This is a genomic window from Bartonella sp. B39, from assembly GCF_053795145.1.
The window spans coordinates 1,335,001-1,510,000 of record NZ_CP200036.1 but is presented as its reverse complement, the minus strand read 5'-3'; the positions used below and the strand labels follow the sequence as shown (position 1 = coordinate 1,510,000).

Below are 175,000 nucleotides of genomic sequence, written 5' to 3'. Positions count from 1 at the left end.
AAGGGCATTTGGTGGATGCCTTGGCATGCACAGGCGATGAAGGACGTGATACGCTGCGATAAGCTACGGGGAGGTGCGAATACCCTTTGATCCGTAGATTTCCGAATGGGGCAACCCACCTTTGATGGCTGGAAAAATTAAGCTGTTTTGCAAGAAACAGTTTAAATTTCTAGTCATCTGATAAAGGTATCTACACCTGAATAAAATAGGGTGTAAGAAGCAAACGCAGGGAACTGAAACATCTAAGTACCTGTAGGAAAGGACATCAACCGAGACTCCGTTAGTAGTGGCGAGCGAACGCGGACCAGGCCAGTGGCTTAAATGAAGAAAAGTAGAATCGACTGGAAAGTCGAACCAAAGTGGGTGATAGTCCCGTATACGTAAATCTTTTTTAAGTCCTAGAGTAAGGCGGGACACGTGAAATCCTGTCTGAATATGGGTCGACCACGATCCAAGCCTAAGTACTCGTGCATGACCGATAGCGAACCAGTACCGTGAGGGAAAGGTGAAAAGTACCCCGACAAGGGGAGTGAAATAGTACCTGAAACCGAATGCCTACAAACAGTCGGAGCCCAAGATTTGTTCTGGGTGACGGCGTACCTTTTGTATAATGGGTCAGCGACTTAGTCTAACGAGCAAGCTTAAGCCGGTAGGTGTAGGCGTAGCGAAAGCGAGTCTGAATAGGGCGTTCAGTTCGTTGGATTAGACCCGAAACCGAGTGATCTAGCCATGAGCAGGCTGAAGGTAAGGTAACACTTACTGAAGGGCCGAACCCGTATCTGTTGCAATAGATTGGGATGACTTGTGGCTAGGGGTGAAAGGCCAATCAAACTCGGAAATAGCTGGTTCTCCGCGAAATCTATTTAGGTAGAGCGTCAGTCAAATTCTCCAGGGGGTAGAGCACTGGATGGGCTAGGGGTCCTCACCGGATTACCAAACCTAACCAAACTCCGAATACCTGGAAGAAATAACTGGCAGACACACGGCGGGTGCTAACGTCCGTCGTGGAGAGGGAAACAACCCTGACCACCATCTAAGGTCCCCAAGTTATGGCTAAGTGGGAAAGGATGTGAGGATCCCAAAACAACCAGGATGTTGGCTTAGAAGCAGCCACCATTTAAAGAAAGCGTAACAGCTCACTGGTCTAAATAAGGGTCCTTGCGCCGAAAATGTAACGGGGCTAAAGCCATACACCGAAGCTGTGGATTTACTCTTTATGAGTAAGTGGTAGCGGAGCGTTCCGTAAGCCTGTGAAGGGAGACTCGTGAGAGCTCCTGGAGGTATCGGAAGTGAGAATGCTGACATGAGTAACGATAAAGGGAGTGAGAGACTCCCTCGCCGAAAGTCCAAGGGTTCCTGCTTAAAGTTAATCTGAGCAGGGTGAGTCGGCCCCTAAGGCGAGGCCGAAAGGCGTAGTCGATGGGAACCACGTTAATATTCGTGGACCTGTGGGTAGTGACGGATTGCGTGTATTGTAAGATCTTATTGGATTGATCTTGCAGTGAAGTAGTCCCAGGAAATAGCTCCCACATATAGACCGTACCCGAAACCGACACAGGTGGACTGGTAGAGAATACTAAGGCGCTTGAGAGAACTACGTTGAAGGAACTCGGCAAATTGCACGCGTAACTTCGGAAGAAGCGTGGCCCTCTAGCGGGCAACCGTTAGAGGGTGGCACAGACCAGGGGGTAGCGACTGTTTACCAAAAACACAGGGCTCTGCGAAGTCGCAAGACGACGTATAGGGTCTGACGCCTGCCCGGTGCTGGAAGGTTAAGAGGAGATGTGCAAGCATTGAATTGAAGCCCCAGTAAACGGCGGCCGTAACTATAACGGTCCTAAGGTAGCGAAATTCCTTGTCGGGTAAGTTCCGACCTGCACGAATGGCGTAACGACTTCCCCGCTGTCTCCAACGTAGACTCAGTGAAATTGAACTCCCCGTGAAGATGCGGGGTTCCTGCGGTTAGACGGAAAGACCCCGTGCACCTTTACTATAGCTTTACACTGGCATTTGTGTCTGTATGTGTAGGATAGGTGGTAGACTTTGAAGCAGGGGCGCTAGCCTTTGTGGAGTCATCCTTGAAATACCACCCTTACCGATATGGATGTCTAACCGCAGTCCGTTATCCGGATTCGGGACCGTGTATGGTGGGTAGTTTGACTGGGGCGGTCGCCTCCTAAAGAGTAACGGAGGCGCGCGAAGGTAGGCTCAGAACGGTCGGAAATCGTTTGTTGAGTGCAATGGCATAAGCCTGCCTGACTGTGAGACTGACAAGTCGAGCAGAGTCGAAAGACGGTCATAGTGATCCGGTGGTCCCATGTGGAAGGGCCATCGCTCAACGGATAAAAGGTACGCCGGGGATAACAGGCTGATGACCCCCAAGAGTCCATATCGACGGGGTTGTTTGGCACCTCGATGTCGACTCATCGCATCCTGGGGCTGGAGCAGGTCCCAAGGGTATGGCTGTTCGCCATTTAAAGCGGTACGTGAGTTGGGTTCAGAACGTCGTGAGACAGTTCGGTCCCTATCTGCCGTGGGTGTTGGAATATTGACAGGACCTGTCCCTAGTACGAGAGGACCGGGATGGACGTATCTCTGGTGGACCTGTTGTGGCGCCAGCCGCATAGCAGGGTAGCTATATACGGACGAGATAACCGCTGAAGGCATCTAAGCGGGAAACTCACCTGAAAACAAGTATTCCCCGAGAACCGTGGTAGACCACCACGTTGATAGGTCAGGTGTGGAAGTGTGGTAACACATGAAGCTTACTGATACTAATCGTTCGATCGACTTGATCGTTCCCATTTCCTATAATCATTCATTCTAATAACAGATGATATCCAGCTTCTCTCAATTTCTATGCTCTTTGCTGACTTGGTGGTTATGGCGGAGTGAACGCACCCGATCCCATCCCGAACTCGGACGTGAAACGCTCCAGCGCTGATGGTACTTTGCCTTAAGGCACGGGAGAGTAGGTCGCTGCCAGGTCTGCTAAGTGCATAGGTGTTGCTTAACAAAATCTGAAAATACAAAATATAGAGAAAAATAAAAGCATACTTAAGCGTCAAAAAAATTATGCTTACTCTTTCTTTAATGACGCGGGGTGGAGCAGCCCGGTAGCTCGTCAGGCTCATAACCTGAAGGCCGCAGGTTCAAATCCTGCCCCCGCAACCAAAGTTCCCGTACAAATCTTCCATAAAAATCTCATGAGATCTGAATATTACACTTCACACTTCGCTTATAACAGCGGGTGAAATTAATATAAAAATGCACGTACTGGAATATGTTATAGAAGTTATAGAATAAGTCTTCACGTAGATATCCCTATATACATTGGTTTTATAAAAGTGGGGCTTTATAGAAGTTACGAAAGTGCTATGGAAGAAGAATATAACGTATCAACTGCGTAAACATCCGTAAAAATATGGAGAGAGCTAAGGGTGTCCCTCCTTCTGCTATTATTGTTCACGATAATACTACGTTGAGACGCTGGGGTGGATCGCAAGTCTTCCCCGCGTAAAAAATGCAATGCGGTGTAATGGGGCCGTGTAATGGGGGAAAGCTGAACACCCTTTGATATCTTAAAGCCCTGCTTCTCAATCTTTCTCTGAAACTACTTGTGCATCACCTCAGTCTAGAGACTCTAAAAATCTCCTATCAAGCTCTTCGTAAAGTGCATAAAAAATATGGAATTTTACGCTTAAAGGCGTCTTAGCGACTCAATATAAACTCAAGCTTCTCTCCTCTCTTCACGATATCCCTCGCTTTATCCTATCTGTTAATGGGGGTACTTTATCAATAAGTTATCTTCCATTCTTTCTATAAGGGGACTTGCGGCTTAATTCGCTAAATAAGTGCAAAATTATTCTCTGGTCTAGATTTCCTTTCCAGAAAAAAATACAAAACGCTTCACAAAAAAACTTCAATAGCTGCAAAATATTCAGCTCTAGAAAATATTATGAATGGGTTCTTGGTCTTGCAAAACGGGCCTGACACTCTCTCAGAGAGACCTTTAATACAGAGGTTCGGAGCTTATCCACTCATCCATCCCTTTAAAAAAATTGAAGACAAAAGAGCTAACTGCTTTAGACAAAAGCTTATTGCTGTCATCGCATCACTCACAAGAGAACTTTTAAAATAAACCTTCATTCTAGATGGAGTACAATGGAAACGCCATGGAAGCAGGACAAAACGTACAAGCGCGTAAACGTTCGTAAAAATATGGAGAGGGCTAAGGGTGTCCCTCCTTCTGCTATTATTGTTCACGATAATGCTACGTTGAGACGCTGGGGTGGATCGCAAGTCTTCCCCGCGTAAAAAAATGCAATGCGGTGTTGGGGGCCGTGTAATGGGGCCGTGTAATGGGGGAAAGCTGAATACTCTTTGATATTTTAAAGCCCTGCTTCTCAATCTTTCTCTGAAACTACTTGTGCATCACCTCAGCCTAGAGACTCTAAAAATCTCCTATCAAGCTCTTCGTAAAGTGCACAAAAATAGCAAGAAATTTCTATCAACCTACACTTAGAACCAATCCTTCCAAAAAAGAGCTATAGTAGTTCTACTACGTTTATTTTGCACAATGCACGAATACCTTGCTCTAAAGGAAATGGGAGCGATGAACCATTGAATCGTCAAAACGCATATAAAGGTCATGGGCATATAAGTGATTAGGCAGTGTCACCAACGCTCCAAGCGGGATGCGCAACATACTTGCGAGATGATAAATTAAGGGGGCGAGATGATAAATTAAGGGGGCGAGATGACAAATAAGGGGGCAAGATAGCGAGCGATTTTATCCTTATTGGAAAATGAATCTTGCTCAATGTCAAGGGAGAGAGAATCTATGTCACGCATCCCTCTATATCTTAGAGGATTTTCAAGAAGAATTTACAAAAAAGCTGCATAATCGGTGCAGCTTTTTTATTGGTTCTATATTTTATGAAGGAAAAGTTTTTAAAACTTGAAAGAACCTCTACGGCTTCTGTAACCATAATAACCACATACACTCGAAATAACGGCACCAATCAGGCTGCCTAGAAAACCCCACCATCCCATATGTGATGCTTTTGTAACAGCTTTATTCGCAGTATGACGGGCATCTTTTATCGAGCTATCAAGCTTTTTAGAGAGTTTTTCAGTTTGTTCTTCGAGGGCTTCAATTGCCTGGGCAGTTTTTTCCTCTGCTGTTTGATAAATATGAAGCGCAGTGTTGGCAGTTTTTTGTGCCTGTGCACGCGACATGCCATTGTTCATAAGGCCATTGATGATATCGCTTCGATCAAACTTTGCCGTGATGGCTTGTGCACGATCAGAAAGACGATCACCTAGGTCTTTTAAGATAGTGCGGTAGTGAGAAGGATCATTCTTAAAAGCCGTTACCGCAGAACCAATATCCTTGAGAGCTGCCTGATAAGACTGTTTCAAGCGCTCAGGGTTAAGAGAAGGAATGTCACTTTCGTTGAGAAATGTGTGCAATTCACCGCGTAGTTTATCAAAATCAACGATCTTATCTGTTTTCGTTGTTAAAAACTTTTCAAAGTCTTCGCTATTGAATTTTGAAAAAAGGGGGGAAATATTCGTTTTGAAGCTGTCTAGGGGTTGTTGAATCATGGAGCTATTTTCTAGGGCAGCTTTAGCACCTATTTTTGTTGTACTTGAAACAACGTGAATGGCTTGGATGGTCATGAGAAGTGTTAACAGAGCCCAAGTGAGAAAGCCGTGAAGGCTTCCTGACGATTCTGCAAAACGTCCAGCAACAAATCCTCCCAACGCAAGGCTGATTAGTGCAATGATAAGAGAGCCAATGCCAAAAGACAAAAAAGAGCCTTCAAAAGGGGTTGAAGAGGTGAAATCCATTTGACTTAAGCCTAACGCTGCAACCAAAAAAGAGAGGCAGATCGATGTGGCGAGGGATGTCACAAGTCCAGCAAAGATTGCCGACCATGAAATGGGTGTGTAAAAAAGTGGATACTTTTCTTCTAGTGAGCTTTCTCCTAAAAAGTGTGTATCGAATGATGTTTCTATCGGAATACGGGTTTCCATGTGTTTATCTCCTTGAATGATGCTGGAGATAAAATGAACCTTTAGCAATTATGTTCCAAAAGTGAATAAATATGCACTCAAAAGAAAAAAAACAAAAAAATAGTGATTATGATGGATTTTTATCGTAGGTGGGTATCAAGGATTTTGATAATGGAACTATTATGGTTAAATCTTTTTTTGCGAAATTTTGCTCCAGAGAACAGTTTATTGAGAATTTGAATTACTAGAGATGGTTTGGAGGAAAGAAACAGAAGGGTGCATAACGAGGTTGTTTTATGAAATGATTGCTTGTTCTGTTTGCGATGTTGTGAAATTGGAAAATATTTTCAAATTTTATGAAAACATACTACCGGTCGTTTCGATAAATTAATTCCTTTGCGATTGTATCAGAAAGTTTAAAGAGAGGTTGTGTTAGGGTGAAGAATGTTTTGTTCAACTTTTTTTAAACAGAGAGAAAAATATGGACCGCTTTGTATCGGTTTTGATCCTAGCCATAAAGTCTTGCAATCATGGAATTTAAGCTGTGATTATAAAGGCTTAAGAGAGTTTTGTGATATCCTCTTAACAGCGGTTATTGGAAAAGTGGGTATCATAAAGCCGCAAGTTGCATTTTTTGAATTATATGGCGTTGAAGGACTTCAAGCTCTCAAAGAACTTATTGAAAATGCACATGAACAAGGTTTATTGGTTCTGGCTGATGCAAAAAGGGGGGATATTGGCTCTACTGCTGAAGCTTATGGTCAAGCTTGGCTCGGTCCAAACAGTGCGTTTAAAGCTGATGCCATGACAGTCAATTCTTTTTTGGGTTTTGATGCTCTTATTCCTCTGATCAAGATTGCAGAGGAAACAGGAGCAGGGGTTTTTGTGGTTGTTCAGTCCTCTAATCCAGAGGGAAAACAAATACGAAATGCGCGCATTGGTGATCAAATACTTTCTATTCATTTGGCACAACGTATTTGTGATTATAATTCTCAGTCTCCGGTTCTCCATCATAATATTGGCCCCATAGGTGCGGTTATAGGAGCAACGTTGGGATCTGAATCAAAAGACACAATCGAACAGTTAAAAAACAGCTTGTTTCTCGTTCCAGGTATTGGTGCTCAAGGGGGAACAATAAAACAACTGACAAACCAGTTTCCTCAAAATTTGTGGCAGAATATCATTCCTTCAATTTCAAGGTCAATTACAGATGCTGGCCGCAATAGTATTGATTTAAAAATGCGTATCAATGATTTTGCACAGGAAGCTAAAAGCATTCTGATGCCTTGAGGATTTTTGCATATGCAATAAAGAAGTCCTTATAAAAAAGGGTGTTTCTTTTCAAGAAGATGATTTTAGCTTATCTAAAATCAACAGTTGCTTTGATGTCTCTCAAGAAGCATACACGTGTTTTTTTATGTTGGGATAGCACATGAGAAGGTGTTTGGAGGTAAGGGGAGTGGAGAGGAGAGAGTGTAGGAAATGTGTTTCGGAGAGAATTGTTTAAGGTAGATCTTTAAGGAGGAATTTTCGGGGATAAGGTATGGGAAATGTTGCGGGGGGCATTATTTTTAATTGACAATTGGAAAAATATTAAGAGAGAGCTGACATTTTGAAATTGAAAGTGCAAGCGTTTTAGATACTTTTAAAGGTAAGGAGCATTATCTTTGTAAAGCGAAGGCTGGTGCTTGTTGCAGTGGGCCTAGATTGATAAAGTTATTGCAGCGTTTGTTTCTATAAGATAGACACGAGTTATCTGTGAATACATATTGTTGCTAGAGAAAAACATGTCATCAAAACAAGAAAAAACCAAAGCCCGCTTACCCCGTGGTTTTGTTGATCGTACAAGCGCACAGCTGTATGCAACTGAAACAATGATTGCGCAAATTCGTGAAGTTTATGAACTTTATGGTTTTGAAGCGCTTGAAACACCAATTTTTGAATATACAGATGTATTGGGGAAATTTTTACCGGATTCAGATCGTCCAAATGCGGGTGTTTTTTCGCTGCAAGATGATGATGAACAATGGATGTCTTTGCGCTATGATCTTACCGCGCCTCTTACCCGTTATTTTGCAGAACATTTTGAAATTTTGCCAAAACCTTATCGCAGTTATCGTTTTGGTTTTGTTTTCCGCAATGAAAAACCCGGACCAGGGCGGTTTCGGCAATTTATGCAGTTTGATGCGGATATTGTTGGAACACCAACGGTAGCAGCGGATGCCGAAATTTGTATGATGGCAGTAGACAGTTTAGAAAAACTAGGATTTCAGCATCATGAGTATGCCATTCGTCTTAATAATCGAAAAATTCTGGATTGCGTTTTAGAGAAAATTGGTTTGGGGGGGAATGAGCAGGCTGAAAAGCGCTTAACTGTCTTAAGAGCAATTGATAAATTGGATAAATTTGGTCTTGAAGGTGTGCGTTTGTTGTTAGGCCGAGGGCGTTTGGATGAAAGTGGTGACTTTACAAAAGGAGCGGAGCTTAAGGACAAAGAGATTGATTGTATTCTTGCCTTAACCGCTGCTGGAGCTGAAACAACAGAAGAAACGTTTGAGGCTCTTAAAAAAGTGGTTGGTGATCATGCTCAAGGACTTGAAGGAATTCGTGAGCTTGAGGAAATGCAAGCAATTTTTGCTGCAAATGGCACTTACAATCGTATCAAGATTGATCCATCGGTGGTGCGGGGCTTGGATTATTACACAGGTCCTGTTTTTGAGGCTACATTGCTTTTTGATGTTTTTAATGATGATGGACAAAAGGTTGTCTTTGGCTCTGTTGGTGGTGGTGGGCGCTATGATGGGTTGGTGGCACGCTTTCGTGAGGAAAATATTCCGGCAACAGGTTTTTCAATCGGGGTTTCACGCTTGATCGCTGCTTTGCAAAACCTTGGAAAGTTGCCTATGAAAGATGCTACTGGGCCGGTTGTGGTGCTGATGATGGATAAAGAGCCAGAGGCTGTTGCCGGTTATCAAAAAATGGTGATGCAGTTGCGCAATGCGGGAATTCGTGCTGAACTCTATCTGGGAGCATCGGGGATTAAAGCGCAGATGAAATATGCGGATCGGCGCCAAGCGCCTTGTGTAGTGATTCAAGGATCACAAGAACGCGAGATCAGAAAAATACAGATCAAAGATTTGATTGAGGGCGCGCGGTTGTCTCATGAAATTAAGGATAATCAAACATGGCGCGAAAGTCGACCAGCACAAATAACAGTTGATGAAGAACAATTGGTCAAAGCCGTACAAGATATTTTAGCAGCCCAAAGGCGGTCATGGTAAAAGTCTTTATAGAAGCAATTGTCCGAAATATTTCGGAAATTTGAGATCCAATTTTCAAAATCTGTACTTTTCTCATTTCCATATGCTTGTGCACGCATTCAAAATCGAGTTTTTTGAACGCGTGCAGCATAAAAGAGGTATTTTTTAAAGGGCTAAAAAAGCTCTATTCACTATAAAAGGTGTTCTTATGAGGATGCTATGATAACATCTTCATGATCAAAAAACATTGGAGGAATTCAAGGATTGTATGTAAAGCCTTTTCAAAAATTTATAAAAATATTGACAATTCATATTGGCTTAACCTTTGAATTTTCATCCATTGGCATCAAATTCTTTGGTGTTCTCTTGTTGACAGCACAAAATCTAGCATTATTGAAAAATGGGGGAGAACGAAAGCGTTTTTTCCTAAAAAAATTTTAAGTTTCAAAAAACAATGAAATGATTTAGATCAAAAAATTTTTACAGGAAAATATTGGGGTAAATTGTAAGCTGCTATAATGGCAACAGATTGATAATATGCATTTTTTCATAAAGTAAACGCGTTAGTGGAGAAATACAATAGTCTAATACGATTTTACTCTGCTCTATGAAAGGAATCCCTTTATTTTTGAAAGACATGAGGATATTGGAAAATCATTTCGGTTTCCTCCTTCAAACTTTGGATTTGAAGATCTTCCCCAAGTCACGTTTTTAGGAGCGTCTGATATCCGATAATCGGCGTATGATCCTTGGGCTTTCGTTTATTGGGATGAAAAGTTTTTTGTTCTTTTGTTGCAAGTGGGGAAAATGTTAGAGGGGCATGAAGTGGATTTATGATTTGATCAGGTAACTTGAGATCACGATGTTCTCAATGAATTTTTGACCTATGACTTTTCAACTGAAGAACCAGAATACCTTAATTTTGAAACTTTTAAAGAAGGTATTAACGAATTAGAACATAACAAAATTGTAGCGAAGGGAATAAAAAAAGATTGTTATTTCATAAATCCAGATATTTTTTGGCTTACCAGACGTGATGAATACTTTGAGTGCGACGAAGATGATGATGAAAGTGGATGCGGTATTTACGACAGGACATTGGAAGAAAAGATTATTTTAGCAGTCATTTTTTTAACTTAAAAAGGGAATTAACTCTTAGAGCCAATGATTTTAAAAAATAAATTAAGGACGAACAATACTCAGAACTGCATCAAAAGTGATTTTTTGGTGAGAGGTGGATGAAACTGTTATTACGGGTACTTGTTTTTGAGCCGGTACAGCTCTTTAATGTCCGTGATGATGGATGTGTTTCTTTAGTATCCATGAGGATGAGTGGTTATCTTTGGGTTTATTGGTGGGAGCGGTATTAGGAAAGCTTGGTTGTTTGCTTTTTGTGATAAAACATTTCCGCTACGTTTTTTTGCACTTAAAAATTCACAAAAAACAAACGGCACAAATTTCTCTTCTTAAAAAGAATTTGTGCCGTGAAGTTTGTGTTGTTTAAATGCGTGAATTGGATTTAGAATTAGCCTTTCAAAGCTTTTAAAACATTCTGTGGTGAAGAAATTTCATAAGGATCTGTCGTGCAATTGTCCGAATAGCCTTTTTCTTCGAACCATTGTTCAATTACACCATCATTAATGACAGCAGCGTAACGCCATGAGCGCATTCCAAAACCGACATTGTCTTTTGCAACCAGCATACCCATTTTTCGAGTGAATTCACCGGAGCCATCAGGAATTAATTTCACGTTTTTAATATCTTGCGTTTTCCCCCAAGCGTTCATGACAAAAGCATCATTGACGGAAAGACAATAAATTTCATCAATGCCAACTTTTTTAAATTCATCATAGAGTTTTTCAAAATCAGGCAGCTGAAAAGTCGAGCAAGTAGGGGTAAAGGCTCCAGGAAGAGAAAAAAGAATAACTCGCTTTCCCTTAAAGTACGCATCACTGTTAACCTCTTGCCACCGATAAGGATTATCTCCATCAACTGAGTCATCACGTACGCGTATATGGAAAGTGACATCTGGAACTTTTTTTCTCATCATAATTATGCTCCTATATTTTCTGGAAGTTGTGTTTTAAAACAGTGTTTGTGTTTAAAAGCGTGTTGGAGGGTGCATTTTAAACCATCATATATTGCGATAATTCTGCAAGTATTTCGTTCTTGCGTCAAGTAGAATTAATCGTTTGATGAATGTGCACCGTAAAATCAAACGAAGTCATATGAAGGCGTCACCATGACTATAACAACAGTTTTGACAACGGCTTTTGGGGATCAAAAACTAGGAACATCTGGTTTGCGAAAAAAGGTATCGGTTTTTCAGCAGCCCCATTATGCCGAAAATTTTATTCAATCTATTTTTAATAGTGCTGGACCTTTTGAGGGCAAATTGCTTATTCTTGGGGGTGATGGACGCACTTTCAATAGCACGTTGATTCAGCTTGTGTTAAAAATGGCTGCTGCCAATGGTGTTGCATGTATTAAAGTGGGAAAAGGTGGTATTCTCTCTACACCTGCTGTTTCGCATCTTATTCGAAAATATCATGCTTATGGTGGATTTATTCTTTCAGCTAGTCACAATCCTGGAGGATCAGATGGGGATTGTGGCATCAAATACAACATTTCCAATGGCGGACCTGCTCCCGATTCTCTGTGTGAAGCCATTTTTGCAACATCAAAGCGCCTTTCTTTTTATAAGATCGTTGAGTCTCCGGATATTGATTTAGAGAGAGAAGGTACAACCTTTATAGGAGCTATGCAGGTCGATATAATTGATCCTGTAGCCGATTATGTGGCTCTGATGCAGGAGATTTTTGACTTTGACTGTATTGCTAAGGCCGTTGCGGAAGGGTTAACTTTGCGCTTTGACGCAATGCATGCAGTAACAGGGCCTTATGCACATGAAATTTTTGAAAAATGCTTAAAATTCTCTGAAGGAACGGTAGTTAATGGTATGCCTTTGCAAGATTTTGGAGGGAAGCATCCAGATCCAAATTTGGTTTATGCTAAGGATCTTTATGATTTTTTAATGTCTGATCAAGGTCCTGATCTTGGCGCTGCGTCTGATGGCGACGGGGATCGGAATCTCATTATCGGTCGCAAACAATTTGTCACGCCCTCTGATTCGTTGGCTATTATGGCAGACAATGCTCATCTGATTAAAGGGTATCGACAAGGTATTGCGGGTATTGCTCGTTCTATGCCCACGGGGCGTGCTGCTGATCTGGTTGCTGCTAAAAAAAGATTGAATTGTTTTGAAACACCAACGGGGTGGAAGTTTTTTGGAACGCTTTTGGATGCAGGAAAGGTCACCTTTTGTGGTGAAGAAAGCTTTGGAACAAGCTCTAACCATATCCGCGAAAAAGATGGCTTATGGGCTATTTTGTTTTGGCTAAATCTTTTAGCCGTGACAGGGAAAACTGTCGCACAAATTGTTGAACAGCATTGGCGCACCTATGGGCGCTTTTACACCTCACGGTATGATTATGAAGAAATAGAGGCAGATAAAGCCTGTGCGATTATCGAGCAGTTGCGGGCACATTTACCAAAGATGGGAATGGAAATTGCTGGACTGCGAGTCGAAAAAGCAGATGATTTTACTTATCATGATCCCGTTGATCAAAGTATCAGTACAGGGCAGGGAATACGCATTTTTTTTGAGAAAGGAGCACGGCTCGTGGTACGCTTATCGGGGACAGGGACGGTGGGAGCTACCTTACGACTTTATTTTGAGCAGTATGAAGGGACCACATGCAAACATAATAAAGATCCACAAAAAGTTCTCCAACCTTTGCAGAAAGCAGCACTGCAATTGTTAAATATACAGCAAAAATTGGGGCGCGAACTACCCAATGTTATTACATAAAAGGGCTGTTTTACGTTGTCTCTTGGGGAAGTATTGTGAGTGAAACATTATTGCTTCATAGGGGATTTTGGTGACTTTTCTGCCAGGATATAAGATTCCCCTTCATTTTTTGAGAGGGGCTTGTTTGCTCAAGTATAAGCGTGGATTTGATTTCAGAAAGTGGATGGTAAATGGTGATAAAAATTGGATGGCAAATGCCCCAATGTTCTCACAAAAAGGTTTTTTAAAGGATTGTCGCCTTTTGTTTTTGCAGGTGGAGCATCTTTTTGGGATCAGTGAGCCGGTTATGTCATCATCTCCAGTCTATTTTTCGTGTCTTTACAATAGCTTCTGGTAATCTTGGGTGTGTAAAGCTCTATCCTTTATTTACAATAGTTTTTGGCAAGGCTTATATGTTTTTTAAGAACGGGCATGGCTCGCGGTGGGGTTATCGGGGACAGAGACTGGTGAAAGAATTTTTAAGATTTTATTTTGAACAGTTCGAGGGTGTTCCACAAAATACCTTCAAGAGTCATAAAAAGTTCTCTAGCCCTTACAATAGGTGGCGTTTAACCTTTTAAATATTAAAAAAATCGGACCGCGAATGGTCCGATATTTTTGTGGTCTATTTTAAGAATGTTTACACATCGTTGCTTATTGCGGAGCAATCATCTTTTTGGGATCAACCAGCCGATCATAATCAGCACCAGAAACTCCAGCTTTCATTGCTTCGGTACGCAGAGTTGTGTCATTTTTATGCGCTGCCTTGGCAATTTCAGCAGCTTTTTCATAGCCAATTTCTGGTGTAAGAGCTGTCACTAGCATGAGAGAGCGTTCCATAAGGGAGTGAATGTGGATTCTATTGGCGCGTAATCCTTGGATGCAATGTTCATCAAAAGAGCGCATACAATCACCAAGAAGTGTAATCGACTGCAAAACATTATAACCAATAACAGGCTTATAAACGTTGAGCTCGAAATGCCCTTGGCTTGCGGCAAATGTTACACTGGTGTGATTGCCAAACACTTGGCATGCGACCATGGTTAAGGCTTCACATTGCGTGGGGTTGACTTTGCCTGGCATAATGGAAGATCCTGGCTCGTTTTCTGGAAGACTTAGTTCCCCTAATCCTGAGCGCGGGCCTGATCCCAAAAATCGTATGTCATTGGCAAATTTGAACAGATCAGCTGCTAATGCATTCAAGCTTCCATGGAAATGTGCAAGGGCTCCATGATGGGCGAGTGCTTCAAATTTATTGCTAGCGGTTTGGAATGTTATCCCTGTGAGAGTGCTAATTGTTTCGGCAAAGGCAACATCAAAACCTTTTGGTGCATTGAGTCCTGTTCCAACGGCTGTGCCACCTTGAGCAAGCATTTGGACATCAGTTAGAGCACTTTCAATGCGTTGGCGGTTAGCTTCTAATGCGGCACGATAACCTGAAAATTCTTGCCCTAAGGTCAAAGGCGTTGCATCTTGTGTATGCGTGCGGCCGATTTTAATGATATCTGCAAATTCTTGCTCTTTTTGTTTTAATGTAGCGATAAGAGCTTCAAGGATTGGCAGTAAGTGTTGGCGTGTTTGCAGCGTGGTGGCAATGTGAAGCGCTGTGGGAAAGGAATCGTTTGATGATTGGCTCATATTGACATGGTCATTGGGGTGAACTGGTTTTTTGCTGCCAAGTTTTCCTCCTAAAATCTTACTGGCACGATTAGCAATGACTTCATTGACATTCATATTGCTTTGTGTGCCAGAACCTGTTTGCCAGACGGAGAGTGGAAAATGCGTATCGAAATCGCCAGCAAGTACTTCATCAGCCGCCGCAATAATTGCTTTCCCAATGTTTTGTGGGAGCTTTCCTTTGTCCATATTTACAGTAGCTGCGGCTTTTTTGATAAGGCTTAAGGCATAGATGATAGCAAGAGGTTGTTTTTCTGTGCCAATATTAAAATTATGCAGAGAACGCTCCGTTTGTGCGCCCCAATAACGGTCTTGACATACCGAAATCGTTCCAAAGCTATCCGTTTCCTGACGTGTTTCAACCATGGTAAAATCCTTTTATGTTTACAGGTGTCATTAAACAACTAGATAACGCAAAATAGAAAACAGAGGCAAGGCTTTGAAGCTTTTTAAGAGAAATTATTTTAGAGACAATCCTTGACATTGAGGTGTAGCAATTTTATATTCCAACTGCTGTTAGCACTTATGCTTAAAGAGTGCTAGCAAGGACTTAAGATTAATTCAATTATATTAAGTTTTAAGGATTTTAAACATGGCTAATATACAATTCCGCCCACTTCACGATCGTGTCGTTGTTCGTCGGGTTGAATCTGAAAATAAAACTGCTGGTGGGATTATCATCCCTGATACTGCAAAGGAAAAACCTCAAGAAGGTGAAATTATTGCTGTTGGAAATGGCGCTCTTGATGACAACGGAAAGCGTGTGCCTTTAGAAGTGAAGGTAGGAGACCGTATCCTCTTTGGAAAATGGTCTGGAACCGAAGTGAAAATTAATGGGGAAGACCTCCTCATCATGAAAGAATCAGACATTATGGGAATTCTGGGCTAATTCAGAATCTCAACATTTTCATTTTGTATTATTTAAGATATAACTCCAAGGAGAAATTAAATGGCTGCTAAAGAAGTCAAATTTGGCCGTGAAGCGCGTGAGCGTTTGTTGCACGGCGTTGATATCCTTGCTAACGCTGTTAAAGTAACACTCGGCCCTAAAGGTCGTAATGTGGTGATTGACAAATCATTTGGTGCACCTCGCATCACAAAAGATGGTGTATCCGTTGCAAAGGAAATCGAACTCGAAGATAAGTTCGAAAATATGGGTGCGCAAATGTTGCGCGAAGTTGCTTCCAAAACCAATGATATTGCTGGTGATGGAACGACAACTGCAACTGTTTTGGGACAGGCTATCGTACAGGAAGGTATAAAGGCCGTTGCTGCTGGTATGAACCCAATGGATCTCAAACGGGGAATTGATGCTGCTGTTGATGAAGTGGTGGCAAATCTCTTCAAAAAAGCAAAAAAAATCCAAACTTCAGCAGAAATTGCACAAGTGGGAACAATTTCCGCTAACGGTGCTGCAGAAATCGGCAAAATGATCGCTGATGCTATGGAAAAAGTCGGCAATGAAGGCGTTATTACCGTGGAAGAAGCAAAAACTGCTGAAACGGAATTGGAAGTCGTTGAAGGTATGCAGTTTGACCGTGGGTATCTTTCACCTTATTTTGTCACAAATGCTGAGAAAATGGTGGCTGATCTTGATGATCCTTACATCCTCATTCATGAGAAGAAATTGTCTAATCTACAATCCCTTCTTCCTGTGCTTGAAGCTGTTGTTCAGTCTGGAAAACCACTTCTCATTATCGCTGAAGATGTGGAAGGTGAAGCTTTGGCAACGCTTGTTGTCAACAAGTTGCGCGGTGGTTTGAAAATTGCTGCAGTGAAAGCTCCAGGATTTGGTGATCGCCGTAAAGCTATGCTCGAGGATATTGCTATCTTGACATCAGGTCAGGTTATTTCTGAAGATGTGGGAATTAAACTTGAAAATGTCACTTTGGATATGCTTGGTCGCGCAAAGAAAGTCAATATTTCTAAAGAAAATACAACGATTATTGATGGTGCTGGACAAAAAGCTGAAATTAATGCACGCGTAAACCAGATTAAAGCGCAGATTGAAGAAACAACTTCTGACTATGATCGTGAAAAATTGCAAGAGAGACTTGCTAAACTCGCTGGTGGTGTTGCTGTTATCCGTGTTGGCGGTGCTACAGAAGTTGAAGTGAAAGAAAAGAAAGATCGTGTGGATGATGCCTTGAATGCAACACGTGCTGCTGTGGAAGAGGGTATTGTTGCTGGTGGTGGAACCGCGTTGTTGCGTGCTGCAAATGCATTGACAGTTAAAGGGAATAATCCTGACCAAGAAGCTGGTATCAATATTGTTCGCCGTGCGCTACAGGCACCAGCACGCCAAATTGCAACTAATGCTGGTGAAGAAGCAGCGATTATTGTAGGCAAGGTGTTGGAAAATAATGCAGACACATTTGGTTACAATACCGCAACAGGTGAATTTGGTGATTTGATTGCTTTGGGGATTGTTGATCCTGTTAAGGTTGTGCGTTCTGCTCTCCAGAATGCTGCTTCAATTGCTAGCCTTCTTATCACAACAGAAGCGATGGTTGCTGAAACTCCAAAGAAAGACACTCCTATGCCTCCTATGTCTGGTGGTGGAATGGGTGGAATGGGCGGAATGGATTTCTAAGCCCTTTTATAAAGGTAAAAAAACGGGTCAATTGGACCCGTTTTTTTTATGATTTTTTCATTTCCTATGGTGTTACTGTTTAGAAGCATAATCGGTGAATTTAGTGATTTGATTGCTTTGGGAATTGTTGATCCTGTTAAGGTTGTGCGTTCTGCTTTCCAGAATGCTGCTTCAATTGCTAGCCTTCTTATCACAACAGAAGCGATGGTTGCTGAAACTCCAAAGAAAGACACTCCTATGCCTCCTATGTCTGGTGGTGGAATGGGTGGAATGGGCGGAATGGATTTCTAAGCCCTTTTATAAAGGTAAAAAAACGGGTCAATTGGACCCGTTTTTTTTATGATTTTTTCATTTCCTATGGTGTTACTGTTTAGAAGCATAATCGGTGAATTTAGTGATTTGATTGCTTTGGGAATTGTTGATCCTGTTAAGGTTGTGCGTTCTGCTTTCCAGAATGCTGCTTCAATTGCTAGCCTTCTTATCACAACAGAAGCGATGGTTGCTGAGACTCCAAAGAAAGACACTCCTATGCTTCCTATGCCCGGTGGTGAAATGGGTGGAATGGGCGGAATGGATTTCTAAGCCTTGTCATAAAAAGGTCAAAAGAAACGGTTCAATTAAACCTGTTTTTTTGTATGCCTCTTCTGTTTTTTCTACAAGTTATTTATTTATTACAGTTTTTCTGTTTTTACCCGTTTTTATACGGTTTTTGATGCATTATCTTGGCGCCAACAGATTTTACTCCTCACTCATGTATTTTTTTCTTTTGTTCAATAAGTGTTTTTATGGCGGCGTTTTTTTTTGAGGATGTTTTGTATCGGTATTTTTAAAAATTTCATCCTTATTTCTTGTGGGATAATTTTAATCTCTGCAAATTCTAGGGAAAAGGCTATGTTAGAGTTTTGCTTTAGCAATGGACAATGGGGGTGTCTTGCTCTATGAGCGTTCATAGAGGTAATTTTTCTTGAATAAAAGAGGGAAATGTATGAGCCAAAATCCTAAATGTCCTCACTGTGGTGGCCTTTATACTTATGAAGAGGGGGAAAATTTTGTGTGTCCTGAATGTGCACATGAGTGGCCACAAAAGAGCGAAGATTCTTTTGCTTCCGATGTTGTTTATGATGCCAATGGTCAGGTTTTGACAAATGGGGATAGCGTTATGGTGGTGAAAGATCTTAAAGTAAAAGGCGCGGCATCAGTTCTCAAAAGTGGTACTAAAGTGAAGAATATTCGCCTTGTGGATGGGGATCATAATATTGACTGTAAGATTCCTGGGATTGGTCAAATTGGCTTAAAATCTGAATTCGTTAAAAAGATTTAGTTGGTATACAGTATTAAGCACTTTTCTTATTTGTTAAAGCGCATTCGCTTGAGATAAAGGGAGGGATGTGGTCAAGAACTTTTTCCATTCTTTTAAAGTTTTCGGGGAAAGATATTTTTTTAATGGCATGAAGTAATGGGGTGTATTGCTATAATTAAGTCTGCGCGACATTGCTTCATGGAGTATAAGTTCTCCCGTGTCTATAGCGTTTTTCGTGGTCTTTATGGATAGAGTGATGTGATTTGTGTTTTGTGGGGATGATTTGGTTTTTGTGATAGCGTGGGAATACTTTTTTGGCTGTTGCGTTTATCTATCGGTACTTTGATCTCATTTTTATTGCGGCATCGCTTCAACACCTAAAACTTCTGGAATAAAATGCCGTAACAGATTTTCAATCCCATTTTTTAGTGTCGCGGTAGAGGAGGGGCATCCGGCGCATGCTCCTCGCATATTGAGGTAAACAATACCGTTTTCAAAACCGCGAAAGGTAATATCTCCTCCATCATTGGCAACGGCTGGGCGAACACGTGTTTCAAGAAGTTCTTTAATTGTTAAAACAATATCAGCATCTTTTTCATCATAAAACTCTTCTAAAAGGGCATGGGTTTGCGCTTGTGTAGAGGCGTCGGTGGTGATAACTGGATCACCAGACAGAAAATGCTCCATAATTGTGCCTAAAATGACTGGTTTAAGATGTTGCCATTCACCTTCTTTTTTGCTCACGGTGATGAAATCATAACCCAAAAAAACACCATTGACATTTGGAATATTAAACAGTTTGGCAGCTAGAGGCGAATTTTTAGCAGCTTCTTCATGGTTACGAAATTCTAATACGCCTTCGGAAAGAACCACACGACCTGGTAAGAATTTCAGTGTTGCAGGGTTTGGCGTGGTTTCAGTTTGAATAAACATATACTCTCCTTTTGTTGTAATGGATGAGGAAGATCTTTACGCCTCTTCTTGTTTTTAAGCAATAGATTCGATATCTTCATCGGCAATATTGCTCGGAATGATGGTGACAGGAATTGAAAAGGCTGTGCCCCGATTGCCGATGAGTTGAATAAGTGGTCCTGGTCCTTCTGCGTGTTCACTGGCTGCTAAAACAATAAGTGCAATTTCCTTATCTTCCTCAATTAGTTTGGAGATTTCATCAATTTTTTCACCTTCACGTATAATGATTTTTGTTTTCAGAGCATGTGTTGCACGTACATCATGCGCAATTTCTTGCAATACTTTATGGGCACTTTGCGTTGATTCTGTTCGCATAACGTTGTTGACACCCAGAAAATGTTGAAATTCTATACTGTCTACAACACAGAATAATACCAATGTTCTGTTGGTATTTTTGGCATGCTGTGCGGCAAAAGCAACAGCACGTCGACACTCTGGTGTTTCATCAATAATAACCAAAATTTTTTTCTTGTGACCTGTTTTCGGATTTTTTCGCTTAGAAACCATGTTTTTTCTCTACACTCTTTACAATTGAAGTGTTATTGTTTCATGTATCTTGCAAAAATCCAACGATTTCACGGATTTTTTTCATATTTTTTTCTGCCAATGCACTGGCACGCTGTGCACCGTCACGCAAAACAGAGTCAATATAAGCGCTTTCTTGATGCAGTCGGCGGAGCTCTTGTGTTATTGGCGCAAGCTTATGGACGGCAAGGTCTGCTAAGGCTGTTTTAAAAAGCGAAAATTGTTGCCCTGAAAATTCTGAAAGCGCTTTTTCTTTACTCACTTGTGCAAAGGCTGCGTAAATACCAAGAAGATTGTCGATCTCTGGTCGTCCTTCTAGGGCGTTCAGTGTGTTGGGAAGAGGGGTGGAGTCTGTTTTGGCTTTGCGTATTTTTTTTGCAATAAGGTCAGCATCATCGGTCAAATTAATGCGCGAAAAATCCGAAGGATCCGATTTCGACATTTTTTTTGTACCATCGCGTAGCGACATAATGCGCATGGCTGTTTCCCCAATCAGCGCTTCTGGCATTGGAAAAAAACCTTGTTTCCTTTCTTCACCTATTTGCATCGAAACACCAAAATTTAAATCTGCAATACGGTCAGAATAGTCGTTATTGAATTTTTGCGCAATATCTCGTGTAAGTTCAACATGCTGTTTTTGATCTTCACCAACCGGAACATGGGTGGCACGATAGAGTAAAATATCGGCAGCCATCAGATTTGGGTAAGAAAAAAGCCCAAGGGATGCTTTTTCGCGATCTTTTCCCGCTTTATCTTTAAATTGCGTCATACGTTGGAGCCAACCAATACGGGCGATACAATTTAAAATCCATGCGAGTTCGGCATGTTGAAAAACCCGAGACTGATTAAAAATAATATGTTTTTGAGGATCAATACCGGCAGCTAAAAAAGCTGCTGTGACAGCTCTGGTTGATTCAGTTAAAGTAATTGGATCTGGATTCACTGTGAGTGCATGCATATCGACAACGCAATAGAGGCAATTGTAAGACGTTTGCAGTTCAACCCAATGTTTGATAGCTCCAAGATAATTGCCAAGATGTAAGTTACCACTCGGTTGTACGCCAGAAAATACAAGCGGTGTGAAGGTGTCCATAGGAGAGTTCTTTCTTAAAATAAAGTTATTCGTTTTGCGTTTTGTGACAAAGCGTCTTTCTGAAAGCAAGATAAAATATCATAGGTGTTTTTTAAAATTTTTGAGAGTGAGGAAAAAGGAACGCGTGTCAAGTAAAAAATAGGCACTCAAATATACAAAGAATATGACAAACATAATCCCTGCCAAGGTGCTTGCGCGCAAGAAAAATGATGCTTGTGAGGATAAAGGGAAAGACAAAAAACCAAGAATATGAAGAAGATAATGAAGGGTCATCGCGCTTAAAACAGTGACGATGATTAGGCATATAATATGTTTTATTAGTTGTGTATCGTATTTCCAATAGCCGCGCTTGATGAGGGTACTACAAAGCAACAGTGTATTGACCCATCCAGAGGTAATTTCGGCAATGACAATGCCTCGTGCTGATAAAATTGGGAATAATGTTAAAGCAAGACTGATATTGATGAAAACGCAAATCCCGGTGAAAATCATCGGTGTTTTTGTATCTTCATGGGCAAAGAAATTAGGAATCAATACCTTGATGAGGACAAAAGCTGGAAGTCCTAGCCCATAAAGTTCAAGAAGCTGTGCAACATGGTGTGTTGACTCATTAGTAAATTGTCCGCGTTCAAAAAGAAAACTGACAACGGGAGTGGAAAGTAGCAAAAAGGCAACGGATGCGGGTAATGTTAACAATAGGGTGAGTTCAATAGAGCGGTTTTGTAAACTGTTGGTTTCTTTGTGCTTTTTGCTGCGTAGAGCTCTTGTTAATTCTGGCAAAAGAACCGTTGCAACGGCAATTGCTATCACGCCTAGTGGCAATTGGTAAAGGCGATCAGCATACATTAAAGAGGATACGGCACCCGATTGGCTGGAAGCAATATTGGTATTGATTAACAAATTGATTTGCGTAATGCCTCCCGTGATAGCAGCAGGGAAAGCTAAAGTTAAAAGCTTACGAACATTGGGGCTGAAATGGGGACGGCGGAGGAAAATCTTCATTCCACTTCGACGCAAAGCAACAGCGATGAGGGCAAGTTGGAGAATGCCTGCTGCTAAGACGCCCCAAGAAAGATTTAAGCCGATATGCCAAGCATCAAGCTGATAGATCCAAGCATAAGCAAGTATACATATGAGAATAATATTCAAAAAGAGGGGGGCTACAGCCGCAATAAAATAGCGCCGCAAGGCATTCAACATTCCTCCCATCATTGCTGCTAAAGACATGCAGGTCAAATAGGGAAACATGATTGCTGTAAAATGAATTGTCGCGTTAAATTTTGTCGCATCCTCTGTAAAACCGGGCGCAATGACTGTTCGCACTAAAAAAGGCATACTTAATTCCATGGCAATGGTTAAAAGTAACAGTACCGAAAAGAGAATGCCAAACACCTCTTCTGCAAATTTGCAGGCGGCTTCTCCACCATCTTCAGTAATTTTTTTTGAAAAAAGAGGAACAAAAGCTGCATTAAAGGCGCCTTCAGCAAAAAAACGGCGGAATGTATTGGGAAAACGAAAAGCTGCATTGAATGCATCAGAAACAGGACCCGTTCCAAGAGCTGCCGCCATCAACATTTCTCGTACAAAGCCAAAAATACGGCTCATGAGAGTTCCAGAAGCAACAGTTGCAAACTTTTTAATCAGGGTCATGAAGGTATATCAGGTTTGTCATGAATAAAAGCTCTTTTAGAACACAAAAAACTGACCAGTATGTTAATAAAATAACACATTTTTCAAGCGTTTTACGGCGGAGTTTATTCTTCTGTCAACAAAAGTGTATGAAAAGTTTTGAATTATGCTCGTTTCTTCTGCATTACAGCTTTTATTGCTTCCATAAAACACCATTTTTTCTCGTAAGCGGGTATATGGGGCAATGTAACAAATAGAAAAAATCGTGGAAAAGTGAGTGAGTTGATAGTGTCTATATTTGCACTCCCTTTCATCTTTTTGGGATGTTACACGCATGGTATCTCTTTTCTTTTTTATAGTCTGTTGCCGTAGAGTACCAGTTTGCATAGCAAAATATAGCTGATTATTAAATGTCTTTTTTCATACATCAACTTTAAAAAGTACAAATTTGACTTTATAGAATATTTATAATGGGTAAACAGCCCATCTTCACTTATATACTACAATCTATAATGCTTAAAAATTATGGAGATTGTCTCTATATGCGCATGAACATACTGCCTATATTCGGGCATGTATTGCTTTGACATCTTTTTTGAATATATATTTCCCATACTTCCCTCTCCATCCTCCGATCTTCTCTTTTTGAAGGGAAATGGCTGATGAGAGAGAGGTATCTAAAAGCGATGATCCAGTTTGAGAAAAAGTTAAAAAGCTAAATATTTATGTGTAGTTTTTACTCGTAAGGGCTTCATTTGAGATAGTCTCACATCACGCTCCTCCTTTTTTTCTTGATCGTATTTTTCTTTCATTGTTAAGTTGCTCATTTTAGAAATTTTTTTTCTATCGCTTGGGGAGGATTTATGTATTTTAGAGGATCTCATGTTGAATTCTAGAAGAGCCTTAGATATACGAGCACTTTCAATACTACCGTTTATTTTTGCTGTTTGTTTGAAGAATTTTGCAATTTGTTCTGCTTGATTTGTTGATACATCAAGACTTTCAGCAAGCCTTGTATAATCTTTTTGCTTTATAGCTTCATGTTCGCTTGGCGATAAACGTTCACTGAATTTTTGAAAATACTCTTTTACTTTGGCTTCCAGTCCAGGAGCGGTTGATAAAGCCTCTTGCTGTTGTTCTTTTGACAGAGAAAATAGCCCTTTTATCTGTTGACTAGGCATTTCTACTGACTTGTTACAGCGTTTTTGTTCGGCAAAATGGTCTTTTATAATATTTCTTTCTAAGTCTATGACAGAATTTATATAAAGACAAAGGTTGATTTCCAAGGAAGAAATATTTTGTTCAGCACGTGTACGTGCTCTATTTTTTACGCCACATATTTCAAAGCCAGAAAGCTTAGAAATAGACTTTATAGATTCATCAATTTGTCCTAAAAATTCGCTTCTAGTATTAGGATTTGCATCAATTTTTCTAAGCGTTTCCTCTAAAACATGCGATTTGCCATAAACAATTTTGCACAAATCTACGATCTCTTTTTTACGTTCTTGTATCAATAAATCATTTTGAATCTTATCAACAATTTCCTTTTGTGAGAGAGGTGCCAATATTTGTTCTGGTATAAGAATTTTCTGTGATTTTTGAGGAAAGGGTGCTGTAAAAGAACAGGTATCACCAATTTTTAATCCCTTCAGTTGTTTTGGTGAAAGATCTTTTTTATTTCCTAAGACGAGAGTTCCATTGGCATCGATCATGAAGCCTTCCTGTCCACTGCCCCTATAGGTGCCATGATAGGTATGACCGTCTTGTGCCACGATAACAGGGCCATAATTGTTTTTATCAAGACCAAGCTTTTCCATTTCATTGGTGAATTCATTCAAAATATGCACCTTTTGGGGATTTGAGATATCCTCAAGTAAATGCTTCATTGGCTCTATACTGCCGTTGTTCATTGCTTCAGTATGAACAAGTTCTTCGCGTTTTTTTGTTACAAGAGAAAAATCTAAAGGATGACCTGCTGCTTGTCCGAGTTTTTCGATGAAAAATTGTATAGCAGTTGTATTTCCTGCTCTAAAAGGATATGCATGGTGCAAATCGACCATTATTTTAGCTGTATGCTCAATGAATTCTTCGCGGGTTAGATCTTTTAAATTATTCTTTTCCGCGAGTGTTTTATCCATTTCATCAAGTTTTTGCTGTATTTCTTTTCCGACAGCAAAAGGTTTGGTAAATTCTTTTTTTTTAAGGGATGGTGCGTAGGCGGTAGTACCATCTGCAAATTTAAAGGGGACTTCGCGAGATTGACCGGCCCATTCAAACGTATCTTTAAAGAGGCTGTAATGAATATGTTTTAGATAGGTGAAATCAAATCGTTTTGGTAAAGATTCCTGGTGCAACCCTTCTTTTGCTCTTTTTACATCATGGGCACATTGCTTTTTAAATGCATATAATTCTTTGATACCATACTTATTTTTAAGTACTGTGTGCCCGGTATAAAAAAAATTCTCCAATGCTGTAATGTCTTTTACACGGCTTGGCGTATAAATAGCTTTAGGGATTGCCGTTTTTTTTTCCTCTCTAAGAGATACAGAATAGCTGGCTCGTTTTTTTTTCATGGGTATTTTCTTTCAAGATTTATCTTTAAAAGCTTCTTTGGTGCATATTTCATCTTTAGTTTATGATTTTTTATCTAAAAGTGAATAGTCATGTTATCATACAATTTATCAATGAGTTAAGTAAAATAATAGGGGTGTTTTGTCCGATATTTTTCCCAATATCACGTACCACCACACGGTACGATCTACAAAAACGATCGCACCATGGGAACAGATTAAAAGTAAAAGCTTAGAGTACGATCATATTGCCATAGATTTTTGACGACTCTGCGGTAGCTTCTCTTCTAAAGATTTTTCTTGTTTGGCAAATTCTACAACATTTTCTGCTTTAATTTGTGTTGTGCTTATTTCAACAGATTTCTCACTATCGCTTGACGTTACAGATTGACGTATATCACATTTCTTCTGTCTCCTTATTTCGCGATTCTGCTGTTGAATAACATCGGAAACCTCTTTTATTTTTCCAAAGGTTTCTGTAACTTTTTGTGCTTGACTTACTGATATTCCAAGACTCTCAGCAAGTTTTATATTATTTCCTTCACTTATAGCTTCATGCTCGCTTGATGATAAACGTTCACTGAGTTTTTGAAAATAAGTCTGTACTTGCGTTTTTAGCTCAAGAGAGGTCAATAAAACTTCTTGCTGTTGTTCTTTAGACAGAGAAAATAGCTCATTCATTTTTTGACTAGGCAGCTCTATCGACTTGTCACAGCGTTTTTGTTCGACAAAATGGGATTGTAGAATATCTTTTTCTACTTGTTTTAGAGCATCTATATACTGAGAAATGGCCTGACCTAGGGATAAACAATTGTCTTTAGCATGTTGGCGTGCACTACTTTTAAGGCCACATACACCAATGCCACGAAGCTTATGAACAGACTGAGGAGATGTTTCAATAAGCCGCGCAAGTTTTTCTCCTTGCTCAAGATCTTCACGTGTCATTGGAAGTTTAAAATTTGGAAGTTTATTTTGCAAAGTATCACGTTTACCATAAACAATCTCACACAAATTTTCGATGTTTTTCTTGCTGTTTTTGATTAATGGATTATCGTAAACTCTTTGAGAAAGTTCCTCGTTGGTAAGGGATGGAACGTTTTCTGTTGGAATGAGCACCTTTTGCGCTTCTTGAGGGAGAGGTGCTGTGAAAGACAAGGTATCACCAATTTTCAATGTCTTTACTTGCTCTGGTAGGAGATGTTCTTTATGTCCTACGACGAAAGTCCCATTAACATCCATCATGAAACCATCAGCTCCACTACCCCTATAGATACCACGATAAGTGTGGCCATCTTGTGCCACAACCGTAGAACGATAATTGTTTTCATCAAGCCCAAGATTTTTCATGTTATTGGTGAATTCACGTAAAATAAGCAATCTTTCTGGATTTGAGATATCTTCAAGGAGGTGCTTTATAGGCTCTGAATTGCTGTTGTTTACTGCTTCAGCACGGATAAATGCCTTGCGTTTTTTTGATACAAGAGAGTAATCTAGCTCATGGCCTGCAGCTTGTCCAAGTTTTTCAATGAAAAGTTGTATTGCGTGTCTATTACCTTCTCTGAAAGGATTTAAAGAGTACAAATGCGACATCACTTGAGATGCATGTTCAACGAACTCTTCGCGTGTTAAATTTCGCAAATCATCCTTTTCAAGAAGCATTTCATCTAATTGTTTAAGACCTTGCTGTATTTCTTTGCCGTCAGCAAAAGGTCTTGTAAAGTTCTTTTTTTTCAACGACGGCATACAAGCAATGCTGCCATTTGGAAATTTGAAGCGTTCCTCGCGTGTATGTCCGGCCCATTCAAATATATTGGCAAATATTTGCTTGTGAAGGCTTTTTAGATAGGAGGAATCAATTTTTTCTGGCAAAGGGGCTGCGCGCAATTCCTCCATTATTTCTTTGGTATCGCGAGAATATACTTCAGCAAATGCCTTTTTATTGGTAATATTGTATTTATTTTTATATACTTTGGTCCTAGGGTAATAAAAGTGCTTCGCTTCTATTTTCAGCCTTTTTTTGGCTTCTGGATCGAGTCTGTGTTGAGTCTCTTGCAATTCTATGTGTGTGGTATATGTAGGATTTTGCGTGGTTTCATTTGTCATCGATACTTCCTTTCCAGTTTATTCAATGTAAATATTTATTTTTTTGTAATTTATCAATGAGTTAAGTGAAATAATGGGGGCGTCTAATACTACATGCCCCTCCCATGGTACAATCCATGAAAATGATCACACCAAGAGAATAGATTAATAAGAAAAGCTCAAAGCATGATCACATTGTCATAGATTTTGCACGACGCTGTCGACCTTGCTCTTCTACCGTTTTTTCTTGTTTGGAAAATTTTATAACGTTTTCTGCTTTAGCTGGTGGTGCCATTTTTTCAACAGACTTCTCACTTCCACTTGATGTTACAGATTGACGTACATGACGCTCTTTCTCTTTACTCATTTCACGATGTTGCTGTTGAATAAAATCGTTGGCCTCTTTTATGCCTCTTACGGTTGCTGCAATTTCTCTCGCCTGACTTATTGATGTTCCCATAATCTCAGCAAGTTTTGCATAATGTCTGTTCTCTATAGCCTGATGCTCGTTTGGTGATAAACGCTCATTGAGTTTTAGGAAATAAATCTGTACTTCTACTCTTAACTCAGGAGAGCTTGATAAAATTTGTTGTTGTTCCTCTTTGGTCATGGAAAATAGATTGTTTAGCTTTTTACTAGGCGCTTCTACCGACTTGGCACAGCGTTCTTGTTCAGCAGAACGGGCTGCCAAAATATCATTTTCTGCTTGTTTGAGAGCATATACATAACCGAGAATGGTGTGACTGAGGGGCGCAAAATTTGCTTCAGCATGTTGGCGTGCACTACTTTTTAGGCCAAATACACCAACACCACGAAGCTTATGAACAGACTGAGGAGATGTTTCAATAAGCCGCGCAAGTTTTTCTCCTTGCTCAAGATCTGCATTTGTTATTGGAATTTTAAATTGTGGAAGTCTGTTTCGTAAAGCATGCTTTTTGCCATAGACAACCTTACACAAAGTTTGGATGTTTTTTAAGCTGTTTTTGACCAATGCACTATCGTAGACCCTTTGAGAAAGTTCCTCGTTGGTAAGGGGTGGAACGTTTTCTTTTGGAATAAGCACTTTTTTTGCTTCTTGAGGGAGAGGTGCTGTGAAAGTCAAGCTATCACCAATTTTCAATGTCTTTACTTGCTCTGGTGGGAGATGTTCTTTATGTCCTACGACGAAAGTCCCATTAACATCCATCATGAAGCCGTTATCTCCACTGCCTCTGTAGGTACCGTGATAAATATGGCCGTCTTGTGCTGCGACAGTAAGGCGATAATTGTTTTCATCAAGCCCAAGCTGTTTCATATTATTGATAAATTCACGTAAAATAAGCAATCTGTCTGGATCTGAGATGTCTTCAAGGAGATGCTTTAAAGGTGCTGCATTGCTGTTGTTTACTGCTTCAGCACGGACAAATTCCTGGCGTTTTTTTGTCATAAGAGAGAAATCTAGATCATAGCCTGCCGCTTGTCCAAGTTTTTCAGCAAAAAGTCGTATTACGTGTCTATTACCTTCCCTGAAAGGATTTAAAGAGTACAAATGCGAAATTACTTGAGATGCATGTTCAATGAACTCTTCGCGTGTTAAATTTCGTAAATCATCCGTTTCAAGGAGCATTTGATCTAATTGTTTAAGCCCTCGTTGTATTTCTCTGCCGGTAGCAAAAGGTTTTGCAAAGTTCTTGTTTTTCAGAAATGGCAGAGAAGCAATGCTGCCATCTGCAAATTTGAAGTGTTCATCGCGTGTATGTCCGGCCCACTCAAATGTCTTGGAAAATATTTGCTTGTGAAGGTTTTTTAGATAAGAGGAATCAATTTTTTTTGGCAAGGGAACTGTGCGCAGTATCTCTACTATTTCTCCTACATCACGAGCACATACATCAAAAAAATCCTTTTTATTGGTAATATGATATTTGTTTTTATACACTGTGCTTTTAGGATAAAAGAAGTTCCGTGCTTCTGTTCTTAGTATTTTACGGGTTTCTGGATCGAGTCTTCGGTAATACTTTTGCAATTCTTCCTGTGTGAGTGATGCAGAATAGCCAATTTGTTTTTTTTTCATCTATATTTCCTTTTAAGCTCATTCAATATCAATATTTATTTGTAAAAGCTTTTTCGGTGCATACCTCATCTTGATTTTATAGCTTTTTATTGAAAGGCGAATGCTCATTTATTGTGCAATTTTTTCAATGAATTAGTCTAAATGAAAGGGGATGTTTTGTACAATATTTTTCTTAATATTACAGACCCCATCATGGTAAAATTCATTAAAATAATCACACTACATGTATAGAGTAAAAGCCAAAGTTTCAAATACGATCATATTGCCATAGATTTTGCACGATGGTGTTGACCTTGCTCTTCTAGCGTCTTTTCTTTATTGGTAGATTTTGCAACGTTTTCTGCTTTAGTTGGTGTAGTGATTTTTTCACCAGATGTTTCACCACTGTCTCCCCATGCTACATATCCAACTTTATGCTGTCGACCTTGCTGTTTTGGTGCTCTGTCTTGTTTGGTATATTTTTCCTTATTTCTTTCCATTATAGGTTGGCGTAAACCACGTTCTATATGTCGCCCCATTTCGCGATTGTGCTGTCGGATAACATCAGAGATCGCTTCTGTTTGTTTGAAGAATTTTGCAATTTGTTCTGCTTGATTTGTTGATACATCAAGACTTTCAGCAAGCCTTGTATAATCTTTTTGCTTTATAGCTTCATGTTCACTTGGCGATAAACGTTCACTGAATTTTTGAAAATATTCTTTTACTTGGGCTTCCAGTCCAGGAGAGGTTGATAAAGCCTCTTGCTGTTGTTCTTTTGACAGAGAAAATAGCCCTTTTATCTGTTGACTAGGCATTTCTACTGACTTGTTACAGCGTCTTTGTTCGGCAAAATGGTCTTTTATAATATTTCTTTCTAAGTCTATGACAGAATTTATATAAAGACAAAGGTTGATTTCCAAGGAAGAAATATTTTGTTCAGCACGTGTACGTGCTCTATTTTTTACGCCACATATTTCAAAGCCAGAAAGCTTGGAAATAGACCTTATAGATTCATCAATTTGTCCTAAAAATTCGCTTCTAGTATTAGGATTTGCATCAATTTTTCTAAGCGTTTCCTCTAAAACATGCGATTTGCCATAAACAATTTTGCACAAATCTACGATCTCTTTTTTACGTTCTTGTATCAATAAATCATTTTGAATCTTATCAACAATTTCCTTTTGTGAGAGAGGTGCCAATATTTGTTCTGGTATAAGAATTTTCTGTGATTTTTGAGGAAAGGGTGCTGTAAAAGAACAGGTATCACCAATTTTTAATTCCTTCAGTTGTTTTGGTGAAAGATCTTTTTTATTTCCTAAGATGAGAGTTCCATTGGCATCGATCATGAAGCCTTCCTGTCCACTGCCCCTATAGGTGCCATGATAGGTATGACCGTCTTGTGCCACGATAACAGGGCCATAATTGTTTTTATCAAGACCAAGATTTTCCATTTCATTGGTGAATTCATTCAAAATACGCACCTTTTGGGGATTTGAGATATCCTCAAGTAAATGCTTCATTGGCTCTGGATTGCCCTTGTCTATCGCTTCAACATTGGCCAACATCTTGCGTTTTTTTGTTACAAGAGAAAAATCTAAAGGATGACCTACTGCTTGTCCGAGTTTTTCAACAAAAACTTGTATTGCATAGCTATTTCCTTCTCTGAAAGGATGCATATGCTGCAAGTTTATCATTAGTCCTGCCGCATGTTGAACGAATTCTTCGTGGGATAAGTTCTTTAAGTAATCTTTCTCAGCGAGTACTTGATCTAAATTTTTTAGCCCTTCTTCTATTTGTTCACTGGGAGCAAAGGTACTTTGAAACTCTTTCTTTTTTATAATAGGTGTAAAGGCGAGGCTCCCATCTGCGAATTGAAAGGGTTTTTCGCGTGTCTGCCCAGCCCATTCAAAGGCTTTGGAAAACAAACATTTATGAATATGTTTTAAATAGGAGGAATCAATTTTTCCTGGAAAGGGGGCTGCACGCAGCTGTTCCATTGCTTCTTTTACATCTTCAGAAACTTTTTGATTCAAGGCATGCTTGTCTTTTATGTTATACTTATTTTTGAGTGCTGAGGTATCGTTGTAAAAAAAATGCCGTGACGCTACACTTGATCTTTCTTGTTCATTTACATCCATCACTTGGGGGATTGCTGTTGATTGTTTCTCTGTGAAAGATGCAGAGTGGTTGATCTGTTTTTTTGTCATGGATATTTCCTTTCAAGCTCTCTTAATATCAATTCATTTTTGAAAGCTTTCTTGGTGCACATTCCATTACTTTTGGTGCATGCTCCATGTTGACTTTATAGCTTTTTATCTAAAGGAGAATGCTCACTTTTCGTGCGGATTACTGCCCAAGTTTTTTATTTATTTTTTTTTGTAATTTATCAATGAATTAAGCGAAATAATGGGGGATCTTCGGCCAATACTCCCCCCATGGTACAATCCATGAAAATAATTGCACCAAGAGAACAGATTAATAAGCAAAGCTTAAAGTATGATCACATTGTCATAGATCTTGCACGACGCTGTCGACCTTGCTCTTCTACCGTTTTTTCTTGTTTGGCAAATTCTACAATGTTTTCTGTTTTAGCTGGTGTTCCCATTTTTTCAGCAGATTGTTCTTTACTGCTTTCCCATGCTACATGTCCAACTTTATGTGGTTGATCTGGCTTTTCTGTTGTTTGTGTGCTCATTTCAGCAGACTTTTCGGTACCACTTTCTATTTTTGCATATCCAAATTTATGTTGTCGAGCTTGCCCTTCTATTGCACTGTCACGTGTTAAAACTCCTTTTTCTTTCACTGATTGTGTGCTTACTTCAGCAGATTGTTCTTTACTGTTTTCCCATGCTACATGTCCAACTTTATGTGTTTGATCTGGCTTTTCTACTGCGTTGGCACGTGTTAAAACTCCTTTTTCTTTCATTGTTTGTATACTTATTTCAGCAGATTTTTCGACACTGCTTTCTATTTTCGCATGTTCAACTTTAGAGGATTGAATTATTTCTTCTACTGCTCTTTCTTGTTTGGCAGATTCTACAATTTTCTCTGCTTTAATTGGTGTTACGTTTATTTTAGCAGATTTTGCGCTATCGTGTGGCATTACAGATTGATGTAGATTACGATCATTCTCTTTACTCATTTCGCGATGTTGCTGTTGAATAATATCATAGATCTTCTCTGTTTGTTTCACGACTGCTGAAATTTCTTCTGCATTATTCATTGATGTTCCAAGACTTTCAGCAAGTCTTCTATAATGTCTGTCTTCTATAGCTGCAAGTTCACTTGGTGATAAACGTTCTTTGAGTTGTATGAGATAAGACTGTGCTTCTACCTTTAATTCAGGAGAGCTTGACAAAGCCCTTTGCTGCTCCTCTTTGGACATGGAAAACAGTTCTTTTAACTTGCCATGAGGCATTTCTACCGATTTTTCACAACGTTTTTGTGTAGCAGCCTGCTTTTCCAGGATATCTGTTTGAGCATCTCTTACAGCACGTACATATCCAATAATGGCGTGACGGAGAGGCAGAAAATTTGCTTCGGCATGTTTGCGTGCACTAGTTTTAAGACCAAATATATTAAAGCCACGAATCCTATGAATAGATTCAAGGGATCCCTCAATATTCCGCAAAAACTTTTCTCCCTGGTTAAAATCTTCGCGTGTCATTGGAATTTCAAACTTTGGAAGTCTGTTTCGTAAAGCATTCTCTTTTCCATAAACGATCTTAGATAAAAGCCTTATTTTTTCTAAGCTGCTTTTGACTAATGCACTATCGTAGACCCTTTGAGAAAGCTCCTCGTTGCTAAGATTTTGAACCTTTTCTGCTGGAATAAGCAATTTTTGCGCTTCTTGAGCGAGAGGTGCTGTGAAAGTCAAGCTATCACCAATTTTCAATGTTTTTACTTGTTCTGGTGGGAGAAATTTTTTATTTCCTACGACGAAAATCCCATTAACATCTATCATGAAGCCATTATCTCCACTGCCTCTATAGATACCACGGTAAGTATGGCCTCCTCGCGCTGCGACAGTAAGACGATAATTACCTTCACCAAGTCCAACTTGTTGCATTTCATCGGTAAATTCACGTAAAGCAGCCAAACTTTCTTGATTTGAGATATCTTCAAGGAGATGCTTTATAGGCTCTGAATTGCCGTTATTTATTGTCTCAGCACGGATAACGTCCTTACGTTTTTTTGATACAAGAGAATAATCTAGCTCATGGCCTGCGGCTTGTCCAAGTTTTTCAATGAAAAGTTGTATTGTGCGTCTATTACCTTCTCTGAAAGGATTTAAAGGGTACAAATGCGACATGACTTGAGCTGCATGTTCAACGAACTCTTCGCGCGTCAATTTTTGCAAATCACCCTTTTCAAGGAGCATTTCATCTAATTGATCAAGTCCTTGTTGTATTTTTTTGCCGACAGCAAAAGGTTTTGTAAATTCCTTTTCTTTCATCAACGGTGCAGAAGCAGTGCTGCCATCTGCAAATTTGAAGTATTCATCGCGTGTATGTCCGGCCCATTCAAATGTCTTGGAAAACATTTGCTTGTGAAGGCTTTTGAGATAGGAGGAATCAATTTTTTCTGGCAAAGGGGCTGCGCGCAGTTTTTCCATTGCCTCTTTTGCATCACGAGTAGACGCAGCAACAAACTCTTGTTTATTGGTGATACGATATTTGTTTTTTAACACTGTACTGTTAGGATAAAAGAAGTTCTGCGCTTCTGTTTTCAGCCTTTCATGGACTTCTTGATTGGCTATCTGGTGATACTCTCGCAATTCTTCTTGTGAGAGAGATGCAGGATTGTTCGCTTTTTTATTTTTCATTGATATTTCCTTTCAAACTTCCTCATATTAGATTTCTATCTGAGGGTCTCGTTAGTGTACTCTCTATCTCTGTTCCTTAATGTCCCTTCTATAAGAAGAAAAAGCACGAGATTGAATGATCTCCCAATGCTGCATTATGTATAATGAAAGTAATTTTTTTTATGACTTTTATACGTTTTTTTTATGAATTTATAAAATTTTATCAATTAGTTAGATAAAACAATACGGCGCAATCTATATGAAAAGATTGCGCCGAAAAATCATGTTAAAAACCAAAGCTTATGCGTAGCTAGATGGAGGCCGTCATTGCTACTTTTTTGTGTACAGGCTTTTGAGAGGGATCCTCTGATATTGTCTTTTTTGCTTGCCTGGAGATATCAGTGATCTCTTTTTGTGGTCCTTGCAAATGCTGAGTTTTTTCCGTGAATACCTTGTAAGAATTCATCCTTTTCTGATGGGTTTGCAGAATGTTTTCTTTCGCTTTTTGTACATGGTCTGCATGATTTTCAATAGCCTTACATAAAGCAGGAATAAGTGCTTCGGCTTCCTTGCGTGCACTCGTTTTAATGCCACAAATCTTATGACCAACTAAGTTACCAAAAAGATAATGTTGGTTCTCAACTTGCCATGAAAGCTCTTCTCCCAGACGGGGAACTTTTTCATTATCTTGTATGTTGTTATCCAAACAGTTTGGATCGCCAAAGACTCTTTCACACAACCCTCGAATTTGGCCACGCGCCTGCTGAACTGCTGCAGTTCTGTGAACTCTGCGATTAACGTCGTCACTCGAAAGAGGTGCCATTTCCATTTCAAGATTACGCGGCCGTTCTATGGCCTTCAAATGTGCTTCAGTCTTCGCATAATTCGCAAATGCTTCACATAAGAAAAAAATACCAGCCTCAGCCTCTTTGCGCCTTTTATTTTTTATACCACATACATTAACACCAGCAAGTTTATGAAAACTTGTAGGGTGTGATGTAAGCTGCACTAAAAATCCTTCCGCTAGGTCAGGGTCTTTTTTAACTGCATCTAATTTACCATCGAGAAGATAGTTCTTACCAAAAACAGTAGAGCACAAATTTCTGACTTCGTTTCTATATGCTGAGCACGCTATTTGTACCTGCGATTGCGTTAAAGATGACTTTTTCATACGCGGTAAGTTTCTTTGGCCTTGAGAGGAATCAGGTACATCTTCACTTGTTTTGTGTGATGAGGTGGCTTGCATTCCATCTCTTGAGTGCAGCGATGCTTTTGGAGAAACAGTTGCGTATACATGCCCGTACGTTAGATCTAACGTTGATATATCTGTATCTTCTCTTGAGTATGAAAATCTTTTCTGGGGTAATGGCGGTGTTTCCCCTGAAGAGTCTACTCCGTAATCACGTCCAGACTTTCGTTCTGGTCTTAGCTCTAGCACATCACTGGACATTTTTTTTGAGCGGGGCGGTTTTGAGGGAGCTGCAGTTCTATGCAAGCTCTTCTCCTGTGCACTTCCTGTAGCGCTTTGTTCCATATCTTTTGGACGCGGCGGTAATTCAGGACGAAAAGGTCCCCCAAAAGGCTCTTCATGTTTGGTTCTTGTAGTGCTCTGTTTTAAGCTTTTGGGGCGCGTAAATACTTTTGGACGAACAACTGCCTCTGCGGGTTTTTGCTCTGGATTTGCTACTCCGTCAACATTCATTTTTTTTCTACGGAGTGGTTTTGAGGGAGCCATAGGTTCATACCAGCTCTTCTCCCGTACATTTCCTGTAGTGCTTTGTTCCATGCTTTTGGGACGCGGCGGTAATTCAGGACGAAACGGTTCCCCTAAAGACTCTTTCTCTGTGGTTTTTGCAGTGCTTTGTTTTAAGCTTTTGGGGCGCGTAAATACTTTTGGACGAACAACTGCCTCTGTGGGTTTTTGTTCTGGGCTTGCCATGCTGTCGACACCCAAATCTTCTGGGCGTGGTGGTAAATCTGGAGGAGTATCTTCTGGTACGCTACCTCTCCTTGATTTTTCTGCAATGTTCTGCTTTACAGCTCTTAAGTGAGGCGGTAATTTGGGACCAACAGTCGCGTATACAGGCTCTACCTCTGGAGTTAATCCAACGTGTTGCTCCACACTTCCTGATTGCGGGAGGTCTGGAATAATCTCGTATATAGGCTCCTCCTCTGGGTTTTGTATCATGCCCTGTTGTTGATCGCTTGTTTGCGCAAGGTCCGGAATCTCCGCATACAAGCTATCTAAATCATCTAAGTCTGCTATTGCATATGGGCTCACGGGATCTGGTATCTCGTATACATCAAATTCTTCTGGGCGTGGCGGTAATTCCGGAGAAAATTTTGCATTCGAAGAAGGCACATCGTATACATGTTCTCGTCTTGAGCGAGGTTGACCTGCTCTAGGAGGCACATCGTATGTAGGCTGATTTCCTTCTCTTGGTGGGAAAAAGGGACGATTTGAAGGAGTCTGGTATATGGAATCCTCAAGTCCCTGACCGCTGCTTTCTGATCGAATTGAACGAGGTGGGGAAGGAGGTGTAGAGTATATAACTTCATTGAAGGAAGATTCACCAGGTGAAGAAGGTATAGAGTATATAGATTCTCGATCACTGTCTTCTGAGTGAATTGAATGGGGTGGGGAAGAAGGTGAATCGTATATGTGTTGCTCCTCTAGGAGTTGCTCAGCGTTTGGTTCGTTTCCTCCTAGAGAAGGTGGACTTTGTGGAGACTGTGTTGTAGATAGAGTTTCTGGATCCAACGGTGTTGAAGGAGATGGTGCAAGGTCTTGTTCTGGATTCTGGGTTTCAGAAGGGGAAGGCCGATTTCTTTTCATATATTCTTCCTTTCAGAGTTTCTTAATATTTATTTGTTTCTAAAAACCTTTTCAGCAGGCTCTCCACTTTTATTTCTCATAGCTCTTTGTTTAAAGGGGGATAATAAATTTGCGCAAACTGTAATCCGTATTTACAACTTATACGCAATCCTACCAATTACTTAGTTCAAACGATGGAGAATTTTTACAAAATTTTCCTTTGATATTACCCACCACTTCTGCCACAAACCATCTTGCAAGATCTGCATTAAAAGATATGCTCAAAAGTTATAACTTATTTCATGCACGCTTAACCAATGGAACCCAGGGCTTTTATTTTTAGAGCTTTGCATGACTCGACACTTTGCGCTCTTTCGTCCCGATGTCTAGAAGTTTCAGAACCCTCACGATGTGTGCTTGCTGATAAGCTCTCAGAAGACTTTGATAAGCCTTGTTGCGTATGCAAACTTTCAGCCAACTCCAGAGAGGATTCACGGCATTCTCTTTGTGCTTGATGGTTTTGTGAAATACCCTCTTTTACCTGTTGCACAACGGCTGTGAATTCCTCAACTGTGTCAATTAGTGGTGAAATACTCGCTTCAGCACGTCTACGCACTCTATTTTTTATACCACATATATTGACACCAGAAAGCTTACCAAAAGATCGACAATTGTTTGAAAGCCTCTCTACGAGCTCACCCCCCATGGAAGGATCTGTTAATATACCTTCAACGCTTTCTCGCAAAATATCCGAATTTCCAAAAACATTTTTGCACCAATGTTCTATTCGTGCTTTACATCTCTTAACTGCAGAATTCTGCAGAATAATGCTACTGACTTCCTCATTTGAAAGAGGTCCATTTTCCCCTTCAGAATGATGTGGACTTTGTAAGATTTGGGGCATTACCTCACTGTCTATAGAAGGCTCATGGCGCTCATCTCTTGAAGTGGTGGCTCCATCGACGTTTCCTAAGTTAAGTTTTTCAGAAGATTTTGGGTGATGTTTTTTCATATATATACCTCCTTTCAAGGATTATCTTAAAACCTCCTTGATGCACTCTCTCTCCTTATGCTTTGATAGTTTTTATACAAAGGAGATCATTATTCTCACTGTAATTGAAATTTATGTCTTTTATATGCTCTTTTTATGAAATTTTATATAATTATGAAGACTATTCTGACGGACATTTTCTGTAATATCCTGTAGAGCTATGTGCCCCTTGGCGAAATTCACATAAAACAGTTTTTGCCAAAAAAAATCAGATGAAAAATGAAACTTTAGGTGCCTTTACATAAGAAGTTGATGCTTCATTTTTAATTTCATGCGACGACTTTTCTTGTAAAAAAGAATGACGTTTTTCTTCTGTATGATGGGTGTTTTGTATTGCTATTTTTTCTAAGCTTCCCAAACCATCAAAATTTCTTTGTTGCATTTGAGTACGGACAATTTCACTGCGTAGCGCGTATACAACCCCCATAAACGTTTCAATAGCGTCACACAGTGAATGCACATTTTTCTCAGCTTGCTTACGGGCAGAACTTTTTATACCAAATACTTTTTTACCAGCAAGCTTAGAAATATTTGTAGGATCTGCGATAACATTCAATGAGAGATCCTTCCCTTGCTTAGGATTTTCAATGATTTCAGTAAGTTGCTTATTCAAAATACCTGCGTTTCCATAAACAAGGTCGCAACAATAACGAACATCCTCCATACAATTTCGAACCTTAAAATTTGTTTGAATTTTCTTAAAAATTTGCTTCTTCGTAAGAGGCAGCGTTTTGTTGTATAAAGAAACATCCGCACAGACAGTCTCTTCTGGATGTTGTATAAGGCATTCTTTGTTGTATGGTCCGTAAAATCCTGTGTTGAGTTCTGTTGAAGTAGATCGTTTAAAACGGTATAGACCATATTTTTTCATGAATATTTTTCTCCAGAATCGTTCTAGAAAACTCCTTTGATATATTCTCTCATTCTATATTCTGAGAATTTTTTAACTAGGGAAAGATATTTTAAACAGTTGAAAAATTTGCACTATTATACACATTACAAACTATATTTTTGCCTTTCAATACGGCTTTTTTATGAATATATGCTCAATATGTTATATAAAGTTACGGAATCCATTTTAATGTATATTTTCTGTGGTGTTATTCTCATAATCCTTGGTGCAATTCACATAAAATAATTTGCGCAAAAAATGATATTAAAGACAAAAACTTACGCACTTCTACAGGATATGCGTTTATGTGACCATTTTTTTAAAATACTTGAATCACTATAAACAGTTTGGCACAAAGACTGAATTTTTTCTTCATTGTGCAGGATGCCCAAATTTTTGCGAAGTTTGTTAGAAATTTGATCTGGCGTGAGCGGCGCTGTTACTCTTCCTATTATTACATCTAAATATACAACTCTTCTCGTTATTGTGTGCTGTTCTTTGTTATTTGATCAATGAATTGCGTAAAGGTCTCTTGAGTTCATTTTTTTGAAGGTTATAAGTAACGCCTTTCCATGTATAGCTCTTTTCAAAATTATTTTAGAAAACTTCCTTGGTATGCTCTCTACCGTTATGCTTTGATAGTTTTTATACAAAAAATCACATCAATTTGAGTCAATTCTAACTTGCACTTAATTTTATTACAATCATCTCCTTATGTATATTTTTTGTGAAATTCCACTCATAAACCTAAATTATGGACACTGTTTCTAGAAGATTTTTTGCAATACCACACAAAAAACTTAGCGCAATTCAGATAAAATAAGCAAAATTCGGCTTCTTCGATGTCGTTGCATAAACACCACGTTAAGCACCATACTTCTGTGGATTCGATGAATGTGCGCCAAGAGATCAGATCAAAAGGAAAAGATTATACAAACTTACATAGCCAAAGACATTCTTCTAGATTCAGCTCTACATGGTTGTTCTTGTTGTGGAGTAGTATGATGTTCTGCTCTTGCGGGCTCAATATTCCGTACAGCAGCTTCTGATATCTGATCTTGTGATATATCATTACGTTCTTGTTGTTCAGAATGTTCTACCTGGAGAAAATCTTTTGCGGATTGTACAATATCACAATAAAACTTAATATAGCTTATCAGATGTTTCATATCAGCTTCAGCCTCTTTGCGCTGTTTAGTTTTTAATCCACATATATTAAAACCGGCAAGGCTATGATAAATTTCAGGCATTCGTTCCAGCTGACGCAGGAGAACAAGGACTCTTTGGGGATTTTGTGTAAGATTGGTGATTGCTTCGTTTAAAACATCTGGACGTCCAAATACCTTTATACACCCATACTGGATCTGTTCCCTACATTTTTGAATAAATGGATCTTCTTGAAGAACTTCTGTCATTTTATTATCTAAAGTAGATCTCTTTTTCGCACGATTATATGATGCCAGCAGAGTTTCGACCGCTTCCGCACCCTGCATTGGTCTTTCACACCCGCTTTCCATTTGAGACATCATCCTGCTTTGCGCACGTTCTGAATTTTGTGCTAAACCACGAATGGCATCATAGAGAGGAGTTAAACTTTCTATGGCATTTATGCGTGCTCTATCTTTTATACCACATATATTTTTACCAGCGAGGTTATGAATAGATTGAGGATTTAACGAAATTGCTACCAAAATCCTACTGCCCCCAGAAGGATTTTCTAAAATTTTTTCTATGGTTGTATCCAGAACATCCTTTTCACCAAAAACTATTTCAGACCAATTTCTTACTGCATTTACATGTGCTGAGATCAACGGATTTTTCTGTAATTCATCTACAATTCCTCTACTCGAGAGATTAGTTTCTTCTTCTTGTGAAGCAGGTGTAGCATGAGGATTTTCAGAGGTAGATGCCTCTCTGATAGATTGTTCATGAGACTCCCTTAATTCTGTCATCGGCAGGTGCGTAGAAGATGGGGCAATTTTTTTCATGTATATCTCCTTTTAAGAATTATATTCAGAAAAGCTTTTTAGTGTATTTTCTAGCTCCACGCTTTAGGAGCTTTTATACAAAGGAGGGTGCCAATTTGAATAATCTCAAAAAAAAATCGAAGCTACTTCCGTTCATTTTTAGCTAATTTTCCCGTTTTTTATACAGGTTTATTCATAAAATTATTGATAATAACCCATAACTTAACTCTGAAATCTGATGGCTCCTATAATAATTTTTGACACAATTGAGGTGAAATAATTTCCTCTAAAGGATTGGATCAAAAGCCAGTTTATGCAAGCTCACATAGCGAAAGCCATTCTTTTTCCACTTCTAGCTCCATGTTGTTGTACGTCATGCTGTGGTGTGTGTTGTCTTTCTTGGCCCCTCTGAAGCTTTTGTTTAATCTCTTGTCTTGGGCTTTCTGATAACTTAATGCGTTCTTGTTGTATTTTCTGTTCTTGTAAAATAAATTCCTTTGCTTCTTTTATCGCCTGTGCGTAATTTTTAACAGCGTCGTACAGATGAGGTAGACTATTTTCAGCACATCTTCGTGCATCATTCTTAAAGCCCAATGTGCTACGACCAGCGAATCTATGCAAAGATGTAGGGTTTCTAGCAAGATCCCATAAAAGTTGCTTTTCTAAAGTATTATCTTGTAGCATGTCCTCCATTTTCTTATCAAAAACATTCGGTTTGCCGTATACGATTTTGCTCCAATGTACGATTCGCGCTTCATATCTTCGAACGTTTGAGTCACTTTGGACTAAGCCTGTAATTGCATCATTTGAGAGAGATGGTTCCTTTTTTTCAGTAGTAAGCGATTTTTGCAAGCTTTTTTCCAACGCTCTATTCTCTGTCGGAACTTTGATGTTCATACTTTCATATGTCTGGCACACAGCTTTCGCGTAAACATTAATAGCGGAATATAAGTAGGGTAGAGCTTCTTCAGCTTGTTTGCGTGCCTTTGTCTTAAAGCCAAATATTTTTATACCTGCAAGACCGCGAACAGATGCAGAATCTTCTTTTATTTTCGTGAGAAGCAGATCTTTCGTCATAGGATCTTTGAGGATATCGTCAATGTTTGCATGCAAAGCATTCTGACGGCCATAAACAGCTTTTGTCCAACGTTGAATTTTTTCTGCACAAACTTTGACTACTGAATCACCTTTTACCTTATCAGTCACGTTCTCCCTCAAGAGATGCTGACCTTGTGGTGTAACTGTTGTTATGTATAGAGCCTCTGAATTTAAAAAGGCTTGATCATTGCCATGAACAGCTTTGAACCAACGTTCGATTTTTTTTGCATGCTCTCTGGCTATTGGATCAAGTGGTATCTCATTAATGATTCTCTTATTTACGCGAGGTGGTTTTTGTGGTGCAACTGCCTTGTGTCGTGCCTCTGAGTTAAGAGATGTTGCGGTAGATCGTTCAAAATGTTTTTGTGTTTCTTCTGATGAGCGAGATGAAGAAGAGGGGGGGTGTTTTTTTCTCATACATGTTTTCCTTTCAAGCTTTTGCAATATTTGTATAGAAAACTCCTTAATGTATCTTTTTGTGCTTATTATTTGCAGTTTTTTATTTAAAAGAGTCTCTTAATGTGAACGATTATTGTACGATACTCTTGGCACACATCATCTTGCAGGGATTTACACCAAGAAGCCTGATTAAGAGCAAAAGCTTATTTTGTGCACACTTAACTGGCGAAAACCAATGCTTTTTTTCTAGAGCTTTGCGTTCTTTCATGGGTACGTCTAGAAGTTTCAGGGACTTCGCGATGCATGGCCGCTGATAAGCACTCAGAACCCTCTGATAAGTCTTGTTGTTTATGCAAACCTTCAGCTGATTCCATAGATAGATCACGGTGTCTTTGTTGTGCCTGATGTTTTTGCAATATACTCTGTCTTGCCTGCTCTGCAGCATTTGCAAAGCTGTTAACAGAATCAAGCATGTGTGAAAGACTTGTTTCAGCATTTTTGCGGGCTTTATTTTTTATGCCACAAAGGTTGACACCGGAAAGTGCATGAAAAGACTGAGGATCTACTTCAAGTTGTTGTATAAGAGCACCTTTTGTAGAGGGATCTTGGAGCAAGATTTCAGTTTGTTTTTGCAAAGCATCCTTATTTCCAAAAATAACTTTAGACCAATAGTGTATTCGTGCTTGATATTTTTGGACTTTAGAATCTTGTTGAACCATGTCAACAACTTCTGCATTTGAAAGTGGTCCTTTCTCCCTTTCAGAATGATGTGGACTTTGTAAAATTTTGTCCATTTTTTCACGATCCATCAATCTTTCATAGCGTCTTAATTCTGAATTTGGGAACTGCGACAAGCAGTCCCTTGTATATTTTACAATTGTTCCGTATTGGTTAATAGCTTCACAAAGAGCGACAATATCTTCTTCAGCATTTCTGCGTTCTTCATTTTTTATGCCACATATATTGGTGCCAGCAAGTTTAAAAAAATTACCAGGATTTAGTGCAATTTGCCACGAAACATCCTCTGCTATAGCAGGATTGCGTCGGATTTCCTTAATTTGTTCCTGCAAAGCTTTTTTGTCGCCATAAACAATCTGACAGTGTCGATAAATGTCTTTTCTAAATCCTTGCTCCAACTTGTTGTGTGAAATTAATTTTGTAATTTGTTTCTCTGAGAGAATTATTTTTTCCCGTTGTGAGGGGAGAGATGTGAATGTGCTCTTTTCTTGTCTTGTATTCCCAGTTTTCTCATGTTCTGTTAGAGGTCTCATTGAATTTGTAGTAACATCCGAAGCATCTTTTGTTAAAAGAACTTCACTTTGCTGCTTTTCTTCCGGTATAAGAGTTAATTTTGTGGTTTTGGAAGCAACTCTTGAAGAATGTTGTACGGGTTTTTTTACCAAAGTTTTTTGAGAATGGGATGGTTGATTTTTTTTCATGCATGTCGCCTTTTAAGTATTATTAAAAAAACCTTTAGTGTTCTCTTTATTTTTAGGCTTTGATAGCTTTTGTACAAAGAGATACAGCAATTCAAATAATTTCCAAATATTCAATACTATCTGGATATATCGGAATTAGTGTTCGTGTCTTTTAAGTAGTTTTTTTATGAAATTTTATTGATGTGTTATACTAAGTTATGGAAACATTCTGGTGAGACTTTACTCCACTCTTACACCGCCTTTTAGTGCAAATTTTTTAAAATGATCTGCACCAAAAGATTTGTTTAAAAGTTAAAGCTTGCTTTTATATATGTTCACATAGCGAAAGCCATTCCTCTTCCACTTTTAGCCCTATGTTGTTGTACATCATGCTGTGGCGCGTGTTGTTTTTCTTGGCCTTGCTGAAGCTTTTGTTTTGTTTCCTGTTCGTGTAGAATGGACCCTTTTGTCTCTTTTACAGTAAGCACGTAACTTTCAAAAGCATCATGCAGGTGTGACAGATGTGCTTCAGCAGATTTGCGTGCATCATCCTTAAAGCCCAACATACTATGACCAGCGAGTTTATGAAAAGATGCAGGGCTTTTAACAATATCTCGTAAAAGCCGGCTTCCCATATAAGGATTTCTTAGAATATCCTCCATTGACTTTTGAAGGGCATTTGGATTGTTGTATACAACGCTGCTCCAATATGAGACTCGGTCGTGATATCTTTGAACGGATGGTTCACTTCTAGTCATATCAACCACCTCCTCATTTGAGAGAAAGAGTTTTGGTGAAGAAACTGCTTCCTGTGCTGCTGCCCCCGCAGATCTGTCTGCTTGCATGGCGTGCTGTGGCATGTGTTGTCTTTTTTGGCTTTTCTGAAGCTTTTGTTTAACCTCTTGTTTTTTGTTTTCTGATAGGTTAATGCGTCCTTGTTTTGCTTCCTGTTCTTGTAAAATAGCTTCTTTTACTTCTTTTATAGTAAGCACGTAACTTTCAAAAGCATCATGCAGGCGTGATAGATGCGATTCAGCAGATTTGCGTGTTTCATCCTTAAAGCCCAACATACTACGACCAGCGAGTTTATGAAAAGATGCAGGATCTGCTTTCATCTTCCACAATAATTGCTCTCCTATAGCTGGACTTTGTAGAGCATCCTCCATCGGCATTTTAAGGGCTTCTGGATTGTCGTACACAACCCGATTCCAATATTTGACTTGTGTGTAATATTCTCGAACGTTTTGGTTACTTCGGACTAAGTTTGTAATCTCCTCATTTGAGAGATATGGTCCATTCTTTCCAGTAGTAAGCGATTTTTGCAAACTTCTTTCCAGCGTTTTACTATCTACCGTAGCTGTGATGTTCATACTTTCATATGCCTGGTGCACAGCTTCCGCGTAAACATTAATGGCGGGACATAAACAGTGCAGGGCTTTTTCAGCTTGTTTGCGTGCCTTTGTCTTAAATCCAAACACTCGTCCACCTGCAAGAGGATGAATAGACGTAGGATATTTTTTCACTTGATCTAAAATTTTATCTTTTGCCGCAGGATTTTCGAGGATATTTTCTATATCTCTATCAAACAAAAAAGCATTACCATAAATAGTTTTAGACAAACGTTGAATTTCTTGTGCATACACTTCAACTAGTGGAGAACACCTCACTTTATCAATGGTTTCTTCCTTTGGAAGAGGTGATCCTTGTCGCGTAGCTGCCGTCTGTATATTCTCTAAATTGAGAGATGTTGTAGCATGTTGTTTATGACTTTTTTCTGTTTTTTCTGGCGTGCGAGATGAAAAAGAAGAGAGGTGTTTTTTTTCCATATATGCGCTCCTTTCAAGCTTCTACAATATTTTCTCAGAAAACTCCTTAGTGTATTTTTTATCCTTGCTTTTTTTGATAGTTTTTTATTCAAAACGGTATCTTAACTCGAATGATCTCCTAAGACTCTGTACGACACATAGTGTGTCGACAATGGTTATTTTATATGTTTTTTTTGTGCTTATCAATAAGTTATATTAAATTAGAAAAAATATTTTGCTCTATTTTTAGCACACATCATCTTGCAGGATTTGCACCAAAAAAACCCGATTAAGAGCAAAAGCTTACCTTGTGCACACTTAGCTGGCGAAAGCCAATGCTTTTTTTCCTAGAGCTTTGCGTGGTTGGACACTTTGCGCTTTTTCGTGTGTATGCCTAGAAGTTTCAGAAACTTCGTGACGCTGATCCGCTAATAAATCCTCAAAATATTTCGATAAGTCTTGTTGTTTATGCAAACCTTCAGCTGATTCCATAGATGGATCACGGTGTCTTTGTTGTGCCTGATGGCTCTGCAAGATACTCTCTTTTGCCTGTTTGACAGCATCTGTAAAATTGTTAATAGAGCTAACCAGCTGTGAAATATTTGCTTCAGCATTTTTGCGCACTTTATTTTTAAAGCCACATATATTTTTACCAGCGAGATTATGAATAGATTGAGGATTTAACAAATTGCTACCAAAATCCTACTGCCCCCAGAAGGATTTTCTAAAATTTTTTCTATGGTTGTATCCAGAACACCCTTTTCACCAAAAACTATTTCAGACCAATTTCTTACTGCATTTACATGTGCTGAGATCAACGGATTTTTCTGTAATTCATCTACAATTCCTCTACTCGAGAGATTAGTTTCTTCTTCTTGTGAAGCAGGTGTAGCATGAGGATTTTCAGAGGTAGATGCCTCTCTGATAGATTGTTCATGAGACTCCCTTAATTCTGTCATCGGCAGGTGCGTAGAAGATGGGGCAATTTTTTTCATGTATATCTCCTTTTAAGAATTATATTCAGAAAAGCTTTTTAGTGTATTTTTTAGCTCCGCGCTTTAGGAGCTTTTATACAAAGGAGGGTGCCAATTTGAATAATCTCAAAAAAAAATCGAAGCTACTTCCGTTCATTTTTAGCTAATTTTCCCGTTTTTTATACAGGTTTATTCATAAAATTATTGATAATAACCCATAACTTAACTCTGAAATCTGATGGCTCCTATAATAATTTTTGACACAATTGAGATGAAATAATTTGCTCCAAAGGATTGGATCAAAAGCCAGCTTATGCAAGCTCACATAGCCAAAGTTAACCCTTTTGTACTCTCAATTTTGCGTGTTTGCTCTTGTCGTGGAGTGGGATGATGTCTTTCCTTTATAGGATGAATACTTTGTGCAACTTTTGATACATCAGCAAATTCTTGCTGTATTACATGGTTCTGTGTAATATACTCTTTTGCTTTTTTTATAGTATCGCTACAAAATTTAATGCTGTTAGACAGAGATAGAATACTATTTTCAGCATTTTTGCGAGCTTTATTTTTTATGCCACATAGGTTGACACCAGAAAGTTTATGAATAGATCTAGGATCGTTTGCAACCTGATTTGAGAGATCATCCCCGATAGCGGGATCTTTTCGAATCTCCATAATCTTTTTTGTTAAAATATTTGAATCTCCATACACTTTTTCACACCAGAATTTGATTTGTTCTTCATATGTTCGGATAGATGAGAGAACAAAAAACATTTCAACTATTGCTTCATTTGTGAGAGGACCTTTTCCTCTGTTAGGATGATGAGGTAATTCTTGGAGGGTTTGGGTTGTTACTGCAAGCTGTTCCGGGTGTTCACAATTTTCTTGTTGTGCTTGAGAAAATAGGTCAGTTCGCTTATATCTTACGATCTCTGTATAGTCCTCAATAGAGCGACACAGAGACATAACACTTCGTTCAGCATTTTTGCGTGTTTTATTTTTCAGGCCACATGCATTGATACCAGCAAATTTATGAATAGATTGAGGATCTACCGCAATTTTCCATGCAACCTCATTTCCCAGAGCAGGATTTTGTATAATATCTCTTATTTCTTTCTGAAGAGCATTTTTGGTACCGTAAACAACCGAGGACCAATACATTATTGATTTCGTATGTGCTACAACCAGCTTGTCATGCCATACTTTCCCAGCAAGTGTCAGTTCTGAGAAGGCGGGTGTTTTTTCTTGTGAATCCGGCGTTACATGGAATGCTTTGGAGGTAGATGCTCCTATGATAAGTTGTCCGTAGATTTGTCTTAATTCTTTTATAAAAAAATACGGAAAAGGAGATGGTTGATTTTTTTTCATGCATGTCGCCTTTTAAGTATTATTTAAAAAAACTTTTAGTGTTCTCTTTATTTTTAGGCTTTGATAGCTTTTGTGCGAAGAGATATAGCAATTTAAACAATTTCCAAATACTCGATGCCATCTGGATACATCGGAATTAGTATTTGTGTTTTTTATGTAGTTTTTTTATGAAATTTTATTGATGTTTCATTTAATAAAAAATATGGTATTTTTGTGGATAAAATTCTACAATAATTCTTGGCATAACTGTGATGGAATGGTTTGCTCTAAAGGATTAGATGAAAATTTGGTTTATGTTTCATTAGTAGGAGATATTGGTAAGGTACGATCGATTTTGGGGATCTACACCTTACACTGTTTTTTAAACTTTATAGTTAGAGAACCATTTTTGTTTTCTGATACACCAAGCATGTAAGAAAGCCTTGTGAAATTGCTTTTCTATGAGGTTCTACAATCTTTTGATGTTTAGCTTTTGATGTTTAAGTGATTTTGTCATTAACATCCCCAAACATGAAATTATCGTTGCAATGGTATAAAAACAAGACATCTTTTTTGTTTTAGTAACGAAACAAAAAGTCCTTGTCAGCCTTTTTTGAGCGTTTGATAGATTTTTAGCTTTTATGTTTTCTCTACTGTTTGGCTAAAATCACATCTTTTATTTGTTGTGTTTTTTTAATTTCCTAGAATACTTTATCTCATTATATAATATTCCCTTCAGTATATCAGCGCTCTAGATTTTTGATGCTGGGCATTTTTTATTTGAAAACTTACCGAAAATAGAAGCTTGTTTAAGCTTTATCACGCGAATTCCCCTCCCGTAGAAAGTTTTTTTGAAGCTCTCCAGTTTTTTTCTACAAAATTAATAGGTTAACGTAAACAACTCGGTATCCACATCGAGTTTTTTCTCCATGAAACTTCTTTATTTTTCTGGGGGGAGGCAATTTTTTTACGCACGTGAGATTCTTCTTCTTTTTTAGCATGAAGAGATTTTTCTAAGCATTCAATTTTTTCTATCTTCTCGATAGATTGTTTATGATTATGTGGGCTTGTGTAAGGGAAATATTCTGCATTTTTTGCAACTCTTGTATAATCTTTCAGAGCAATATGTAAGTATTTACAACCTTTTTCAGCATTCTTGCGTGTACGCGTTTTTATGCAGAGCAATTTCTTACCCGCAAGAGGATGAATAGCTTCAGGAAATGTTGCAACTATCTGTGATAGTTCATCTCCTACAGCAGGATTTTTTAGAATCTCCTGAACTTCTCGTTGGAAAACATCCCTATTGCCATACACAATATTAGACCAAAATAGGATTTCTTTTTTATATGCTTCAACCAATAAATTTTCTTTCACTTCGTTCGTGAATTTTTCCCTTGGGCTCAGCACTTTTTTGGAAGAAACCGTTGCATGTTCGCTTTTCTTTTCTAGATCAAACGATGAGGGTATATTTCCTTTTGTGTTTTCTTTCTTAAATTTGGATGATGCAAATTTGGTAAACTTCGCATGCAGATGCCCTCGTTTAGGAGATGATATGGTAACTTTCTTAGTATGTCTTTGCAATTCTTTGGGCATGTAAGACGTGTCAGGATGTGTATTTTTTTTCATGCACATTTCCTTTTAGATGTTTGCAATACTTATTTAGAAAAATTCTTTGACGTATTTTTCACCTTGCTGGTTGTTTATTTAAAGAGGATATTGATTTGGATAACCTCCAAAAGACACTTTACCATTTAGATTGACTGCAATAATTGACATTTATGTCTTTAATACAGCTTTTTATAAAATCTAATCAAATAAGTCATACTAGATTATAAGAATATTCTGGTGAGACTCTTCTCCACTCTTACACCGCCTTTTGACGCAAATTCTTTAAAATGATTTGCACCAAAAGATTTATTTAAAAGTTAAAGCTTGCTTTTATGTATGTTCACATAGCGAAAGCCATCCTTTTTCCACTTCTAGCTCCATGTTGTTGTACGTCATGCTGTGGTGTGTGTTGTCTTTCTTGGCCCCTCTGAAGCTTTTGTTTAATCTCTTGTCTTGGGCTTTCTGATAACTTAATGCGTTCTTGTTGTATTTTCTGTTTTTGTAAAATAGATTCTTTTGCTTCTTTTATCGCCTGTGCGTAATTTTTAATGGCGTTCTGCAGATAGGGTAGACTATTTTCAGCACATCTTCGTGCATCATCCTTAAAGCCCAATATGCTATGACCAACGAATCTATGCAAAAATGTAGGGTTTCTAGCAAGATCTTGCAAAAGTTGCTCCCCCATAGCAGGATTCTGCAGGATGCTCTCCATTTGCTTCTCAAAAACATTCGGCTTGTCGTATACAACGTTGCTCCAATATCTGATTAGTTTGCAACATCTTTGAATGGATGGTTCACTTCTAATCATGCCAACTATCTCCTCATTTGAGAAAGATGGTTTTGGTGAAGAAACTGCTTCCTGTGCTACTGTCCCCGCAGATCTGTCTGCTTGCATGGTGTGCTGTGGCATGTGTTGTCTTTTTTGGCCGCCCTGAAGCTTTTGTTTTATTTCCTGTTCTTGTAAAATAGATTCTTTTGCTTCTTTTACAGTAAACACGTAACTTTCAAAAGCATCATGCAGGCGTGATAGACGCGATTCAGCAAATTTTCGTGTTTCATCCTTAAAGCCTAAAATGCTACGGCCAGCGAGTTTATGAAAAGATGCAGGATCTTCTTTAAGCTTCCATAATAATCGCTTTCCCATAGCTGGATTTTGTATAACATCCTCCATTGATTTTTGAAGAGCTTCTGGATTGTCGTATACAATCCGACTCCAATATTTAATTTGTGTATAATATTCTTGAACGGATGAGTTACTTAGGGCTAAGCCTATAGTCTCCTCATTTGAGAGAGATGGTTCATTTTTTCCAGCAGTAATCGATTTTTGTAAACTTCTTTCCAGCGTTTTATTCTCTACCGGAGTTGTGATGTTCATACCTTCATATGTATAATCTATAGCCTTCACATAACCATCAATGGCGGAACATAAGTAGGATAAAGCGTGTTCAGCGTTTTTGCGTGCTTTTGTCTTAAAGCCAAATATTTGCATACCTGCAAGCGAGTGAATAGATGTAGGACTTTCTGTTACACGCTTTAAAAGGGAATTCCCCACTGCAGGATCTTCGAGAATTTTTTTAGTTTCTGTACGCAAGACATCCTTATAGCCATAAACAATTTTTGACCAACGTTGGATTCCTTCTGCATACACTTCAACTAGTGGAGAACACCTCACTTTATCAATAATTTCTTCCTTTGGAAGAAGTGATCCTTGTCGCATAGCTGCCGCCTGTATATTCTCTAAATTGAGAGATGTTGCAGCATGTTTTTTATGGCTTTTTTCTGTTTTTTCTGGCGTGCGAGATGAAAAAGAAGAGAGGTGTTTTTTTTTCATACATGCGCTCCTTTCAAGCTTTTACAATATTTTCTCAGAAAACTCCTTAGTGTATTTTTCATCCTTGCTTTTTTTGATAGTTTTTTATTCAAAACGGTATCTTAACTCGAATGATCTCCTAAGACTCTGTGAGACACATAGTGTGTCAACAATAGTTATTTTATATGTTTTTTTGTGTTTATCAATAAGTTATATTAAATTAGGAAAAATATTTTGCTCTATTTTTGGCATACATCATCTTGCAGGGATTTACACCAAGAATCTTGATTAAGAGCAAAAGCGTATCTTGTGCACACTTAGCTGGCGAAAGCCAATGCTTTTTTTCTAGAGCTTTGCGTTCTTTCATGGGTACGTCTAGAAGTTTCAGGGACCTCACGATGCATGGCCGCTGATAAGCACTCAGATCCCTTTGATAAGTCTTGTTGTCTATGCAAACCTTTAGCTGATTCTATAGATAGAACACGGTATCTTTGTTGTGCTTGATGTTTTTGCAATATATTCTGTTTTGCCTGCTCTGCAGCATTTGCAAAGCTGTTAACAGAATCAAGCATGTGTGAAAGACTTGTTTCAGCATTTTTGCGTGTTTTATTTTTCAAGCCACATGCATTGATACCAGCAAATTTATGAATAGATTGAGGATCTACCGCAATTTTCCATGCAACCTCATTTCCCAGAGCAGGATTTTGTATAATATCTCTTATTTCTTTCTGAAGAGCATTTTTGGTACCGTAAACAACCGAGGACCAATACATTATTGATTTCGTATGTGCTACAACCAGCTTGTCATGCCATACTTTCCCAGCAAGTGTCAGTTCTGAGAAGGCGGGTGTTTTTTCTTGTGAATCCGGCGTTACATGGAATGCTTTGGAGGTAGATGCTCCTATGATAAGTTGTCCGTAGATTTGTCTTAATTCTTTTATAAAAAAATACGGAAAAGGAGATGGTTGATTTTTTTTCATGCATGTCGCCTTTTAAGTATTATTTAAAAAAACTTTTAGTGTTCTCTTTATTTTTAGGCTTTGATAGCTTTTGTGCGAAGAGATATAGCAATTTAAACAATTTCCAAATACTCGATGCCATCTGGATACATCGGAATTAGTATTTGTGTTTTTTATGTAGTTTTTTTATGAAATTTTATTGATGTTTCATTTAATAAAAAATATGGTATTTTTGTGGATAAAATTCTACAATAATTCTTGGCATAACTGTGATGGAATGGTTTGCTCTAAAGGATTAGATGAAAATTTGGTTTATGTTTCATTAGTAGGAGATATTGGTAAGGTACGATCGATTTTGGGGATCTACACCTTACACTGTTTTTTAAACTTTATAGTTAGAGAACCATTTTTGTTTTCTGATACACCAAGCATGTAAGAAAGCCTTGTGAAATTGCTTTTCTATGAGGTTCTACAATCTTTTGATGTTTAGCTTTTGATGTTTAAGTGATTTTGTCATTAACATCCCCAAACATGAAATTATCGTTGCAATGGTATAAAAACAAGACATCTTTTTTGTTTTAGTAACGAAACAAAAAGTCCTTGTCAGCCTTTTTTGAGCGTTTGATAGATTTTTAGCTTTTATGTATGTTCACATAGCGAAAGCCATTCTTTTTCCACTTCTAGCTCCATGTTGTTGTACGTCATGCTGTGGTGTGTGTTGTCTTTCTTGGCCCCTCTGAAGCTTTTGTTTAATCTCTTGTCTTGGGCTTTCTGATAACTTAATGCGTTCTTGTTGTATTTTCTGTTCTTGTAAAATAAATTCCTTTGCTTCTTTTATCGCCTGTGCGTAATTTTTAACAGCGTCGTACAGATGAGGTAGACTATTTTCAGCACATCTTCGTGCATCATTCTTAAAGCCCAATGTGCTACGACCAGCGAATCTATGCAAAGATGTAGGGTTTCTAGCAAGATCCCATAAAAGTTGCTTTTCTAAAGTATTATCTTGTAGCATGTCCTCCATTTTCTTATCAAAAACATTCGGTTTGCCGTATACGATTTTGCTCCAATGTACGATTCGCGCTTCATATCTTCGAACGTTTGAGTCACTTTGGACTAAGCCTGTAATTGCATCATTTGAGAGAGATGGTTCCTTTTTTTCAGTAGTAAGCGATTTTTGCAAGCTTTTTTCCAACGCTCTATTCTCTGTCGGAACTTTGATGTTCATACTTTCATATGTCTGGCACACAGCTTTCGCGTAAACATTAATAGCGGAATATAAGTAGGGTAGAGCTTCTTCAGCTTGTTTGCGTGCCTTTGTCTTAAAGCCAAATATTTTTATACCTGCAAGACCGCGAACAGATGCAGAATCTTCTTTTATTTTCGTGAGAAGCAGATCTTTCGTCATAGGATCTTTGAGGATATCGTCAATGTTTGCATGCAAAGCATTCTGACGGCCATAAACAGCTTTTGTCCAACGTTGAATTTTTTCTGCACAAACTTTGACTACTGAATCACCTTTTACCTTATCAGTCACGTTCTCCCTCAAGAGATGTTGACCTTGTGGTGTAACTGTTGTTATGTATAGAGCCTCTGAATTTAAAAAGGCTTGATCATTGCCATGAACAGCTTTGAACCAACGTTCGATTTTTTTTGCATGCTCTCTGGCTATTGGATCAAGTGGTATCTCATTAATGATTCTCTTATTTATGCGAGGTGGTTTTTGTGGTGCAACTGCCTTGTGTCGTGCCTCTGAGTTAAGAGATGCTGCGGTAGATCGTTCAAAATGTTTTTGTGTTTCTTCTGATAAGTGAGATGAAGAAGAGGGGGGGTGTTTTTTTCTCATACATGTTTTCCTTTCAAGCTTTTGCAATATTTGTATAGAAAACTCCTTAATGTATTTTTTTGTGCTTATTATTTGCAGTTTTTTATTTAAAAGAGTCTCTTAATGTGAACGATTATTGTACGATACTCTTGGCACACATCATCTTGCAGGGATTTACACCAAGAAGCCTGATTAAGAGCAAAAGCTTATTTTGTGCACATTTAGCTGGCGAAAGCCAATGCTTTTTTTCCTAGAGCTTTGTGTGGTTGGACGCTTTGCGCTCTTTCGTGTGTATGTCTAGAAGTTTCAGAAACTTCGTGACGCTGATCCGCTAATAAATCCTCAAAAGATCTCGATAAGTCTTGTTGTTTATGCAGGGATTCCGCTAATTTTGCAGATGGTTCACAGTGTTCTTGTTGTGCCTGATGGTTCTGCAAAATACTCTCTTTTGCCTGTTTGACAGCATCTGTAAAATTGTTAATAGAGCTAACCAGCTGTGAAATATTTACTTCAGCATTTTTGCGAACTTTATTTTTAAAGCCACATACATTTTTACCAGCGAGATTATGAATAGATTGAGGATCTACTTCAAGTAGTCGTACGAGCTCAGCTTCCTTAGAGGGAGTTTCTAATATGTTTTCAACTCTTTTTTGCAAAATATTTGATTTTCCAAAAACAACGCGAGACCAATGTTCTATCTGTTCTTGATGTGCTTTAACCGTTGAATTCTGTCGAGCTATATCAGTAACTTCTGTATTTGTAAGAAATCCTCTCCCTTTTCCAGAACAATGTTGGCTTTGTAAGATTTGCAACATTCCCTCACTGCCTATGATTTTTTCATAGCGCTCTAATTGTTCCTGTGGGAACCGAAGAAGATTTTCTTTTGCATTTTCTATAGCATCCGTATAGCAATCGACAATTTGGCATAGGATAGTCAAATTCCTTTCAGCATTTTTGCGTGTTTTATTTTTTACACCACATACATTGATACCAGCAAACTTATGAATACTTGCAGGATTTTCTTCAAGTTGCCACGAGAGATCTCTTCCTAGGAGATGGTTTTTTTGAATTTCACTAACTTGTTTCTGCAAAATATCTTTTTTTCCAAAAACTTCTTTGCACCAGTAGGAAATGTCTCTTTGATATTCTACAATCCACGGATCATTTGCAATTAGTTGTGTAATTTCTGCTTGTGAGAGGGAATTTATTGTGCTTTTTAAAGAAGTTGTTTTGTGTACGGTTGCCTCTTGTTGTTCGCTCCCGGTGGCTTTTTCTCTCATTGGAGCTTCTGTTAGATTTTGGGTAATCACTAAAGCGCGTTCATATTCTGTACTGCTGGATGTAGGATTTTCTTCCAAAAAGCGGGATTTTTTGCCTTCTTCTACAGGAGTGGGTTGGTTGTTTTTGGAGGTACTCGCTGCATGATGGCTTTTTACTTCAGACGATTTTCTGGAAGATTCTTCATAGTATTTTATAAGTTCTTGCACTGAAGTATGTGGGGAAGGGGATGGGCGATTTTTTTTCATGCATGTTTCCTTTCAATAATTTTTTCAGAAAACCCCTTTGGTACATTCTTCACCTTATGTGTTTAGTAATTTTAATACAAAGGAAAATATCAATTCGAATGATCTCCAAAGAATCTAAACTATTTGTAACTATCCTAATCAAGACTTGTGTTTTTAATACAGCTTTTTTGTGAAATTTATAGATAAATTATATAAAATCACGGGAACTATTTTTGATAGATATCTTCTATAATACCCCCATCAATTCTTGGCGTAATCTATATCAAACAGCTTACACCAGGAGATTAAATTAAAGGCAAAAGCTTGTGTATTTTTATAATTATGCATGCTTACATAACTACTCCTTTTGGGAGAGCATGTCCGCGTGGTTGCACCTTTTGCTGTTGAGAGTGTTGTTGTTTCTCTGGTGTTCTGTGAAGGTATTGCGCAATACCCTCTGCTTGTAAATTAAAGTCTTTTTCTTTTGTCTGACGGGTATACATTAGTTGTTTTCTTACCTGTTTTACAACATCTGTATACGCATCAAGAGCACTACATAGTTGTACTAGCTCTTTTTCAGCATTTTTGCGTGCTTTTGTTTTAAAGCCGCAAAAATTATAACCAGCAAGACTGTGAACAGAACTAGGATTATTTAGTATGTCTCGTGAAAGCCGTTCTCCCATATCAGGACTTTTGAGAATATTGTCCATTTTTCTTTCTAAAGCATTCGATTTACCAAAAACAACTTTACTCCAATGGCGAGTTGTTTCTCTAAATGCTTGCACAAACTCGTCACTTTTAGTTCTGCGAATAATTGCTTCATCCGAAAGATAATTTTCTCCCCTATGTTGTGGAGCAATATATGTGTAGACATTTTCCCTCAAGTATTGTCTACTACTGTGTTTTTGCATGTTAACATTTGTGTAGATAGTTTCCTTTGAAGGATGTGAATGATGTGCTCTCTCTAGTTCATTAACCTCTTCACGTAGCGGCTCTGCGTTTAGTGGTTTATAGATAGGACGCTTTTTTTTCATGCTTGCCTCCTTTTTATAGGCTTCTTAATTTAGGAAACGCCTTTAGTACGTACTTCACCTTATGTTTTTTAAAGAACAAGATCGATTTGAATAACTTCCAAACAATCTGCACTATTCGCACCCACCTTAATCGAAATTTATGTCTTTAATACAGCTTTTTTATGAAATTTATCAATAATTTATATAAAATCACGAGAGCTATTTTGATAGATATTTTTCGCAATACCCCCCACTCCTGGTGCAAGCTAGATCAAATAGCTTACACCAAGAGATTAGATTAAAGGCAAAAACCTGTGCATTTTTACAATTATGTACGCTTACATAGCCATAGCCATTCCTTTTTTAGGAGCCTGTTTTTGTTGTTGTACGCTTTGATCTCCAACATCTTGTTGTTTTTCTTTTGTGTGATGATGAGCTCTGCGTTCTAAATGTTTTTCTTGACTTTCTCCTCTTTCATGACCCTGACGTCTTTCGTGTTCCTGTGTAATACTCTTGTGTGCCTGTTTTACAATAGCCACATGTTTTTCGAGAGCATCGCAGAAGGAGGGAAAACCCTCTTCAGCTTGTAGGCGCTCTCGATTTTTTATGCCAAGTGTTTTTCTACCCGCAAGTGAGCCAGGGCTTTCAGGATTTTGAGCAATGCCCCATAAGATATTTTCACCTTTTCCAGGATCTTGAAGAATCTGCAAAAGTTGTTTATTAAAAACATGCTCATTGCCATAAACAAGACCGCACCACTCTTGGACTTTTACTGTACTAGATTGGACAGCTGGGTTCTTTAAAAGCTGTGCAGCTATATAATCTTGCGTGAGAGGTGGTTTTGTGCTTTCTATTCCAGCACTTGCATGTGCCATTTCTTTTTTGGGCTGCATGCCACCACGCCCTTCTACATTAATATCTGCGTAGACAGTTTCTGTTGCGGGGTTTCTGCCACGGGGATCTCCTACATTAATATCTGCGTAGACAGTTTCTGTTGCGGGATTTCTGCCACGGGGATCTCCTACATTAATATCTGCGTAGACAGTTTCTGTTGCGGGGTTTCTGCCACGGGGATCTCCTATATTAATATCTGCGTAGACAACTTCTGCTGCAGGGTTTCTGCCACGGGGATCTCCTACATTAACATCCGCGTAGATAACTTCTTCTGAGAGTCTGTCATGGGATTGTTCTACATTAGCATCTGTACGGCTACTTTCCCCTGAATGAGCTGGTTGCTGTACTCTTCTTGTTTTATTAACCTTTGCATATAGCTCTTCTAGGTTTATTGCTGGATTTATTGGATTCTGTGAGGGATGATTTTTTTTCATATTTTCTTCCTTTAGTTTTTTTAACTTAGAAAACCTCTTCGGAACATTCTCCATCTTCTCTACACTTTGATAGCTTTTATACAAAGAAGAATGCTACTCAAAATGATCTCTAAAAAATCTTCCCGCTATTCGCGTTCACTGTAATAGGCATTTGTGTTTTTAATACAGTTTTTTTGTGATATTTCACTAATAAGTTGTATAAAATTACAGGATCTATTTTTGATAGATATTTTCTATAATATTCTCCACTCACTCTTGGTGTAATCTAGATCAAATAGCTTATACCAAGAGATTAGATTCAAGGTAAAAGCTTGCGTATTTTTACAATTATGCACACTTATATAGCCGTAGCCATTCCTTTTTTATGAGCATGTTTGTGTTGTTGTACACCTTATTCTCCAACAGCTTGTTGCTTTTCTTTTGTGGGGTAATGATGATATCTAATTGCACCTTTTCTCTGAAGCTCTTTCACGTTCTAGATAATCAGGCTTTATCATTTCTTCGGCTAGCATTTTCATATCCCGTGCATGTTTATCAAAAGTTCCACACAGGCTGATGAAATTTTCTTCAGCTGCTTTGCGAGCCGGACTTTTTATGCCAAGTATTTTTTTACCCGCGAGCGGGCCAGGACCTTCAGGATTTTTAACAAGAGACCATGAGATATGAATTCCTTTTTCAGGATATTTAAGAACCTTGGCAAGTTAGATGTTCAAAGCGCTCTTGTTGCCATAAGAAATTCCACACAAACTTCTAATTGCTTCTTCACTGTGTTGAATGTTTATGTTCCTTTCAAGCTTGCTCGTAAGCTGTTCTTTCGTAAGAGACGATGTTCTGCTTTGTGAAGTAGCACCTGCACGTACCGTTTTCTCTGAGAGGGATCTGCCATTGGGTTCTCCCACATTAATATCTGCGTAGACAGTTTCCTCTGGCGGATTTGAGTGTGGTACTCTTCATGATTTATTAACCTGTGCATATATTTCTTCTGGAATTATTGGATGCTGTGAGGGATGATTTTTTTTCATGCTTCCTTCCTTTGGGTTTTTTAATTTAGAAAACCTCTTTGGCGCATTCTTCGTTGTATCTATGCTTTGATAACTTTTATACAAAGAAGAATGTTACTTAAAATAATCTCTAAAAATCCTCCGCTATTATTGCTCACTGTAATAGGCATTTGTGTTTTTAATACAGTTTTTTAATGGTATTCTATCAATGCATTATATAAAATTACGTGGTCTATTACGATAGAAATTTTCCGTAACATTGCACAATATCCTTTAGCATCATTCACATAAAGAGATTCGCATCAAAAGATTAGATGAAAAATAAAATTATACCCAATGTTTAATCAGTAAAAGACATACATGGGTTACGAGTAACTCTGAAAGAGCGTGCTTCACATTGTGCTGCTTTCACTAGTTTTACAGTTTGAAAAATTTCTTTTGCTTTGCTTTCTGATACACCAAGAAGGCGAGAAAGTTTCGTATAATCATTTTCTTTTATAGCGTTACGATCTTCTATTGATAAACGATTCTGTAATTGGTACCAAAAAAAATGGAGTTGTTTTTGCAGTGATACAGAATGAAAAAGGACGTCTTTTTGTTTTTGTAGGGGTAAGGTAAAAAGGTTTTGCAATTCTTTACTTGGTTTTTTGACAGACTTTCCAAGACGATTTTGTTCTCTTTGGTGTCGCTCTAGAATTTCCTCCTTTGCTTGTTGTATTGTAATAACATAATTTTTAAGTGCTTCACTCAGCTGCGGGACTGCCGTTTCAGCATTTCTGCGATCTGGACTATTCATGCAAAGTATTTTTACGCCTGCAAGCTTACAGATTGATTGAGGATTTTGGGTAATTTGATTGATAAATACTCTACCCAAGCTTGGATTTGCATTTATCATATCCATTTTTATGTTTAAGGCTTGCTCTTTACCATAAACAATCCTTGAAAAACGCTCAACTTCTTTTCGGTTTATTATGACATAAGGATCGTTTGCAATCTTTGCACACAATTCCTCAGGCATGAGAGGAGCTAATGTCTCTGGGGGGATTAGTATTTCTTGTAAGTTTTGAACGTTGGACTTTTGAAAAAAGATATAATCACCATCTTTTAGTATTTTAATTTGTTCTGGTGGCAGATCATCTTTGTGACCAACGACGAAAATATCCCCCGTCTCTATAACAAAACCTTCTGCTGCACAACCTCTATAGATACCATCATAAGGTACACCTTCTTTTGCTGCGAGAACCATACAATTGTTGATTGTTCCAAGTCCAGAATTTTTCATCTGGGAAATAAATTCCTTTAAAATAAGTGATTTTTGCGGATGGGTAACATCCTCAAAGAGATGTCGCATCGGTTCTGGATTGTTATGCTGCATTGCTTCAATACAGGCAATCATCATGCGTTCTTTTGTAACACAAGAAAAGTCAATGGTATGGCCTGCTGCTTGTCCAAGTTTTTCCATAAACATTCGTTGTGTGTGTCCATTGCCTTTTCTGAAAGGATGTATATGGTTGAGTAGTATAAAGACTTCAGCGGCATTTTCAGCAAACTCTTTGCGCGATAAGCCTCGTAAATTATTCTTTGCACTAAGTATTTGCTCTAATTGTGTAAGCTCTTTTTTAATCTGTGGACCGACAGCAAAATGAGTCTCGTGACCTATAGGTCGCATTGCTGGCATATGCGCTGAACTGCCATCTTCAAATGTAAAGAGGGTATCGCGGGTTTGTCCGGCCCATTCAAAACTTTGATGGAAGAGGTTCCAGTGAATTAATTTCAGATAGGCGGCATCAAATTTTTTTGGCGGTGGTTCATAGCGGAAATTAACTGCTGCTCTGGCTGCTTCATGAGTATAGCGTTCATGAAGTTTTTGTGGGTTTTTAATGCCATATTTATTTTTTAATGTTGTACTCTTTTTATATAGATAATTCTTCTCTAACATGTATTCTCTCCTTATAGGATAGGACAGCCGATGAAAATGTGCTAAACTTTTTGTATAAAAAGTCTCCTTTCGTGTATTTTTTGAGATTTCATGAATTCGGGAAGCGAGCGTTATGCTCTTAAGTATGTAAGGATTTCTGGCTGTATCAACCGTTTTATGGTGCCTGTGTAGCACTTTTTGTGTGTGGAATACGAGAATGATCCACGCAGGTCGTTTTTATGTATGTTTTCTTTGTTTATTTTCTTGTGCAAATGCTTTTTGTTGCGCTTTTTACTCCTGATTTATTATTGTCGAAAATGGCAAGATTTCTAGTCATTTTTCCCTCAAAGGAGCTGTATTCAAAAACTCTTTTATGGATATCTAAAATGTAGATATTAGGTGCCATTGATTATCTGATTAGTTGGAGACTCTTCATAAAAAATTGGTAATGATATGCACAAGAGTAAAAACAAAAATTAAGGATTTTTTTTGTTGTATCATGTAGAAATTTCTTTTTAATGGGCTGTTATGAAAGAGAATGTGTACTTTTTATCTTCTATACTGCTATTATTGTTTTAATACTCAATATGCATAAGAGGATGTTTTTCATTTTTTCTCTGCTCGTGGGGCAAATCGATTCTTTTCAGCCGCTGCTAACATTTCTTTTCTTCTAAAATAGATCGCTCGACCACATCGCAAAGGAGGCTGTCCTTGCATAAGAATAATCTGTTCATCTTGACGCATTTCTTGAATAATTTCGTGCGGTAAAATCAGTGCTCTTTGTTGATAGTTGATGTTGTAAGAACTCCTTCCTAAAGATATACCTCTCGATTTATTTATACCAGCTACTTCAACCGTCATTTGACCACAACGCTCTGAAATATCCTTGGCTGTTTGAAGGTCTTTAATGGCGGCATAACTCACAAAGGAGCAGCTTTCAAACCATGATCGCGCACCAGATTCGCCAAAGTGATTGACCAATTGACCAGAGGATTGATAAAAAAGCATCAGGGATGTGCCGTATTTACGACCACGATCGCGCGCTTCTTCCAAAATATTCATATAGCCAAGAAGATCAACTTCATCCAAGACAAACAAAACACGCTTTTTGTAGTTTCCATCAGCTGTGATCATTGCATTTAAAAAGGCGCCAATAATTACTCGCCCAATTGCTGGATAGCTGTTCAAAATGCTTGCGGGGAGATTAAGAAAAACATCTGTATTTCCGTTTGTAATATCCGAGGAGGCAAAATCATCACCACAAACAAGATCAGCGTAGTTAGACAAAGAAAGCCATTGGGTGTCTTTTGATGCGGTTGTGTAGACCCCTGAAAAAGTTTGTTCTGCCATTTCCGTGAAAATACCAACCATTTCGCGAATAAAAGGAGAAGGTGTTGTTTCTTGGATCATGCGTAATTGATTTACAACAGCTGTTTCTGATTGAGACAAAATCCCGCGCAATGTTTTTAAGTTGCGCTCACTGTCTTCATATTCATCAGAAAATACTACGTGAGCGAGAAGGGCTGTTAAAAGATTATGCGCTTGTGTTGAAAAATATTCTGCCGAAGAATTCTCCGACTTTTTATCCGTGATAAGCAATTTGGAAAAACCAACAATATTGGCTTCACGTTGTGTGCGTGGTACGCTGTCGTCTAAAAGCCAATCGATTACATTAAAGTTTTTTGTTAAAATTGAATTAGGATCAAGAACAATAACATTTCTATTGCCCATTCTTTTCCGAGCAAATTTAACCATTGGTGCAACTTCGGTTGAAGGGTCAAGACAAACAATAGAGCCTGTATATGTTAAACATGTGGGAACCACTGTACTTGTTGTTTTATATCCACCAGAACCAGCAAAAAAAATCATATGGGTTGAGCCAAAATCAAGATTAAAGGTGAGCAAGGGCGCTTTTCCACCTTTTCCCCATGTTGTTTTATTGCCAGGAGCAAAAGGAATCTTGCACACACTATCTTGATCAACACGGTATCTCTCGCCAACAACAATTTGACCATTGGCAGGAAAAATTTTCGCTGCCTCTCGTAAATTCATCCATGAGGCATCACCGAAAACCCCTTTTTTAGCCCTTTTGACTTTGTTTGTGCGCGGAACGGTTGTGATGAATTGAATGGCTAAAAGAGCAGCGCCGATGATGATACCAAAGATAACCATATGATCCATAAACTGGAGAGCATAATTCCAGGTTATCCCTTGTTGACCAACGTAGGGGCTTAAACGTTTTATTTCACCAAAAATGTAGTAAAAAGCTGTGATCGCAAAAAAGATAGCTGAGACAAGTGTGATTGCTTTGCGCAGGTGTAGTTTTTGTGAGAGGCTATAAAATAACGAAACAGAGGAAACCAGCGTCAATACCAATAAGGGTTTTGAGCGGAGGTACCAATAAATTTGATTTTTCTCAAGCTCACTTATTATAAGCGATAACAAATGGGGAACGAGAAATATCGTTAAAGCACCCAAAGCGATAGGCATTAAAATAAGCGCCAGTTGCGTTTTTGTATATTTCATTTTTGTCTCAACTTTCGATTTTACTATGGAATGCCGTGAAATGATATCTTTAAAATAGGTAATATAGTGTCAAACATCCCTTTTCCATGAGCGGTGAAGTATTAAAATATCCCCACTCATAAACGTTTAAATGAAAGTAAAATACCTCATACTTTTAGCTGGCCATAGCGAGCACATTTGGATGATTTAGTGTACGTGTGTAGGCTTGGTTATGTGCTTCTTTGGCCTTCTGAACAGTGTTGGTAATTTCTCGCGCTTTTCGCTCTGATACACCAATACTTTGCGCAAGTGTTTCATAATCATTATTTTTGGTCGCACGATATTCGTCTGCTGAGAGACGATGCTCCAGATTACGTACAAAAGTGCGGAGTTCTTGATACAACAGAGGAGATTGAGACAAGACTTCTTTTTGTTTTTCTGGTGATAAGCAAAGAAAACTTTGCAAGTTCTTACTTGGCTTTTCTACCGCTCTTCCGCGGCGTTCTTGTTCGATTTGATGTTCTTGAGCGATTGCATGATACGCATATTCTACAGCATACGCATAATTTATAATGGCTGTGCGAAGTGTATCAACATGCTCTTCAGCATTTGCGCGCGTTCGATTTTTAAAGCAAAAAAAATCGATACCTGCAAGAGAAGAAATAGAGCTAGGAGAGCGTCCAATCTGATCAACAAGCTGTTGGCTTAAGTCGGGATTTTTAATAATCTCTACCATCTGTTTGTTTAATGTCTCCGAGCTACCATAAATAATTTTTGACAAATTTTGAATTTGGTTTCGAGCTGTTTGGACACGGGCGTCTTCCGCAACCATTTCAGCTATTTCCATTTTTGACAAGGGAGCTAGTGTTTCTTTGGGGATAAGCGTGTTTTCCAGTTCTTCGGCTTTCGGTGCTGTAAAGGTGATTATATCACCGGGTTTTAATGTTTTTATTTGTTCTGGCGTGAGATGTTCTTTATTGCCGATGATGTAAGTACCTTGCGCATCGAGCATAAAGCTATCAAAATTAACATCTCTATAGATGCCCATGTAAGTTATATCTTCTTTTGCAACTATAACAGAATGATTACTAACATCGCACCCAAGATCTTTCATGCTGTTCATGAATTTCTGTAAAATATACATTTTTTCTGGATGAGAGATATCTTCAAATATATGTTGCATAGGCTCTGGATTGCCATGTTGCATCGCTTCGGCATAGGCAGTCATCATGCGTTCTTTTGTTACAAGCGAAAAGTTAAGTTGATGTCCTGCTGCTTTGGCGAGGTTTTCAAAAAAGACTTGTTGTGCGTGTTCATTGCCATCTATGAATGGGTGTATACGTTTGAGAGAGATAAACATTCCTACTGCTTCAGAGATAAACTCTCTGCGCGTTAAACCTTGCAAATTGTTTTTCTCGGCAAGCGTTTCCTCTAATCTTTGTAATTTTTCGATGATTTTCCTATCAGCTACAAAAGCATTGTTCCATTCTTCTCTTTTCATTTCCGGCATGGCGGCAACACTACCGTCTGCAAACGTGAATGGAACAGTACGGATCCTTCCAGCCCATTCAAATGTTTTCTTAAACAATTGGTGATGGATATGACACAGATAAGCGGAATCAAAATGTTCTGGCAGCGATTCTTTACGCAGAATCTTTGCTGCTTTTTCTGTATCACGCGAACACTTTTCCAGAAAGAGTTTTAAATCCGTTTCTCCATACTTATTTTTGAGTATGTTGGTACCAGGATAGATATAATGATGGGGCGAGGGGGTCCATCTTGTTTTTGACTTTGCTTTTGGCATAATGACCTTCTTATAATGTAATTGGATACCTAGGAGCGTTAAACTTTCTGTATATCATTCTAAGATGTAACGCGTTTCAGATAAAATGTATTTCTTTCAAGTGTACAGGCATTGACAGCTATACAAACTTTTCCATGGTATTTTTCTAATTCTTTTAGTGCTACAATGACTGCTTGCAGTATCTTCCTGTATATCATTGTTTCTTACTTTCGTTTTTTATTAGGGTATGGTGTAAAAATGCTCCTTATTTATTGAGGCTATAGGGAGTTTCCTCCCTTCCTAGGGAGAGCGTTAAAATACATTCTACCCACGTACTTTTAAATGAAAGAGTAGTTGCTCATATTTTTTAGCTGGCTATAGCAAGCGCTTTCGAGAAACTTACTGTACGAATTTGGGATTGTTGTTGTAATTCTTTAGCTTTTTGGACGATATTTGTAATTTGTTTTGCCTTATTTTCTGTTACATTCATAGTTTCAACGAATACCTTATAATCACCGTTTTTGATCGCTTTCTGCTCATTTGAGGAGAGACGATTATCAACAATTTTTACAAAATCATTGAGTTCTTTTTGCAGCGTAGAAGAGTTTTTTAAGATTGTCTGCTGCCTTTCATTTGATAAAGCAAGAAGATTTCGTAAGTCTTCACTTGGCATTCTGACTGCTTTCTCACAACGATTTTGTTCGTTTTGGTGATTTTTGGTAATTTCTTTCTCAGCATATTGCACCGCACGCGAAAAATTCATAACTGCATAAGCGAGCATGTCACTATATTCTTCAGCTATTTTACGCGCCCGATTTTTCAGTCCACATAAATTGATACCTGCAAGACTGGCAACAGAGCCAGGCGCTACTTCAATCTGATTGGCAAGTTCTTGAGCATATGATGGATTTCCAATAATCTGCATCATCTCTTTGTCCAACGTTTTGGAGCTGCCAAAAACCATTTTTGATAAAATCTCAATTTGTTCTCGACTTGTGTGTACACAAGCATCTTCTCTTATCATTTCAGAAATTTCACTTTTCGCTAAAAAGGATAATTTTCTCCCTGGGATGAGAACATTGTCAGGGCTTTCTGTCGTTTGGACTGTAAAGACAGCTTTGTCATCATGTTTTAAGGTTTCTAGTTTTTTAGAGCTAACAAGCCCTTCTTGTTGTATTTCTGTATGGCTCGTGCGTTCCCTTAAAATAGATAATTGTTCCGGATTGGAGATATTTTCAAACAAATTTCTCAAAGGTCCTAGATCGCCTTCTTCTTCTGCCTTAATACTTGCAAGCATCATGGAATCTCTCGTTACAAGCGAAAAATCAAGCTGATGGCCTGCCACTTGGGCAAGTTTTTCAAAAAAGATTTGTTGTGCATGTTGATTGCCTGCCACGAAAGGATGGGTACGGTGAAGAGAAGAAAATAATTCTGCTGCTTGATTAACAAATTCTTCGCGCGATAAACCTTGCAAATTATTCTTTTCGAAGAGTGTTTGATCCAGTTTTTGTAGGCCATCTTGGATTTCATTATCGGTTGCAAAAACATTTCCCCAGTCCATACTTCTTATTTCTGGCATAGCAGCAGTGGTAGAATCTGCAAACATAAAGGGGACATTACGTAGTTGCCCAGCCCATTCGAATGTACTAGAGTATAGCGTCTTGTGAATATGGCACAAATAGGAGGAATCAAAATATTCTGGTAAGGGTTCTTTGCGCAGATGATCCATTCCTTTTTCTATATCATGTGAACATTTGTTCAGAAGGGCGTCTGGGTCTTTTATTCCGTACTTATTTTTGAGAGTTTTGCTACCAGGGTAAAAATAGTGATGGGGTGAGGGAGTTCCTTTTGTTTTTACTTTTGCTTTTGGCATAATTATCTCCTTATAATCTAACGTTGTCTACAAGAGTATTAAATTTCTCCAGTAAAATGCTCCCTCTCGCATATATCTCTACATTTGAAGCGTTTCAGAATGCATTCTTAAACCTTCAAATAGTAGCCATTTCCGGCTACACCAATCACTTTGCAGTGTTTTTTTTCCTTCATTTTTGTAATTCTTCTTGTGTTACAATAACTGTTCGCAGCATCTTTACACGTTTCATTGTATCTTATTTTCATTTTTTATAGGGTATGGTGTAAAATGCCCTTTAGTTTATTGATGTTATAATGCATTTCCTTTTTTTTAGATAGAATGTTAAAACAGAACTTCTGCCCACGCATGTTCAAATGAATGAGCAGGATCTCATATTTTTTAGCTAGCTATGGCAAGCCCTTTTGAGCGACCTATTGTACGCGTTTGTGTTTGAGAGTTCAGATGTGCTTCTTTGGCTTTCCGAGCGACACTTGCAATTTGCTGTACTTTCTCTTCTGATAGATCCATCATTTTAGCGAGTTTCTGATAATCATCCCTTTTGATTGCTTTTTGCTCATCTGTGGAGAGACGGCTATGGAGTGCCATTACAAAAGTATTGAGTTCTTCGGAAAGCACAGGAGATTGTTCTAAGGCTTTTCTCTGCATTTCTTTTGGTAAGGAAAAGAGATCTTGCAAGTTGCTAGTTGGCATTCTGATCTCTTTCGCGCAGCGCCTTTGTTCGTTTTGATAATCTCTGATAACTTCTTTTTGAACATGTCTCACAGTAAGCGAAAAATTTACAATTTCGTCAGTGAGGCTCTTCACACTTTGTTCGGCCATTTTGCGCTTCGAGTTTTTCAATCCCAAGAAATTGATACCTGCAAGTTTGGCAACAGAGTCAGGTGCTGCTTTAATCTGATTGGAAAGCCTATAAGCAGTAGATGATGGGTTCGTAAGGTTTTTAGAAATCTGCATCATCTCTTTGTTCAACGCTTTGGAGCTGCCATAAACAGTTTTTGATAAAATTTGAATTTTTTCTCGACTTGCGCGTACATTGGGATCTTCTTCTACTATTGTATTAATTTCAGTTTTCATTAACGGGGGTAATTTTTTTCCTGGGATGAGGACGCCGCTAAAACTTTCAGTTTCTTGGCTTGTAGAGATAGCTTCGTTCTCGTTTTTTAAGGTTTTCCGTTGTTCAGAGTCAACATGCTTTTTTTGCTGTATTTCCGTACGGCTTTGGTTTTTTGCAATATGTTCCGGATTGGAGATATGCTCAAATAAATTTTTCAAGGGCTTTAGATCGCCTTTTTCCTCTGCTTTAATACAAGCAAGTTTTATATCCTCTTGTGTTGTAAGCGAAAAGTCAAGCGAATGACCTGCTGCTTTGGCAAGATTTTCAAAAAAGAGCTCCTGTGTATATCCATTACCTACTCTGAAAGGACATGTATGATGAAGAGAAGCAAATAATTCTGCTGCTTGATTGGCAAATTCTTTGCGCGATAAACCTTGCAAATTATTCGTTTCGAAGAGTGTTTGATCCAGTTTTTGTAAGTTTTCTTGAATTGCATTACCGCTTGCGAAAGTACTTCCCCACTCTGGGTCTATCATTTCTGGCATGGCAGCAACGGTACCATCCGAAAATGTGAAGGGAATATTACGTAACTGTCCAGCCCATTCAAATATGCTAAAAAATAACCTTTTATGAATATAGCACAAATAGGAGGAATCAAAAGACTCTGGTAGCGGTTCTTCACGCAGATGAGCCATCCCTTCTCCTACCTTACGCGCGTACATATCCATCAAGACAATGGCGTCTTGTATCCCATATTTATTTTTGAGCGTGTTAGTACCAGGATAAACATAATGACGAGGTGAGGGAATTCCTTTTGTTTTTACTTTCGCTTTTGGCATCATTATCTCCTTATAATATAACGTCGTCCACAAAAATGTTAAATTTCTCTAGTAAAATATTCTCTTTCGCATATGTTCCTAAACTTTAAGAATTTCAGAATGAAATCTTAATTCTTCAGATATACAGCCATTGCTGGTTATACCAATCGCTTTGCAGCGTTTTTTTCTTTCATTTTCCCTTTATTGTTTTTTGATAAAAATCTTTTTTTGTAGGTGTGGCTTCTCTTTAATTTCCTCCAAAGATATTTCGTTGTTTGAATGGATCATAGTAAATTTCTGTGACTTTAAATTTTCCTTCAATCCGTTTACATTGAATGATGATATCAATCATTGAAATCAACAGACCCCGAATATCATCACGCTCTAAATCGCTTCCGCCTTCACTTTCTTTGACTAAAAGGGTCATTTGCTCAAAAGCAGCGAGAGCTGTTGAAGCATGAACCGTGGTAATTGAACCTGGATGACCTGAATTGACATTGCGGATATAATAAAAGGCTGTACCATCTCGAAGCTCTTGTAAAAGAATGCGATCAGGACGCATGCGTAAAGCAGATTCAAGCAATTCTTTGGGACCAACAGAGGCTAAACCCTGTCCATCTTTTGAATAGATCATAGAGACATGGTTGGGCTGTGATACAGCCAATTCTTGTGTATCTTCAATGGTGATAATACGCTCATCATTAGGAATTTTTGAGATTAATGCTTTTGATAGTGTTGTCTTACCAGAGCCGGTTTTTCCGGAAATTAAAATATTTTTTTGGCATTTTACAGCTTCATTTAAAAAAGAAACAAAATCCTTATTGCAGTAGGAAGTTACCAAATTATATTCAGTAGTTTTGAGTTCGTTAAAACGAGATTGATATTCATTTAATGGCGTGAAGGATACCTGTTCACACAGCGAAAAGAGATCTTTATTTGCGAGATCTTCGAGGGAAAAACTTTGCGATGATGGTTTGCGAATTGTCATACTGACTGTGTCTTTTTCCACTGCCGGAGGAATAACAATTTGAATACGCTCATTACCCGGTAGGGTCGCTGATAATATTGGATTTTTGTCGGATATATTTTGCTTAGAATAGGACGCGACAACTTTAGCAATCCCCATAAGCTCATTAAACGAGAGGGTTGGTACTTCTACGGTTTTCCATCCCTCAATCCCTTCAGTCATCACTTGATAAGGGCGATTGATGACAATTTCAAAAAGACTGCTATCTTTCAGAAAAGCACTGATGGGTTTAAGTTTTGTTAAAACAATCGCAACGGTTTCATCGTGCAAATTTTGCAGATTTTGTTTCATTTCAAAGTCACCGCAGAATTTTTATAAAAGTTTCTTGAAAGTGCTCGATTGGTGATTTGCTTTTTATTTTCGATTACTTTCAATTTATAAACATTGGAGAAATCTAAATCACGAGCAACAAAAACATTAACCATTTCCCCTTGGTTTTTGTTTAGTGTTGGAGGAATATTGGCATAATTTTCTACAAGAATATTTGCAATATTTTGTCCCGCAGAGACTGTTTCAGTGTCGTTCTTATCTGATTCTTGTGATAAGCGGCCTTTCGCATAGCTTGATGCATCTCTGACAATTGATACAAGAAGTGCAGATCCAATCCGTTCTAACCAATGATTATCAACATCTCCATCCATACCAGAACGTCCTAGAGAATCTGTAGCCGGTGAAGCTAATGCGATAATAATACCATGTGGTGTTTTTGCTCTAGTCCATAGCACAAAGAGACGATTTTGTCCTTTTTTCAATCCAGCACGATATTCGCCAACAATCTGTGTACCTTTCTCAAGAAGAACAACGCGACCATTGTCTGATAAGATGTCTCGGGAGATAATACAACTGGTAAATCCTTGTTGATCACTGCTGATTGCTGTTTCTAAGATACAAGGCATGGAAGTACCCATTGCGATGATATAGTTGCGATTTCCAAGCGTTGAAGCGCGCATACCTTCAAGAACTGTTGGTTTGAGAAGATGATTAAAGTGCTGTACTGTTTCATCAGGTTTACTTTCGGACTGGTTAAGCGAAAAGCTTTTATCTGCCATTGTATTTGCTTTGTCTTGTCGTGTGTTTGCAAAGGCTAATACAGGAGCACGTTGTGCTGCTTCCATAAGTTTTTTATCAGACGTTGATTGATTTACTTTGGGCGTTGGTAGCTCAACCTTGGGCAACAAAGCATTGTTTTGTTCGGTTGTCTCAATGGGTATAGGTTTGGGCGGTGCAGGGCGGAAAATTTCTGTTTGCTGAATAATGCCCTCTTTTGGAAGTTCAACGGATTGCTTTTTTTCTGTAACAAGCGTTGAATATGCTAAATAAGCACAGACACTAAAAAGAACGAAAAGAGCAGCTGCTTTACCTATGTTGCTGTGCTGTTTTTTTCCGTAAATGTCTTTTATCATATCGCGATCATTGATGTCTTTTTCATCCATTTCGTCATTCATGGCGGTTTCCTATGTTCACTTCACGTTGTACAGATGGTGATGTTGTACCAGTTTCAGGATTAATTCCTTCGGGCAAGAACCTTCTATTAAAGATACACAGTACGTCATTCCCACGGCGCAAAGTAAATTGGGCAGCTGTGGCATGAACAATAACTTTGTTACCTTTAATTGATTTTGGAACAAGAGATTCTTGTCCATCAAGTGAGACAAGATAAATGGCTGGAATTTCGGTATTGCCCAAAAATGTAAAGGTTGTTGTTTTACCGTTATCATAGACAGAAGCAGGCTCTATTAAAATTGAACCTTGGGCTTCATAAGCCCAATTACGTGGTCCAAAATCTTCATGGATATCTAAAACATCATTGACAAAGTTTGCTTCGCGCTGTGCGGCTTTTGCTGCTTCGGTTAATTTTTTACGCAAGGCTTCATCTTCTGGATAACGAAATTTTACCAAGAAGTATGTCTCATTTCCTGCTGAAACATCGCCTTCACGCACTTTGAGTTCAAACTGATAAGATCGTTTTGTCCCATCTTGACGACTTGTGACAATTTGTAAATTGGTGACAGGCTGAACTTCACGGGGCTTTAGAAAAACAAAGTGACCGGCTGGTGCAACTTGCCAAGCAACAGAATTGCCAATGCCCACATAGGTTACTTCTTCATCATCGGCAAATTCAAGCTGGACTGAAGAACGAATAGAGCCAATGATTTGTGTGACGTTGTAGGGATCATAATTAACAAACCTAATACGATTGTCTTTGCGCGCACTCACAGGAGCTGTTTCCGCAAATGACAAAACTGTACGACAACTTGTTGCGATAATCAAAGCTAGAAAGATTATTTTTGAAAATCTGATCATTGTATCACCTCTGGATCGGATCTATATTCTGATACTTGAAAACCAAGGGGATTGGTTAAGCGATCCGCAGTTGAAATTTGTGCATTAATGTAGGAAAAATTTAAGATCGAAACCCAATGGGAAATATTTTCTTTTCCATTAAGTTCTCTCACTGTTTTATAGTAACGCACTTGAATGAGATCTTTGCTTAAAAAGGAGATTGATTTGATCGTAACCGTAGCAACCATGTTGCGATAGATATTCTGCGGACTTTCTGGATTGTTCCCTGCATACCATTTTGCAAAACGGTTTTGTTCTTGTGGTGAAGATAAAAGAGAGATCAAGCGAAAATTATTTTCTGCCTCTGATGATTGAAAACCTTCACGCGCACGAACATATTTGCTGGCAAAATAGCGTGTTATCGCTTCATCATAGTTGTTGGGAGCCTCTTTTAATGCACTAACTGTATCAACAATGCCTGTTGAATTATCAACGCGAATAATAAAGGGTTCTACGGTTTTTAAAGGCGTTAATGCCGCTACAGCTAAAGCTAAAGCAACCGTCATTAATCCAAAAAGCACCGTTAGAGCCATGGCAATTTTCATCTGCACTCGCATGCCATGCATGCGATCAATATCGAATGAGCGTGCTTCTTTTATGTATTCTTCAAGTGCATCACTTTTCACGTGAGACCTCCACAGTTTTATCAAAGAGCGTTTCATGGTTTACGGGATTTAATGAAGTTGTATTAAGCTTTATGTCAGCGGTTGCTTTTTCATTTTCCAAAGTATTGACGATGGTGGGTGTTATAACATGCTTTACAATTTTTTCTCCTAAGCTGATGTTCTTCATGCCCTTATTGTCCCAATCCCACTTATCTCTATTTAAAACGCGGATGTGTTTGCCTTTACATCGTGGTGGTTTTTTGGAGCCACTCAGAGAGGCACAACCGGTAAGGGCGATGGTTAAAATCATAGAAAAAATTATTTTTTGTTTCATTTTTTAAACTCACAAATACTGTGGAATACAACACATAAAGACACTATTGCACTGAACAATCTCATAAAATCCGTGCGGTGAAATATTTTGGTTGGCCTTATGAAACTTAAGAGTATCAAATGTTTCACGAATGCGCGCATGGAGCGCGCATTCAGTGCAAAGACAAAGACCATGGCACTTTTAAAAGATGCCTGATATTAAAACCGACCACGGCCTCGAGCTCCCATTTTTGCTGCGGTGTTTGCTGCACCAGAAAGTTTTGAGGCCGCGCTCTTTGCTATATTTTTACCAGCTTGAGCGCCACTGGAGAGCATCGTGAAAAATTGTCCTCCTGTAGATATACCAGCGTTAAAGTATGGTCCACCAGAAGAAAGTGCAGAGGCAATGCCAGGAAGTGCCCGGAAGAGAATGGCCCCCACTATCGAGATAACAACAACAGGGGGGAAGAGGAAATAGATTGAATCATACGTGCCATTAAGAACGCTCATGATAACTTTGCACATAATCGTTCCTAGCATGATCACCAGAACTTGCAGAATGGTGAAATTGACCAATGTCGTAATCCATGCATCGGTAAATTTTCTGGTTGCATTAAACAAATATAAACTAATGAAGAGCGGTCCAAGACCTATAATCATTACAAGTGCAACTTGTGCAAACATTTGGACGATAAAACCGCCTATACAAAAGACGATAACAGCCAGAATCATTAAGCAGCCTAGAAGACCAACCATGATTTTTTCAAGAAACCAAGCCTTAGATAAGACCTCTTGATAGCGAAAACTTGCCTTTAATAAAATAAAATCAAAAACATTGGAGCCAGTGGGATTTTCGTTGAGTGCATTTCCAATGGCGTTTGCTAAATCATTAAAGAAGATATCTTTGACATAGACATTAAACGTATCCGCATTCGTTGCCATTGTCGTTACAACAACGATTTTAACGACATTATTGAGAAGACTATTCATTGAGAGAGCGACGCGACCCGTCATAACATTATAACCATACAGAAAAATAAAAATGATCGAGGCGAGATTGAGTGGTGCTGCAATAGCAGAAGACAACCCACTCACTATTGAATTCATCGCACCACTGAGCGGGGTTAAAATATATCCAGAAATGCTTTCAAATGGGGCAAAACTAAAGTCGGACATCAGAGCTCTCAATTTTTCTTCTTAATTTTTCTTCAATATCTTTATGCTTTTTCTGTATTTCTTCCTCACGAATTTCTTCTTTTGATTTTGTATCTTTTGCTTGTATCATCGCTAGGGACTGAAGTTTTAAAGCGTTCACTTGAAGGTTTGCATGAAGAATAGCTAGTTCTACTTGAAGAGCCTGCAGTTCTTCGGGTTTGGTCTTTTTTTGTGATTTTGCATTTGTAAGCTTATCACTTATTTCCTTGATTTTTTCTGTAGTTGTCTTTGTACTTTGATAAACGGTTTCAGCCGTTTCTGATTTCGCAATGTTTAGTTCTTGTGTGGTTTCTAATGCGTTTTTATAATATTCATCTACATCGAAGGTAGTCTGTGACATCGCATGAGAGACGGAAGACAAGAATAAGAGTGTAATTAAGTAATATTTTTTCATTGATTTTCTCTCCTTTGATGAAATATGGGCAACCACCTGTCAGGATCTGTTCCATATTCACTGATAATTTGATTCATAAGCTCAATATTCTTTGTTGTACCGCTTAAGACGGCGATCTCATCATTCATTCCGCGTAGATTGAGTTCTGCAACGACAGAATTTTGTCCTTGTTTGATAAGAAAACGACGGGATTCTCTGCTTAACTCCGACTGTATCAGTTCAAATTCACGCTCAGTTAGTTTGAAGTCTTCAACGTAATCATGATAATTTGCTTTTTGATTTGGAAAAAATATTTGGGTAGGGCATTGCTCAATAATCGTGTGTGCGATTGTTGAGTTTAAAGCATCTTTGGGACTTTGCGTTGCAAAGAGCATCATACCATTTTGTTTGCGGATCGTCTTTAAGCGATCTTGCGCAAAAGCTTTGAATGAATCATCTTCAAGCGCTTTCCAAAATTCATCAACGATAATAATAATGCGCCGTCCATCAATAAGATCAAGAATGCGATGGAACAGATACATCATCAAGGGACGCCGAATTTCTTCATTGTCTAAGAAATCGGTCATGTCATAACCAATGAACTGTGCGTTTAAATTGAGATCATCTTGATCGTTATCAAAAACCCAGCCTAAGGCATTACCTTTGATCCAGCGTTGTAAACGTATGGCAATTCCTTCTTTTGACGTGTTATCAAAAAACAGTTGAAGAGCACCAAGAGAGCGTTGTGCATGTGGCAGGCTTTCCAAGGAATCGATGGCTCTTGCAATATCTTGTCGCTCTTCTTCTGTCACCATTTGGCCTTCAGCCGTGACGAGCTTCAAGACCCAGTTACGAAGAAAAACCTTGTTTTTTTCAGTGTATTCCATACCCTTTAATGGCGCAATGCCAGTGGGGATGCCGTTTTTTAAAGGCTTATACTTTCCGCCTCCAGCACGCACAAAAATCTCTGCACCCTGATCTTTATCGAAAAAAACCATTGTGGGATTGTGTTTTTGTAATTGTGCAAGAAGAAAATTAACAATCACGGTTTTACCAGATCCCGATGGACCACAAACAAAGGTATTGCCAAGGTCGCCATAATGAAAATTGAAATAATAAGGTGAACCAGCTTGTGTTTTTAGCAATGCTACAGCAGATCCCCAAACATTGTTGTGCAATTTGCCAACAGGAAAAGAATGGAAGGGTGATAAAGCCGCAAAATTTCTGCTGGTAATGGCTCCAGATCGCGCACGATAGCTAAAGTTTCCGGGCAATTGCGCCCACCATGTAGCTTCCAATCCTAAATCTTCTCTGGCGATAACTGCTCCACCATTGGTTAAATGGGAACGTGCTTTCGATAGGTTTTCGGCTAATATTTTTGGATTATCAGCAAAAACAGCTAGAGAAAGATGATGTTCGCCCAAAACAAAACGGTTTGACTCTAAATCATCCAGTGCTTCATCAAGCGCTTCAATTTGTGAGCTGGCACGATCCGCTGCATTAATCATTTGATTTTGCTTGCGGCTCATAATGACACTGGCAGCTGCTTTACTCTTAAAGACAAAAGATTGCGTTAAAATGAATTCAAACGGTACTGTGAGCAAACCATCGGTCATACCTGGGCGTGTTTTAGAGGGATATTCTTTCCACCCAAACATGCCAACAAAGCGTTCATGGCTTTCATGGCGAATTTCGATAATTTCTTTACCAAAAATAACACGATCTGAGTAAATCGTTGATGCAATGGTACCAAATGTAAGAGGAATACGCTCACGCCTTCCTCCCACCAACTGATGCAGAAATTCACTTTGTTCAGAAAATAAAATGCCATCATGTTCATAAATTGACAAAAGGCGTGCGCCATAGGCCTCCAAATCTTGTATAAAATCTCGGCTTAACTCTTCGATTTTACGAACGGCTTCCATATCTGGTTCAGATTGTGTTTTCTTCGCTTTTGCTAATCGCTGAAAAAATGAAGCGAGTTGTTCCGTTTTATCGGATGCTGGATTCCAGAGCAGTGAAACAAAGAGATCATTTCTATAAAGCTCTTGTGAAACCATTTTCTCTTTGTATTTCTCATCTAATGTCGTTGCAAAAGATGAAAGAAAACGACCCTCTGGATAGAGCATTTCGCGCCGGCGGATGATGTGAGAGTATAACGCAACACGTTCATCTGCAATGTTTTTCAAGAGAGTGTTTAATTGATTGTGTAAGGAGTTTAATTGATCGATATCTACAGTGTCAAAATTTACACCCTCAATGGCTATCACGGTCATCAAGCAGCGCGAATTCAATGCAATGACGTGTTGGTTAACATAGCGTATATAGGGAATATACTCTTCAGGCAAAGATTCCTTTTTCATGATGGATGTCTGTCTCATCTTCTCAGTTCCTTATAGGTGCGGACAAGACGCAATGGGGATGTAGATCCTCCCCCCCATCTGTTGAGATTTTTTTGTTTCCCTCGGGTATTGAGCCAAGCAAACAATACGCGAAATTGGTTGTGATCATATTTTGTCACTTCACGTAAAACAAAGTGCATCCCAACGCCAAGACCAATCATGGTAAACCCACTTGTTAGAATAAAAAGAATAGACGTCACCATAACATTAAGAGCCATAGCCTCCATTGTAACACCAGCAAACATAGCCGGTCGTGTACAAGCAAGAAAAAGAGTATCTTCGTTCATTTATGACGTACCCGTTAATTTAGTAACGAGAGTGGGTGCCCCAAAGACAATACCAATGCCGATAATACAGTAAGCTGCTTTGCGTAAATCAATAAAGCCGTACATCCAGCCAATACCCACAGCAGCAACACATATAATCGCAATGAGTCTTGCTGTTCCCCCCGTCATCATTGTAACAATCTGCTTTAAAACGCCATCAAGATTCCCAAAATCAGTAGCAGCACCAGAGGCGTAAGAGGGATTCGATACGACGATTGTGGCTAAAAACAGCATAATAATGATAAATATGACGTTCTCTGATATAGTGTTTGTCATTGTACCTCTCTTGACAAGAATTATTTACCTTTTGACATCCTTTTGTCCCTGATAGTTGAAGAACTCTTCTTCTTGACGACTGACAATCCAAGTCACCCTTCAGTTATTTTTTTCACAAAGCTTCGGTAGTGGTTTTTGTTCACTTGTAAAAATCATTCTCTCGAGAGACAAAAAACTTCCATTTTAGGATTCTGTTACATGAAAATGGCAATTTTAAGTTATATATTTCTTTCAAAAAGGCAATATAAAACACTTTAAGGATGGTATATATATTACAAAATGTAGTAAATATTCAATATATCCTACGGAAAGTTTTCTCTTTAATAGTAGGTAATTTGTTGATAAAAATTTCAAAGGTAGAGAAAAATGAATTTTTTGATAGGTTTTATGAAGCGAGTGCGATTTAAATTCATCGTTATTATTTACATTATGGGCTCTGCTTTATGGGGGATAAGCCGGTATAAAGATACAACGGACTTGAGCGCTCTCAAGGTATTTACGATTTCAGATATCCAAGAAGATATTGTTGATACGCATTTCGAAAAGAAAAAGCGAACAGAACCCATCATCAAACAGCAATTAGAAAAAAGTGAACCAATTCGTGAGTCGCAGAGCAATATTTTACCGCACAATGCAAGTGTTTTTCATGGCATGGCATCTGTTACCAGTGGTGTCACATTTCATTTGTTTACTCCTGTTGCGCAGTCTTGGCGTACGCATATTACGCGCAATATTCATCTCTATGGTGTGGATACTTGTGCTCCGCGTCAAAAAGCAAAATTAAACGATCAAGAATGGCCATGTGGTGCAGTTACAACGGCTTGGCTGGTCACAAAAACACTTGGTCAGAATTTATCCTGTAAGCATGCTCTTATGCACAATGGTATTTCTTATGCGCAATGTTTTGTTCAAGGCGTTGATTTAGCTGAAGCAGGCCTTGCAGAGGGGATGTTTGTGCTTTCGAAAGAGGGTAAAAATCCTATTCCAGCACAGTATCGTAGTGCTGAAGAAGCAGCACGCAGCAACAAAATTGGTATTTGGTCGAGTGATTTCATTGAACCTTCACGATGGCGGCGTGATAATGGATCTTACAATCCTTTTGCTGTTTTTTAATTAGGCCTTTTGCTGTTTTTTAATTAAGATTTACTTGATGTTTAATTACACACTTTAATAAAGTGAATTGAAATACATCAGAGGGTACACTTGAATAAATCGTGAGAATGTTTGTGCTTTAAAGAGAAGGTAAGAAGACAAAAAACGCTAAAAAAGCAAGATTTCTAAAGAAAAATTGGTAAATGTAAAGTAAAAAATGAACACTCTCCAAAACAATGTAAAGTTCAAGAGGACTGATAGAATATTTCATAATGGTTTTAAAAAAACCTATAACGAAAAATTTTTTTAAAACCAGAATTTTGTCTTCAGTATTGGGGCAATGCTGTTTCATTTTTTAAAAGGGATCAATCTGTAGTATAGCTTACGAAGCTTCCATATAAAATTATCTGCTTTTAAAGCTAGTTTTCCAAATGATGGATCTCAAATGAATCCTGAAGTTTTTATGAAGGAATCTTCGTAAAATAACTTGTATTATTCATTGTCTTTTTACACACTTTTGGGTATTTTCATTCAACCGTTCAGGGGGAAGATAGCGACCAAGACGCAAATAGGAAAAAAGGGGCTAATGCTTTTCCTTTTTTGGCTTCATGGTCCATCGAGAGTAATACTAAGCATTATAATGATTATGGGTTTTATAGGATTGGCTACAGTTTCTGTTGTGATGTTATAAATAGGTCGGTCAAAATCACTAATACACATTGTAATTTGGTAATTTGTAGTTGTTTAGCGCGCTCTTTTGCTTCTTGTTCTTTAGTCTCAGCTCTTTTTTTTTGCGAGATCAGCTTCCGTTTTAGCTTTAAATCTTCATCTATTTTGCGATTATGTTTTTCAGCTTTTGTCTGACGTTCCTTCTCAAGTTGAGCTCCTGCCAATTGCATGCTTTCACAATTTTTTGAAGTTCCTGTGAATCCACATCTTACTGCCCATTCTTCCATTAATTTTTATTTTTTTTAAATTCCGCTACGCTGTGAGTTTTCTCACAACCAGCTGTGATAATTACCGTGCACAGCAGCAGTGCGGTGATAATGATTTTGTTTATGATTTAATTGCTGTCCTGTTCCTTTTCAGATTCTTTTTGTTCTTGACTGTTTTCACGAAGTTCCTTTGCAAGATTTCTGTAATGCTCTTGGAAAAGTTCCATATTGGCTTGTATGACATTTTGGCAATTTTTGGATATTTCTAGAGAAGATAATCCCATCTTCTCACACTTCTTTCCCCATTCTTCCATCAGTTTTTTATCTTTTTTAAATTCTGCTACGCTATGGGTTTTCTCACAACCAGCAGCGACAATTCCAGTGCAAAGCAGCAATGTAGTGATAATGATTTTGTTCATGATTAATTCCCCTTCATTATTTCAGTTTTACAAGGTTTGAGCACAATTTTCTAATTCTTCTACGCTGTAGATTTTTTGTAAAAAATGATAGTAAATCTAAATAGAAAACATAATTTTGATATAATATTATTTCTAGATTAATCGTCTTTCTGTTGTTTTTCAGATTCCTATTTATCATCATTTGTAGAGCCAAAGACCTCCCATTTTTCACGGGTTTCAAATTCAGCTTGTGCGGCATTTTTACAATTTTTCGAATTGAAGTCTCCTGACGTTAAACATTTCGCGAATACTTCCTCCATCAGTTTCTTGTCTTTTTTTAATTCTTCTACGCTATAGGTTTTTTCACAACCAGCAGCGACAATTCCAGTGCAAAGCAGCAATGTAGTGATAATGATTTTGTTCATGATTAATTCCCCTTCATTGTTTCAGTTTCACAAGGTTTGAGCACAATTTTTTAGTGCGCTATAAAAAACTCACTGAGTGCTGGTTTAGCACTTTTATAATTTCGAAATGGCTTCATAGATCTCCCCTTGATTCTTTACACTTTACAGCCCATTCGTCGCGTAATTTTTATCTTTCTTCAATTCCGCTACGCTGCAGGTTTTTTGCAACCAATAACGAGAATCTCTGTGCAAAAAACAGGGATGTAATCATGACGTTCTGGAAGAATAAGTTTTGTAAGGCGCAAATCTCAGTAAACTGGTTGCTTATTTTAGCCCCCCTCTAAACATTACTATAAGTTAATAAAAGAGGCTGTATAGCGGAAAAAAAGAATAGGCGCTACTGTTTAATTACAATATTTTTTTGTATGAATAGACAAGAGATAATCTCTCATTCACAACCATTATGAACGCAATTCTTTGAAGAAAAAGTGCCTGTCTATTCAGGGGCTATACAGGTAACAAGCGGTATTTCTTTTAAAATGATCACATCAGCAGATAAAGCCCTATAGGTGAGAGGTTGAGAAAAAGAATTGTTCGTAATATCCGATTATATGGTGTTGAAGCCTGTAAAAAACGGTAATTTGTATCACGCAATGGGATTAAGGCGCCAGCATGATAAAGAGGTATGCTTTGCCACAACAGGGATTTTTCTCAAAAACAATGGGTAAAAATATTACTTGTCGGCAAGTTCGTATCATTCAATGGGGGTATGATGCGCAATGTTTTGTTGATGGGGTTGATCTTGCACGCTTGGGGCTTGCGGAAGGTATGATGGTTTTGACAAAAGATCAGCGTCATTTTCCCTCGTCAGCAGATTACAAAATTTTACAATTTTCTGCGCAAAAGATACAAAGTGGATTATGGTCTAGCAAATTTGATCAGCCAGAAGATTCGAGAAAAGCTAACAGCACTTATACTCCCTTTGATCCTTGAAAGATTGTGAGAAAAGCAAGAAAGTAAGTGAAATAACAGCTCTTTGAAGCACAGAGGAAGATTTTTGTTTGAAAAACATCAAAAACCCATCATTAAACAGTTTTTGATTCCTATAGTGATTTTTTGCTGTCCATGGTAATAGAGTGCTTGAAATAACGTAATAGAGTATTTGAAATAATGAAATCTAAAATATTAAGAGATCTTATGCAATCTATGGCATGCTTTTAGGATCCAAAGCCAATATATTGCATAAATAATGGTGCATATTTTGTGTCTTGTATGTTCAGTTTGCATTTCGGGAAGCAGGGCCTTTTCTTTTTAGCAGTTTTTTCATGAAAATATTTATTCGTTCATTTTCAAAATAGGAACTTGAGTGTCTCGGTTAAGAAACTGTATCAATCCAGTAATTTTTAGAATTAAAGTTTTTATTAGTAGAAGTAGCATTGTAGAATTATAAGCTTTTGATATGAGGCGATTTAGAATTGTGCATCACCTACATAACTTATTTATTTTATCATTTTTCATGATTTATATACATGATGCGAAGCGACGAATAGGAAAGAAATATAGTGTTGAGAAAGCAGATGACAGAAGAGTTATCTTCGGATAAGCAGTTTTGAAGTAAAAGACAGTGTGATAGATGGTAAACATATAAACAGGTGCAACATGAATGAACTTACCCATATTGATGATGTTATAGCGCATTACGATGCTGTCTTTTGCGATGTCTGGGGTGTTGTACATAACGGTGTGCACGCATTTGAACCGGCATTGAAAGTGTTGCACAAAATTCGACAGATGGGAAAAAATGTCATTTTCTTAACCAATTCACCTCGACCACGGGAAGATGTTGTTGCTCAATTGCAAAGCATGAACGTTCATAACGATTATTATGATGCCATTATCACTTCAGGGGATGTGACGCGTGATCTCATTTGCGCCGCGCCACGTAAAGTTTTTTTCATTGGTCAGCAACGTGATTTAATGTTGTTTGAAGGGTTAGGTTGTGAACTGGTTGAGGAATGGGAAGCCTCTGTGGTGGTTTGTAGTGGTTTTCTTGAAGATCTTGATGAAGAACCGTCCGCTTATGAGGATATGTTTCATCGTATGCGGGCGCGGAATTTGCCTTTTATTTGTGCCAATCCTGATGTGATTGTACATTATGGAAATCAGGAGTTTTGGTGCGCTGGTGCATTGGCGCGTCTTTACCAACAATTAGGGGGTGAGGTACGTATTGCCGGAAAACCCCACGCACCTATTTATGAGTGTGCCTTTGAAAAACTTCAAAAAATTCGCGGTACAGTGGAAAAAAGTCAGGTTTTAGCTATTGGCGATGGTCTTTTGACCGATGTCAAAGGCGCAGTTCATTTTGGTCTCGATGTAATTTATATTACAGGGGGTATTCATCGTTATGACTATATGCAAAACGGTGTGGTGAATAAAGAAGCTCTGCACTCTTTTATTGAACGTCATGGCTATCAGCCACAAGCAGTAATGTGGGCACTTCAGTAATGTCTGATTTCTTGCGTCTTCGGGGGGCTCATATGTTTCCTCTGGCTTGGCGGGGGGCAGTGTTGGCACTTGGAAATTTTGATGGTGTTCATTGTGGCCATCAGGTGATGCTCCAAAAAGCGCTTGATTTAGCGCGCATAAAAAATAAGCCCGCTGTTATTTTAACCTTTGAACCACATCCAAAGAATTTTTTTCAACCCTCAGCTCCTGTCGATCGCTTGACAGAAGCTGCTGAAAAAGCTGAAATTTTTAAAATCCTCGGGTTTGATGGTGTGATTGAGCAGCCGTTTGATGCGCATTTCGCTGCTCTTTCAGCAGATGAATTTATCAATGTGATTTTAAAACAAACTTTTGATGTTTCCGGTGTGGTAACAGGTAAAAATTTTCAATTTGGTTACCAGAGAAGTGGAAATGCACACCTTCTTTGTCAAAGGGGGGAAGAATATGGATTTGAGGTTGTTCAAATTCCTTGCGTATCTAGTACACATGATCTAGAACAATCGATTATTTCCTCTAGTTTTATTCGTAAGATTCTCTCACAGGGTCAGGTGGGAACCGCAGCTCATTTATTAGGATATCATTATCGGATACGCTCAAATATTATTCAGGGCGAAAAGCTCGGCCGCCTTTTGGGATTTCCTACCGCTAATCAGATTTTACCTCCTCAAGCCAGTTTAGCGCATGGTGTTTATGCGGTACGATTACGTCGTGCTAACGGCATTTTGCATGATGGGGTTGCAAGTTTTGGTTGTCGTCCAACGGTTTTTAAAGATGGAGTGCCGCTTCTGGAAACTTATTTGTTTGATTTTAACGGCGACCTTTATGGAGAAAGTTGCACCGTTTCTTTCTTACAGTTTTTGCGAGGGCAAGAAAAATTTGATGGGCTTGAGCCTTTAATTGCGCAAATGCAACGTGATGAAAAAGCAGCAAGAGCAATTTTGACGACAATACAACCATTGTCGCAGTTAGATAGGTTGCTTACTTTTAAAAATATGCCCTCAGCTGATCTGAAAAAGATATCAGAGCGGCAAAAATAGCACTTAAACTGATTATGATTACAAAAATATACTCTAAAACATCATGAAATATATGCGCTTTTCGTTGTTGAGTGGCAGAAACGAATGTCTGGAGTTCTGATTTAAGCATTGTCTTTATCTTTTTCATAAGTTTATGAAATTCTATAGCTGTGGCTATAGTTTAAAAATTTACTGCTTATTTCTTTCTTATCCATTAATATAAGTGCTTAAAGACAGGCTAAACGATAAAGATGCATCGAGCGTGTTCCTTTGTGGCAATAGGCGAGAAGAGGTGTGGAAGCTGTTTTTAAAATTGTTTTCATGGTTTCAATATCTGATTTTTTTATGGTAGGCGGTACGATAGGAATATGATGTGCTTCTATGCCATATTCCTGTGCTGCCGCTTTAATGATAGAAAAATCAGGTTGATGAGGATCTTCTTGATCGGGGCGGTTACAGATAATCGTTTTAAAGCCAGCTTGTGCCAATGTTTTGATGTTTTCGACGCTAATTTGGGCGCTGATAAAAATATCAGGATCAATTTGTTGTAAGTTCATCTTTGTTTATTCCCAAACACCATTTTCATGATATTTTCTAGTATGTTGAAAGAGGATTATAAGGATGAGATTTTTACGGCATCTTAACAAAAATCTTTCCTTTGTCGAGAAGAATGGATCTGGCGGATAAAAAATAAACAATGATGTATGGAATTATCTTATCTGCAGCATGTTTATTATTCTATCTTATGTTGCTTAGTTGTTTGATTTATACTGAAGTGTTGAGTGCTTTACGTCATGTAAAAAAAACTTAAGAGATTCATATTTTCTTGCGTTTCTCCCTTTTATATCAATCAAAAAAAGCGTTTACTTTCACGTTACCAGAGAAATGAGCAGGTGGATAAAAACTTTTTAGAAAAATCTCATCTAATTGGTAAATTGTTTTAATACAAGGGTAACTGCAATATAGAAGGGGGCTCATATCATGATGATCTTACTATGGAGTTATGATGCTGTCATTTGCACTGTAGATGTGATTGTATTTGTGCGGGAGGTTTTTACAGAAAGATTGGTTTTCAGTGAAGAAGCTAAAACAAAAGAGATGATTTAAATTCTAAATGTTTTTTCTCAATTTTTATGAGGTATCTGTGTATCGGCCGATTTTTGGGCGAAGGTAGCTTTTCCTAGCGTGCGTAATGTAGATTTAAATTTACATCCTCAATAGAGAGTACAGGTGTTTCAAGAAATATGTTTTTTTCTCTTTGAGTGGATTGTATCAAATTGTCAAACAAGGAGTTTTTTCAATCAGTTAGTAGCGGCTTGATACATTGTTTGTAGCTTTTATCGTGAAAGAGAGGAGGTGATTGTTTTGTCTGTGCTAGATGCTTGCTTCCTTTTTTATTTTCTTTATAATCGTAAAAACGATAAAGCTGAAAGGCGTAATTAATGATTATTGGACTCTTGAACCAAAAGGGGGGTGTAGGAAAAACAACGCTGAGTGTGAATCTTGCTGCCAGTTTTGCGCGTACTGGAGAACGTGTGTTGCTTATTGATGTTGACCCGCAAGGGAGTGCATTGGATTGGGCTGCTGCCCGTGAAGGTGATCCTTTATTTTCGGTTGTCGGTTTACCGCGCGCAACGGTTCACAAAGAGATTACACAGATTGCTCATAATTACGATCATATCGTTATCGATGGCCCCCCACGCGTGACTGATCTTGCCCGCAGTGCTCTCATGGCTTCGGATTTGGTGCTCATTCCTGTACAGCCCAGTCCATATGATATTTGGGCGGCTGATGGAATTGTAAAGCTTATTGATGAAGCGCGCGTCTATAAGGAAAATTTGCAATCTGCTTTTGTTATTAATCGTAAAATAGTCAACACAGCGATAGGGCGTGATGTGGGCGAAGCTCTTGGAGTGTATCCTGTACGTGTCCTTTCTTCCAGCGTTGCGCAGCGCGTGATTTTTGCAGAAGCTGCTGCACAGGGGAAGGCCGTCTATGAAGTTGATAAACAAGGACCAGCGACAGCAGAGATTGAAGCTGTTGCAGCGGAAATCAAGGAGTTAGCACGATGAATAAAAAAATCAAGATTGGCACAAAACCAACCAATAAATCAATTCCTTTAACGGCTGATGCATGGGTAGAAAGCCACAAAAGGAGCATGGATGGAGGTATGAAGCGCCTCACGATTGATGTGCCGGAAAGTTTGCATCGTTTGATTAAGGTGAGTTGCGCAAGTCGTGGAACAAAAATAGCAGATGAGGTGCGCGAATTGCTTTCACAGAAATACGGAAAAGTGTAAAAAATGATATACGATAATACGTTTTCATTGATTTGATTTATTTTCTAAAGAAGCAGATATTGTAGGTAAAAATTTGGTGGGGATGTTTTATGATCGTACACTCCCGTTGCTCTGTTCCTTTGCATCCTTTCAAAGAGCTGTATTAAGTAAATCTGATGTTGGATGGTTATTTTGTTATGTACGGGAATGTAAGCTACATTACCCTTAGAGCATAAATGTTGGATGGTATGAATAAAAGTTAGCACTTTTTATGCGAGATATATTATCGTGGTAATGAAAAAAAGGACTGTTGTGATATTCAAACAGATAGGGGGGAGTATATTTGATTTGAATCTACCTATGGAATTTTACCATTATGTTTTCTGTAAGCTTCAAGACCGCAACATCGGCTTTGTTAACAAAAAGCTGCACACAGTGAACCTGTTTAATGATACGCACTCTATCTAAAAGTGATATCAATTGTTTTTGATACAAACTCCCTGCGGATAAAAGCATCTCTCCCTTTTGTTATGATTAGTTAATACTATTTGTGATGTAAACAGCTGTGTTTTGCAGCATTCAGAATCGTATAATTGGACATTACGAATAATTCTTTTTTCATTCCTTATTTATAGATGTGCTCATTTTAAAATCAACACTGATTTTTCTCTCCAGAGATTCGTATAATCTTTGGGGAATTATTTTGATAATATTTCTAAATGTGAAGTTCTTTCTTGTTCTTTTTATTATAAAAGATTTAATACTGTAATGAAACAGGTAGTGCTGATCAATTTTCAGCGATACATTGTTTATTTAAACTATATTAAAGTTTAGAAGGGAGCTGAAAATAACTAATTCATTTACTGATAGTTGTGCTTTGTAAAAATTTGCTCATTCTCAAGTACACCAAATACACAAAAGAAATTATTTATCATTCTATTGATATTATTTTTTGTATTTGTGTTGTTTTACAGTTTTACGTTCTTTGGTGTCATTGTCATGGAGACTTAAGGGGATACAGCTCTATTTCTTAATTTTGTTGAGATGTGTAAGGTTATTTTTTAAGTATTTCTATCGGCATTTTGTAAGTACATGGGGAAATTATATCAAAATTTTCTTTGTTTTTCCGACGATTTAAGAATGATGAGAGCGCAACCAGTGGATTGAAGAGATGTTGTTTTTGTTTGTTAACAATTTGCAATGATGATGGGCATTATAAATGCTTGTCATTAAAGATATTTGTGTTGCTTGATAGTGAAAAGCACAAAAGCATCAAGCTTTTCTAAATTTCAAAAACTTCAAACACAATGAGCAGATGTGTAGGTAATGTGACGAACGCAAATCTTACTCAGGTGAGTTGCTCTTGAATTCATCACACGCACATTGAAACTGCGAATATTCGTCAAAGGGAAGTATTTCAAAAACGATATAGAGGTTATGTGAAACACATTGTTTCATTAAATTCAAAGACAGAAGGGGGTTTATTCATGAAGAAAGCTATCATTACAGCACTGCTGCTTTGCACCGGGATTGGTGTCGCTGGTTGTGAAAAACTTACAGCGTAGAAGAGTTTAGAAAAGATAGAGGATTGGCAGAAGAATGGATACAGAAATGTAGAAAGATGGAACCGTTTTCACGGTCATCATCTAAGAATTGTCAGAATCTCATGGCATCTGTCGTTGAATTTCTATTAGAAAGCTTAAGTGAGGGATTTGCAAGAGGAATAAATGAGTCGGATTCACAAGCTTCTGAAGCTGGAGAATAGTGAGATGGCAGTGAAATTATAAATAAAGGTAATTGTGGCAATATTGTTTTTTTCTTTTTCAAGTGAGAGATTGTTTTGACTTAAACAGAAAAGATATAGGTTTCAATAAATAAGAAACTTCCTTTTTATGTAAAGATATTTTCTCTTTTGAATGCAGGTATTTATTAGATCTTATGAAATAAAGCAGATTTACATCTAAAATAATATAAGTACAAGATACAGACTCATGCATTTTGTTAAAAACCAATGAATTCTGATTCTTTTTGTTTTTACTTTTCATTGAGAAAAAATGACAAGATTATTCATACTATCGTAAAATATTTTTTCAGTATGGCGATAAAGCACATTCATGTATGTTTAAAACAATGCCATCTCTCTCTGCTTTCAGTTTTCTTTTGTATCAATCCGGTGTAGAAACATAAAGTTGAATGAGATGTTCAGGGTAGGATTTCTCCAGTGAACTTGTGAAGTGAAGCATATCATTGATGAGCAAGGTGAAAGCCACTTGAGGAACACCAATCTTATTATAGATTGGTGAAGAGAGGGTGCTTTGTCTTTTAGAGAAAGAGGAGAGGGTCAATCTAAAAGAATAATTATGATTCGTAGTAGAAACTTTAAGTCTCATTGTTAAAAATGCGCGCACAAGGCAAAGGTTAATACGAGAAGCGTTGGAAGTGACAGCTGGAATTGATGCGCGGTGTATCTTGTTAACTTAAATTCTTCTTTTTCTTATGAAGATTTGGGGTGTTTTAGTACTGTTGGGCATGAAAAAAGTAAAGATTTGTTGTGTTTCTTTATTTTTTTGCAGGTATTATGTGGCAAAAAAATCTTCTTATATAAATTTTCTGCTTGATTTTACACCATAACAAAATCGCTAAAACTGCTTTATGAAAGAATATCCAATATGGTTATTGAAGGAGAAAAGCAATAGTATGGCCTCATTCTGAATGTTGGGAATAGAGGGCTCGTAGTAGAATCTTTGTTTTTACAGAGAGAACTATTGGTCCTATGATTTTTTCTTTTATGTATAGAGTGAGCGTAAAAAGCGATATTAATAGCCAATTGCACATTATGGAGTAAAAATAATCTACGAAAAGATTATAGGGCTATGCGTTTTTTTATGAACTCTTGAAAGGGTTTCTAAAATCCTATATAGTCGTTCGTTGCAAAGAAAAGCGAATGATAATTAAAAAGGGCAATCATTGATTATTCTAAGTTATCTTTTTGATATTGTCGCGTGGCTATGTTCAGAAAGTTCTCTTGTTATGTGTGTACGATGCTGTACGTGTGAATAGTAGAGAAAGTAAAAAGAGTAGATCTTTCTGAATGGATGCAAGCTGATTCTGCAAAGTGCCAAAAAGCATGTAGCATGTCAGGTGCATAGTGAAGCTGAAGACTGAGGAGAGTGAAATGTTGAAATATTTTAAAGAGTTTAACTCTTTATATGCACGAAATTTTTGGTGGCATATGCTTTTTGTCAACGCGTTGTCATTTTTCTTAAGATAGGCAGAATAAATTTGGAGATTTCTGATATCCACTGCGTAGTTGAGAATTTGCAGCATTTTGGTGAATTGTTATCGCGCCGGTGGAGATTTGGGAGCAAAGCAAAAGAAATGTTTCATTTAATGCGTTGAAAATCGAGTAGGTGGATGCATTGAAGATTATTGTGCTGTTATTGGAGCAATATTCGCACAATGAATTCGATTGAGGATACCAGCATTGAAGAAAAGCTGTTCAATTTCTTTTATTTGAGAGAAAAATTGAACAACAACGTTGAAGGGGAAAAAATGTCTGTAGTGCAATATGGTGATGATAGTTTTTCATCAAAAGCAAAAGTTCTTGATAACACTCTTATTGATCGTGATTGGGCAATGACAAAGTTTGTTGCAGCTGTTAAAGGGCTGGCACAAGTGGTCGATTATGAAAGCAATATGCTAGAAAGCAGTGGTGTTCCTGATTATGAAGAAATAAATTTATGTAAGATACGTGGCTTACGTGACCTTAATAAGTCTATAAGCGATATGAAACGCTATATGAATGAAGATATTGAAAATGAAGTTGAGAGTTTATTAGCGGATTTGCAAAAAAAATTATACCGCAATAGTGAGTTGCTTCAAATGCATTTGGATGCAGTCAATGATCTTTCGCAAGCCATGCAGATATCTGCTCGTACAAAAGAAACAGATGGTATTGGGGATTCAGTTTTGGTTAATACTGAACGCTCTAAGTGATAAAATAGTTACGTAACGTACGGATTTACTTGGCAACTCCGCGTCTTTAATCTCTTTAATATTTGGCTTGATGATTTATGAAATTTTAATGCTCACAAAAAAACCGCTCCTTACTATAAAAGAGCAAATCATTTTTAAGAAGGGGGGGCATGTGTGTTGCTATTTTGTTGATTGGAGGTGTCTTTGCTTTGATATCGGATGATCTTTATATAAGATTTTTTTGAGAGGCAGTGACTTAATTAATAAAAGGCAACATAAAATGCTGCCTCTTATTAAGATAAGCGTTGGTTTTTTTCTTAAAAATGATAGCGTATTCCACCAAAGAAACTGGTTCCAGATACACCAGCTTTTTGAAGTTTCTGCCGATGGCTAATATCACCATGGATTGCGATATTTCGAGAGAGATAGGCATTAACGCCAATACCCCCTTCAATTGAAGATCCGGTAGGATCAAGATAAAATGTATCAGCAATTTTAATCGTTCCACCATCAGCAAAGGTTTTAATAATGTTCAGCTTACCATAGAAGGAAAGAGCATTGCCTTCTTCTACGGTGGAGAGAGTTTGCGTTAGACGCCCACCCATCCGTATCAACCATTGACGAGATTTGCCCATATTAACTTCAAAATTGTTGGCATCTGAAATGGTATCAAACATAAGATTTTGATAGATAAATTGCGCTTGTGGTTCAAACGCTAGCCCCTTCGCAGTCGTTGCTAATTTTTTACCAATAGTAGCAGATACACTCAGTATTCCAGTACCATCTAATTTTGCGACATTTCCGGCGAGGGCCGTAGTAATATCACCTTTCAGAGTACCGTAGGAGAGGAGTGTATTGACATATACACCACTGCTATGCTGGATGCCACTGTAAGCTGTGAGCGACCATTTATCAAGCGTTGTCTTTTCAGAATCTTCCATACCCTTTGGAGTAAAAGCAAGTTTTCCGTACGTGCCGAGAAGCCCAAAATGTGTATGGATATCTTTGCTTTCCAACGTCGCTAATACAATACCCGTTTGTAAAGCATTATAGTTCACATCAGCACCGTAGCCATAATGCAGAGGGCTACGGTTGGAAAATAATGTGACTCTTTCGCCGTAGGAGGACAAGAAAATGCCTTTCTCTTTATTACTTTTTGCTCCAAACACTGTTTTTTGCATATTATCTAACAGCGTGTTTTGATTGCTCACATCAGCAAAACCAGAAGAAAATAAGGCATTGGGCATAACCAAATAATTTGCTACCTGCGGTAAAAGCGCCCTGACTTTCTTATTCCCATCAACGTAGGCATTTTGCAACCGGAAATCCCAGAAATCACGATCATTCCTACCAAAGAGGTTTTGGTTAGCGTGAGATTTACCTGGTGCATAGGCAGTGAGTACATACTTATAAGGCAGACCACCCATCATCATGTATTTTCCTGCTAACTTGAAGGAATTTTCGTTAGCTTTTCCGGCAACTTGAATGACTGAAATCCCATGCGCCTCTGAAGGAAGTGAAGCCATGTGTTCTCCCCAAACAGAACTGCTATTGGTTATTTTTTTATCATTTTCCAGAAGATTTATGTGAACTACAGTACTGCCTGATACATCGCCATTAATTACAAGGCGATCGGTTTCCTGTTTAGCCACCGGGGAATAACTGTTCCATTTAGAGTTCAAATGAATCTCAGCAGCACCTGTTGCACTATAAACCGCTGGTGCATCGGGCGCTTTGTCCCTTTGTTGTGGGTTAGATCCTACAAACAAAGTTTGGTAACGTCCCATCATTGGCTTATCAAACACAATAATGCTGTCTGCGAGTTTTAGTGCAGAAAGGTTAGAGTATGATTTTTCATCAACACCAAACTGCTCATAGACAGGTGAATCTATATCATTATCATTATTCAAAATATTTTTATTCGCCTTTAAAAACCATTTCGTACCATTCTTTAGATCAAAAACTGTTTTGTTTTCTTCTAACGTTCTCACTCGCCCTTTTAAAAGGGAACGATCTGCAGTTAGTACAAAGGCATTTGTGGGAGCATTTTCTTCTTTTTTATTTTTCAATAAGACATCGGCATGGATTTCCGAATCTTTAAGGTTGACTTTAGCATTCGTAGATAATCCATAAAGATTAATACCCGTACCGTATTCAACGAAAAGTTTTGTATTATCTAAAACTATATCACTAGAATCAATTTTCGAAGGGGCGGTGTTGTCTCTTCTTTCGGCATTCTGATCCACAGGAATGCTGTGTCTGTTTGTAATAAAAATACCATGAGCTATGGCATCACTGGTAACAATTACGGTTGAATCCTTCAAGCGAATTGTACCATTTCTGGCCATCAAGCCAGTTATCATCGCTGTTACAGTAACATCTGTTGCATCGATGATTGCGTTATCTAATGCACCTAGCCCTATAAAATTTGATGAAGCTGTCCCTCCGATTAATTTTATTGTCGAATTTCTATTTCGTGCATCTGCGATAATGACTTTATTGTGTATTCTAATATCATGCTGCGTTACAGTACCACCTTCTGTAGATTCAATTGTAGATTGAACTTCCTCAACTTGTATCGTTTTTACAGGTTGTACAGGTGCTGAAGGCCCCAGCGATAGCTTTTCAACTTCTGGTATTACAAGCATTGATGATGCCGGTGCTGGTCCTGCAGAATCAGGTCTTGAAGGTATTTGTAATACACCTAGTTCCGTTTGTGCAGGCACTGACTGTGGAGATACAGGAGCGCTAGGGGGCATTTCTCCTATGATAGAGATTGGAGAAGAAGAGCTAGGAGTTAGAGGTTTTCTAAACTTATTATTTTTTTCCGTTTCTGCAGGCTCCGCAATTCCAGAACCTTCATGTTTATATGTCGGGCTTTCAGGCATATTTTTTGGGAGAATTGTAGGTCTAGCTTGTGGGTTACTGGATATAGGCTGTATAGATGAAAGATCTATCGTTGATGGTAGAGTAATTTTTTCTGGAGAGGCATAAGACAAATTGGAATAAGAGCAAAACAGAATTCCAGAAACTGTACATAGTAAGAATTTTTTCTTCATATAGATATATCCCTAAATATATGGCCCCCCTCTCTAATAAAAACAAATACACTTAACCCATTATGTTTTTTATAATTTATGAAATAAACATAATGGGTATATCTTATATTTCAAGATGAGGATAAAAGATTTTTAGAAACGGCAGCGCATTCCGCCGGAAATATACATTCCAGACACACCAGATTTTTGGAGTTTCTGTTGATAGTTAACATCAGCATGAAGCACGATATTTTGAGACAATTGTGCATTCACACCAAGTCCACCTTCAACTGAATCTCCCATGGAATCGAGGTGGAAAGTATCACCAATCTTTATTGTACCATTATCACCAAAAGCTCTGATGACATTCAATTTACCGTAGAGGGAAACAGCACTTCCTTCTTTCATTGTAGAGATATTTTGTGTTAAACGACCGCCAACACGAACTAACCATTGGTGAGGAGTGCCCATATTCGCATCAAATCCATCAATATCTGAGAATGTGCCAAGCATGAGACGTTGATAAATTAACTGTACTTGTGGTTCGAAGATTAATCCCTTAGCACTGGTTGTGAGTTTTTGCCCGATGGTAGTTGATGCACTAAATGTATTTGTGTCATATAATTTTGCAGTATTTCCTCTGGGGGCTGTGGTGATGTTTCCTTTGAGAGCTCCGTAGGAGAAGAGCGCATTGACATAGATGCCACTGTTATGGCGGATACTTCCATATGCAGCAAGCGACCACTTATCTAGAGTGCTTTTGTCAGCACCTTCCATGTCCTTTGGAGTGAAGGCCAGTTTTCCGTATGTGCCTAAAAGACCAAGATTTGTGGTAATGTTTTGATCTTCTAGCGCTGCTAGTATAACACCTGCTTGTAAGGCACCATAGTGAATATCAGCACCGTAGCCATATTGTAATGGACTGCGGCTGGAAGATAATGTGACCTTGTTACCATAGGTAGATAAGAATATTCCTTTGTTTTTATTACCCTTTGTCTCAAGGGCTTTTGTTTGCATCGTGTCTAACAAAGTATTTTGATTGCTTACATCTGAAAGTCCAGCGGAGAATAGCGCTTGAGGCATTACCAAATAACTCGCCATTTGAGGCACAAGGGCTTTGATTTTTGCTTCACTATCAAGAGTAGCGCTTTGCAAACGGAAATCCCAGAAATTATTACCTTCTCTTAAAACGCTTTGCTGCTCATGAGCTTCTCCACGGCTTGATGTTGGTCCATAAGCATTCAGCGTATACTTGTAAGGTAATCCATCCATCGTGATGTAGCCATTTGCGAGCTTGAAGGAATTTTCCTCTGCTTTTCCAGATACTTGAACGAGTGAAACACCACGCATGTTCAGGGGAACGGAACCTTCAGCTTTTACTTTCTCATTGTTTGAAAGACTATTGAAATGAATTGTTGTGGTGCCTGATACATCGCCATAAACGAGAAGACGGTCCGTTTTTTGTTGCTCTTTTGTAGCGCCATCACTCCATTTAGTATTAAAGTAAATCTTTGCATCACCTGTTGCATTATAGACTGCTGCTACATCGGAAAGCATATTTGGTTGGGGCTCAGATGCATCGACCACTCGCCCTACGTAGAGAATTTGATACCGGCCCTTTATCAGAGCATGTGTCGCATTAAACACGACAGAACTATCATTAAGGTTTAGTGTTGAAACAACAGAAATCGCCTTTTGATTAGTGTTGCGGAGTTTGTCCACCTTATATTCATCCCCCACGCCTTTTTCAAACTTACTAATCTTTAAATACCATTTGCTGTTATTTTTCAGAGTAAAAGCCGTTGTATTATTGGGGAAAGCTTTTACCCTTCCTTCTATAATTGAATTATCAGCGATTAATGCAAGAGTACCAGGGTCTTTATCCTCTTCTGCAGTTTCATTTCTCAATAACATATCAGCACGAAACTCTGAATTTTTAAGATGAACCTCAGCAACGGCATCTGAATAATACGGACCTACAATACCAATACCGTCTCTCACAAGAAGTTTTGTATTGGTAAGAGTCGCTTTATTGATAACTTTTTCCCCCTCTTTAAGATTGGATCTTATGATATAATCAAAAAGGATACCATAGCTATGATGCTGTTCAGAGACGGTTATGATGGAATCTTCAATATGGATTGCACCGTTTGCAATTTCTAAACCGCGAGTACCAGCTTTTCCAATAATTTCTTTAGCATAAATGCGTCCACCTGTTTTTGCAGCAAGTAAAGCCGAATCTGAACGCATTGTTGAGTTTTTAATAATAATAAAGGCTTCATCATCAGCAACCCCTGTAGTAAACCGACCACGGACAAAAACATTACTAAAGGTTTTTTCTTCTCCTCTCTTATCCGCACGAAGCATAATCATTTCAACAGGTGGTGTATCTGCGTAGGTTGGATGGAAATGAGGGAAAATCAAAGTTCCAGCAATTGTACATAACAAAAAACTTTTCTTATAAATAGATTTCTTACACATAGATATGCCTTTATTATTGGTATGCCTTTGATGCTTACTTCATTCCCCGGATGGTGCAAGTACCGTGGTGGGTTTTATATCATTATATTTTTATTGTAAAGAACAAAACGAATTATTTAGCAATACCCTCTACAATTGGGAGGTTTGCTTCAAGAAACCTTTTAGAATAGTCATCAAAGTCAGTGGAAAATGAGTTGGAAAAATTTATTTTGGTAAGTTTATATTTAAAAAAATCCTATAAAATAGGGTGTTTGAAGTAGGGCTTCATTAACCAAAGTTTGTTGTCATAAAAGTTCTATGCAGTTAAGGTAGAAGATACTCATATACTCTCTAAAAGTTTTCAGCTGGCTCTCTTGTGTAAGAAAGAAGAGCTAAAGTGCGTGTTATATATTTTAGTCATAATAAAAAATTGAAATACTTTATGATTTTTATTTATCAAAGGGAAAGAGAAACTGTAACAAAATAATTTCGATTTTTATAAATCGAAAAAAAGCGCAACATACCGTTCTTTATACTGAAGTGTATGTTGCATTTTTATTTGCTTTATTTTAGAAGCGGCAACGCACTCCGCCGGAAATATACATTCCAGACACACCAGATTTTTGGAGTTTCTGTTGATAGTTAACATCAGCATGAAGCACGATATTTTGAGACAATTGTGCATTCACACCAAGTCCACCTTCAACCGAATCTCCCATGGAATCGAGGTGGAAAGTATCACCAATCTTTATTGTACCATTATCACCAAAAGCTCTGATGACATTCAGTTTACCGTAGAGGGAAACAGCACTTCCTTCTTTCATTGTAGAGATATTTTGTGTTAAACGACCGCCAACACGAACTAACCATTGGTGAGGAGTGCCCATATTCGCATCAAATCCATCAATATCTGAGAAGGTGCCAAGCATGAGACGTTGATAAATTAACTGTACTTGTGGTTCGAAGATTAATCCCTTAGCACTGGTTGTGAGTTTTTGCCCGATGGTAGTTGATGCACTAAATGTATTTGTGTCATATAATTTTGCAGTATTTCCTCTGGGGGCTGTGGTGATGTTTCCTTTGAGAGCTCCGTAGGAGAAGAGCGCATTGACATAGATGCCACCGTTATGGCGGATACTTCCATATGCAGCAAGCGACCACTTATCTAGAGTGCTTTTGTCAGCACCTTCCATGTCCTTTGGAGTGAAGGCCAGTTTTCCGTATGTGCCTAAAAGACCAAGATTTGTGGTAATGTTTTGATCTTCTAGCGCTGCTAGTATAACACCTGCTTGTAAGGCACCATAGTGAATATCAGCGCCGTAGCCATATTGTAACGGACTGCGGCTGGAAGATAATGTGACCTTGTTACCATAGGTAGATAAGAATATTCCTTTGTTTTTATTACCCTTTGTCTCAAGGGCTTTTGTTTGCATCGTGTCTAACAAAGTATTTTGATTGCTTACATCTGAAAGTCCAGCGGAGAATAGAGCCTGAGACATTACCAAATAACTCGCCATTTGAGGCACAAGGGCTTTGATTTTTGCTTCACTATCAAGAGTAGCGCTTTGCAAACGGAAATCCCAGAAATTATTACCTTCCCTTAAAACGCTTTGCTGCTCATGAGCTTCTCCACGGCTTGATGTTGGTCCATAAGCATTCAGCGTATACTTGTAAGGTAATCCATCCATCGTGATGTAGCCATTTGCGAGCTTGAAGGAATTTTCCTCTGCTTTTCCAGATACTTGAACGAGTGAAACACCACGCATGTTCAGGGGAACGGAATCTTCAGCTTTTACTTTCTCATTGTTTGAAAGACTATTGAAATGGATTGTTGTGGTGCCTGATACATCGCCATAAACGAGAAGACGGTCTGTTTTTTGTTGCTCTTTTGTAGCGCCATCACTCCATTTAGTATTAAAGTAAATCTTTGCATCACCTGTTGCATTATAGACTGCTGCTATATCGGAAAGCATATTTGGTTGCAATTTGGAGATATCAAACTCCTCAGACTCCTCATAATCCTCAGACTTTGGCGGTTGTTGGCCTACAATCAAGGTTTGATAATGGTAGTGTGTCAGTGGAGTAGGCTCTTTAAATACGATAGAGCTATTCTTAAGATTCAACACTGAAACGATGGACTGTGCTCGTTTATTGATGTCAACAAGCGCGTAGCCATCAGCTCTAGGTGGTTCATTTTGACTAATCTTTAAATACCATTTGCTGTTATTGTTTAGAGTAAAGATTGTTGCGTGTTTCTGCGTGGTTCTTGCTCTTCCTTCCAGAATTGAATTATCAGCAGTTAACGTAAGAACGGTAGGATTAACTTTTGATGATTGATCATTTTTCAATAGCATATCAGAAATAATCTCTGAATTTTTAAGATGAATCTCAGCATCATCAAATGGTCCTAAAATACCGATACCGTCTCTCACAAGAAGTTTTGTATTGGTAAGAGTTGCTCTATTTAAAATAAATTCATCTTCTTTGGCAAGAAACTTTGAAGCTTTAGAAATAACAAAGCCATAGCCTTTATGATTTCCTTTGACATTTATAATTGAATCTTCAATGTTTACGATACCACTGGAAAGCTCTAAACCTCTTGTTATTGCGGTTGCTTTAACGTCTTTAGCATCAACACGCCCAGCTCTCGATGTAGCAATTGCAGTCATGTCAGAGAATATTATTGCTTTTTCAATTGTGGCAACTGATCCACCTCCACCAACGGATACTGCAGTATATTTATCACGGACAAGAACGTTATCAAACGTCTCCTGTCCTTCTTGTACAGAAATCTGAGGGATTTCAACAGGTGGTGTATCTGCATGGGTTGGATGGAAATGAGAGAAAATCAAAGTTCCAGCAATCGTACATAACAAAAAACTTTTCTTATAAACAGATTTCTTACACATAGATATGCCTTTATTATTGGTATGCCTTTGATGCTTACTTCATTCCCCGGATGGTGCAAGTACCGTGGTGGGTTTTATATCATTATATTTTTATTGTAAAGAACAAAACGAATTATTTAGCAATACCCTCTACAATTGGGAGGTTTGCTTCAAGAAACCTTTTAGAATAGTCATCAAAGTCAGTGGAAAATGAGTTGGAAAAATTTATTTTGGTAAGTTTATATTTAAAAAAATCCTATAAAATAGGGTGTTTGAAGTAGGGCTTCATTAACCAAAGTTTGTTGTCATAAAAGTTCTATGCAGTTAAGGTAGAAGATACTCATATACTCTCTAAAAGTTTTCAGCTGGCTCTCTTGTGTAAGAAAGAAGAGCTAAAGTGCGTGTTATATATTTTAGTCATAATAAAAAATTGAAATACTTTATGATTTTTATTTATCAAAGGGAAAGAGAAACTGTAACAAAATAATTTCGATTTTTATAAATCGAAAAAAAGCGCAACATACCGTTCTTTATACTGAAGTGTATGTTGCATTTTTATTTGCTTTATTTTAGAAGCGGCAACGCACTCCGCCGGAAATATACATTCCAGACACACCAGATTTTTGGAGTTTCTGTTGATAGTTAACATCAGCATGAAGCACGATATTTTGAGACAATTGTGCATTCACACCAAGTCCACCTTCAACCGAATCTCCCATGGAATCGAGGTGGAAAGTATCACCAATCTTTATTGTACCATTATCACCAAAAGCTCTGATGACATTCAATTTACCGTAGAGGGAAACAGCACTTCCTTCTTTCATTGTAGAGATATTTTGTGTTAAACGACCGCCAACACGAACTAACCATTGGTGAGGAGTGCCCATATTCGCATCAAATCCATCAATATCTGAGAATGTGCCAAGCATGAGACGTTGATAAATTAACTGTACTTGTGGTTCGAAGATTAATCCCTTAGCACTGGTTGTGAGTTTTTGCCCGATGGTAGTTGATGCACTAAATGTATTTGTGTCATATAATTTTGCAGTATTTCCTCTGGGGGCTGTGGTGATGTTTCCTTTGAGAGCTCCGTAGGAGAAGAGCGCATTGACATAGATGCCACCGTTATGGCGGATACTTCCATATGCAGCAAGCGACCACTTATCCAGAGTGCTTTTGTCAGCACCTTCCATGTCCTTTGGAGTGAAGGCCAGTTTTCCGTATGTGCCTAAAAGACCAAGATTTGTGGTAATGTTTTGATCTTCTAGCGCTGCTAGTATAACACCTGCTTGTAAGGCACCATAGTGAATATCAGCACCGTAGCCATATTGTAATGGACTGCGGCTGGAAGATAATGTGACCTTGTTACCATAGGTAGATAAGAATATTCCTTTGTTTTTATTACCCTTTGTCTCAAGGGCTTTTGTTTGCATCGTGTCTAACAAAGTATTTTGATTGCTTACATCTGAAAGTCCAGCGGAGAATAGCGCTTGAGGCATTACCAAATAACTCGCCATTTGAGGCACAAGGGCTTTGATTTTTGCTTCACTATCAAGAGTAGCGCTTTGCAAACGGAAATCCCAGAAATTATTACTTTCCCTTAAAACGCTTTGCTGCTCATGAGCTTCTCCGTGATTTGGCGTTGATTCACCTTTGTCATTTTCTGAGACTCCCTCAACAATGTTCCCTTTTATAACATAGCTCGTGTAGTCTTTAAGAGTATTTTCCTCTGATTCTTGAGACACTTCCCCCAAAATTCTTTGCTGCAGATGAGCTTTTCCACGGCTTGATGTTGGTCCATAAGCATTCAGCGTATACTTGTAAGGCAATCCATCCATCGTGATGTAGCCATTTGCGAGCTTGAAGGAATTTTCCTCTGCTTTTCCAGATACTTGAACGAGTGAAACACCACGCATGTTCAGGGGAACGGAATCTTCAGCTTTTACTTTCTCACTGTTTGAAAGACTATTGAAATGGATTGCTGTGGTGCCTGATACGTTCCCATGAACAAGGAGACGGTCCGTTTTTTGTTGCTCTTTTGTAGCGCCATCACTCCATTTAGTATTAAAGTAAATCTTCGCATCGCCTGTTGCATGGTAAGCTGTTTCTACAGTAGGGATCATATTATCTTTTGATTTATAAACCTCCGCCGTTCGTCCTACACTCAAGGTTTGATATTGTCTCTTTGCTAGAGCATGCGGTGGATTAAATACGATAGAGCTATTATTAATGTTTAACACAGAAACGGTAGAAAGTGCTCGTTGTTTAATATCACTGAGATCGAAATTAAAGACACTAAAATCAGTGTCTACATCCTCTTGACTGACCTTTAAGTACCATTTGCTGTTATTATTCAGAGTAAGAACTGTTGTGTTTATTTTTAATGTTCTTGCTCTTCCTTCCAGAATTGAATTATCAGCGGTTAACGCAAGAGAAACAGGAAGAGTATCTTCATCGTGGTATATACGTCTTGTCTTATTTCTCAATAACATATCGGCACGAATTTCTGAATCTTTAAGATGAACCTCAGCGATAGCCTTTGAACCGTAAGGTCCCCGAATACCGACGCCATCTTCCACAAGAAGTTTCGTATTGATAAGATTCACTTGGTTAACAACTTGTTCCCCTTCTTTTACCTTGTTTTTTGGAGTTTCGTAGAAAACAATACCACCGCCTCCCCCTTTTCGGACGTCTATAGTTGAATCTTCGACATTGATTGTACCATTTCTAGTTGCTAAACCTAAGTATCGTGTACTTGCTTCAACTTCTTTAGCATAAATACGCCCGCCTGTTGAAACAGAAAGTGCAGCCACTTCTGTTTGTATCGTCGAATTCGTGATTGTGAGAGTTGATTTGTTATGAGCAGACACTCCTGGATTCCTAATAGTGTAGACAAGGAAGTTATCAAATGCTTTCTGTCCTTCTTGTACAGAAATCTGAGAAATTTCAACAGGTGGTGTATCTGCGTAGGTTGGATGGAAATGAGGGAAAATCAAAGTTCCAGCAATTGTACATAACAAAAAACTTTTCTTATAAATAGATTTCTTACACATAGATATGCCTTTATTATTGGTATGCCTTTGATGCTTACTTCATTCCCCGAATGGTGCAAGTACCGTGGTGGGTTTTATATCATTATATTTTTATTGTAAAGAACAAAACGAATTATTTAGCAATACCCTCTACAATTGGGAGGTTTGCTTCAGGAAACCTTTTAGAATAGTCATCAAAGTCAGTGGAAAATGAGTTGGAAAAATTTATTTTGGTAAGTTTATATTTAAAAAAATCCTATAAAATAGGGTGTTTGAAGTAGGGCTTCATTAACCAAAGTTTGTTGTCATAAAAGTTCTATGCAGTTAAGGTAGAAGATACTCATATACTCTCTAAAAGTTTTCAGCTGGCTCTCTTGTGTAAGAAAGAAGAGCTAAAGTGCGTGTTATATATTTTAGTCATAATAAAAAATTGAAATACTTTATGATTTTTATTTATCAAAGGGAAAGAGAAACTGTAACAAAATAATTTCGATTTTTATAAATCGAAAAAAAGCGCAACATACCGTTCTTTATACTGAAGTGTATGTTGCATTTTTATTTGCTTTATTTTAGAAGCGGCAGCGCACTCCGCCGGAAATATACATTCCAGACACACCAGATTTTTGGAGTTTCTGTTGATAGTTAACATCAGCATGAAGCACGATATTTTGAGACAATTGTGCATTCACACCAAGCCCACCTTCAACTGAATCTCCCATGGAATCGAGGTGGAAAGTGTCACCAATCTTTATCGTACCATTATCACCAAAAGCTCTGATGACATTCAGTTTACCGTAGAGGGAAACAGCACTTCCTTCTTTCATTGTAGAGATATTTTGTGTTAAACGACCACCAACACGAACTAACCATTGGTGAGGAGTGCCCATATTCGCATCAAATCCATCAATATCTGAGAATGTGCCAAGCATGAGACGTTGATAAATTAACTGTACTTGTGGTTCGAAGATTAATCCCTTAGCACTGGTTGTGAGTTTTTGCCCGATGGTAGTTGATGCACTAAATGTATTTGTGTCATATAATTTTGCAGTATTTCCTCTGGGGGCTGTGGTGATGTTTCCTTTGAGAGCTCCGTAGGAGAAGAGCGCATTGACATAGATGCCACTGTTATGGCGGATACTTCCATATGCAGCAAGCGACCACTTATCTAGAGTGCTTTTGTCAGCACCTTCCATGTCCTTTGGAGTGAAGGCCAGTTTTCCGTATGTGCCTAAAAGACCAAGATTTGTGGTAATGTTTTGATCTTCTAGCGCTGCTAGTATAACACCTGCTTGTAAGGCACCATAGTGAATATCAGCACCGTAGCCATATTGTAATGGACTGCGGCTGGAAGATAATGTGACCTTGTTACCATAGGTAGATAAGAATATTCCTTTGTTTTTATTACCCTTTGTCTCAAGGGCTTTTGTTTGCATCGTGTCTAACAAAGTATTTTGATTGCTTACATCTGAAAGTCCAGCGGAGAATAGAGCCTGAGACATTACCAAATAACTCGCCATTTGAGGCACAAGGGCTTTGATTTTTGCTTCACTATCAAGAGTAGCGCTTTGCAAACGGAAATCCCAGAAATTATTACCTTCCCTTAAAACGCTTTGCTGCTCATGAGCTTCTCCATGGCTTGATGTTGGTCCATAAGCATTCAGCGTATACTTGTAAGGTAATCCATCCATCGTGATGTAGCCATTTGCGAGCTTGAAGGAATTTTCCTCTGCTTTTCCAGATACTTGAACGAGTGAAACACCACGCATGTTCAGGGGAACGGAACCTTCAGCTTTTACTTTCTCATTGTTTGAAAGACTATTGAAATGAATTGTTGTGGTGCCTGATACATCGCCATAAACGAGAAGACGGTCCGTTTTTTGTTGCTCTTTTGTAGCGCCATCACTCCATTTAGTATTAAAGTAAATCTTTGCATCACCTGTTGCATTATAGACTGCTGCTACATCGGAAAGCATATTTGGTCGCAATTTGGAGATATTAAACTCCTCAGACTCCTCATAATCCTCAGACTTTGGCGGTTGTTGGCCTACAATCAAGGTTTGATAATGGTAGTGTGTCAGCGGAGTAGGCTCTTTAAATACGATAGAGCTATTCTTAAGATTCAACACTGAAACGATGGACTGTGCTCGTTTATTGATGTCAACAAGCGCATAGCTACCCATTCTAGGTGATTCATTTTGACTAATCTTTAAATACCACTTGCTGTTATTGTTTAGAGTAAAGATTGTTGCGTGTTTCTGCGTGGTTCTTGCTCTTCCTTCCAGAATTGAATTATCAGCAGTTAACGTAAGAACGGCAGGATTAATTTCTGGTGATTGATCATTTCTCAATAGCATATCAGAAATAATCTCTGAATTTTTAAGATGAATCTCAGCATCGTCAAATGGTCCTAAAATACCGATACCGTCTCTCACAAGAAGTTTTGTATTGGTAAGAGTTGCTCTATTTAAAATAAATTCATCTTCTTTGGCAAGAGATTTTGAAGCTTTAGAAATAACAAAGCCATAGCCTTTATGATTTCCTTTGACATTTATAATTGAATCTTCAATATTTATGATACCACTGGAAAGCTCTAAACCCGTTATTATTGCGGTTGCTTTAACGTCTTTAGCATCAACACGCCCAGCTCTCGATGTAGCAATTGCAGTCATGTCAGAAAATATCATTGCTTTTTCAATTGTGGCAACTGATCCACCTCCACCAACGGATACTGCAGTATATTCACTACGGACAAGGATGTTATCAAACGTTTTCTGTCCCTCTTTCACAGAAATATAAGGAATTTCAACAGGTGGTGTATCTGCATGGGTCGGATGGAAATGAGAGAAAATCAAAGTTCCAGCAATCGTACATAACAAAAAACTTTTCTTATAAACAGATTTCTTACACATAGATATGCCTTTATTATTGGTATGCCTTTGATGCTTACTTCATTCCCCGGATGGTGCAAGTACCGTGGTGGGTTTTATATCATTATATTTTTATTGTAAAGAACAAAACGAATTATTTAACAATACCCTCTACAATTGGGAGGTTTGCTTCAGGAAACCTTTTAGAATAGTCATCAAAGTCAGTGGAAAATGAGTTGGAAAAATTTATTTTGGTAAGTTTATATTTAAAAAAATCCTATAAAATAGGGTGTTTGAAGTAGGGCTTCATTAACCAAAGTTTGTTGTCATAAAAGTTCTATGCAGTGTAGAAGCCATTGTTATGTTGCACGTTGCTATAAGCTGTTAGTGACCATTTATCCAGTGTGCTCTTGTTTACACCTTCCATATCCTTTGGAGTGAAAGACAGTTGCTCATAGGTGCCCACAAGACCGAAATGCGTCGTGGTATTTTGTCCTTCTAATTCCGCTAATGTGACACTGGCTTGGAGCGCAGCATAGCGCATATCAGCACCATAACCATATTTGAGAGGTCCAAGCTTGGAAGATAAGGTTCCTGTGCTTCTGTAAGTGTAGAGGCAGAAACCTGTTTGTTTTTCCTCTTCTTTTCCTAAGACAGATATTCTCATCGTGGCTAAAAGTGCGTTTTGTTTGGCCATATTGGTTAATTCACTGTAGAAGAGAGCGGTTGGCATGACCAAATAGCCTGCTGCTTGTGGTACAAGGGCAGTGGTAGGAATATTTGTTTCAGGATTAGGATTTGAACCAGAATTGGAGCCAAGCCGTTTGGGTTGCAAACGGAAATCCCGGAAATTTTCATTCTTTTCATCAAACAGGTTTTGCGCAATATTGGCTTTGCCTTGGCTTGAGTCTGATTCATAGGTACGTAGTGTATACATATCCGGTAAGCCATCTCTTGTGGTATAACCATTTACAAGTTTGAAAGAGTTTTCTTCTGCTTTTCCAGAGACTTGAATGAGTGAAAGACTACAGACATTGGCAGCAGCAGAAGTATTTGCTTGGACATTGTTCTCTTCTAAGCGCCCCGTAACATAAACTGATGTGTTGTCAGAGACATCCCCATGGATCAAAAGCCTGTCGGTTTTTTGATCGATACTTTCAGCACCATCACTCCATTCTGCGTTGAAGTAAATCTTTGCATTACCAGAGGCTTTGTAGACTTTTTGTATATCTGGTTTACCAGAACCTATATGCAATGTTTGATCATGATCTTCTGTTGGTTTCTCAAAAACAATGGAGTTGTTGTTGAGACTAAGCATAGAAACATCAGAATGTGGTCTTTGAGAAATATCAAGGAGATTGCCATCATCATCTTTTTCATTTTTGCTGATTTTCAACGTCCATGTTGTATTGTTTTTCAGATTAAAGTTTACATTTCTGTCTTTAGCAATATCCGCTCTACCTTCTAGAGTAGACCGATCAGTGCTTAATGTATAGGTGCCGTTGGAAATTGCTTTAACTTCTTTATCATCCCACGCAGTCTTATCTTTCCATGATGTTTTATCCCAAAAAATACCATCTCCTAATAACACGTCAGCATGGACTTCTGATTTTTTAAAGATTGACTGTGCTGATTGATGGAGTTGCAGCATCTTCGATGCTTTTTTCAACAAAAGCTCCAACAAAAATTCCAGTACCATTTTCAGCATGAAGCTCTGCATTGGCCAGATTGATCTCATTGCTATGATATTTTGTGGGTCATGCAGGCCATTTGGATGATTAATAGAGAAAGTTGCAAATTGTAAACCGGCAACTTCTGCTGTAGCAGAAATATTTGTTGCATCAATATGTCCGCCATTTATTACAGCCATTGCTGCTATTTTTGCTTCTATTTTATTTTTCTTCTCATTTTGAGAAGTATCGGATCCGGTATCTGGACTATTGAAATTAGCATTAATAGTGCCATCTTCACTAACAGCGAGGTTAATATCAAAACTTTTAATGGTTGTTTTGCCCGTTAATTGAATTTCACTACCAGAGCCTGCCGTTCATATACCGGAGTTGTCTTTATTTTCATCAATTCCATTGAGATTTCTATCACCACCGATTATTGTTTAATCTTCGCTGGTGATTTTACCACCTTTGTTTGCTTAAAGTCCGTTTTGAAACTTTTCAATGTTTGTTTTTACTTTTAATTCAATTACGCTATCAGAGCCAATTGCAAGTGCACTGGTTCTTCCGCCATCTGTTGTTAGAGAAACATTCGTGGCATCAATTTTTCTACCTTCTTCTGCAAATAATGCGCCTCCATCTTCATTCCAATGTCTCCCTACGACGGCTGTTCTTCCTGTCATTATGATCTTGGATTCTTTATCATATGCATGGAGCGCATTACCATTAGATGATGCGACTGTAACATTGTTGTTTAAAGTAATGATGCTGCCGTTCCCAGCATATACTCCACCAGTTTTCCCATTGAATGATCCTCCAGACACTGTTACTGTTGAGTGATCCTCTGCAGATATGCCTGTTGTCGCTTGAGTGATGGTTATATTATTTAAAGCCACAGTACTGTTTTTAGCACTTATTCCTAAGGATAGTGGATGGTTATCGTTATCAATCGATGTTACAACGTCTTTCAGATTGTTTTTTTCACTCTTACTGTCAGAGAAGAAAGCGCCAATGCTAGAAGCTGTAATCGTTCCCTTAATCATTTGAAGTGTAGCACCATCTTTTGCCACAAGACCTAAGAAAGTATCAGAACCATTATCTTTAATGGTTGTACCACCTAGTAACCCAACCGCACTGTTAGAACCTTCTGCTATTACAGCATAGACGGTTTTGTTTATACCTTGGTTTATATCTTTATTCGTAACAATGGTTAAATGTTCCCCAATGATTTTTCCACTGTTTTTTGCGTGAATCATTTCGTAGGTTTTATCGGATACTGATACTGTTTTTCCTCCAGATACTTCGAGAGTTTCAGCATGTGCACTGAATTGGATGTTGAAAAGGGTGATAGCGGTTGCAGCCGTGTATGATAAAAGGAATGTTTTATACACCTGTATTCTCCTTATGAAGGCTCCCCAAAATACTCATTACTCCCCCGCGAACTTCATAAGAAGAAATGAAAATGGACGATTGTTTTTAAATTCGGTAATTGTCTTTATTTGGTAAGACATTTCCGGTTTTTTGTCAAAATTAAAAAATAATTGATATTAATTATATTTAATACACAATGTATTTATAATTGATTTTATTTAAAGAATTATAATTTTGAATATTATTATTCAGGAAAAATATTGTGAGATACTGATGGAGTGGTACCATGGTATCTTTTAAGTGATGGTAGGAATTATTAGATAACGCAAATTGGGGTTATGAGGGAACAGAAAAGGGTGTAGAAGAAGCTTGTAAAAAAGCTAACTTATTTTCATATTTTTAATGGTGATGTTGCGGAGTTTGGTCAACAAAAAACTATGATGATTATAACAAAGTTCATAAAAATATTGGCTTTCCTGCTTATGAGGAGCTAGTTAATTGCGATTATGCTAATAATGTTGGAAATTGTACAATGCTTGAAGCATTCAATTTTTATAAAGATCTATGTGCTATAAGCGCAGTTTCGAGAATGCTGTTGGAAATCAAAAATTATCTTAGACAGTTATCTCATTTCAGTGCAGATATTACTGAGAATTTTCTTCCTGTTTCAGGTAGAAATATTCTTATCATCAAGAGGATTTTAAATTATTCTTGTGGTTGTGGAGATGTCTACTATGTGCAACCTTACAATTGTCCAAGCTATATGGTTCATTTAGTGTAAACTTTGCACTTTTTATCTTGTGATGAGGAATGAGGACAACTTGTCCCAATTCCTTAAACCAGCAATAAGATCAGGTTGATTCAATTGCATGGATACAGTAATAGGGTAATGTTTATCCAATCCCTCAAGGGAGTAAGAGTGCAAACATTGCATAATTTCATGCTGAAGAGCAATTTGGTCAACTTGACAGAACTGCTTAAACGCTTTTTTTCTTTTTGATAGTATGCTTAGGATGCAGAGAAATTATCACTCAATTTAATTAAAAGAGGTCATTCCATCTTGTAAATACTGCTTCTCAAATAACGCGATTCTCACTAAGGAGTTGATCATCTCAAATTGCGGTTTTGAGGAAAAGAAAAAAAGATTCATGAAAGGGGTCTGAAATACCCTTTGAAACGTCTTTGAAGACCTTTTGAGAACTCTTTGAAAAAATGAAAATCCTTTGAAAAGGAGATAGTTTTTACAAAATATGATACGAATTGTACAAAATTTTGTGGTGCTTTGCATTCATAATTTTACATATTTTAGGTATCAGATTATGTGATTGTGGCAAAAAAACTGATCATCATAAATTGTGATTTTTAGCAAAGGAAAATAAGACTCATGAAAGCGGATATAAGTAATCCAAACCCTCTTGAGAAAAATAAACTGGTACAAAACCTAGTGCCAAATTATACAAAACCTAATGACAAAATACAGCCAAATTATACTAAATTTGGCTGGGGAACCTGGATTCGAACCAAGATTGACGGAGTCAGAGTCCGCTGTTCTACCATTAAACTATTCCCCAGTACGTGATTTTCGCCATCTTTAGCAGATTTTATGGTGTACGCAAGTGTAAAAATGGTCTTTATGATTATGGTTAAATGGAAGGAATTTATCGATAATAAAGGGCAATAGGCACGCCATTGATTATTTTAATCTGAATATCCACATCATAAATGTCTTTAAGAATTTCTGGCTGCATAATTTCTTGTGGTGTTCCACAATAAGCTGCCTTGCCCTTTCTGAGTGCAACAATCATATCTGAATAAGATGATGCGAAATTAATATCATGCATAACAATGAGAATGGTTTTTTTGAGTTCATCAGCTGTGCGGCGTAATTGCTTCATCATGGAAACGGCATGTTTCATATCTAGATTGTTCAATGGCTCATCTAACAGAAGATAATCGGTATCTTGACAGATGACCATTGCGATAAAAGCGCGTTGACGCTGTCCACCAGAAAGTTCATCCAAAAAACGATCTTTTAGATCTTGTAAGCCGAGATATCGTAGTGCACTGTCAATAAATTGTTTATCTTCATTATTATACCAGCCTTTTGAATACGGATAACGTCCGAAACTTACTAAATCGTACACGGTTAAGCGAAAAGACAAAGGATTTTCTTGGCGCAGAATTGAGAGTTTTTGAGCCAGAATATCGTGGGGCATTTTATTAATATCAAAGCCGTCGATATGAATTGTACCATTATGGTGTGGTAAAAGACGCCTTATCAGCATCAAAAGTGTTGATTTTCCAGAACCATTAGGGCCAATGAGAGAAATAATCCCCCCTTTGGGAAGATGAAGACATAAATTATCGATAATCAACCTTGCTCCATAAGACTTGGAAAGATGATTGATTTCAATCATTTTAGTTTTCCCTTCATCAGTAATGTTAAGAAGACAATGCCGCCAAAAAATTCAATAATAAAACTTAAGCGTCCTGCCATATTGAGAATTTGCTCTAAAATAAATTGTCCACCAACCAAACAAATTACAGCTAATAATATTGCAATGGGCACAACGACACTGTGTTTTGCCTGAGGGGAGAGTTCGTAAGCAAGATTGGCAACTAAGAGTCCAAAAAAGGTAACGGGTCCTACTAACGCTGTGGAAATGGATACCAGAATGGAAACAAATATAAGAATAGCTGTAGCACTTTTGTGATAATCAACACCAAGATTGAGCGCATTTTCGCGTCCTAGAGCAAGAATATCAAGCATGTGACGTGAACGCCAACCAACCAAACTCACAACAAAGACAATAATTGTGGCAAAACTTATGAGGGACGTATTAAATTTATTAAAATTTGCAAACATGATATCTGTTAAATTCATCATTTGATCTGGATTTAATTGCAATTGCATAAACATACGTAAACTGAAAAAAAAGCCACCTAACATAACGCCAATCAAGAGTGTCAAATGAAGCCCTTTTAGACTCCCTGAAAATAACAAACGGAAAAGGCTTATTGAAAAGAAAATAAGAATGAGAGCTTCAAGAGTTAACTGTCCTTCTTCATTCAAAAAGGGTAAAGAAAGAGATCCTAAAAAATATATCGTGATAGTTTTGATTAAAATATAGAGCTGATCAAACCCCATAATAGAAGGCGTAAGAAGACGATTGCTAACAACTGTTTGAAATAAAACAGTGGAAACGGTAATTGTATATGCAATAAGAAGAAGAGAAACAAGTTTTGTGAGACGAAATGACCACGTATAGATGGTGATGTTCCATGTCATGTAAAGACTGATTACAGTGCACGCCATTATGATAAGCGGTGTCAATACAAATATTGTTGCTTTTTTTCTATCCAAGACGCTTTCTCCAGCGTAAAAGTAATATAATAAAAATAAAACTACCAATAACCCCCATCATGGTGCTGATAGGAATTTCAAAAGAGGGATGAATTATTCGTCCTAAAAGATCGCAGATTAAGACCAATCCTGCACCGCTCATTGCTACCCAAGGAGCAGTACGGCGCATGTTATCGCCCATGAAATTTGAAACAAGGTTGGGAATAATAAGTCCAACAAAGGGAATTCGACCAACTGTACAAACAACAACAGCGGTTATCGATGCAACAATAAAGAGACCAAAGAGCATGACAGCACGATAATTAAGTCCAAGATTGTTGGTTAAATCTTCTCCTAGACCAGCGACCGTAAAACGGTTAGCGGTGAAATAGGCAAGAATGCAAAGGGGAAGAGAGAACCATAAGAGCTCATATTTTCCTTCAAGAATCATCGCAAAACTGCCAAATAAATATGCTTGAAGAGAGGGAAGTAACATTTCATAATCCGCAATGGCGTTGGTTAAGGAGCCAATAACGTAGCCCAACATAATCCCTGTAAGCGGTACAATAAGGGCAAATTTTAGAAGAACGTGGCGCAATAAAAACATAAACAGTAGCGTGCCAGCCATGGCAAAAATTGTAGCAACAATCATTTTTCCTAGAACGGGAATATTGGGCAAAAAGATCATGACAAAAAGAATGCCAAGGGAAGCGGATTCAACTGTTCCAGCAGTTGATGGTTCGACAAAACGATTCCGTATAAGCAGCTGCATAATCATGCCTGAGAGTGCAAGTGATGCACCCACTAAAAGCACTGCAATTGTACGGGGAAGGCGTGTTTGCCAGAAAATAAGCCATGCATGTGGATCGCTTGTTAGTAGATCAGAAGGTGTTACGTCAGAATAACCAACAAAAATGCTGAGAATGGACAGCATAGCAAGAATCGTTATAGTTATCCAATAATTTTTCACGTTCAGTTATTTTCCAAAAAAAACAAAGGCCACTCATACGCAGCCTCTGCTCTTAAATTTTATTTCTACAGCAAGAAGTCATTTGTGTACTTATTTGCTTGTTTTAAAGGCTTCATTGATTTGTTTTACTGTTTCGTTAAGTCCAGTTAGACCGCCACTTGCTCGATACCAGCTCCAAGAATCCAGGTAAATAATCTGGCCCTTTTTTCCAGCTGTTGTGCGTTTAACAAGTTCATTATCAAGAAGTTGTTCTGCAGATTGTCCTTCTCGTCCGATTGCCGCATCTCGATCAATGACCAATAACCAATCAGGATTGGTTTCAAAAACAAACTCAGGGGAAACGGGCTGTCCATGTTTTTGCACGGTAAGTTTATCGGTTGCAGGGGCAATTCCAAATGAGGAATGCAGAATATCAAAACGTGACTTTTGACCCAAAGCACTGATCTTTCCACCAGAGGTCATGAGAATAAGCCCCGTACCTTTTCCTTTGGTACTCTCACGAACTTTTGCTAAAGACTCATCGAGCTTTGCAATTTCTTTTTCTGCTTCTTTTTCTTTACCAAAAATTTTTCCAAGAATAGACACATTTCGTTTAATATCTTCAAGAGAGTTTTCATTCCTTACGGTTAGATCAATAGTTGGAGCGATTTTGGATAAATCTTTATATTTGGTTTGAGTCCGTGAGGAAATAATAATCAAGTTAGGTTGAAGAGCGGCAATTTTTTCGTAATCCGGTTCAAAAAGGGTGCCAATTTTTTCATATTTTGCATCATCAAATTGTTGCAAATACGTAGGTTTTTTTCCTTCAGGAACACCGGCAATAGCTTTGATACCAAGGCGATTCATATTATCAAGCGAGGCAAGATCAAATACAACAACCTTTTGAGGAGAGGTGGGAACAGAAGTTGTGCCTGAAACGTGATTAATTGTTATGTTTATACTAGCACTTATACTTGCCCACGAAAATGTTGTGAAGCAAACTGCAACAACCAAAACAGAAGTTACCCATTTCATATATTTTATCATCGTTATTTCATCCTTTAAATATTAAGGTTCGCGCACTTAAAAACTTAACTTAGGCATTTTTATGTACAAACTTAACTTAGGCATTTTTATGTGCAAAATGGTATAATAACAAACAACATTATGTTGTAAAGTAGAATAATGTATGTTACAAATCGTATCTGACCTCATTTTCACTTAATTCAAGTGCTTTTGCAAGCTGTATATTTAGAAAGTTTTGACATATGATAAATATATTAAAAAAACGCGCGCATTTATGTGCTCTTACAACGAGTGTTTTGTTCTTTTTACAAGGAGCGGGTATTTGTACAGGGAACGTTTCTCCTGATTACTATAGGAATGCAGCACGTGCGATAGGAATAGGGGCGCAGGGGCAAAGTTCTAGTTTTCGGTCTGCTGAGGATGATTCTGGGGAGGGGCTTGTTGTCTCGAGAGATGTCGTAAAAGAATTAGCTTCTAATGCTTCGCTTAGTGGTGAAGGCGCTGTAGTAGAAGGCGATTCCATCATTGGCAACAGTTCTGTTCGTTCTGTTGTTGATCCACGTTTTGGAGCTGTTGGGAGTGCTGTATTGGCAAAAGCGGGTGTAGAGATTGAGGTGGATGGTAGAGATATTCGGGATGTTGTTATTGGGGTTGCAGCTGAAGCCGGTGGAATGGTTAGCATGAAAGGGGGCAGTATAAGAGATTCTTATATGGGTGTTGTGGCTGTTTCTGGAGCGCGTGCTCTTTTGAATGAGACGAACATTAATGTGAGATCAGTTGCTAATTTGGAATCGGTTGTTGAAGAAAATCCTCCGCGTGTGGTTGGTTTGAAAGCTTTTGGCGGATCTCAAATAATGATGAAGTCTGGGTCAATTGTTTTTCAAGAAGGTGGTACGGGGGTTCTTTCAGGATATGGGGGGGTTGTTGAACTGGAAGATGTTAAGCTTGGCGTTACTAGAAAAAAACAAAATGATGATAGTGAATTTCCAGGTGTTTTTTTCGTATTAGATGATGGCCTTATTTCTTTTGATCGCGGGACTTTTAGTGGTTCCAATGCCGTTGCTTTGTGGGTTAGAGGTGGTCCCATCATTGATGATAGTCTCTTTGATGTTATTGATATCAATTCTGACGATTCTGATGAGATTAATGCTCTTGCTGAAATTGTTGATGGCATTGTTGCTGATGAGAAGGCGAAATTCAGTGTTGCTATCAGTTCTTCAGCTATTCAATTAAGGGGTGACAGATCTTATGGTATATATTTTGATAAGGCAGAATCACAATTTGTAGATTTAGAATCTGCGCAAACGAGATTTCCTAAAGATGAGAGACATATAGTTTTTTTGAAAAATTCTACTTTTGAGGTTACAGGTGGGACAGCTGTTCATGGCAATGGTTTGCATGGTGTCGTTGTTTTAGGGGAAGGGTCGTTTCTTGATGGTGATATATTACTGGAAGCGCGAGATGGTTCTGTTCTATCGGTTTTCGCTGATGACTCTTTAGTTAGGGGGCGTTCTTACTTTGATAAAGATTCCCATGCTGAACTTTTTTTGTCCAACGGATCGGAGTGGCATTTAACAAAAGGTGTGCGTAATGATGCTCTGCTTCCGAGAGATTCAGATTCGAGAGTTTCGTATGTGAGGCTTACAAACAGTAATATTAGATTTATGCTTCCAACGAATGAGGATGATGGTTATCAAACGCTTCGTATCGGAAGCATGGATAGTCTAAATTACGTGGGTGGTTTGGCTTACGAAGCTGAAGGTGATTCTAGGATTTATTTTAATGCGAAACTGGATCCTGATGATTTGAGTGGCAAGCAGATGTCTGATAGGCTTCTAATTTATGGTGATGTTTTTGGAAAAACTAAGATACATGTGCGTAGCGAGCATCCGGTACAAGAAAATGTAAGTCGAGATACAACTAAAAAACACAGTATCCCGATTATTCAGGTTTTTGGATCCGCGTGGCAGGATTCCTTTATCTTAGAAGGTGGTTATGTTACGCTGGGAAAGGCTCCTTATAAGTATGTCCTGAATGCTCATTTGACTACTGCTTCGGAAATAAGTCCTTTTTATTCGAATTTGATTGTGAAAAATCCAGAGAGTTTAGATGTGTGGGAATTTCGTTTAGAGGGCGAGCCTGCAGTGCCTGGCAGATATGTGGCGCCTGTTGAAATTCCTGCGAGGGTTGCTCCTAACGCTCAAGTAATGGATATTGTATCTATTTTATATCCTCTGCCTGAGGAAAATGAGAGCAGTGAGGTTTTAGCTCCTTCATCTAATGAAACTCCTTCTGCTTCTAATTTATCTGGAAGTTATGCACCCGTTGTATCTAGTCAATCTACTTCAATTGCAGGATCTGAGACGGATGAAGTTCTTGAAGTAGATGCAGTAGATGAAGATGAGGCGTCTTCTACTATGGAGGGGGTGGAGACAGGTGAGTTCCCTACAAGAGGTTATCCTTCTGTAGTACCTCCTGCACGTGGGGAATCTGAAACGCCTGAGACTGTAGATTCGATTATTTTATCAGCTTTACCTTCTCCTGTATCTCGGGGGCCTTTGCCTATAATTTCATTTGCAGCTACTTCCGCCAAGCCAACCTCTTCCAGGCCTGATTCTGCGCAGCTTACGGCATCTGGTAGACCTGAAGGAGATAATGTTGCATCCGTTGTGAATGATGTTGAGGATTCTGTTTTTTCTGGGTGTGATAGTATAGAGCAAAATGGTAAGGAGGAGCCACGTACTGGTTATTCGTGCGGTGATGGCGAATCGCATATAATAAAAGGTCAGACACTGAAGGCAAGTAGTGCAACCCAGCATTCTGTGCGTGCAAATAATGATAATACAATTGTTAATTTGGAGAAGACTACCATTACTGGTGCAGGTTCTTCTGATCGTGAGAATGATGTTGATCTTAGTAAGTTACAGCTTGTGAGTGCTGTGCTTGCAGAAACAGGTGCAAGTATTGTTTTGGAAAAGGGGTCAAAAGTTCACTCTTCTATGATTGGGCTTGAGGCTCAAAGGGGTGGGAAGGTTACAATGACTGATGGAACAGTCGATGCTCTCTATGTGGGCGCTTTGGCAAGTTCTGGTTCTTCCATTCATTTGGATAATACAAATATTCTTGCGAACGGACCTCTGGCTATAGCTGGTCTGGCTAGTGATAGCAGTACGATAGAAATGAATTCTGGGTCGATTACCTCTACGAATGGGGTGGGAGTCAGATCAGAATCAGGAGGGCATGTTCGATTAGATAAAGTTAACATTATCGCAAGAAGAAAAAAAGGACAGTCGAATTCTGCAGAGGTGTCTGGGCGTTCGGCTTTTCTATTAGGAAATAGTGGTTCTATTGATTTTAAGAATGGGAATGTTGTTACTGATGCTGATGGTTTGTGGGTTAGGGATACAGGGGGTATTGTTAAGCCTAACTCTTCTAGGAGAAGAAGATCTGCTGAGGTTCGTTCCTCTATCAATAGGGCTAATGTCGAATCTTCAACTATAACGGTGGAGGGTGAAGGACGGTATGGTATACATTTTGATGGGTCAGAAAAAGTTAAACCGCTATTCCTTGATGGATTACGTGGATTTTCAAAGCCTCTCGAAGAATTAGCCTTGATTTCATTGAAAGAAACAGTTTTGACCGTTCCTGAAAGTACGGCTATTTATAGTAATAATTCTGGTGGTCGTGTTTTCTTAGAAAAGAAAACAAATCTTGCCGGTGATTTGTTATTGAGGTCTGAAGGTAATTCTCAAGTATTTGTTTCAGTTAGTGATTCCAATATTACAGGTGGCGTGCGTGTTGATCAGGATTCTTACGCTAAAATTGAATTATCCAATAAATCAGAATGGACTTTAACGAGAAGTCGCTATAAACTTCAGGGTATATCGGATACATATTCCCGTATTTCATGTGTAAGTTTTGAGGATAGTACTATTAGATTTGCAGTTCCTGAATCTGAGGGTTACAAATATCAAACGCTCCACATTGGAAGAGGAGTAGGTGAAGTTTATAAAGCGCAAGGTGATGCACATCTTTATCTCAATACATATTTGAATAAGGGAGGTCGTCTTCTAGACCAAAAAACGGATCGTATTTTAATCCATGGTGATGTTTCTGGAAAGACGATAGTACATGTACGTGCTGTTTCAGGAAGTCCAGGGGGAGGCACAGGGTTCGAGGGAAGTAACAAAGGTATCTCAATTATTCAGGTTTCTGGAAAAGCAGAGAAGGATTCCTTTGAGTTAGATGGTGGTTATGTCGCGCTGAAAAATTCACCTTATCAGTATGTGCTTCATGCTTATGGTCCAGGGTCTGGATTAGAGAAGGCGAGTGCGGCTCAAAGATTAGTTGAAGGAGGAGGAGAATTTTGGGATTTCCGTCTTGAGAATGGACATATTGATTCTGATACTCCACCTGTATCATCCCCTGGTTCTAAACCTGCGCTAGCTCCTGATGCTTCACCTGTATCATTCCCTGGTTCCAAACCTGCGCTAGCTCCTGATGCTTCACCTGTATCATTCCCTGGTTCTAAACCTGCGCCGGCTCCTAATCTTCATCCTGAACCTGGTCTGAAGCCTTTTTCAGGGCCAACTGAAAAACCTCATCCTGAGTCGATAGTTAAGGCTGTTGTTCCACAAGTTCCAACTTATTTACTCTTGCCAGCCAGCGTATTCCATGCCGGTTTGATGGATATCAGTAATCAGAGCAAGCAATTGGAAATGTTGCGGACTGCGTCTACTGGAATGTTAGAAGTTCGTGAGAACCCTGCTTTGTATTTGCATAGCTACGGTGGACGTTTCCGTTATACTTCAAACTTATCTGCACGGGAATATGGTTATGGAGGCAATCTTGATTATAACGCTGTAGAGGCAGGTATTTTGCTGCAAACAATCGAGAGTGCGTATAGTGTTGTATCCTTTGGGGTTATGGGGTCTTATGGAAAACTTTCTCTGCAACCTTTAGATGTTAAACAAAGCCAGGAGAGTGCATTTGATAAATGGTCAGTTACAGCGTATGGAAGTATGCAACATGATACGGGCTTCTATGTGGATGGTCTTTTATCCTACGGTCTGCTCAAAGGTGATGTTTTCACCCTTGCACGTGGTAAGACAGCAACGTTAAAGAGCAATCCTTTAAGCGCTTCATTGACTGGTGGTCGAACATTTGCAACAGGATATGAGGGTCTTGTTTTTGATCCGCAGGTTCAGGTTGTTTATCAACATCTCAAGTTTGATAAGGCGCGTGATGTTGATAACTTTGATATTGAGATGGGAAAACTTGATCAGTGGGTAGTACGTGTTGGTGGACGTTTGACAAAGAATCCTACGGAAACTGGCTATGGACGTACTGTTTCCTTCTATGGCAAGCTTCACCTTGCTCATGATTTTGGTAAAAAACAGTCTGTACATTTCAGAGATGCTTTCCAGTTGGGTTCTTTTGGTTCTTCCATAGAAGCTGGATTAGGTTTTAATGCCAAATTGTTTCCAAAGTTTTCAGTTTATGGCGATATACTCTATCAACACAAACTCAATAAGGCCGGTTTTTCTGGAACAAGTTTTTCTGGAGGAGTGCGCTATAAGTTTTAGTATAAGATACAATATATACCTTGATATAAAAGGCAGCACAGTATGCTGCCTTTTTGATTTATAATAGTTCGTATTGTCATTAAAAGATCCTTGCCTTTTTGATACCAATGAAAAGAGTCACGATATTTTTTTGTTTTGCGCGTGAAAGCATCTCTTTCTATCTATGATAAAGCGAATTTTTTTGACAATGCTATGATGCAACGATTGACCTTTAGGTTTTTTAAGGGTCGAGAGCTTGGTATTGATATGCAGTATTCTGCTTTATGCTAATCTAATTTATCTACTATGGTACCTAACTTTTCTTTAAATTGCATTTTTTAGAACTCATTTTTTACTGATTTGGATAATTTTTTTCACTCAGATATTTGGAAAATTTTAAAACTTACAAGTTTTAATTGTATATTTAATTAATTACTCTCTATGATTTTATTTTTACTTTACAAAAAATACATAATGCATTATACACTTTCAAAAGTTGTAATTAATGTTTATTCTTTATGTAAGTGGTTGTTATGTTTCTAGTGAATTTTCTACCAAACTTATTTGAATGACTCGTTGCGCTAATCAATGAGCATTAGATGCGTCCTTTTTATTATCCTTTTTGTATCTTAAGGTGCTAAGGGGGGGGCGTTTTTGTGTGCTTTCGTTTTCAATGAGAGGGGAAATTAAAGTTTCGAGGGAACTATGATTAAAGTGTTTAGAAATCACGTATATTTATGTACTTTCACAACGGCTATCCTTTCTTTTCTACAAAATGGAGTAGGAGGTTATGTAAATGCAGAGGAACGTTATGATATGCCTTATGGTATTAGTGCTGCCTCTGCGCCTGATAGTATGCCTTACGATATTATCGTTACTCCTCTCCTTCCTTCTATTATAGACGGTCATGCTATTATAGACGGTCATGCTATTATAGACGGTCATGCTATTATGGATGATCATGTTATTATGGACGGTCATGCTATTATGGATGATCATGTTATTATGGACGGTCATGCTATTACGGACGATCGTGACAGATATGATTATCCTATTAGTAATGTTTTGGGAGAAGGTCCTATCTCAGGTTTTCCGGTGATATCAGGTCACCTTAATGGGTTGAGTTACCTTAGTGGGCTTGAAGGAAGTTTCTCTGAAGTGGTGGATGAAGTCTTGGATAGTGAGCATAATATAGGTGATTTGAGTGAGTATAGCGCGGGTGGTGTGGTTGGGCATACCGAAGGTAGTTTGAGCGGGGATATATTTGGTAGCTTGGGAGAGGCTGACTATAATGTCATTAGAGGGGAGAGTGGATCTGACTATACCATAGATGAAAGCGTTGGGGTGGATGGCGAGTCAAAGCTTACAGTGTATAATGGATTATACTATACATGCGATAATTGCAGCAAGCATAAAATTGACAGTAAATCTTATAAGATTACAAATAAAAACGTTTCCGGCTATTCTTTTATTAATACTGCTATAGAGATAAGGGGGATGGGGGCGGAAGTTGAGGGAAAAAATGTAACTGTTGGTAGTGAAGTATCCAATAAAATCTTTGAACATGGTGTGTTTGTATCAGAGAACGGAAAGATTGTTTTGATAGAGCCAATCATCAAGAATACACTTAAAGCTCTTTATGTTAAAGACGGAACAATTGAGGTAAATGGTGGGGTTATTGATGAAAGTACAATCGGTGTTCAGGCAGCAGTGGAGCCTCAAAAAAAAGTTACAGCGCGTGTTGTTTTAACCGATACAAAGATTAAAACCCGTGATGGAGAGGCAAGCCTTTATAGTTATCATGGTGCAGAAATTAACATGAAAGGTGGATCAGTTGATTTCACAGAAAGTCATGGTGTTTATTCGGCGTTAAAAGGAAAATTGATTTTTGACGATGTTGCCATTACTGGAAGAGGAAAAGAAAAAAATCGAGACAGTCATGCAGTTTTTTTTATGAATGTAGGGGGGGATGTTAATTTTAAGGGGAGTGTTGATGTTACGGATGTCCATGGAATTTTGTTAGAAAATATCGTAAAAGCTACTGATCCAATTCTATTTGTTGAGCATTTGTCGATGGGTATGGGCGCGGCTGATGTTAATATTCAATCTTCTTCTGTTACAGTAAATGGAAAAACATCTTATGGTATGTATTTTCGGGGAAAGAGGCCGGGGGTGACTGTCTATAATGCAGAAAATTCAGAGGTAGGAAAAAAACGGCTCAAATTAGATGCTGTTAATTTGAGCACGACGATGTTTTCGGTTCCGGATAGTACGGCTATTTATAGTACCGATATCACTTATGGCGTTGTTAATTTAATAGAGAGTACTCTTTCAGGAAATTTATTGTTAAGAGCTGTGAAAGGGGCCTCTATGACAGTTTCAGCTAATGCCTCTGTTCTTGAGGGGGGTACATATGTCGATGATGATTCTACTGCCGATCTTTATTTGGATAGCGGTTCGATGTGGATTTTAAAACAAAAGAAGCAAAAAAATCTCAGGGAATCGGATACTAGATATCCTGTGTCTATTATTTCATCAGTGAGTCTTATGGACAGTTCTATTAAATTTGAAAAATTAGAATCTGCTTCTCGTTATGATTATCAAACACTCCACATTGGAAAAGGATCGGGCAAGGTTTATATAGCGCAGGACAATGGTGCGCAGATTCATCTTAACACGTATCTGAATGCTGGTGGTTTGCACGATAATCAAAAGACTGATCGTGTTTTGATCTATGGTGATGTCTCTGGAAAAACTGTGGTTCATGTGCACGCTGTTTCAGGAAGTCCGAGCGAATCTACAGGAAGTGGTGGAAATAATCAAGGTATTTCAATTATTCAGGTTTCTGGAGAGGCAGATAAAAACTCTTTTCAGTTGAATGGTGGTTATATAGCTTTGGGAAATTCACCTTATCAGTATAGGCTTTATGCTTACGGTCCAAAATCTGATTTAGGGAAAGCGGATTCTGCCCAAAGATTAGTTAGAGGTGAAGGGGAATTTTGGGATTTTCGTCTCGAAAATGGATATGTTGATTCTGAGATTAAGCCTGAACCTAGTCCGGCTCCTGCTCCTAAACCTGAGCCTGGTCCAGCTCCCGATCCTAAACCTGAATTTGATCCTCATCCCCGCCCAGATTCAGGAGTGAGAGCTGTGGTTCCACAAGTGCCGACTTATCTGCTTTTGCCAAATGCTTTGTTCCAGACGGGTTTGATAAGTATTAGCAATCAAGGCAAGTGGGTAGAGGCTTTGCGGATTGCTCCCAGTGAGATATTAGAGATGCGTGAACGCTCTGCCTTTTTTGTACGTGGTTACAGTGGAAATCACCGTTATACTTCGAACCTTTCTGCGCTTGAGTATGGTTATGGCGGTGAACTTGGTTCCAATACACTCGAGGCAGGTGGTTTGCTGCAAACAATTGAGAATGAATATAGTACTGCATCTTTTGGAATTATGGGGTCTTACGAGAAATTTACTTTGCAACCTTTGGATGTTGAACAAAGCCAAAAAAGTGAATTTGATAAATGGACTGCTACAGCATATGGTAGCATGCAACATAATACGGGCTTCTATGTGGATGCTCTTTTGTCCTATGGCCTATTCCAAGGTGATGTTCTCACCCTTGCACGTGGGAAGACGGCGAGATTGAAGGGAAACCCTATAAATGCTTCATTGACGTCTGGTAAAGCGTTTATGATAGGTAATGAAGATCTTATTTTTGATCCGCAGGTTCAGGTCGTTTATCAGAATCTCCGATTTAATAAGACGCGTGATATTGACGGCTTTGATATTGATATGGGCAAACTTGATCAATGGATAATGCGTGTTGGTGGTCGTTTGGTCAAGATTCCGAATAGAGATGAAGACATAAATACTGTCGCTTTTTATGGAAAACTTTATTTTTCTCATGGTTTTGGGGGAGCACGATATGTGCATTTCAAAGATGCTTTTCAGTTAGGTGCTTTTGGTTCTTCCCTAGAAACGGGATTAGGTTTTAATGCCCGATTATCTCAAAAGTTTGTGCTTCATGGTGATCTTGTTTATCAACATAAACTAACCAAGGCTGGTTTTTCTGGAACTAGTGTTTCTGGTGGAATCCACTATAAGTTTTAGCAGTCATATTTTTGACCAAACCTTTAAAAAGTCATAAGTAGAACTTATGACTTTTTTCTCTGTCTTTATCCGTTTTCTTTTGTGAGATTTTTTGAAGATATAAATATCTTGCATGTTTTTAATGTGCTTTTTGGTTGAATTTCTTTAATTTTTCGTGAGAAATGAAATCGATTATTTCTACTTAATAGTTTGCTAACTGTTTATTTTATAAAGATTTGTTTGTGTTAGTGTCATAATCTGATTGATAAAGATAATTCACTGTTGCAGCTTGATTAAGAGTGCTGAATATAAAAATATCCTGTCATCTCATTCTCTTTTTTGATGAGGCAACAAAAACCATTCGCTCGCATATTGCAAATGGAATTGCTATGTAGACTCAAAACCATTTTATAAAAGGCTCAAAATACCTCTTAAAGTCATTTCCATGCAAGGCATTCCTAAAACTATTTAAGATCGAAAATAAAATGGTGCTACTGCTTATATTTTTTAAGGGTAAAAAGATAAATTCTAGGTGTTGATTTACAAAAAACAGCTAAAGCATCTATTTTTATGAGCACATTCACTAAAGTTATTTTGGACTGTATTTTCACAAAATCCTTTGAAAAAACTACAAATTCATAGTGTGTTTTTACTTTATGTTCACATAAATAACAAAATGAATTAATATGTCAAAAAATATTTTATAAAATGTATTAAATATAGATTGCAGTCAAGTCGTTTTGTTATTTTGTGTATTCTGAGTCGATTTGGAAAAGAAATTATGGTGAAATTATGGTCAAGATATTAAAAAATCATCTCTCTTTATGTGCTCTAACTACGGTTAGCATTTTTTTTTCATACAATACTCAAATATACGCTGATATCTCTGGTAACAGGGCGCAGCTTTCTCCTGTTGTTAATATTGTAGCACAAAATGCTGAGAGTAAATCTTCATGTGATAAAAATGGCTCATCTTGTTGGTACAATGATGGTGCGGAGCATATAATTTCTGATAAGACTTATCAGAAAACTGATGACAATGCGGATAAAACTGTTGCCATACAAGCATCTAAAGAGGGAACGAAGATTAAAGGGAATAATATAACTATTAAGGATTCTCTAGATACGGATGGTTCGAATAAAAGCTTTTGGAAATATGGTGTAATGGCGGACGATTGGGGAGAAATTTATATAAAAGAAGGGGTGATTAATTTTACAAACGGTACTGCGGTTTATATAGGAGCAGATGCGACAGTCTATCTAAAAGGGGTTTCCATTATTCAAAAAGGGAATATAGAAAAACACGGTCAAAATTCAGCTTTGGAGATGTCAAGATCTCTTGGCCGTCTCGCTTTTGGGCTAGGGAACATTAAGGTTACCGATGCCCATGGTGTTTCATTGCAAGGAAATGAGAATGATTTGAGTGTTGCAGGTTCTACTTTTGTGGTGGAAGATGATACGTCCTACGGGATTTATTTTTGGGAAGAAAAAGAGGCAAAAGATCAGCAATATAAAAATTCTCAAACAAAAGAGCAACTTTATAGTTTTTATGGGGATAACGTGTTGTTTGGGAGTTTACCACAAACAGATTTACCTATGCGAGGGTATGTCACTTTACAGGCAAGCTCTTTTGAAGTTCCCAAAAGTATAGTTATTTACAGCAGAAAATCTGGTGCTCTTATTGACATTAAGAAAGATTCCAAAATGTCTGGAGATCTGTTGTTGAAAGGTGAGGATAACTCTTTTGTAAAGGTTTCGGCTGATAGTTCTACGCTTATAGGAGGCGTTCGTCTTGATAGAAGCTCTACTGCTGAATTTCGGCTGAGGAATGAATCAAAATGGACTTTAACGCGACCAAAAAATCAAAACTTGCACGATTCTGGTTCTGTGAGTAATTCATCAATTTCATTGTTACATCTTATTGATAGTTATCTTGCTTTTGAAGAACCAAACTCCAGCGAATCGGATAATTATCAAACGCTCCGCATTGGAAGAGGAGTAGGTGAAGTTTATAAAGCGCAAGGTGATGCACACTTTTATCTCAATACATATTTGAATAAGGGAGGTCGTCTTCTAGACCAAAAAACGGATCGTATTTTAATCCATGGTGATGTTTCTGGAAAGACGATAGTACATGTACGTGCTGTTTCAGGAAGTCCAGGGGGAGGCACAGGGTTCGAGGGAAGTAACAAAGGTATCTCAATTATTCAGGTTTCTGGAAAAGCAGAGAAGGATTCCTTTGAGTTAGATGGTGGTTATGTCGCGCTGAAAAATTCACCTTATCAGTATGTGCTTCATGCTTATGGTCCAGGGTCTGGATTAGAGAAGGCGAGTGCGGCTCAAAGATTAGTTGAAGGAGGAGGAGAATTTTGGGATTTCCGTCTTGAGAATGGACATATTGATTCTGATACTCCACCTGTATCATCCCCTGGTTCTAAACCTGCGCTAGCTCCTGATGCTTCACCTGTATCATTCCCTGGTTCTAAACCTGCGCCGGCTCCTAATCTTCATCCTGAACCTGGTCTGAAGCCTTTTTCAGGGCCAACTGAAAAACCTCATCCTGAGTCGATAGTTAAGGCTGTTGTTCCACAAGTTCCAACTTATTTACTCTTGCCAGCCAGCGTATTCCATGCCGGTTTGATGGATATCAGTAATCAGAGCAAGCAATTGGAAATGTTGCGGACCACGTCTACTGGAATGTTAGAAGTTCGTGAGAACCCTGCTTTATATTTGCATAGCTACGGTGGACGTTTCCGTTATACTTCAAACTTATCTGCACGGGAATATGGTTATGGAGGCAATCTTAACTATAATGCTGTAGAGGCAGGTGTTTTGCTACAAACAATTGAAAGCGCTGAAAGTACCATCTCCTTAGGTGTCATTGGATCCTATGGAAAGTTTTCTCTAAAGCCTTTGAATGTTGAACAAAGCCAGGAGAGTGCATTTGATAAATGGACTGGTACAGCATATGGCAGTGTGCAGCATGATAGTGGCCTCTATGTAGATGGTCTTTTCTCTTATGGTTTCCTAAAAGGTGATGTTCGCACGTCTGCACGAGGGAAGACAGCAACATTGAAAGGCAATCCTTTGAGTGTGTCTTTGACTGGAGGCCAGGCATTTGATACGGGATATGAAGGTTTTGTCTTTGATCCGCAGGTTCAAGTTGTTTATCAGCGTCTCCAGTTTGGTAAGGCCCGTGATGTTGATGACTTTAGCATTGACATGGGTAAACTTGATCAGTGGGTAGCACGTGTTGGTGGGCGTTTGGTCAAGATTCCTAGAGAATTTGAAGGAATGAATTCTATTGCTTTCTATGGGAAACTTTATTTTTCTCATAACTTTGGAAGAAAACAATCTGTGCGTTTCAAAGATGCTTTCCAGTTAGGTGCCTTTGGTTCTTCCCTAGAAGCTGGATTAGGCTTTAATGCACGATTATCCAGAAATTTTGTACTTCAAGCTGATATGATTTATCAGCATAAACTAACGAAGGCTGGTTTTTCTGGGGTTGGTTTTTCAGGGGGATTGCATTATCAGTTCTAGTATAATTTCATTTTTGATCAATTCTTTAAGCCATAAGCACAGCTTGTGGCTTATTTCTTCTTGTAAGTTATTGTGCGGACAATTTTCAAAACAAGCTCTGTACATTGTTTAAAAGTGTTAAAATCCTTTTTGTTGGGGACCGGTAAAAATTTATAAGTTGTTTTTAAATCACGGCTTTTTTGATAATTTTTTCCTTATTTTTACAAGATTTTGTTAATATTACAATTTTAAATTGTGATATTTTTAGTCTTGCCTTGATTCAGCTTTATATAAAATCCAAAATGTATTAATAAAACATAAAACGCGTTATGTGTGTCGCATGTCATAAAAAATTAGGTAGAGCACGTATTTTTTTCATGAGAATGGGAAAGAAATTTTCAAGGGAGTTATGATCAAAATGTCTAAAAATCATCTTTTTTGTATAGTTTTGCGACAATTATTTCTTTTTTTGACACAACGCTGATGCCAGTATGCCGCTTTCCGGTAAGAGGCATTTTTCATGTAGCAAAAGTGATCATTTTATCAATATGGTAATGGTAAGGCGTATGAAATATCCGATAAAACTTACACGCTAACCGATGAAAGCTCTGATGCAGCCATAGAGGCATGAGGGGAAATACAGAAATTGAGGCAGAGAATATAGTCATTAATGGTTTTCGGATGCAAACGATCGTTCAAGAAAAAGCTTTTGGATGACTGGTATGAAAGTATCAAATGAAGGAGGAGTGGCTTTATTCAACTTAAACCTAAGGGTGTTTCAATGGGAGCGGACATTAATAATGGTGTATTTCAGATGAAGACGGATCGATTGATACAACTCAGTTGGGAATTAGTGTAACCGCTAAAGAGTCATTTATTTTTTTAAGCAATGTAAAAATTACGACAGGTGCTAATGCGATAAGTCTTCTTAGTCAGGGTGACGCGAAAATTGAGATGCAAAAAGGGGAGATTGATTTTGTAAATGGTATTGGGGCTTAAACAGGAGGGGATGGCAAGGCTATGTTGGATAGTGTTGTTATTAGAGGAGGAAAAAACAAAAGATAGAGACGGATGATTATAGTAAAAATTCTGCTTTTCATATGCTTCAAGGTAAGGGATCAGTTGATTTTCAAAGGGGGAGTGTTGATGTTAGCGATGCCCATGGAATTTTAATGTAGGGGAATAATGATAATGTTACTCATATTAAAAATTCTACTGTTATTGTAAGGAGTAAAGCTTTTAACGCTATGCGTTTTTTGGGGAAATTGTACTTGGCGAATAAAAAATAATCATATCTGGACAGGGGCGGTTCATTTGGAAAATACAATTTTTACAGCTCAAAAAGGCACGGCTATCTATAGCAGAGGATTCGAGAGTTTTGTTGAACTCTCATAAGGTACAGAATTTTCTGAGGATTTATTGCTGAGGGTTGATGAAGGCTTTACTGTGAAGATTATAGCAGGTAACTCTACATTTAGAGGGGAGCCTATGTTGATAAAAATTCTACTGCTGATTTGCAGTTAAGGAATAATTCAAAGGGGATTTTGTCACAACCAAAATATAAAAGGTTGCAAAGTTTGCATCATTATGATTCTCAATTAGGTAATTATTCATACATTTCTTTACTCAATCTTACGAATAGTTTTCCTATTGTTGAAATATTAAACTCCGAAACAGTTGACAGTTATTAAACACTGCTTGTTGGAAAAGGATCAGGTGAAGTTTATCATGTGCAAAACAATGCGCGTCTTTATCTCAATACGTATCTGAATCAAGGAAGGACTCTTTAAGAGAAAAAACGGATCGGCTTTTAGTCCGTGGCGATGTTTCTGGGACAACGATAGTTCATGCACAAAGTGCTCCTGAAAGTCCAGGCGGTACACGAGAGGGCGTGGAAACAACAAGGGTATTTCCATTAGGTTTATGGAAAGGCAAGTAAAGATTCTTTTCAGCTGAATGGTAGCTATGTCACACTGGACGGTTCACCTTATCAGTATAATCTCTATGCTTATGGTCTAGGATCTGATTTAGGGGAAGCGGATTCATCTCAAAAATTGATTGAGAATATAGGAGATTTTTGGGATTTTTGCCTCGAAAGTTGGTTTGTTCAGTCTTCTCCTTCTGATTACAAGGAGGTGCTTCTTTTGTATAATTTTACCACCGAACCTCGTCTCAATGTTATTCTATCCGTTGGAGATTCAGTCACTGAGCTTAGTATTGTAAGTCGTTTTTCTGCGTCTCGTTCAATTTCTGCCACATCTCCAATCCTACGGTTATTGAATTCGTTACATCTATTGCCACTGAGATTGATACTTCAGAGAAACATTCTTCTGCGCTTGATGATGTTGTTACTGCATCTGTTCCGGTCGCACCTAAGGGAGATGCTACTCTATCCGATTTAGATTATAGCTCTCTTATCTCCAAGATTTTTCTTGCTTCTGAGTTTTCTCTTCATTTTAAAAAATGTAAGAGCTGTTGTCCCACAGATACTAACTTATATCTTTTTACCAAATACCTTATTCCACGCTGGATGGATAGTATTAGCGATCAAAGTAAGTATCTTGGAGCATTGCGGACTGTTTCTCATCAATCATTAAAAGTCGATAAAAATCTTTCTGTTTTTCTACGTGGTTATGGTGGAAGTTATTGTTATGCTTCAAATTTATCAGCACTTGAATGTGGTTATAGAGATGAGCTTGATCATAATGCTATAGAGGTTGGCACTTTGCTGAAAAATGTCGATAGCGTATACGGTAACATTTCTTTTGGGTTATGGGGACATATGGGAAATTATTTTTACAACCTTTGGATATTGACCAAAGCCAAAAAAGTATATTTGATAAATGGTTCGTTACAGCATATGGAAGCATGCAGCATGACACGGGTTTTTATATAGATGGTCTCCTGTCTTATGGTTTGTTTAACGAAAATGTTTTTATTCTGGCACGGAGTAAGACGGCAATATTAAGGAAAAATCCTCTAAGCGTTTCTTCAGCTACTGGTAAAGTGTTTATGATGAGGTATGAAAGTTTTGTTTTTAGATCCACAGATACAATTTGTTTATCAACATCTTCGGTTTTATAAGACACATAATGTTGATGATTTTGATATTGATATGCGAAAACCATATTATTGGATGATGCGTGTTTGTGGGCGCTTAAGCAAGACATTTGCAGTGATTGAAAAAACACGTGCTATTTTTTATGGTCAACTTCATTTTATTCGCAATTTTGGTGATAAATAATCGTGCATTTGAAAGACACTTTCCTGTTGAGTGCTTTTAGCTTTTCTTTTTAGAAGCTGGTTTGGTGTCTGTATACAACGGTTTTCCAAGATTACACTCCATAGTGATTTGACTCTACCAGCATAAATTCATCAAGGCGGGTTTTTCTGGAACGCATTCTTCTGGTAGACTAAGTTATTACTTTCAATTGTATCTTTTCTTTGACACGTTCCCTGTGAAAATAACAAACATAAAACGTGACTTTATTATGTTATTTTTTTGATTTTAACTTTACATTTAACACAAAATAAATTAGACGATAAACACATAATGTAGCTATATGGATATAGTTCTTCGGTTTTCAATGAAAATAAGAAAAGAAAGTTTGCAGTAGGTTATGATTAAAGTCTTAAAATGGCATATGTGTTTATGTACTCTTACAACCTCTATTTTTTTCTTTGTGCCCAATATAGATGCTAAGGTAAAGGATGAGCTTGCGTGTAGTTCCCTTTTTACGACATATCCATGTAATTTTGTCGAGACATATAAAGAATTTTACGAGCCTAGTATATTTGCTTTTGATATAGATTCTATTGAGACTATGATCGTAAAAAAATCTAGTAATATCGTCATTAAGGTAGAAAAAGGGAAAAATTCGGGTATTGGTGAGACTTTACAATTGAAAAAATCTGGTGCGATTACATCAGAGGTGTTTGTGCCCCAAAATATGGTAGCCATTGTGGATGATGTTTCTGTAACTGGCAATGGCGAAAGAGTAGGTGACCTTGATAAGGGCGTGACGCACACAGTTTTTGGTGTCAAGCAAGGCAGTTTTCTTATTATTGACAATAGTAAGATTGATGTTACCAATGTCCATGGTTTAGTAGGTGAAAGTTCACAAATAATTTTCCCTGATGATTGGTCTTTTGAAACCTTGCCGAAATTTCGGAAGGATTCTGAGGTTGTTGTTCAAAATTCAGATATTACTATTAAGGGGCGTGGAGCTCATGGGCTGTATTTTAGCGGGAGATCCTCAGAGTATGAATATGAAAGGGGTGAGTTGCTCTCTCGGTTAGGAGTTTTTCAGTTTGAGAACACCGTTCTTGAAGTTTCAGGGGGTACGGCTATTTATATCGATGATGCTAGAAGATTTCCTATTATCACTGTATCAAGTAACTCACGCATTTTTGCTGATTTGTTATTAGATGTTAAGAATAACTCGTATATGGGGATGCAAGTTGATGCTTCTCTTCTTATCGGGGGGGCACGCGTTAGTGAAGAATCTTACGCTGAAATTGAGTTATTTAATAAATCGCAATGGACTGTGACACCAGCAAGTAATCAGGAAAAATCACAATCTACAAATTCGTCAATTTCATTTCTGAGGCTCGTTGACAGTTTCCTTGTTTTTGAGAAACCAACAAGTGGTGATTATCAGATCCTTCATGTTGGGAGACTGGATAGTGGTGTTTTAGATAATGGTTTCTTGGATTATGTTTACCTTGCGAAAGGTGATTCACACCTTTTTATAAATACATATCTAGCTATGAATGGTAAAAACAGGGGAATGAAGGCTGATAAACTTTTTATCTATGGTAATGTTTATGGAAAAACCAAAGTGCATGTCGTAGAAGATTTAGAGAGAAGAGAGAGTTATAACCAAGGTGAGCAAGGAGGTGGCCAAAGTGTTTCAGTTATCCATGTTTATGGAAAGGCAGAGGAAGATTCCTTTGAACTAGCGACTGGTTACGTAACACTGAGAGGGGCACCTTATCGATACTATCTTCGTGCTTATGGTCCAGGTTCCTCTCTTGGGAAAGCGAAAGATGAGGACAGATTGGTTAGACAAAAGCCGGTTAATGGTAATGGTGGAGATTTTTGGGATTTTCGCCTTGAAGCTGAATATATGCAGCCTTCTTCTCATCGGTCTCACTCTCAGTTGGAAAATTCCCAGGTTAAAAGCAAATTTTCTCGTCGCCGTGCACCTCGTTCTGTTGAATCTAGCGCTGATCTCAATTACGTTGTAGGCGATTCTGAGGTTTCTGTTGTTCTTCATCCTGAAGTACGAGTTAAGGCTGTTGTACCACAAGTTCCAACATATCTGCTGTTGCCAAATGCTTTGTTTCATGCTGGTTTAATGGATGTCAGCAATCAAAATAAGCAGCTGAAAACTATGCGCACTTCTGTTGGAGGACTTTTGGTAAATAGTGAAAATCCTGCTTTTTTTGTGCGGGGTTATGGTGGAAATCATCGTTATATTTCAGATTTATCTGCACTCGAATATGGCTATAAAGGAAATCTTGATTACAATGCTGTAAAGGCAGGTGTTTTGCTAAAAGCAATTGAGAGCGCACATTGTACTACGACCCTTGGAATTATGGGAATTTATGGAAAAATTTCTCTAAAACCTCAGGATGTTGAACAAAGCAAAAAAAGTGTATTTGATAAGTGGTCCGTTGCTGCTTATGGAAGTCTGCAGCATGATATGGGTTTTTATCTAGATGGTCTATTTTCTTATGGTTTATTTAAGGGTGATGTCCTTACCCTTGCAAGGGGAAAAACGGCAACATTGAAGGGAAATCTTCTGGGTGCTTCATTGATTGGTGGTAAGACGTTTGTGACAGGGTATGAAGGTCTTGTTTTTGATCCGCAGATTCAGGTTATTTATCAAAATCTGCAATTTGATAAGACGTCTGATATTGATGGTTTTGACATTGAGATGGCAAAACCCGAGCAATGGTTGATGCGTGTTGGTGGGCGTTTAACTAAGACACTTACTGCATCCGATGAGGGGCGGGTTGTTTCTTTCAATGGAAAGTTTCATTTGGTGCATAGTTTTGAAGAAAAACAATTTGTACGTTTTAAAGATGCGTTTCAGTTGGGTGCTTTTGGTTCTTCCTTAGAAATTGGATTGGGTTTTAATATCCAATTGTCTTCGAAGTTCACATTTCATGGAGACGCAACCTATCAGCATCAGCTTAGCAAAGCTGGTTTTTCAGGAACAGGTTTTTCTGGCAGTTTTCGGTACCGTTTCTAATTATACATGAAGTGTAAGTTAATTACTATATGAGTATGTTAAGTATTATGTAAGTATGGATTGTCATATTAAATAGTAAAAGTGACTTTTTAAGTTTTACATTGCTAACTATTCAAGTTTTTTAATTTATCTTTTATTTATTATAAATAATTATAGAGAAAGTTTTCAGTAGAGTTATGGTTAATATACTTAAAAATTATAGATTTTTCTTTACTTTCACAACGGCTGCTTTTTCTTTTTTGCCAATTGTGAGTATTAATGCAAATCCTAATGTCGCTAGAACTTCATGTGATTCAGGAGCGAGTTTTTATGTATGTAGTGATGGTAAAAAACACACTATTGAAAGTAAAACTTATGATTTAAAAAGTTCTCAGGGAGCGGTTCCTGATTCTGCTCCTATTGCAGCCATATATGTAGAAAAAGCAGGCACTGTTGTTAATGCCTCTCAGATAACTGTCATGGGTGACAATCCAAAGACAATATTTGCATATGGTGGATATGCAAACGATGGTGGAAAGCTTGTTTTAACTGATTCAAATTTTAACAATATGCCCGCTCTTCGTGCTCAGAATGCAGCTATTGAGATGACAAATGGGTCAATTAAGGGGAGTTCGCACGCTGTTTATGCATCGGGGAAAGGAACAGATGTTGCTTTAGTTACTGTAAATATTGATATTGAGCCAGATAATTTGGGTATAAAAGGGATTGGTATTCTTAGTGGTTATGGTGCACTAGTTCGGATGTCAGGAAGCACCGTCACTTTTAATGAAATTGGCTCATTTTCAACACGGTTTGGAGGGGGGTATATTCTTGATAATGTGGATATTACGGGGCAAGGAAAGAGGGAGGAATCTAGAACAGATGATGATGGCGCTATGGGGGTATTGCCGGAAGCTTTTGAAATATTTCAAGATGGTCATGTTCATTTGAGGAATAACTCTATTCAGCTTACCGATATGCATGGCTTTTTGATTAAAAATTTTTCAGGATATGCAGATGATAATGGCAAGTTGCTTCAGGAGTATGGTTCATCAGACGACCTTAAGAGCACAAGTATTAAGATTGAAAGATCAAATATTTCTGTACAGGGGGAGGGAGCACACGGTTTGTATTTTTATTCTTTAGATCCGGACGATTCTGCCGAAATATTGGGTCGAGATGATGAAGATTTTTCAGAAGCAAAAAATATCATTATGGGGAAAGCATCTGTTCATTTAAAAAAGACAACTTTTACAGTTGCAGATGGTATAGCCATTTATAGTACGGGGTCTAATGGCTATGGATCTGAAGGAACTCTTGAATTATCGGAAGAAACAAAGATCTCTGGTGATTTGTTGTTAAAAGCTGAAAATAATTCTTCTCTATTTGTTAAAGCTACCGCTTCTTCGCTCACAGGAGATGCGCGCGTTGAAGATATATCTAGTGCTGGATTAGAATTAACGCGTGGCTCGACATGGTATCTCACCAAAAGCAAATATAATAAAGGTTTGCAGGAAGCAGATTCTACAGATTCATCAATTTCATATGTAAGTCTTTCCGATAGTACTATTGTTTTTAATAAATATCTATCTAGCGGTTATCAGACGCTGCGCATTGGAAAAAAAACGGATATAGCTGAAGAAGACAAGATATTATACGGGCTAGCGGATCAAAAAGCATATACTGCAGTGGGGAATGTTCAGATTAAGTTGAGTGCGTTTTTGAATGATGATGGTTTGTTTGATCCTCAACAAACGGATCGCATTTTGATCTATGGTGATGTTTCTGGAAGAACTCTCATTCATATGCAAGATTTTCGAAAAATTTCACAAAAAGAGGTACGTGGCAGAAAAGATCAAAGTATTTCACTTATTCAAGTTTCTGGGATAGCGCAGGAAGATTCTTTTAAACTGGCCAATAATTATATTGCAGTCAATGGTTTTCCTTATCAATATCGTCTTCGTGGCTATGGTCCAGGTTCTTCTTTTGGAAAAGCGGATTCTGGGAACAGGTTAGTTGAAGGTGAAGGAGATTTTTGGGATTTCCGCCTCGAAGGCATTTATATTAATCCTGATCCAGATTTTTCTGAAACTGTATCGCCTGGGCCTTTTCCGTTTGCGCCATCTGAGTCAGTAGTACCTTCGCCTAAGAATCCTACTCTCACTCCATCTACACCTGAAACACCTTTTCCGTTTGCTCCATCTGAGCCAGTAGTACCTTCGCCTAAGAATCCTACACCCACTCCATCTACACCTGAAGCACCTACTCCGTTTGAGCCAGTAGCGCCTTCGCCTAGGGATCCTAAGCCTACTCCCTCTATACCTGACACATCTGTGCCTTCTCCATCTAATCCGGTAACACCTTTTCCCGGGGATTTTTTACCTACTCCATCTACACCTGAAGTACCTTCTCCGTCAGTGCCTTCTGATTCAAGTGATCCTACACCTACAGATCCTGCCTCCACTCCACCATCTACGTCTGTTACACCAACATATACTTACTCTGAGCTCTCTGATCCAAGTGATTCTATACCTACAGATCCTTTACCTTCTCCTACTCCTTCTGTTCCTGTTAATCCTGATGTTCAGAACGAGCCAAGAATTAAGGCTGTGGTTCCGCAAGTGCCAACTTATCTCCTTCTACCAAATGCTTTATTCCATGCTGGCTTGATGGATCTTACCACTCAAAATAGAAAATTGGAGACAATGCGAAGCGCTTCTATAGGTTCTTTAAAGGGTGGTGAAAATACAGCCTTTTTTATCCGTGGTTATGGTGGAAGCCATCATTATGCTTCCAATTTGTCTGCTTCTGAATATGGTTATGGAGCCGAACTCGATTATAGTGCGCTGGAAGCAGGCGTTTTGCTGAAAGAAATTGAGAGTTCATACAGCCGCACATTCTTTGGGGTTACGGGAACTTATGGAAACCTCTCTCTCCATCCTCTAAATGTTGAACAAAGCAAAAAAAGTCCGTTTGATAAATGGTCCGTTGCTGCTTATGGAAGTCTGCAACATGACGCGGGTTTTTATATGGATGGGTTGTTATCTTACGGTCTGTTTAGGGGTGATATTTTCACTCTTGCACGGGGCAAGACAGCAACGCTAAAGGGTAAACAATTCAATGCTTCCATGACCAGTGGTAAAACATTTACAGTAGGTCATAAGGGTTTTGTTTTTGATCCGCAGGTTCAGCTTATTTATCAGCATCTTCAGTTTGGTGGTATGCGTGATATTGATGGTCTTGATGTTGATATGGGAAAATTTAATCAATGGACGGCACGTGCTGGTGGGCGTTTAACTAAGTTTCTTGCGCTCTTTGAAGAAGGGCGTGTTATTTCTTTCTATGGTAAGCTTTATCTTATGCGTAGTTTTGGAGATAGACAGTTTGTATCATTTAAAAATGATTTCCAGTTAGGTGATTTTGGTTCTTCTTTAGAAGCGGGTCTTGGTTTTAATGCCAAATTATCTTCGAAATTTGTACTTCATGGAGATATAAATTATCAGCATAAGCTGACAAAAGCAGGCTTTTCTGGAATGAGCTTTTCTGGTAGATTACAATATCATTTTTAGTTATACATGAAATGTAGAATAATTTATATATAAGTACATAAGTATTATATTAATTATTAAGCTGACTATTTATTGTATATTTATTTTATTTTAAGAAGTATAATAATACATTATGTGATTGCTCTTCGTTAATAAATAGGGGTAAGGAAGAATGGTGACAAATGTATTTTATAAACATGCGTTTTTATACAATTTTACAACAGCTATTCTTTATTTTTTGCAGGTTACTTATGTTAGTGCTGCAGGATCTTCAAGTGATACAGGAGAGGCATTTTATAAATGTGATGATAGAAAAACACACTTTCTTGCAGATAAAGTTTATTACTTAAAAAACTCTCAGGAGGCTGCACCTATTGCGGCTATATATGTAGAAAAAGCAGGCACTGTTGTTAATGCCTCTCAGATAACTGTCATGGGTGATAATCCAGATAAAATATCTGCCTATGGGGTGTATGTAAGCAATGGTGGAAAACTTAATCTAACAGCTGCAGATTTTAAGGACATACCTGCTCTTCGTGCTCAAAATGCAGTCATTAGCATGACAGTAGGGGAAATTAAGGGCGTTTCACATGCTATTTATGCATCGGGGAGAGAAACGGATATTACTTTAGTCAGTGTGAATATCGATATTCAACCAGATAATTTGAAGGTAAAAGGGATCGGTATTATGAGTGGTTTTGATGCAATGATTAGAATGTCAGACGGTAGCGTTAATTTTAATCAGATTGGCTCATTTTCAACTCGGTTTGGGGGACGCTATATTCTCGATACTATGGGTATTACGGGGCAAGGAAAGAGGGAGGAAGCTAAAACAGACGGTGATGGCGCTATGGGGGTGTTACCGGAAGCTTTTGAGGTTTTTCAAGGGGGTGATGTTCATTTGAAAAACAATTTTATTCATCTTAACAATATGCATGCATTCTTGATTAAAAATTTTTCAGGTTATGTAGACGATAATGGCAAATTAATTCAAAAATATGGTTCACCAGATGGCTTTAAGAATACAAGTATTAAGCTAGAAAAAAACAATATTTCTGTGAAAGGGGAGGGAGTACATGGTCTGTATTTTAATGTTTTAGCTCCAGAAGAGCTTGCTAAGATATTGGGGCAACGAAATAATGAAAAAATTTTAGAAACCCAAACAGTTCTCACGGGGAAGGCATTTGTTTATTTATCACAAACAAATATGACAGTTCTAGATGGTATTGCGATTTATGCGAAGGGGAATAGAGGCTATGAGGTTAAAGGAATTCTTGAATTATCGGAAGAAACAAAGATCTCTGGTGATTTGTTGTTAAAAGCTGAAAATAATTCTTCTCTATTGGTGAAAGCAAGCGCTTCTTCTCTTACAGGAGGTACGCGTGTTGAGGATAGTTCAACTATTGATTTAGAGTTAACACATGGTTCAACATGGTATCTTACTAAAAGTAAATACAACGGTTTACAAGACTCTGTTTCATCTCTTTCATCTCTAAGTCTTTCCAATAGTACACTGATCTTTGATGATGAAGATCTATCTAGCGGTTATCAGACGCTGCGCATTGGAAAAAAAACGGATATAGCTGAAGAAGGCAAGATATTATACGGGCTAGCGGATCAAAAAGCATACACTGCAGTGGGGAATGTTCAGATTAAGTTGAGTGCGTTTTTGAATGATGATGGTTTGTTTGATCCTCAACAAACGGATCGCATTTTGATCTATGGTGATGTTTCTGGAAGAACTCTCATTCATATGCAAAATTTTTTAAAAACTTCGCACAAAGAGGTACGCGGCGGAAAAGATCAAAGTATTTCACTTATTCAAGTTTCCGGGACAGCACAGGAAGATTCTTTTAAACTGGCCGATGATTATACTACAGTCAATGGTTTTCCTTATCAATATCGTCTTCGTGGCTATGGTCCAGGTTCTTCTTTTGGAAAAGCGGATTCTAGGAACAGGTTAGTTGAAGGTGAAGGAGATTTTTGGGATTTCCGCCTCGAAGGCGTTTATATTAAATCAGAAGCAGAGTTTTCTGAGACCATACCTATTACACCAATATCTATTCCGTTTGTGTTATTGGAGCCAGGTGATCTTTCATCTTCTGAACCCTCTGCGTCGGTAGATCCTTCACTTTATTCCTCTGTGCCTATTACACCGACATCTATTTCGTCAGTGCCTTCTGATCAAAGTAACCCCATACCTACAGATTCTTCCCCCACTCCATCTACGTCTGTTACACCGACACCTTCTCCGTCTGCGCCCTCTGATTCAAGTAATCCTATCCCTACAGATTCTGCCCCCACTCCACCATCTACGTCTGTTACACCGACACCTTCTCCGTCTGCGCCCTCTGATCCAAGTGATCCTACACCTACAGATCCTACCTCCACTCCACCATCTACGTCTGTTACACCAACATATACTTATTCTGAGCTCTCTGATCCAAGTGATTCTATACCTACAGATCCTTTACCTTCTCCTACTCCTTCTATTCCTGTTAATCCTGATGTTCAGAACGAGCCAAGAATTAAGGCTGTGGTTCCGCAAGTGCCAACTTATCTCCTTCTACCAAATGCTTTATTCCATGCTGGCTTGATGGATCTTACCACTCAAAATAGAAAATTGGAGACAATGCGAAGCGCTTCTAGAGGTTCTTTAAAGGATGGTGAAAATACAGCCTTTTTTATCCGTGGTTATGGTGGAAGCCATCATTATGCTTCCAATTTGTCTGCTTCTGAATATGGTTATGGAGCCGAACTCGATTATAGTGCGCTGGAAGCAGGCGTTTTGCTGAAAGAAATTGAGAGTTCATATAGCCGCACATTCTTTGGGGTTACGGGAACTTATGGAAACCTCTCTCTCCATCCTCTAAATGTTGAACAAAGCAAAAAAAGTCCGTTTGATAAATGGTCCGTTGCTGCTTATGGAAGTCTGCAACATGACGCGGGTTTTTATATGGATGGGTTGTTATCTTACGGTCTGTTTAGGGGTGATATTTTCACTCTTGCACGGGGCAAGACAGCAACGCTAAAGGGTAAACAATTCAATGCTTCCATGACCAGTGGTAAAACATTTACAGTAGGTCATAAGGGTTTTGTTTTTGATCCGCAGGTTCAGCTTATTTATCAGCATCTTCAGTTTGGTGGTATGCGTGATATTGATGGTCTTGATATTGATATGGGAAAATTTAATCAATGGACGGCACGTGCTGGTGGGCGTTTAACTAAGTTTCTTGCGCTCTTTGAAGAAGGGCGTGTTATTTCTTTCTATGGTAAGCTTTATCTTATGCGTAGTTTTGGAGATAGACAGTTTGTATCATTTAAAAATGATTTCCAGTTAGGTGATTTTGGTTCTTCTTTAGAAGTGGGTCTTGGTTTTAATGCCAAATTATCTTCGAAATTTGTACTTCATGGAGATATAAATTATCAGCATAGGCTGATAAAAGCAGGCTTTTCTGGAATGAGCTTTTCTGGTAGATTACAATATCATTTTTAGTTATACATGAAATATAGAATAATTTATATATAAGTACATAAGTATTATATTAATTATTAAGCTAACTATTTATTGTATATTTATTTTATTTTAAGAAGTATGATAATATACATCATGTGATTGCTCTTCGTTAATAAATAGGGGTAAGGAAGAATGGTGACAAATGTATTTTATAAACATGCATTTTTATACAATTTTACAACAGCTATTCTTTATTTTTTGCAGGTTACTTATGTTAGTGCTGCAGGATCTTCAAGTGATGCAGGAGAGACATTTTATAAATGTGATGATAGAAAAACACACTTTCTCGCAGATAAAGTTTATTACTTAAAAAACTCTCAGGAGGCTGCACCTATTGCGGCTATATATGTAGAAAAGTCAGGCACTGTTATTGATGCGTCTCAGATAACTGTCATGGGTGATAATCCAAAGACAATAACCACATATGGTGGATATGCAAAAGATGGCGGAAAGCTTGTTCTAACTGATTCAAATTTTAACAATATACCCGCTCTTCGCGCTCAGGATGCAGTTATTAGCATGACAAATGGGTCAATTAAGGGGAGTTCGCACGCCATTTATGCATCTGGGAAAAAAACAGATGTTGCTTTAGTTACTGTAAATATTGATATTGAGCCAGATAATTTGGGTATAAAAGGGATTGGTATTCTCAGTGGTTTTGGTGCGCAGGTTAGAACGGCAGGCGGTAACGTCACTTTTAATGGGATTGGATCATTTTCAACACGGTTTGGGGGACGGTATATTATCGACACCATGACCATTAAGGGAGAAGGAAAAAGGGAGAATTCTGTAGCTAGTAATAGAGACACGAGTACATTACCAGAAGCCTTTGAGGTATTTCAAGGTGGTTCTGTTCATTTGAAGAGTAGTTCTGTTCAGCTTACCGATATGCATGGCTTTTTGATTAAAAACTTTTCATTTTATGCAGATTTTAATGCAGATGAAAACAGATTATTTCTCAAGCGTGGTTTCTCAGACCACTTTGTAGATACAAGTATTAAGATTGAAAGATCAAATATTTCTGTACAGGGGGAGGGAGCACACGGTTTGTATTTTCATGCACTAACTCTCGACGATACTGTTAGTATGCTCAATCAAGATGGTATAAAACTTTCAGGAAAAGAAAGGGTTGTTCTGGGGAAAGCATCTGTTCATTTAAAAAATACAACTTTTACAGTTGCAGATGGTATAGCCATTTATAGTACGGGGTCTAATGGCTATGGATCTGAAGGAACTCTTGAATTATCGGAAGAAACAAAGATCTCTGGTGATTTGTTGTTAAAAGCTGAAAATAATTCTTCTCTATTTGTTAAAGCTGCCGCTTCTTCGCTCACAGGAGATGCGCGCGTTGAAGATATATCTAGTGCTGGACTAGAATTAACGCGTGGCTCGACATGGTATCTCACCAAAAGCAAATATAATAAAGGTTTGCAGGGAGCAGATTCTACAGATTCATCAATTTCATATGTAAGTCTTTCCGATAGTACTATTGTTTTTAATAAATATCTATCTAGCGGTTATCAGACGCTGCGCATTGGAAAAAAAACGGATATAGCTGAAGAAGGCAAGATATTATACGGGCTAGCGGATCAAAAAGCATACACTGCAGTGGGGAATGTTCAGATTAAGTTGAGTGCGTTTTTGAATGATGATGGTTTGTTTGATCCTCAACAAACGGATCGCATTTTGATCTATGGTGATGTTTCTGGAAGAACTCTCATTCATATGCAAAATTTTTTAAAAACTTCGCACAAAGAGGTACGCGGCGGAAAAGATCAAAGTATTTCACTTATTCAAGTTTCCGGGACAGCACAGGAAGATTCTTTTAAACTGGCCGATGATTATACTACAGTTAATGGTTTTCCTTATCAATATCGTCTTCGTGGCTATGGTCCAGGTTCTTCTTTTGGAAAAGCGGATTCTGGGAACAGGTTAGTTGAAGGTGAAGGAGATTTTTGGGATTTCCGCCTCGAAGGCGTTTATATTAAATCAGAAGCAGAGTCTTCTGAGACCATACCTATTACACCAATATCTATTCCGTTTGTGTTATTGGAGCCAGGTGATCTTTCATCTTCTGAACCCTCTGCGCCGGTAGATCCTTCACTTTATTCCTCTGTGCCTATTACACCGACATCTATTTCGTCAGTGCCTTCTGATCAAAGTAACCCCATACCTACAGATTCTTCCCCCACTCCATCTACGTCTGTTACACCGACACCTTCTCCGTCTGCGCCCTCTGATTCAAGTAATCCTATCCCTACAGATTCTGTCCCCACTCCACCATCTACGTCTGTTACACCGACACCTTCTCCGTCTGCGCCCTCTGATCCAAGTGATCCTACACCTACAGATCCTACCTCCACTCCACCATCTACGTCTGTTACACCAACATATACTTATTCTGAGCTCTCTGATCCAAGTGATTCTATACCTACAGATCCTTTACCTTCTCCTACTCCTTCTGTTCCTGTTAATCCTGATGTTCAGAACGAGCCAAGAATTAAGGCTGTGGTTCCGCAAGTGCCAACTTATCTCCTTCTACCAAATGCTTTATTCCATGCTGGCTTGATGGATCTTACCACTCAAAATAGAAAATTGGAGACAATGCGAAGCGCTTCTATAGGTTCTTTAAAGGGTGGTGAAAATACAGCCTTTTTTATCCGTGGTTATGGTGGAAGCCATCATTATGCTTCCAATTTGTCTGCTTCTGAATATGGTTATGGAGCCGAACTCGATTATAGTGCGCTGGAAGCAGGCGTTTTGCTGAAAGAAATTGAGAGTTCATACAGCCGCACATTCTTTGGGGTTACGGGAACTTATGGAAACCTCTCTCTCCATCCTCTAAATGTTGAACAAAGCAAAAAAAGTCCATTTGATAAATGGTCCGTTGCTGCTTATGGAAGTCTGCAACATGACGCGGGTTTTTATATGGATGGGTTGTTATCTTACGGTCTGTTTAGGGGTGATATTTTCACTCTTGCACGGGGCAAGACAGCAACGCTAAAGGGTAAACAATTCAATGCTTCCATGACCAGTGGTAAAACATTTACAGTAGGTCATAAGGGTTTTGTTTTTGATCCGCAGGTTCAGCTTATTTATCAGCATCTTCAGTTTGGTGGTATGCGTGATATTGATGGTCTTGATATTGATATGGGAAAATTTAATCAATGGACGGCACGTGCTGGTGGGCGTTTAACTAAGTTTCTTGCGCTCTTTGAAGAAGGGCGTGTTATTTCTTTCTATGGTAAGCTTTATCTTATGCGTAGTTTTGGAGATAGACAGTTTGTATCATTTAAAAATGATTTCCAGTTAGGTGATTTTGGTTCTTCTTTAGAAGTGGGTCTTGGTTTTAATGCCAAATTATCTTCGAAATTTGTACTTCATGGAGATATAAATTATCAGCATAGGCTGACAAAAGCAGGCTTTTCTGGAGCAAGTTTTTCTGCTGGTTTGCGCCACCTTTTTTGACAAAATATGATATGTACTTTTATAAAAAAGGCAGTAGAGAGTGCTGCCTTTTAATTTATTGAAATCTTCTCTTATTTTTTCTAAGTGGTTCTTTTGTCTTGATGAAAAAGATTAACAATATATGATTTCTTTTATTTGTGATTGAAAACACCTCTTAACTGTATTGTTTTCTTCTACACTACAACGAATTTTCCAAAAATTTTGTCGTTTATAATATGACATGAGATTGGTGATTTCATTTTTATTTTTAGAATCTTTAATGATGAATGCTTGATGCTAATGATGTAATGTTTCAAAAAGTTGTCTACTATTGACGGTTTTTTATCAATATAAGCGGATCAGAATTGGTTTTTGGAGGCGGCTTTCCTAGCATATTTTATTTATTTTTGTCCATCTCGTTACCATTTTTGGTGTATGGTGCAAGTTTGAGTTATGATCTTATTGTTATGTTCTGTTTTAAATTTTACTTTTATATCAGAATACAAAATATATTAACATTTATGTACATTTAAAGAAGTACATCTTCATTTTATTTTCTTATTTTTAAGCTATTTACTTGGGTATTTTTTGAGCAATACTGGTATTTTAAGAAAGGAAGAAGGGAACTTGAGGTAAGATTATGATGAAAATGTTTTAAAAAATGTGCTTTCCTATGTTTCTACAGTTATGATTTTTTCTTTTTTGCAAATTGTAGGCGCTAATGCAAATTTTGAAAAAAGTAGATTTCAGCATATTATCCCTGTTGCTACAGCAGCGCAAGAAGATGTTAAGACGATGCGTGTCACAATTATCGGTATTCCAAATGATAGTGTTGGAAAAGAAAGAGTTTATAACCAGATAGTTTGAGAAAGTAAGTGTTGGCGTTGTGGTTGGAAAAACGTTTGATGTTTTTTCAAAGATTTTTTCGAAAAGTTTTTTACTAGTTTATTTTTAAGTGTTATGAAATTTTTCTTGAACCTTGCCAAAGCAATTTTAAGCAAAACAGTCTTAAGTTCCATTCTTCTAGTATTGTGAATAGGCATGTTGGTATTCTCTATGATGATGGCAAGCCGTTTTTTGCTAGAAGTTTTAAGGATAAGTGTCTTTTATGGAAGTAGGCAGTATGACACAGGTTTTTTATGAATGGGTTGTTATCTTATGGTCTATTTAGGGGTGATATTTTCGCTCTTACACGGGGTAAAACAGCAACGTTAAAAGATAAACAGCTCAGTCATTTTAAAGATATTTTCTAGTTTGATGCATTTGATTTTTCTTTAGAGAGGAAGATGGGTTTCATGCGCAATTGCTTCTGGAAGATTGTGCGGCTGTTTTTATCTGCAATGATTGTTATTGTTGGTGCTTTTCTTAAACAGTGATGTTAATAATACCACATTCACCGCTTTCGCTGCCGAAAGCTAGGTTGTGCCCCGTCTGATCCCAGTTTAGCGCTGAAATGGCACTTTTCCCACAGTTTTTGAGAAGAACTTCTTTTTTACCGCAAAAATGTGCACACAAAATCATTCCATCATTGAAGCCTATTGCTACAATTTCTTTGCTTGGGTGGCATGCAACGGTACTGACAAGCGCATTTGCTCGTGTGCCGAGTTCTAAAGGTGCTTTCCCCATGGGGCCATCTTTCGCATGAAAGGGCCAAACAATGGCTGCTGATGCGCCTGATGTTGCTAGCCATTTTCCTTTTGAGCTCCAAGACCAGCTTTTGACTTTACTTGGGTAGCCACTCATGCGTAAATGTTGGTTATCTGCGAGACGCCAGCCATGTAGAGAATTTTCTTGCATAGTAGAAATGACATAGCGGTTATCTGGTGAGAAAGTGACACCAAAATGCGCCCCTTTCCATACCAGTGTTGTTGGAGTTGTTTGCGTTGATAACCAATGAAGGGTAACACCATTGTAATGGGCAACGGCAAGACGTAGACCCTTTGGGGCAAAAGCAAGACCCTCCACACTGTGTTCATGAATAAGTTCTTGCAGTCCTTTACCGACATTTGCCAATGTTAGACGTGAAGAGGAAAAGGCAAAAACTTTCTGTGGTCCAAAAGCAACCTCGTTTATCCATTTGCGTTCTTGTTGACCCAGAACTTCTGTACAACCATCTGCTGTTGTTTTACAGGCTTTTCCATCTTCTCCACCTGTGATGATCGCTGTATTATCATGAGAAAAATGGCTTGAAATTGTTCCTTGGTGAACTTCAATGATTTCTGGGGTTGAACTTAAAAAAACAATTAAACCTTCTACCGAGACGAAGGCTGGTTTATTGTCAATAAAACCGCAGGAAAGGCAGTAGCTTTGGATATCGTAATTGGTAATGCTTGGGACTGTCATTCACTTATGCACAATTTTCAAAACCAGCTTTAAGTTTTTCGGCATCAAGGGTACGGCCGATAAAAACAAGTCGGCTTTCACGTTTTTCATCTTCACGCCATGGGCGTTGATGCTGTCCTTCAAGAATCATATGTATGCCTTGAATGGCATAACGATCATTGTCTCCTTGAAATGCGATAATTCCTTTTAAACGCAAGATATCAGGGCCTTGTTGCTGCGTAATTTGTTGGATCCATGGAAAAAACTTTTCTGGTTGGAGAGCACCTGTTTTTAAACTTACAGAAGTGACCGTAATGTCATGAATGGTAGATGCATGGTGATGTTGATGATCATGATTGCAATCTGGGCTACACACATGGCCTGAATGTTGGTGATCTAGAAAATGGGGTTCGTGATCTAAAGCACGTTGGAGATCAAAGGAACCACGATCAAGGAGTTTATCAAGAGGGATATTGGTGCGCTCTGTTGCATAAAGTACAGTTTGGGGATTAATTGCAAGAATGAGCGATTCAGCATGTGCACGTTCTTGCGCATTAACAAGATCAATCTTATTTAAAAGAACGATATCAGAAAAGGCAATTTGATCTTCAGCTTCACGGCTCTTTTTCAGTTGAAACGGTAAATGTTTTGCATCAACGACTGCTATGACACTGTCAAGAGCCGTTTTTTCATGTACAGTATCATCCATGAAAAAAGTTTGTGCAACGGGAACAGGATCAGCAAGCCCTGTTGTTTCTATAATGATCGCATCAAATCGATGAGAACGTTGCATCAGGCTTTCCAGAATGCGAATAAGATCACCGCGCACGGTGCAGCAAACACAGCCATTATTCATTTCATAAATTTCTTCGTCTGATTCAACGATAAGGTCATTATCGATGCCAATTTCACCAAATTCGTTAACGATGACTGCATAACGTTTGCCATGGTTTTCGCTTAAGATACGATTGAGAAGAGTGGTTTTTCCTGATCCAAGATAGCCCGTGAGAACCGTAACAGGAAGTTTCTTGGGCATATTTTTTGTCTTTTCCATGGCTGTGCTTTTTATCATAATGCGTTTATTTTAAATCGATTGATATCGTCAAGTAAACCACGAAGTCCACAAAGAACATGAGAAAAAATTACTTCACCTGCTTTTGATGTTGCTTCGCTTGCATTGCCTGCTGCTCCTTGTGCGTTAAGATCACGCATTGTCCAACCAAAGGCATGAGAACCATAAGCACGTAAATACCGATAATTGGCAATCATATCAGCTTGCTTATTATGAAAATTTTTTGCCTTCTCCATAAGCACTTTTTCTGGTGCTAAATAGAGCATTAAGGAGGTTTCGATAAATCCTCCATGGATATCAAGATGCTGTTGAGATGGTTTCATTAAACCTTGCGGTAGACCAAAACGATTCCAACTTGTCGCTACCGCGAGCATTGAAAAACGCCTTCGTAATTCGGTGATAACAATGCTCATTAAAGGTGAATTGCCTCCGTGAGCGTTGAGAAGAAGAAAACGTTTGATACCTTTACGATAGCAGCTTTCACCAATGTTTATCCACCGCTCTATGGCATCAGAAAAGGTAAGTGTTTGTGTGCCAGTGACATCCATGTGTTCTACAGAATAGCCAATCTTTTCAACCGGTAAGAGTGTGATATGAAATTGTTCTTTTGTTTGTAAAGTGAGTGTTTTTGCAAAAGCTTCAGCAATAATCCAATCAGTTTCAAAGGGGAGATGACTTCCATGATATTCGTGTGCGCCCAAGGGTAGAATAGCGAGAAAAGGCGTATCGGATACCATAAATTTATTACCCAAAAGAGAAGTTAATAGATACAAGGTGATCAAAAATAGCAGATTCGCCTCTCCCAATCTAATCTATATATGAGAGAAACGCAAATAGGAGCATTTTCACATAAAATGTGGATTCTACAGAAATGAGAGCTTTGTCAAAAATGGTAAAAATATTCTTAAAAAAATTATCTTAATTTTTGATGCGATGTTAGCTTCTTGGTACTAAAGGGTAAGACATATTTTGTGAAATTTTCCACTAAGTGTTTTTGTTCTTAAAATTGAGTATCTGGAGATTCAACACTCTACAGTACAGAATTTAAAATAAATCCTTTCTTTATTATTCAAAATGCAATTTAGGCTGAGTTACGAATATTCCGATCACTGTTATGGAGGTAAAAAGCACGAGAGACGCATGTTGGTGTGAAAAAAATCATTATGATTGATTTTGAATTTCCGTCAAGATTATAGGAGTCGTTTTGTTGAAGAATATGTATAAATATATCAAAATATTAGAGAGTTTTGTTTGATCAATAGGATTTTTAACAGTCTGCGAGCAGTTTTTTGTGTGAATGAATAGATGGAGTCACTAGGGTAATTGGTTAGCGTTAATACGGTGGAGAGGCAATCACATGTTTTGCGGTAAAATATAACGCTTAAAATGGGCGGGAAGGTATATAGGCTTTTCCTATGGTGTCCGTACCGTGATTGCATTTACCAATACTCAATGTTGCTACTTTTCATGCACTTATAAATAGCTCATAGCCTTCACGGTCAATACACTCCGAAACCACCTTTTATCAATCTACCCATGGATCCACCTTGTGGACTGCGATTAAATGATTCTCGATGATTTTTTACGATAATATAAAAAATGACAAATGCTACAACATCATATATTTTAACATAATGTGAAAAATGATGATTTATAATGGAAAATAAATGGGTTACTGGTTTATGGCAATAAGATTTATTTTTTCATATAAATTATTATTCTGCATATTAAGTCACATTTCTTGCTCTTGTAATATTTCGTTGTTTCAAAGGATTATTATAAATAAGAAAAAATTGTTCAATAACAGGTTAATACAAGAATTTACGGGCGTGTTGAAAAACAGTTTTGGAATAGATTTGATATAGGTTAATGAAATCATCTTAATGTAAAAGTAAGGAATAACATTGGAGGATCATAAATATAATAAATTCGTACCATTTTTATATTTACTAGTTCCCAATGCTACACTTATTTTACATTTAAACAAGTCATTAAGAGGCATATTGAGTTCTTTTTCAAACGGTTTTAATTATACGCCAATTCCTCTTGTGATGTGCAAGGCAATAATTTTTATGATTTTGAAGAAAAAAGATTGAAATGAAAAAATATTTCTGGACTCAGTGATCTTGTTTATTATCATGAATGATAAATTATACTTATAAATCAATTTATTATATTATAAAAAACACATTATTTTGATGTTAATGAAAAAGAAGAAAAATATCTTTGTTTCTTTGATTAGCAAGTTTACATCTAAAATTTCTTAGTGAGCGTGTCATTTTTTCTTATGCTAAAATGAATCTTCTCAAATTCTTTGGCAATGATAATATGGTGCAGCTCAGTGATAAAGACTACTTTGGTTGGGTAAAATTTTTAATAATGCAGGTTTATAGTTATGTTCAATTACCTTATCAATATCATTTTCTATAGTAGTCTATTTTTCGGATAATCTTCCTAAGCAAGTGTTTTAGAAATGCGTTTTTCTAGTGTATTGCTTCACCGTTTGTAATTTCTATCTTTGATGTATCATTTTTTATTTTGCAAATTTTAAATTATGTTTTTTTTGTGTCTTTACATGTAATACATAATGTGTTATATGATGAATTATGTTGATTTTATACAGATCATATTACTAGATAAGTATTAAATTGATTAAAACAAGAATTTATTTTTTATGTATATGAACATTCTTTCATTTTTTCAGTGAAGAAAAAGAGGAGCAAAGAAAGCTATGTTTAAAATATTTAAAAATCGTATGTTTTTATACGTTTTTACAGCATTTATTCTTTTTTCTGTACAAACTGTAGATGGTAATGCAAGTATTGTGACAGCCCGATTTCAAGAGGGGAAAATTGTGCTAGGAAAAAATACAGTCATGGAGACAGTAGATAAAGCTGTGATCCGTGACGATGAGGGACAAGGCGGATTAGCTTTTGGAAAAATTGAAAAAGTATCCTTATTTACGGCATTTTGGGGCAGTGTGGATATTCTCTCATTGCTTTCTTCTTTACTTAGCTGTAGTACGCCCACAGCTTTGATAGCTATTATATCGTTATTGCTTTAAATTCAATAGAAGATTTACCGATTTTATCGCTGAGTTTTGCTGTTTGTTTTATTATTTTAAGAAATCAGTATTTGGAGTGGTCTATGCTGTATTGGATAGGAAGAATTGCTGAAAACACTGTAGGATGTTTCTTCGATAGGTATCAGTGAAAGTTCAAAAACTTTCAATTGACAGTTGTCATTTTTACATTATGGCTATTTTGCAGTAACAAGCCAACACTATTGTTATATTTACTAGCTTCCAATGTTGCTACCTGCTCTTGTATTAAGGTGGTTTATGAAAAGGCATATTTGAACATTTTTTATGGTTTAAATAGAGGATAAAACAAAGAAATATTCCTGTATTCGGTGTTTTAACGCAAAATGAAAAATAATAAATTATACTTATAAATCAATATGTTGATTTAAAAAGCAATAATGGTTTATTCACGCATTAGCGGGAGGGGGAGAAATTAAGCAAAAGATCTTGTTTAGTGCGAAGACGTGCAATCCATTGGTCTTCACGGATAGCGGTATTATGCACTGTAATGAGTTCATTCTTTTTAATTTCAGCTATCACTGTTGCTTTTTCTAGAAGACCACAGGGAATAGCTTGGTGAGCGCGTGCTTCTGCAGCACTCATTGTCCAAGCACGATAACTATAAAGGCCAATAAAATCTAACTGATCGCCGGGGTGTAAATCTTTTTTAGCAACAGCACAAACTTCTGCTACTGGGTGATTAAGTGGAACCATATCTTTTTTGCCATAAAGCATAACACGTGCACAGGTTAGGGGAACTTCCATTGCGGTTAAATGATAGGGACGATGAAAGGTGAAGTAGGGTCCCTGACCAATTTTTAAGTCTTCCATGCGTTCGCGTAAACGTGGATGCGCTATTTCTGCAATGACAAAAACACCCGGGGAAACTCCTTGACCTATTGAATAGTCCACAACACCATATTGCTTCAAAATACCACCATCTCGTTGGGGGATAAGCACTTTGCTTAAATCTTGAAGCGCTACTTGTGGCCCATGCATTCCTGGGCAATCGGGAATAAGCCCGGTTGCATTAGCAATTGCTGCCATTTCAACCATCGTTTTGGAACCATCAATAAATTCAACCAACATGCGTACATTCATATTACGTTGTAACGCTTCTTCTTCGTAAGCATCAGGTGTGGCATCAAAGATAAGAGGATTATTTTTTCCCTTACCAGCGGCAACAATTTTATGCCCAAGTGCTGAGACAAATTCGATAAGTTCCATACAGGAAGAAGGTTCGTCACCTGCGCCAAGTGTATAAATGAGTCCTCGTCTTTCTGCTTCATGTTTGAGATAAGCACCAATCGTAACATCTGCTTCAACATTCATTGTGACAAGATGTTTGTTGTTCTCAAATGTTTTGAAACCAATTTTTGCACCAGCTTCAGGATAGCCAGTTGCATCAACAACAATATCAATTTGTTCATGGCGCAAGACAAGGTCAATATCGCTTGTGATTGCAGTTAAACCTTTTTCGATGGTTTGGGTTAAGGCATTAGCATTTTCAACTTCGCGTGCATGACCATCTTCGCCATAGGCTAGTGTAGCGGCATCAAAGACACGTGAAGGTGTGCGGGTGGCAACAGCTGCAATCATTATGCCGTCCATATGTGCAATGCTTGACAGCAAATCTGTCCCCATTTCACCACAGCCAATTAGTCCGACACGAATGGGGGAATGGTTTTCTGCACGCTGCTTCAAATCATGCGCTAAACCTGTTAGGCTCACATTGCTTGCCATTATTTTTTCCCGTTTGAAAATTACCTTATTAAAGAGGTGTTTTCTTGTTCATAAGGCGAATTTGCGTTTAAAACAGTTAATCTTTTATTCTTGATGCTCTAATCAATGGGTTTTATAAAAGCAAGAGGGTAGAGATACTTTTATCAAATAAAACAGGAATAGCGTTATGCAGCAGAAAATAGCAGTACAGGATGTAGCTAATTTTGTTGGGAAAGAAATAGGATTATCTCAATGGCGTCTTGTTACATAGGATATGATTAATCAATTTGCATGCGCAACAGATGATTATCAATGGATACATGTAGATGAGGAAAATGCTAAAAAAACGCCTTTTGGTGGCACTATCGCTCATGGTTTTTTACATTATCGCTTTTGTCTATGTTAGCTTATGAGGCACTTCCAGAGTTGGAAGGTGCAACAATGGGTATTAATTATGGTTTTGATAAAGTACGCTTTATGAGCCCCGTGAAAACAGGAGCACGGGTACGTGCTCGTTTTGTTTTATATGATGCCGAAATTCGTCCTTCTGGTCGAGTTGTTTTTCATTATGGAGTCACAGTGGAAATTGAAAAGTTAAAAAAAACAGCTCTCACTGCTCAATGGCTTGTTGTTGCTATGGTTGGAGAGAAGTTCGCAGACTCATAAATTTCTTTAATGCTTTGTTTTATCAAGTTTTTGCACAATTCTATCAGAAGACCATTGGATAAAACATTAAGAATGATCAAAAGAATGATGACACTTGTCATGATGGAGGTATTATAACACTGGTAGCCATAGCGGATTGCTCTGTCATCTAGATAGGTTTCATTGCTTTTTGCTGTGGCTGGGAATATGTTCGCAGACTCCTAAATTTCTTTAATGCTTTGTTTTATCAAGTTTTTGCACAATTCTATCAGAAGACCATTGGATAAAACATTAAGAATGATCAAAAGAATGATGACACTTGTCATGATGGAGGTATTATAACACTGGTAGCCATAGCGGATTGCTCTGTCATCTAGATAGGTTTCATTGCTTTTTGCTGTGGCTGGGAATATGTTCGCAGACTCCTAAATTTCTTTAATGCTTTGTTTTATCAAGTTTTTGCACAATTCTATCAGAAGACCATTGGATAAAACATTAAGAATGATCAAAAGAATGATGACACTTGTCATGATGGAGGTATTATAACACTGGTAGCCATAGCGGATTGCTCTGTCATCTAGATAGGTTTCATTGCTTTTTGCTGTGGCTGGGAATATGTTCGCAGACTCCTAAATTTCTTTAATGCTTTGTTTTATCAAGTTTTTGCACAATTCTATCAGAAGACCATTGGATAAAACATTAAGAATGATCAAAAGAATGATGACACTTGTCATGATGGAGGTATTATAACACTGGTAGCCATAGCGGATTGCTCTGTCATCTAGACAGGTTTCATTGCTTTTTGCTGTGGCTGGGAAGATGTTCGCAGACTCCTAAATTTCTTTAATGCTTTGTTTTATCAAGTTTTTGCACAATTCTATCAGAAGACCATTGGGTAAAAACATTAAGAATGATCAAAAGAATGATGACACTTGTCATGATGGAGGTATTATAACGCTGGTAGCCATAGCGGATTGCCATGTCGCCTAAACCACCTCCGCCGAGATATCCAGCGAGCGAAGTGGCTCCAATAAGAGAAATAATCATGACTGTAAAACCCGTGATTAGGCTAGGGAGCGTTTCAGGAATAAGAACATACCTGACAATTTGAAGACGACTTGCTCCCATAGAACGGACAGCTTCAATTAAGCCGTTGTCAACTGTTTTAAAAGAGAGCTCTGCCATTCGCGCATAAAAAGGAATAGCTGAAATGGTGAGCACAAAGATCACAGAAGGCATTCCTACACCTCTTCCTACAATCATACGGGTAATAGGGAGAAGGTAAAATGCAAGAATAATAAAGGGAATGGCACGAATACTATCAATAATAATGCTCAAAGGGCGATTGATAAGATATGAGGAAAAAATCCCTCCACGTGCGGTTGTGTAAAGTAGAAGACCAAGGGGAAGACCTATAATAAGTGCCATCAAAGAAGCACTTATCGCCATCAATATTGTATCAAAAACGGCGTTGGGGAGTTCCTGAGAGAGAACATTAAACATAACCTAAAACCTCGCAATATCGTCCTTTTTCTGTCAACCACTGAATAGCTTTTTCTAAAGCTTCTTTGTTTTGGCTAGGAAGACCTAAGAACAAGCGTCCGATGGTTTCACCTTGAACTGTATCAATGCCACCATGCAGAATACGTGCTCTTAAACCAATCTCATCTTCTAGAAGGTGAAGAAAAGGTTGTTGGGCAATTTCACCTGCAATATTGATTTCAATGATCGCTTCTTGGCCTATTGGTTTAAGATTTTTTGCAAATTTTTCAGGAAGTTGTGGAGTAACAAGTTTGAGCATGGCAATGGTTGTCTCTTCTTGTGGTGACGTGAAAATATCTTTCACACATCCTTCTTCCACAATGCGTCCTTGATTGAGAACAACAACGCGATGGGCAATGGCACGTACAACTTCCATTTCGTGGGTAATGAGCAGAATAGTAAGATTGAGACGCTTATTAATATCGGCCAGCAGTTCTAGAATAGATTGCGTTGTTTCAGGATCAAGAGCGGAGGTTGCTTCATCTGATAATAATATTTTAGGATTAGCTGCTAGAGAGCGTGCAATACCAACACGTTGTTTCTGTCCTCCTGACAGTTCTGTTGGATAACAGTGCTCTTTACCACATAATCCTACCAATTCAATGAGTTCAAGGGCACGTTCGTGGCGCTGTTTTTTGTTTATACCTATTAATTTAAGTGGTAATGCAATATTACTAAGAACATTTTGCGATAATAAAAGATTAAAATGTTGAAAAATCATTCCAATACGTTGACGGTAAGGCGCCCATTCTGCTTCTGATAAATTTGAAATATCCACTCCTTCAAAAAAAATCGACCCTGCGTCAATTTTCTCTAATCCGTTTAAACAGCGAATAAGTGTCGATTTTCCTGCTCCACTGCGGCCGATAATACCAAGGATTTCACCTGCATGGATATTTAGAGATAAATTATCAATTGCCGGAATTTCAGCCGTCTTGTTAAAATAACGGCTGATCTTTTTCAAGGAGATAAGAGCGGGTTTTTCCATTCACAATTACCAAGATGTTTGGGCGGTTGTACCAAAAACTTCTTTGATTTTCGCACGGACAGGTTCGCTATTGTAGGCAGAAACTAATTGTTGGACCCACGGTTTATCTTTATCGCTGGTACGTACAACAATGATATTATTATAAGGATTATTTTCTACTCTTTCCCATGCAATCGCATCTTTTTGTAAGTCTAATCCGGAAATCAAAGCCCAGTTTGTGTTTATGATCGCAATGTCAAAATCATTAACTGCACGCCCTAACATACCTGCATCTAATTCACGAATTTGTAAATTCTTAAGGTTTTCAATAATATCAAGCGGAGATGCGAGAATATCATGAGGATCTTTTAACTTAATGAGGCCTAGAGAATTGAGGAGAAGTAATGCTCTCCCACCATTTGATGGATCGTTAGGAATGCCAACATGTGCTCCGTCACGCAGCTCTTTTATATCTTTGATTTTTTGAGAATAGACACCAATTGGTGCAATAAATGTATACCCTACAATTGAAAGTTTGTAACCACGCTGCTCAATTTGATTATTGAGGTAAGGTATGTGCTGAAAAGCATTCGCATCAATCTCCCCCGCATTAACAGCATCGTTAGGCAGAGTGTAATCAGAAAAATAAATAAGTTCAATATCTAAACCAGCTTTTTTAGCTTGTTCGACAGCGACTTTCCAAATACTCGCTTCATGCCCTTCCATAATACCGAGTTTGATTTTTGATTTATCTGCTGCCATGGAAAAGGCAGTAGAGAAGAAAAGTGCAAAGAGAGAAAGGAGTAATCCGATAGCGGCACTCTGAGATAACTTTTTTAATATCATGTGCATTCGTCTTTCTTTTTCAAGAGATTTTTTGAAGGGACGATCCAATATACTCTGTACTATCTTAAGGGAGTTTGAGACTATAAAAGCTTCATAGAATATTCAATCATTTTTATTCAGAAAATAATATTATTTTTCCCTATACTGTAAGCATTATACTGTAAGCATTCTTTTGAAAACAATATAATTAGCTAGCCGCACTTCTTTAAAATTCAGGAAATAAATTCTTATATTGCAATCATTTGTTTGGGGAACCAATGGCAATTTCAAAACTTCTTTAAGTGATGATTGGCTGAATAGCCTAGCGATCAGATGATGTTTTAGCAGTAAATCCATGAGGAGAATATTGCGCAATCAAGATAATAGGTCGTGTGTACAGGGCAGTAGGGGATACAAGTAAGGAAGCTTTTCTCAAAATGTGGTGAATCTTTAAGAAAACAAATAATTGATCACCGCTTTACTAAAACCCGGCAAATTTTTGCAAAGGCGAATATTTTGCTGTTGATAATTTGGAGAGGAAGAAAATAATGTTAAAAAAGAGTTTTTTATCAACTACAATGATTTTATTAGCTTTGGGTGGAGGGCTTGGAATGACTATTTCTCATGCGGTAGCTGGAACGGTTGCACGTGTAGCATCAAGTCAGGCGATTTTACGCACAGGTCCAGCGACAGCTTACAAAGTTATCACAACGGTTCCAACTGGAGCGAAAGTGCAAATTAATGGCTGTCTATCCAATAAAACTTGGTGTTTGCTTCATTATAATGGAAGGGATGGTTGGGCATCGGCACGTTATTTAAATGTCAACAATGTTCCTACAATTGCTTTGATACATATGGGCATGAAGCCAAGTTCTACGATAAAAGCACAAAGGGAAAAAGTAAAACAGGTTGTTTCCAGTTTTAAAACTCTTAGAGTGCCTCAAAAAACACAAAAAAACGTGCAAAAATTGTACAGAACAGATGTGATTATTGATTCCACGGGTGTAAAAAAAAGGGATGAACGAACAATTTTGAATCCATCACCAAAGGCACGCGGTGTGTCTGTAAAGCACGTGACTGCTTATAACCCCTTTTTTGCCGATGATGTCAATTTCAGAAATTTTGAACGGAATGAAACACGTTACCGTGTTGTGACCTATCCTGCTCCATAAAGATAAAAAAATCCAATGGTTATTGGGATGACAGGAACAAATACGGCAGCATAAGGTGCTTTTTTGCTTCATGCTGCCATTTTTGTTTAGTTTGCTGACTTAGGCTTTATCAAATTACGAGAAATGAGTAATTCAGCAATTTGAACTGCATTCAATGCTGCTCCTTTTCTTAAATTGTCAGCAACAATCCAGAAAGCTAATCCATTTTCAACGGTGATATCTTCACGAACACGGCTGATAAAGATATCATCTTCTCCAGCACATTCATAAGGCGTTATATAGCCGCCATCTTCATGTTTATCAATAAGTTGGCAACCGGGTGCATCACGTAGAAGGGTTTGTGCTCCATGGGCGCTTAGTGGTTTTTCAAATTCAACATGAACGGCTTCGGCATGACCGATAAAGACAGGAACCCGAACAGCAGTGGCTGTTAATTTGATCTTAGGATCAAGAATTTTCTTGGTTTCAACCACCATTTTCCATTCTTCTTTTGTATAGCCATCTTCCATGAAAACATCGATATGGGGAATGACATTAAAGGCAATACGTTTGGTGAATTTTTTTGATGCGATTGGGTCTGCAACAAAAACCGCTCGTGATTGTTCAAAGAGTTCATCCATTCCTTCTTTGCCAGCTCCGGAAACCGATTGATAAGTGGATACAACGACGCGTTTAATGATTGCAGCATCATGGAGAGGTCTTAAAGCTAATACAAGTTGAATTGTTGAACAGTTGGGGTTGGCTATAATATTACGCTTGGAAAATCCACCAATGGCTTCTGCATTTACTTCTGGGACAATCAATGGGATATTGGTATCGTAACGCCAAGTGGACGAGTTGTCGATCACAACACAGCCGGCAGCAGCGATTTTAGGGGCATATTCTTTAGAAATGCTTCCCCCCGCAGACATAAGGCAAAGATCCGTGTCAGAAAAATCATAAATATCAAGTGCTTTTACTTTTAAAGTTTTGTCACCATAAGAAACGGTTTGCCCTAATGAGCGCCGTGATGCCAAAGGTACCACTTCGTGAGTTGGAAAACCACGTTCTTCTAGAGTTGTGAGCATCTCACGACCAACATTTCCGGTTGCGCCGACAACTGCAACTTTAAAACTCATTTTTCCATACTCCTGTCCTTCTCCATTTTTCTTCCCTAGGCGAACCCTATGAGAGAGCGAGTTGTCCAGGAATATTAAATCATATTGTTGGTTTCAGAGGTTTTATTTTCATGTACACCAACTCTGATCGACGACAGAACGATTCTGGTCATTTTTGAATATACCATCCTCTTGGTGTTTAAGAACCAAAACAGCTTGATCATTTTATGCTAAGCTGTATGAATATCTCCTTGACAGTGCTCTAATCTAGTGAAGTGCTTATCTTCTGTCAATTGTTTCCTTGAGAAGTTTGAGATTTACTACGGTTGTATCACGCATTGCTTTACGTTTGTGAAATTTTTATCATATTTTCACGATAAATACTTTTTATATTGAGGTTCATTGAAAATGGTCGCTATGCTTTTTAAAGTGTCGTTTTTGCTTTGTGGTTTTCTCATTCTTACTTAAATAAACTCTTTCCATTAAAGGTTACTAAGGGCATTCATTTAAGAAATACTCACCAAAATTATAAAATAATGTGGTGTTTTCACACTACTTATAAATCAATTGTAAGATTGTCTTTTGTTTTTCAGGCTTCAGCACTCTGAAACCTTGCAAAAGCAGATATTCGATTTTACTCGGTATTCTATCATCATGATGGTATGAGGCATTTTCTTTTGTTGAGATATCAGTATGAAAGAAGGAAAGTGGCACATCCAATGTATCGGCTATTTTCTGTAAGCGTTCCGCTTCTGTATGATTCAACCATTTTTCGTATTTTTGGATTTGTTGGAAAGTCACACCTAAGTGGCTGCCTAATTGTTTTAAGGCATTTCCATTATTGTTCTTTGAAAGTGAATTTTCTTGCCAACAAAAATGTCGTTAAAATGTGGATTTTTAGCTTTCATTTTCAGGATTTCCCTTCTGGGTGCGAGCGCCATCGCATTGGTATTCCGGGTTCTGGAAGTACTGAATTCAAACAGTTTTTTGCTTTTAGTACCTATAGCACTTGGACGTAACAAAAATCCCCAGAATTCTTGGACATCCGCAAAGCAGGATCATTTTTCGCGTTTGAGTTTCTAGACCCTATTGATTGCTGCGTATACAACCAAAGCCACAAGCTTACTCGTAGGGCACTTTCCTTAAATCGTCAATCATAATTTAAGACAAGTTTGTTTGTTGTTCAATTTCTCCAATTGAAGCACAACAATTGCAATGTGTTTCCTTGTTTTGATGGGACATTATGAGAGTTTTACCTTCTCTTTTCTATAAGGTAATGGGCTCGTATCTTCACATTGAGAAGTAAAAAAATTTTTATTTGCTTCTTATAAAACGGGGTGATGTACGAATAAAGGACGTCCGAGATTAAGGAGTCAATATTCTCTTATGAACCATTTTGGAGCAGTATAGCATCGGGTGTTGGTAAAGAGAATGATGGTGTTGCCGTGTTACCAAATTACTTTTCTAGAACGAGCCAATATTGAAAAAACTGAGTCAAAAAAGAGTTCATCTTGATGAAGCAGTGTTTAATAATAGGTTGCTATAAAAAATAAATGAAGATTGTTTATTTTCTATATGTTGCTTTTTCACTATCCTGCAAAGGTCGTGCTTCTGAGGTAAGCATAATGGGAATACCGTCACGAATGGGATAGGCGAGATTTGCTTTGAATGAAATTAATTCTTGTGTTTCTCGATTCAAAGAGAGTGTACCCCCTGTGATTGGGCAGACCAGTAATTCGAGCATTTTAGGGTCAGTGGTTATTTTTTTCATGTTTTAGCATTCATTAGTTTAAATGGTAACATTCCCCTGTTTGTTTCATAAGGGAGCGTTCAGTCAAAGCGAGAAGAGTTTGAGCGCGGATTCCAATATCTGGAGCTTCGAGTAGAGCTTGTTTTTCTGCCGGTGTAAAGGGGATAAGAGCTGAAAAAGCATTAACCAATAGAGGTGTTGGTGCTTGTATGATACTGTTCCAATTATATTCTATTTCATGTATGGTGAGATATTTCTCAACAATGTTGAGGAGGTTTTCTCGATTGATATTTTCTACAACGTCTGATTCTTTTAAGTCTTTTATGTTTGATCGGATGAGAGCGGTTCGATAGGGTTTTGTGTTTACTAATTCTTGTTCTAAGGTGAAGCGGCAAACGCCTTGTAATATAATAAAAAGATGCCCGTTTCCCATTTCATTGTAGTTGGTAATACGCCCTATACAACCTATTTTGTAAAGTGGTATGGAGAGGCGGTCTGTGTCCGATGAAAGCGGTTGAATGATTCCTAATAAACGGTCAGATACCATAGCAGTTTCAACCATTTCGAGCGTTTCTGGTTCAAAAATGTTGAGCGATAAAAAACCACCTGGCAGTAAAAGCGCACCTTCTAAGGGAAAAAGAGCAATTTGTTTTGGTAGATCATTTTCGCAGTTGTAATGGACATTGCCCGCTTTCATGAGTATCCTTTAACCTTTATTTGTTGAAGTTTGGTATGTAAATAGCTGCAATTTATGACACTATTGAGAGACAAAAAACCTAGAAAGAAGAAAATCAACCCCTTGTGCGTTAAAATTATTATAAAATATTTTAAATCTTTACTCTTAAAAGATGTGAAACTCCGTGGTGAGGGTTGAATTGCGTAAGGGATGGTATTGCTTTGTAATCCTTTTGAGTGCGTGACATTTTGCAATTTTTCAAGTTATGTCTTTATTTACGGCCTCTGCAATTTTTCTCCTTAATTTCCTGAAGAATGGCCATCTATGATTTTCATAATACTCAAAAGACTGCCACTATTATAAGCCTTTGAAAACATCCTATGCAAGTCTAAAATTAGGGCATTCCAGTCATTTTGCTGATGACAGTGTGAAAAAGATAGTTTATAGGTGATGTATGTCGGAAAGAGCGTTATTGCTTCTTTCATTCTTTTGCGGGAGAGTGCAGACTGCAAACTTTCGCACCTGCCGCCGAAGGGGAAAAAAGCCCATAATCTCTCAGGCTCTGAGGACCGTAAAAGGAGAAAGGCAGATCTGGAAAGTCGGAATGATCCGCGCCGAAGGTGTAAGCGAAAGCTCTTTTCGCGAGTCTCTCAGGTTTGTGACAGAGGGGTGCATAGATGGCCACATCGTGTGGTTTTTGGCGCGACTTTGGAGATATTATGGGCACACTACAAGAATTCGAAACATCTTCTTTAAAAATACTTCCCTTACATGAATTACATGAGAAAGCTGGAGCAAAATTTGGTGCTTTTGCCGGTTGGCAGATGCCTTTGACTTATCCACTTGGAGTGATGAAAGAGCATCTTCATACGCGTGCTCACGCCGGCCTTTTTGATATTTCTCATATGAAATTGATTGCTGTTGAAGGACCACAGGCCATTGAATTTTTATCTTATGCTCTCCCTATTGATGCGGCATTGTTAAAGATTGGCCAATCACGCTATAATTATTTGCTTAATGAGAAGGCAGGCATTCTTGATGACCTTATTGTTACTCGTTTGGCAGAATGCCGTTTTATGCTGGTTGCGAATGCTGGCAATGCACAAGCTGATCTTGCTGAATTTGAGAGGCGTGCTGTTGGTTTTAAATGTCAAGTCATTGCTCTTGAAAGGGTATTACTTGCTCTCCAAGGACCAGAAGCGGCAGCTGTTATTGTTGATGCTGGCTTGCCTGGTAATGAACTGTTGTTTATGCAAGGATTTGAGCCACAACAAGATTGGTTTATAACGCGTTCTGGTTATACGGGAGAAGATGGTTTTGAAATTGCTCTTCCCATAGGACACGCGCATGCATTGGCTGAAAAATTGTTGAGTGATCCTCGTGTGGAGTGGGTTGGTCTTGCCGCACGCGATAGTCTTCGATTGGAAGCAGGGTTGTGCTTACATGGCAATGATATTACGCCTGATACTACGCCCATTGAAGCAGCATTGACATGGGCTGTTCCCAAAAGTGTTCGAGAAAAAGCGCAGTTTTATGGGGCGGAGGCTTTTCTTGAAGCTGTTCAGAAAGGGCCTTCTCATTGTCGTGTTGGTTTAAAACCACAAACCCGCCAACCCATTCGTGCAGGGGCGGTGCTTCTCGATGATAAGGGTAATCAGATTGGGGAGGTAACATCAGGTGGTTTTGGTCCTTCTTTTGATGGTCCTATAGCGATGGGATATGTCCCTGTTGGTTGGAAAATGGAAGGAACGGAAGTTTTTACGGAGTTGCGTGGTAAAAAGATTGCACTGTCTGTCCATTCACTTCCTTTTGTTAAACAACGTTATTTTAAAGGATAATTTTTATGTCTAAAACTTATTTTACACATGATCATGAATGGCTCAGTGTTGAAGGAGAAGTGGTTACTGTTGGGATTACAAACTACGCTCAAGAGCAGTTAGGTGATTTGGTTTTTGTCGATTTGCCGCAAAGTGGAACACAACTTTCTAAAGGAGATGCTGCTGCTGTTGTGGAATCGGTGAAAGCGGCTTCAGATGTTTATGCACCTCTTGATGGTGAAGTGGTTGAAATTAATGAAGCTTTGGCAAATAGTCCTGAACTGGTAAACCAGAAAGCCGAAAAAGAAGGTTGGCTCTGGAAAATGACATTGCAGGATGCAACGCAACTTGAAGGGTTGCTGGATGAGACTGCTTATAAAGTACTGATTGGATGAGTGCTATGTTGGAGCGTCATTTTTTTTCTCGCCATATTGGACTTCGTCCCGATGAAACACAAAAAATGCTTGATGTTTTAGAACTCGATTCCCTTGATACACTCGTTTCTCAAGCTGTTCCGAACTCTATCTATTTGGGGCGTTCACTTAATCTGCCAAAGGCTGCCAGCGAAGGGCAAGCCTTGGAAGAACTCTCCAAGATGATGGGGCGTAACCATGTGCACAAAAGTTTTATTGGGCAGGGGTATCATGGAACAGATATACCTCCTGTTATTTTGCGCAATCTTTTTGAAAATCCAGCTTGGTATACTGCTTATACACCCTATCAGGCAGAAATTAGCCAAGGTCGTTTAGAGCTTTTGTTTTATTTTCAGACCTTGGTTAGTGAACTAACGGGTTTGCCCGTTGCAGCTGCTTCACTTCTTGATGAAGCAACAGCTCTTGCTGAAGCCAATGCGGTGGCTGTGCGCTTTTTCCGTGAGAAAAAGACAAAGATTTCTGTTCAGAGTCTTTTGCATCCTCAGATTTTAAGTGTTGCAAAAACGCGTGCTGAAACACAAGGGATTCAGATTAGCCAAAATAGCGAAATTGCTTCTGATACAGCTGCGATTGTTTTATCTTGGCCAGATACAAAAGGCTCTTTTAATGATTACAGTGAAGTTATTCAGGAGGCAAAAACAAAAGGAGCGCTGGTGATTGTTGTTGCAGATCCTTTGGCACTTACTCTTATGGAACCACCAGCGCAATGGGGGGCTGATATTGTTGTTGGCTCTATGCAGCGTTATGGGGTCCCAATGGGGTTTGGTGGTCCTCATGCTGGTTATCTTGCGGTAAGCGAGGCTTTAACGCGTCTCATTCCAGGGCGTATTGTTGGTCAATCCTTTGATACGAAAGGGCGCGTTGGTTTTCGCTTAGCTTTACAAACGCGTGAACAACATATTCGGCGCGATAAAGCGACATCAAACATTTGCACAGCACAGGCTTTGTTAGCAAATATGGCAACAGCTTATGCTGTTTGGCATGGGCCGCAAGGTTTGCAGGAAATTGCTCAGCGAATTCACCATTTAACATGCCGTTTTGTTGCTGGTTTAGAAGCAGCGGGGGTTCATGTTGAAGGGGGAAACTTTTTTGATTGTGTGAGTATTGCTGTTAAAGGAAGTGCCAAAGAGATTGCTAACCAAGCAAAAATGGGTGGGCGTCTTGTTCGTATTCTTGATGATGACACGATTGCAATCAATTTTGATGAATTGTCAACGGAAGAAGATGCTTGTGCTTTAGCACAGATTTTTGGTGCACGATTAGTTGATCAAGTTTCTTCACGGCTTTTTGGTAAAAGGCGTGATGCTGCGTTCCTTTCACAGCCCTTTTTTCATGCAGTTCATTCAGAGACAGACATGATGCGCTTTTTGCGTCGTTTATCGGATAAGGATTTGGCATTAGATCGGGCAATGATCCCTCTTGGTTCTTGTACGATGAAACTGAATGCGGCAGCTGAGTTGATGCCCGTGAGTTGGTCTACGGTAGCAAATATACACCCCTTTGTTCCGAAAGAGAATGCTGTAGGTTATCAACAAATGATTAATCAGTTAAATGCGTGGTTGTGTGAAATTACAGGATTTGCGCAAGTTTCTTTCCAGCCAAACTCTGGTGCTCAAGGAGAATATGCGGGGCTTTTGGCGATCCGTCGCTATCACCAATCACGTGGTCAGCATCAACGCAACATTTGTCTTATTCCCGCATCGGCACATGGTACCAATCCAGCTTCAGCTCATATGGCAGGTATGGAAGTTGTTGTGGTGAAATGCTTGAGCGATGGCAATGTTGATATTGATGATCTCAAAGTGAAAGCGCAATTGCATAAAAACAAATTAGCCGCTCTCATGGTCACCTATCCTTCAACCCATGGTGTTTATGAGGAAAGCATCAAGGACATTTGCTCTATTATCCATGAAAATGGCGGACAAGTTTATTTTGATGGTGCTAATCTGAATGCACTTGTTGGGCTTGCCCGTCCGGCGGATATTGGGGCGGATGTTTGTCATATGAACCTTCATAAAACATTTGCCATTCCCCATGGTGGTGGTGGTCCTGGTGCTGGTCCGATTGGGGTGGCAGAGCATTTAAAGCCATTTTTGCCAGGTCATGAACAAGATGGGACAACATATGCAGTTTCAGCTGCACCTTATGGAAGTGCCTCTATTCTTGTTATTACGTGGATGTATATTCGGATGATGGGGGCTGATGGTTTAAAATATGCAACACAAATAGCAATCTTGAATGCTAATTATATTGCTGCGCGTCTTTCAAAGGCTTATTCCATTCTTTATCGGGGCAAGCATGGGTGTGTTGCACATGAATGTATTGTCGATACTCGCGTGCTGAAAGAGCAATATGGGGTGAGTGTTGATGATATTGCAAAACGTTTGATCGATTACGGTTTTCATGCGCCGACGATGTCTTTTCCTGTTCCTGGGACTTTGATGATTGAGCCAACAGAATCAGAGCCAAAAGCTGAGATTGATCGTTTCTGTGATGCTTTGCTCTTAATTGCTGAAGAAGCTAAAAAAGTTGGTGAGGGTGTTTGGCCAAAAGATGATAATCCATTGGTTAATGCACCGCATACATTGGTCGATACGGTAGACGATGCTTGGGCACGACCTTATTCGCGACAAGAGGCTGCTTTTCCCAATTCTTCTCTTGATCCAGCGAATAAATATTGGCCTCCTGTTTCCCGTATTGATAATGTTGCGGGAGATAAAATGCTCATTTGTTCTTGTCCGCCATTGGGAAATACGTATTAAATTATTTATCATATAACGGAAAAAGCCCGTACATTCCTATGCGGGCTTTTATTATTATTAGCTGGTATTCGTTTCTTACGAGGTTGTCTTTGTGATATTAGCTATGCCCTTAAAACAAAAGGATAATATTTGCGCTCTTTATTTTTCTCATGCCATTGCTTTTAAGCAGGAACTTTGATGAATAGAATGTTGGGGCATGGAGCACAGTAGGCGTATATTTGTCTGTCGTGGGGTCTTGTGTAAAAGGGCGCATAATACCATTTTCTACAGTGAAGATTTTAATCACTTTCCTTAAAGAGTTCTAAATGTAAATGCGTCTATAGCGGGAACCTAGAGAAGTCAGAATTTCGTTAGGGATGGTGTTGGCATCTATGGACACCTTTTCAAGTGTTTGGTGGGGTCCTATGAGTTCTACCCAATCACCTCGTTGCGGTTTTTTATCAAGATCGGTAGCGTCTACGACAGTGGAATCCATAGAAATGCGTCCAACGACAGGGAGTTTTTTTCCATTGAAATAAACCGCACCTTTATTTGAAAGAATGCGTGGCAAGCCATCAGCATAGCCGATAGAAATAGTTATAAGCGTGCTTGGTCTAGAGGTAGTGAAGGTTCCTCCATAACCAACAGGGAGTCCTGCTTCAATAAAGCGGCTTTGAATGACTTGGGCTTCAAGTTTCAAAACAGGTTTAAGAGGTGTTGGGTATTTCCCCCGCGGATCGATTCCGTAAAGTGCAATGCCTGGACGAACAAGGTCAAAATAAAAATCATTCCCAAGAAAAATACCTCCAGAATTAGCCAAGGAAACTTTGCAAGCAGGCAATTGTGCAAGGATGGTTTTTAAGGTAATCAATTGTGTATAATTGGATGAATGTGTTTTGTCTTCTCCATTTGCGAGGTGACTGAGAATATATTTTACTTCTGCTGCCTCAAAAATTGTGGGTTGTTTGATAAGTTTTTGAATTTCTTTTTTATCAAGTCCTAAACGGTTCATATTGGTATCAATTTGAACAATTGCGGGAAATCTTTTATTCTTTTTTTGACAGAGTTTTTGCCAGTCTTCGAGTGCATTCCAAGAGTTCAGAATAGGAATAATACCGGATTGTGCTACAAATTCTTCCGCCGTGTGTGGAAGTCCGTTAAAAAGGGCAATCGTGATATTTGATGGTAAAATATTTTTTAATTGGAGTGCTTCTTCGATTTTGGCTACAAAAAAAGTGCGGCAACCAGCTTGATAAAGCGCAGGAGCAATTTTGTTAACACCCAACCCATAGGCATTTGCTTTTACAACCGCGGAACATTCGATTGGAGCAACGCGTTTGGCTAAAGTTGTATAATTTGCAACAATAGCACTCACATTAATAGTTGCTACAGCTGTAAAAGGAAATGATGTATTTGCTTCATCATTAACGAATTTGTACATTTTAAAATCCTATCTCGAGTCAATGAGACAAAAAGTTCCCCTTATTATTTCATATAGATTTTTATGATATATGGAAAGGGTGCGCATACTATTTGCTATTGTTAAAATCATGAGCAATTCATATTGGAGTATGTGCTGTGAAAGCAATCTTTTGATATAAAATGCTTTCTTCTAGATACAATATGCAGAGTTGTGTTCCGGTGGTTTGTGGTTAGGTGTATGTTGATAAAGGCTCCTCACTCTTAAAGAAGTTGTTGAGAAAGCTCGATTTAGTGTTCATAATGAAGATTTTTCATTTTTTTGAGGATATCATTTGTAGGCGCTTTTAAGTTGAGAATTTTATGTGATGAGGATGATGTACATTATTGATTATGAGTTGCAAGTGAGGATGTTGTTGCGTGTGTTTCATTCTTAACTGCTTTCGTGCTTATTTTTTAGTTTTGAAACAAAAAATGTTAATTGCGTGATTTTTGTTTTAAGAGAAATATTGGCAGACAGGTGTATGGGCATTATATCATTTTCAAAATATGAGATTTAAGGTTCAATAAGAAGATAAGGAAGAGTTTATGGATATGTTTGCTCGTAATTTTCAGTCAAACATCAACGGCGGTTCATCAAACTTTCCGATTCCTGAAAATGTGTTCGCGCTCACTGTTCAAGAAGTTTATCACTATACAGACCGTTTGTTTAAATTTCGTCTGAATCGTCCAGAAAGTTTTCGTTTTCGTTCAGGTGAATTTGTTATGATTGGTTTGCCAAATGCAGAAAAACCAATTTATCGTGCGTATTCGATTGCAAGCCCATTTTGGGATGAACAGCTTGAGTTTTTTTCAATCAAAGTTCCAGGAGGACCATTAACCGAACATCTTCAAAAAATCAAAATTGGTGACACAGTTTTAATGCGTAAGAAGTCTACAGGAACATTGGTTCTTGATGCTCTTATTCCAGGAAAGCGTCTTTACCTTCTTTCAACAGGGACGGGGATTGCTCCCTTTGCAAGTCTTATCCGTGATCCTGAAACTTATGAAAAATTTTCAGAAGTGGTTCTTATTCAAACAACCCGTGAGCGGGATGAGCTTACTTATGCAAAAAATCTTGTTGTCTCTTTACAACAAGATCCGCTGATTAGTGTATATGCACAGCAGTTGAAATTTTATCCTATGACAACTCGTGAATCTTCCGAGCATATGGGACGCATCACAACAGTTATGGAGAGTGGGGCTTTTTTTGAAATGACGGGTTTGCCAAAAATTTCTCCTGATGAAGATCGGGTGATGATTTGTGGTTCCATGGCAATGTTAAAGGATTGCGCGAGAATGTGTGAATCCTTTGGTCTTGTCGAGGGGGCAAATAATGCACCTGCTACTTATGTTGTGGAGCGTGCTTTTGTAGGGTGAAAAGACAGTTGTGCTGCAGTATGTGCTAATGCACTAATCGATCCCAATTACATGTCGTGATAAGCTTTCTAGGAGCTGTCCAAGAACCACCAATACAGAAGACATTAGAAAGCTGGAGCCATTGAGGAGCATTTTTTTGTGTAATGCCGCCTGTTGGGCAAAAATTAATCTCAGAGAAGGGAGAGGATAAAGCTTGTACAAAGGCAATACCACCAGCTGCTTCAGCAGGGAAAAATTTAAGATATGAATAGCCGTTGTCTAATGCTTTTATTAATTTATTTGGTGTAACGGTACCGGGGAGAAAGGGGATTTCGCTGTTTTTTGCACAATCAATAAATTCGTTTGATAATCCAGGGCTTACGACAAATTTTGCTCCTGCGCGTTCAGCTTGTTCGTAATGCGCACTGTTGAGAATTGTTCCTTCTCCGACAGTTAATTCAGGAAGTTCTTGTGTAATTATTTTAATTGCATCAAGCGCATTTTTTGTTCGCAATGTAACTTCAATTGTTTTCAATCCGCCTTTGACAAGAGCGCGTGCTAGGGATATTGCACTTTGCAGACCGTCAATGAGTAAAACAGGTATGACGGTTTGTTCTTGGAGAAGTGATAAAGGGTGATCTATTTTTTGGCACGTAGTATTCTTTCTCTATGGAGATGGAATGGTCAGTATAGTTTGATTAAGCACAATATGTTAAAGAGTAGATGAATAGATCTTGAAATTGAATGAAACGCACGTTATGGCAAGATTATGGAAAAGAATTTTAGAGTTGCTGCTATTTATTGCTTTGCGGGTTTGAAGCATTATCGTCAATTACAAAAGCCTTTGCTGGATTTATGTCAAGCACAGGGCATCAAAGGTACCCTTCTTTTAGCACAAGAAGGAATTAATGGAACTGTTGCTGGTTCTTGTGATGCAATTGAGGCGCTGATCAGTTTTATTACAAATGAACCAGCGTTTCAAACGCCGGAAATTAAATATTCATGGGCATCAAAAATGCCTTTTCATCGCATGAAAGTGCGGTTGAAAAAAGAGATTGTGACAATGGGGGTTGAAGGTGTTGATCCGTTAAAAGTTGTTGGTACTTATGTAGATCCTAAAGATTGGAATGCCCTTATTCAAGATGAAGAGACAATTTTAATTGATACGCGTAACGATTATGAATATGCGATTGGGAGCTTTCAAGGAGCGATTGATCCGCGCATTAAAACATTTCGTGAATTTCCAGCATGGGTTCTCAAGAATGAAGCTGATTTAAAAAAGAAAAAGAAAATTGCTATGTTTTGTACAGGTGGTATTCGATGTGAAAAATCAACAGCTTATGTTCGTGAACTTGGTTATAAGCAGGTTTACCATTTAAAAGGTGGGATTCTGAAATATTTGGAAACGGTTCCAAAAGAAGAAAGTTTGTGGTGGGGAGAATGCTTTGTTTTTGATGAGCGTGTTTCTGTTAAACATGGTCTTGAAGAATGTGGGCGCGAATTATGTCGCGCATGTCGTTCTCCTCTTAATGCTGAAAGCAAATTATCACCTCATTATGAGGAAGGTGTTTCGTGTGATGCTTGTTACAGTGTGCGGAGTGAAGCTGATAGGAAGCGTTTTCGCGAACGTCATAGGCAATTTCAGTTATTAAAATTGCGTGCAATTGATTCTCATCAAGAGTCATAAGGATATTGTATTTTAGAGCTTAAAGCTTTGGCTTTTTTCTCTTGTTAAGAGAGAAAAGTGTTCAGTGTCAGTGGAAAAGTACTTTATCAGGTGGGGCGTTGTCTGGTTTTTTGTTTGCTGTGTAAATTTAAGCTGTTAACTTATAAATATACATTATCGTTGCGCATCTTGAATCAGATATCTTTAATCTTGTAGTGTTTTTTTATTTCAAACATTCTTAATTCCGAAACAGTAAAAACGGTGTAATGGTAGCTCAATGGAGGAGGGAAGCATAGAGGGGCGTGTGAATTGAAAATAAGTTTTAGAATGGATGAGATATGCGGTTAGTTAGTGAGCCATTTAAATGCAAGAGCAAGTGCAGTAGTGGGCTAGATAAATATAATGATAGTACGGGCTTATGATTTCATAAACATAAATATGATGGTTGTACCTAATGAATATTGGGTTATAGCTTCCATGGATTATGTTGGGGGATAGGATTAGGAAGCCAAGCAAAGAGATTTTCTTTAAAGCAAGGTTGTGAATGAACAGCAGGATGAAGTAGGGTTTTCGTGGAGATTAGATTGTATTAGGAGGTAAGGTGATTTATCTTCTCCAGAAAACTGTTGCTTTATTGCATCATCTTGTCTTTAAAAATTAAAAAATGTTTAAAATAAAAAAAATGATTGAAATGAAGAAGAATTGGTCTTATATGCAGTCTTGCCCAAATTCGCACGTGCCTGTGGGTGTCCGCTGGTTCTCAAATGGTGAGATTAACCGGTACGGTACCTGGAACTAACCGCTCCAGTCATTCTTACGGCCAACCGAAAGAGTGAGGACATCTTGAAGCAACGACGGTGCGGGCCTTTCTGGTGTCTTCCAGCTGTCCAAATGCTGGGATAACTATAGAGGCACACCTCATTGCCTTCAGTGCGGAAGTGGTTTTCTCAACTCCAATCAAAAAGGCAGATAAAGTAGAACAACGCAGTTTCTGCGCTGTTTTTTATTGCATGTAATGTTAGTTTCTTCTTGATTGTTAAAATAATCGGGGTGCTAATGGTGGTTATGTGTGTTTTGTCCTTTGGCTATTGGCGGCTCTATGCTGTCCAAGCATAGAGTAGGGATTTTGTTCCCTTGGGAGAATTGGTATGGCGACGCAACGTATTCGCGATTTTCTTGCAACACATCACTCTGAAGGTCCATTCTTAATTGTTGATCTTGATGTTGTCCGTGAAAATTATTTGAATTTTGAAAAAGCTCTTCCACAGTCTCGTATTTTTTACGCGATAAAAGCAAATCCAGCACCTGAGATTTTGAGTTTGCTTGCTTCTTTAGGCTCATCTTTTGATGCGGCTTCTGTTGCAGAAATTGAAATGGCTTTAAAAGCAGGGGCAACGTGTGATCGTATTTCTTTTGGGAATACTATTAAAAAAGAGCGTGATATTGCGCGCGCATATGCGTTAGGTATTTCGCTTTATGCGGTTGATTGTGTTGAAGAAGTAGAAAAAATTGCACGTGCTGCTCCAGGATGTCGCGTTTTTTGCCGCGTTCTTACCGATGGAAAAGGTGCAGAGTGGCCATTGTCACGCAAATTTGGCTGTGTTCCTGCTATGGCAGTTGATGTGTTACGTCGGGCGCATCAATTAGGCTTGCAAGCGTATGGTGTTTCTTTTCATGTAGGGTCTCAACAGACAGATCTTAGCGCATGGGATCGTGCTTTATCGGATGCGGCTACGGTTTTTGGTCGTTTGGAACAAGAAGGAATCTCGTTGAAATTGGTTAATATGGGGGGTGGTTTTCCAACGCGTTATTTGAAAGATGTTCCTACAGAACAAGCTTATGGTACGGCTGTTTTTGATTCATTGAAAAAATATTTTGGTAATCGTATTCCTGAAACGATTATTGAACCAGGGCGCGGAATGGTTGGCAATGCTGGTGTTATTCGCACAGAAGTTGTTCTTATATCCAAAAAAGCAGACAATGATAATGTCCGATGGGTTTATCTTGATATTGGAAAATTTAATGGTCTTGCCGAAACTATGGATGAAGCGATCCGCTATCCTATCGAAACACCTCATGATGATAAGGCAATGGAGCCTTGTATTTTAGCGGGTCCAACATGCGATTCGGCAGATGTTCTTTATGAAAAAACACCTTATCTATTACCTTTGTCTCTTACGGTGGGGGATGAGGTATTGATTCATGGAACTGGTGCTTACACAGCGACTTATGCATCTGTTGCATTTAATGGTTTTGAGCCTTTGCGATCCTATGTGATTTGAGATTTTCTTTATGATAACAAAGAGATAGTGGGGCGTGTGGCAAAGATGAATATGATTAATTTTCAAACAAAAGATGGTGCGTTTTTTACACTTACATGTGAGCAAAAATCTGACAAGCCGTATCGGGAACATTTACTTGATTTAGTTTTGGGAAAGGGACGTAAGCGTAAGTCATCAGAAGTTTTACGTCGCGGCCGGTTGGCTGCGTGGGGGCTGTCCTTTGTCGTTAAAAATGCACTTGGAGAACTTGTGGCCAGTGTACGTCTTTGGCATGTTCGGTTTAACAAGGGGCAACGTGGCACACAGCATGCTTTGCTTTTAGGACCTTTGGCTGTTTCAGCGGAATATTCCGGTATCGGAATCGGATCGGTTCTTATGCGGCATGCAATTGAAACGGCAAAAAAACTCGGTTATGGCGCTATTTTACTTGTGGGGGATTGTGAGTTTTATCAGCGTTTTGGTTTTTCAAGCAGCTTAACAAAAAATTTGGCAATGCCCGGCCCTTATGAAAAACACCGTTTTCAAGCGTTGGAATTGATACCAGAATATCTTTCCGCATGCCATGGCACTTTGGTTGCTAGTGGAGAACGAGAAGATTTGAGTCGTTTTCAGCATCATAAAGTAGCTTAAGGATTTTATTTTCCAACAGTGGTGGCATTGGGGGAGGTGTTCATTTTTATTCGTAGCAAGGTGTTTTTATGAGATACAAAGTTTTAGGATAGTTTTATTGCGTAGCGCAATTTTTCTTTCATTTGTGTTTTCATATCTTTGATAATTTCAATTGATTTACTAAAAACACCCAGTGTTTTGCATCGTTTTAAGATGATTTTGGCAAAGTCATTTATGTTATCTTTTATCGATATTTTTTACAGAGCTCTTCCAGTTGGTTTATGAGTGAAAAAATCTTTGATTGGAATCTAAGATGCAAGGCGAATAACAGTAGAAATTGTATAAAAATACGTTTTGAAATAACGGCATATTTTATAAATTATTGCGCATAGAGAGACAGGATTCTTTTGTGATTATGGATGCATCTATAACTAAAGTATCTAGGCGAGTTTGTACTTCTGGATTTTGTGAATCGAAATTGATTATCTATCAATAAAGTATGATACACTTAAGCATGTCCTTTGCTAAAAAATCTTTTCGTGCATTCAATGCATTAAAATGAGGGTAAATACTAGATTTTAATGGCTTGAACAACTGTGGATGCGCGTACTGACAATACGAGGTGCTGCTTTTGTGCTTAATAGTTTTGAATCCAGCCATGATAGGAAAAAAGTATAAGCATTGAGCAAAGTACACTGATCAATCTTATCGTTATGTTTAGAAAGATAAACACTTTGAGAATTCCTTCTTTGTACAATTTGAGGTTGTGTTGAAATAACAATAAGTAGTGGTGGAGAAGTTCTTGGTAGTGGGGTAGAATTGTCAATATCGGTTTCTTTGGAGCTAATAAAACAATAATTTACGTGTTTAAGAAAAGTTTTTCTGTGAAAACAAAAATGCCATCACAATATCCTTTATGATGAAGGTGCAAACGTTGTTCCAATGATTTTTTCTTGTCATGAGACCAGGAGTCAAAAAAATCCTAATAGAAATGGCTGCTTTATCTATACGGTGTAAGAATTTTAAAGCGCTTTAGATAAGGTAAGAGCTTTGTTTACTATAATCTAAAACTGTACAACTATTCATTGATAGGAGGGTAATTCTTAAAAGTACGCAACTATCTAAAATTTAAAAAATTTTGGTCAGGAAGAACCGTTCAAAATCAAATATTGTATCATATAGCATATATTTATAAGAGATAAAGTTATAGGGAATGGGAAGAAGCGATTAATTAAAGATAAAAAATATTTCTCGACTTTCATAAGGTCAAAATCAGTGACCGGGAGGGGTATCAGTGAGCGGTGGTATTTTTTTGAGAAAAACAGTCATGAACGTCAAAATGCTAAAGATAATAGTTATTATGAAGAAAATGTCGCTAAAAGCCATAACTATCGCTTGTATGCGTGCCATATTAAAAAGTTGGAAGAGAGCAAGAGCATGTGAATCAAAAGTTGCAGTTTTGAAGTACATAGTAAGGCTTGAAAGCATTTCAGTTGCTTGGTTGTTTCCTTGTTGGAGAGTTTCAGCTATTCGTTCATAATGTAGATCTGTGCGTTTCGTTATAAGAGTGCTGATAATAGCAAGTCCCACGGCACCACCAAGATTACGTGTGAGATTAAAAAGTCCAGAGGCATTTTGCATTCGTTCTGGAGGGAGTGATCCGAGGGCAATATTATTAACAGGAACCATACATAACATAACAGAAACGCCACGGAAAACTTGAGGCCAAAAGAGCTCCCAAAAATCCCAGTTGTCTGTGATGGAGCTAGCCATCCAGGTTCCTAACGCAAAGCCAAAAAGGCCTATTGCCATCATCAAACGTGCATCAATTCGTGCTGAAAGAAATCCAGCAAGGGGTGCGGTTAATAACATGACAAATCCTGAAAGAAACAATGTTTCTCCGATCATGAGGGCATCATAATGGCGGATTTGACTCAAATAGAAGGGATAAAGGTATGTGAGTCCATAAAGACCTATTCCAAGCACAAAAGAAAAAACTGCAGCGGTTGAAAAATTGAAGTTGGAAAAAGCTGAGAGATCAACAATTGGTTCTTTTGCAGTAAAAGCGCGCCAGAAGAATAAGACTGCAGACAAGATCATGATAATGAATGCGTTTAAAATCAGATTGTCATTTAGCCAATCATGACGTGCCCCTTCTTCTAAAATATATTCTAAAGTTCCTAAAAAAAGAGCCATAGAAATGAGACCTAACCAGTCAAATTTAGTCATTAAAGAGGGATCAGCTTTATCAAAATCAATCAATTTCCAAGCGAGAATTGAGATAATAACCCCACAAGGAACATTGATGAGAAAGAGCCAGTGCCATGATGAGATATGACAGAGGTAGCCTCCTACTGTTGGGCCAATGGTGGGCGCCAACGTTGCCACCAGCCCAACGATAGGGGTAACAATTGGACGTTTGGAAGGAGGAAAAAGTACATAGGAGGCGACAAAAACACTAGGAATAATACCTCCACCAATAAAACCTTGAAGTGCGCGGTACACAATCATCTCTTCAATAGATGTTGCCGTTGCACAAAGAACA

The 175,000-nt window shown here is 38.3% G+C and carries 107 protein-coding genes, 2 tRNA genes, 2 rRNA genes, 11 pseudogenes and 1 riboswitch (2 of these 123 running past the window's edge); of the genes and pseudogenes, 44 read left to right on the top strand and 78 right to left on the bottom strand.

Annotation, left to right across the window (positions count from 1 at the left end; all coding sequences use genetic code 11):
* The 4 genes from V4P57_RS06875 to V4P57_RS06860 all read left to right on the top strand — a co-directional run.
* Nucleotides 1-2,799, top strand: a 23S ribosomal RNA gene (locus V4P57_RS06875); it begins 13 nt to the left of the window's first position.
* Between the two features lie 74 nt (nucleotides 2,800-2,873).
* Nucleotides 2,874-2,988: ribosomal RNA gene (gene rrf / locus V4P57_RS06870) — 5S ribosomal RNA — on the top strand.
* 109 nt (nucleotides 2,989-3,097) lie between these two features.
* A tRNA-Met gene (locus V4P57_RS06865) sits at nucleotides 3,098-3,174 on the top strand.
* Nucleotides 3,175-4,164: 990 nt separating this feature from the next.
* Nucleotides 4,165-4,317, top strand: a complete 153-nt coding sequence (locus tag V4P57_RS06860) for a hypothetical protein (protein ID WP_455465719.1) — start codon at nucleotides 4,165-4,167, stop codon at nucleotides 4,315-4,317.
* A gap of 636 nt (nucleotides 4,318-4,953) precedes the next feature.
* Here the strand turns inward: V4P57_RS06860 and V4P57_RS06855 are convergent.
* Nucleotides 4,954-6,042: a DUF3792 domain-containing protein gene (locus V4P57_RS06855; protein ID WP_455465718.1), complete on the bottom strand. Its 1,089-nt coding sequence runs from the start codon at nucleotides 6,040-6,042 to the stop codon at nucleotides 4,954-4,956.
* Nucleotides 6,043-6,465: 423 nt separating this feature from the next.
* On the opposite strand from V4P57_RS06855, the gene pyrF reads away from it, so the two are divergent.
* The 3 genes from pyrF to V4P57_RS06840 all read left to right on the top strand — a co-directional run bounded on the left by pyrF (nucleotide 6,466) and on the right by V4P57_RS06840 (nucleotide 10,421).
* Nucleotides 6,466-7,311, top strand: coding sequence for an orotidine-5'-phosphate decarboxylase (gene pyrF / locus V4P57_RS06850; protein WP_455465824.1), 846 nt, complete (start codon nucleotides 6,466-6,468; stop codon nucleotides 7,309-7,311).
* A gap of 497 nt (nucleotides 7,312-7,808) precedes the next feature.
* Complete coding sequence (gene hisS, locus V4P57_RS06845) at nucleotides 7,809-9,302, top strand: histidine--tRNA ligase (protein WP_455465823.1); 1,494 nt, start codon at nucleotides 7,809-7,811, stop codon at nucleotides 9,300-9,302.
* An 858-nt stretch (nucleotides 9,303-10,160) separates the two neighbouring features.
* Entirely contained in the window at nucleotides 10,161-10,421 is a 261-nt protein-coding gene (locus V4P57_RS06840; protein WP_455465822.1) for a hypothetical protein, read from the top strand.
* A 385-nt stretch (nucleotides 10,422-10,806) separates the two neighbouring features.
* Here the strand turns inward: V4P57_RS06840 and V4P57_RS06835 are convergent, their stop codons facing one another.
* Nucleotides 10,807-11,331, bottom strand: coding sequence for a redoxin family protein (locus tag V4P57_RS06835; RefSeq protein WP_455465821.1), 525 nt, complete (start codon nucleotides 11,329-11,331; stop codon nucleotides 10,807-10,809).
* A gap of 192 nt (nucleotides 11,332-11,523) precedes the next feature.
* Here V4P57_RS06835 and V4P57_RS06830 point away from each other — a divergent pair, with 192 nt between their 5' ends.
* Nucleotides 11,524-13,152 carry an alpha-D-glucose phosphate-specific phosphoglucomutase gene (locus tag V4P57_RS06830; protein ID WP_455465820.1) on the top strand — a complete coding sequence of 543 codons (1,629 nt, stop codon included), beginning with the start codon at nucleotides 11,524-11,526 and terminating at the stop codon, nucleotides 13,150-13,152.
* Between the two features lie 633 nt (nucleotides 13,153-13,785).
* Here V4P57_RS06830 and fumC read toward each other — a convergent pair.
* On the bottom strand, nucleotides 13,786-15,174 hold the full coding sequence (fumC, locus tag V4P57_RS06825; RefSeq protein WP_455465819.1) for a class II fumarate hydratase: 1,389 nt from the start codon (nucleotides 15,172-15,174) through the stop codon (nucleotides 13,786-13,788).
* 226 nt (nucleotides 15,175-15,400) lie between these two features.
* On the opposite strand from fumC, the gene groES reads away from it, so the two are divergent.
* The 5 genes and pseudogenes from groES to V4P57_RS06800 all read left to right on the top strand — a co-directional run bounded on the left by groES (nucleotide 15,401) and on the right by V4P57_RS06800 (nucleotide 18,722).
* Nucleotides 15,401-15,697: a co-chaperone GroES gene (groES, locus tag V4P57_RS06820; RefSeq protein WP_455465818.1), complete on the top strand. Its 297-nt coding sequence runs from the start codon at nucleotides 15,401-15,403 to the stop codon at nucleotides 15,695-15,697.
* A gap of 60 nt (nucleotides 15,698-15,757) precedes the next feature.
* A complete protein-coding gene (groL, locus tag V4P57_RS06815) occupies nucleotides 15,758-17,401 on the top strand; it encodes a chaperonin GroEL (protein ID WP_455465817.1) in 1,644 nt (547 codons plus the stop codon).
* Between the two features lie 93 nt (nucleotides 17,402-17,494).
* Nucleotides 17,495-17,692, top strand: a pseudogene (groEL, locus tag V4P57_RS06810) (chaperonin GroEL); the annotation flags it as partial.
* 93 nt (nucleotides 17,693-17,785) lie between these two features.
* Nucleotides 17,786-17,983, top strand: a pseudogene (gene groEL / locus V4P57_RS06805) (chaperonin GroEL); the annotation flags it as partial.
* Nucleotides 17,984-18,386: 403 nt separating this feature from the next.
* Entirely contained in the window at nucleotides 18,387-18,722 is a 336-nt protein-coding gene (locus tag V4P57_RS06800) for a zinc ribbon domain-containing protein YjdM (RefSeq protein ID WP_455465816.1), read from the top strand.
* A gap of 333 nt (nucleotides 18,723-19,055) precedes the next feature.
* Here the strand turns inward: V4P57_RS06800 and V4P57_RS06795 are convergent, their stop codons facing one another.
* The 42 genes and pseudogenes from V4P57_RS06795 to V4P57_RS06590 form a co-directional block, all read right to left on the bottom strand.
* Nucleotides 19,056-19,634, bottom strand: a complete 579-nt coding sequence (locus V4P57_RS06795) for a NifU family protein (RefSeq protein WP_455465815.1) — start codon at nucleotides 19,632-19,634, stop codon at nucleotides 19,056-19,058.
* Nucleotides 19,635-19,688: 54 nt separating this feature from the next.
* A complete protein-coding gene (locus tag V4P57_RS06790; protein ID WP_455465814.1) occupies nucleotides 19,689-20,180 on the bottom strand; it encodes a universal stress protein in 492 nt (163 codons plus the stop codon).
* A gap of 40 nt (nucleotides 20,181-20,220) precedes the next feature.
* Nucleotides 20,221-21,291 carry a tryptophan--tRNA ligase gene (gene trpS / locus V4P57_RS06785; protein WP_455465813.1) on the bottom strand — a complete coding sequence of 357 codons (1,071 nt, stop codon included), beginning with the start codon at nucleotides 21,289-21,291 and terminating at the stop codon, nucleotides 20,221-20,223.
* A gap of 78 nt (nucleotides 21,292-21,369) precedes the next feature.
* Nucleotides 21,370-22,941, bottom strand: a complete 1,572-nt coding sequence (gene murJ / locus V4P57_RS06780) for a murein biosynthesis integral membrane protein MurJ (RefSeq protein ID WP_455465812.1) — start codon at nucleotides 22,939-22,941, stop codon at nucleotides 21,370-21,372.
* Between the two features lie 686 nt (nucleotides 22,942-23,627).
* Nucleotides 23,628-25,493, bottom strand: a complete 1,866-nt coding sequence (locus V4P57_RS06775) for a BID domain-containing T4SS effector (RefSeq protein ID WP_455465811.1) — start codon at nucleotides 25,491-25,493, stop codon at nucleotides 23,628-23,630.
* 240 nt (nucleotides 25,494-25,733) lie between these two features.
* A complete protein-coding gene (locus V4P57_RS06770; protein ID WP_455465810.1) occupies nucleotides 25,734-27,593 on the bottom strand; it encodes a BID domain-containing T4SS effector in 1,860 nt (619 codons plus the stop codon).
* Between the two features lie 169 nt (nucleotides 27,594-27,762).
* Nucleotides 27,763-29,622 carry a BID domain-containing T4SS effector gene (locus V4P57_RS06765; protein ID WP_455465809.1) on the bottom strand — a complete coding sequence of 620 codons (1,860 nt, stop codon included), beginning with the start codon at nucleotides 29,620-29,622 and terminating at the stop codon, nucleotides 27,763-27,765.
* A 257-nt stretch (nucleotides 29,623-29,879) separates the two neighbouring features.
* Complete coding sequence (locus V4P57_RS06760) at nucleotides 29,880-31,808, bottom strand: BID domain-containing T4SS effector (RefSeq protein ID WP_455465808.1); 1,929 nt, start codon at nucleotides 31,806-31,808, stop codon at nucleotides 29,880-29,882.
* A gap of 293 nt (nucleotides 31,809-32,101) precedes the next feature.
* A complete protein-coding gene (locus V4P57_RS06755; RefSeq protein ID WP_455465807.1) occupies nucleotides 32,102-34,426 on the bottom strand; it encodes a BID domain-containing T4SS effector in 2,325 nt (774 codons plus the stop codon).
* A gap of 289 nt (nucleotides 34,427-34,715) precedes the next feature.
* Nucleotides 34,716-37,241, bottom strand: a complete 2,526-nt coding sequence (locus V4P57_RS06750) for a BID domain-containing T4SS effector (RefSeq protein ID WP_455465806.1) — start codon at nucleotides 37,239-37,241, stop codon at nucleotides 34,716-34,718.
* 289 nt (nucleotides 37,242-37,530) lie between these two features.
* Nucleotides 37,531-38,232 carry a BID domain-containing T4SS effector gene (locus V4P57_RS06745; RefSeq protein WP_455465805.1) on the bottom strand — a complete coding sequence of 234 codons (702 nt, stop codon included), beginning with the start codon at nucleotides 38,230-38,232 and terminating at the stop codon, nucleotides 37,531-37,533.
* A gap of 247 nt (nucleotides 38,233-38,479) precedes the next feature.
* The gene (locus V4P57_RS06740) at nucleotides 38,480-39,142 is read right to left on the bottom strand and encodes a BID domain-containing T4SS effector (protein ID WP_455465804.1); all 663 of its coding nucleotides are present in this window, start codon (nucleotides 39,140-39,142) and stop codon (nucleotides 38,480-38,482) included.
* A 959-nt stretch (nucleotides 39,143-40,101) separates the two neighbouring features.
* Nucleotides 40,102-41,151 carry a BID domain-containing T4SS effector gene (locus V4P57_RS06735; RefSeq protein WP_455465803.1) on the bottom strand — a complete coding sequence of 350 codons (1,050 nt, stop codon included), beginning with the start codon at nucleotides 41,149-41,151 and terminating at the stop codon, nucleotides 40,102-40,104.
* Nucleotides 41,152-41,451: 300 nt separating this feature from the next.
* A complete protein-coding gene (locus V4P57_RS06730; protein ID WP_455465802.1) occupies nucleotides 41,452-42,645 on the bottom strand; it encodes a BID domain-containing T4SS effector in 1,194 nt (397 codons plus the stop codon).
* Nucleotides 42,646-42,845: 200 nt separating this feature from the next.
* Nucleotides 42,846-44,066: a BID domain-containing T4SS effector gene (locus V4P57_RS06725; protein ID WP_455465801.1), complete on the bottom strand. Its 1,221-nt coding sequence runs from the start codon at nucleotides 44,064-44,066 to the stop codon at nucleotides 42,846-42,848.
* A gap of 314 nt (nucleotides 44,067-44,380) precedes the next feature.
* Nucleotides 44,381-45,871, bottom strand: coding sequence for a BID domain-containing T4SS effector (locus V4P57_RS06720; protein ID WP_455465800.1), 1,491 nt, complete (start codon nucleotides 45,869-45,871; stop codon nucleotides 44,381-44,383).
* Between the two features lie 297 nt (nucleotides 45,872-46,168).
* Nucleotides 46,169-46,537 carry a BID domain-containing T4SS effector gene (locus V4P57_RS06715; protein WP_455465799.1) on the bottom strand — a complete coding sequence of 123 codons (369 nt, stop codon included), beginning with the start codon at nucleotides 46,535-46,537 and terminating at the stop codon, nucleotides 46,169-46,171.
* Entirely contained in the window at nucleotides 46,531-46,845 is a 315-nt protein-coding gene (locus tag V4P57_RS06710; protein ID WP_455465798.1) for a hypothetical protein, read from the bottom strand. The genes V4P57_RS06715 and V4P57_RS06710 overlap by 7 nt, the downstream gene beginning before the upstream one ends.
* Before the next feature lie 300 nt (nucleotides 46,846-47,145).
* Nucleotides 47,146-48,192 (bottom strand): BID domain-containing T4SS effector, encoded by a 1,047-nt coding sequence (locus tag V4P57_RS06705; RefSeq protein ID WP_455465797.1) that lies wholly within the window; start codon nucleotides 48,190-48,192, stop codon nucleotides 47,146-47,148.
* A gap of 867 nt (nucleotides 48,193-49,059) precedes the next feature.
* Nucleotides 49,060-49,797: a BID domain-containing T4SS effector gene (locus V4P57_RS06700; RefSeq protein ID WP_455465796.1), complete on the bottom strand. Its 738-nt coding sequence runs from the start codon at nucleotides 49,795-49,797 to the stop codon at nucleotides 49,060-49,062.
* A gap of 322 nt (nucleotides 49,798-50,119) precedes the next feature.
* The gene (locus V4P57_RS06695; protein WP_455465795.1) at nucleotides 50,120-51,610 is read right to left on the bottom strand and encodes a BID domain-containing T4SS effector; all 1,491 of its coding nucleotides are present in this window, start codon (nucleotides 51,608-51,610) and stop codon (nucleotides 50,120-50,122) included.
* Nucleotides 51,611-51,906: 296 nt separating this feature from the next.
* Entirely contained in the window at nucleotides 51,907-52,569 is a 663-nt protein-coding gene (locus tag V4P57_RS06690) for a BID domain-containing T4SS effector (RefSeq protein WP_455465794.1), read from the bottom strand.
* A 628-nt stretch (nucleotides 52,570-53,197) separates the two neighbouring features.
* Nucleotides 53,198-54,391: a BID domain-containing T4SS effector gene (locus V4P57_RS06685; protein ID WP_455465793.1), complete on the bottom strand. Its 1,194-nt coding sequence runs from the start codon at nucleotides 54,389-54,391 to the stop codon at nucleotides 53,198-53,200.
* A 200-nt stretch (nucleotides 54,392-54,591) separates the two neighbouring features.
* Nucleotides 54,592-55,896: a BID domain-containing T4SS effector gene (locus V4P57_RS06680; protein WP_455465792.1), complete on the bottom strand. Its 1,305-nt coding sequence runs from the start codon at nucleotides 55,894-55,896 to the stop codon at nucleotides 54,592-54,594.
* A gap of 329 nt (nucleotides 55,897-56,225) precedes the next feature.
* Nucleotides 56,226-56,909 carry a BID domain-containing T4SS effector gene (locus tag V4P57_RS06675; protein ID WP_455465791.1) on the bottom strand — a complete coding sequence of 228 codons (684 nt, stop codon included), beginning with the start codon at nucleotides 56,907-56,909 and terminating at the stop codon, nucleotides 56,226-56,228.
* 317 nt (nucleotides 56,910-57,226) lie between these two features.
* Nucleotides 57,227-58,216 (bottom strand): BID domain-containing T4SS effector, encoded by a 990-nt coding sequence (locus V4P57_RS06670; RefSeq protein ID WP_455465790.1) that lies wholly within the window; start codon nucleotides 58,214-58,216, stop codon nucleotides 57,227-57,229.
* 440 nt (nucleotides 58,217-58,656) lie between these two features.
* A pseudogene (locus tag V4P57_RS06665) lies at nucleotides 58,657-58,902 on the bottom strand (BID domain-containing T4SS effector); the annotation flags it as partial.
* Between the two features lie 655 nt (nucleotides 58,903-59,557).
* Nucleotides 59,558-61,156: a BID domain-containing T4SS effector gene (locus V4P57_RS06660; protein WP_455465789.1), complete on the bottom strand. Its 1,599-nt coding sequence runs from the start codon at nucleotides 61,154-61,156 to the stop codon at nucleotides 59,558-59,560.
* A 585-nt stretch (nucleotides 61,157-61,741) separates the two neighbouring features.
* Complete coding sequence (gene traG / locus V4P57_RS06655; RefSeq protein WP_455465788.1) at nucleotides 61,742-63,661, bottom strand: Ti-type conjugative transfer system protein TraG; 1,920 nt, start codon at nucleotides 63,659-63,661, stop codon at nucleotides 61,742-61,744.
* A 154-nt stretch (nucleotides 63,662-63,815) separates the two neighbouring features.
* On the bottom strand, nucleotides 63,816-65,444 hold the full coding sequence (locus V4P57_RS06650) for a BID domain-containing T4SS effector (RefSeq protein WP_455465787.1): 1,629 nt from the start codon (nucleotides 65,442-65,444) through the stop codon (nucleotides 63,816-63,818).
* Between the two features lie 346 nt (nucleotides 65,445-65,790).
* Nucleotides 65,791-67,296: a BID domain-containing T4SS effector gene (locus tag V4P57_RS06645; RefSeq protein WP_455465786.1), complete on the bottom strand. Its 1,506-nt coding sequence runs from the start codon at nucleotides 67,294-67,296 to the stop codon at nucleotides 65,791-65,793.
* A gap of 378 nt (nucleotides 67,297-67,674) precedes the next feature.
* Entirely contained in the window at nucleotides 67,675-69,189 is a 1,515-nt protein-coding gene (locus V4P57_RS06640) for a BID domain-containing T4SS effector (protein ID WP_455465785.1), read from the bottom strand.
* A 226-nt stretch (nucleotides 69,190-69,415) separates the two neighbouring features.
* Nucleotides 69,416-70,486, bottom strand: a complete 1,071-nt coding sequence (gene virB11, locus V4P57_RS06635) for a P-type DNA transfer ATPase VirB11 (RefSeq protein ID WP_455465784.1) — start codon at nucleotides 70,484-70,486, stop codon at nucleotides 69,416-69,418.
* On the bottom strand, nucleotides 70,483-71,640 hold the full coding sequence (gene virB10 / locus V4P57_RS06630; RefSeq protein WP_455465783.1) for a type IV secretion system protein VirB10: 1,158 nt from the start codon (nucleotides 71,638-71,640) through the stop codon (nucleotides 70,483-70,485). The genes virB11 and virB10 overlap by 4 nt, the downstream gene beginning before the upstream one ends.
* The gene (virB9, locus tag V4P57_RS06625; RefSeq protein WP_455465782.1) at nucleotides 71,633-72,499 is read right to left on the bottom strand and encodes a P-type conjugative transfer protein VirB9; all 867 of its coding nucleotides are present in this window, start codon (nucleotides 72,497-72,499) and stop codon (nucleotides 71,633-71,635) included. The genes virB10 and virB9 overlap by 8 nt, the downstream gene beginning before the upstream one ends.
* Nucleotides 72,496-73,200, bottom strand: a complete 705-nt coding sequence (locus tag V4P57_RS06620; RefSeq protein ID WP_455465781.1) for a virB8 family protein — start codon at nucleotides 73,198-73,200, stop codon at nucleotides 72,496-72,498. Before V4P57_RS06620 ends, virB9 begins: the two co-directional genes overlap by 4 nt.
* Complete coding sequence (locus V4P57_RS06615; protein ID WP_455465780.1) at nucleotides 73,154-73,477, bottom strand: type IV secretion system protein VirB7; 324 nt, start codon at nucleotides 73,475-73,477, stop codon at nucleotides 73,154-73,156. The genes V4P57_RS06620 and V4P57_RS06615 overlap by 47 nt, the downstream gene beginning before the upstream one ends.
* Before the next feature lie 197 nt (nucleotides 73,478-73,674).
* On the bottom strand, nucleotides 73,675-74,631 hold the full coding sequence (locus tag V4P57_RS06610) for a type IV secretion system protein (protein WP_455465779.1): 957 nt from the start codon (nucleotides 74,629-74,631) through the stop codon (nucleotides 73,675-73,677).
* Nucleotides 74,618-75,064, bottom strand: coding sequence for a type IV secretion system protein (locus tag V4P57_RS06605; RefSeq protein WP_455465778.1), 447 nt, complete (start codon nucleotides 75,062-75,064; stop codon nucleotides 74,618-74,620). The genes V4P57_RS06610 and V4P57_RS06605 overlap by 14 nt, the downstream gene beginning before the upstream one ends.
* Nucleotides 75,061-77,424 carry a VirB4 family type IV secretion/conjugal transfer ATPase gene (locus V4P57_RS06600; RefSeq protein WP_455465777.1) on the bottom strand — a complete coding sequence of 788 codons (2,364 nt, stop codon included), beginning with the start codon at nucleotides 77,422-77,424 and terminating at the stop codon, nucleotides 75,061-75,063. The genes V4P57_RS06605 and V4P57_RS06600 overlap by 4 nt, the downstream gene beginning before the upstream one ends.
* The gene (locus V4P57_RS06595; protein WP_455465776.1) at nucleotides 77,421-77,732 is read right to left on the bottom strand and encodes a type IV secretion system protein VirB3; all 312 of its coding nucleotides are present in this window, start codon (nucleotides 77,730-77,732) and stop codon (nucleotides 77,421-77,423) included. Before V4P57_RS06595 ends, V4P57_RS06600 begins: the two co-directional genes overlap by 4 nt.
* Nucleotides 77,733-78,047, bottom strand: a complete 315-nt coding sequence (locus V4P57_RS06590) for a TrbC/VirB2 family protein (RefSeq protein WP_455465775.1) — start codon at nucleotides 78,045-78,047, stop codon at nucleotides 77,733-77,735. It lies immediately after the preceding gene.
* A 366-nt stretch (nucleotides 78,048-78,413) separates the two neighbouring features.
* On the opposite strand from V4P57_RS06590, the gene V4P57_RS06585 reads away from it, so the two are divergent.
* The gene (locus V4P57_RS06585; RefSeq protein ID WP_455465774.1) at nucleotides 78,414-79,160 is read left to right on the top strand and encodes a hypothetical protein; all 747 of its coding nucleotides are present in this window, start codon (nucleotides 78,414-78,416) and stop codon (nucleotides 79,158-79,160) included.
* 644 nt (nucleotides 79,161-79,804) lie between these two features.
* Here the strand turns inward: V4P57_RS06585 and V4P57_RS06580 are convergent.
* From V4P57_RS06580 to V4P57_RS06570, 3 genes and pseudogenes are all read right to left on the bottom strand, one after another.
* Nucleotides 79,805-80,199, bottom strand: a pseudogene (locus V4P57_RS06580) (EexN family lipoprotein).
* Nucleotides 80,200-80,202: 3 nt separating this feature from the next.
* The gene (locus V4P57_RS06575) at nucleotides 80,203-80,493 is read right to left on the bottom strand and encodes an EexN family lipoprotein (RefSeq protein WP_455465773.1); all 291 of its coding nucleotides are present in this window, start codon (nucleotides 80,491-80,493) and stop codon (nucleotides 80,203-80,205) included.
* A gap of 167 nt (nucleotides 80,494-80,660) precedes the next feature.
* A complete protein-coding gene (locus V4P57_RS06570) occupies nucleotides 80,661-80,897 on the bottom strand; it encodes an EexN family lipoprotein (RefSeq protein ID WP_455465772.1) in 237 nt (78 codons plus the stop codon).
* Between the two features lie 651 nt (nucleotides 80,898-81,548).
* On the opposite strand from V4P57_RS06570, the gene V4P57_RS06565 reads away from it, so the two are divergent.
* The 3 genes from V4P57_RS06565 to V4P57_RS06555 all read left to right on the top strand — a co-directional run bounded on the left by V4P57_RS06565 (nucleotide 81,549) and on the right by V4P57_RS06555 (nucleotide 84,418).
* Entirely contained in the window at nucleotides 81,549-81,869 is a 321-nt protein-coding gene (locus tag V4P57_RS06565; protein ID WP_455465771.1) for a hypothetical protein, read from the top strand.
* Between the two features lie 666 nt (nucleotides 81,870-82,535).
* A complete protein-coding gene (locus V4P57_RS06560) occupies nucleotides 82,536-83,381 on the top strand; it encodes a TIGR01459 family HAD-type hydrolase (protein ID WP_455465770.1) in 846 nt (281 codons plus the stop codon).
* Nucleotides 83,381-84,418, top strand: coding sequence for a bifunctional riboflavin kinase/FAD synthetase (locus V4P57_RS06555; RefSeq protein ID WP_455465769.1), 1,038 nt, complete (start codon nucleotides 83,381-83,383; stop codon nucleotides 84,416-84,418). The genes V4P57_RS06560 and V4P57_RS06555 overlap by 1 nt, the downstream gene beginning before the upstream one ends.
* A gap of 206 nt (nucleotides 84,419-84,624) precedes the next feature.
* Here the strand turns inward: V4P57_RS06555 and V4P57_RS06550 are convergent, their stop codons facing one another.
* Nucleotides 84,625-84,954, bottom strand: coding sequence for a TIGR01244 family sulfur transferase (locus tag V4P57_RS06550; protein WP_455465768.1), 330 nt, complete (start codon nucleotides 84,952-84,954; stop codon nucleotides 84,625-84,627).
* A gap of 424 nt (nucleotides 84,955-85,378) precedes the next feature.
* On the opposite strand from V4P57_RS06550, the gene V4P57_RS06545 reads away from it, so the two are divergent.
* From V4P57_RS06545 to V4P57_RS06525, 5 genes are all read left to right on the top strand, one after another.
* Nucleotides 85,379-85,504, top strand: coding sequence for a hypothetical protein (locus V4P57_RS06545; RefSeq protein WP_455465767.1), 126 nt, complete (start codon nucleotides 85,379-85,381; stop codon nucleotides 85,502-85,504).
* 335 nt (nucleotides 85,505-85,839) lie between these two features.
* Nucleotides 85,840-86,469, top strand: coding sequence for a ParA family partition ATPase (gene parA / locus V4P57_RS06540; protein WP_455465766.1), 630 nt, complete (start codon nucleotides 85,840-85,842; stop codon nucleotides 86,467-86,469).
* Nucleotides 86,466-86,696, top strand: coding sequence for a hypothetical protein (locus V4P57_RS06535; RefSeq protein WP_455465765.1), 231 nt, complete (start codon nucleotides 86,466-86,468; stop codon nucleotides 86,694-86,696). Before parA ends, V4P57_RS06535 begins: the two co-directional genes overlap by 4 nt.
* A 1,567-nt stretch (nucleotides 86,697-88,263) precedes the next feature.
* Nucleotides 88,264-88,440 carry a hypothetical protein gene (locus V4P57_RS06530; RefSeq protein WP_455465764.1) on the top strand — a complete coding sequence of 59 codons (177 nt, stop codon included), beginning with the start codon at nucleotides 88,264-88,266 and terminating at the stop codon, nucleotides 88,438-88,440.
* 1,787 nt (nucleotides 88,441-90,227) lie between these two features.
* Nucleotides 90,228-90,671, top strand: coding sequence for a flagellar protein FlgN (locus V4P57_RS06525; RefSeq protein ID WP_455465763.1), 444 nt, complete (start codon nucleotides 90,228-90,230; stop codon nucleotides 90,669-90,671).
* A gap of 296 nt (nucleotides 90,672-90,967) precedes the next feature.
* Here the strand turns inward: V4P57_RS06525 and V4P57_RS06520 are convergent, their stop codons facing one another.
* Entirely contained in the window at nucleotides 90,968-93,409 is a 2,442-nt protein-coding gene (locus V4P57_RS06520) for an autotransporter outer membrane beta-barrel domain-containing protein (RefSeq protein ID WP_455465762.1), read from the bottom strand.
* Nucleotides 93,410-93,416: 7 nt separating this feature from the next.
* Here V4P57_RS06520 and V4P57_RS06515 point away from each other — a divergent pair, with 7 nt between their 5' ends.
* A complete protein-coding gene (locus V4P57_RS06515) occupies nucleotides 93,417-93,644 on the top strand; it encodes a hypothetical protein (RefSeq protein ID WP_455465761.1) in 228 nt (75 codons plus the stop codon).
* 197 nt (nucleotides 93,645-93,841) lie between these two features.
* Here V4P57_RS06515 and V4P57_RS06510 read toward each other — a convergent pair whose 3' ends face one another.
* The 6 genes and pseudogenes from V4P57_RS06510 to V4P57_RS06485 all read right to left on the bottom strand — a co-directional run bounded on the left by V4P57_RS06510 (nucleotide 93,842) and on the right by V4P57_RS06485 (nucleotide 107,996).
* Nucleotides 93,842-96,169 carry an autotransporter family protein gene (locus tag V4P57_RS06510; RefSeq protein WP_455465760.1) on the bottom strand — a complete coding sequence of 776 codons (2,328 nt, stop codon included), beginning with the start codon at nucleotides 96,167-96,169 and terminating at the stop codon, nucleotides 93,842-93,844.
* A gap of 548 nt (nucleotides 96,170-96,717) precedes the next feature.
* Nucleotides 96,718-99,057 (bottom strand): autotransporter family protein, encoded by a 2,340-nt coding sequence (locus V4P57_RS06505; protein ID WP_455465759.1) that lies wholly within the window; start codon nucleotides 99,055-99,057, stop codon nucleotides 96,718-96,720.
* Between the two features lie 548 nt (nucleotides 99,058-99,605).
* Nucleotides 99,606-102,089 carry an autotransporter outer membrane beta-barrel domain-containing protein gene (locus V4P57_RS06500; RefSeq protein ID WP_455465758.1) on the bottom strand — a complete coding sequence of 828 codons (2,484 nt, stop codon included), beginning with the start codon at nucleotides 102,087-102,089 and terminating at the stop codon, nucleotides 99,606-99,608.
* A 548-nt stretch (nucleotides 102,090-102,637) separates the two neighbouring features.
* Nucleotides 102,638-104,977 (bottom strand): autotransporter family protein, encoded by a 2,340-nt coding sequence (locus tag V4P57_RS06495; protein WP_455465757.1) that lies wholly within the window; start codon nucleotides 104,975-104,977, stop codon nucleotides 102,638-102,640.
* Nucleotides 104,978-105,281: 304 nt separating this feature from the next.
* A pseudogene (locus V4P57_RS06490) lies at nucleotides 105,282-106,832 on the bottom strand (autotransporter outer membrane beta-barrel domain-containing protein); the annotation flags it as partial.
* A gap of 252 nt (nucleotides 106,833-107,084) precedes the next feature.
* Nucleotides 107,085-107,996: a hypothetical protein gene (locus V4P57_RS06485; RefSeq protein ID WP_455465756.1), complete on the bottom strand. Its 912-nt coding sequence runs from the start codon at nucleotides 107,994-107,996 to the stop codon at nucleotides 107,085-107,087.
* A gap of 369 nt (nucleotides 107,997-108,365) precedes the next feature.
* Between V4P57_RS06485 and V4P57_RS06480 the strand changes: the two are divergent.
* Nucleotides 108,366-108,751: pseudogene (locus V4P57_RS06480) on the top strand (hypothetical protein); the annotation flags it as partial.
* Between the two features lie 722 nt (nucleotides 108,752-109,473).
* On the opposite strand, the gene V4P57_RS06475 reads toward V4P57_RS06480, so the two are convergent.
* The 5 genes from V4P57_RS06475 to V4P57_RS06455 form a co-directional block, all read right to left on the bottom strand.
* Nucleotides 109,474-109,547, bottom strand: a tRNA-Gln gene (locus V4P57_RS06475).
* Nucleotides 109,548-109,634: 87 nt separating this feature from the next.
* Entirely contained in the window at nucleotides 109,635-110,393 is a 759-nt protein-coding gene (locus V4P57_RS06470) for an iron ABC transporter ATP-binding protein (protein ID WP_455465755.1), read from the bottom strand.
* Nucleotides 110,390-111,340, bottom strand: a complete 951-nt coding sequence (locus V4P57_RS06465) for an iron chelate uptake ABC transporter family permease subunit (protein ID WP_455465754.1) — start codon at nucleotides 111,338-111,340, stop codon at nucleotides 110,390-110,392. The genes V4P57_RS06470 and V4P57_RS06465 overlap by 4 nt, the downstream gene beginning before the upstream one ends.
* Nucleotides 111,333-112,289 carry an ABC transporter permease gene (locus V4P57_RS06460; protein ID WP_455465753.1) on the bottom strand — a complete coding sequence of 319 codons (957 nt, stop codon included), beginning with the start codon at nucleotides 112,287-112,289 and terminating at the stop codon, nucleotides 111,333-111,335. Before V4P57_RS06460 ends, V4P57_RS06465 begins: the two co-directional genes overlap by 8 nt.
* 90 nt (nucleotides 112,290-112,379) lie before the next feature.
* Complete coding sequence (locus V4P57_RS06455) at nucleotides 112,380-113,315, bottom strand: siderophore ABC transporter substrate-binding protein (RefSeq protein WP_455465752.1); 936 nt, start codon at nucleotides 113,313-113,315, stop codon at nucleotides 112,380-112,382.
* A 221-nt stretch (nucleotides 113,316-113,536) separates the two neighbouring features.
* Between V4P57_RS06455 and V4P57_RS06450 the strand changes: the two genes are divergently transcribed.
* The 10 genes from V4P57_RS06450 (at nucleotide 113,537) to V4P57_RS06405 (ending at nucleotide 144,084) form a co-directional block, all read left to right on the top strand.
* Nucleotides 113,537-118,879: an autotransporter outer membrane beta-barrel domain-containing protein gene (locus V4P57_RS06450; RefSeq protein ID WP_455465751.1), complete on the top strand. Its 5,343-nt coding sequence runs from the start codon at nucleotides 113,537-113,539 to the stop codon at nucleotides 118,877-118,879.
* 684 nt (nucleotides 118,880-119,563) lie between these two features.
* A complete protein-coding gene (locus V4P57_RS06445; RefSeq protein WP_455465750.1) occupies nucleotides 119,564-122,968 on the top strand; it encodes an autotransporter family protein in 3,405 nt (1,134 codons plus the stop codon).
* 771 nt (nucleotides 122,969-123,739) lie between these two features.
* Entirely contained in the window at nucleotides 123,740-126,487 is a 2,748-nt protein-coding gene (locus V4P57_RS06440; RefSeq protein WP_455465749.1) for an autotransporter outer membrane beta-barrel domain-containing protein, read from the top strand.
* 2,509 nt (nucleotides 126,488-128,996) lie between these two features.
* Nucleotides 128,997-129,362: a hypothetical protein gene (locus V4P57_RS06435; protein ID WP_455465748.1), complete on the top strand. Its 366-nt coding sequence runs from the start codon at nucleotides 128,997-128,999 to the stop codon at nucleotides 129,360-129,362.
* 126 nt (nucleotides 129,363-129,488) lie between these two features.
* A complete protein-coding gene (locus V4P57_RS06430; RefSeq protein ID WP_455465747.1) occupies nucleotides 129,489-129,710 on the top strand; it encodes a hypothetical protein in 222 nt (73 codons plus the stop codon).
* Nucleotides 129,711-130,086: 376 nt separating this feature from the next.
* Nucleotides 130,087-132,726, top strand: a complete 2,640-nt coding sequence (locus tag V4P57_RS06425; RefSeq protein ID WP_455465746.1) for an autotransporter family protein — start codon at nucleotides 130,087-130,089, stop codon at nucleotides 132,724-132,726.
* A gap of 176 nt (nucleotides 132,727-132,902) precedes the next feature.
* The gene (locus V4P57_RS06420) at nucleotides 132,903-136,274 is read left to right on the top strand and encodes an autotransporter outer membrane beta-barrel domain-containing protein (RefSeq protein ID WP_455465745.1); all 3,372 of its coding nucleotides are present in this window, start codon (nucleotides 132,903-132,905) and stop codon (nucleotides 136,272-136,274) included.
* Nucleotides 136,275-136,425: 151 nt separating this feature from the next.
* Nucleotides 136,426-139,749 (top strand): autotransporter outer membrane beta-barrel domain-containing protein, encoded by a 3,324-nt coding sequence (locus V4P57_RS06415; protein WP_455465744.1) that lies wholly within the window; start codon nucleotides 136,426-136,428, stop codon nucleotides 139,747-139,749.
* A 153-nt stretch (nucleotides 139,750-139,902) separates the two neighbouring features.
* On the top strand, nucleotides 139,903-143,238 hold the full coding sequence (locus V4P57_RS06410; protein WP_455465743.1) for an autotransporter outer membrane beta-barrel domain-containing protein: 3,336 nt from the start codon (nucleotides 139,903-139,905) through the stop codon (nucleotides 143,236-143,238).
* A 666-nt stretch (nucleotides 143,239-143,904) separates the two neighbouring features.
* Nucleotides 143,905-144,084 (top strand): hypothetical protein, encoded by a 180-nt coding sequence (locus tag V4P57_RS06405; protein WP_455465742.1) that lies wholly within the window; start codon nucleotides 143,905-143,907, stop codon nucleotides 144,082-144,084.
* A 498-nt stretch (nucleotides 144,085-144,582) separates the two neighbouring features.
* Here the strand turns inward: V4P57_RS06405 and V4P57_RS06400 are convergent, their stop codons facing one another.
* The 3 genes from V4P57_RS06400 to V4P57_RS06390 are packed head-to-tail and all read right to left on the bottom strand — an operon-like array spanning nucleotide 144,583 to nucleotide 147,348.
* Entirely contained in the window at nucleotides 144,583-145,560 is a 978-nt protein-coding gene (locus V4P57_RS06400) for a WD40 domain-containing protein (protein WP_455465741.1), read from the bottom strand.
* Between the two features lie 4 nt (nucleotides 145,561-145,564).
* A complete protein-coding gene (locus tag V4P57_RS06395) occupies nucleotides 145,565-146,593 on the bottom strand; it encodes a CobW family GTP-binding protein (RefSeq protein ID WP_455465740.1) in 1,029 nt (342 codons plus the stop codon).
* Nucleotides 146,594-146,607: 14 nt separating this feature from the next.
* Nucleotides 146,608-147,348 carry a creatininase family protein gene (locus V4P57_RS06390; RefSeq protein WP_455465739.1) on the bottom strand — a complete coding sequence of 247 codons (741 nt, stop codon included), beginning with the start codon at nucleotides 147,346-147,348 and terminating at the stop codon, nucleotides 146,608-146,610.
* Between the two features lie 1,994 nt (nucleotides 147,349-149,342).
* Here V4P57_RS06390 and V4P57_RS06385 point away from each other — a divergent pair.
* Nucleotides 149,343-149,675 carry a hypothetical protein gene (locus V4P57_RS06385; RefSeq protein ID WP_455465738.1) on the top strand — a complete coding sequence of 111 codons (333 nt, stop codon included), beginning with the start codon at nucleotides 149,343-149,345 and terminating at the stop codon, nucleotides 149,673-149,675.
* Nucleotides 149,676-150,107: 432 nt separating this feature from the next.
* Here V4P57_RS06385 and V4P57_RS06380 read toward each other — a convergent pair whose 3' ends face one another.
* On the bottom strand, nucleotides 150,108-151,436 hold the full coding sequence (locus V4P57_RS06380; protein ID WP_455465737.1) for an NAD(P)H-dependent oxidoreductase: 1,329 nt from the start codon (nucleotides 151,434-151,436) through the stop codon (nucleotides 150,108-150,110).
* A 166-nt stretch (nucleotides 151,437-151,602) separates the two neighbouring features.
* On the opposite strand from V4P57_RS06380, the pseudogene V4P57_RS06375 reads away from it, so the two are divergent.
* Nucleotides 151,603-152,081: pseudogene (locus V4P57_RS06375) on the top strand (MaoC family dehydratase).
* A 6-nt stretch (nucleotides 152,082-152,087) separates the two neighbouring features.
* On the opposite strand, the pseudogene V4P57_RS06370 reads toward V4P57_RS06375, so the two are convergent.
* From V4P57_RS06370 to V4P57_RS06345, 6 genes and pseudogenes are all read right to left on the bottom strand, one after another.
* A pseudogene (locus V4P57_RS06370) lies at nucleotides 152,088-152,233 on the bottom strand (ABC transporter permease); the annotation flags it as partial.
* Between the two features lie 58 nt (nucleotides 152,234-152,291).
* Nucleotides 152,292-152,437, bottom strand: a pseudogene (locus V4P57_RS06365) (ABC transporter permease); the annotation flags it as partial.
* Nucleotides 152,438-152,495: 58 nt separating this feature from the next.
* Nucleotides 152,496-152,641, bottom strand: a pseudogene (locus V4P57_RS06360) (ABC transporter permease); the annotation flags it as partial.
* Between the two features lie 262 nt (nucleotides 152,642-152,903).
* On the bottom strand, nucleotides 152,904-153,563 hold the full coding sequence (locus tag V4P57_RS06355; protein ID WP_455465736.1) for a methionine ABC transporter permease: 660 nt from the start codon (nucleotides 153,561-153,563) through the stop codon (nucleotides 152,904-152,906).
* Nucleotides 153,556-154,590 carry a methionine ABC transporter ATP-binding protein gene (locus V4P57_RS06350; RefSeq protein WP_455465735.1) on the bottom strand — a complete coding sequence of 345 codons (1,035 nt, stop codon included), beginning with the start codon at nucleotides 154,588-154,590 and terminating at the stop codon, nucleotides 153,556-153,558. The genes V4P57_RS06355 and V4P57_RS06350 overlap by 8 nt, the downstream gene beginning before the upstream one ends.
* A gap of 6 nt (nucleotides 154,591-154,596) precedes the next feature.
* Entirely contained in the window at nucleotides 154,597-155,415 is an 819-nt protein-coding gene (locus V4P57_RS06345; RefSeq protein WP_455465734.1) for a MetQ/NlpA family ABC transporter substrate-binding protein, read from the bottom strand.
* A 527-nt stretch (nucleotides 155,416-155,942) separates the two neighbouring features.
* On the opposite strand from V4P57_RS06345, the gene V4P57_RS06340 reads away from it, so the two are divergent.
* The gene (locus V4P57_RS06340) at nucleotides 155,943-156,566 is read left to right on the top strand and encodes an SH3 domain-containing protein (protein ID WP_455465733.1); all 624 of its coding nucleotides are present in this window, start codon (nucleotides 155,943-155,945) and stop codon (nucleotides 156,564-156,566) included.
* An 86-nt stretch (nucleotides 156,567-156,652) separates the two neighbouring features.
* Here V4P57_RS06340 and V4P57_RS06335 read toward each other — a convergent pair whose 3' ends face one another.
* From V4P57_RS06335 to V4P57_RS06320, 4 genes are all read right to left on the bottom strand, one after another.
* Nucleotides 156,653-157,684, bottom strand: a complete 1,032-nt coding sequence (locus V4P57_RS06335) for an aspartate-semialdehyde dehydrogenase (protein ID WP_455465732.1) — start codon at nucleotides 157,682-157,684, stop codon at nucleotides 156,653-156,655.
* Between the two features lie 531 nt (nucleotides 157,685-158,215).
* Entirely contained in the window at nucleotides 158,216-158,464 is a 249-nt protein-coding gene (locus V4P57_RS06330; RefSeq protein WP_455465731.1) for a helix-turn-helix domain-containing protein, read from the bottom strand.
* Nucleotides 158,465-159,227: 763 nt separating this feature from the next.
* Entirely contained in the window at nucleotides 159,228-159,434 is a 207-nt protein-coding gene (locus V4P57_RS06325; protein WP_455465730.1) for a Trm112 family protein, read from the bottom strand.
* Nucleotides 159,435-159,447: 13 nt separating this feature from the next.
* The gene (locus V4P57_RS06320) at nucleotides 159,448-160,110 is read right to left on the bottom strand and encodes an LON peptidase substrate-binding domain-containing protein (RefSeq protein WP_455465729.1); all 663 of its coding nucleotides are present in this window, start codon (nucleotides 160,108-160,110) and stop codon (nucleotides 159,448-159,450) included.
* 461 nt (nucleotides 160,111-160,571) lie between these two features.
* Nucleotides 160,572-160,671: riboswitch (glycine riboswitch) on the top strand.
* A gap of 137 nt (nucleotides 160,672-160,808) precedes the next feature.
* On the opposite strand from V4P57_RS06320, the gene gcvT reads away from it, so the two are divergent.
* From gcvT to gcvP, 3 genes are read left to right on the top strand one after another with little or no spacing between them, the layout of a single operon-like run.
* Complete coding sequence (gene gcvT / locus V4P57_RS06315) at nucleotides 160,809-161,927, top strand: glycine cleavage system aminomethyltransferase GcvT (protein ID WP_455466982.1); 1,119 nt, start codon at nucleotides 160,809-160,811, stop codon at nucleotides 161,925-161,927.
* Nucleotides 161,928-161,932: 5 nt separating this feature from the next.
* Entirely contained in the window at nucleotides 161,933-162,301 is a 369-nt protein-coding gene (gene gcvH / locus V4P57_RS06310; protein WP_455465728.1) for a glycine cleavage system protein GcvH, read from the top strand.
* Nucleotides 162,302-162,306: 5 nt separating this feature from the next.
* Nucleotides 162,307-165,102: an aminomethyl-transferring glycine dehydrogenase gene (gcvP, locus tag V4P57_RS06305; protein ID WP_455466981.1), complete on the top strand. Its 2,796-nt coding sequence runs from the start codon at nucleotides 162,307-162,309 to the stop codon at nucleotides 165,100-165,102.
* A gap of 301 nt (nucleotides 165,103-165,403) precedes the next feature.
* Here gcvP and alr read toward each other — a convergent pair whose 3' ends face one another.
* Nucleotides 165,404-166,522 (bottom strand): alanine racemase, encoded by a 1,119-nt coding sequence (gene alr, locus V4P57_RS06300; protein WP_455465727.1) that lies wholly within the window; start codon nucleotides 166,520-166,522, stop codon nucleotides 165,404-165,406.
* A 566-nt stretch (nucleotides 166,523-167,088) separates the two neighbouring features.
* On the opposite strand from alr, the gene V4P57_RS06295 reads away from it, so the two are divergent.
* Nucleotides 167,089-167,919: a ferredoxin--NADP reductase gene (locus tag V4P57_RS06295; protein WP_455465726.1), complete on the top strand. Its 831-nt coding sequence runs from the start codon at nucleotides 167,089-167,091 to the stop codon at nucleotides 167,917-167,919.
* Here V4P57_RS06295 and eda read toward each other — a convergent pair.
* Nucleotides 167,889-168,541, bottom strand: a pseudogene (eda, locus tag V4P57_RS06290) (bifunctional 4-hydroxy-2-oxoglutarate aldolase/2-dehydro-3-deoxy-phosphogluconate aldolase). The gene V4P57_RS06295 and the pseudogene eda overlap by 31 nt on opposite strands.
* Before the next feature lie 126 nt (nucleotides 168,542-168,667).
* Between eda and trhO the strand changes: the two are divergent.
* From trhO to V4P57_RS06275, 3 genes are all read left to right on the top strand, one after another.
* Nucleotides 168,668-169,585, top strand: a complete 918-nt coding sequence (gene trhO / locus V4P57_RS06285; protein WP_455465725.1) for an oxygen-dependent tRNA uridine(34) hydroxylase TrhO — start codon at nucleotides 168,668-168,670, stop codon at nucleotides 169,583-169,585.
* Nucleotides 169,586-170,712: 1,127 nt separating this feature from the next.
* Nucleotides 170,713-171,846 carry a type III PLP-dependent enzyme gene (locus V4P57_RS06280; RefSeq protein WP_455465724.1) on the top strand — a complete coding sequence of 378 codons (1,134 nt, stop codon included), beginning with the start codon at nucleotides 170,713-170,715 and terminating at the stop codon, nucleotides 171,844-171,846.
* Nucleotides 171,847-171,891: 45 nt separating this feature from the next.
* Nucleotides 171,892-172,476: a GNAT family N-acetyltransferase gene (locus tag V4P57_RS06275; protein WP_455465723.1), complete on the top strand. Its 585-nt coding sequence runs from the start codon at nucleotides 171,892-171,894 to the stop codon at nucleotides 172,474-172,476.
* A 1,251-nt stretch (nucleotides 172,477-173,727) separates the two neighbouring features.
* Here V4P57_RS06275 and V4P57_RS06270 read toward each other — a convergent pair.
* Nucleotides 173,728-175,000, bottom strand: partial view of a DHA2 family efflux MFS transporter permease subunit gene (locus tag V4P57_RS06270; protein ID WP_455465722.1) — the 3' portion only. It continues 299 nt past the right edge of the window; 1,273 of the gene's 1,572 nt are visible here — the last part of the coding sequence; its start codon lies off the right edge, out of view — the gene reads right to left on this strand; it ends in the stop codon at nucleotides 173,728-173,730.

Excerpts from the sequence above, each read along its gene's own strand:
- V4P57_RS06395 (WP_455465740.1), bottom strand. The coding sequence starts at position 146,593 with ATGGAAAAGACAAAAAATATGCCCAAGAAACTTCCTGTTACGGTTCTC.
- V4P57_RS06560 (WP_455465770.1), top strand. The coding sequence starts at position 82,536 with ATGAATGAACTTACCCATATTGATGATGTTATAGCGCATTACGATGCT.
- virB10 (WP_455465783.1), bottom strand. The coding sequence starts at position 71,640 with ATGAATGACGAAATGGATGAAAAAGACATCAATGATCGCGATATGATA.
- V4P57_RS06730 (WP_455465802.1), bottom strand. The coding sequence starts at position 42,645 with ATGAGAAAAAAACACCCCCCCTCTTCTTCATCTCGCTCATCAGAAGAA.
- V4P57_RS06765 (WP_455465809.1), bottom strand. The coding sequence starts at position 29,622 with ATGAAAAAAAAACAAATTGGCTATTCTGCATCACTCACACAGGAAGAA.
- V4P57_RS06345 (WP_455465734.1), bottom strand. The coding sequence starts at position 155,415 with ATGATATTAAAAAAGTTATCTCAGAGTGCCGCTATCGGATTACTCCTT.
- V4P57_RS06605 (WP_455465778.1), bottom strand. The coding sequence starts at position 75,064 with ATGAAAAAATATTACTTAATTACACTCTTATTCTTGTCTTCCGTCTCT.
- V4P57_RS06775 (WP_455465811.1), bottom strand. The coding sequence starts at position 25,493 with ATGAAAAAAAAACGAGCCAGCTATTCTGTATCTCTTAGAGAGGAAAAA.
- V4P57_RS06600 (WP_455465777.1), bottom strand. The coding sequence starts at position 77,424 with ATGAGACAGACATCCATCATGAAAAAGGAATCTTTGCCTGAAGAGTAT.
- V4P57_RS06695 (WP_455465795.1), bottom strand. The coding sequence starts at position 51,610 with ATGAAAAAAAAACACCTCTCTTCTTTTTCATCTCGCACGCCAGAAAAA.
- V4P57_RS06505 (WP_455465759.1), bottom strand. The coding sequence starts at position 99,057 with ATGTGTAAGAAATCTGTTTATAAGAAAAGTTTTTTGTTATGTACGATT.
- V4P57_RS06550 (WP_455465768.1), bottom strand. The coding sequence starts at position 84,954 with ATGAACTTACAACAAATTGATCCTGATATTTTTATCAGCGCCCAAATT.
- V4P57_RS06515 (WP_455465761.1), top strand. The coding sequence starts at position 93,417 with ATGATAGAGATTGGAGAAGAAGAGCTAGGAGTTAGAGGTTTTCTAAAC.
- V4P57_RS06400 (WP_455465741.1), bottom strand. The coding sequence starts at position 145,560 with ATGACAGTCCCAAGCATTACCAATTACGATATCCAAAGCTACTGCCTT.
- V4P57_RS06685 (WP_455465793.1), bottom strand. The coding sequence starts at position 54,391 with ATGAGAAAAAAACACCCCCCCTCTTCTTCATCTCACTTATCAGAAGAA.
- V4P57_RS06680 (WP_455465792.1), bottom strand. The coding sequence starts at position 55,896 with ATGAAAAAAAATCGCCCATCCCCTTCCCCACATACTTCAGTGCAAGAA.
- V4P57_RS06335 (WP_455465732.1), bottom strand. The coding sequence starts at position 157,684 with ATGAGTTTTAAAGTTGCAGTTGTCGGCGCAACCGGAAATGTTGGTCGT.
- V4P57_RS06860 (WP_455465719.1), top strand. The coding sequence starts at position 4,165 with ATGGAAACGCCATGGAAGCAGGACAAAACGTACAAGCGCGTAAACGTT.
- trhO (WP_455465725.1), top strand. The coding sequence starts at position 168,668 with ATGGAAAAGAATTTTAGAGTTGCTGCTATTTATTGCTTTGCGGGTTTG.
- V4P57_RS06470 (WP_455465755.1), bottom strand. The coding sequence starts at position 110,393 with ATGATTGAAATCAATCATCTTTCCAAGTCTTATGGAGCAAGGTTGATT.
- V4P57_RS06675 (WP_455465791.1), bottom strand. The coding sequence starts at position 56,909 with ATGAAAAAAAAGCGTCCTATCTATAAACCACTAAACGCAGAGCCGCTA.
- V4P57_RS06425 (WP_455465746.1), top strand. The coding sequence starts at position 130,087 with ATGATTAAAGTCTTAAAATGGCATATGTGTTTATGTACTCTTACAACC.
- pyrF (WP_455465824.1), top strand. The coding sequence starts at position 6,466 with ATGTTTTGTTCAACTTTTTTTAAACAGAGAGAAAAATATGGACCGCTT.
- V4P57_RS06640 (WP_455465785.1), bottom strand. The coding sequence starts at position 69,189 with ATGCCAAAAGCGAAAGTAAAAACAAAAGGAATTCCCTCACCTCGTCAT.
- V4P57_RS06405 (WP_455465742.1), top strand. The coding sequence starts at position 143,905 with ATGATTTTTTCTTTTTTGCAAATTGTAGGCGCTAATGCAAATTTTGAA.
- V4P57_RS06380 (WP_455465737.1), bottom strand. The coding sequence starts at position 151,436 with ATGGCAAGCAATGTGAGCCTAACAGGTTTAGCGCATGATTTGAAGCAG.
- V4P57_RS06790 (WP_455465814.1), bottom strand. The coding sequence starts at position 20,180 with ATGGTTTCTAAGCGAAAAAATCCGAAAACAGGTCACAAGAAAAAAATT.
- gcvH (WP_455465728.1), top strand. The coding sequence starts at position 161,933 with ATGTCTAAAACTTATTTTACACATGATCATGAATGGCTCAGTGTTGAA.
- V4P57_RS06595 (WP_455465776.1), bottom strand. The coding sequence starts at position 77,732 with ATGAACGAAGATACTCTTTTTCTTGCTTGTACACGACCGGCTATGTTT.
- V4P57_RS06720 (WP_455465800.1), bottom strand. The coding sequence starts at position 45,871 with ATGGAAAAAAAACACCTCTCTTCTTTTTCATCTCGCACGCCAGAAAAA.
- V4P57_RS06415 (WP_455465744.1), top strand. The coding sequence starts at position 136,426 with ATGGTGACAAATGTATTTTATAAACATGCGTTTTTATACAATTTTACA.
- gcvT (WP_455466982.1), top strand. The coding sequence starts at position 160,809 with ATGGGCACACTACAAGAATTCGAAACATCTTCTTTAAAAATACTTCCC.
- V4P57_RS06545 (WP_455465767.1), top strand. The coding sequence starts at position 85,379 with ATGATGATCTTACTATGGAGTTATGATGCTGTCATTTGCACTGTAGAT.
- parA (WP_455465766.1), top strand. The coding sequence starts at position 85,840 with ATGATTATTGGACTCTTGAACCAAAAGGGGGGTGTAGGAAAAACAACG.
- V4P57_RS06740 (WP_455465804.1), bottom strand. The coding sequence starts at position 39,142 with ATGAAAAAATATGGTCTATACCGTTTTAAACGATCTACTTCAACAGAA.
- V4P57_RS06710 (WP_455465798.1), bottom strand. The coding sequence starts at position 46,845 with ATGAAAAAAATTGCCCCATCTTCTACGCACCTGCCGATGACAGAATTA.
- V4P57_RS06565 (WP_455465771.1), top strand. The coding sequence starts at position 81,549 with ATGATAAAGAGGTATGCTTTGCCACAACAGGGATTTTTCTCAAAAACA.
- V4P57_RS06455 (WP_455465752.1), bottom strand. The coding sequence starts at position 113,315 with ATGATAAAATATATGAAATGGGTAACTTCTGTTTTGGTTGTTGCAGTT.
- V4P57_RS06760 (WP_455465808.1), bottom strand. The coding sequence starts at position 31,808 with ATGACAAAAAAACAGATCAACCACTCTGCATCTTTCACAGAGAAACAA.
- hisS (WP_455465823.1), top strand. The coding sequence starts at position 7,809 with ATGTCATCAAAACAAGAAAAAACCAAAGCCCGCTTACCCCGTGGTTTT.
- V4P57_RS06340 (WP_455465733.1), top strand. The coding sequence starts at position 155,943 with ATGTTAAAAAAGAGTTTTTTATCAACTACAATGATTTTATTAGCTTTG.
- V4P57_RS06770 (WP_455465810.1), bottom strand. The coding sequence starts at position 27,593 with ATGACAAATGAAACCACGCAAAATCCTACATATACCACACACATAGAA.
- V4P57_RS06430 (WP_455465747.1), top strand. The coding sequence starts at position 129,489 with ATGAAAGTTTTGTTTTTAGATCCACAGATACAATTTGTTTATCAACAT.
- V4P57_RS06410 (WP_455465743.1), top strand. The coding sequence starts at position 139,903 with ATGGTGACAAATGTATTTTATAAACATGCATTTTTATACAATTTTACA.
- V4P57_RS06535 (WP_455465765.1), top strand. The coding sequence starts at position 86,466 with ATGAATAAAAAAATCAAGATTGGCACAAAACCAACCAATAAATCAATT.
- V4P57_RS06735 (WP_455465803.1), bottom strand. The coding sequence starts at position 41,151 with ATGAAAAAAATTGCCCCATCTTCTACGCACCTGCCGATGACAGAATTA.
- V4P57_RS06555 (WP_455465769.1), top strand. The coding sequence starts at position 83,381 with ATGTCTGATTTCTTGCGTCTTCGGGGGGCTCATATGTTTCCTCTGGCT.
- fumC (WP_455465819.1), bottom strand. The coding sequence starts at position 15,174 with ATGGTTGAAACACGTCAGGAAACGGATAGCTTTGGAACGATTTCGGTA.
- V4P57_RS06445 (WP_455465750.1), top strand. The coding sequence starts at position 119,564 with ATGATTAAAGTGTTTAGAAATCACGTATATTTATGTACTTTCACAACG.
- V4P57_RS06495 (WP_455465757.1), bottom strand. The coding sequence starts at position 104,977 with ATGTGTAAGAAATCTGTTTATAAGAAAAGTTTTTTGTTATGTACGATT.
- V4P57_RS06520 (WP_455465762.1), bottom strand. The coding sequence starts at position 93,409 with ATGCCCCCTAGCGCTCCTGTATCTCCACAGTCAGTGCCTGCACAAACG.
- V4P57_RS06750 (WP_455465806.1), bottom strand. The coding sequence starts at position 37,241 with ATGAAAAGAAATCGGCCTTCCCCTTCTGAAACCCAGAATCCAGAACAA.
- V4P57_RS06855 (WP_455465718.1), bottom strand. The coding sequence starts at position 6,042 with ATGGAAACCCGTATTCCGATAGAAACATCATTCGATACACACTTTTTA.
- V4P57_RS06620 (WP_455465781.1), bottom strand. The coding sequence starts at position 73,200 with ATGAAACGCTCTTTGATAAAACTGTGGAGGTCTCACGTGAAAAGTGAT.
- V4P57_RS06440 (WP_455465749.1), top strand. The coding sequence starts at position 123,740 with ATGGTCAAGATATTAAAAAATCATCTCTCTTTATGTGCTCTAACTACG.
- V4P57_RS06295 (WP_455465726.1), top strand. The coding sequence starts at position 167,089 with ATGGATATGTTTGCTCGTAATTTTCAGTCAAACATCAACGGCGGTTCA.
- V4P57_RS06725 (WP_455465801.1), bottom strand. The coding sequence starts at position 44,066 with ATGAAAAAAAATCAACCATCCCATTCTCAAAAAACTTTGGTAAAAAAA.
- V4P57_RS06615 (WP_455465780.1), bottom strand. The coding sequence starts at position 73,477 with ATGAAACAAAAAATAATTTTTTCTATGATTTTAACCATCGCCCTTACC.
- V4P57_RS06800 (WP_455465816.1), top strand. The coding sequence starts at position 18,387 with ATGAGCCAAAATCCTAAATGTCCTCACTGTGGTGGCCTTTATACTTAT.
- V4P57_RS06280 (WP_455465724.1), top strand. The coding sequence starts at position 170,713 with ATGGCGACGCAACGTATTCGCGATTTTCTTGCAACACATCACTCTGAA.
- V4P57_RS06355 (WP_455465736.1), bottom strand. The coding sequence starts at position 153,563 with ATGTTTAATGTTCTCTCTCAGGAACTCCCCAACGCCGTTTTTGATACA.
- V4P57_RS06420 (WP_455465745.1), top strand. The coding sequence starts at position 132,903 with ATGGTTAATATACTTAAAAATTATAGATTTTTCTTTACTTTCACAACG.
- V4P57_RS06390 (WP_455465739.1), bottom strand. The coding sequence starts at position 147,348 with ATGGTATCCGATACGCCTTTTCTCGCTATTCTACCCTTGGGCGCACAC.
- V4P57_RS06700 (WP_455465796.1), bottom strand. The coding sequence starts at position 49,797 with ATGAAAAAAAATACACATCCTGACACGTCTTACATGCCCAAAGAATTG.
- V4P57_RS06690 (WP_455465794.1), bottom strand. The coding sequence starts at position 52,569 with ATGAAAAAAAATCAACCATCTCCTTTTCCGTATTTTTTTATAAAAGAA.
- virB11 (WP_455465784.1), bottom strand. The coding sequence starts at position 70,486 with ATGAAACAAAATCTGCAAAATTTGCACGATGAAACCGTTGCGATTGTT.
- V4P57_RS06435 (WP_455465748.1), top strand. The coding sequence starts at position 128,997 with ATGGATAGTATTAGCGATCAAAGTAAGTATCTTGGAGCATTGCGGACT.
- V4P57_RS06835 (WP_455465821.1), bottom strand. The coding sequence starts at position 11,331 with ATGATGAGAAAAAAAGTTCCAGATGTCACTTTCCATATACGCGTACGT.
- V4P57_RS06525 (WP_455465763.1), top strand. The coding sequence starts at position 90,228 with ATGTCTGTAGTGCAATATGGTGATGATAGTTTTTCATCAAAAGCAAAA.
- alr (WP_455465727.1), bottom strand. The coding sequence starts at position 166,522 with ATGTACAAATTCGTTAATGATGAAGCAAATACATCATTTCCTTTTACA.
- virB9 (WP_455465782.1), bottom strand. The coding sequence starts at position 72,499 with ATGATCAGATTTTCAAAAATAATCTTTCTAGCTTTGATTATCGCAACA.
- V4P57_RS06510 (WP_455465760.1), bottom strand. The coding sequence starts at position 96,169 with ATGTGTAAGAAATCTATTTATAAGAAAAGTTTTTTGTTATGTACAATT.
- V4P57_RS06585 (WP_455465774.1), top strand. The coding sequence starts at position 78,414 with ATGAATTTTTTGATAGGTTTTATGAAGCGAGTGCGATTTAAATTCATC.
- V4P57_RS06610 (WP_455465779.1), bottom strand. The coding sequence starts at position 74,631 with ATGTCCGACTTTAGTTTTGCCCCATTTGAAAGCATTTCTGGATATATT.
- V4P57_RS06645 (WP_455465786.1), bottom strand. The coding sequence starts at position 67,296 with ATGCCAAAAGCAAAAGTAAAAACAAAAGGAACTCCCTCACCCCATCAC.
- V4P57_RS06830 (WP_455465820.1), top strand. The coding sequence starts at position 11,524 with ATGACTATAACAACAGTTTTGACAACGGCTTTTGGGGATCAAAAACTA.
- V4P57_RS06320 (WP_455465729.1), bottom strand. The coding sequence starts at position 160,110 with ATGAAAGCGGGCAATGTCCATTACAACTGCGAAAATGATCTACCAAAA.
- gcvP (WP_455466981.1), top strand. The coding sequence starts at position 162,307 with ATGTTGGAGCGTCATTTTTTTTCTCGCCATATTGGACTTCGTCCCGAT.
- V4P57_RS06670 (WP_455465790.1), bottom strand. The coding sequence starts at position 58,216 with ATGAAAAAAAATCATCCCTCACAGAATCCAATAAATCCAGCAATAAAC.
- V4P57_RS06575 (WP_455465773.1), bottom strand. The coding sequence starts at position 80,493 with ATGAACAAAATCATTATCACTACATTGCTGCTTTGCACTGGAATTGTC.
- groES (WP_455465818.1), top strand. The coding sequence starts at position 15,401 with ATGGCTAATATACAATTCCGCCCACTTCACGATCGTGTCGTTGTTCGT.
- trpS (WP_455465813.1), bottom strand. The coding sequence starts at position 21,291 with ATGGACACCTTCACACCGCTTGTATTTTCTGGCGTACAACCGAGTGGT.
- traG (WP_455465788.1), bottom strand. The coding sequence starts at position 63,661 with ATGAAATATACAAAAACGCAACTGGCGCTTATTTTAATGCCTATCGCT.
- V4P57_RS06660 (WP_455465789.1), bottom strand. The coding sequence starts at position 61,156 with ATGTTAGAGAAGAATTATCTATATAAAAAGAGTACAACATTAAAAAAT.
- groL (WP_455465817.1), top strand. The coding sequence starts at position 15,758 with ATGGCTGCTAAAGAAGTCAAATTTGGCCGTGAAGCGCGTGAGCGTTTG.
- V4P57_RS06755 (WP_455465807.1), bottom strand. The coding sequence starts at position 34,426 with ATGAAAAATAAAAAAGCGAACAATCCTGCATCTCTCTCACAAGAAGAA.
- V4P57_RS06325 (WP_455465730.1), bottom strand. The coding sequence starts at position 159,434 with ATGAAAAAAATAACCACTGACCCTAAAATGCTCGAATTACTGGTCTGC.
- V4P57_RS06570 (WP_455465772.1), bottom strand. The coding sequence starts at position 80,897 with ATGAACAAAATCATTATCACTACATTGCTGCTTTGCACTGGAATTGTC.
- V4P57_RS06350 (WP_455465735.1), bottom strand. The coding sequence starts at position 154,590 with ATGGAAAAACCCGCTCTTATCTCCTTGAAAAAGATCAGCCGTTATTTT.
- V4P57_RS06275 (WP_455465723.1), top strand. The coding sequence starts at position 171,892 with ATGAATATGATTAATTTTCAAACAAAAGATGGTGCGTTTTTTACACTT.
- V4P57_RS06705 (WP_455465797.1), bottom strand. The coding sequence starts at position 48,192 with ATGAAAAAAAATCAACCATCTCCTTTTCCGTATTTTTTTATAAAAGAA.
- V4P57_RS06385 (WP_455465738.1), top strand. The coding sequence starts at position 149,343 with ATGTTTAAAATATTTAAAAATCGTATGTTTTTATACGTTTTTACAGCA.
- V4P57_RS06650 (WP_455465787.1), bottom strand. The coding sequence starts at position 65,444 with ATGCCAAAAGCAAAGTCAAAAACAAGATGGACCCCCTCGCCCCATCAT.
- V4P57_RS06795 (WP_455465815.1), bottom strand. The coding sequence starts at position 19,634 with ATGTTTATTCAAACTGAAACCACGCCAAACCCTGCAACACTGAAATTC.
- V4P57_RS06450 (WP_455465751.1), top strand. The coding sequence starts at position 113,537 with ATGATAAATATATTAAAAAAACGCGCGCATTTATGTGCTCTTACAACG.
- V4P57_RS06500 (WP_455465758.1), bottom strand. The coding sequence starts at position 102,089 with ATGTGTAAGAAATCTATTTATAAGAAAAGTTTTTTGTTATGTACAATT.
- V4P57_RS06745 (WP_455465805.1), bottom strand. The coding sequence starts at position 38,232 with ATGAAAAAACATCACCCAAAATCTTCTGAAAAACTTAACTTAGGAAAC.
- murJ (WP_455465812.1), bottom strand. The coding sequence starts at position 22,941 with ATGACCCTGATTAAAAAGTTTGCAACTGTTGCTTCTGGAACTCTCATG.
- V4P57_RS06590 (WP_455465775.1), bottom strand. The coding sequence starts at position 78,047 with ATGACAAACACTATATCAGAGAACGTCATATTTATCATTATTATGCTG.